This window comes from Nocardioides salsibiostraticola (assembly GCF_054783655.1).
Window position 1 is genome coordinate 364,005 of sequence record NZ_BAAGQD010000014.1, and the last position, 222,035, is coordinate 586,039.

A 222,035-nucleotide genomic window follows, 5' to 3' on the forward strand; every position below is an offset into this window, starting at 1 on the left:
CGGACGGCCAGTGCGTCCAGGGAGGTCCACACACTGCGGCTGGAGGACTGCAGACTGCCCAGGGCCATGAGCGCGACCACGAGGCCGATCACCACGAGCAGGGTGACGCCCCCGTAGAGGGCCCCCTCCGTCTCGGAACTGTTGGCACCCCCTTCCACCGCGAAGGTGGCCAGAGCGGCCACCGGCGTCAGCAGGACCAGACCGTGGAGCATCGTGCCGGTTCGCAGGGCGCCGTAGGCGAGAACCATCAGGAGGGTCGAGCTGCCCAAAGCCGCACCGGGTCCGGCCAGCGCCTGGGGCAGCACCCCGAGCAGGGAGAGGGCGAGCAGTACGCCGCCCAGGGCGATCCCCAGTAGGGCCAGGCTGCGAGCGGCCATAGATCGAGAAGTCAGGGCGCTGATGACCCAATAGGGCAGCAACATCCCGCCCCGCAGGGTGCGCGTCAGGGGCTTGGCGACCGGCATCCCGTTGCTGTCGGAGTCCAGGACGGTGGTGGCCACCGCAGCGGCACTGGTCATCGTGCGGATCATCTGGTCGCTGGTCGCCTCGGCCTCGAGGTTCTCGCGACCGATCCCGGCCCGGTCGAAGGCGCGCAGAGCCTGCATCCGCAGGCGATACCGCTCAGCCAGGTCCGCGCAGGGCGGGCCGTCGAGTTGCTTGATCATCTCGGCGTACTGCTGCACGAAGACGCACGCGTTGGCCCGTGGGCTCGCGCCATCGACCACGTCGGCGGTCACGGTGCGGGCCAACTCGGGTAACTCCTCACCGATGATGTCCAGGTGGAGGGCCCAGGCGCACAGCCGCGCGAGGTTGGGCATGGACGGGGGGAGGCGGGAGTCCGGGGTCGCCTCGTCGAGGACCGCGGTCATCTCCTGGACCGCCTGCTTGTGTGCGGCCGCAGCGCGGGGATCCTCCAGCAGCACCGCCCAGAGTTCGGGTGGGCCCACGAGGCGGGTCACCGCCACCTCGGCCGCATCGCGTGAGGAGGCGGGGTCGACCAGTTCACCGCGGATCGCCGCTGCTCGTCGGAGTCGTGAGGGTTGCAGGACGGTGGCGCACAGGACCGAGGCGCTGTCCATGCGCCCCCAGATCCAGTCGTTGACCCGCCAGGACCGTTTCAGGAATCCCCCGAAGCGACTCACCGACATACCGGCGAGCTTGTCGTCCGACGTTCGGGTGGCCTCGGTGAAACCGTTCTCCGTCTGGGCGCTGAGCTGAACCACCTCGACGGGAAGCGTCGCGCCGGTGGTCACTTCGTCACCCAATGAGGTGGTCGCCACCTCGAGGTTCAGCAGCCGCTGCAGCAGTTCCTCGTCCTCGACCCTGCCGCCCTCGGTGGAGCTCAACAGCGCGTGCCACGCCTTCAGGCCGCGTACAGCGCTCTCCAGCCCCTTGCGTCCACCGGCACCGCTCAGGAGATCCGCAACGATCAGATCGAGTTCGCGAAGCGCCCCGATCAGATGCATGACCAGTTCCCGGACCGACACCCCCGCTGCCCCGGGCACGGTGCTGAGCCCGTCGTTGTCGACGTCGTCGGGCGGCAACATCGCGGTGATCAGCGCGCCGGCCACTTCGTCGTACCTGACCCTTCCGGCTGCCTCGTTGCCGTCACGTCGGTGTCGGCGAGCACCCTCGATCTGCGCGACCTCGTCGATGCACGAACGCAACCCGGTCTCGTCGTCGACGCCGAGCATGCAGCGCTCGAACCAGGCGATGCGCAGGGTCCAGTAGGCCTCTGTGGGCACCAGCCCGCGAGCCACCGTGTCGGGTGTTTCCCAGATCATGTCGATCAACCGCCGGGCCTCCTGCAGGGAGCTGGTGGTGTGGGTGATGGTCTCCCTGGCTGCTTGCGCGCGGTCGTACTGCGGCCCCGCTTCCAGCAACCAGATCACCCGGCGAGCCAGATCGGATGCCGCCTCGGCCACTCCTAGGGCACCCAGAACTCCCCATCCCCAGGTGGGTGAGCTCCCCGCGCCACTCAGGTCGTCCGGGACGTAGGACACGCGGGGGCGAGCCACCTTCTGCCCGTCAGGACCGTCAGCACCGTCAGCACGGTCGGCCCAGTTGCGTTGCGCGTTCTCGGCGGCCTGCCGCACCCGCTCGAAGCTGAAGTCGCCGGCCAAGGCACTGGTGTTCTGGTCCGCGCTCAGCAGGCTCAACACCCGCGCCGCCAGATCCCGACCCGCGCGCCACATCCGCAGTCGGCGGTAGTGGGGCAACAGTTCTCGGGCCAGGGCGTTGAGCTTGACCGCGACGTACGCCGGGTCCTGGCTTGTCGGGCCCTGCTCCTGCGCGATCGAGTCCAGGACGTCGTGGCGGGTGCCGCGTCGACCGGCGGCGGCCCGGTTGTGTCGCTCGAACTCCTCAACGTAGGTGCGGCCACCCTGTGCGGTGAGGGCGCCGAGCAGACCGGAGAGGGAGCCGGCCAGCGTCGGCGGCTTCCCCGCTTCGTCCGGATCGTCTGCGTCGGGCGCCTCGGCGTGTGGGTAGACCATCAACATGACCCGACGGACCGCGCCCTTGGCCTCCATCGACTCGACGGCCTCGAGGGCCGAGAGGGTGGGGGTGTTGGCCAGGACACCGCCGTCCACGACGTAGCGGGAGCGGTCGCGGGCGGGCATCTCGTCGCCCCACTCCTCGACCAGTCCGTCCATGTCCGGGCGAAGTCTCAGGTCCTCGGGCGTCCGACTCTCGGCTCTGGCGCTGGCGTCCTGTCCGACGGGCACGAAGACGGGTTCGAAGGCCACCGGGAAGCTGGCCGTGCAGCGGGCAGCAAGCGCGAGCCGTCGTGAGGTCTCGGTCAGGGCCGCAGCCTCGAACGGGTCGGCCGCGGGATCGTGGCGACTCCAGTGGAAGCGTGCCGCGTGCACCTTCTGGGGCAACTGTTGGCCCATGGAGTCGACGCCGATGGTCTGGTTTCCGCGCAACACCGTGGCGGTGATGGTCAGGTCGATCGGAGCCTCCTCCGCCGAGACGCCGGCGGCGGGATGCGCGAGTTTGAGCAGGGCGTCGTTCAGGGCGGGGAGAAAGTACTCGTCGCCTTGAAGCAAAGAGGTCGGCTGTCCCCGGAAGGGTTTACGGAGCAGGGTCTCGATCTGACCCTTGTCGACCCAGATGTCCCGCAGCGATGCGATGCGCGCCAGGCTGTTCACCTGACTCAGCGCCAGGGCGGCTCCGTTGATGCCCCCCGCGGAGGTGCCGCTGATGACGTCGGCCCGGGCCACGCAGCCCGCGATGTCCAGGACGCGGGTGTAGGTGGAGTCGGTCAGGTGTTTGGCCTTGACCAGGCGATCGAGTTCGCCCACGGCGCCGCCCATCCAGACGGCCAGACTCACCCCACCATTGAGGATGACCCCGAAGCGGAGTTCTTCGGGGGGCACGGTGGGCCTCGTGACCCCGTGTTCGCCCCGGCGCAGACCGGTGTCGGTGACCATCAGTTCCCCCCTGAGGTTGCTCAGGAATTCCCGTATGGCGGGCCCAGTCGCTGCCGCGCGGCGTCATTCGGTAGTCCGTCGATTTTCACTCTAGGACCGCCGCGCCATCAGGTGCCAGGGTCGTACCCCTTGCGCTTTCGACCGTGGATCCGATCGGGTCAGATCCATCCGTTCGACTGGGCCACCCGTGCCGCTTCGGCCCTGGTCGCTGCACCGGTCTTGCCGATGGCCGCCGACAGGTAGTTGCGGACGGTGCCGACGGAGAGTTGGGCGCGTGCGGCGATCACCGCGACGGGGGCTCCGTCGACGGCCAACAGCAGGATCTCCGACTCCCGGGCGGTGAGCGGCGAGGGACCCGACATCAGCGATTCCGTCGCCAGACCGGGGTCGACGACGCGTAGCCCGGCATGCACGCGGCGTACGGCGTCGGCGAGTTGGCGGGCGGGAGTGTCCTTGACGAGGAATCCGGCGGCTCCGGCGTCCATCGCGCGGCGAACGTACCCGGGACGGCCGAAGGTCGTCACGATCAACGACTTAACCTCGGGGAGCTCCGTGCGCAACTGCTCGGCCACCTCCAAGCCGGTGAGTCCCGGCATCTCGATGTCGAGCAGACACACCTCTGCGGCGCAGGTGCGTGCGGCAACCAGCACCTCGTCACCGCGGCCGACCTGGGCGACGACCTCCAGATCGGTCTCGAGGTCGAGCAGGGCCGCCAGGGCGCCGCGCACGAGTGCCTGGTCGTCGGCCAGCAGGATTCGGATCACGGGAGCGTCACCTCGACACGGGTTCCCTGTGGCTCCGCGTGATGGCCCGAGAGGTGGAGGGTTCCGCCTGCCGCCGACACGCGTTCGCGCATTCCGCGTAACCCGTTGCCGTCGGGATGCACGAGTCCGGAGCCGTCGTCGGTCACCACCAGACCCGTGGGGGAGAGCTCGATCGAGACCATGGACGCGCCCGCATGACGGACCACATTGGTGACCGACTCCCGCAGCACCCAGGCCAACAGGGTGCGGTGTCGCGGATCGGTGTCGGCGACTGTGCCGACCAGGCGGGTCTCGATGCCGGCGTCGGCCAGCACCCGTGGGGCGGCGGTCAGTTCGTCCTCGAGGTTGGCGGCGCGAAGACCGCCGACGGTCGAGCGAACCTCGGCGAGGGCCTGCCGCGCGGTCTCCTGGATCGACTCGAGTTCGGTGCGAGCCCGGGCCGGGTCGACGTCGATGAGCCGGGCGGCCAGTTCGGCCTTGATGGACAGGGCGGTCAGCGAATGACCGAGCACATCGTGGACGTCGCGCGCGACGCGATCACGCTCAGCCACCAGCGCCAGTTCGGCCCGCGCCTCCTCGGAGCGTCCGTCGAGTTCGGAGAAGACGCGCATCGCGGTACAGAAACCGATGATGGGCCACACCATCAGGAAGAAGAAGGCCGGGAAGTCGCCGCCGATGAGCGACAGGACCGGCAACAGGGCGCTGATCACCGTGGTCGGCTTCCACCACGGCGCCGGGACCAGTAGCGCGGAGAACGCTCCGAGGTAGGGGGTCAGACCGATCGCTTCGATACCGATGATGGGCACCGCGCCCAGTCCCAGCAGCAGCATCACGAACCAGACCGTCAGGGCGTGCGCGCGCCATACACTCCAGCCGAGCAGGTACACCACCGCGTAGGCCGTGATCAGCGCCAGCGAGAGCGCCTGGACCAGCGCGGGCGCGTCGGTGTCGAACGTCTCCGAGACCGGGTAGGCGAGGAAGACCAGCCAGACTCCGGCCACGACCCACCCCCACCGCTCCCAGGGGGATCGGAGCGATGTGACGGGTGAGTTGGCGGGGGAAGTGGTCACACCCGCTCCCGGCGACGGCGCAGCCCCCACACCGCCAGCGCTGCGAAGATCACCGTCCATGCGCACACGTTAGCCAGCAGCAGCCACACCGAGTCGTGTCCGGCGTCGATGGGGAGGTGGCCCTCGGACATCGGGTAGCGGGCCAGGCCGGCGTAGCCGTAGAGCGGGGTGAATCGGCCGATCTGCAGGATGATGCCGTCCATGGGGGTGAAGACGTTGCCCAGGAAGCTCATGATCACGATCAGGCCCGATGCGATGCCGGAGGCGTTCTCGCCCTTGAAGATCAGACACATCGCCAGACCGTAGACCGCGAAGAGGGCCGATCCGACCCACACGATGGCGGCGCTGGCCAGCCAGTCGAACGAGTTGCCCGAGGAGCCCGTGGCCGCTCCGATCGCATAGATCAGGGCGATCGGGACGGCCGCGACCGACATCGCCACGACGGTCTTGACGGCCACGAAGGTCAGGGGCGGGAGAGGTGTCAGCGCGAGTTGTCGTCCCCAGCCCTGCGTCTGCTCGGTGGCGGCGGACCCGGCGACGGTCGTGGTGGCGGTGACCGCGCCGTACGCCGCCATCGACACCATGACGTACATCGCGACGTTGGCGCTTCCGTAGACCTCGTCGTCGCCCATCCCGAAGACGAAGAACAGGAAGGCGGGCAACGCGACGATGAAGAAGACGCCGACCCTGTCGCGCAACTGGCGCTTGAGGTCGAGACCGACGTAGGTCCCGATCAGGGGACGGATCGAGCGTCGACGGGTTTCGGGTTTGCTGATCGTGGCGGTACTCATCGCAGTGCCTCCATTTCGCGGGTGGGGTCGGTGGTGGGGTTGCCGGTCACGTCACTGGTCAGAGCCAGGAACGCGGCCTCGAGGCTGGCGCTGGCGACCTCGATGTCGGTGATGCCCAGGGGAGCGACTGCCCGGCGTACCTCGGCGAGCCAGGCACGGTCGATGCCGTGGACCCCCACGGCGTGAGCGGGAGGCCGCAGCGTCATGGACTGCCCGCCGTACGCCGCCCGCACCTCGGCCGTCGGCCCGTCGGCCTTGATCTGCCCGCGGGACATGAGCACGGTCCGGTCGGCGAAGGCATCGGCCTCGGCGAGGTAATGGGTGGCGAACACGATGGTGCGACCGTCGGCGGCGTCGGCGCGCATGGTCTCCCAGAACTCCTGCCGTGCACCCACGTCCATCCCGGTCGTTGGTTCGTCCAGGATCACCAGATCGGGGTCGGGAACGAGTGCCAGGGCGAACTTCAGCCGCTGCTGCTCACCTCCCGAGCAGCCCTGAACCAGCCGGTCGGCGATCGGACCCAACCCGGCGCGTTCGATCACGATGTCGACCCGATCGGGTCGTCCGTGCAGAGCGGCGATGGCGCGGACCGTCTCCCGCATGGTGAAGTCGTTCAACAGTCCGCCGGTCTGCATCACCGCCGAGACCCGACCGTCCACGACGGCGCGGTGGGGCGGGGCGCCGTACAACTCGATCGTGCCGCTGGTCGGTGCGGTCAGACCGAGGAACATGTCGACCGTGGTGGTCTTGCCGGCGCCGTTGGGGCCGAGGAACGCGACGATCTCACCCGAACCGATGGTCAGATCGATGCCGTCGACGGCGGTGATGGTTTCGCCGCCCTGTCCTCGGAACTGCTTCGTGAGGCCGATCGCCTCGAGTGCTGGAGTGGTCATGCACCCACACTGCGACCTCACGGACGATCAGCCCCGGGGGAGTTGTCACGATCTCCGCATGACACTTGTCATGGCCTTCTCATCCCACCGCTTCCTCAGCGGTCGGAGGTGGCTTGAGGCGCCTCGCCGAGTTGGCGACGCACCACCCTGCGGCGCAGGGTTGGCGAGTACACCACCTCGTAGCCGGCGTCGAGAAAGACCTGTAGCAGCCCGACCGACGCCTCGTCCCAGATCACGGTCTTGCCGGGCGGCGGCTCGGTGGGATAGGCCTCGAGGACGTGGGCGCCGACCTGCCGTCCGTACTCCACACTGGCCGCGGCCAACTCGTACATCACCCCTTGCCGGCGGAAGCCCTTGCGTACGACGAAGCAGGTGACCGACCAGACGCCCACGAGTTCGGGGTCCATCCGCATCCACGACTTCTTCCGGCTCCACACTCGGGGGTAGTTCTCCCGCGGCTCGACAGCGACCCAACCGGCGGGCTCACCGTCTGAGTACCCGATCAGGCCGGAGGTGGGCCCGTCGGTGCCGCAACCGGTCTGCTCCAGCAGGGCGGCGTCCCGCTGCTCCTGGGTGGTGTCGCGCCAGATCCAGCCGGGGCACTTCAGCGCCTGGCAGCGGCACTTGCGGGCACCACCGGTGTCGAACACCGCCTCGATGTCCTCGGTCGTTGCCTCGTTGGCCGGGCGCCAGCTGAACTCGGGCACACCGCAGCCTAACCGGATCAGCGCGCTCTGCGCGGCTATGGGAATCGCATACGTACCGGTGCTCCGACGCAAACTCGGAGACCTGTGCTGGCTCGATCAGGTGCGGCGGTGGAAGGTGATGGTGCCGTCGGGTCTGATTTCGTGGGCGTAGTCGTGGTGGTGGATCAGGGTGTGATGTCGCGGGCACAGGACCGCCGTTTTCTTCAGGTCGGTGCTGCCGCCTTGGTGCCAGGGGTCGAGGTGGTGCATGTGTGACATGCCTGAGGGCCAGTCGCAGTTCGCGGCTTGGCAGGTGGGGTGCTCGAGGCTGGCCGCGATGCGTTGGCTCTTGGAGTGGTAGCGGCGGGTGCGGCCCAGGTCGAGGACCTGGGAGGTGCCGTTGAGGATGACGGGCAGGATCCCTGCCTCACAGGCGATGCGGCGGGCAAGCCCGGGGCTGACGGGTTCCCCGGTGTCGAGGTGCGCTGGCTTCAGGCCACCGATAAGGGTGTCGTAGTCGAGGTGGATGACCGCGGTCGCCGAGACACCACCGGAGCGGGGTGCGTCTTCAGCTCGGAAGGATTCGATGAGTTCACAGAACGCTTCACCCATGCGTTTCGGGGTCGCGATCCGTTCGGTCAGTTCCTCGACGTCGTCGGTCTCCTCGGCCCTGTCCTTGGAGGCCTGGTGTTTCGGGGCAGCGAACGCCAGGAGGAGCTTCCGGAACATTGCTCCTTGGGCGGAGGGGATCACGAACCTGCCCCGTACTGCTCCGGTGCCGTCGTCGTGCATGATCAGCTTCGTCTTGTCGCGGGCTGAGTCTTCTTCCTTCGCGAGTTGTTCTGCCTCAAAGGCCTCGGCACCTTCGGGGTCCAGGACCTCCCAGACCCGCCAGCCGAGGATCTTCAAGGTCTTTGCGTCGAACTCGGTGGCGTTGTCGATCAGGACCTTCTCGACCGCAGCCACGGTTTCGGGCGGGCACTTGTCGGTGGGCAACGACTCGACGGCGCGGGCGATGACTTCTGCTTGTTCGACGTGAAGGTCACCGGTGGCCAACGCGCAGCGGGTCTGTTCGTGGGTGTCGAGTGCTTTCGCTTGCTTGACCCGCCGGTTCGCTTCGCTTCGGGTGAGTTTGGTGGTGTGAGCCAGCCAGTTCGCCGTCGAGGTCCCGCCGGTGTCGCCGGCGACGTCACGGCGGTCGGCCTCAGCCAGGACCCGCCGGCCGAGTTCAGCGACCTGGGCCTCCAGCTCGGTGAGGAGGAGGACGGTTTCGCGGGCGTCCTCATCCCTCATCGACCACGTCGTGTGGTCGGTCACGCCCGCAAGGTTGGCCTGTATATCGCACGCAGCAGCCACGATCGGGTGATCCCGATTGAGAGTGCTGGTGTCCTTGGCCATGTGTCTATTCCAGCACTGGCCACCGACAGTCCTGCCCCGAATTGCGGGTTATCCACACACGCTAGATCAACAGCAAAGTAACAGTATTCCAACAAGCATTCGACCAGTCCTGCATCAAGACATCGGTGACAGTTTGAGTGGTCTTGGTGGTGACACTTCTGCGCTCAGGCTCATCGATGACCACTCCCGCTACGCGGTCGCGTCCCACGTCGCCTGAAGTGAGACAGCCGCCGCAGCGATCATCGTGTTCGACAAGGCCATGACCGTTCACGGTGTCCCGCAACGGCTCCTGTCAGACAACGGGCTAGCGTTCAATCCCTCACGCCGCGGACTTCTGGGCCAACTCGTCGTGCACGTGATGGCCCTAGGGGTGCAGCCGATTACCGGTAGGCCCTACAAACCGACCACCCAGGGCAAGAACGAACGCTTCCACCAGACACTGTTCCGCTACCTCGACAAACAACCACTCGCCGCAGACCTTGCTGAACCGCAGGCCCAGGTCGACGCCTTCGATGACATCTACAACACCCAGCGACCTCACCAAGGACTACCCGGCCGCGTCGAACGTCACCGATGTCCTGACACATCGCACGCGACAGGCGATCAGCGCTTCACGTACGCCATGTCGTTCAAGGCCAGGACCAGGGCCGGCGCGGTGTCGGGTGCAACGTCGATCTCGACCTTGGTGTCCACGAGACCGGTGAGTTCGTCGCTGTTGGACTCCACCTGCCCATCGGCGTCGAAGTCGGCGACAGCAAGGGTCAGGAGGAAGTCGGCGTCGCCGACATCGAGCGGGAGTTCGTCGAGGCACCAGCCGGAGTCGCAGACGGTGAGGAGGCCGACGAGGTGCACGGCCTCGGACTCAGGCTGCGGGTCTTCGCTGGGCTCGGGATCTGATTCGGGCTCCGGGTCCTCGCTGGGCGCAGGGTCCTCGATCGGCTCGGGGCTCGGATCTTGACTCGGGTCGGGTTCCGGGCTCGGGTCCGACACTGGTTCGAGATCTGGGGTGTCCGTAGGTACGGGTGCCGGCGGGGTGGTCGGCGCCTGGTCCGGCTTCCCGGGTGGCACGACAAGCGCGTGAATCTCGAGCGCGCCCGCCGCGTCAGCCGCGTCGCCCGGGTCGGACGTCTGGGACTCATCACCCACGGCAGGGTCGGGGCTCGCCGCCGGGAGAGCGACCCAGTCACTCTGATCAAACCGCGCAGGAAGGCGGAGCTCGTCGGCTCGGTAGGACCGCTCGATGCGGAGAACGTTCGTCACGTAGGAGCGCGATGGGTTGTACCTGAAGATCGCGGCACGCAGGTCCCGTGGGGTGGTCAGATCCCCGGGGGCACTGCACAGGAAGACGGCCGCAGCGAGTGCCGCATCGGCGATGGAGTCGGGTGACCGCACCGAGTCGCCATCGGCGTCCACCCCCACGACCGACCACGTGGAGGGAAGGAATTGCATCGGCCCGACCGCCCGATCCCACACGGGGTCCCCGTCCAACTGACCGTCGTCGGTGTCGCGGATCCTGGCGACGGCACCTGTCCCGTCGAGGGCGACGCCGCGGATGGCTGGCTTCGAGGTTCCGTCCGGCATGAGCCGGGCGCCGCGGTAACGCCCGTGGTCGGTCTCGACCCGACCGATCGCGGCGAGAAGGGTCCAGGAGAGTCCGCAGGAATCGTCCGCCTGCGCGATGACGTCGGCTGCCCGACGGTAGGCAAGCAAGGCAGTCGGGGGTATGTCGAGATCGCTGAGGGCCGAGGGGGCAAGCGTCGGGGTGCCCCTGACGGTCTGTGCCCGGACCGGCTCGACTGAGATTGCGGGCACCTGGAGGCTTCGGACTGCCACGGGATAGGCACCGAACGACTCGGCCTCGGCGACCGGGACAACCGGTTCACCTTGGTCCGCCAGAGCGGATGCCCCCGACACGACGACCGCGGTGACCGCGAACGCCGCGACCATCGACCGTTTTGCGGGACCGAGGCGCGCAGGAGCACGGTGAGTTGCGGATGCTGGTTCTTGCATCTCGTCTCCGGTGTCCGCTGCTGGCCCACGGGATCTACTTCGTGGTGTCCTACGTCACACTAGCCCGCCGCGGGTCCGGAGCCCATGAATATCTTGTTCCTTTCTGAGAAGTCAGCCGCTGGCGCCGAACTGCTCCACTCGAATCGTGGTGGCCCGGACACCGACCTCGCCGAGGAGTCGGGTGGCGTAGGAGGCGAATCCCACCGATCCGCCCACATAGGCACGCTCGACTCCCTCGGCCAGGCCCACCAATTCATCGGGGTACGGCGGCGCAGCGACCCGGCTCCCGAGGTTCTCGCGGGTCAACGCCACGAAGGCGCCGTACGCGACCAGCTCCTCGGCGTACGGCAACTCGTCCAGCGAACGACCCACCGCCACCACGCGGAGCCGATCGGCCTGATCGAACCGTTTGGCGTGCCGCATCATCGACACGATGGGGACGACGCCGCTGCCGCCCGCGACGCAGATCGCGTCGACGTCGCCGGTCCAGGTGAACCAGCCACCGATCGGACCGCGCACCTCGAGAACGTCATCGACGCGCACCTCGTCGTAGAGGAAACCGGAGACCTCCCCGTCAGGCAGGCATTCGATCATCAACTCGACCAGCGGATCCGCCGGATCGGAAGCGACGGAGTAGGACCGTTGAGCGGTGTAGTCGTCGGGTGCTCGCAGGCGTACGACGTAGTGCTGGCCCGGCAGGTGGTCCTGACGATCCGCCACTTCGAGCCGCAGCCGGACCATGCCGTCCCCGCGAGGTCCCTCCAGTCGATCGACCTGCGCGACGCGCGCAGTGGTCCACGAGGTCTCGCTCACGCATCACCCTGGTAGCGCTGCTCCAGCCACGGGTCTCCCCGATCGTGGTACCCGGCCTGCTCCCAGAATCCGGGTCGATCGGTCTCCATTAGTTCCAGTCGGGTGATCCACTTGGCCGACTTCCAGAAGTACAGATGAGGCACCAATAGGCGCAGTGGTCCACCGTGTTCGATCGTCAACGGTTTCCCGTCCGCCTCCCACACCACCCACGCTTTGCCGCCGGTGAGGTCCGTTAGCGGGATGTTGGTGGTGTAGCCGGAGGTCGAGTGCGCCATCACGAAGCTTGCCTGTGGCAGCGGAGGCGCGGCCTCCAGCAGGGTGTCCACGCTGATCCCCGCGAACGAAATGTCGAACTTGCTCCAGGTGGTGACGCAGTGGATGTCGCCGGAGTAGACCGATCCCGGCAGTGCGCGCAGCTCGGGCCACGTCCACGAAACCGGGTTCTCGACGAGGCCATCCACGCTCAGCGTCCATGCGTCGCGGTCGATCGGGGGAGTGGCCTCCGCCGTCAGAGTCGGCCATTCGTCGCCGGTGTCGAACTGTCCCGGCGGAAGTCGGTCGGCCCGTGACGTGCGCGCCTGCCTGCGGTCAACTCTGCCCGAAAAGCCCCTGGTGATCGGCATAGGTCAGAGTGTGTCAGGTATTAACTAGTTGTTGCGAAGCGCGGATGCAGATCCATTCGGGAAGCGCTCGAGCCCGAGGGTGGGTTTACCGACACGAGATATCTACCCAGAGGAGCTCCACCGATGAACCTTCACATCTCCCGTCGACTGATGCTGTCCGGCACCGGTGTCGGACTCGGAGCAGCCTTCTTGGCCGCTTGCGGGTCGGACTCCGAGAGCGCCACGAGCGCCGAGAACGGTTCGGACGCGGTCCCGACCCTGACCATGTCGGCCATCCCCGATCAGGACCCCGAGCTACTCAATCGGCTCTACGGCTCGGTGGCCGAGCGGTTCGCCGCCGTCACCGGGGGCGCGGCGGAGTACACCCCGCTCACCGAGTACCCGGCGGTGGTCCGTGCCTTCGAGGTCGGTGACATCTACATCGCCTGGATGGGTGGTCTGACCGGGGTGCAGGCGCGCGCACGTGTCGAGGGAGCCGAAGCCATCGCCCAGCGCGACATCGATGCGGAATTCACCAGCATCTTCATCGCCAACAAGTCCGCGAAACTGGAGCCCCTCGACGACGTGGCCGGGTTGAGCGAGATCAAAGGAAAGACCCTCACCTTCGGCAGCGACACCTCGACCTCCGGGCGCCTGATGCCGCAGCACTTCATGGACCAGGCCGGGGTGTCGCTCGATGACCTCAGGGGTAAGCCCGGCTTCTCCGGATCGCACGACGCCACCATCGAGGCCGTGGCCGCCGGGAGCTTCGAGGTCGGCGCGGTGAACTCGCAGGTGTGGCGGGCCACGGTCGAGGCCGGCGAACTCGACGTCAGCGACGTCGTCGTGCTGCTCGAGACGCCCGGCTACGCCGACTACCACTGGCTGGTCCGTCCCGACCTCGACGAGGTCTTCGGGGCAGGCACCCAGGACAAGGTGGCTCAGATGCTCTTCGACCTCGACATCAACAACCCGGACGACGCCGAGATCCTCGAGCTCTTCGGCGCTGAGTCGTTCATCCCCACCGAGAACTCCAACTACGACCAGATCGAAGCGGTCGCGAGCGAAGTCGGTCTGCTGGCGTGATCGATGCCGCGGTCGTCCGACTCGAGGGGGTGGGTCTCCGGTACGGCGCCTCCTGGGCGTTGCGCGACCTGAACCTCTCCATCGGGCCGGGCGAGTCCGTGGCGCTACTGGGGCCCAGCGGCGCGGGCAAGAGCACGCTCCTGCGGCTCCTCAACGGTTCGCTGGCGCCGACCGAGGGGCGGGTCGTCGTGCTCGGCGAGGACCTCGCCGCCTTGACCGTCCGGGCTCGACGGGTGCTGCAACGGCGGATCGGCCTGATCCACCAGGACCTCGACCTGATCGAACAGGTGCGAGTCATCCACAACGTCAACGCGGGTCGGCTCGGCGACTGGAGCCTGGGGCGATCGGTCTGGTCGCTGATCTGGCCCCAGGAGCGAGAGTCTTCGCGCGCCGCCCTGGAACGGGTCGGCCTCGGTTGGGCACTCTACGAACACACGGCCCGACTCTCCGGGGGCGAACGCCAGCGGGTCGCCATCGCGAGGGTGTTGATCCAGAATCCCGATCTGGTCCTGGCCGACGAACCGGTGGCCAGCCTCGACCCCTCCCGCTCCAGCGAAGTGCTCGCGTTGCTGCGGCAGGACGACCCTCGCCACAGCCTGGTCGTCAGCCTGCACCAACCCGAGTTGGCCCGCCGGCACTGCACCCGGGCCATCGGTCTTCGCGACGGGAACCTGGTCTTCGATCGTCCGGTCGAGACGCTGACCGAGGAACACCTCGGTCGTCTCTACGAAGTGGTCTGAGGCGATGAAGACCCGATGAGCACTCCCGTTCTCGACCGTGACCTCGAGCGCCCCGAGACGCGACCGACGACGGCACCGCGGACCACAGGGCGGACCGTCGCGGTGCGCAGACTTGTCGGGCTGCTCGTGGTGGGTCTGCCCGTCGGGTGGGCGGTCTGGCGATCCCTCGGGGGCGAAACCGATGTGGTCAACGTCGGCGGGTCCAAGGTCTTGGGAAGACTGTTCGCCGGGATCCTCGAGCCGAACCTGGACCCGGACTTCCTCCGGATCGTGTTCGACGCCTCGGTCACGACCATTCTCTTCGCGGCCCTCGGCACGGCCGGGGCCCTGGTCATCGGCGCGGTCGGCGGGTTGTTGCTCAGCGACGCGGTGTGGCAACGCCCCGATTTCTGGCCGCTGCGCATCGTGCGGGTCTCGGTGCGTGCGGTCCTGGTCACGATCCGAGCGATCCACGAGATCGTCTGGGCGCTACTTCTAGTCACGGTGATGGGTCTTGATCCCCTGGTTGCGGTGCTGGCCATCGCCTTGCCGTTCGGCGCTCAGACCGCGCAGGTCTTCGGCGACAGTCTCGACAATGCGCCCAGGGCAGGCCTGCTCGCCCTGCGCGAGGCAGGCGCCCGTCCCGCTGCCGCGGTGGCCTACGGGCTGCTCCCCGCCGCCCGAGGCGTGTTGACGTCGTACTCCTTCTACCGCTTCGAGTGCGCCATCCGGTCAGCCGTCGTCCTCGGTTTCGTGGGCGTCGGGGGACTCGGACAGGAACTGACCGTCAGCCTTCAGTCCCGCAACTGGGACGAGGTGTGGGTCCTGATCGGAGCGGTGCTGTTGATTTCGGCAGTCATCGATTCCTGGAGCAGTTGGGTACGCCGTGACCAGAACGTGAACTCGTGCTCGGACTGGTCGGCGGGCACCGAGGAGGCCGAGACCACCCTCGTGGAGCCCACCGAACCCACCGGTCCTCGGGAGGTGGTGCGGACAGGTCGCCGCTGGTCATCGTGGTCGGTGCTCCTCGTGCTCCCGCTCCTGGTGTATTCCTGGATCGCCTCCGGAGTGTCGCTCGCCGGTCTGACCTCCGAGCGGACCCGGACCGAGACGGTGCGCCTTCTGGAGGATCTCTGGCCCCCGGCCATGCCCCCCGAGGGCCGCTCCGTGGTCTTCTCGGCGGTGCTCGACACGGTGGCGATGGCGATCGTGGCCATGCTCCTGGCCGTCCTGGTCACCGCTCTGCTCGCTCCGCTGGCCATGCGGCCCACCGGTCCGCAAGGGCATCGTGGTGGTCTTGCCCTGCGGGTCCCGCGCTACCTCGGCTGGGCGCTGGCTCGTGCGGGGCTCCTGGTGCTGCGGTCCATCCCTCCCACGGTGTGGGCGATCCTCGCGCTGTTCGTGTTCTTCCCCGGCATCATTCCCGGGGCGATCGCCCTGGGGCTCTACACCGGCGGCATCTTGGGCCGGTTGGTCTCGGAAGCCTGGGAGAGCCAGAGCCGGGACTCGATGCTGGCGCTGCGCTCCGCCGGGGTCAGGGGACGAGTGGCGGGGGTGATGGCGATGGGGCCGTCCTCGGCCCACCACCTGATCACCTACACCCTGTACCGCTTCGAGATCTGCATCCGGGACACCGCCGTGGTCGGCGTCGTGGGCGCAGCCGGCCTGGGACGCGTCCTGTTCGACCAACTCAACGTATTCCGGTTCGAGGCCGTAGCCACCCTGCTCATCGCCTCGGTGCTGATCAGTCTGGCCAGCGAACAGGTCTCACGCGGCCTGCGCAGATATCTGCGCGCCTGACGCGTGATTCCCAGAACCTCTCAGCCTCAAGCTTCAACCAAAGGAGAAACTGATGACCGATGTAGAGAAGAAGCCGCCGCCAGAGGTGGCGATCAACGAGCATCCCCGCCTCAACCCCTGGATGCTCGCGGTGTTCCGGGTGATCATCGCGCTGCTGTGGATCGAGAACTCGCAGTGGAAGCGACCCCCGGAGTTCTCCTCGCTGCGCAGCTTCACCGAAGACGCCGTCGACCACCCCGTCTTCCCGCCGTTCTCGTTCATCGTCGAGAACGTCGTACTCCCGAACTTTCAGCTGTTCGGATGGGCGGTACTGATCACCGAGGCCGCCCTCGGTGCGTTCCTGCTGGTAGGACTGTTCACCCGGTTCTGGGCGATCGTGGCCATCGGGCAGACCCTCGCCATCGCCATGTCCCAGCTCAACGCACCCGACGAATGGGAATGGGCCTACTACCTGATGCTCGCCGCCCACATCGGCATCTTCGCCACGGCCGCCGGCCGTAGCTACGGGTTGGACGGGTTGTTGCGTCCCTTGTGGGCGAAACAGGCCCGCGCCGGCAGCAGACTCGCTCCGTGGCTGCTGAGGGCATCATGAGTACCCGTCCGTACGACCGGGCGGCCATGCTGCTCGGGGCGGTAGCGCTCTTCAGTGTGCTGTTCACTTTCGCGACCAGCAGCAACAACAACTTCGTGTCCGTCGGCTGGTTCGGCGTCATCGTCCTGGTCGTCCTCGGAGGTGCGGCCCTGGCTGCCGGCGCGACCAGCAACCCCACCGTGGTCCTCGCGGTCGGAGCGCTCTTCGTACTCGAAGCACTGGTGCTGTTCGCGGTGATCCCGTTCGGCTTCGACGCGGTGCGGTCCAGTGACTCGTTCTTCTACGCCCAGGCCTCCACGATGTCGCTCTATGGCGGACTCGGCATCGGACTGCTTGTCGTCGGTTACCTCGGACGCACCTATCCGGACGGGATCGACGCGACGAGGTGAGACCTGCGGTGGGGGAGTGTCGGTGCCGGATGGTGAGGTGAGCACATGTCGAGTCCGGATTACCACCTCGCTCCCCCGCCGAAGGCCAGCGCCGCGCCGGCTCTCGATGAGCACCAGCAACGAGTGGTGGACCACCCGGGCGGTCCGCTGTTGGTGCTGGCCGGTCCCGGGACGGGCAAGACGACCACGCTGGTCGAAGCGATCGTCGACCGGATCGAGAACCGCGGTGCCCGCCCCGATCAGGTGCTGGCCCTGACCTTCTCCCGCAAGGCGGCCGAACAGTTGCGGGACCGGGTGACCTCCCGGTTGGGCATGACGACTGCCACCAACCTCGCCTCGACCTTCCACTCCTTCGCTTACGGGCTCATCCGGGCCTTCGCGCCTGCGGATCTCTACGAAGGACCGCTGCGCCTCCTCAGCGCGCCGGAGCAGGACGTGGTCATCCAACAACTGTTGGAGGTCACTCCCGAGTCCGTTCGGTGGCCGGAGAACCTCAAGCACGCCATCGGCACCCGAGGGTTCGCCTCCGAGGTCCAGTCGGTCCTCTCCCGGGCCCGGGAGAAGGGTCTGGAGGGCGCCGACCTCTACGACCTCGGACTAGCCCACGACCAGCCGGCGTACGCCGCGGCGGGACTGTTCCTCGACCAATACCTCACGGTGCTGGACAGCCTCGGGGCCGTGGACTACTCAGACCTCATCCGGCGGGCCGCCCACGTCGCCGAGGAGCACCGCGACGAGTTGCGACGACGCTTTCAGCACGTGTTCGTCGACGAGTACCAAGACACCGATCCCGGACAGGTCGCGCTCCTGCGGGCGATCAGCGGTGACGGACGCGACCTGGTCGTCGTGGGAGACCCGCACCAGTCGATCTACGCCTTCCGCGGGGCCGAGGTCCGAGGAATCCTCGAGTTCCCCGACACGTTCCCGCAGGTCGGCGGAGGGCGTGCCCCTGTCGCGGTGCTGGGAATCACGCGCCGGTTCGGCCCCCACCTGCTTCTTGCCGCTCAGCGGATCGCCTCCCGGCTGCCGTTGCCGCCCGCCCTGGACGCAGAGACCCGCGCGGGCTTCGCGTCCCCGCGTAGCGAGAACCCCGTGCTCGGGCAGGTCGAAACCATCACCTTCGACACCGATCGTGCCGAAGCCGAACACATCGCAGATCTCCTGCGCCGAGCCCACCTCGAGGACGGGATCGCCTGGTCCGACATGGCCGTCCTGGTGCGGTCGGGACGCTCCACCCTTCCCGGCCTGCGACGCGCACTCTCCGGGGCGGGGGTCCCGGTCGACGTCGCCCGCGACGACACACCGCTCGTCGACGAACCGGCCGTTCGCACGCTGGTCGGCGCCTTGGAGGCGGTGCTGCATCTGCACGAGCAGTCCCCTGACACGCCCGGCTACCTCGACACCGATGCTGCCCACTCGTTGCTGCAGTCGCCGCTGGCCGGGCTCGACGCCTCCGACATCCGGGTCCTCGCCCGGACCCTGCGCAACGCCGAGAAGACGCGGGCCGCGCAGACCGGAGAGACCCCCCGCAGTTCCCCGGAGTTGTTGCGCGTCGCCGTGCTCGATCCGACCTCGTTGGGTCTGACGACCGACCATCGCGACGGGCCGGTCCGCCGAACCGTCGCGCTGTCCCGTCTGCTGTGGCACGCACACGGCCAGCTGGCCGACGGGGCCGCCAGCGACGAGGTGTTGTGGCACCTGTGGAACGGCACCAAGTGGCCTACCCGACTACTGGGGGCCAGTGGCCGGGCGGGTCAGAGTGGCCAGGCCGCCCACCGCGATCTCGACGCGGTCTGTGCGCTGTTCGACGAGGCGGCCCGCATCGAGGAGCGTCGGGGTCACACCGGGTTGGACACCTTCCTGGCCACCCTGGTCGCCCAACAGATCCCCGCCGACACCCTGGCCGAGCAGGGGATCCGGGGCGACTGCGTCCGCCTCCTCACCGCCCACCGTGCCAAGGGACTGGAGTGGAAGCTGGTGGTGGTGGCCCACGTTCAGGAGGAGGGCTGGCCCGACCTGCGTCGCCGGGCGTCGCTGTTGCAGGCCGACCGGATCGGGCAGGGCGACCTCGTGCCTGCACCCACGACCCGGGAACTGCTCGCCGATGAGCGTCGACTCTTCTACGTCGCCTGCACCCGGGCCGCGCACCGGTTGGTCGTGACCGCGGTCGCCTCGCAGGATCAGGACGGCGAGCAGGTCTCGCGGTTCCTCGCCGAGCTCGGGGTGCGGGCTCAACACGTGTCGGGTCGACCACGCCGACCACTGTCGTTGCCCGGCCTGGTGGCCGAGCTGCGGCGTACCACCGCCGACACCGAGGCCTCCGACGATCTGCGTGGCGCCGCCGCCCGCAGACTCGCCCACCTGACCCTCGAACACCGTGAAGGCCGGGTGCGGGTCCCGGGGGCCGATCCGGTGAACTGGTGGGGCACCCGAGCGCTGAGCCAGGCCGACACGCCTCTGCGTCCCCCGGAGGAGCCTGTGTTGATCAGCGCCAGTGCCCTGACCAGCCTGGAGCAGTGCCCGACCAAGTGGTTCCTGGAGTCCGAGGCGGGCGGGGTGCGTGGATCCACCCAGGGCCAGGGGTTCGGCAACGTCGTTCACGCGCTGGCTGATCGAGTGGGCCGCGGTGAGCTGGCCCCGGCCCCAGGACTCATCGACGACCTGATGGCCCACGTGGACCAGGTGTGGGAGCAGATCCCCTTCCGCACTCCCTGGTCCGGAGATCGCGAACGCGCCGAGGTCCGTGCTGCCCTGGGCCGCTTCCTCGACTGGCACCAACGTGAGGACGGGCGCGAGGTCATCGGCACCGAGCGACGCATCAACGCCAGCGTGGACCTGCCCGACGGTGAGCGAGTGTTGCTGCACGGGTACGCCGACCGCCTCGAGTTGGACGCCGACGGCCGCGTGGTGGTCATCGACCTCAAGACCGGGAAGTACCCCCCGACCGGAGACGAGACGAAGGTGCATCCCCAGCTGGGCCTCTACCAACTGGCCGTGGAGAACGGCGCCGTCGACGACGTGGTCCCCTCGGGCGCTCAGTCCGGGGGAGCGGAGTTGTGGCAGCTGCGACACGAGGTCCGCAAGAGCTTGAAGGTGCAGCACCAGGAGCCACAGGAGCCGGATGAGGACGGGGTGCGCCCGATCGAGCGACAACTCATGAACGCCGCCGCAGCACTACGGACCGAGGCTTTTCCCGCGCGTCCCGGCACGCACTGCGACCACTGCGACTTCCAACGGCTGTGTCCGGCTCAGAACTCCGGGACGGTGCTGTCATGAGCGAGCATCGACACCCGAGGATCGAGACCCCCGAGGACCTGCGGCGGGTGATGCAGGCGGAGTTCACCGTCAGCGACCAGCAGTGGGAGGCCATCCGCGCGCCGCTGGAACCCGCCGTGGTGATCGCCGGAGCCGGATCGGGGAAGACCTCACTGATGGCGGCACGCGTGGTCTATCTCGTGGTGACCGGCCAGGTGGCACCCGAGGAGATCCTGGGTCTGACCTTCACCACGAAGGCGGCCAGCGAGCTGTTGCACCGTGTGCGCGAGGCCCTGGACGCAGCAGGACACGGACCCCGCCGAGACGACACCCGGGACGCCGATGAGGAGGAGGTGGTCGAACCGGTCGTCCTGACCTACAACGCCTACGCCTCGGCGCTGCTCTCCGAGCACGGGTTGCGGATCGGCCACGAACCGGACACCCGGGTGATGGCCGACGCCTCGCGCTATCAGTTGGCCGCGCGCGTGATCAATCAGCACACCGGTTCGGTGCAGGGGCTCTCGGACCACCCCAAGACCGTGATCCAGTACATCCTCAAGTTGGACGCCGCCCTCTCGGAGCACCTGACGACCCCCGAGGAGTTGGCCCGGTTCGATGACGATGTGCGCATTCGATTCGTCGAAGGGCTCAACGACGCTCCCGCCAGCGTGCGCGACAAGGTGACCAGTGCTCTTGACCGGCGAGCCGAGGCGATGCACCTGGTCGTCGAGTACCGCCGACTCAAGCAGCGGCTGGGACTCATGGACTTCTCGGACCAGATCGCCTCAGCGGCCAGACTGGCCCAGGAACACGACGTCGTGGGGGAGTCCGAGCGCGCCCGCTATCGGGTGGTGCTCCTCGACGAATACCAGGACACCTCGGTCGGACAGGCGCTCATGCTGCGCCGGTTGTTCCCCGACGGTCACGCGGTGATGGCGGTGGGAGATCCCAACCAGGCGATCTACGGCTGGCGCGGCGCCTCGGTCTCCAACATCCTGCGCTTCGGTGAGGACTTCCCGAACCTCGACGGTCGACCGGTCAAGAGGTTCTCCCTGACCGTCAACCGTCGGTCGGACGCCCGGATCCTGGAGGTGGCCAACGCCTTGGCGGCGCCGCTGTACGCCGAGTTCGATCAGGTCGACCGACTCGAGTCCGGCACCCCGACCCCCGGTGCGGTCGACACGATCGTGCACGAGTCGTACGCCGCCGAGTTGGCCTGGCTGGCCACCGAGGTGCGAGCAGCGCACGAGGCGGGGCCCACGCCCTGGGGTGAGATGGGGGTGTTGGTCCGCAACAACGCCCACGCCGCCGACGTCTTCGATGCGTTGGCCGCTGCGGAGATTCCCGTGGAGATCGTCGGCCTCTCGGGGCTGCTACGGCTGCCCGAGGTCAGCGACGTGTTGTCCACCCTGACCCTGGTCAACGACCTGACCGCAAACGGAGAGCTCCTGACGTTGCTGAACGGTCCGAGATGGGCCGTGGGGCCTCGCGATCTGGCCCTGTTGGGGGCCCGGGCCAACGAGTTGGCGGGCGGCCGAAGGCGGGGAGAGACAGTGCCGCTCGAAGAGGAGCTCGCCCAGGCGGTCGCCGGAGCGGACCCGGCCGAGATCGTGGCCCTCAACGACGCTCTCGACGACCCGGGTGACCGGCCCTACTCCGCCGAGGGCCGAGAGCGTTTCGCGTTGCTCGCCGCCGAGCTGCGTGAGTTGCGCTCTCACGCGGGGGAGCCGCTGCTCGACCTGGTGCGGCGCATCGTCGACACCTGCGGCATCGACACCGAGTTGGCCTCCTCATCGAGTGAGGCCGCCCGGGCCCGGCGGGAGAACCTCGACCTGTTCGTGAAGGCGGTGGCCGACTTCCAGGCCGTCGACGGGGCCGTCAGCCTGACCTCCCTGCTCGCCTGGTTGACCGCGGAGGACGAGCTCGGCGAGGGCCTGGACATCGCCACGCCCTCGGAGTCGGACTCGGTGAAGCTCCTGACCGTGCACCGCGCCAAGGGTCTCGAATGGGACGTGGTGTTCCTCTTGGGCGTGTGCGACCAGAAGTTCCCGATCAAGAAGAGCCGGGGCTTGTGGCCGGACCGGCTCGATCTGCTGCCCACACCTTTGCGCGGGGACAGCCGGGACCTTCCGACGCTCAGCAGCCACACCCGCGACGGTCTGAAGCGACTCAAGGAGGACACCGTCGTTCACGAGGCGACCGAGGAACTCCGCCTGGGCTACGTCGCCTTCACCAGGGCCCGTCACCGGCTGCTGGTCTCCTCCCACGTGTGGGTGGAGGGACGCAAGGGCGGACTGGGTCCGTCGGTCTACCAGGACACGGTGCGTGAGGTGCTGAGGTCCTGGGACGTCGAGCCGTTGGCCTGGCTGGACCGACCCACCAAGGAGGACGTCAACCCGCTGCTGAGTCAGTCGATCGAGTACCCCTGGCCGGTCACCGAACGAACCGCCGAAGCCCTGCGTCGCCGGGAAGCCGCGGAGTTGGTTCTCGCTGCACTCGAGGACGGCTCGGCCCTGAAGCCGGATCAGGATGAGGAGTCGGTCGATCTGGTCGACCAGTCCCTGATCGGTGAATGGGACGACGAGTTGGGGCACCTGCTGACCGAGGCTCGTCGCCAACGAGCCACCGACGTGACCGTGCCCCGACCCTCGAGTCTGTCCGCGACCTCCTTGCAGCGTCTGCGCGACGATCCCGCTCGATTCGCCCGCGATCTGGTTCGCCCGATGCCGCGCGAGCCTTCGCCGGCGGCACGATTCGGGACGCTGTTCCACGCCTGGGTCGAACAACGCTTCGGGCAGATCCCCCTGCTCGATCCCGATGAGCTCCCAGGCCGCGGAGATGTGGGCATCGACGACTACGACGACCTGCGCACGCTCATCGCGCGCTTCGAGGCCGGTGCCTTCGCCGAAAGGGTTCCGCTCGCCGTCGAGGCGCCGTTCGCGATGGTTCTGGCCGGGCAGGTCGTCCGCGGGATGATCGATGCCGTCTATCGCGATCCCGGCCCCACCGGGGAGGAGGGCTACCTCCTGGTGGACTGGAAGACCAGTCGCACCCAGAACGCCGATCCCTGGCAGTTGGCGGTCTATCGGGTGGCGTGGGCGGAGTTGCACGCCGTGCCGATAGAACGGGTGCGGGCGGGCTTCTACTACGTCCGGAGCGGCGAACTGGTCGAACCCGATGGCCTGCCGGACCGTGCGTCGCTCGAAAGGGCCTTGACCTCGAATGCGGATGTTTCTTGATAGTTTGCTGATCTATCAGGAAACATTAGAGATCTGCGAATGCTCGGGATAGGAATGGTGTCGTGCTGAGCGTTGCTGATCCCTACACCCCGGGGCAGGTTCCTCGAGTCCTGGTGGGCCGACAGGCGGAGCTGGACCGGATTCGCGAACAGATCAGCCGGGTCGCGACCTTCGGCGAGATCGGTGGACCCCCGTTGGTCTTCCACGCACCACGGGGGCTGGGCAAGACCTCGTTGCTGCGGGCGGCCCAGCGACAGGCCGTGGAGGTCGGTTTCGTGACCGTCTGGGTCGCCTGCTCCCGAGAGCGCCCCTTCCTGCCGGAGTTGGTCCACAACACCCAGCGGGCCCTGGACCGAGCCGGCCTGATGGACACCGGGGTGCAGGGACGACGATGGCGTGCCCGATTGGACCGGATCTCCGTGGAGCTGGGCGTGCCGGGTCTCAAGGTGCGCGGCGACGTCCATCCGACCGGGCCGGCGGGCCCGACCGGCTCACCTCCGGAGTCCAAGCGTGCTCCCATCGGGGCCCTGGAGGACCTGCTCCACGACGCGGCCACGTTGATCCGGGGTCGTCAGGGGGCCGGGCTGGCGGTTTTTCTCGACGAGCTGCACGCGGCCACGGCCGATGACCTCTCGATTCTGCTCAACGCCATGCAGAACCTCGACGGTGAGCGGGAGACGAACCCGTTGGCATTGATCACCGCCGGACTACCGGTGACCCCCGAGGCGATCATCAAGGCGGCCACCTTCGGTGAGCGCAGCGCCTTCGTCAGCCTCGACGTGTTGCGCGAGACCGACGCCCGCGCACTGCTCACCGTGCCCGCCGAGGCCCAGGAGGTGATGTGGACCGACGCCGCGCTCGCGCTCGTGCTCGCCGAGTGCGCCGGACACCCGTATCTCCTCCAGCTCCTCGGCAGTGCGACCTGGCGGGCCGGCGCTCCGAGCCGGGGCAGCACCCTGGACGCCGGACACGTCCGGGCGGGGATCCCCGAGGCGAAGGACCAACTCGACGCGATGTATCGCGCCCGGTGGGCCTCGGCCACACCGGCAGAACAGGCCTTCGTCAGCGCGATGGCTCAGGTGGGTTCGGCCAACGTGAGCCGAGCCGCGATCGCCGCCGGGCTGGGGCAGTCCAGCAGCGCGATCAGCGTCCCTCGCGAGAGGTTGATCGAGAAGGGGGTCATCGAGCCGGTCGGTCACGGCCTGGTCCGGTTCACACTCCCCGGGTTCGCCGACTACGTGCGAGGACTCTCGCCACCGGGGCAGTAGCGTGAGGACGTGATGAACCCGGTGGCACCGATGACCCCGCACCTCGCCCTGACCCAGGACCCTCAGGACCGGATCGCGGTGCGACGCAAGGATGCGGAATGGTTGGACTCGACGTGGGCCGACCCACAGACCCGTGTTCTGATCGTGTCGGGCACCCGCATCCGTCCTGGCGATCACGGCGTCGTCTGGGCCCGTCCCGAACAGGCGCCCGAGGGCATCAAGGTTCTTCTGGGTGAACGACGTGGCGCGACGTACTTCGCCGTCATCGCCAGCCCCGAACTCGCCCACGCCGAACCGGGCTGGATGCCCCTGCGCGGTCTGCTCCCGCATCTGCAGACCGACCAGGAGGGCTCGGCGCCGCTGTTGATGCACGCCCTCGGACTGGCCGAATGGCACTGGGCCACGCGGCACTGCCCCCGCTGCGGGGCTGGTCTCACGGCTCGTGCGTCCGGTCACGAACTGGTCTGCACCTCGTGCGGACGCACCCAGTTCCCCCGCACGGACCCCGCCGTGATCATGCTCATCACCGATGGTGACCCCGGCAGCGAGTCCGAACGCTGCCTCCTGGGGCGCCAGTCGGTGTGGCCGCAGGGACGGTTCTCGACCCTGGCCGGATTCTGTGAGCCGGGGGAGTCCCTGGAGGACGCCGTCCGGCGCGAGGTGTTCGAGGAAGTAGGAGTCGTTGTCGGCGAGGTCGGCTACCGAGGCAACCAACCCTGGCCGCTGCCGGCCAGTCTGATGCTGGGCTTCTTCGGGCGCGCGGCCACGACCGAGGGAGCCGCCGACATCCGCGTCGATCAGGACGAGATCGAGGAGGCCAGGTGGTTCACCCGGTCGGAGATGCTCGCCGAGGCCCAGGCCGGCACCATCGCCCTGCCCGGTGGGGTGTCAATCAGCAGATCGCTGATCGAGCAGTGGTACGGCGCACCCCTGCCCGGTCACTGGTGAGGGCGCCGACGAAGCTCTCAGGCCAACGCCGCGATCTTCTTGTGCACTTGGTCGACCGAGGGGTTGGTCTGGGTGTCCCCGTCGCTGTAGACCAGGGTCGGGACGGTCCGGTTGCCTCCGTTGGCCTTCTCCACGATCGAAGCGGCTTCGGGGTGCTGCTCGATGTCGACCTCGGAGTAGGTGATCCCCTCGCGAGCGAGTTGGCTCTTGAGCCGGCTGCAGAATCCGCACCAGGACGTGGTGTACATCGTGAAAGAACTCATCTGGGGGTGTCCCCTCCTGCGTCTAGGGTCAGGTCGTCGCCCAGACTGGGCGGCCTGTTCGTACCAACCGCCCGATGTCAGGAGTTGTTCCCGTGAGTCAGACCGACGCCTCCGCGCTGCTTGCGGGGCTGGACCCAGAGCAACGACGGGTGGCCGAGGCACTACGAGGCCCGGTGCGGGTTCTGGCCGGTGCGGGCACCGGCAAGACTCGGGCGATCACCCACCGCATCGCCTACGGCGTGGCCACCGGGGTCTATGTCCCGAGCGAGGTCCTCGCGGTCACCTTCACCACGCGCGCCGCGGGGGAGATGCGGGGACGGTTGCGCTCCCTGGGCGCAGGGGGGGTGCAGGCGCGCACCTTCCACTCCGCGGCGCTGCGTCAGCTGCGGTACTTCTGGCCCCACGTCCATGGCACCGAGCTGCCGACCCTGACCGAGTCCAAGATCCCGCTGATTGCCACGGCCAGCCGACGCCTACGCATCACCGTGGACCAGGCAAAGTTGCGGGACCTCGCCTCGGAGGTCGAGTGGGCGAAGGTGAGCAACGTTCATCCCGACACCTATGTGGAGAAGGCCACCTCTCGCGGCCGCTCGGTGACCGGCGTCGAGCCCGAGGTCGTCGCCCGGGTCATGGCCGGCTACGAGGAGGTGAAACGGGGTCAGGGCCGGATGGACATGGAGGACGTCCTGCTCCTGACGGCGGGAGTCCTGGCTGAGGACGAACGCGTCGCGGCCCAGGTCCGGCGCCAGTACAAATGGCTGGTCGTCGACGAGTTCCAGGACGTCTCGCCCCTGCAATCTGCTCTGCTGGATCTCTGGCTCGGGGGCCGCGACGAGATCTGCGTGGTCGGCGACCCGGCGCAGACCATCTACACCTTCGCCGGCGCCAACGCCGACTACCTGCGTCAGTTCCCGGCGAAGTTCGCCAACACGACCTCGATCGAGTTGGTCCGGAACTATCGCTCGACCCCCCAGATCATCGAGGGGGCCAACAAGTTGCTGGCCGGATCGACCAGCCAGAGTGTCCGACTCCAGTCGCAACGACCGCCGGGCGCTGAGGTCAGCCACGCCGGCCGGCCCGACGAGGTGGCCGAAGCCGCCATGGTGGCCCAGCGCATCGGTGAGTTGCGTGATCAGGGTCGAGCCCTGAGCGAAGTTGCGGTGCTCTTCCGGATCAATGCTCAGTCCGAGGCCTATGAGGAGGCGTTGACCGACCGCGGGATCCCCTACGTCATCCGGGGTGCGAAGCGGTTCTTCGACCGTCCGGAGGTTCGTGAGGCGATCACCCGGGTCCGCGGGGCGGCGCGGTCCGGTGAGGGTGGGCGCACCGGCGACGAACTCGCCGACGTCGTGCGGGACACCCTCGCCGGCATGGGCTGGACACCTGATCCGCCGACCAGCCGCGGCCAGACCCGGGACCGCTGGGAGTCGTGGCAGGCCCTGGTCAGTCAGGCCGAGGCCTTCGCCTCGACCCCTGCTTCCCCTGCGTCTTCGGGGTCCCCGGCAGCCGACGCCCCCGACCTCGACGCGTTCGTCGATGACATCGACCGCCGGGTCTCCGAGCAGCACGCCCCCACCGCGGAAGGGGTGACCCTCTCGACCTTCCACAGCGCCAAGGGTCTGGAGTGGGACTCGGTGTTCCTCGTGGGGCTGCAGGACGGCACCGTTCCTCTGGTCTACGCCGACACCCCTGCGGCGATCGAAGAAGAACGCCGCCTTCTCTACGTTGGGATGACGCGCGCTCGGGTCGACCTCGCTCTGTCCTGGGCATTGGCCCGCAACCCAGGGCAGGCTCCAAGACGTAAGCCGTCTCGTTTCCTGACCCCGTTGCTGCCAGCCTCGGAGGTCGCCAGCGCCGAGGCGTCCGGCGCTTCGCGGCGCTCTCGCAAGGCAGCCCATTGTCGAGAGTGCGGCAAGCCGCTGACCGGTCCGGCTCAGAAGAAGATCGGCCGCTGCACCGACTGTCCTGCGTCCTATGACGAGGCCCTCTACGAGCAACTGCGCGCCTGGCGCAAGCAGCGAGCAGCGGACGAGGAGAAGCCAGCCTTCGTGATCTTCACCGACGCCACCCTTCAGCTGATCGCCGAGCATCGCCCGGTCACCCCCCACGGCCTGATGAAGATCAGCGGCATCGGCTCCGCCAAGCTCGAGCGATACGGGGACGATCTCTTGGACCTGCTCGAGGCGGCCGTAGAGGCGTCGTCCTGAGCGGTGGCCCCAGGTGATGCGAAATCAGTCAAAAAATAGTTTGCCCATGACAGCGCACGCGAGGTAACTTGCTTCTCGTACGCACGATCCGAACGCGCACCCAGGCCCTGACAGCGCCCGCGCCCCACGCCCCGAAGGAGGTGGCAGCAATGAAGAACCTCATGAACCCGATGTCCGCAGCGTCCCTGGCCTGCCACCGCGCCCTGGGCACCACGCCGCTCGTCGTGCGGGATCGGTCCGACCTCGCCGGAGGCATGGATTTCGCGGCTGTTGCCCCGAACCACGCCCGCTTCGCCATCACCCCCGTCGCCGGAACCAGCGCCTGGAGTCCGCCTCTCTGTTGAGAACCAACAGTTGAGCAGCCTTCAGGCCGCGGATCCCCGACAGGGATCCGCGGCCTTCGTGTTTTTCAGGAGCTGACCAGCAGATGCACCGACCACCCGCAGCACAGCCATCAGAGCAGAGCCGATCACAGCAAGGAGATGAAACATGACCATCAGTGTTCTCGAACCGACCGATGGCATGACCGTCCACGGGGACAAACTCACGTTAGGGGCCCTGCACGACCGGGCCGACGTCGTGGAAGAGGCGCTGCTGCCCTGTCGGGTCAACGACCCGGAACTGTGGTTCGCCGAGTCTCCGACCGACGTGGAGTACGCCAAGGCGCTGTGTCTGGACTGCCCGGTCCGGGAGATCTGCCTCGACGGGGCACTGGGCCGCAGCGAACCCTGGGGTGTCTGGGGCGGAGAACTGTTCCTGTCCGGAACCGTCATCCCTCGCAAGCGACCCCGGGGCCGACCCCGCAAGCACGCCGCGGCGTGAGTGCACCATCCACACCGACACACACCGATCCATACCCATGAGGAGTAGCGAGATGAGTCTGTTCAACGAGGACCTGGTGCGCGCGCAGATGTCCGCGCGCCTGGCCGAAGCGCAGGAACTGAGCCGAGGCCAACGCCTGGTCAGGGCACGCAGGCTGAGCCGCAAGGCTGAGAAGGCCGCGCAGCGAGCCCGCCTGGCCCTGGCTCGCGCCCTGTGACCCGCGCCCTGTGAGGGGAGCGAGGCAATCAACACTGATGCCGGGCACGACCGATGAGGGTCGTGTCCGGCATCAGCCGTTTCAGCCTCCGACGAGATCGAAGTCGGCGGCCCAGGAGCAGCCGCAATGGGGGTGGCGAGTCCACGCGGTCGCTTGGGGCGGCGCACTGGGCCCCACGACGTACGACGTGGACCAGCTCGAAGGCAGATCGCCCTCGACCCGTCGGCTGACGTCACGGACGACCCAGGCCGTGGCCCAGTGCAGCAGCAGCGGATCCATCGGTTCGTCGGCGAACTCCTCGATCTGTTGACAGACCTGCTCCAGAACCAGGCCTCGCCGCGGATCGTTCGCCGCCCGATGGGCGTCGACACAGCGGTGACAGGCCGTCCGCCCCGGATCGACGAAGGGACCGATCTCGACTCCGCTCGCCCGGGAGACCACCAGGAGGTGGGCGGCCCCCGCGCGGACCAGGTCGTCCACCCGGTCACGGTGGGTCTCACCGTTCGCCAGCACGATGGTCACCTCCGCCGGGGTCGGCGGATCGACCACCGCAAGACCCTGTTCCCTCACCGCAGCGGTCACCTCGTCGGACCAGGCGGCGCAGGCAGGGTCGGCCCAGACCGCCACCGACGCGAGCCGGCGTCGCTCCAGGCGCGTGCCGATGGTGGATCCGAACTGTGCTGCACCGATCCGAGACGGGTGTTGGGCGACCACGAGGTCGGCTCGGATCAGGTCCAGTAGGGCTGCGATCGCGAGCTTGCCCTGTGGGGCTGGGGGATGTCCGTCTCGGAGGTTGCGCAGCAGCCACCGCACCTCGGTGACATCGGGCAACACCGCGCAGTTCGGAGGATCGACGCCGACCTGGAGGTGGTGATCATCGCGACGCACCACCCGGCTGCCGGGGCGCAAGGTCGGGTGCCGGGGGAGATCGGGGATCTGGGAGAACGGGCCCATGCGGCGAGCCTGACACAGCAGCCGGCTCGGCCGCCCGAGTTATCCACAGGCATGGATCAGTAAGGTGCCGCTATGGCTGAACTGATGCATCTCCGACTGGATCGACCCTCGGACGGGGTCGTCCTCCTGACGTTGGACAACCCCGATCAACGCAACGCGATGTCTGCGGACATGACCTCCTCGTGGGTCGAGGCCATCGAGGCACTCGCCCACGACGACACGGTGCGGGTGGTCGTGGTGACCGGAGCCGGCAAGGCGTTCTGCTCGGGCGGTGACCTCAGTTGGCTGGCCGGCGAGCCGGACGCCACGGTCGACGACCTCCGGTCGCGGATGGTGCCCTTCTACCGGGCCTGGTTGTCGATCCAGAAGCTCGAGGTCCCCACGATCGCGGCCATCAACGGCGCGGCGATCGGTGCCGGGCTCTGTGTCGCCCTGGCCTGCGACCTGCGGTACGCCGCCGAGGGCGCCAAGATGGGCGTTCCGTTCGTGAAACTGGGGCTGCATCCCGGGATGGCCGGCACCCACCTGATGCCGCAGATCGTCGGTGAGGCCCACGCGCGTGACCTCATGTTGACCGGTCGGATCGTCGAGGCCGGAGAAGCGCTGTCCCTGGGTCTGGTGTCGAGGACCTGGGAGCGTGAGACCTTCCTCGACGAGGTGCTCGAGGTGGCAGCGGGAATCGCCGCCACGGCACCGATCGCCAGTCGGTTGACCACCCTCGCCCTGCGTGACGGCGGTCATCGGGACATCGAGAAGGCCCTGCAGTGGGAGGCCCTGGCTCAGCCGGTGACACTGGCCACCGCGGATCTCCAGGAGGGACTTCGGGCCGCCACCGAGAAGCGGGCGCCGCGCTTCACCGGACGATGACCGGTCCGGGCCTCACTCCGGTGGATGAACACAGCCCTCTCGGCCCGGTCGCGGCGCTACGGCGGATCGCGTTCCTCCTCGAACGCGCCCGGGAGGACACCTACAAGGTCAAGGCCTACCGTGCGGCCGCCGCCGCGATCCTGCCGCTGGCCCCCGATGACGTACGCCGCCGGGTCGAGGCCGGCACGCTGCGTGAGCTGCCCGGGATCGGGTCCAGCACCGCCGAAGTGATCAGTGCCGCGGCCCGAGGCGAGGAACCGGCCCGTCTGGTGAAGGCCGAGCGCGACCACGGGGGGCCGCTCACCTCCGGGGGTGCGCAGCTACGGGAGCAGCTGCGCGGTGACCTGCACGCGCACTCGGACTGGTCCGACGGGGGATCACCCATCGAGGAGATGGCGTTCACCGCCCTGGAGTTGGGTCACGACTATCTCGTGCTGACCGACCACTCGCCGCGCCTCAAGATCGCGCGCGGCCTCAGCGTCGAACGCCTGCGCAAACAGTTGGACGTGCTGGACGCGGTCAACGAGCACCTCACCGACTTCACGGTCCTCAAGGGCATCGAGGTCGACATCCTCGACGACGGAGAGTTGGACCAGACCGACGAAATGCTCGCGCGGCTCGAGTTGAGGGTCGCCAGCGTGCACTCCAAGCTCAAGATGGACGCAGACGCGATGACCAGGCGCATGGTCGCCGCGGTGGCCAATCCGTTCACCAACGTGCTCGGTCACTGCACAGGTCGCCTGGTGACGGGGAACAGGGGCACCCGGGCCCAGTCCACCTTCGACGCGCGGGCGGTGTTCGAGGCCTGCGCCGAGCACGGGGTGGCGGTGGAGATCAACGCCCGGCCCGAGCGGAGGGATCCGCCCAGCGAGCTGATCGAGCTGGCTCGTGACCTGGGGTGCTTGTTCTCGATCGACAGCGACGCCCACGCCCCCGGCCAACTCGACTTCCAGGTTCTGGGTTGCGAGCGGGCCGAGGCGGCCGGCATCGACCCCGAACGCATCGTCAACACTTGGCCCCGTGAACGACTTCTGACCTGGGCCGACCCGAATTCCGGGTAGTTTGATGACATGTCCAGCAGCGCCGGGACCTCCGGTGGCCCCCCGCGCCTCGAGGACGTGGAGGTCCGTCGCTCCCGCCGCCGCCGTCGTACGGTCTCGGCGTTCCGCGAGGGATCGCGGATCGTGGTGCTGATCCCGGCGACGATGACCAAGGCCGAAGAGTCCGAATGGGTCGAGACGATGGTGGCCCGCATCGAGAAGGCGGAGGCCCGCACACGCCTCTCCGACGACGACCTGCGCCAACGGGCGCTGGACCTCAACGACCGGTACCTCGGTGGCCTGGCCACCCCCCGTTCGGTGCGCTGGGTGGCCAACCAGCAGTCACGGTGGGGCTCCTGCACCCCCGGCGACCGGTCGATCCGAGTCTCGGAGCGCGTCAACGGGATGCCCGGCTGGGTGATCGACTACGTGATCGTGCACGAGCTCGCGCATCTGCTCGAGTCCGGCCACGACGCGAACTTCTGGGCCTGGGTCGCGCGCTACCCGGAAGCGGAGAAGGCCAAGGGCTATCTGTTGGGGTGGTCGGCCGCCGCGCAACTCGCGCCCCCACCGGACTGACTCACTTCGAGCCGTGTTGCAGCGAGGTCGACGAGTTCGACCATGTCCGGATCCGGGTCCGGTAGGGCGTGGGTCGGCCACCAGGCCACGTCGAGGGACTCGGAGCTGGCGGCGAAGTCGGTGTGATCGGGTACGACGGCGAGAAAGCGGACGTCGAGGTGGTGCACGGTGCCGGTCGATCCGCAGAACGGCACGGCGTGGTCGCTGAGCTGCAACGGAACGGGGTCGAGGGCCAGATCGGGGATACCGGATTCCTCGACCGCCTCGCGTCGAGCGGCCTGCATCAACGTGGCGTCGGAGGGCTCACAGTGGCCGCCGAACTGGAACCATCGCTGTGCCTTGGCGTGCAGGGTGAGCAGCACTCGACCACCGTCTGCGGACATCACCAGCGTGCTTGCGGTGAGGTGATCGGGGTGGCCGTCCCTGGTCATCGAGTCCGGGTCGTCGGACAGGACACGCAGGTAGCGTCGCCGCAGCGCATCCTGGGCCGGGTCGGGGGGACCCCACGCCTCGAGCAGCGCGACGGCTTCGTCGTGAAGGGTCACTCGCCGTCGAGCAGCCGACGCAACCCGGAGTCGAAGTCGTCCTCGGTGAGCGAGTCGGGAGCCGCGGCATCCTCGCGGAAGCCCAACGGGTCGTCGAGGTCAGCCGAGGTGGGCAACAGATCGGGGTGCATCCACACGCCGTCGCGAGCCTCGATGCCCTGCCGGGTCCGCAGCGAGCCCCACAAGGTGGAGGCGTCACGCAACCGACGGGGCCGCATCTCCAGACCTACCAGTGCGGCGAAGGTCTGCTCGGCGGGGCCACCCGCGGCTCGGCGGCGGCGTACGGCCTCCTGCAGTTTGGCCGCGGCGGGCATCCGTTCGGCCGTGGCCTGGTGCACCACCTCGTCGACCCACCCCTCGATCAGCGCGAGCGTCACCTCGATGCGGTCCAGGGCAGCCTGCTGTGCGGGAGACTTCGGGAGGTCGAACAACCCGCCCTCGAGGAGTTCCTGCACCGATTCGGGGTTGCTGGGATCGATGCCACGCATCTGCTCCTCGACCCGGCTCTGCAACCCCTCGGCGTTGATCTCGACCCCGCCCGCGTAGTCCGTGATCGCGGCGATCAGGTGCTCGCGCAACCACGGCACGTGGGTGAAGAGCCGTTGATGGGCGGCTTCGCGCAAGGAAAGGTAGAGGACGACGTCGTCCTCGCTGACCTCGAGACCCTGGTGGGCGGCGGCGAACGCGGTGACGTTGCTCATCACCAGGGCGGCCTTCCCGGCGGGTCCGAGGGGGACCCCGATGTCGGAGACACTGAGCACCTCTCCGGCCAGGGTGCCCAGGCCGGATCCGACCTGGTTGGCGAGCATCGCGCCGACCGCCTTGCCGATCATCCCGAGCAACGGACCGGCCTGCGCCTGCGCCTCGGGCGGCAGCGCCCCGCCGATGCCCTTGACGGACTGTTCGGCCACCGGCTGGACCAGCACCTTCCAGACCTCGAGGGTGCCGGCGACCCATTCCGCTCGGCTCCAGGCCGCGGTGGAGGTGATCCCGGAAGGGAAGGAGGTCGTGTCGTCGAGCCAGTGGTCGGCGAGCCGTAGTGCGTCTGCTGCGGCGCCGCTCTGCTTGTCCGACGGGCTCGGGTCCGGAGTGGCCGCCACCGTCTTGCGGGCCAGGTCCTCAGCGACGTTCCAGTTCAACGCGCCGTCGTAGGGCTGCATCATGGCCTGGATCTGCCCGAAGAGCGCGTTCAGGTCGGGCATTCCGCCGCCGCCCGCCCCGCCTGCTCCACCGAGTCCGGCCAGCAGATCGTTCAGGCCGCCCATGTTTCCACCCATGCCGCCGCCGGGGTTGCCCATACCGCCCGCGAAGAACTGCTCGAACGGCGTGCCCTTGAAGGGATTCTGCTCGCCGTCCTGGCCGTGGTCGGTTCCGTCGTCGGGGGTGTCGTTCATGCCTCCAGGCTACGCGTATGTAGCAACCCGAAGGGGGCTAGTCTCGGACCCGTGCCTCATCCCGCCGTACGCCTGGTAGATATCCGCGAGACCGCCCTGGACCCCCAGGAGGTGCTGTCTGTTCTGGACGAGTCGGTCGACGGAGGGGTGACCCTGTTCGTGGGGAAGGTCCGTGACCACGACGACGACAAGACGGTCAGCGGGCTCGACTACTCGGCGCACCCGACGGCTCTGGCGCGACTGGCCGAGGTGTGCGACCGGATCGCCGAGGAGTACGACGTGCACGGCGTCGCAGCCCTACATCGCGTCGGAACGCTGGAGATCGGCGACGCCGCGGTGATCACCGCCACCGCGGCAGCCCACCGCGACGTGGCTTTTGCCGCCTCGCGGGCCCTGATCGACACGCTCAAGGACGAGGTGCCGATCTGGAAGCACCAACGGTTCGCCGATGGCTCGCAGGAGTGGGTCGGCTCTCCCTGAGTTCGAGCTGAGTTCGAGCTGAGTTCGAGCGGGGGCCTGTGACGCGCGTGTCCTCGCAGTCTGGGGCCGCCACGCGCCTACCCTCGTGCACGTGGAGATCCTCCTGTGGCTGGTGCCACCCGCTCTGGTGACGGTCCTGGCGATGCTGTGGGCCGGCTGGCGCGGGCGCGAACCGCGGCGCGACGAGAGCCGTGACGAGGCGGTACGCCGACTGGGGGAGGCGTTGACGCGCCCGAGCGGTCCCTCAGGGCGGGGGATCGGGCGCCTGCGCCGAGCGCCCGTGGCCCCCGGGTATCGCGTGCCTTCGGTGGCTCCCGACCCGAGCACGGGCGTCGCTGTACGCACTCCGCGCCGACCCGCGGACTGACCTCCGAGTTAACGACATCGATCGTCCGCTGAACCGGGGGCGCCGCGACTTGGGCGTGATGAGAAGGTTGACGCCATGAGCCAGCGGACGATTGCCGCCCTGACAGCGGGGCCGTTGCTGCTGATCCTCGTGCTGACGGCGGCTTTTGCGCCGCTTCCCTATGCGACCTACAGCCCCGGGCCCACCGTCGATGTGCTGGGGGAGGACTCCTCCGGTGAGGAAACGATCCAGATTCCCGGTCAGAAGACGTATCAGGACGACGGGCAACTGCGGTTGACCACCGTCTTCGTATCGGGCGTGGATGCCAACATGAGCATGATGGACCTGCTCCAGACCTGGATCAGCGACGACCGGGCGGTCTATCCCTATGACCTGGTTCATCCCGACGGGGAAACCCAGGAGGACAGCGACCGGGACGGTGCCGTGGCCATGGTGACCTCCCAGGATGCCGCCGTGGCGGTGGCGCTGACCGAGTTGGGCTATGACCTGAACCCCACCACGCAGGTGTCGTTCGTCGACCCGGGAAAACCGTCGAACGGCAAGTTGAAGGTGCGTGACAAGTTCGTCGCCATCAACGGCACGGACGTGAGCACCCTCGAAGACGTCTTCGCGGCCATCAGCGAGACTCCAACCGGTCAGGACGCGGAGGTCACGGTCTTACGCGGCAAGCAGGAGCGGACGATGTCGATCACGCCGATCGAGGTGGACGGCTCACCCCAGATCGGCATCAACATCGGAGTGGGTTTCGAGTTCCCCTTCGAGGTGGACATCAACGTCGATCCCGATATCGGTGGTCCCAGCGCCGGTCTGATGTTCGCGCTGTCGGTGTACGACACCCTGACCCCGGAGTCGCTCTCCGGCGGGAGCATCGTGGCCGGCACCGGCACCATCACCGCCGAAGGCCTGATCGGCCCTATCGGCGGCATTCAGCAGAAGATCGCGGGCGCACGCGACAGCGGTGCATCGCTGTTCCTCGTGCCCCGCGACAACTGCGGGGATGCTGTGGGCGCCGCGAACGGCGACATGCGGCTGGTGATGGCCACCAACTTCAGTGACGCCACCGACTCCCTCGAGGCCTACGCCGAGGACCCGGAGGCCGATCTGCCCTCCTGTGACGACCGCGAAGCGGTCCAGTGAACGAGCCCGTGAAGGACCCAGCGAAGGACCCTGTGAACGAATCACCGAACGAACCCACCGAATCCGCGAACGAGCCGTCCCACCCAGCCGTCGACCCGGCGTTGGTCAAGGCGGTCCTGGAGATCGAGACCCACATCGCCGAGGGTGGATGGGACCAGGGGGCACGCCTCTACGCGCTGGTCGACACCGCGGCGCTGGTCGACTCCGAGCCGGCTCTGGCGCAGGCGATGGGTCTGGATGCCGTGACGGAGGAGGGGTCGCTCACCGCGGTCGAGCAGGACCTGTCTCCCGAACGACCCTTGGAGGAGACCCTCGAGACCATCGCCTGGCCCGAGCAGGTCAGCGGTTGTGCGGCGGTGGTCGAGCGACTCGTTCTTCCCCCGGACGCGGACGAGAACGTGCCGGAGGATCCGACCGAGGCCCAGGAGTTCGCCCGCCAGCACCCGGACCGGCAAGAGGTCCGGATCGTCGCGGGAGCGACGCGTCAGGGGGCGACGTACTGCGCGATGCGCCTGCGGGCCCATGATGACGAAGTGTCCGTGGTGACGGGGGCCGACCTGGTGCCGGGGCTGGTGGCCCTGTTGAGCAGCACCCTCGAGGAGCACGACGAGCATGATGGGCAAGCAGATGTGTAGTCACAGCAATGAATCAGAGGAGCAACAGTGAGCGAGCTGTTCGACCAGGACCCGCGGGAGACCCCGCCCCCACCGCCGGAGACGCCGCGGCGTTCGCGCGCGTTGGCGGTCACCGGAGTGATCGTGGTGCTGGCCTTCTTCGGTCTCACGACGTTCTCGACGGTCTATACCGATCGGCTGTGGTACGGCAACGTCGGCTACACGCAGGTCTTTAGCACCCTGTTGTTCACCAAGATTGCGCTGTTCGTGGGGTTCGGGGTCCTGATGGGGGTGGCGGTCGCCATCAGCACGTACGTCGCCTATCGGCTGCGTCCCCTTTTCCGACCCAGTTCGCCCGAACAGAACAACCTGGACCGCTACCGCGACGCGGTGGCCCCGGTGCGCAAATGGCTGCTGATCGGGATCGCCGCGGTCGTGGGGCTCTTCGCGGGCGCTTCGGGGATGGGTCAGTGGCGTAACTACCTGCTGTGGCGCAACTCATCGCCGTTCGGTGAGGGCGACGCCTACTTCAACCGTGACCTCGGGTTCTACATCTTCGAGTTGCCCTGGTTGCACTACCTGGTCGACTTCGCGATGGCTGCGGCGCTGCTCGGCATCATCGCCGCAGCGTTGGTGCACTATCTGTACGGCGGGATCCGCCTCCAGGTCACCCGTGACCGGTTCTCTCCGGGTGCGCAGGCCCAGATCTCCGTGCTGCTGGGCATCTTCGTCCTGGCCAAGGGAGTGGACTACTACCTGGACCGCTATGACCTGGTGAACAACTCCAACAGCATCTTCACCGGCATGAACAACACCGCCTTCAACGCGGTGCTGCCCGCGAAGAACATCCTTTTGGGCGTCTCGATCATCTGTGCGTTCCTGCTGTTCCTCAACGTGTGGCGTCGCACCTGGCAGCTACCGGCGATGGGCCTTGCCCTGTTCGCCCTGTCCTCGGTGCTGCTGGCCATGATCTGGCCCGCCATCGTGCAGCAGTTCCAGGTCAAGCCCTCGGAGCCGGACAAGGAAGAGACCTTCATCCAGGCCAACATCGACGCCACCACGTCGGCGTACGGTCTGGAGGCGGTGGAGTACGAGGACTACTCGGGCACCCCCAGTCAGATCGACGACGTCTCCCAGCTGACCGGCAACATCTCGACCGTGCCGCTGGTCGACCCCCTCCTGGTGCGGGAAACCTTCCAGCAGCGCCAGCAGGGTCGCGCCTACTACTCGGTCGCGCCCGTGCTCGACGTCGACCGCTACGAGATCGACGGGGTCGAGCGACCCCTGGTGCTCGGTGCTCGTGAGTTGCAGCAGTCCGACATCGCCGCAGGCGACCAGAACTGGACCAACCTGGCCACCGTCTACACCCACGGCAACGGCCTGATCGCGGCGTACGCCAACCAGAGCGACGACGACAACACCGACTCTCGCGACCGGATCGCCTGGGCCGAGGGGTTGGAGCAGGACCAGAACGCCCTGGCCACCCTCGACGAGGAGGGCTACGAGAGCCGGATCTACTTCGGTGAGACCAGCCCCGAGTACTCCATCGTCGGTAAGTCCACCCCGGATGCCGACGCGGTCGAGTTGAGCCTGCCGAGCACCGACCCCGAGGTCGACAACCGCACGACGTACGACGGTGACGGCGGTGTCGAGGTCGGCAGCAACTTCAAGCAGTTGCTGTACGCGCTCAAGTTCGGGGAGCCGAACTTCCTGCTGTCCGGCCGGGTCAACTCCAACAGCGAGGTGCTCTACAACCGCACCCCGAGGGACCGCATCGAGAAGGTCGCTCCCTGGTTGACGTTGGACAGCGACGCCTACCCGGCGGTGGTCGGGGGTCGCGTGCTGTGGATCCTCGACGGGTACACCACCACCGATCGCTACCCCAACAGTCAGCGGGAGTCGTTCGAGACGATGACCACCGACTCGCTGCAGCAGGAGACCGGTCTGCGGACCCTGCCGACCGACGAGATCAACTACATGCGCAACGCGGTCAAGGCGACCGTGGACGCCTATGACGGGACCGTCACCCTCTACGAGTGGGATGACGAGGACCCGATCCTGAAAACCTGGCGCGGCGCCTTCCCCGACACCGTGCAGGACAAGGAAACGATCTCCGATGAGCTGATGGCTCACCTGCGCTACCCCGAGGACCTGTTCAAGGTGCAGCGCTACCTGCTGCAGAAGTACCACGTCAAGCAGGCCGATGCGTTCTACCAGGCCAATGAGCGCTGGAACGTTCCGCGGGACCCGAACGCTGACAGCCAGCTGCAGCCGCCGTACCGCCTGTTCACCGACCAGGACGGCGAGGCCGGGTCGAGCACCTGGTCGTTGACCTCGGTCTTCGTGCCGCGTGAGAAGACCAACCTGGCGTCCTTCGTCTCGGTCGACTCCGATGCCGAGTCCTCGACGTATGGACGGATCAAGGTCCTCGAACTCACCGACCCGAACGCGCCCGGGCCTTCCCAGGTGGCGAACGAGATGAGCCAGGAGTCCTCGGTGGTCGACGCGTTGCGTGACTATCGGGTCGCGGGTGCTTCACCGCCGCGGTTCGGAAACCTGCTCACCCTGCCGGTGGACGACGGCCTGATCTACATCGAGCCGATCTACGCCCAACGGCCCGGCAGCACGGGTAACACGGGTTTCCCGATCCTGCAGTTCGTGCAGGTCTACTACGGCGGGAACATCGGGATCGGTCAGAGCCTCAGCTCGGCTCTCGCCAACGCCCTCGGTGCCGCTCCTGTGCCCGTGGAGCCTGACCCGGAGGTGCCGGCCGAGCCGACCACTCCGCCGGACCCGGGTGCGGAGCCGGAGCCCGCGGGCACCGTCAACGAGCAGATCCGCGACCTCCTCACCGAGGCGGATGCCCTGTTCACCCGAGCCGACACTGCCCTGCAGCAGGGCGACAGCGTGAAGTGGGCTCGCTTGTCCCAGCAGGGCAAGGACAAGATCAGCGAGGCCGTCTCGTTGGCGAACTCGCGCGACAGCGCCGGTGACTCCGGCAACGAGTAAGCCACACGCTGGTTGAGGTGTGAGGAGCGTTAGCGACGAGCCTCGAAACCCAGTAGTCACCGCTCAAAAGGTCGGTGTGAGGCCACTCACCTCCACCCGATTTGGCACCTCCCAGACCATGCACTAACGTTCTTCTCAACGGCGCGGGGTGGAGCAGTTCGGTAGCTCGCTGGGCTCATAACCCAGAGGTCGTAGGTTCAAATCCTACCCCCGCTACTGATGTAGAACCATGAAGTCCCGTCGGCCAATGCCGGCGGGACTTCGTGCGTTCCGGCACGATGATCATCATGACCGAAGGACTGAGTGGCGGCGCCCGCGAGTTGGGGTTCCACCCGGTTGGCACCGAGTGGGTTCGCAGGTGACCGACGGGCGCGACCACGTGCGCCGCAGCAAGCGCTACTCATGGGACGCGACTGGCCACGGCTACCCCTTCTACGGACGTTGGGATTGGTGGCTGGGGACGCTGGCGACGGTGTTCCCGTTCGGGATACTCCTCGCCTTCCTCGTCACGTCCGCGCCGCTGAGAATCCTCATCGGGGTCCTCGCCGTCGCCGCTGCTGCCGAGTCGTCCAGGGCCGCCCTCGGGGTCTACCGAGCCAACGCCAACCACCGACGCCTCATCGCGGACGCGATAAGCGAGGAGATCGGTGTCGAGATCACCGTCAAGCAACTGGCCCACCTGAGCTACAAGTTGCACGCCGCCGCTGACGCCTCGGAGACGAAGCTGCCCCAGCGAGTCATCGACTCCTACAGCGCGCCTGACGGCAGCACCGTCGCGCTTGTCATGCGCCGCGACGGAACCGTCACGGCCGTCAGGAGACGCGACACCCGGTGACGCCGCGACCGGCGCAGATCTGCGGCATGACCTACGCCCTTCTCGCGGACACGCCCCTCGCCGAGTACGTCGCCGGACCCAGCACTGCTCGTGACCCTCGCTCGTCCAGGTAGGGCCCTCGGTCCACGTACGGCGTGAACTGGACTCAACGAGGTGCTCGGAGCCTCCGTGGAACGCCGGCGTCCACGGTCGATGCGCGGGCGAGCCTGACCTTCACGTCAACCAGATGGATGCCGTCCCCGCTGACGAGGACGGGATTCAGATCGAGTTCGGCCACCTCGGGTACGTCGGTGCCCAACTCTCCCAGAGCGAGAATCAGGCGCTCGAGGGCGTCGACGTCGACGCGCGGCGCTCCGCGATACCCGTCCAGTAGTGGCCACGAGCGCAGCGAACGCACCGCGCGGGCGACCGACCCGGCATCGAGCGGCGGGAGCAGGAAGACGCGGTCGGCCAAGAGATCCGTGGCGGTCCCTCCCGCGGCAACCATGACAAGGGGACCGAAAGTGAGATCGTGCACCAGGCCCAGTGCCATCTCCACCCCGGTGCACACCGGCTGCACGAGAACCCCGACCGGCGTCGGCTCCAGCTCGGCCTCGAAGGCACTGACCGTGTCCATGACGGCTGCCGGGGTCGTCAACCCGATCCGCACCAGGCCCCGGTCTGTCTTGTGCACGACATGCGGTGCGACGACCTTGACCGCGACCGGGAACCCGACTTCCTCGGCAGCTGCGGCCACGTCGACGGCACCGAACGCCACCGTCCCTAGCGGGTCCGCCCCGTAGGGCGCCAGAAGTGTTGTGGCCTGGGCCGGTTCGAGCCAACCCTCGGGGTCCGCACCGACCGCGAGGTGGCCACTGGCCCAGGACCTGGCCTCGATAGCCCGTGCGAGGTTCGTCGGCGCAGCATCGCTGCGGGGGACCTCGAGCCACGCTGCGTACCTGCTGACCTGGGTCAGCGCCTGGATCGCCGCCGTGATGGTCGGCAGCACGCTCACTCCCGGCGTTGCCGAGTCGAGCACCGAGGCGCCAATGACCACCAGGGTGACCGGAAGCTCGGGCTCTGATGTCCTGGCGTCGACCAGGGTCTGCACCAGTCGCGCAGGATCCCCTACACGAGTGGCGACGAGCACGACGAGCAGGGAATCGACCTCGCCGGACGCGAGCACCTCGCCGACGGCCGCCGCAAGGGTGACCGGTGTGGCGCCCGCACCCAGGTCCACCGGGTTCGCCGTCCCGGCGACCTCGGGTGCTCTCTTGCGCAGACGTCGTTGGAGGGCTGGAGACAGCGCGGGAACCACCAGTCCGGCCTTGTCGGCTGCATCGGCGGCCAGGATCCCCATCCCTCCCGCGTTGGTGATGACGGCGGTACGCCGACCCCTCGGCAGGGGTTGTTCGGCGAAAACGAGAGCGGCCTGGGCCATCTCCTCGACGCTGTGGCACGGGATCACCCCGCTGTGTCCGAACATGGCCTCGGCGGCCACGGGGGACGTCGCCGCGGCACCTGTATGCGATGCGCCGCCCCGTCCGCCGCTGACCGAACTTCCTCCGAGCATGACCAGCAATGGCTTGCGCTCAGAGAACCGTCGCGCCATCCGGGCGAACTTCGGCGCGTTACCGAACGACTCCAGGTAGAGGCCAGCCGCCGTCACCTCCGGATCGTCCATCCAGGCCGCGAGCAGATCGTTGCCCGACACATCGGCCTTGTTTCCCAGGGAAACGAACGTCCGTACCCCCAGCCCTGTTCTCACGGCAACGTCGAGCAGCGCGACGCCGACCCCACCGGACTGGGAGGCCAGGGCGAACCCACCGGCTCGCGGGACGAGATCACTGAAGGTGGCGTTCAGCCGCACGTCCGGGTCGTTGACCTGGACACCCAGGCCGTTCGGACCGATGAGTCGGATTCCCGCCTCGCGGGCCAGTTGAACCAGCTCGTGTTGTAAGGCGGCACCTGCTGGGCCAACGTCCGCGAAACCGGACGACACGACGACCACCAGGGCAACTCCAGCGGCCACCGCGTCGGCCATCACAGCCATCACCCGTCGGGCAGGCACCGCGATCACCGCGATGTCGATCCGCCCCGGGACGTCGACCAGGTGCGGGTAGGCCCGGACTCCGGCAACCTCGTGCTGGTGCGGATGCACCACGACGACCTCTCCGGTGAATCCACCCTCGAGGATCGAGTCGAGGACGGCGGCGCCGATGCCGGTGCCGGACCTGCTGACCCCGACGACCGCGACCGACCGGGGACGACTCAGCGGCGCCAGGGACCGTGCTTCTGAGAGGCACTCCCGAGCGTCGGCCGCGGCTACGGCTCGGGCTGAGGCCACTGTGGACATGGCCACGACGGTCACTCCGTGGCTGGCGGTCCGCTCCACCTCGAATCCCGCGGCTCGGAAGACGCCCGACATGGCGGTGTTCTCGGTCAGCACTTCCGCGGTGAAGCGGGGGATGCCGCGATCCCGGCCGGCCGCGGCCAGGTGTTCGAGGAGGAGGATCCCCACGCCGTGACCCCGGTGATCGTCGGCCACCAGGAAGGCGATCTCGGCCGAGGTGGCGTCGACGCGCTCGGCGGTGGCGACGGCAATCACCTGACCACCCACGAGCGCGACAAGTGCGATCTCGGCCGCCTCTCGGGAGAAGAGGTGCTCGACGTAGTGCTGTCCGCTGGCCCTGCCGCCCCCGAAGAAACGGAGCCGGTTGCTCGTCTCGGAGACGCCTTCGTGCAGCGCCTCGAGCGAGCTCCGATCGCTGGGTTCCAACGCGCGAATGGCTGCCATCGTTCCGTCGGTCAACAACACGTCAGCTGACGTCGCGGGCGTACTCATCCTGCTCCTCGTGGAGATCGGCGGCCGTGCTCGACGCACGGGCGTCCAGTCGACCGCGCGGGGCGCTCGATGCCTAGAGGCGAAGGTCTCAGGCCGTCGGGACCATCGGTTGACGCAGTCGCCCGCGAGGGGGAACCGGGGAGACATACGTGGGTCGCGACGAACTGCCCGGTGCGTAGTGACCATCGGCCCTGTTGGCCCCGAGCCTCTGCCGAGCAGGCTCTAGCCAGGAAGAGGGGAGCACCATGACTGGCGAACACGCTTCATCGAGATCAGCACCAAGCCATCGACTCGGACCAGCGGAGGAGTCGTACGACGATGCTCAGCCGCCCACACCTGGGACGAGCAAGGTAGCGATGGTGAGTCAGGTTCAGCCCGCCGCTTCTCAGATCCGTCGCATCGTGGAGCTCGCCAGCCGGGCACCCAGCGTTCACAACACCCAGCCCTGGTGGTGGCGTGTCTGGGGGACGACGCTCGAGTTGCGCACCGACCCCAGCCGGCAATTGTCGAGGAGTGATCCACTCGGCCGGAATCTGATGGTGAGTTGCGGAGCAACCCTGCACCACGCTCAGGTGGCGGCTGAGTCCCTCGGATGGGTCAGCACCGTGACGCGCCATCCCGGTGGCCCCGACCCCACCCTGGTGGCCAGCCTGGGATTCCGACTCGGCGCCACACCCGACGTCGACTTTCAACGCCTGATCGAAGAGCGATGCACCGACCGGCGGCGCTTCACGTCGTGGCCGGTGCCGGACGGGCGGTTGCAGCAACTCGCCGCCGTCGCCAACGTGTGGGGCGTTCGTGCCCTTCCCATGACCGACGTCAGTGACCGCTCGACGGTGGAGCGTCTGGTGGGCAGGGCCCTGGAGTGTCAGTCCACGGATAGGGGCATCTCTATCGAGCAGCGCGAGTGGGTCGACCACAGCCGGCAGGACGGTGTCCCGTCGACGGTCCTGCCGGACACGGAGGCGACCGAAGGAGAGCGAGGTCGTTTCGGCGCCGGTTCGGTCCAGGACTCCGCCCGGGAGATCGAAGGTAGTGACGGACTGATCATCATCAGTAGCGCCCGCGACGACAAGGACTCATGGCTCAGAGCTGGTGAGGCATTGAGCGCCCTGTGGCTGGCTGCCGTTCAGGACGGGCTCTCGATCGTGCCGCTCAGCCAAGTCGTCGAGGTTGACGAGACCCGCGTGGCACTTCAGAACGAGGTGTTGGGTGGAATCGCTCGACCTCTGATCCTGGTCCGGGTCGGGTGGCAGTCGATCAGCCGCAGTGAACTCCCGCGCACCTCGCGCCGACCCTTGGGGGCCATTCTCGACCTTTCGCGGACGGACAACGAGACACAGGAACCACGATGACCACGACCCACCAGGTAGCGGCCGCGCCAGACCACGAGAGCCTGCGGCCCCCAGCGCCGCTGGTCTATGACTTCGCGGACGGCGGAAGGCATCAGAAGGAGTTGCTGGGCGGGAAGGGCGCGAACCTCGCCGAGATGACCAACCTCGGCCTTCCCGTGCCGCCAGGGTTCATCGTGTCCACTGACGCCTGCCGCGCCTACCTCGCCGACGGGTTCGAGCCTGCCCGGCTCCTCGGAGAGCTCGAGAACCACCTCTATCGCCTCGAGACCGCCACCGGGCGTCACCTGGGTGGTGCCCGGGACCCGCTGCTCGTTGCGGTGAGGTCGGGGGCGAAGTTCTCGATGCCGGGAATGATGGAAACAGTGCTCGACATCGGGCTCAACGATGAATCGGTGGAGGGCCTCGCGCGCCAGAGCGGAGACGCGCGTTTCGCCTGGGACTCCTATCGGCGACTCCTACAGATGTACGGCACGACGGTGCTCGGCGTGGACGCCTCGGCCTTCGCCCGCGAACACGACCGACTCAAGGCCGAACTCGGCGTGGGCGCTGACCGCGGCCTCGGCGTAGGGGACCTGCAAGGCCTGGTCACGACGTACCGAGGACTGATCCGCGACGCCACCGGGCAGGACGTTCCCTCGGACCCGCGCGAACAGTTGCACGCCGCGGTACTCGCGGTCTTCGACTCCTGGAACACCGAACGGGCGGACCTCTATCGTCGCCGCGAGCACATCGACCAGCACCTCGGCACCGCCGTCACCGTCCAGGCCATGGTGTTCGGCAACCACGGCGACGCGTCCGGATCGGGGGTCTGCTTCACACGGGACCCGTCCACCGGCAGACAAGGGGTGTACGGCGACTACCTGCCCGACGCCCAGGGTGAGGACGTCGTGTCCGGGGTCCGCGACACCCTCGACCTAGCCGAACTCGCCGGGATCAACCGCCCCGCCTACGACCAACTGCTCGGCGTGATGGACACCCTCGAGCAGCACTACCACGACATGTGCGACATCGAGTTCACGATCGAAGACGGTCATCTGTGGATCCTGCAGACTCGCGTGGGTAAGCGGACCGCCGAAGCGGCCTTCCGCTCCGCCGTGGCCATGGTCGACGAAGGGCTGATAGACCTCGATGAGGCCGTGCGACGTGTCACCGGGGCCCAGTTGGCTCACCTGATGTTTCCCTGCTTCGACGCCACCCGGCCATCCGTGCTGCTCGCCATCGGCACAGGTGCCTCGCCCGGCGCGGCGGTGGGGCGCATCGCGCTCGACTCAGCCACGGCCGAAAGGTGGGCCGAGGCCGGTGACCCGGTGATCCTGGTACGCGCCGAGACCAACCCCGACGACCTCCGCGGGATGCTGGCGGCCCAAGGAATCGTCACCGCCCGAGGGGGCAAGACCTCTCACGCGGCCGTGGTGGCCCGGGGGATGGGTCGCACCTGTGTCTGTGGCGTTGAGTCGATGGAGATCGACACGAACTCCCGCGAAGTCTTCCTCCGGGAGGGTCCGACGCTTCACGAGGGAGACACCGTGTCCGTGGACGGCACCACGGGCGAGGTGTTCGCCGGAGCCGTTCCGGTGGTCGACTCTGCGGTCGTCGAGCACCTCGGGACCTCCGCCGGAGCGGACGACGACGACCTCGTGGCCGCCGTCTCGAGGATCCTCGACCACGCCGACTCGGTACGGCGACTGCGTGTGCACGCCAACGCCGACAACGGCCCGGACGCGGCTCGAGCACGCCGCCTCGGCGCCGAGGGCATCGGGCTGTGCCGCACCGAGCACATGTTCCTGGGTGAGCGCCGCCAACTCGTCGAGGACCTCATTCTGGCCGAGGGCCCAGAGGTTCAGGGCACCGTCCTGGAGCAACTGCTCGTCCTGCAACGACAGGACTTCGTCGAGATCCTCGAGGAGATGGACGGACTCCCGGTCACGATTCGACTGATCGATCCGCCGCTGCACGAGTTCCTTCCCGACCTGACCGAACTGTCGGTGCGCGTTGCCGAGGCAGGGGACTCGGCGTCGGACGACCGGGACCGCCGACTGCTCGTGTCGGTACGACGACTGCACGAGCAGAATCCGATGCTCGGACTGCGCGGCGTCCGTCTGGGGATCGTCATCCCCGGCCTGTTTGCCATGCAGACGCAGGCACTGCTGGAGGCCGTAGCCGACCGTATCGACGCAGGGGGCGATCCCCGGCCGGAGATCATGGTGCCGCTGGTCGCGAGCAGTCGAGAGCTTGCCGTGGTGCGCGAACAGTTGCTGGGCATCGTCGATGAGGTCAGGTCGAAGCGGGGCATCGACATCGATTGCCCCCTCGGCACGATGATCGAGGTGCCCCGGGCCGCGCTCACCGCAGACCTCGTCGCGGAGTCGGCCGAATTCTTCTCCTTCGGCACCAACGACCTCACCCAGATGACCTGGGGTTTCTCACGTGATGACGTGGAGGGCGCCTTCTTCGACATCTACCGGCAGCGCGGCATCTTCGACGAATCCCCCTTCGAGACGCTCGACGTCCCAGGCGTCGGGTCGCTGGTCAGCACGGCGGTCCGGCTGGGACGACTCACCCGCCCCGACCTGGGCCTCGGGGTGTGCGGGGAGCACGGCGGCGATCCGGCGTCCATCCAGTTCTTCGACGCGGTCGGGCTCGATTACGTGTCGTGCTCGCCCTACCGGGTGCCCATCGCCCGGCTCGAGAGTGCTCGCGCCGCGCTCCAGGCTCGCGACCGGTGACGGAGTTCTTCACCCTCGAGTCAGCTCGAGTTCGGACCTATTGCGTCGCCCGAGTGTGAATGTGTACTCGCCCGTAACCCTCGATTCATGGCAGGTTGTTTGCTGAGGCCGGATTCCCGGTCGAACCTGTCGAGGGGGCTGGATGTCGTTCAAGCGACTGGCGATCGTCAACCGTGGTGAGGCGGCCATGCGGCTGATCCACGCCGTGCACGAGATCAACGCCGAGAACACGGGCGACGAGCCGCCCATCGAGACCATTGCGCTGCACACCGAGGGCGAGTCCACGGCGATGTTCGTGCGGGAGGCGGACCTCTCTTACGACCTGGGGCCGGCCTCCGCTCGCCCGTATCTCGACCTCGCGGTCCTCGAGCGCGCGCTCGTGGAGACCGGAGCCGACGCTGTCTGGCCCGGTTGGGGCTTCGTGGCCGAGGACCCGAGGTTCGTCGATCTCTGCGACCGGCTCGGTGTCACCTTCATCGGCCCGAGCGCGGAGGCGATGCGCAAACTCGGCGACAAGATCGGGTCCAAGCTGATCGCTGAAGAGGTCGGCGTACCCGTCGCACCGTGGAGCCGCGGCGCGGTGGACACTCTGGCCGATGCCCTCAGCTCCGCAGAAGCGGTGGGCTACCCGTTGATGCTCAAGGCCACTGCGGGCGGTGGCGGACGGGGCATCCGGATGGTCGCCTCGGTTGCTGATCTCGAAGACGCCTTCCAGCGCACCAGCGACGAGGCGCAGCGCGCCTTCGGCAACGGCACCGTCTTCCTCGAGCGGCTGGTCACCGGCGCCCGCCACGTCGAGGTGCAACTCATCGCCGACTCCCACGGCACCGCCTGGGCCCTCGGCGTGCGCGACTGCTCGATCCAGCGCCGCAACCAGAAGGTCATCGAGGAGTCGTCCTCGCCGCTGCTGAGCCTCGAGCAGACCGAGGAACTGAAGACTTCCGCCGAGCGTCTCGCTCTCGCGGTCGGGTACGTCGGCGCGGGCACCGTGGAGTTCCTCTACCACCCGGGGGAGCAGACGTTCGCCTTCCTCGAGGTCAACACCCGGCTCCAGGTGGAGCACTCGATCACCGAGATCACCACCGACGTCGACCTGGTGAAGGCCCAGATCCATGTCGCGCAAGGCGGTCGTCTGGAGGGCGACAAGCCGGGCGAGGTCGGGCACGCCGTCGAGGCTCGACTCAACGCCGAGGACCCCGACCGTGACTTCTCCCCGTCGCCGGGCCGCATCGTGCGGCTCGACCTCCCGTCGGGACCCGGCATCCGGGTCGACACGGGTGTCGCCGAGGGCGACCTGATCCCGCCGGACTTCGACTCGATGATCGCCAAGGTCATCGCCTACGGCCGCACCCGTGAAGAGGCCCTGGCGCGGCTGCGTCGGGCCATGTCCTCCACGACGGTCGTCATCGAGGGTGGCGCCTGCAACAAGAGCTTCGTCCTCGACCTGCTGGCTCAGCCCGAGGTCATCAACGGCACGGGCGGTTGGGCCGACACCAGTTGGATCGACCGGGTCCGCGCCGAGGGACGCCTGGTGGCCCAGGCCCACTCCGGAGTGGCGATCGTCGCGGCAGGGATCGAGGCCTATGTCGACGGCCTGCGCCTCGAGACCGCCCGACTCCTGGAGACCGCCCGCGGCGGTCGACCGACGGCCTCGCACGAAGCCGGTCGCCCGGTGGAGCTCAAACTGCGCGGTACGACGTACCGCGTCTCGACGGTGAACACGGGCCCTGGCCGCTACCGGGTCACGGTCGTCACCGGCGACGACGAGCAGACGGTCGAGGTGCGCGTCGAGCGTCTCGACGACTTCCATCGTCGCCTGGTCATCGGTAGCCGCCGCTACCACCTGGTCACCGCGACGCACGGCCCCACGACGCTCGTCGAGGTCGACGGGGTCGCCCACCGGGTCACGCGTGACGAGGGCGGCGTGCTCCGCTCGCCGGCCCCTGCGCTCGTTGTCGCTACCCCGGCCGCCGTCGGCACCGAGGTCGAGGCCGGTGCTGCGGTGCTGGTCCTGGAGTCGATGAAGATGGAGACCGTGATCCATGCGCCCTTCGCGGCGCGGGTCAAGGAGTTGCTGGTCATCACCGGCAGCCAAGTCGAGACCGGCGCGGCACTGGTTCGGCTCGAGCCCCTGGGCGACGGTGCCGAGGAGGCCGCCGCGGTGGCCGGCCCCGACCTGGACCTGCCCGGCCCCGACGCCGAGGACCCGCGAAAGCGCGCTGAACGCGCTCTCGCGGCGCTGAAGGCCGTCGTCCTGGGGTACGACGTCCCGCCTCAGGATCAGGACTCCGCCCTGTCGGAGTACCTCGCGGTCCGCGGCGAGCTGCAGCGTGTCGACGCAGCAGCGGGATCGGTGATCGCCGACGAGCTCTCGCTGCTGGCGATGTTCGCCGATCTCGCCGAGTTGAGTCGCAACCGTCCAGCCGACGAGGAGCGACAGACCGAGTTGCGCGTGCACAGCTCACGCGAGCACTTCCACACCTTCCTGCAGAACCTGGACGTCGAGCGCGGCGGGTTGCCACCACAGTTCCAGGACCGACTGCTGCGCGTCGTCGGTCACTACGGCGTCACGGACCTCGAGCGGACCCCGGCGATGGAGGAGGCGGTCTTCCGGATCTTCCTGGCCCAGCAACGCTCGACCCCCGAGGTCGCGCTGATCTCGGCCGTCCTCGGCGCTTGGATCGAGGAGCCACCGCCGATCGGCGAACTCGCCGGGCAGGCCCGGGGAGTCCTGGAGCGACTGGGTCGAGCGACCCAGCTGCGCTATCCCGTGGTCGGAGACCTGTCCCGCAGCGTGCGTTTCCGCTGGTTCGACCAGCCTGCGGTGGATGCCGAACGGGCCGACGTGTTGGCCGGAGTGCGCGACGAGCTGTCCGCACTGGACGACGTGCAGGTGGCGAACCGAGACGCACGGGTCGAGGCGTTGGCCGCGATCCCCGAGCAGATCGTGCGCTTCCTCGCCGCGCGCCTCGAGGACGGAGTGCCCGAGCGGGAGCCGATGCTCGAGGTTCTCGCCCGGCGCCACTACCGCGAGTTCGACCTGCACGATCTGTCGATTCCCAGCACCGGCTCACGACCCTTCGTGGTTGCCTCCTACACCCTCGACGACCGGCCCACCCGGCTGGTCTCGACGGTCGGCACGGTCGCCGAACTCGACGATCCGACCAGCGACCTGGTCGCGGCGGTGAGCGAGCACGTGAGGGGTCGTGGCGCCGACCAATGCGTCGTCGATCTCTACCTGTCCTGGCCCGACGCCCCCGAGTCGGCCGAGGAGATGAGTGAACGACTCAGCGCCCTGGTCGCGGCTGTCCCGGCCGCGCAGGACGTACGCCGCCTCTCGGTCGCGGTGTGCCCCGGTAACGGACGTGAGGTGGGCTACTTCGCGTTCCGGCCCACCGACGACGGTGGCGTGGTCGAGGACGAGACGACCCGCGGGATCCACCCGATGGTCGGACGTCGGCTCAACCTCTGGCGGCTGCGGAACTTCCACGTCACTCGGGTCGAGGCGCCGCAGGACGTGCTGCTCTACGAGTGTGTGGCCCGGGAGAACCCCACCGACCGGCGTCTCGTGGCGCTGGCGCAGGTTCGCCAGATGTCCGTGGTGCGCGACGAGAACGGCGCGGTCACCTCGCTGCCACACGCCGAGCGCGCGGTCGAGCATTGCCTCGAGGCGATCCGCCGAGCTCGGGTCGCCCGCGGCGCCGCTGGCGCCAAGTGGGACATGAACCACGTGTGGGTCCATGTCTGGCCGGTCGTGGAGGTCGACGTAGCCGGGTTGAGTGCCCTGGGCACCAAGATCCGTCCGCTCACCGACGGGGCCGGTATCGAGGAGGTCCTGGCTGAGGGTCGCGTCGCTGTTCCGGGAGGGGGGTCGTCCGCGGCCGTCGTACGGTTCGGCGCCTCGCCCGGCGCGGGCGTGGTCTCGAGCATCGAGGAGCCCCCCACCGAGTTGCTGAAACCCCTGGACGACTACTCCGCGAAGGTGGTGCGTTCGCGTCGTCGCGGACTGGTGTACCCCTACGAGCTCACCGGGATGCTGGCCGGTCTCGGTGGCTCGCTGGTCGAGCACGACCTCGACGAATCGGGACGCCTGGTCCCGGTCGATCGGGCTCCTGGACTCAACACCGCAGGGATCCTGGCCGCCGTGGTGACCACGCCGACGCTGCTCCACCCCGAGGGCGTCACCCGTGTGGTCCTGTGCGGGGACCCGACCAAGTCCTTGGGCTCGGTCTCCGAGCAGGAGTGTCTCCGCGTGATCGCCGCGCTCGATCTGGCCGAGGAGTTGCAGGTTCCGGTCGAGTGGTTCGCGCTGTCCGCGGGCGCCCGGATCTCGATGGGCTCCGGCACCGAGAACATGGACTGGGTGGCCAAGGCCCTGCGCCGGATCGTGGAGTTCACCCAGGACGGTGGCGAGATCAACGTCGTCGTGGCCGGCATCAACGTCGGGGCACAGCCGTACTGGAACGCCGAGGCCACGATGCTGATGCACACCAAGGGCATCTTGGTGATGACTCCTGACAGTGCGATGGTCCTGACCGGGAAGCAGTCCCTGGACTTCTCCGGCGGCGTCTCGGCCGAGGACAACTACGGAATCGGCGGCTACGACCGGGTGATGGGCCCCAACGGGCAGGCGCAGTACTGGGCGCCACACCTGGCGGGGGCGTTCGAAATCCTGCTCGCGCACTACGAACACACCTACGTCGTGCCCGGGGAGAACGGCCCACGTCGAGTGGCCACGAGCGACCCGGTCGACCGCGACATCTCCTCCTACCCGCACGACATCGAGGGCAGTGACTTCAGCACCGTCGGTGAGATCTTCTCAGCGTCCAGCAACCCTGACCGCAAGAAGGCCTTCGACATCCGCACGGTGATGGCAGCGGTCGCCGACCAGGATCACCCCACCCTCGAACGGTGGGCGGGGATGGCCGATGCCGACACCGCCGTGGTGCAGGACGCCCACCTGGGCGGCTATCCGGTCTGCCTGTTGGGCATCGAGTCCCGGTCGGTGCCGCGACGTGGTTTCCCGCCGGCCGACGGTCCCGACACCTACACCGCCGGCACGCTCTTCCCGCGGTCCTCGAAGAAGGCGGCGCGGGCGATCAACGCGGCCAGTGGCAACCGACCGTTGGTGGTGCTGGCCAACCTGTCGGGCTTCGACGGCTCACCGGACTCCATGCGCAACCTGCAGCTCGAGTACGGCGCGGAAATCGGCCGAGCCATCGTCAACTTCGACGGTCCGATCGTGTTCTGCGTGATCTCGCGCTACCACGGCGGTGCGTTCGTGGTCTTCTCCAAGGCTCTCAACCCGGGGATGACGGTGCTGGCGCTCGAGGGATCGTTCGCCTCGGTGATCGGCGGCGCCCCAGCGGCAGCCGTCGTGTTCACCGGCGAGGTGGACAAGCGCGCGGCCACCACCCCGGCGATGATTGCCCTCGGAGAGCGGATCGAGCAGGCCACCGGTGCCGAGCGGATCGCGCTACTGGTCGAGCAGTCCGAGTTGCGAGCGGTGACCCGTGCGGAAAAGATCAGCGAGGTCGCCGCGGAGTTCGACGGCATCCACGACATCCACCGGGCGGTGGAGGTCGGCTCGGTCGACGCCGTTGTCTCGGCTGCGAGCCTTCGGCCGCAGATCGTGTCCGCGATCGAGGCGCACGGGGGAGTTTCCTGACCGGTTGCGATTGACCCTTGCGACCGTCCCTCGCACTCTGCGAGGGTTGGCGCGGGCGCGGCCCACGGCTTGGGGGCCGGAGACGCCCGGGTGGGAGGGCCGTCCAATGATCTCGGGTCTCGGTGATGAGACGCCGTTTCGGGTCAATCTGCTCGGTTCCCTCTCCCTCGTGCGCGGTGGGGTGGAGTTCCACCTCGGCCCGTGCGAGCAGCGGTTGGTGGCATTCCTGGCCATTCACGACTACGCCCCGAAGCGGTCCTTCGTGGCTTCCAGCCTGTGGCCCGACACGACCGAGTCGCGGGCCCAGAGTCGTCTGCGCACGGCCCTCTGGCGCCTCCATCAGGGCACCGGGGAAGGCTTGCTGCGGACCGACGGACACGAGGTGCGATGGGACGAAGGAGTCCTCTTCGACGTCCGGGAGGTGCGGACCCGTCTAGACCTCTTCGACGGCGGGGACGGCCCCGAGGTCAGGCCTGAAGAGTTGTCGCGGGACCTACTCGAGGGCTGGTACGACGACTGGGTCCTGGTAGCCCGAGAGCAGTTCCGCCAACTCCGTCTCGATGGCCTGGAACGCCTGTGTGAACACCTGACATCGGTGGGCCGGTACGCCGAGGCGGTTCAGGCCGGTCTGGCCGCCGTAGCCGCCGAGCCGCTGCGCGAGTCCGCCCATGTGGTCGTGCTGCGTGCCCACTGCGCCCAGGGCAATCCGGCGGAGGCAGTCCGCCAGTACCTCACCTATGCGCGCTTGATCTACGTCGAGCTGGGACTGCGGCCCCGACCGATAGAGGCCCTGCTTCCCGGTGCTGACCTACGAGGGCTGCGGATCCCCGTCAGTCGGCTGGGCGACACCGGGTTGGGCGACGTCGGAGGCGGTGGACTCGGACTGAGCTGAGTCGGACTGAGCGGACTCGGACTGAGCTGAATCGGTGCCATCGGACTCCGCCCAGGCCACGGTGCTGAACGACGAGAGCTGCTCCAGCGCGCTCGCCGAGGCATCGTCCGGGATCATCAACAGGACTCGACCCGACCCCGACACCCGGACCACCTCCGCCCCCGGCAATCGGCTGGCCAGGTCAGCGGCCTGCTGAGCGAGCTCGCCGGGCTCGACCGCGGGGTCCGCCAGTTTGATCACGATGCGTTCCATGTTGCCTCCATCACACCAGCAGGGGTTCAGCCACAGTAACTCTACGGCTGCGTTGCTCGACCATGAGCAAGGGCGAGTTCATCCGTGGGGTGCCCGCACTCCCGTTCGCACCCTCACCAGTCCTGCCGTAGGACAGGCGGAGCAGAGCCGCGCCGGTCCCCGCGAGCCCGAGCATCAGTCCCGGGGTGGCGGTGGGTTGCTGCGGGCTGCCCTCCACCCCGCACCTCCACGATCCGGTTGCCTCGAGGTGCCGCACGCCGACGCCGACGGCAGCAGCGGCGGCCGGCAACCACGACCGGTCCTCCAACACCTCGCTGGCCAGGAGGAAGAAGTCGATCAAGCCCGCGGCGCCGTGGCAGAGCGAGAAGTTCGCGGCGTACTCACCGGGGGTGGCCCTTCCCAGCGCGCTCAGGCTGCTCTGAGCGAAGTGGAGTGCCGCCGTCGCCTCGGCCAGCGCGGCGGGGTCTCCGGTTGCCGCCCAGATCTGGAGGCGGGTCACCCCGACCCCAAGACTGCCGTGGCACCACAGATGGGGGGCGGTCGGGCGCCGACCCTCGGTCAGGTCCAGGCGGGTGTACTCACGTAGGTCCGGCCAGCCCTCGGGGGTGCCACCGAACCAGGCCCGTTCCGAGCGGCAGGCCTGCCGACTCGCCTCGGCGAACGCCTCGTCACCGGTGCATGAAGCGAGTTCGGCCAGCGCCAGCGCAGGTCCCGAGGCGCCGTGCCCCAGCCCGCACAGGGGCGGTTCGGTGCTGCCGTCCCCAGATGGCCAGATCCACCCGGTCGGAGTGCGGTCCGCCGCGTCGATCAGCCGCTCGCCCAGTTGTCGCACCCGTTCGTGCAGCGTCGTGAGCACGGCGCTGGGGGCACGCCCGCTCTGCTCGAGGTGGCGGATCGCGCCGAGCAGACCCACGACGATTCCGGCGTCCCCGGAGATGAGATCGGACTCCGACCCGTGACCAGGTGAGGATGCTGCCGCGTGCTCGGACGCCTGGAGAATGACGTCGATAGCCTGCGACTCCAGGGCATCGTCGGCCAAGACCTGACTGGAACGCAGACAAGCCAACCCCACGCCGGTACTACCCGCGTGAAGGGACGGCGAGGGGTTGTCTCTGGTCCAGTCGAGGCCGTGGCGCAAGCCCGCCCGAGCGGTGGCGGAGATCTCGGGGTCGGCCAGCGCACTCCCGGCGAAGGCCAAGAACCATCCGATGCCGGCCGACCCGGAATACAGCGAACCGCCCACGTCATGGTGAACGACCGGAAAGGCTCCATCGAACTCCACGACCTCGTCGCCGAGCCACAGACAGCGAGAACCCGAGGCGTCCCACAGGGCCTCGTCGGACAGCGTGTGAGCGATGTCGGCGACCAGGTCCAGGAGGAGTCGACGATCGACCCGAACGGGGTTGCGGGCCATCTCACCCCACGCGATCGAAGGCGACGTAGTCACGAGTCTCACCCCGTTCCAGGTAGGGACGTGCGGGGTCGAGGCCCGTCTTCCGGAACGCCTCGTCCACGAGAGGCTCGATGTCGACGGGCCGTTCAACCGAGAGGAGGGCGTCGGCCACCAAGCGACATCGCTCGGTTCCGAAACTGGCTCCGTCGGCATCGCCGTCGGCTGCCCCCACGCCCCGGTGGAGACGGGCCGTGAGCCTCGGACACGCCTCGCCGAGGGCTTCATGATCGTCCAGAGCACGCACCGCCGGAGCGAGCAGAGCGTGAAGCTCGCCATGAAACCGGTCCCGCGGCGCGTAGAGGACCACGCTGTCGGGTCGTTGGAGCTCGTTGAGTCCGAGGGACACCTTGAACGCGTAAGGCCCGTCCCAGTCCGTCAGGACACCGGAGAGGATCTGTACGGCGGTGGTGGCGTGCGGCAGGTCGACGTTGAAGTACACCCGAGTGAGGCACGGGAGGGTTCCGCGCGCGGAGAGTTCCCACCACTGCTTGTTCCGGCACACCCAGAAGCCGTCCTCTACCTCGGCGTGGACAGCGCCGACGGCGAGCGGATCGCCCGCACGGGGGCGGTGCCCAGGAGCAACCAGGTTGATGTAGTCCCCCAGCCGAAGGGTGCGGATGAGCTGCAGATCGGGGTCGGGTGACTCCTCGTAGGCCTGGACCCGACCGGCGTTCGAGGAACGCTGGGCCGTCCAGCCGATTTCGAATCGGCCGGAGAGCACATGCGCGGCCTCCAGGGCGCCGACGGCATCGAGCTCGACCGGCTGCGGGGGGCCATCAGGGGCCACTGGTTTGGTGGCCTGCAGGAACCACTCCTGGTACAGCAGGTCGGTCAGCCGCGACCGGGGCTCTTGGCTCACGGTGGCGTCCTGGGGAGGTGCACCGGCGGCGGGGACGAACTCGGCGAGAGCCGTCAGATCTGCGGGGTGCATCACGCAGCCACCGTTCTCCACGCCGCGTCGAAGAGTTCTGGGGAAGCCTTCAGCGCCAACGCCAGAGCCAGGTGTCGGTCGCGTTCCGTCGACTCAGCGGGGTCGGCAGCGTCGGAGCGGTGCTGATACTCCTGCTGGGCCAGTTGGAGTGCTCGAAGGACAAGTCGTGCGGCGGTGTAGATGAGCAAACGGTCCTTGAAGTCGTCGTGCTCGCCGAGGAGCTCGGTTCTGGCCGCGTAGGCGCGCAGGAGGACCAGGCCCACTCCGGACAGGACAGGCATCGCCGAGGCAGCATCCACGGCATTGCTGGCACTGAGCATCTCCTGAAGCGCCGAAGCGATGTCCCAGGCCGGATCCCCGTAACCGCCGAACTCCCAGTCGATCAAGACGATCTGGCCATGCGCGTCCACCAGGGCGTTGTCGAAGCGCAGATCTCCGTGGATGACCGTCGAGGGCCGCCATAGGTCGGCCGCGGTGGCCAGCCAGGAATCCAGGGAGGGACCCGGGGAGGCGTCCATCGTGGCGACGAAGTCGGCCACCGGCGGGTTGGAGGTCAAGAAATCCGGCCGGTCGGCGCCGAAGGCGCCGAACACCCAGGGCACCTCGGCGACCGGTGCCCGCGCGACCGAACGAACGGCGTTCCGGTGCCAATCACCGATGGCCTCCCCGAACGAGGCAGCCAGGAGACCGTCACTCCAACGGTTTCGCGCAGCGCGCTCGGCGACGCTCTCCAACTCGGGGAGGTATTCGAGGACGAGAAATCCCGAGTCCGGATCGGCATGGTGCACGTGGGGAACGAGTTTGGCCAGCGTCTCGTCGTCGGCCGCCAGCCGGTAGACGTCTCGTTCCTGGGCGGGGCTTCCCTGTCGTCGATCCTCGTTGGGCAGCAGTTGTTTGACGACGTAGGCCCGGTAGCCGTCGGCGCCGTACCGTCCGAGTTCCACGATCGCCACCCGGTGAGATCGGCTCGCGTCGCGACCACGGATGCCGTGGACGTGGATCTCATCCGCCGTGACCAGCCCTTGAGCCAGCAACACGCGAGTGAGCTGGCCCAAGGTGGCCTTCCCCGCATTCAGGGACTGGTTCACTGGCCGCCGGTTCCGGACTCCCACAGGTGGGTGTTCCCGTCGTCGTCGATCCAGTAGTACTCCGCGTCGCCCTCGGACCAGAGTTCACCCTCGGTGGTCGGTTCGGGCTCCCAGGCGTGCAGGTTGCCTTCCTCGTCGGCGTACACGTACTCGGCGCCGCCCAGGGTCTCATCGGCCCGGAACCGCTCGACCGGGTTCCGCGTGACGCCGAAACCCCCGCCGAAACCCCCTACGAAACCCCCTACGCTGCCCGGGTTGAGCACCGTCTGTCCAGGTTTGATGACGGTTTCACCCGGTCTGATGATGGTGTCGGGGCAGGCCAGCGCGGAGGGGCAGGCGTCGATCTGGGACTGACCGCAGAAGCTGATCTGGGTGATGGCGCACGTCACGATATGGGTGGACACGCACGCCTGGAACCTGCTTTTGACCGGGCAGAGCACCGGCAGCCGAGAGACCTTGCACAGCGCCAGCCGGGTCGGGGGGCAGCCGATCTTGGTAATCGGCGGACAGCTCAACCGGGAGGATTGGCACACGATGATCAACCGGGAGGATTGGCAAGCGACGATCAACTTGCTCGGGGGAAGGGCGACGATCGGACTGACGCACTCCAGCGCGGCGCGGGCATCGACCCGGCCGTAGCCCCATTCGTTGTCGAACGAACCAGCACCCAGCTTCACCGCGGTGTCGATGAGGCACTGCTTGATCGCGGCGTTGGTCTTGGACGTGTTGCGACTCCACATCAGGGCCGCGAGGCCGGTGACGAGGGGACACGCCATGGAGGTGCCCTGAAGGTAGTCGTAGTTCACGTTCCTCGGGATCGTCACCGGGTAGGTCGGCATCGTGCTCAGGATCGAGCTGCCGGGTGCCACGACCGTGACTTCGGGGCCGTGGTTCGAGAAGCCGGAGACGTTGTCGGACGCCGTCGTGGAGCCGACTGCGATCACGCCCGGGACCGTGGTCGAGTAGGCCGCCGGCCAGATGACCGGACCGCCGTTGTCGTTACCGGCAGCAGCGCACACGAGCATCCCGCGGGTGCTGGCGTAGTTGCAGGCATCCAGCTTGGTCTGGTTGGCGCCCCCGCCACCGCTGTAGTTGATGACGGCCTTGAGGTTGTTGGCCACGGCGAAGTCGGTGATCTCCTCGATGGCGTCCGCGAGATCGGCCGAACTGCCGTTGCCGTTGGTGTCGAGGGTCCGGCAGATGTAGAGCCGGGAGCCCCAGTTCATCCCGCTCACCCCGGTGCCGTTGTTGCTCGAGGCTGCTGCGGTGCCGGCGACGTGCGTGCCGTGGCCGTTCAGGTCGCGGGGGGTGCCGCCGTCGACGAAGTCGGTGCCCAAGGTGATGCGGGAGGTGTCACTGAGGTCGGGGTGATCGAGGGACCCTCCGGCGCTCATGGAGATTCCGCTGTCGATGATGCCGATGAGCACCGTCGTCTTGCCGGTCTCGAGATCCCACGCGGCGGGGGCGTTCACCTTCGGCCAGGCCCACTGGTCGGCGTACCGCGGGTCGGAGGGGATCACGGCGGCGTGGTCGATGACGTCCGGTTCGGCGTACTCCACGTCCTTGCGGTTGTTCAGCGCCTTGGCGGTGGTGATCACATCCCCCGCGGGGACGGAGAGAAGCGCCCGTCCGCGTGCACTCGGTGGTCGGACGACTTCGGCGCCGGCGGTCTCGCTGATCACCTCAGCGCAGGTGTGGGCGACCGATGCCTGGTCGCTGTCCGGCGCCGGTCTCTTGAACTTGATGATCACCCGCCCCTCGAGATACTCGACGTTGCGTCTGCCCCACTTGCCAGTGGCTACTTCGCGGGCTGTCTCGTTCTCATCAGGTGTGAGCATGGCGGTTCCTTCTTCGCTGGGCGTCGCGCCGGGACCCCACTGTCGTCCGGACCCGTCACGGTGGCGTCACCGGAACGCCACGGACCTCGGACCGGAGTTCCCGGAGGTCCGGGACCTTGGACCCTGCCCGGGGGCGGGCGATGTCGCCTGTACTGGCAACGCAGGCGCGACCACCGACGGCGGGCCGGTCAGGAGACCGAAGATGCGTGACCGGACGCCGTGGTTGATGTTGGCCATGGCCACCGTCGGCTTCGCGATCAACTTCTGGGCCTGGGCGCTCCTGAGCCCGTTGGGTCCGGTGTTTCGCGACAACGGCGCGTTGGGCGCGCTCAGCGAGGCGCAGGTCGCCCTTCTGGTGGCCGTGCCCGTGATCGTGGGCTCGGTCGGCCGGATCCTGGTGGGTGCGCTCACCGACAAGTACGGCGGCCGCGAGATGTTCGTCGCCGTCTCCGTGGCGACCATCGCGCCGGTTTGCTTCATCGGCTTCTTCGCCCAGACCAGTTACCCCGCCATGCTGTTCGGCGGGTTCTTCCTCGGGATCGCCGGGACCTCGTTCGCGGTGGGCGTGCCCTACGTAAACGCCTGGTTCCCGCCCGAACGTCGGGGCCTTGCAGTCGGCATCTTCGGGGCCGGCATGGGCGGCACGGCCATCAGCGCGCTGACCACCGTGCAGCTCTACACCAACGTCGGGGACAAGGCGCCCTTCGTCGCAGCGGCCACGGCCCTCGCCGTCTTCGCGATCGTCGCCTGGGTGGTGATGAAGGACGCCCCTGGGCGCACCCCACCCGCCGGAACGCTCGTCAGCCGGTTGGTGGCGAACGCCCGGCTTCCCATCACCTGGCAGGCCAGCATCCTCTACGCGGTCGCCTTCGGCGGGTACGTCGCGTTCTCGGTCTATCTGCCGGCCTACCTCAAGACCGCCTACCTGCTCGACCCTGCGGACGCCGCCAACCGGATGGCCGGGTTCGTCCTGGTCGCGGTGCTGATGAGGCCCGTGGGGGGTTGGCTCTCGGACAGGTTCGGACCCGTCACCGTGCTCGCCGCCGGATATGCAGTGGTCGTGGGCGGTGCGGCCGTCGCCGCCACGACGCCCCTTCTCGAACACGTGGGAACCGTCGCCTTCCTGGCCATGGCCATGGCGCTCGGCTCCGGCACGGGGGCCACCTTCGCCCTGATCGCCCGGGTGACCGATCCGTCGAGGGTGGGCGGCGTGACCGGTCTGGTCGGCGCCGCCGGTGGTCTGGGTGGCTTCGTGCCGCCGCTGATCATGGGCTACATCTACGGCCACACCGACTCCTACGCCATCGGACTGTGGATGTTGGCGGGCACCGCAGCCCTCACGCTGCTGCTGACCGTCACCGTGGTCCGCCACACCACCCAGCAACACACCACCGAGCAGAAGGTGACTCGATGAACCCTCCGGCGAAGAAGGACATCGGCATGGACGGCGCGCTGGCGGACGCACTCGTGCGCAGCCGCCGCTTCTTCACCAAGGGCACCGTCTCGAAGGACCTACGGACCCTGTCGCAGGTGGGCGGCCGGGAGGCCGACGACTTCTACCGGGACCGATGGAGCCACGACAAGGTGGTGCGCTCCACCCACGGGGTGAACTGCACCGGGTCGTGCTCCTGGAAGGTCTACGTCAAGGACGGCATCATCACCTGGGAGACCCAACAGACCGACTATCCCTCGGTCGGTCCCGACTCACCGGAGTACGAGCCACGCGGTTGCCCCCGGGGCGCAGCCTTCTCCTGGTACACCTACTCACCGACCCGGGTCCGCTACCCCTACGTCCGGGGGGTCCTGCTCCAGATGTTCCGCGAGGCGAAGAGCCAGCACGGGGGCGACCAGGTCAAGGCGTGGGAGCACATCGTCGAGAACCCCCAGCGGGCAAAGGCCTACAAGTCCGCGCGCGGCAAGGGTGGTCTGGTGCGGGCCACCTGGGAGGAAGCCAGCGAGATCATCGCGGCCGCCCACGTGCACACGATCAAGGAGTACGGCCCCGACCGGGTGGCCGGGTTCTCTCCGATCCCCGCGATGTCGATGGTCTCGCACGCCTCCGGCGCGCGTTTCGTGAACCTCATCGGTGGCTCGATGTTGAGCTTCTACGACTGGTACGCCGACCTCCCGGTCGCCTCGCCCCAGGTGTTCGGCGACCAGACCGACGTCCCGGAGTCGGGAGACTGGTGGAACGCCGGCTATCTGATCATGTGGGGGTCCAACCTCCCGGTCACCCGCACGCCGGACGCCCACTGGATGACCGAGGCGCGCTACCGCGGCCAGAAGGTGATCGCCGTCGCGCCGGACTACGCCGACAACGTCAAGTTCGCCGACGAATGGCTACCGGCCAAACCGGGCACGGACGGGGCCCTGGCGATGTCCATGGGGCACGTCGTGCTCAAGGAGTTCTTCGCCGACCGACGAACGCCCTACTTCACCGAGTACGTCAAGACTTACACCGACCTGCCGCACCTGGTCCGACTGGAGGAGGCGGGGGAGGGCGAGTACACCGCAGGCAAGTTCCTCACCGCCGCAGACCTCGCCGACCACGAGGAGGACGAGAACGCCGCCTTCAAGACCGTGCTCATCGACTCGCGGACCGGCGAGCACGTGGTGCCCAACGGTTCGCTGGGTCACCGGTACGGCGAGGCGGGGGTCGGCAAGTGGAACCTCGATCTCGAGGAGGTGGACCCGTTCCTGACCCTGCTGGACACGGCAACGGAGGCGGTCGTCGTACGGATGCCGAGGTTCGACACCCCTGATGGTTCGGCGGCGGACCTGCCGCGCGGGGTGCCGACCCGCCGGGTCGGTGGCCACCTGGTCACCACCGTCTTCGATCTGCTCATGGCGCAGTACGGCGTGGGTCGGACGATCCACGGGCAGAGCCTGCCGGGGGAGTGGCCGTCCGGGTACGACGACGCCTCGTCGCCGTACACCCCTGCCTGGCAGGAGGGCATCACCGGAGTCCCGGCCGCGACCGCAGCCCGGATCGGGCGGGAGTTCGCTGCCAACGCCGAGGAGTCCAAGGGCCGCTCGATGATCGTGATGGGCGCCGGGACGAACCACTGGTTCCATTCCGACACCATCTACCGAGCCTTCCTCACCCTCACCAACCTCACGGGATGCCAGGGAGTCAACGGTGGAGGGTGGGCCCACTACGTCGGCCAGGAGAAGGTCCGCCCCATCACCGGCTACACCCAGATCGGAAACGCCCTCGACTGGAGTCGGCCTCCGCGCAACATGATCCAGACCGCGTTCTGGTATCTACACACCGACCAGTTCCGCTACGACCAGTTCGGAGCCGACACCCTCTCGGCGACCACCGGAAAGGGGCAGCTGGCCGGGAAGTCGACGGCCGACGTCATCGCCCAGAGTGCGCGGATGGGATGGATGCCGTCCTACCCCACCTTCGACCGCAACCCGCTCACCCTCAGCGACGATGCAGCCGCCGCCGGGAAACCCGTGGGCGAGTACGTCGTGGACCAGCTCAAGTCCGGTGACCTCGACTTCGCGGGCGAGGACCCCGACGCCCCGGGCAACTATCCCCGGATCCTCTCGATCTGGCGGGCCAACCTGCTCGGTTCCTCCGGCAAGGGCAACGAGTACTTCCTCAAGCACCTCCTCGGCACCGACTCCTCGGTGCGCGCCACTGAGACGCCCGAGGGCCAGCGGCCGGTCGACGTGCGGTGGAGGGACGAGGCCCCCGAGGGCAAACTCGACCTGCTGATGACGATCGACTTCCGGCAGACCAGCACCACGATCTTCTCCGACGTCGTTCTGCCCGCCGCGACCTGGTACGAGAAGCACGACCTGAACACCACCGACATGCACCCGTTCGTGCACTCCTTCAACCCGGCCATCGCCCCGCCGTGGCAGACCCGCACCGATTGGGATGCCTGGCAGACGATCGCCGAGAAGTTCAGCGAGTTGGGGGCCACCCACCTGGGTGTCCGCAAGGACGTGGTGGCCGTTCCGCTGACTCACGACACCCCTGATGCGATGGCCAACCCCCACGGGGTGGTCCGGGACTGGAAGAAGGGTGAGTGTGAGCCGATTCCCGGGGTGACGATGCCCAAGTTGGTGGAGGTGGAACGCGACTACGGGGCGATCGCAGAGAAGATGAACTCCCTCGGACCACTGGTCGACGCTCTCGGAGCCACGACCAAGGGCGTCACGTTCGACCTGAGCGAACAGGTCGACTACCTGCGGGCCAAGAACGGCGCCGTCCGCGGTGGGGTGGCCGATGGGCGGCCCTCACTGAAACGCGACGTGAACGTCTGTGAGGCCATTCTCGCGATGTCGGGGACCACCAACGGTCGCCTGGCGACCCAGGGGTTCAAGACCCTCGAGAAGCGCACCGGTGTGCCGCTGGCCGACCTGGCTGAGGAACACGAGGGCAAACAGATCACCTTCGCCGACACCCAGGGTCCGCCCGTCCCGGTCATCACCTCCCCGGAATGGTCCGGCTCGGAGACCGGGGGCCGGCGCTACTCACCGTTCACGATCAACGTCGAGCGCAAGAAGCCCTGGCACACGCTGACCGGGCGGATGCACTTCTACCTCGACCACGACTGGATGACCGAGCTCGGAGAGGGGCTACCGATCTACCGTCCGCCGCTCAACATGGCGGCGCTCTTCGCCGAGCCCGCACTGGGGAACGTCTCCGACGGGTCAGCCATCGATGGAGTCGAGCAGGTCGAGGGGCTCACCGTCCGCTACCTGACCCCGCACAACAAGTGGTCCATCCACTCGGAGTATCAGGACAACCTGTTCATGCTGTCGCTCTCGCGGGGCGGACAGAACATCTGGATGAGTGACCGCGACGCGGTGAAGGTCGGCATCAAGGACAACGACTGGATCGAAGCGGTCAACCGCAACGGCGTTGTCGTTGCCCGAGCCATCGTCTCGCACCGGATGCCCGAGGGAACGGTGTACATGTACCACGCACAGGACCGGCTCATCGACGTCCCGATCGCCGAGACCTCCGGCAAACGGGGCGGCATCCACAACTCGCTGACCCGGTTGCTCGTCAAGCCGTCCCACTTGATCGGCGGTTACGCCCAGCTGACGTTCGCCTTCAACTACCTCGGTCCCACAGGCAACCAACGCGACGAGGTCACCATCATCCGCAAGCGTAGCCAAGAGGTGACGTACTGATGAGAGTCATGGCGCAGATGGCGATGGTGATGAACCTCGACAAGTGCATCGGGTGTCACACCTGCTCGGTGACCTGCAAGCAGGCGTGGACCAATCGCTCCGGGACGGAGTACATCTGGTTCAACAACGTCGAGACCCGTCCCGGTCTGGGCTATCCCCGGACCTATGAGGACCAGGAGAAGTGGAAGGGCGGGTGGGAGCTGAACAAGCGGGGCCGACTCAAGCTCAAGGCGGGTGGCCGGTTCAAGAACCTGGCGACGATCTTCTCCAACCCCAAGCTGCCCTCGATCGGTGAGTACTACGAGCCGTGGACCTACGACTACTCCACCCTCACCGACGCGCCCGCCCAGGAGCACACCCCGGTCGCGCGACCCAAGTCGCTGATCAGCGGCAAGAACATGAAGATCGAGTGGTCGGCCAACTGGGACGACGACCTGGGCGGCTCCACCGAGACCGCGCACCGCGATCCGATGCTGAAGAAGATCGCGGACAAGGTGAAGTTCGAGTTCGAGCAGACCTTCATGTTCTACCTGCCGCGGATCTGTGAACACTGTCTCAACCCCTCCTGCGCGGCTTCGTGCCCCAGCGGCGCCATCTACAAGCGCGAGGAGGACGGCATCGTCCTGGTCGACCAGGACAAGTGCCGCGGCTGGCGCAAGTGCGTGTCGGGGTGTCCCTACAAGAAGATCTACTTCAACCACCGCACCGGCAAGGCCGAGAAGTGCACGTTCTGCTTCCCGCGCATCGAGGTGGGACTGCCCACCGTGTGCGCCGAGACCTGTGTGGGCCGGCTGCGCTACATCGGGCTGATGTTGTATGACGCCGACAAGGTCCTCGAGGCCGCCTCGACCACCGACGATCAGGGCCTCTACGAAGCCCAGCGCGAGGTCTTCCTCGACCCCTTCGATCCCGAGGTGATGCGCGAGGCAGAGAGGGCCGGCATCGCCCGCGACTGGATCGACGCCGCTCAGCGGTCCCCGATCTACGCGCTGATCAACACCTTCAAGGTGGCCCTGCCGCTGCACCCGGAGTACCGCACCATGCCGATGGTCTGGTACATCCCGCCACTGTCTCCGGTGGTCGACGTCGTCCAGGAGACCGGCGAGGACGCGGAGGACAAGGGCAACCTGTTCGCTGCGATCGACGCCCTTCGGATCCCGGTCGAATACCTCGCGGAGCTGTTCACCGCCGGGGAGGTCGAGCCCGTCGACGCCGTGCTCAAGAAGCTGGCCGCGATGCGCTGCTACATGCGCGACATCAACATGGGCCGGGAGCCGGATGCCTCGATCCCGGCCGCGGTCGGGATGAGCGAGGAGGAGATGTACGACATGTACCGACTCCTGGCCATCGCCAAGTACGACGAGCGCTACGTCATCCCGAGTGCGCACGCCGAACAGGCTCACTCCCTGGAGGAGTTGTCCACCGAGTGCGCGGTCTCCGAGTACGGCGGGGGGCAACAGGACCACTTCGGCGAGGGGTCCGGCACGCCGACCCCGATTGCGGTCGAGAACTTTGCGATGCTTCGGGACCGGCAGACCTCCGATTCGCTGGCCGGCCCGGAGGACAAGGGGAGCCGGGTCAACCTGCTCAACTGGGACGGCAAGGGATCGCCGGCCGGGCTGTTCCCACCGAAGGACGCCGACTCGTGAGCCGCCGGCGTTCGACCCCGCACCTGTCGGCCGCACAGCTGACCATCGCGTGGCAGTCGGTGTCGCTGTTGCTGGACTACCCCGACGAGCAGGTCCTGACCAGCGCGGAGCTGGTCAGACCGGCCTGTGAGCGCTTGCCGAGTGCGATCAGGGAGCCGCTGCTGACCTTCGTGGCCCACCTCGAGTCGGCGCCCCTGCCGGAACTCCAGGCCGCCTACGTCGAGACCTTCGACAACCGCCGTCGTTGCAACCTCTTCCTCACCTACTTCGCCCACGGAGACACCCGCAAACGGGGGATGGCGCTGTTGCGTTTCAAGCAGACCTACCTGTCGGCGGGCTTCGAACTCGACGACGCCGAACTGCCCGATCACCTGTGTGTGGTGCTGGAGTTCGCGGCCACGGGGGACCAGGTCGCAGGCAGGGACCTGATGCTCGACCACCGAGCCGGCCTGGAGTTGTTGCGCCTCTCGCTGCGCGACATGGACTCACCCTGGGTGAGTCTGCTCGACGCGGTCACCGCCACCCTTCCGCCGCTGCGTGGGGACGAGCGGGACGCCGTACGCCGTCTGGCCGCGGCCGGCCCGCCCGAGGAGGAGGTGGGTCTGGCCCCCTTCGCCAACCCCCAGTTCAGCCCCGGTGCTTCGGCCGGAGCCGCTGTCGGCGCCACACCGCAGAAGACCCTGCTGCCCATGCCCTCGTTCCCGGGAGCCCGCTGATGACCACGTTCTTCTTCGTGTTGTTCCCCTACATCGCTCTGACGATCTTCGTCGTCGGCCACTGGTGGCGCTACCGCTACGACAAGTTCGGGTGGACCACCCGCTCCTCCCAACTCTACGAGAACCGACTGCTCCGCATCGGCAGTCCGCTGTTCCACTTCGGGATGCTCGGGGTGGTCGGTGGTCACATCATCGGGCTGCTGATCCCTCAGTCGTGGACCGATGCGGTCGGGATCGGCGAGACGACCTATCACGTGGTCGCGGTCGGGGGTGGGCTGCTCGCCGGCGTGGCCACCGTGGTCGGCATGGCGATCCTGATCTATCGACGGCGCACGGTCGGACCGGTCTTCTCCGCGACGACCGTCATGGACAAGGTGATGTACGCCTTCTTGGCCGCCGTGATCGTGCTGGGAATGTGGAACACCATCGCCGGATCCATCCTGACCATCGGTGGCCAATACAACTATCGCGAAGGCGTTTCGGTCTGGTACCGCTCGTTCCTCGCTTTCCAGCCCGACGGAGAGCTGATGGCCCAGGCGCCGCTGGGTTTCCAACTCCACGCCCTGGTGGCCTTCGCGCTCTTCGCGTTGTGGCCCTTCACCCGCCTGGTGCATGTGTTCAGTGCCCCGGTGGGCTACCTCACCCGCCCCTACATCGTCTACCGCAGTCGGGATGACAGCCTCATGGGCAGTCATCGTCCGCGCCGCGGCTGGGATCGGAGCGGATGAAGTGGGTCGACCCGACGGGCCTATGGTGAAGGTCGACGAGAGATGGAGTGTGTGGTGACTGCGGAATCCGACAAGATCAGCGTTTATCTGCTCGACGACCACGAGGTCGTCCGACAGGGACTCCGCGCCCTGCTCGAGGCCGCGGGGGACATCACGGTGGTGGGGGAGTCGGGCTCGGCGGTCGAGGCGACGGCTCGGATCCCTGCGCTACGTCCCCAGGTGGCGGTGCTCGATGGTCGGCTCCCGGACGGATCGGGGGTGGAGGTGTGCCGCAGTGTGCGCTCGGTCGATCCCGGCATCCGCGCATTGATCCTGACGTCGTACGACGATGACGAGGCGCTCTTCGCCGCGATCATGGCCGGTGCCTCCGGCTACCTGTTGAAGGAGATTCGCGGCAACGATCTGGTCGAAGCGGTGCGGCACGTGGCCGCCGGTGGTTCCCTGATCGACCCGGCGCTGACGGCCCGGGTGCTCGAGCGGGTCCGTAGTGGCCCGTCCGTCGCCCCCGAGCTCGCGGCGCTGACCGAGCAGGAGTTGAAGCTGCTCGGTCACATCGCGGAGGGCCTCACGAACCGTCAGATCGGGCAGGAGATGTCCCTGGCCGAGAAGACGATCAAGAACTACGTGTCGAGCATCCTGGCCAAACTGGGGTTGGAGCGGCGTACTCAGGCCGCTGTCCTGGCCTCCAAGCTCCTCGGTCCGGGGTCGGGATCGAGCTCCTGAGGGTCAGGTCAACGGGACCCTCCACACGAACTGGGTCCCGCGGCCCTCTGCGGTGATATCCAGGGTGCCGCCCAACGACACGGCACGTCGGCGCGCGTTGCGCAGACCACTCTCGTTGCGCTTCTCGGGCAGACCGACCCCGTCGTCGGTGACGGTCAGCGTTACCTCGCGGGCGCCGGCCTTCACCTCGATCTCGGCGTAGTCGGCCAGCGCGTGTCGAGCGATGTTCGACACCGCTTCTCGTAGCACCGCGAGGAGTTGTTCGCGGGTCTCCGTCGGCACGGCGGTGTCGATCGGTCCCATGGTGCGCACGGTCGGACTGAAGCCCAGCACCGGGACGTACTCCTTCACCAGTCCTCGGACCTCACTGCGCAGAGACCCGGATCGAGGGGTCTGCAGCTCGAAGATGGTGGTGCGGATGTCCTTGATCGTCAGGTCGAGGGCGTCGATGGTCTGATCGATTCGGCTCGCCACCTCAGGGCGGTCCGCCGACGAGCGGATCCCCTGGAGTTGGAGGCCGGTGGCGAAGAGTCGTTGGATGACCAGGTCGTGCAGGTCGCGCGCGATGCGGTCCCGATCCGAGATGACGGCCAACTCGAGGCGGTCCTGCACCGCCTGCGTTCGGTCGATCGCCAGAGCGGCCTGATCGGCGAAGGACATCAACAGTTCCCGTTCCTCGTGCTCGTCGGGTCGGTGCTCACGACGGAACAGCGCGACCAGCACGCCTGGCGCGGCGAGGTGGGCTCGCAGGGGGATCACGATGGCCCGCAGTTCGCCACCGACGAGCTCGATCGGCCCGCCCCTCCGCTCGTCGCCGGTTGCCGCGGTGATGGTGTGGAGGTGCTCGGAGATCTGATCCGCCGCCGGACCATCGACGGCGACGATCACCGCCGGCCCGGACTCGGGTATCTCGAGCACCGCCGTCGCCTCGGCTCCGGCGATGGCCCGGGAGCTGGTCGTGATCAGCTCCAGGGCCTCGTCCAGATCGACCGGCGGTTGGAGGGCGTCGGCGAGTTGGGAGGAGGCCTCCAACCACTGACGGCGTCGCTCGCTGAGGCCGAAGGACCGGGCGTTGTCGATGACGTACCCGGCGGCGCTGGCCAAGTCCTGCACGAGACTCTCATCAGCCTCGGTGAAGGGGAGTCCGCCACTCTTCTCGGTGAGGTAGAGGTTGCCGAACACGGTGCCCCGGATGCGCACGGGCACACCGAGGAAGGTGTTCATCGTCGGGTGGTTCGCGGGAAACCCGTAGGAACGCGGGTGCGCGCCGAGATCGTTCAACCGGATGGTCTCCGGCTCGTCGATCAGCAGCTGAAGGATGCCGCGACCGCGGGGGAGGTCGCCGATCAGCGCTCGGGCCTCGGCGTCGATACCGGTGGTGATGAAGTCGGCCAGCTCGCCGTCGTCGCCGACGACCCCCAGGGCGGCGTAGGCCGCTCCGGTCAGCTCGGTCGCGGAACCCACGATGCGGCTCAGCACGCTGTGGAGATCCAGATCGGACGAGATCGCGATGACGGCGTCCAGCAGGGTTCGGGCCGCGTCGGGAAGTTCGGGCACGTTCTCGGATTCGCTCACCGGCCCAGTGTGGACCCCTCGACTCACCTCAGTTGGCGACCGGTGATGTCGGTCATCGGAAGTCGCAGGTAGAGGTGGCGAGATCCCGAGGCCCACGGGGCCGTCCCCGAAGCCTCGATCGAGGCGATCGTCTCCGGGTTGTCGACCCACTGACATCGCCCGCGCACCACGATGCTCCAGCTGTACTTCTTGTCGGGGTCGATGTGATCGACCTCGAAGGCGAGCATCGAGTTGCGGCCGAACGTCCCCAGCACGCTGTAGGGGGAGGTGCGGAACACCACGAAGTCATCGAGGATCGAGTAGTTCACGGGCACGATGTGGGGGCCGTCGGCCGCGCAGAGCGCAACCCGACCCAGGAGACCCCTACGGATGAGTCGCTGACAGACCTCGGTGGTCATCTCCATCAAAGCTGGCACGGTGCCCTCCTTCGTCGGTATGCCTCGATACTGCGCTCCAGCAGCGGGGCCGGGGCAGAGTCCTTGGTCCTCGGAAGTCCCGAACCGAGCGGGTTCTACGGCGACTGCAGTACCGGTTGACGCAGGATCGTCCGCAACTTCGCGGGCTCGACCCTGCGGGGGTCGCTCAGATAGATCTCGTGATGCTTGCCGGTCATCCGGAGCCCGGCCCTGGGAATGAAGTGGTCGTGCAGTTCGGCGAGGACCGCTGCTTCGTCGTCGTAGGGACCGACGTGCAAGGTCTGCACGCATCGGCCCTCGTCGAGTCGCCCCCGCCGCAGCTTCTGCAGACCCGCTGATGGAGCTTTCGTCGCAGCCGTGGTGACTGCGTCGGCGTACACCTCGACGGGGATCCAGTCGGGGAGCATGATCATCACCGTCCAGTCCCACTGGGACTTGTCCCTCGCCGCCGTGAACGCGTCCAGGTCGGCGGCCCACCACAGTGCCTCCAGCGGAGGTACGACGTAGTCGCGGTCGAGTTCACGCTTGCTGGTGAACTTGATCGTGTACGCCACCGGGTAGAGCGTCTGGACCGCCTCGGCGTAGGCGGGGGCGGTGTTCGGATCCCCGTGTCCGTCGATCATGAGGTAGTGCTGGGGCGGGACGTCGATGACCCGGAACTCGCCCCGCCCGGCTCGCAGGGAGTCGAGTGACTTCTTGAAGTCGACCTTCATCCCGCCATGGTTCCACGAGTGGTGGGCCTGCGAGGGCTGGTCGGCTCGTCGACCGGCGACGTCAGGGTGTGGGTGCGCTGCCGGGTGCGCTGCCGGACCGCTCCGCCCGCGCAGGCGATGACGGCGAAACCACCGAGCGCGGTGGGCCACGTGATCGTCTCGCCCAACCAGAGCGCGGCCCAGGTGATCGACAGGATCGGCTGGATCAGTTGCACCTGGCTGATCTGAGCCATCGGACCGATGGCCAGGCCGCGGTACCAAGCGAAGAACCCGAGGTACATGCTGACCGCACCGAGATAGGCGAAGGCACCCCACTGGGTCACCGAGGCGGATGGTGGTTGGCGGGCCACGTCGGCGAGGGTCAGGATCGCCATCAGAGGCGCAGCGAGGATCAGCGCCCAGGAGATCGTCTGCCAGGCTCCGAGTTCACGAGACAGCAGACCTCCCTCGGCGTATCCCACGGCCGCGGCGACCACCGCACCGAAGAGCAACACATCGGACCAGGCGACCTGACCGAAGACGCCACCCTGCGCGGAGGCGAAGCCGGCCGTTGCCACCGCGCCGGCTATGGCCCACCACCAGAACCGGGCGGGCGGGTGCTCCCGGGTTCGTAGGACGGCGGCAACGGCCGTCGCTGCCGGCAGTAGACCGATCACCACCGCGCCGTGGGTCGCCGGCACCCGCTGCAGGGCGAAGGTGGTCAGGAGCGGGAAACCGGCGACGATGCCGGCCGCGACCACCGCGAGTCGCGCCCACTGGGAACCGCGGGGGAGTCGCGCCCGGGTTGCCGTGAGGGCGATCGTCGCGAGGGTCGCCGCCAACACCGCGCGGCCGGCTCCGATGAACAGGGGCGAGAAACCCTCCAGAGCAACCCGGGTGAGCGGAACGGTGAAGGAGAACGCCAACACGCCGAGTGCGCCCCAGAGGTACCCGGATCGCAATAGCACGTGCGAAGTGGATGCGATAGCGCTACTGTCCTGTGTCATGGATGACGATAGCAGTGGCGCGATCGCCCGGGTGCTGCGCACCTGGATCGTCGACGCCCCTCCCGGTTCGCGCCTGCCCAGCACCCGCGATATCGCCGCGCAACACGGTGCCGGGCCCGGCACCGTCCAGCGGGCGCTGCGCACCCTCACCACTGCCGGGTTGATCGAGACCCGGCCCGGGGTCGGCACCTTCGTCCGAGCCGGACGGCTGGCCCGACCCGTCGACTACGGATGGCAGACCGCGGCGCTGCGCTCGCCGTCCTCGCGCGTCGACCCCGTCCCCCGAGCGCTGCGCACGGCTCCCAACGACATGCTCGCCCTCCACTCGGGATACCCCGACCGCAGCCTGCTTCCCGAGCGTCTGGTGCGTTCCGCCCTGGGCCGGGCCGCTCGTTCGGACACTGCCCTGCGCCGCTCACCGGTCGCCGGACTCCCCGAACTCCAGCAGTGGTTCGCCGACGACCTCGCGGCGACCACACCGAGCGGGATGAGCACCCCCACCGCCCGCGACGTCCTGGTCATCCCCGGAAGTCAGAGCGGCCTCGGCGCTGCCTTCCGGGCCCTCATCGATCGGGGGCAACCCCTGTTGATGGAGTCACCGACCTACTGGGGCGCGATCCTCGCGGCCTCGCAGGCCGGGGCGCACGTCGTACCCGTCCCCAGCGGTCATGCTGGCCCGGATCCCCAGGAACTCGATCGAGCGTTCGCCGAGACCGGAAGCCGGCTGTTCTACGCCCAGCCCAACTACGCCAATCCCACCGGTGCCCAGTGGTCCCCCGATACCCGCGACGCCGTCCTCGAGGTCGTACGCCGCCACCGGGCGTTCCTGATCGAGGACGACTGGGCCCACGACTTCGGCATCGAGACCACCGCGACCCCGGTGGCCTCCTTCGACGACCACGGACACGTGATCTATCTGCGCTCCCTGACCAAGAGCGTCTCACCGGCCATCCGCGTCGCCGCCGTCATCGCGCGCGGCCCGGCGCGGGAACGGATCCTGGGCGAGCAGGGGGCCGGGGCGATGTACGTCAGCGGCGTCCTCCAGGCCGCCGCCCTCGACGTCGTCACCCAGCCGGGATGGTCGACACACCTGCGCCAGATGCGCCGGGCACTGGGGAGCCGACGGGATCTCCTCCTCACCGGCCTGCGGGAACTGGCACCGCAGGCCCATGTCGCGCACGTCCCCCGCGGCGGATTCAACCTCTGGGCACGCCTACCGGACGGAACCGACGTCCACGAGGTGACTCGACGCTGTGAGGCGGAGGGATTGTTGCTCGGTCCGGGGGGTGAGTGGTTCCCCGCCGAGCCGACCGGTCCGTTCGTTCGACTCAACTACTCGGGTCCGGAACCGTCGGTGTTCACCGAGGCGGCGGGCATCCTCGGTCAGGTTCTGGGGCATTAGCCTGACACCGTGAAACTCCGCGCCCCCTCCTTCGCCGTCGTTCCCGCTCTCCTCGGCCTTGCCGCCTGGTCGACCTATCCGCGGGTGGGGGCCCTGATCTATGCGGCCAACGTCGCGGTCGAAGCGCGGTTGGCGGGTCTGCGCACCCGGGTGGCCGAGGTCGACGGATTGGCGATCTCGTACTTCGAGGGGGGTAAACCCGACGGGCCGACCGTCGTGCTGCTGCACGGCTTCAGCGCTGACCGGGGGATATGGGTGCGGTTCGCCAAGCACCTGACCCGGGACTTCCATGTCGTCATCCCCGACCTCGCCGCCCACGGGACCACGCCACACAACCCGGGCGACGGGTTCTCCGGACGTGCCCAGGCCGGGCGGGTGGCCCGTCTGATCGATCAACTGGGCTGCGGGCCGGTGCACCTGGCGGGAAACTCGATGGGGGGCTTCGTCGCCGCGACCTTGGCCGTCGAGCACCCGCACCTGCTGCGCAGTCTCGCCTTGGTGGACGCGGTCGGTGTCCAGAGCCCGAGCCCGAGCGATGCTCAGCGCATGCTCGATCGGGGACTGAACCCCTTCCTGATGCAGAGCCCGGCCGAGTTCCCCGAGTTCTATGCGATGACCATGGCCCGACCACCGTTCGCTCCGCGCTTCGTTCTCGATGCGATGGCGGCGGACTACGTGGCGAGCCGCGACCGCTTGGCCGAGATCTTCGATGACTTCTTCGAGGTCGACTACCTCGACGACCGACTCTCCGAGATCCGGGTCCCGACCCTGGTGATGTGGGGAGCCGAGGATCGTTTGGTCCACGTCAGTGTGGCCGACGTCTGGGGGTCGATCGAAGGTGCGCAGAAACTGGTCTACGACGGGATCGGCCACATGCCGATGGTGGAGGACCCCCGTCGGAGCGCGACCGACTACCAGACCTTCCTCCAGGGCGCCTGATCGTGACCGCGATCCACGCCACGGAGGTCGGTGAGACCGGACCCAGGGTCGTGTTCCTGCACGGTCTCTTCGGGCAGGGCCGCAACTTCACCCAGATCGCCAAGTCGCTGGCGCCGGACCTCCGCTCGGTCCTCGTCGATCTGCCCAACCACGGGCGCTCGGCCTGGACCGACGCCACCGACTACGACAGCCTGGCTGACGAGGTCGCGCAGTGGCTGCGATCGACGTACGACGACCCGTCGCACCTGGTGGGCCACTCCATGGGCGGCAAGGTGGCTATGGCCCTCGCACTGCGCCACCCCGACCTCGTCGACCGCCTGGTCGTCGTCGACATCTCACCGGCACCCAGTGAGGGCGCCGGCGAGTTCGAGCATCTCCTGGACAGTCTGGCCAGCCTGGATCTGGCTGCGTTGACCAGAAGGGCCGATGCGGACGAGCAACTGGCGCAACTGGTTCACGACCCCCGGGTGCGGGGTTTCCTGTTGCAGAACCTGCGCAACTCCGACGACGGGTTCGCCTGGCAGGCCAACCTGCGCCTACTTCGCGACGAACTGTCGGTGATCGGTGGCTTCCCCTCCTACGAGGGGACCTTCGATCACCCGGTGCTCTGGATGGCCGGTGAGTCGTCCGACTACGTCCTGCCCGAGCACGAGGAGCTGATGCGCGCCCTTTTCCCGCGCACCCGACTCGTGACGATCAAGGGTGCCGGGCATTGGGTTCACTCTGAGCAGCCCGAGGCGTTCATCAGTGCCCTGCGCGTCTTCCTGCTGGCGGACCTGGACCGGTAGCGGTGGATCACTCGACCTTCGACCTGGGGCGACAGCGTGGACGAGCCTCGCTGCAGCACCGTCTCGAGCGATGGCGCGACAAGCGCTGGCAGATCGTCCAGTGCGCGCTGGCTGCAGGGGTCGCCTGGTTCCTGGCTCAGATGCTGCTCGGGCACGAGGTACCGATCTTCGCGCCCATCGCGGCCGTGGTCAGCCTGGGCACCTCCTACGCCCAACGGTTGCGCCGCGTGGCGGAGGTGACCGCCGGCGTGGCCATCGGCGTCCTTCTCGGTGACCTCCTCGTCGCCCAGTTGGGCTCGGGGGCCTGGCAGATCGCGGTGGTGGTGGGCATGGCCATGACCGCGGCGCTGCTGCTCGACGCGGGCACCCTGTTCATCAATCAAGCGGCGATCCAGTCCATCTTCGTCGCCGCGCTGGTGCCCAACACTGGAGAGTCCCTGACCCGGTGGAGCGACGCCCTGGTGGGTGGCGCGGTGGCGCTCGTTGCCGCCACCGTGGTTCCCGCAGCTCCTTTGCGGCGCCCGCGCGAGCAGGCGGCGCAGGTCCTCGAGAAGATCTCGGCCCTGTTGCGCGGGGCCGGTGGCGTGATGGTCGACGGTGATGTCGAGCGTTCCCTGAGCCTCCTGGCCGACGCCCGAGGCACCGATCATCTGATCCGTCGGTTGCAGGCGGCCGCTGACGAGGGGATGGCGGTCGTGGCCTCCTCCCCGTTCCGAGTCCGGCACCGTCCCGGTATTCGCCGGATGTCCGAGCTGGTGGATCCACTCGACCGGTCGTTGCGCTCGACTCGGGTCCTGGTCCGCCACGTGACCGTGGCCGCCTATCACCGTCGTGAGGTGCCGGGCTCCTACTCACGATTGGCGGTGGAGCTGGCCGACGCCGTGGACGAGGCCGCAGCCGAGCTCCGCAAGGATCGACAGGCTCTCGACGCCCGTCCCGCCCTTCTTGCAGTGGGCGCCGGAACAGGAATCGTGGAACGTTCGGATCAGATGACGGCGGAGGTGGTCCTGGCCCAGATCCGTTCGCTGGTGGTCGATCTGCTGATGCTCACCGGGATGGAGCAGCTCGAGGCCACCGACGCGCTGCCACCGCCTCCTCGATAACCATCTGATGGCGGCTCTCACCGTGGAACACTTCCGACATGACACAGACTGACTGGGGAAGTCTGGATCCCGCTTGGACGGGGATCCGCGAGGAACTGCTGGAGCTCGATCAGGGACCGGTGCGACTGTTGCGCGCCGATGCCCGGGGGTCGCGAGTCGACCGTGAGCCGCAACTCCTCGTCCACGGTCTGGGCGGGTCGGCGTCGAACTGGATCGAGGTCATCGCGGGGTTGAGCGAGTACGGCCCGGTGGTGGCCCTGGACCTGGCCGGATTCGGCCACACCCCTGCCGCCACCGGGACCGAACTCAGCGTGGACGGGCACATGCAGCTCGTGCTGGCGGTGGCCGACGCCCTGGGTTGGGAGCGTTTCGCCCTGCACGGCAACTCGATGGGTGGCCTGATCGGCGTCCTCCTGGCTGCCGAGCATCCCGAGCGGATCGAACGGCTGGTCCTGGTCTCACCCGGACTCCCGCCGACGTGCCCCCTGCAGATCCTCACGCCCTACCGCGCCACCCTGAACGGCATGCTGCCCATCGCGGTGCCCCTGCCGGGACGGCCGAGAAGCCTGGCGCTGCTGCGTCTGATCTTCCCGGACCGCGACGCCATCCGGGAGTCACTCCTCCAGGTGATGGCCGACGACGCACAACCTCGTACCGTTCAGGAGGCTACCGACCACCAGCAGTCGTTGCTCCACTCCATCCGATCGATCGCCGCGTTGTGGATCGACTTCCGGCGGGTCTATCGGGCCATCGACGCCATCACGGTCCCCACGATCATTCTCGGCGGCACCGCGGACGCTCTGGTGCCGGCGCAGGTGTTGCGCAAGGTGCTGGTCAGGCGCCCGGACTGGACCGGAGCCGTGATCGACGAACGTCGACACGCGCTGATGCTGGAGGATCCAGCGGAGTTCCTCGATCAGGTCGCGGCGTGGCGCAACGAGGAGGAGCAGGCCGTCGCCTGAGGTGATTCACGAAGTTCGCCAGATGGGGCTCCGAGATCGGCCTCACCTACGCCCGGTCGCTCCTCGCGTGCCCATCTGACGGACTTCGCGTCCCCATTTGGCGAACTTCGCGGCCCCATTTGGCGAACCTCGTGGGGAGAAGGACCTACTTGACGGCCTTGACCTGGAGGCTGAATCGTCGGTCGTCGTCCCGGGGCTTTCCCTTGCAGGCGAAGGTCGTTCCCCGGTTGCAGGTGGTGCGGGTGGAGGCGTTGGCGACCGTCACGAACACCTGATTCACCGAGGAGGCGGCGAAGGGGACTCGCGTGGTGCCCTTGCCCCGCTTGCTCAGGGTGATCGGGATTCGTCGCAACCCGCTGCGCTTGGTCACCACAGTGACGTAGGCGGCGGGGGAGTTCGATCGGTTGGGACCGTCGATGGCCACCCGCAGCTTCCACGCACCTCCCTTCAGGGTTCCGGAGGGCCGCAGCCGGACGCTGGCGGAGGCCAGGTGGTCAACGCGGAAGGCCTTCCGGAAGGACGGCTTGCCCCGGGTCAAGGTCCGGGTGGTCGCGAGCTGGGAGGAGGGCCACTTCCTTCCCTCGGCGTAGTTCCGTGATGGGGTGGTGTTGGCCGCAGCGTAGGCGGCGAAGTTCTTGGGCAGACCACCCCGCTTCTTCAGCGTCGCGCTGAGCGCCTGCGTGGAGGACAGGTTCTTGCCCCGTGACGGCTCGGCCGCCCGGTTGATGACCGACCTGACGATCCCGTTGCCGTGGGTCTCACTGAGGAACTGCCAGAAGGCCCACTGCCCGTAGTGGTAGATGCCGTTGCTCTCGAAGAAGTCCAGGGACATTGCGGGGAGGGTGACCTGGCTGCGCTCGAGGTACTGCAGGTTGTCGTCGGCGCTGTCGGCGTACCGTTCCTCCATCCACGCTGCCGTCGACTCCATGAGCCAGGGGTCCTCGAGGTAGTCGTAGGCGAACTGGATGGCGTGGAAGAACTCGTGCGCCGCAGTGACCTTCAGGCTCGTGGCCGGCTTTGCGCCGCCGAACTCGTTGCGCGCGAAGTCGTTGTCCAACACGCAGTAACCGGAGGCCACCCGGTTGGTGCCGGGTTTGAGGTACTCCGGGGCGCAGTAGCCGTAGATCCCCGTGCCGATGTTCTTGAGGTAGACGTCGAACTTGGCGTTGCCGCCGGTGCCGGTCGTGTTCGGCTCCTGTGCGGGGGCCCGGTAACCGAGTTTGCCGACCTCGAAGTCGTACACCTTCTGCATGGTCCGCAGGCTCTTCTTCACCCACGCCAGGCTCGGAGGGGCGTCCGATGTGCTGGTGACGTAGTGCACGCAGATCCGTTTCGAGCAGGTTCGTTGCGCGGCGGCGGTGTAGCCGTTGCGCTGAGGATCGCTTCCCCCGTCGCTGGGTCGCGCCAGCAGAGCCTGCGCGGTCTCGCGGTCGCCACCCTGCAGGCGCGGCAGGACCGTGAACAGGTCCCGCAGCGCCAGACTCGCGTCCGGTGCCGGTGCCGGTGCCGGCGCCGGCGCTGATGATCCGGCGCTGGACCGGTTGGCTGCCTTGCTGGAGAAGATGTCCTTGGCGCGTGCCAGCACCGCTGAGGGCTCGGTCTCCCCGGCGCCCTCCGCTGCTGAGGATGCTGCGGCGAGCGCCCCGGTTCGAGCCGCAGGAGCGGCGCTGGCGGGAGCCGCCAACAGCCCTGCGGTCAACGCGCCGACGACGAAAAGGGCAGCGACGAGCGATCGTTCGGAGCGGGGCATTACGGTCCTAGTCCTCGGTCTCGGACGAGCTCAGCCGGTGGCGGAGATCTTCTCGATCAGTGCGGTGGTGGAGATGGCCGGGGTCCTGCTCAGGTAGACCACTTCACAGATGTCCCTGAACTCGTCGAAACGACCCTCCCAATCATCGCCCATCACCAAAACGTCGGCGCCGAAGTCGGTGATGTAGTGACGCTTCAACTCCAGGCTCTCCTCGACGAAGACCTCATCGACCGGTTTGAGAGCAGCCACGATCGCCAGACGCTCGGCCTGGCTGAACACCGGCTCGCGGCCCTTCTTGGCGATGTTGAGCGCATCGGCGGACACTCCCACGATCAATCGGTCGCCCAGGGCGGCGGCCCGCTCGATCACTTTGAGGTGTCCGACGTGGAAGACATCGAAGGTCCCGAAGGTGATGACCGTGCGCTTGCCAGCCGGAGTGGAGGTTTTCGACATGGCTCGCAGTGTGTCACGGGCGGCCCTCACAGTGAGCGAGGATAGGGCGGTGTCCAGTCCCGCGTCCGCGCTGAGCCCCCCGCCCACGCCACCCGCCTCCACCGGCTCGACCGGCACCCCGGGAGGTTCGCAGACAGATGAGGAACGCCGTCGGGCTCTACGCCGGATGCGTAGCCTCGCGGTCGCGTTGCTGGTCCTGGCTGCGATCGTGTACGTCGCCACCCTGGGCAGCGAGGGCCCGCTCGGATTCGTCAACGCCGGAGCGGAGGCGTCGATGGTCGGCGCGATCGCCGACTGGTTCGCGGTCACGGCGCTGTTTCGCCATCCCCTGGGGCTGCCGATTCCGCACACCGCGTTGATCCCCCGTCGCAAGGACGAGCTGGGCCGGGGCCTGCAGGAGTTCGTGGGGGAGAACTTCCTGTCCGAGGACGTGGTGCGGGAACGTCTCGGCGCTGCTCGGGTCTCCGCAAGGGTGGGGGACTGGTTGGCGCAGGAGGCCAACGCACGGAAGGTTGTCGACGAGTCCTCAGAGGTGCTGGCGATCGGGTTGGCCAAGGTGCGTGATGAGCACATCGAGGCGCTGGTCACCGAGGCGTTGGTGCCCCGGTTCCTGGAAGAACCGATCTCGCCACTGCTCGGCGGTTTCCTGACCGAGTCGCTGCAGGACAACCTGCACCACGGTCTGGTCGACCTGGCCCTGGTGGAGCTGCACGATTGGCTGATCGCGAATCCCGACACCGTGCAGGACGTGATCGAGGAGCGCGCCCCGTGGTGGGCGCCGCCGTCCTTGAACGACCGTGTGACGGGCCGGATCCACCGGGAGATGGTGCGCTGGGTCGCCGATATCCGGAGCAATCAACACCACCACGCCCGTCGGGCGCTCGACTCGATGCTGGACAAGTTGGCCCACGACCTCCTCACCGACGCCTCCACCCAGGAACGCGCCGAGGGCCTGAAGGAGCGGTTGTTGCAGCATCCCTCGGTCCTGGCCTCCAGCGTCTCGCTCTGGGACGCCCTGCGCAGGGTGCTGACGGCGTCCTTGTCGGATCCGGACGGAGCGGTACGTGCGCGGGCGCTGCTCGAGGTGTCGCGATTCGCGGCTCGACTGCAGGAGGAGGGCGATCTGCGCAACCGGTTGGACGAGGCGCTCGCCGACGCGGCCGTGTTCGCGGTTGACCGCTACGGCAGCGAACTGACCACGGTGATCAGTCACACCATCGAGGCCTGGGACGGCAAGGAGGCGGCCGATCGGATCGAACTCCACGTCGGCCGCGACCTGCAGTTCATCCGGATCAACGGGACGATCGTGGGTGGATTGGTCGGCGTACTGATCCATCTGGTGGCTGTACTGGCCGGATAGGCCACCCCCGGTGGCCGGGATCTGCCCGCAGATTTGCGCACGGCACGGTGGGTCGGGACCATGGCTGACGTGAGCGAACCGATGTCAGTGCCGATCAGCGACGATTCCATCAAGCTCGGTCAGTTCTTGAAGCTGGCCAATCTCGTGGAGTCCGGCTCCGAGGCCAAGCAACTGCTGTCCGGCGGTGTGGTGCGGGTCAACGGGGTCGTGGAGAGCCGACGTGGTCGTCAACTCGAGGACGGCGACGTCGTGTCGGTCGCCGCCCAGTCCGCCCAGGTGGGCGGAGCGGGCGGCGACAACCTGCCCTGGTAGGTCAGCTGATCTCGAGCAGGTCGACCACGAAGATGAGGGTCTCGCCCGGCTTGATCACGCCACCGGCGCCGCGGTCGCCGTAGCCGAGGTGAGGCGGGATGACGAGTTGGCGACGGCCGCCGACCTTCATGCCCTGCACGCCGGTGTCCCAGCCCTCGATGACCTGGCCGATACCGAGGCGGAACTGCAGCGGGGTGCCGCGGTTGTAGGAGGCGTCGAACTCCTCGCCCGTGGAGTGGGCCACGCCCACGTAGTGCACGGAGACGGTGTTGCCGGCTGCCGCCTCGGCACCTTCTCCCTCGGTGAGGTCGGTCTTGACCAGGTCGGCGGGCGGGTCGAAGTCGGGGAAATCAATCTCGGGTTTGTTCATGGCAGCAAGCCTAATGGCTCGGGCGAGACGACCCCGGAGGGGTCAGCTCTGGTTGACGTAGTGATCGAGTTGGTCGCGCTCGAACTCCAGCTGACTCATCTTGTGCTTGACGACATCGCCGATGCTGATGATTCCGGTCAGGACGCCGTCGTCCACGACGGGCACGTGTCGGATCCGACGCGAGGTCATCACGCTCATCAGCTCGTCGAGCGAGGTCTCCGAGGAGCAGGTCTCCACCTCGGCGGTCATGATGGCTTCGACCGTGTTGTTGATGACGGTGCCGTCGCTGTGGAGTTTGCGCACCACGTCGCGTTCGCTGACGATGCCGGACAGCGTGGTGCCGTCGGGGCTCACGATCAGCGCGCCGACGTTGTTGTCCGACAGGGCCGCGAGCAGGTCACGAACCCCGGCTTCCGGGGCGATCGTGATGATCGCGTCATGACCACTGGACGACTTGGCGCTGAGTACTTCTCCGATACGCATAGGTCGATGCTAGAGAGGTGTGACTCAGGACACCAGGGGTGTTCAGGTGTCGAACGGCTCCGGGGCGCGCTCGTCGTCCTCGGTGGCGCGAATCCGGCGGCTGCTCAGGTCGGAGACGGTCGCTCCCGAGGTCGTGGGCCAGTCCGGATCGTGCGTGGTGCCCGCCGAGGTGCCCAGGAAGGACAGGGCGGCCTCGTGCAGGTGTGAGTTGGAGGCGATCGCGTTCCCACCCCAGGGTCCGTCGGTCCCGTCCAGGGAGGTGAAACGACCACCGGCCTCACGCACGATGACGTCCAGCGCCGCCATGTCGTAGACCTCGAGCTCGGGCTCGGCCACCAGATCCACTGCCCCCTCGGCCAGGAGCATGTAGGACCAGAAGTCGCCGTAGGCGCGGGTGCGCCAGCAGCGGCGCATCAGGGACCAGAAATCTTCGAGTCGGCCGCGTTCGTCCCAGCCGGTCAACGAGGCGTAGGACAGCGAGGCGTCCTCGAGTCGGCGTACGTCCGAGACCTGGCATCGGGTCGCCTTGTGCAGCGAGCGGCCCGTCCAGGCGCCGTTGCCTACCGAGGCCCACCAGCGGCGGTGCAACTGCGGTGCGGAGACCACCCCGAGCACGACCTCGTCGTCGACGGCCAACGAGATGAGCGTGGCCCAGACCGGGACGCCGCGTACGAAGTTCTTCGTGCCGTCGATCGGGTCGACGATCCAGCGTCGCTGGCTGTTCCCCGTCGTCCCCTGCTCCTCGCCGGTCACGGCGTCCCGGGACCGCACCCTGGACAGGGTGCGTCGGATGGCCTCCTCGACGGCCTCGTCGGCGTCGGTGACGGGGGTCAGATCGGGCTTGCTCATCACGTGCAGATCGAGCGCCTTGAAGCGCGTGGTCGTCAGGGAGTCCGCGTCGTCCGCCAGCAGATGCGCCAGGCGGAGATCGTCGGTGTAGTCGGTCGGCACGTCCCCAGGGTAGAGCCCCCGTCCCGACGGGGTGGGGCGGTCCGCGTCAGTAGTCGGTGTGCGAGCGGGCGGCCAGGAGCCGCCGGAACGAGGTGACCCGGTCGGCGTCGCCTCCGTGGGAGGCCACCGCAACGTCGAGACCGCACTCCGGCTCCTGCTCTCCGTGGGTGCACCCACGAGGGCAGCCCGCGGTCATCTCGAGCAGGTCGGGGAAGGCGCCGATGAGCTGATCGGGTTGGACATGGGCCAAACCGAAGGAACGGATCCCGGGGGTGTCGATGATCCAACCGGGCGCCGCGTCACCGTTCGCATCATCGGTCGGGTCATCGGTCGGGGGCAGGGCCAGCATCAGGGCCGACGTGGAGGTGTGTCGCCCGCGGCCCGTGTTGGCGTTGACGTGGCCGATGGCTCGATGTGCCTCGGGGACCAGCGCGTTGACCAGGGTGGACTTGCCCACCCCGCTGTGTCCCACCAGGACGCTGGTGCGACCGGCCAACGCCGCACGCACCTCACTGACGTCGCCGCCCATCTGGGTCACCACCCAGGGCACCCCGAGCGAGCGGTACGTCGACAGGAGGGTCTCCGGGTCGGCCAGATCGGACTTCGTCAGGCAGAGCAACGGCGCCATGCCGGCGTCGTAGGCCGCAACCAGGGCGCGGTCGATCAGACGTGGACGCGGTTCGGGGTTGGCCAGCGCGGTCACGACCACCAACTGCTCGGCGTTGGAGACGATCACGCGCTCGACGGGGTCGTCGTCATCGGCGGTACGCCGCAGCGTCGTGGTCCTGGTCTCCACCTCGACCACACGAGCCAGGGTGCCCTCGGTGCCGCTGACGTCGCCCACCACACGGACACGGTCTCCGACGACCACACCCTTCCTGCCCAGAGGCCGGGCCTTCACGGCCATGACGGTGGTGCCATCGATGAGCACCGTCAGGCGCCCCCGGTCCACGGTCATCACCCGACCGTCGTGCGCATCGGCGTACACGGGGCGTTCCTTGGTGCGGGGACGCGTCCGTCGACGCGGACGGTCGTAGTGCTCGATGTCGTGGGTGGAGTAGCGGTTGGTCACGCGAAGAGCTCCGCCCAGGCTTCGGCGAACCCGGGGAAGGTCTTGCTGGTCGTCTCGACGTTCTCGACCAGCACTCCGGGGACGGCGGCTCCCACCAGGACTGCGGCGTGCGCCATCCGGTGGTCGGCGTAGGTGTGGAAGGGCCCCGCGGTCAGCGGTGCCGGGTGGATGGTGAGCCCGTCGGTCGCCTCGACCACATCGGCGCCGCGCCGACCCAACTCGGTCGCGAGGGCGGCCAACCGGTCCGTCTCGTGCCCACGGATGTGTTCGATGCCGTAGAGGCGGGAGGGCGTGGACGCGGCTGCGCACAGGGCCGCCACCGCGGGGGCCAACTCGCCGACGTCGTGCAGATCGAGGTCGACGCCGAGGAGGTGCTCCGGCCCGGTGACCGTGAGGCCGTCGGACGTGTGGATGACCGTGCAGCCCATCTGACTCAGGATCTCGCGGAGCGCGTCTCCGGCCTGGGTGGTGTGTTCGGGCCAGTCACGCACGGTCACGGTGCCACCGGAGATGGCGGCGAGTCCGAGGAAGGGCGCGGCATTCGACAGATCGGGTTCGATGGCGCGGTCCAGGGCGGCAATGGGTCCGGGCTGCACCGTCCATCGGTTGGGCCGGCTGTCGTCGACGGTGACCCCGTGTTCGCGCAGCATCGAGATGGTCATGTCGAGGTGCGGTTGTGAGGGGACCGGCCTGCCGTCGTGCCGGATGTCCACGCCGTTCTCGAAGCGGGCGCCGGCGAGGAGGAGGGCGGAGACGAACTGGGATGAGGCGGAGGCGTCCAAGGAGACGGTCCCGCCGGGCACGGAGCCGGACCCGTGAACGGTGAAGGGGAGCGTGGAGGTGGTGTCCTCCACGTCGGCGCCGAGAGCGCGTAGCGCGTCCAGGACGACCCCGATGGGACGAGTACGCATGTGCGGATCGCCGTCGAAGTGCACCGATCGGGCGGTCAGAGCGGCCACCGGCGGGACGAACCGCATGACGGTGCCGGCCAACCCACAGTCGATCGCCACGGCGGACCCGGTCGAGGAGTCCGGCACACTCCCCGGGGTGACGGCCCAGTCCGCACCGGTGGTGTCGACGGATGCTCCGAGGGCTCGCAGCGCCTGAGCCATGAGCTCGGTGTCTCGGGAGCGCAGGGCGCGCCGCACCGTGGAGGGCCCCTGCGCCAGGGCGGCCAGGATCAACGCACGATTGGTCAGGGACTTGCTGCCGGGCAACTGCACCACGGCATCGATGGGGCGCGTCGCGGAGGGGGCGGGCCACCAGGTGTCGTTGGTCATCACAGACAGACTAGTGGTCCCGGGGGGCATCAGCTCAGGTCAAGGTGGCCTTGGCCAGCTTCGCTTCCCGCCGCGCCGACGTCGCGAGGTGCTTCGCCTCGCGGCGGGTCGCCTTGGCCGCGTGGCGGGTGCGCCAGGCGACTCCGGGCTTCCCGGCGGTGTCGCCCGAGGCGATGAGGAGCCCGCCGATGAGCGAGACGTTCTTGAAGAAGTGGATGCGTTGGTTGGCGCGCTCGGCGGGGTCCTGGGTCTTCCAGAACGTGTGTCCGGCCGCGGTCGTGGGCACCAGCGAGGCTGCGAGCAACGCCGAGCTCAGCCGCGGCGCCTTGCCGCTCGCGAGGCCCAACCCGGCTGCGACCTGGACCGCGGCGTTGATGCGAACCAGGGTCACGGCGTCCTCGGGGATCGGGAGCTGCGGTAGGGCTTTCTTGACGACAGGCACCACGGCGTCGGTGACCGGTGCGGCAGCCCCGGCCAGTGCCGGAGCATTCCGCAGAGCGTTGACACCGCCGACCAGGAACATCGAGGCGAGCATCGGGCGGGCGAAGACACGGCTGAAGGGCATGCCCCCTGTTTACCCGATGTGGGGGCTCAGGGCCGCACCGAAGCGCGACGTTCACCCTTCAGGGTGACATCCAGCAGTCCGGTGGTCAGGCAGGCGATCGCCGGGTCCCCCAGCTTCACCCGGGTGGAGTTGTTGTCGGGGGAGGGGTCGGTGCCCTCGTCCAGCAGGACCTGCACGAAGTACGTCGAGCACTCGGTGCGGGACAACGTCACGTGGAACGGATCCGGTTGGCTGGACACCGAGCACTTCGCACCGGCGCTGGTGGGTTCGCAGCGTCCGTCGGAGACCACCTGTCGACCGCGTCCGACCTCTTCGGTGATCACCAGGGTCGCCGTGCGACCTCTCGGTAGGCCGACGACGTCGAGACGAACGCCTTGGGTGGTCAAGGTGGAGGGGCCGCGGCTGGCTCGTAGCGAGATGTCCACCGGATCGGGCGCCGCGGATGCACCTGTTGTGGGGTCACCCGATGCATCGGTGGTCGTGGGACCGGCGGGGCCTGTGTCGGGGATGACCTCAATGGGATTCGGGAAGGCCGGGCCACTGATCGCGGTGTTGGTCGGGAACGCCGCACCATCGGTAGCGGGCGGCGACTGGAAGTCGAGGGTCAAGCGAGCGGGGTCGTCCACGTCCGTTGGGGGGACCTGCTCCGAAGCCTCGGACACCGCGGCGTCCTCGGGATCGACTCCATCGGCCGGTTCTGTCGGCGCCCGCGTGCCGTTCGACCCAGCACCGGATTCGGAAGTGGAAGGACCGCCCTTCGTGGCGTTGGATCCGTCGTCGGTGAAGGGTGTGCCGATCAGGGCGAAGCCCAGGCTGGCGGCCGCCGCGGCGGCCACGAGCACAGACCCGGCCGCTGCGGCGGGACGGGCCACGGCGTCCTTGACCCGACCGGTCAGAGCCAGTCCGGCGACCGAAAGGCCCGTGAGGGAGCCGGGGGTCACGAGGTAGCCGTGCCCTGCGACTCCGAGGAGCGCCGGAGCCAACCACGCGCCGAGGCGGGAGTTCACCTCGAGAAGCTCGGCATGGATCGCGGCACAGGGCGGGCACCGCGCCAGGTGAGCCTCAGCGACGGCGGTGTCGCGCCGGGAGGTCCCCCGGCGGATGAAAGATCCCAACGTACGACGTACCCGGGTGCACTCCTGATCGGAGCAGGAGTTCGCGTGCATCGACACGTAGGCCTGGCGCAGTCCTTCTCGGGCGCGATAGGCCAAGGCAGCCACCGAATTGGCCGAGACCCCCAGGAGGGGCGCGATCTGCTGGGGTCTGAGTTGCTCGACCTCGGTGTGCCAGAGCACCATCTGCCAACGCTCAGGCAGGGACGCGAAGGCTTCCGCTGCTGCGGTGTTCTCGAATTCGGCGACCGCAGGATCCTCGAACGGGACGCCGGTGTCGAAGGCCGTCAGATCCTCGACCGGACGAGTCCGGTTCAGGGCCCGTAGCCGGTCGATGTGTAGGCGACGCAGCGACGTCAGCAGGTAGGCGCGAAAGGCGAGATCGGGACCGCCTCCGCGCTGGAGCACGTCGAGAACCTTGGCGAAGGCGTCCGAGACCAGGTCATCGGTCTCCGAGGGGGCAGCCAGGTGAGCGGCCAATCGTCGTGCCGCTCCGACGTGACGCTCGAAGAGCACCCCATAGGCAACTACGTCTCCGGCGCGAACGGCGGAGATCAAGTCCGCGTCGCCGGGGCCGACTGCTGTCGTTGTCGAGAGCAGTTGAGTCACAAGCCGTCATCCTAGGAGCCAAAACCGGCGATCCGACTATTTGTGTACGAAGCGATACCAAAGTGTGTATGTGCAGGTCGCGTCATAGCCAGGAGTCGAGTCCGTCTCACCCGGTTCGGCTCCGTGTAGAAGCGGGCCCGGACCCTGGGCCACTAGGGTGATGGGTATGTGCGGTCGCTACGCCTCCAGTCGACGTCCGGAGGACCTGATCGAGGAGTTCGAGGTCGTCGAGTCCCGGGTCGGCGTGCCACTGGCCGCGGACTACAACGTGGCTCCGACCAAGGAGATCTACGCGGTGGTCGAACGACCGCCGTCGGAGGATCGCTCCCGGCCGGCCCAGCGCCAGCTACGGGTGTTGACGTGGGGATTGGTGCCCTCGTGGGCCAAGGACCCCTCGATCGGCAGTCGAATGATCAACGCGCGGATGGAGACGGTCGCCACGAAACCGGCTTTTCGTCGCGCTCTGGCCGCACGAAGATGCCTGTTGCCGGCCGACGGATACTACGAGTGGTACCCCACCGCGAAGCAGAGCGCAGCCGGCAGATCCGGTAGGCCCGGCAAGCAACCCTTCTTCATCCGCCCGCGTGAGGGCGGTGTGCTGGCGATGGCGGGGCTGTACGAGATCTGGCGCGATCCCACGAAGGCCGAGGACGATCCGGCTCGCTTCCGCTGGACAGCAACCGTGATCACCACCGCTGCCGAGGACGAGCTCGGCCAGATCCATGATCGGATGCCGCTGATGGTGGAGCCGGACCGACGCGATGAGTGGCTGGACCCGACGACGAGCCTCGTGGATGCGTCCGCGGTGTCCGCCCTGCTCGCGCCGGCCGCGCCGGGTCAACTCGAGGCGTTCCCCGTGTCGACCGCGGTGGGCAACGTGCGGAACAACGGACCGCAACTCACCGAACCATTGCCGCTGGAGGAGGAGGGACCATGACGATCGATCTGATCGTGGACACGCCCCAGGGGGAGGGCCGATTCGTCACCCGGAGAGCCCCCCGGCCGATCGCCACCCTGCTGCTGGGGCATGGGGCAGGCAAGGGAATCGAGTCCCGTGACCTACAGGCACTGGCCCGACACCTGCCAGGTCAAGGGATCACGGTGGTGTGTTTCGAGCAGCCGTGGGTGCGGGCCGGTCGAAAGCTCGCCACGGCACCAGCCACGCTGGATGAGGCTCTGATGGCGGCGGCGGACCGGTTGCGGATCCGGACCCCGCTCATCTTGGGTGGTCGATCGGCGGGTGCCCGCTCCGCGGTGCGCTGCGCCAAGTCCATGGGTGCTGCGGGGGCGTTGGCCCTGGCCTTTCCGCTGCACCCCCCAGGTAAGCCCGAGAAGAGTCGCGCGGCCGAACTCGCCAACAGTCGGGTTCCCACGTTGGTCATCCAGGGGGATCGGGACCCGATGGGTCGTCCGGAGGAGTTCGCTCCGGGGACGGAACTGAGCGTGGTGGCCGGCGCCGACCACGAGTTCGCCGTACCTGTCCGGGGAGCGCTGTCGCAGGAGGATGCGCTCGCGGTGATCGTCGAGGCCGCACTGGAGTGGATCGTTCGGGAGGTCGTCGGGAATGACTGACCAGGGGGCCGTGTTCCACCTCCGTGACCGCATTACTCGAAAGGCCCCGACCCGTCGTGGAGCGAGCCGACCTACAGTGGGGGACGATGACTGACTCCGTGACCGAACCCAGCCCTTCCGCCCCGCTCGACACCGGCGACGTGGACGTGGCGACCGAGTCCCCCGAGGAACGCTCATTACGTTTCGAGCGTGATGCGCTGCCCTTCTTGGACCAGTTGTACTCCGCCGCCATGCGGATGACGCGCAATCCGACCGACGCCGAGGACCTGGTCCAGGAGACGTTTGCCAAGGCGTTCTCCGCCTTTCACCAGTACAAGCCGGGCACCAACCTCAAGGCGTGGCTCTACCGGATCCTGACCAACACCTTCATCAACACCTACCGCAAGAAGCAGCGTCAACCTCAGCAATCGATGTCCGAGGATGTCGAGGACTGGCAGTTGGCGCGGGCCGAATCCCACTCCTCCGGCGGGCTGAAGTCCGCCGAGATGGAGGCGCTGGAGCATCTGCCTGATTCCCAGGTGAAGGACGCCCTGCAACGTCTGCCCGAGGAGTTCCGCCTGGCGGTCTACCTGGCCGATGTCGAAGGCTTCGCCTACAAGGAGATCGCCGAGATCATGGACACCCCGATCGGCACTGTCATGTCCCGACTGCACCGAGGTCGCCGTCAGTTGCGCGACATGTTGTCCGACCATGTGCGAGCCAACGACCTGCTGCCTGCAGCGACGGTCGGGAAGGGTGGCAAGTCATGAGCAACAGCCACGAGCACGAACCCTCCTCAGCGGAGTGTGCCGAGTATCTCGAGCGAATCGTCTACTTCATCGACAACGAGCTCGATGACGCCGACTGTGCCGCCGTCCAGCACCACTTGGACGCCTGCAACCCCTGCCTGGTGCGCTACGACCTGCAACGAACCGTGAAGACGGTCGTGGCGCGGTCCTGCTCCGAGGCCGCCCCCGATGACCTGCGCGCGAGGGTGCTGCTGCGCATCCGTGCGGTCCAGGTCCAGATCGGGGAGTAGCGCTCCGGCACCAACGCGCCGACCGAGCAGAACCCGACCGAGCAGAACAAGGAAGAGCCCCAGCCGAATGGCTGGGGCTCTTCCTTGTCAAGAGTGTTTCTTCGAACCGTGTTGCTGGTGGCTCTACGCTCAGGTGTTGGGACGCTTACCGTGGTTCGCGGCCTTCTTCCGACGAGAGCGGCGCTTGCGGCCAGTCTTGCCCATGGTGTCCTCCTGGATCGACGTCAAGGGCCACTATCCCAGCCCGGGGCTGCGACGCGAAATCGGCTCAGCCGAGTCGGCCCATGAACCGTTCGGCATCCACCACCACCCGGGTGATCTCACCGGTGCCCACGACCTTGCCGATGGTGGGGGCCAAGGAGGGATCCGCCCCGGCTTCGAGGTGACGTGCCGCGACGGTGAACCGATGCAGACGCCCGTCGACGTACGACGCGGAGGCGTTGACCTCCACGAGTTGCCCCACCAGGCTCGCACCGCTGTGCTCGAGGGCGATCCTGGTGCCGACGCTCGTGGCGCCCTCGGTGAGGGCGGGCTCTATCGCGGCGCAGGTGGTCGCCTCACACCAGGCGAGTAGCCGGGGGGTGCCCAGCACCGGCAGCGACCCCGACCCCACCGCGAGCGCGGTGTCGTTCTCGGTGACGGTGAAGGTGAGGGATGCGCTCAGGTCGCTGTGCGTGGTCATGGGAGCTCCCGGTGATAGACGATGAGGGAGACCGTCGGCTGGGGTTGCCAGTCGCGGTCGGGGGCCCGGACGAAGCCCAGACTCTCGTAGAGCCCGTGGGCGGCCGTCATCCGGTCGAGGCTCGACAGTACGACGCAGTGATCCCCCTCCCGACGACAACGGTCCAGGACCAGGGTGGTCAACGCGCGGGCGACCCCACGGCCCCGGTAGACGGGGTCGACGGCCAGCATCCGGAACTCACCCTCACCCGGGTCGGCGATCTCCCGCCACAGGGAGCCCGGGGGACAGATCGTCACCGACCCGGCGACGACCCCGTCGAGCAGAGCGACCCACACCTCGGCCTGCTCGTCGCGCACGGCGGTGTCCCGGAGCCGCTCGATGTAGAAGTCCTCCGGGCCGAGTAGGAACGGCTCGTAGGCCGCCACCGTGAGGTCACCCACGGCGGCGTACTCCTCGGCCCTGATGCGGCGCAGTTCCACCTCAGATGCCAAAGGTGCTGCGCGGGTAGGCCGCCTCCACGTCGGTGATGATGTTGACCAGGTACGGCACGTTGGCGGCGAACGCCCGGTCCAGAGCGGGTCCGATCTGGCGGGGGTCGGTGACCTTCTCCCCGGCCCCTCCGAGAGCCTTGACGACCTCGTCGTAGCGGGTCTGGTCGGCCAGGTCTGCGACCACGTCGTAGCCGTAGAGCATCTGCATCGGGCCCTTCTCCAGCCCCCAGGCGGAGTTGTTGCCCATCACCATGACGACCGGCAGGTTGTGCCGGACCAGGGTGTCCACGTCCATCAACGAGAATCCGGCGGCGCCGTCTCCGAAGAGCACCACGACCTGCGCGGAGGGGCGTGCCAGTCGGGCCGCTATCGCGGCGCCCAGACCGGCACCGAGGCAGCCGTACGGGCCAGGGTCGAGCCAGCCACCGGGACGCTTGGGCTCGACGAACTTCCCGGCGAAGCTGACGAAGTCGCCGCCGTCGCCGATCACGATGGCGTCCTCGGCCAGGCGAGGGACGAGTTCGCCGTAGATCCGCGCGGGGTGAATGGGGTCGGCCTCGGCGCTCAACATCTTCGCGTCCCGCTCGGTGGCCGAGGCCACGGTGTCCCGCAGGGTGGCGGTCCAGGCCGACCAGTCGGGTTTGTTGCCGCGGTCCATCGTCGCGGCGAGTGTGTCGAACACGGTGGAGAGGTCGCCCGAGACGGCCTCTTCCAGCGTTGCGTGGGTGCTGATCTGGCCGGGAGAGTCGGCGATGTGGACAACCCGGGCGGGTGCCGAGCCCTCTTCCTTGCCCCCGAAGATGCCGTAGCCGAGCCGGAAGTCGAGGGGAGTCCCGACCACCACGACGAGGTCGGCGCCACCGAGCGCCTGGCCCCGCGCTTTGGTGGCGAGCAGGGGGTGCCCGCCCGGGATGATGCCCCGGCCCATCCCGTTGGTGATGCACGGGATCCCCACCGCTTCGGCGAAGCGCAGTGCCGCGACCTCGGCGTGGTCGGCCCAGACATCGGTGCCCAGGATGAGAACGGGACGGCTGGCCTTGGCGAGGAGGGTCGCGATGCGGTCCAGGACGTCGGTGTCGGGATCCTGCCCGCGGACCGGACCACCGGTCGGGGCGGGCCCCGAGGCGTCAAGGAAGAACTCGTCCATCGGCACGTCGACGAAGACCGGGCCACGATGGGACGAACGCGCCTCCTGGAAGGCGCGGTTCATGCCGGGCAGTACGTCGCCGGCCGTGTGCAGGGTCGTGGCCCACTTGGACACCGACTGCACGATCGGGGGTTGGTCCAGTTCCTGCAGCGAACCCGAGCCCCAGCGGTTGGCTGGTGCGCGACCGCCGACGACGACCATCGGTGACCCGGCGAACTGTGCCTGCGCGATCGCGCTGACGCCGTTGGTGACGCCCGGCCCGGCGGTGAGGACCGCGAGCCCGGGCACCCGGGTGAGCTTGCCGGTGGCTTCGGCTGCGAAGGCAGCGGTCTGTTCGTGGCGGACGTCGAGCAGGCGCATCGGCGGGTCGGCCTTCACGGCGCCGTCGTACATCGGGAACACATGGGCGCCCGACAGGGTGAACATGGTCTCCACGCCGTGGGCTCGGGCGGCCGCCACGGCGAGAACACCGCTGTGGCCCGAGACGGTGCCGTCGGGAGTCGTCGGGGAGGCTGTGTCAGGGGTCACGTCATCGCTCATGACGGCAGGTTACTTGTTGCCCGATCAGCTGGGCTCGAGGTGGGAGGCGTTGGTACGGCGAAGCGCGTCGACCAGCAGAAGGAGAAGGTCGGCGCGCACCGCCGGCGCCGGGGTGCTCAACGACAGGAGCACGTAGAGAGCGCGCAGGAACGACTGCACGTTCGCCGCTGCGACCTCGTCGGGATGGGTCGGGTCGGCACCGTCGGGGCGCGCCTCAGCAGCACGGACCAGGGAGTCGACCCACGGTTCGAGTTCGACGCCGGTGATCTCCTCGCGCCGCAGGATGCGCAACACCGCGGCGGCGCAGCGATCGGGCTCACCGGCGGTCAGCAGGACCTCGGTGGGCATGGTCAGTCGCTCCGCCAGGACGTCGAGCATGACCTGTTGCTCGGCTCCGCCGAGGTGCGGAGAAGCGCCGAGGGCTCCGAGGGCGTCCGCGCCGTGCGCGACCGCGTGGGCCCAGCCCTTGTCGATGATGAAGCCCCGCAGATCGCGTTCACCCAGCAGCCACGTGGCCAACCGGTCACCCCACAGCAGGATCTGCGAGTCGGGAACGGTGGGAGTGGCGGTGTCGCGGTCGATGCAGGCGGCCAGAACGCGGGCGGAGTAGCTGCGGCGGAACACGCCGTCCCCCTCGGCTTCGCCGAGTCCCACACTCAGCCCGGTGGCCATGCCGTCCCCGAGCCCGGCCAACAGGTCGTCGTACACGCCCTGTCCGATCCAGGTCCGCAGGGTGGTGGAGGCGAGTTCGGCACGGATATGGGGGTCGGGGTCGGCGAGCATGACCGTGAGTTCGGCGGTCAGATCCGGCAGGGCTCGGTGCGTCGGCACGCGGTGACCCTGCTGCGTGATCTCTTCCCAACCTGCGAGTACCTCGCTGGAGATCGTCCGGTCCGAGAGTGACATGTCTGCATCTTGCCAAACCATCCTGAGGATCACGCACACCGATCTCTGACGTCAGGTGCCGGTGTGATGTGCCCTACGGTGGGGGAGTGGTGTCCCTGACCGATCTGGCCCGTGCGCATACCGATCTGGTCCCGGCCGACATCAAATGGTTGCAGTTGTTGCAGGCCGATTGGCAGATCATCGCCGACCTCTCCTTCGCCGATCTCGTGCTGTGGCTCCCGGAGCGGACGGGGCGCGGCTTCTGGGCCGGAGCACAGATGCGCCCGACCACGGGGCCCACGGCCTACGTCGACGATGTGGTGGGGACCTTCGTGGAGGCCGGTCGGCGACCGATGATCGACGAGGCCTACGGCCAGGGTCGGCTGGTCCGCGAGGGCGACCCGGAGTGGCGCGACGAGGTGCCGGTGCGGGTCGAGACGATCCCGGTACGACGAGCCGGGCGCGTCATCGCGGTGGTGGCCCGGAACACCAATCTGTTGGGGGTGCGGACGCCGAGTCGGTTGGAGTTGTCCTATCTCCAGGCCGCTGCCGACCTGACGTCGATGATCGCGGCCGGCTACTTCCCGGCGCCCGGCCAGCGCAGTGACCACGCCGACAGTCCACGGGTGGGTGACGGCTTCCTTCGCGTGGACCCTGCAGGGAGGGTGATCTACGCCAGTCCCAACGCCTTGTCGGTCTATCGGAGGTTGGGGCTGAACGGGGACCTCGCCGGGCTTTCGTTGGCCGACCTCACCCGTGATCTGGTTCCCCCACGCCGACGACCCGACGAGGAGACCCTCAGTGCGGTGCTCGGCGGTCGCGCTCATCGTGACACCGAGATCGGGACCGATGAGGTGTCCTTGATCCTGAGGTCCATCCCGTTGCGGGACGAGAATGACCACCTCGGGGCCCTGATCCTGCTGCGCGACGTCACCGATCTCCGGTCCCGGGACCGGGAGCTGGTGACCAAGGACGCCACGATCCGGGAGATCCACCACCGGGTGAAGAACAATCTGCAGACGGTGGCGGCGTTGCTGCGCCTCCAGGCCCGGCGGATCGACCCGGAGGTGGCGGGCTCGGCGCGTGCGGCCCTGGAGGAGGCGGTACGCCGCGTGGGGACCATCGCGATCGTCCACGAGACGCTCAGCGAAGCGGTCGAGGAGACGGTGGAGTTCGACGATATCGCCGATCGACTCGGTCGGCTGGTCTGCGACATGGGCGCGGTGTCGGGTCAGGTGCGGATCAACCGCCAGGGCAGCTTCGAAACGCTCCCTTCGGAGACGGCGACCGCTATGGCCATGGTGCTGACCGAACTACTTCAGAACGCGGTCGAGCATGCCTTCGACACCGACGACCCGTCCGTGACCGGTGAGATCGCGGTGGTCGCCCAGCGAGAGGGAGACACCTTGACGGTGCGGGTCGAAGACGATGGTCGGGGTCTACCCGACGATTTCGACCTCACCACCACGACCCACCTGGGTCTGTCCATCGTCCGAACCCTGGTGGAGTCGGAGATGGGCGGTCGATTCGAGTTGGGGCCAGCACCCAGCGGCGGTGCTTCAGCCCAGATCGAGGTACCGATCGAGCGCTGACGTGCCCTCACGGTCCTCGTTGATCGTTGTTGCAGGGTCCTCTCAGGCCGTGCGAACGCGGGCTCGGGCGTTGCGACGCTTGAGCGCCCGGCGCTCGTCCTCGCTCAGACCGCCCCAGACTCCGTGGTCCTGACCGGCTTCGAGAGCCCAGGACAAGCACAGTTCGCGCACGTCACAACGACGGCACACCTGTTTGGCCTCCTCGATCTGGAGGATGGCCGGACCGGTGTTGCCGATCGGGAAGAACAATTCCGGGTCCTCGTCGAGGCACGCGGAACGGTGACGCCAATCCATGGCTGGTGGCTCTCTTTCTGCTTGCGTGCAGGCAGGGGTTTCTCAGGCCTGCGGGCTCTCTCGTCATCGCGTAAGTGAACGATTTCACGAGCGCTCCGCCACACTTTCAACTATCGGGCTCCCAATCAAGCCTTTTGGCAGGTTCGTTGGGTCACAAAGGTTAATTCTTAGAAACCGCGCGGTGCGGGTCCTGGTCCGGTATGGCGGCCCCTGACCCACCCGGGACTAGGGTGACCCGGTGACGAAACGACCCGCCATTCCACCGCCTTTGACCGTAGCGGCTTCGCTGACCGCGATCCAGGGAATGGTCCTGGTGATCCTCGCCGGAGTCGAGATCGTGAACGTGAACAAGGACCGGCTGTCGATCGGGGTGACCACTTCGGCGTTCTTCTTGGCCTACGGAGCGGTGCTCCTGTTCGCGGCGTACGCGTTGACCCGTCGGCAGGGTTGGGCGCGCGGACCTGTCCTGATCACCCAACTGATTCAGCTCGGCCTGGCCTGGAACCTTCGTTCGTTTGCCTTGATCGCTGTCGTCATGGCGGTCTCGGCCGTGGTGGTGATTGCCGGGATGTTGAACGCGGCGAGTGTCGAGGCCCTCTCCGACGAGCCGATCTGAGCGATCTCACCCGTCCTGGTCGAGAGACTCCCGCAGGCTGTCGAGCGTGCGGGTGAGTAGGCGTGACACGTGCATCTGGGAGATGCCGATCTCCTCGGCGATCTGGGACTGAGTCATGTTCTTGAAGAACCGGAGCATCAAGATGCGCTTCTCGCGGGCGTCGAGCCGGTTGAGCAGCGGCTTGATGGATTCGCGAATGTCGACGTGCTCGAGGCCGGCGTCGTCGATCCCGATGGAGTCGAGCATGTTGGCGGCCCTGCCTCGGTCTGCGTCGGCGGCGGCGTCGAGCGAGAGCGTGGCGTAGGCGTTCCCGGATTCCAGACCCTCCACGACCTCCTCCACCGTGCAGCCCATCGCCTCCGCCAGCTCTCGGGGGGTCGGTGAGCGGCCCAGCCGCTGGGTCAGCTCAGCCGCCGTGCCGGTGATCTGCGCCCGCAGCTCCTGCAAGCGCCGGGGGACGCGGATAGCCCAGCCCTTGTCGCGGAAGTGGCGCTTGATCTCGCCGATGATGGTGGGGGTGGCATACGTCGAGAACTCCACACCGCGCTCGGCGTCGAAGCGGTCGATCGACTTGATCAGGCCGATGGTGCCGACCTGGACGAGATCCTCGTGCGGCTCCCCACGGTTCCCGAATCGTCTGGCGCAATGCTCGACCAGAGGGAGGTGCAGGTGGACCAAGGCATCCCGCGCCGACCCGCGCTGAGCGTCGTCGGCGTGCTCAGCCTGCAGGGCCGAGAAGTGTTCGGCGGTTCGAGCCCGGATGAGCTGGAGATCCATGTCAGACGCCAGTCGCGCCGACCGCTGATGTGAGCGCCAGCGTCACCGTGAACCGTCCGGTGTCGTTGTCGACCGTAGCGGTGGCCAGGGTCGTGAGTACCTGCCACGCGAAGTCGTCGTAGTCGGGCGCTGATCCGGTGGCTGCGTCGACGCTCAGCGAGACGGTGATTCGACGCGACTCGAGATGGAAACCGCACTGCAGATCCGAGTCCGGTTCGGCCATGGACAACACGATGGCGCTGGCTTCTCCGACCGCCATCCGGAGGTCCTCGATGTCGTCGATGGTGAAGTCGAGACGGGCGGCCAGGCCGGCGGCGGTCGTCCGCACCACCGAGAGGTAGGCGCTGTCGGCGGGCAGCCGTAGATCGACATCGGTCTTGTCCGATCGGGCGTTCGGATCGGTCTGCGCCATGCTCGCCCTCCTTTGCTCAGGGTTCGATTCTGGCTGACCCTACTGCGCAGCAGGGTGAGTGGCCGGTCCCGTAGCCTCGCGTCATGGTTGCGAGTCGCTCCGCCCGAGTCCGCAAGGCCGCCGCTCAGGCGGGCCCTCTCGCGAAGGTCGTCATCGACGTCGACGGAAGTCAGCAGTTCCTCTACAAGATCGCCTGCACGCAGTGCACGGGCAAGGGCGACCGCCCGTGGTCGGTCTATCGGCCCGGCGGCGACAACGGGTTCATGGCCGCGATGGATCGGTGGATCTTCCACCTGCACGAGAGCCACCCCGACGTCGATGCCCCGTGTCTGGCGTTCCTGCCAGAGGCGCAGCAACGTCTCCACGAGCGGCGCGAGGCGCAGTAGTTGACCCCTCCGACGATGGGGCGTGTTCACCCTTGCGAGAGTCCGGCGGCTCGGGCGTTGCGGCGGACGCTTTGCAGGAAGGCCGACACCGCGGGCCGGGAGTCCGCTGATTGGTCGCAGGCGACGAGCACCTGACGGCGTACCGTCTGGGCGATCTCGAGGACGTCGACACCTTCTGCCGGGAGGAAGGCGCGGCCGAGGTCGGACATCAGGGTGACCCCGAGGCCGGCGGCCACCATGGCCAATGCGGTGGGCTGCTCATCGACTTCATGAACCACCCGCGGGTCGAAGCCCGCCTGTCGGCAGGCGCTGCGCATCGCCCGGCCGTAGTAGTTGTCCAGCCCCGACATGACCCAGTCGCAGTCCGCGAGGTCGGCCAGGTCGATCCGGGTGCAGTTGAACCACCCCGCGGGTGCCGCGAGGTGGACCTCGTCCATGCCGGCGGGAACCAGGGTGAGGCCCGACATCCAGGGCTCCGGGGCGTCTGGGTAGTCGAGGAGGAAGGCCAGATCGAGGTGTCCGTGGCGAAGATCCAAGGGAGCATCGTCGGGATCGGTCTCGCGGGTCGTCAGGCGGACCTCGGGATGGCGGGCAGCGAGGTCTGCGATGACCCGCGGCATCAGGCTGGCCGCCACCGTGCAGAACACGCCGACGCGGAGCTCGACGGCGAGGGTGCCGCGCGCGCGCTCGACCGCAGCACGGGCCTCCTGTTCGGCGCCGAGCAGGATCTCGGCGTGCTCGAGCAGGATCCGGCCGACCTCAGTGAGCCGGACCCCCCGACCGCTTCGCTCGAGTACGGCGGCCCCGAGATCGTTCTCGAGTGCTTTGATCTGCTGGGAGATGCCGGAGGGGGCGTAGTGCATGGCGAGCCCGGCTGCCGTGACGCCCCCATGATGAGCCACTTCCCGCAACATGCGTAGTCGGCGCAGACCCAGTTCGTCCATTCACTGATCATGCATCATCGCTGCAGTTTTGTTCACTAGACGTGCACGGTGCGAGGGCTGAGACTGAGCCTGCCGTCCGCGTGGGTGGTGTGATCAGGGAGATGGTGTGCGGTGTTCGTGTTTGCGGTTCTTGGGTGGCTCGGCGGCTTGCTGGTGGCGGGCGGGTACGTCATGGTGTCGCTGCGGCGAGTCGCACCCGACTCGACGTGCTTCCAGATGTTGAACGTTGCCGGAGCAACGATGTTGGGTCTGTCTTGTGCGGTCTCGGGCGCTTGGGCGCCGGCCTGTCTGAACGCCCTCTGGCTCGTTATCGGTCTGAGGTCGCTTCTGGTGGGGCGCCTGGGTCGGGTCAACATAGACAGGCCAGTGGTGGGTTCGGCTGACTTCCGGGCCGCCGCGTAAGTCGGGCCTCGAGCGGGCGGTCTTCCGACCTAGGCTGGTGGTATGGCTGACTCCGTATCGCTTGCCGATGTCCTCGCCCGCCTCCATAAATGTGAGTGGATCGATCTCACTCACGCCTTCGGGCCGGGTATCCCGCACTACTTCGCCTTCCCGGACGAGGAGCGCGAGACGTTGTTCCACTTTGATGAGGGGGTGGGCTCGACCGGCACGGGCTTCTTGGCGCACCGCTTCACCCACATCGGGCAGTGGGGCACCCACGTCGATCCGCCCGCGCACTTCGCGCGCGGCGGCCGCTTCCTCGACGAGTTGCCGGTGACCGACATGATCCTGCCGCTGGTGGTCGTCGACGTACGCCGTCAGGTCGCGGCGAACATCGACCACACCGTCACGGTCGCCGACCTCGAAGCCCACGAGGCCAAGCACGGAGAGATCCCGGCGGGCGCGTTCGTGGCGCTGTTCACAGGGTGGTGCGCACGTTGGCCGGACGGCGAGGCCATGGCCAACCGGGATGCGGAGGGTGTCGCCCACTACCCCGGGTGGGGAGTGGAAGCGCTGACCTTCCTGGTCGAGGACCGCGGCGTGACGGCCATCGGCCACGACACGACCGACACCGACCCGGGTGCCGTCGTGAGCGGCGGAACTGCGCCGGCCGAGACTTACATCCTCAGCGCTGACAAGTGGCAGATCGAGATGTTGGCCGGACTCGACGAGGTGCCGTCGACCGGCGCCCTCGTCGTGGCGACGTGGCCCAAGCCTCACGAGGGATCCGGTTTCCCGGCACGGGTCTTCGCGATCGTCGACCGAAGCTGAGGCCGCTCAACGAACTGGCTCGAGTCGGCCGGTGCGAGCAGGAGGGCGATCGTCCCTTCGTGTCGCAAAAAGCGCCATCTGCCGGGGCTTCGAGGCGCTTCTTGCGTCACGATGCTGCAGATCGAACTCCGTGACCACTAACTGGTCCAGTGGTTCTCCACCAAGGTGACCGCCTCCGGGCAGGTCAGGCCGAGGGCGCGGGCGTTCGCGACGTACTCGGCGACGAGGGCGTGAAGTTCGGGGGTCGAGGGGCGTGAGGACCGAACGAAGGTTCCTCGTCGGCCGTGGGTCTCGATGACGCTGTCGGCCTCGAGTTCGCGGTAGGCCCTGGCCACGGTGTTCGGAGCCAGTCCCAGGTCTGCGGCCATCTGACGCACGGGAGCCAGGCGCGTTCCCGCAGGCAGCGTGCCACTGGTGACCAGGGATGCGATCTGCGCTCGTAGCTGTTCGTAAGGCGGAATGCTTGATGCCGTGTCGACGGAGATGTTCACGGCATCGTGTTGCCGGAACGGGCCATCGACTCATGCAACCTTCGGTTGTCCACCACGAGCACGTAGATCGCGGACACCCCGGCGAAGAGTGCATAGCTCCCGCCGAGCAGCAGCGTGGCGGACGGAATGTCGCGATAATTCACTGCGACCGAGTAGAGCGCGATGGCGGCACTGAACACCGCGACCAGGAAAGCGCTACCGGACATCGGGTTCACCGTCTTGTCCAGGAGCGCCTTCTGCCAGAGCAGCCCGTCGGAGTTGCTGGCGACGAGCGGCCGCGCGATCACCACCGCGGCAACCCAGTAGTGGGCTCCGACCAATACGAGCCCGAGACCGCACGCGAGAAGCGCGCGCTGGGCTGACGCTGAGTCGGTGGATGCCCAGATGGCGACGGTCAGGACCGCACCGAACGTCGAGACCATGACGGCCAAGCGCAAGCGCACGACGTGTAGTCGGTCGAGGTAGTCGGAGAGTCGACGCTGAGCGGGATCCACCGTGCGGACCGGCCCGTCGAGGAGAGGTGCGGTGCGGTACCCGGCCACGAGAGTGCCCACGGTGAATCCGGCGCCCATACCGAGAAGCCCGGCGAACCAGTACCAGGGCACCTCCTCCCACCCCGACGCGAAGGGGGACAGGGGGGCCGCCAAACCCATGAGGCCTCCGCTTGTTGGATAGTAGGAACGTCGGAGGAGTTGCGGCGCCAGCCACTGCCGCACGGCAGGGGTCAGGGGGGCCGGGACCGTGGCGGCGAACGCCTGCAAGTCGCTCTCGGCGTTCTTTCTGGTGGCTCTGACCAGTGCGAAGATGCAGACGCCGTAGATCAGAAGAAGCCCCGCTATGTAGATCGTGAACGTCATACCCGCACCTCGTCTTGTTGTGTCAATGCTTGACGCAAACGTATCAATACAAAGCTGTCTTCGGTCAGCGGTGGTGGTGCGGGTCGCAGCTTCGAACAGCGAAACGCCCCCGGACCCATCGGGTCCGGGGGCGTTCAGCCTCTAGCTCGAGAAACTCAAGCCTTCTTGGTCTCCCAGAAGATCTCGGCGATCTCGTCGATCTTGGCCAGCAGCTGGTCGGCCACATCGGCGTCGAGGGCGCCCTTGGCGCCCGAGGCGCCGGCGAGCTTGGTGGCCTCGTTGACCAGGACGTGCAGCTGCGGGTACTTCTCGAAGTGAGGGGGCTTGAAGTAGTCGGTCCACAGCACCCACAGGTGGTGCTTGACCAGTTCGGCGCGCTCCTCCTTGATCAGGATGGCGCGGGTGCGGAAGTCAGGGTCGTCGTTGTCGGCGACCTTGTTGATGATGCCCTTGATCGACTCGGCCTCGATGCGAGCCTGAGCGGGGTCATAGACACCACAGGGCAGGTCGCAGTGTGCGGAGACCTCGACGGTGGGGGCGAACAAACGCGCGAACATGCGGGTCCTCTCGTAGACGGATAGGTAGTTGGGACACTACTCGGCGTGAAGCCAGCATCAACTCCCGTCTCTCCAGTACCCCTCGGCTGGGCGATCGTCACAGGCGCCTCGATGAACCCGACGTTGAACCACGGCGACCGGTTGCTCGTGCTCTACGGACGTACGCCGCGACCGGGTCAATTGGTCGTGGCGCGGTTCCCGGACGGGGCGCTCGTGGTCAAGCGCGCGGTGGAGCGGCGTACCTCGGGCTGGTGGCTGCTGAGCGACAATCCCGCGCAGGGCGTCGACTCGCGACACCGTGGCCCGATCCACGAGAGCGATCTCCGCGCCGTCGTCCTGGCGCGGGTGTGGCCCCGGCCGGGCCGGATCGGAGCCGCTCCGTCTGTGATCTGACTCATTCCCCGTCAGCGGGTGCGTTGTGGCGCCCTATGACAGGATGAGTCCTCGTGGCCACCGCTGATTCCTCTCACCCGTACGCCGGGGACCCCGTCTTCGATCTGCACCACCGCGGGAAACTGGAAACGGTCTCGACCGTCGCGGTCGACGGACCCGACGCGTTGGCCCTGGCCTACACCCCGGGTGTGGCCTTGGTCTGCGAGGCCATCGCCGCCGATCCGTCGCTGACCCAGCACTACACGTGGGTGCCGAACACCGTCGCCGTGATCACCGACGGCACCGCGGTTCTCGGACTCGGTGACATCGGCCCCGCCGCGGCCATGCCGGTCATGGAGGGCAAGGCCGTGCTGTTCAAGCAGTTCGGCGGAGTGGACGCGGTTCCGATCTGCCTGGACACCACCGACACCGACGAGATCATCGAAACGGTGCGCCGACTCGCCCCCAGCTTCGGTGGCATCAACCTCGAGGACATCTCCGCCCCACGGTGTTTCGAGATCGAGGAACGGCTCAAGGCCGAACTCGACATCCCCGTTTTCCACGACGACCAGCACGGCACCGCCGTGGTCGTCCTGGCCGCCCTGACCAACGCGCTGCGCTTGACCGGTCGCGATCCGGGCACGACCCGGGTCGTCATCTCCGGCGCCGGCGCAGCGGGCGTCGCGGTCGCCCGGATCCTGCTGGAGGCCGGCATCACCGATCTCGCGGTGACCGACCGCAAGGGTGTGCTGAACTCCGAGCGCGGCGACCTGACCCCGGTCAAGCGGGCTCTGGCCGTCGACACCGCCGACCGCTACGGCCGCGTGGGCACGTTGGCCGACGTGCTGGACGGTGCCGACGTCTACATCGGCGTCTCCGGGGGCACCGTCCCGGAGGAGTACGTCGCCTCCATGGCGCCCGACGCGATCATCTTCGGCCTGGCCAACCCCACCCCCGAGGTGCACCCGGACATCGCGCGTCGCCACGCACGCGTCGTGGCCACCGGCCGCTCGGACTTCCCGAACCAGATCAACAACGTCCTGGCGTTCCCCGGGATCTTCCGGGGCGCCTTCGACGTCCACGCCACCGCGATCACCGAGGGCATGAAGGTGGCGGCGGCCACGGCCCTGGCCGACCTCGTCGGAGACGACCTCGCGGAGGACCTGATCATCCCCTCGCCGTTCGACCCGCGCGTCGGGCCCGCGGTCGCCGCGGCCGTTTCCGAGGCGGCAAGGCGTGACGGAGTGGCTCGGATCACCGGACTCCCCACGCGTTAGAGTCGGCATCATGCTTGCTATCTACGCCGAATCCTTCTCGCCCGAATCACCCCTCGACGGACTGGTCATTGGCGAACGCCCCGATCCCGAGGTCCCGGAGGGGTGGACCACCGTCACCGTCAAGGCGGCCTCGCTGAACCACCACGACCTCTTCTCCCTGCGTGGGGTCGGCCTGAAGCAGGAGCAGTTGCCGATGATCCTCGGCACCGACGCCGCAGGGATCGACGAGGACGGCAACGAGGTCGTCGTCCACGGCGTCATCAGCGACCCCTCGTGGACTGGTGACGAGACCTTCGACCCGCGCCGCTCGCTGCTCTCCGAGCGCTTCCAGGGATCGATGGCCGAGAAGGTCGCCGTCCCGCGGGCCAACCTGGTGCCCAAACCCGCCTCCCTCTCGTTCGCCGAGGCCGCGTGCCTGCCCACCGCCTGGTTGACCGCCTACCGGATGCTCTTCACCCGCGGAGACCTCAAGGCCGGCGACACCGTCCTGATCCAGGGCGCTGGTGGAGGCGTCGCGACGGCTCTGATCACCCTGGCCCGTGCCGCCGGGCTGCGGGTGCTCGCCACCAGCCGCGACGAGGGCAAACGCGCCAAGGCGCTGGAGATCGGCGCCCACGAGGTGTTCGAATCCGGAGCTCGACTGCCCATCAAGGTCGACGCCGTCATGGAGACCGTCGGCAAGGCGACCTGGTCGCACTCGATCCGTTCCCTGCGTCCTGGCGGCAAGATGGTGATCTCCGGAACCACCTCCGGGCCCAAGCTCGATGACGCCGAGCTGACCCGGATCTTCTTCCTCCAGCTCAGTGTTATCGGCTCCACCATGGGCACCCGCGACGAGCTCGCCTCCCTGGTGACGATGCTCGACGCGACCGGGGCCCGGCCGCTGATCGACCGAGAGATCCCGATGGAGCGCGCCGCCGAAGGCTTCGCGGCCATGGCCTCGGGGGATGTGTTCGGGAAGATCGCCTTCACCCGATGACGGAGCACCCGATGACGGAGCACCCGATGACGGAGCACCCGATGACGGAGCGCTCGGTGAAGACCCACCTGATCACCGGCGCCGGGTCCGGAATCGGGTTCCTGCTGGCGCGTGCCCTGCTCGATCGGGGCGACGAGGTCCACGTCGTGGCCCGCAACGAGGAACGCGGCCAGGAGTTGGCCGACGCACTGCCCGGGAGTCGGCCCCTGGTCGTCGATCTCGCTGATGCCTCGGCTCTGGAGGCCCTCGACGTGCCTGACCGGCTCGACTCGGTGGTTCACTGCGCCGGCGTCGTCGAGTTGGGCTCCGTGGCCGATCTGTCCGCCTCCGCCTGGACCGATCAGGTGATGGTCAACCTCGTGGCGCCGGCGCTCCTCACCAAGGCGGCTCTCCCGGCGTTGCGTGCCGCCTGCGGGACCGTGGTCCTGGTGAACTCCGGGGCAGGGCTCTTCGCTCACCCCTCGTGGTCGGCGTACGCCGCCTCGAAGCACGGGCTGAAGGCCCTGGCGGACTCGCTGCGCGCCGAGGAGGCTCCGAACGGGGTCCGGGTCACCTCGGTGTACCCGGGGCGGACCGCGACTCCCATGCAGCAGAAGGTGCACGACCAGGAGGGCAAGGACTACGACGCCGCCGACTGGATCCAACCCGAAACGGTGGCGACCACGATTCTGTCGGCGCTGGATCTGGCCCCTGACGCCGTCATGCCGGACGTGGTCCTGAAACCGACCGGCAACTAGTCGCCGCGCTGCTCGGTGCGCCAGACGACGATGCGTCCGACGGCCCACAGGCCCAGGAAGGCGCCGGCGGTGACGAGCAGGGCGACCCAGAAGTAGGGAGCCGGGCCGCTGTCTCCGTGCCTCACCTGGGACGCGGCGTGGGTCATCCCCAGGGCCACGATCACGAACAGCGCGGATTCCACCAGTTGGGTGCGCAACGGCAAGCCGAACGACTTCTCCGTGGGGATCTCGCCGTAGCGTTCGGCCACTCGGCGGCTGATGTGGTCGGCCGACCCGATCAGGGCCTCGGTGATGGCGGACTGTTCGCTTTCGACCTCATGCAGTCTCGTGCGTAGCCCGAGGGCACTCTGCACCGAGGTGAAGGTCTGGTGGACCGCTTCGTCGCCGTCCTCGAAGTCGAGCCACAGATCGCGCCGGAACCCGGCGAGACGTTCGTCGAATCCAAGCGCCTGCTCACGCATTCCCTGACTGGTGATCAAGACCGAGGTCAGGGTGGTCGGCGCGCTGTCGAGTTCGATGTCCCAGGCGTTGGCCAGGGCTTCGGCGTGACGGGCCAGGAACGCGGACTGCCGCATAGCCAGGATGACGAGGTCCACCGCCTCGTGGTGCGCGAATCCTTCGAGCACCGCGGGCTCGAGGTGTCGATCGGTGGGGGCGGAGACCTGCTCGTCGAGGCGGCCAGTCGTGCCAGCCTCTGCCTTCGTACTTTGGATCCTCCGGGTTTCGATCAGAGCCAGGGCCGCCCTGGATGCCCGACACCAGGTCGATCCGAGCCAGTACCCATCCGGGTGCGATGAACTCTCGTCCGACCGTCGCGCGCCGTCAGGCACCTCTTCAGTAGCCAGCTCCGGCGCCGAACGGCCGTCGGGCACCAGATGACTGATCACGAAGGGACGGACGTCGTCGGGCCGGCGCCTGGTCGGGCTGTCGAAGCCCAGGGCGCGCAGGAGTGCGTGATGGTTGAGGTGGGACCAGCGCCGCGAAGCCTGCTCCGAACGTGTGCCGGGGTCCACGAACCACGTCACCCGCTCGGCCATCTCGTCGAGGGTGGGAGCCGTGAGGACGATGTGGAGGACGACGTAGCTCATCACCTCCACGTCGTCATAGGAGAAGATCTCGATGGCTTGAACCAGACATCCGTTCGACTGCGGGAAGGCATCGACGAGCGCTCGGTTCCTCTTCAATCCCCTGCCCTGTACGACGACGTACCCGACGCCTGACCTCATCGCGGCCAGACGAGCTTCGTCGATCGAGATCGGGGACTCTGTGTTGGTCGTCGGCCTCGTGCTCGAACGCAGGGTCCACAGGGGGTTGCGGGGCCCGATCGGCTGACTACCGGCAGGCGCACCCCGGACGGGCAGGACCACGGCCAGCGACCCGGAAGCCCACGAGGCGGTCCGGGTCGAGTGGTGTGATTCCCGCGCGGACTGGTCGATCCGTGTCATGCATTCCTTCCGGCTCTGGCCCCGAGTAGAGCCGGCGCGTTGCTTCCGAGCATTGATAGGGACAACTACAGCCCGGAAATGTTGGAAATACGGTCACAACAGTCAGGATTGGACGATCCTGGACGAGCAGAACCGCCACCCACGCGGATGCGCCTGACCGAAACAGAGGAACCGTGACCACGGAACGCACCACGCCTGGCCCTCCCGCGGGGGGCCGGTGGGATCCCCTGATCGAAGAACTACGAGCCCTTCGTCGCACGGCGGACGAACCGTCGTACGCCGAGATGACCCGCCGACTGATCGACCAACGCATCGCCGACGGGATGGATGAGCACGCGGCGCGCATCGCCAAGTCCAGCGTCCATGACGCGTTCCGCCTGGGTCGATCCCGGATCAATCTGCCGTTGGTTCGAGAGTTCGCGCGGGTGCTGGGAGCCGATCCCTCTGTGGTCGACGAATGGGTGGCTGCCTGCCCGCCCGTCACGGCCCCCGCCACGGAGGCCCTGCCGGACCCCGCCACGGACCCCGTCCCTGCCCCTCTGCCGGCTCCCGAGAGCGCGCGGGAGGAGCCCGCGCCGGCGCCACCCGCGGCGGACGCAACCGTGCCCCGGCACGTCGTGCTGCTGCTCGTAGCGTGCGTGGCCCTGAACCTCGTGGGGCGGGAGTTCGTGGACTTCTTCCAGTTCCCGATCTACCTCGACATGGTGGGCACCGCCATCGTCGCGATCGCGCTGGGACCGTGGCGCGGCGCCGGGGTCGGACTGGCCACCAACCTGATCGGGGCCATCGGTAGCGGGTGGATCTCGATTCCCTTCGCGCTGGTGAACATCGTCGGGGCACTGGTCTGGGGCTACGGGGTCCGCGCCTGGGGGATGGGCCGCACCCTGGGTCGTTTCTTCCTGCTCAACCTGATGACCGCCTTCGCCTGCACGGTCGTCGCCGTACCGATCCTGGTGACGGTTGTCGGTGATCGGCTCGAGCCCGGCCAGATCACCATCAGGTTGCTTGTCGAAGAAGCCTGGGGCAACGTCGCGGGGGCCGTGCCCTTCTCCAACCTGATGACGTCATCCGCCGACAAACTGATCTCCGGATTCTTCGCCCTGGTGGTGATCTCGATCCTCCCGGTGGGGCTGCGCTCCGGATTGCCGCTGGTCCTGGCCGATCAGGACGACGCGCGCGTTCCTCGCTGAGGTAAATGGGTGGAGACAGGTTCAGCCGATGAAGTAGCGTCTGCCCGCCGGTCAATACGGCGTGACCTCTCAGAATCCAGCAAAGGAACCGCTCGTGCCGACCCCCGTAGCCAGCACCGATCCCACCTCGGCGCCGACCGCCGGTGATGGGCGCACGCCGCTGGTCATCCGACTGCTGGTCCTGGCCACCTTCATCGTGATCCTGAACGAGACGATCATGATCAACGCGATCCCTCGGCTGATGACAGACTTCGCCGTGACCGAACGGGCCGCCCAATGGCTCTCCACGGCCTTCATGCTGACCATGGCCGCGGTCATCCCCACGACGGGCTGGTTCCTGCAACGGGTCACCACGCGGGCGGCGTACGCCACGGCCATGGCGGTGTTCTGCCTTGGTACGGCGATCGCCGCCCTGGCGCCGACCTTCGAGGTGTTGCTTCTCGCCCGGGTCGTCCAGGCCGGCGGGACCGCGGTGATGATGCCACTTCTGATGACCACACTGCTGACGGTCGTCGCCGAGAGCGACCGCGGACGGGTGATGGGCAACGTCACCCTGGCCATCTCTGTGGCCCCGGCCCTCGGCCCGTCGGTCTCCGGGGTGATCCTGCAACTCGGTTCCTGGCGCTGGATCTTCGCCCTCGTTCTGCCGATCGCCGCTCTGATCACCTGGCGCGGTCTGGCCGCCCTCGAGAACGTCGGTGAGCAACGACCTGGAGCCATCGACTGGTTCAGCGTGGTCGCCGCAGCCCTCGGATTCGGCGGGCTGGTCTTCGGCTTGAGCCGATTCGGCGCTGAGGGAGTGTTGGAGCCTCTGCTGATGGTGCTCGCCGGGCTGGTGTCCATCGGAGTCTTCCTTGCCCGCCAACGCCAACTCCAGCGGGCAGAGAGTGTGCCGCTGATGGATCTACGGGTACTCCGGGTCCGGACGTTCGCGCTGTCGCTGGCGCTGATGTCGGTGGCGTTCATGGCGATGTTGGGTTCGATGATCCTGTTGCCGCTCTATCTCCAGAACGTCCGCCTCCTCTCACCTCTCGAGACCGGTCTCCTGGTGATGCCGGGTGGGCTGGCCATGGGGCTCCTGGGACCGACGGTGGGGCGGACCTTCGATCGGTTCGGCGCCCGGGTCCTGGTGATTCCTGGGTCCTTGGGCATCGTGGCCTCGCTGTCGGTCTTCACCCAGGTCTCCGCGGACATGCCCTACTGGCAGATCCTTTCGGGACATGTGGTGTTGATGATCTCCCTCGCAGCGGTCTTCACGCCGGTGTTCACCGTCGGTCTCGGGTCACTTCCCATGGAGCTCTACTCCTACGGCAGTTCGATGCTCGGGACTCTCCAACAGGTGGCCGCGGCCTTCGGTACCGCTCTGGTCATCACCGTCATGTCGACCCGTGCGGTCGCCTTGGAAGAATCCGGTCTCGATCCGACCGAGGCTCTGATCGGGGGCATGCGGCTGGCCTTCCTGGTGGGGGCCATTCTGTCGATCGCCGTGGTGGCGATCGCCCTACGGCTTCCCGCCCGGGTGAGCCCGCAGGTTCCCGACGCCGAGACCGCCGACGCGGGGGAGCAGGCCGAAGGGGTCAGGCCTTCGAGCGCCAGTTGAGCGCTCCGATGAGGACCATCCTCAACTGAGTCCTGGCCGACTCGGCGACCGCGGCCACCTCGGCCTCGCTGGTGGTCTCGAGTAACGCCTCGGCGGTCCCCACCATGGCATTCACGATCAGGGTGGCCACGACCCGCAGGTCGTCACTGGACCAAGCGTTCGTGCCGGGTAGGTGGGCCAGATCAGTGGCCAGTTCGCGCTTGAACAACTCGATGCCCTGGCGGATGGCCACGCGCACCGCCGCGGGCCCCGCGGTTCGTTCGCGCACGATGAACGCGAAGTGTTCGCTCTGCCCCTGCACGTGTTCGACCAACAGGCGCACCGAGTTGTCGACGATGTCTTCCAGCGCAGGGTCACCGCGGCGTACGTCGCGCAACACGGCTCGCAGGGAGGCGAAGGATTCCTCGACGAGTTCGAGCCCGAGGGCCTCGATCGAGTCGAAGTGCCGGTAGAACGCGGTGGGCACGACCCCGACCTCCTTGGCCACCTGCCGCAGCGAGAGCGCGACGAGGCTGGTGTCCTCCAGCAGGCGGAGCGCGGCGTCCAGGATGGAACGTCGGGTCCGCTCCTTGCGCTCGACTCGGGTCTCGGTCACGGCGTCAGTGTACGGGTGTTCCTTGGTGAACATGTGTGCACGCACACAAGCCGCAGTCCTTGACCGTGGGGTCGCGGCGCGAGATAGTTTCGGAGTACGCACGTACACTCAAACTTTCCTCTGTATCTCTACCGTCCTCATCTTCTCGAACCTCCCAACCCTTTGGAGTGACCATGTCGCTGCTCGAGACCATTGTGAGATCCAAGACCCTGGCTGCGCTCACCACGCCCCACGGAGTCGACCACTACCTCCAGCAGATCAACCCCATGTGGGCCGCCCACGACGTCCGCGCCCGAGTGGTCGCCGTACATCGCGAGACCGCCGGAGTCGACACGGCTCCCGTGGCGACGCTGACCCTGCAACCCACCAGCACCTGGCGTGGCCACCGCGCCGGGCAGTACGTCCAGGTCGGAATCGACCTTCCCGGCACCGCCAAGCGCCTGACCCGTTGCTTCTCCATCTCCTCGGCCGCCTCGATGCCGGGCGAGACCATCACCCTGACCATCCGGGCCAACGATGAGGGGCAGGTGTCGAAGTACCTCGTCCACGAGGCACGACCCGGACAGATGCTCCACCTGAGCCAGGCCGAGGGGGCCTTCACCCTCTCGGAGAGCCCAGCGACCCCGACCAACAACCGTTTGCTGTTCATCACCGGCGGTTCGGGCATCACGCCAGCCATGTCGATGGTCCGCACCCTGCTCCGAGACGGGTACGACAACCGCGCCAATCGAAAGGTCACCTTCCTGCACTTCGCCCGTGGTCCCGAGGACCAGATCTTCGCCGAGGAACTGTCCGTTATCGCTGAGAACGACAACGACGTGGAGGTCCACCTGCGCTACGGGGACGCCATCTTCAGCGACTTCGAACTGCGGCGCCTGGTTCCGGACTTCCGCGACACCGACACCTGGGTCTGCGGCCCCGGTGCTCTCGTGGATCTCGTGCAGGCGGCCTACGAGGACACCACCTCGGCCCCAAGCAGCCGCCTGCGGGTCGAGTTCTTCAAGCCTCCGACGGTCGCCTCCGGGACCGCCGAGGGCTCGGTGAGCTTCTCCCGCTCCGGCGAAGCCGCCGCGAACACCGGAGCCTCCCTGCTCGAGCAGGCGGAGGCGCTGGGACTCAAGCCCGAGTTCGGCTGCCGGATGGGGATCTGCTTCTCCTGCACCGCCACCAAGACCGAGGGCACCGTGCGCAACATCCTGACCGGCGAGGAGTCCTCGCTGCCCGATGAAGACATCCGCGTCTGTGTCAGCGCGCCCGTCGGCGACTGCTCCGTCCAACTCTGACCACTCCTGCATCAGCGCAGTCGAGATCATCCAACCGAAAGGTGAATCACCATGACCACAGCGACCGCCAGCACGAAGCTCACCCCCGAACAGCTCGACGCTTTCGGCGCCGAGATGGACGCCATCCGCCAACGGGTGCTGGCCGATCTCGGCGAGGAGGACGCGGCGTACATTCGCAACGTCGTGAAGCGGCAACAGCAGTTCGAGGTCGCCGGCCGCGCACTGTTCTACTTCCCGCCGGCCTGGCCGCTGGCCGTGGCGTCGCTGAGCATCTCCAAAATCATCGAGAACATGGAGATCGGGCACAACGTCATGCACGGCCAGTACGACTGGATGGGTGACCCGAACCTCAGCTCGCGCAAATACGACTGGGACAACGTCTGCCCCGGTGAGCAGTGGAAGTACTCGCACAACTACATCCACCACACCTACACCAACATCTTGGGCAAGGACCGCGACATCGGCTACGGCATCCTACGGATGGACGAGGACCAGAAGTGGCACCCGTACTACCTCGGTAACCCCCTCTACGCCCTCCTGCTGATGACGTTCTTCGAGTGGGGCGTCGCGATGCACGACCTCGAGGTGGAGAACATCGTGGCGGGCAAACGCTCCATGGCGGACAACAAGCCGATCTACCCGGGCCTGATGAAGAAGATCCGCAAGCAGGCCGTCAAGGACTATCTGCTCTTTCCCGCTCTGACGGGGCCGCTGTTCCCGCTCACCTTCGCGGGGAACGTCACCGCGAATCTCGTGCGCAACGTCTGGGCCTTCAACATCATCTTCTGTGGGCACTTCCCCGCCGGGGTGGCGACCTTCTCCGAGGAGGAGTGCGAGAACGAGTCCCGGGGGCACTGGTACTACCGCCAACTGCTGGGGTCGGCCAATATCACCGGTGGTCCGCTGTTCCACCTGATGAGCGGGAACCTGTCCCATCAGATCGAACACCACCTGTTCCCCGACCTACCGGCGCGCCGCTACCCGCAGATCGCCGAAGAGGTCCGGGAGATCTGCGAGCGCTACGACATCGCCTACAACGCCGGTCCGTTGGGCAAGCAGTTGTTCAGCGTGGCCAAGAAGATCTGCCGGATGGCGCTGCCCAACGGCACTGCCAAGGTCGAGTCCGAACCGGTTGTGACCGAAGACGCGTTGGTGGCCTGAGGCTTCCTAGCCATCCAGGGTCCACAATGAAGCCATGAGCGATCACCTCAGCAAGTCCGAGATCGGCAAGGACGCCATCCAGTCGACCGTCGAGGCCGCCGCCACGACGGTCGGCCAAGTCGCCGTCATCGTCACCAAGGCGGTCCAGGAGATCGCCGGAGCCGTCGGCGGTCTGGCCACGGAGTTCTACGAGATCCGTGACGCCGCCCGGAAAGCCTCCGACGAGCACGGCGACGGGGACTCTCCCGAACTGGACTGACCTGGTCGGCGGCGGGCGACCCCCGGCTCAGCCGAAGGACATGTTGAAACGGGTCATCCGGGCGGAGAGCAGCGGACGCGCGTCCCGCATCCAGCCCAGGGGCCCGTCGGGTGCGAAGTCCCAACGACCCCGGCAGGGGAGGAGCTTGGAGGTCCCCTTCATCACGGCGGTCTTCTCACCGCCTCCTTCGGGGAGTTCCGCCTGCCAGGTGGTGGCCTTGAAGGGCAGCCGGGGGGCGATCTTCCCCAGATCGGTGAAGCTGGCACGCGCGATAGGGGAGGCGCCCAAGGACGCCGACCAGTCGGTGGTCGAGACCGGGCCCCGGTACGCCGCGTCGAGAGTGAAGTCGCACAGACCCTTGGGGATCGCCCACAGCTCGCGACCGCCGGCCACCGACTCGGGGGAGTCCACCCAGATGTCGGTGATGTTGATCCTTCGACCGTGGTCCTCGGTGGAGATCGGTCGGGCGACCAGGAGTTCGGAGTAGGTCAAGGGACCCTCCTCATAGCTCACGAAGGCGGCCCCGTAGATCCCGGCCGGGCGGGCCTCGTCGACGTCGTCCCTGACCTTGAACAGCGAGAGCCACAACGAACCCTTCATCTGCCACGGGGCAGCGGGGTAAGTGATGTGGGCAGGCTTCTCGTAGGTCGGTTCAGCAGTCATGCGCGTGATGCTAGTGCGAGCGAGGGCCCGGCGAGGGTCGATCTCGCCGGACGACCCGCTCCCTGCGGAACGGTCGTCTCGCGGGCACGAGAACGACCATCTCGAAGGGAGCGGCAAGTCGCTGCTCAGTCGTCCGGATCGTCGAGACGAGCCAGCCACGTGGCGAACCGCTCGACAGCCGTCTCGAACTCCGGGTGGGTGTCGGTGAACTCCTGCAACCGGTCGCCCAGCCACTCCAGGGTGACCTCGTCGTCACCCCGGCGCTTCTGGAGCTCCTCGATCCCGCGGTCGGTGAAGTACATGCACCCAGTGTGACAGGGGGATCTCTCGACCGGTGTCGGATGGGTCGAGGGTGGCTCGTGTTCGCCTAATCTGGTCCGGTGACGCCCTATCCCACCCCCGGTTCCACCTTCGGCCGATACGACCTGGTGCGTGCGGTCACCTCGGCGGGAGTTGCGGTCGAGTACGTCGCCCGGGACCGTGAACGCCAACGGGAGGTTGCACTAACTCTCTTCCCGGCGGCGTCGTTTCCGGAGCCGGCCACCCGAAGCCGCTGGCTCCGCGAGGCAGCAGCTGTGGCACGCATAGAGTCGCCGTACGTCGTGCGGGTGCTGGAAACGGGGGAGTCCGGGCCCTGGGTGTTCACCGTGCACGAACGGGAAATCGAAACGAGTCTCGCCCAGACCCTGCGCGAGCGAGGTCCGATGTCAGCGCCGCAAGCGGTGCGTCTTCTGGACGATATCGCGGTGGGCCTCGGCGCGTTGCAGGCTGAGGGGGTCTTTCAGGAAAGACTCGATCCGACCACGGTCGCGGTCCGAGAGTCGCTCGACGGACGATGGCAAGTGCTGGTCCGCCCACTGTCAGTCCCCGGGGAGACACCTGGACTCGATCCCTACGTGGCCCCTGAGCGCCGGGCTGGGCATCGTGTGTCGGCGGCTTCGGACATCTACGCGCTCGGGGGCATTCTGGGGACGATGCTGACCGGGGCCCCTTACATACGGGAGCGCAGTTGCCTGGGCGAGATCATCCGGCGGCGGGGGCGCCTCACCCGTGGGCCACCATCGAGACCGTGCTCGCGGGTTGTTTGGCCGCCCAACCGCTGAGCCGTTACCAGGACCTGGCTCAGGTACGCTTGGCTCTCGCGGATGCCGGTCGAGGATCGGCGGTCCGGTCCCCGCTGTCGAGTTCCCCGAGCCCCTCCGATCGTCGTCGCACCTGGATCCTGGCCGGTGCGTCACTGGTCGCCGCGATCACCCTGGTGGGTCTCGTGACCGCCGTCGTCCTGATCTCGGATCGGATCAATCCGGGCGAAACGGTCTGCTGGACAGGGCAAGTGGTACCGAACGATTCTCGGGATCTATCGCTGGAGAATTGTCCGCCGCCCTATGGGCTGGAGGGCGTGCGTTGGGTGTGGCCCCAGGTGGCGGACGCCGAGGTCATCGGCAACCTGGATTTCAGGTCCAATGGATGCACCAGCCTCGGCGTTGACATCGTGTGTCAGGGGGACGGTACTCCGGCCGAGGATTTGTGTCCGGGAGGCGTTCTGACCACGAGCCTGGACAGCAACGATCTGACGCGAGACCTCGTGCAGACCATGCCCTGGGAGGTGGGGGGAGAGCGCGTGGGGGTGCGCGGTTCCAGCGAGAACTCCAACCTCAGCTACGTCGGGGTGGTTCGAGGTGACGAGATCGTGGCCAGTGCCCTGTGCCGAGGGTCTATGAACCCCGAAACGGTGGGCGCATTTCCCGATCGGATCGTCCCACGACCCCTCGAGGAGTTTCCGGGCACCAACGGCTGACGTCCGCCCCGGTGACCGGGACGGACGTCGACCGAACGAAAATCCCGGCTAGTTGAACGCCCGCTCGAGCAGATCCTTCTGCTCGGCAGCGTGCCGCTTGGCCGTTCCCACCGACGGCGAGGACGAGGCGTCCCGGGTGATCGGTTCCACCAACGCATCGACCTCGGGCCACACGTTGAGCTGGTAGTTCGGCCACGGGCCCATGTTGATGGGTTCGTCCTGCACCCAGCGCACCTGCTTCAGGTGGGGGTAGCGGGCGATCTCGGCCTTGATGTCGTCCAAGGGGTGCGGGTAGAGCTGCTCGACCCGGGCGATCGCGAAGCGCTCGCCGTTCTCCCGCTTGGCCCGGTCCACCATCAGATCCCAGGTGACCCGACCCGAACAGATCAACAGGGTGTCGACCTTGTCCTTGTCGGCCTCTGCGTCGCCGATGAACGGACGGAAGGACCCGGAGGTGAAGTCCTCGGGCTGGGAGGCGGCTTCCTTGCGCTTGAGCATCGACTTGGGGGTGAAGACGATCAGCGGGCGGTGCTTGGATCCCAGGGAGTGCTGCCGCAGCAGGTGGAAGTACGACGCGGGGGTCGAGGGCTGCGCGACGACGAACGCGTCATCGGCGCACATGGTCATGAAGCGCTCGATCCGTGCCGAGGAGTGGTCGGGTCCCTGACCCTCGTAACCGTGCGGCAGCAGAAGCACGACGCCGGAGGTCTGACGCCACTTGGTCTCACCCGAGGAGATGAACTCGTCGATGACGGTCTGCGCGCCGTTGACGAAGTCACCGAACTGGGCCTCCCACAGCACGAGGGCCTCGGGACGGGCCACGGAGTAGCCGTACTCGAAACCGAGTGCGGCGTACTCGGAGAGCAACGAGTCGTAGAGGTAGAACTTGCCCTGGTCCTCGGTCAGCGAGGCCAGCGGCGTCCACTCATCGGCGTTCGTGCGATCGATGATCGTGCCGAACCGCGAGACGAACGTCCCACGTCGCGAGTCCTGACCGGCCAGCCGGACCGGGCGACCGTCCATCAACAAGGAGCCCAGGGCGAGGATCTCGCCGGTGCCCCAGTCGATCGGGCCAGCGGTGATGGCGGCGGCCCGGCGCTGCAACTGCGGCATCACCTTCGGGTGCACGGTGAAGCCGTCGGGCGGGGTGACGTAGGCGTCGGAGATCCGCTTGAGCGTCTCCATCGGGATGGCCGTCTTGGCCTCGCCGGCCGGCTTGTCCGGGTAGTCCGGGACCGTCGTCCACTCCTCCGGCTGGGAGGAGGCCTCACGGACCTCGGTGAACACGCGCTCGAGCTGTTGCTGGTAGTCCTTGAGGACCTGCTCGGCCTCTTCGATCGTGATGTCCCCACGACCGATGAGCGACTCGGTGTACAACTTGCGCACCGAACGCTTCTGCTCGATCAGGTCATACATCAACGGCTGCGTGTACGACGGGTCGTCGCCCTCGTTGTGACCCCGGCGGCGGTAACACACCAGGTCGATGACGACGTCCTTGTTGAACGTCTGGCGGTACTCGAAGGCCAACCGGGCGACACGGATGCACGCCTCAGGGTCGTCCCCGTTGACGTGGAAGATCGGTGCCTGCACCATCCGCGCCACGTCGGTGCAGTAGAGCGAGGAGCGCGAGGAGCCCGGGGAGGTGGTGAAGCCGACCTGGTTGTTGACGACCAGGTGGATGGTTCCACCGGTGCGGTAGCCCCGCAGTTGGGACAGGTTGAGCGTCTCAGCCACGACGCCCTGACCGGCGAAGGCCGCATCGCCGTGCAGGAGCAGCGGCATGACCGGGAACTCGTCGCCCCGGTTCAGGACGTCCTGCTTGGCCCGGGCGATTCCGGTCAAGACGGGGTCGACGGCTTCGAGGTGGGAGGGGTTCGCAGCCACGGAGACCTTGATGGTGTCGCCCGATCCGGCCACGAACTCACCCTCGGCGCCGAGGTGGTACTTCACGTCGCCGGAGCCCTGAACGGTGCGGGGGTCGATGTTGCCCTCGAACTCGCGGAAGATCTGGGAGTACTTCTTGCCCACGATGTTGGCCAACACGTTGAGCCGACCACGGTGGGCCATCCCCATCGCGACCTCATCGAGGCCCGCCTCGGCGGCGGCCTCACAGATCTCGTCGATCACCGGGATGGTGGTCTCGCCGCCCTCGAGGCTGAAGCGCTTCTGCCCGACGAACTTGGTCTGCAAGAACGTCTCGAAGGCCTCGGCCTGGTTGAGCTTGAGCAGGATCCGCAGTTGCTCCTCGCGGGGCGGCTTGGAGTGCGGCTGCTCGACGCGCTCCTGCACCCAGCGACGCTGCTCGGGGTCCATGATGTGCATGTATTCGATGCCGGTGGTGCGGCAGTAGGAGTCGCGCAGGATCCCCAGGATCGTGCGCAACTTCATGAAGCGTCGGCCCTCGCCACCGAAGGACCCGGTAGCGAATTCGCGGTCGAGATCCCACAACGTCAGCGCGTGCGACTCGATCTCGAGGTCCGGGTGGCTGCGCTGGCGGTACTCCAGCGGGTCGGTGTCGGCCATCATGTGGCCGCGCACCCGGTAGGCGTGGATCAGTTCGAGGATGCGGGCCTGCTTGCCGACCTCGTCGTCGTGGGACAGGGCGATGTCGTGGCCCCATCGGATCGGCTCGTAGGGGATCCGCAGCGAGCGGAAGATTTCGTCGTAGAAGCCGTTCTCACCGAGCAGCAGCTGGTGGATGCGCTTGAGGTACTCACCGGACTGTGCGCCCTGGATGACCCGGTGGTCGTAGGTCGAGGTGAGGGTCATGATCTTGCTGATGGCGTTGCTGGCGATCGCCTCGGGCGAGGCACCCTGCCACTCGGGCGGGTACTCCATCGCACCGACGCCGATGATGGCGCCCTGACCCTGCATCAGCCTCGGGACGGAGCTGACGGTGCCGATCCCGCCGGGGTTGGTCAGCGAGATCGAGGTGCCCTGGAAGTCGGCGACGGTCAACTTGCCGTCGCGGCTCTTGCCGACGACGTCCTCGTAGGCGGTCCAGAAAGCAGCGAAGTCCATCGACTCGGCGGCCTTGATGGCCGGGACGAGCAGGGTGCGGGTGCCGTCGGACTTCTTGACGTCGATGGCGAGCCCGAGGTTGATGTGGGCCGGGGTGATCAGGTTCGGCTTGCCGTCGACCAGTGCATAGCCGACATTCATCTCCGGCATGGACCGCAGGGCCTTGACCATGGCGTAGCCGATGAGGTGGGTGAACGACACCTTCCCGCCTCGAGCGCGGGCGAGATGGTTGTTGATGACGGTGCGGTTGTCCCACAGGAGCTTGACCGGGACCGACCGGACCGAGGTGGCGGTGGGAACGGCCAGGGACGCGTCCATGTTGGCCACGGTCCGCGCCGGAGCGCCGCGCAGCACGGTGTAGGTCGGCTCGTCGTTGGCCTCGGACGGCTCCTTGGGGGGAGTCTCCTTGGGCGTCGGCTTGTTGGTCGACTTCGCGGGCTCTGCGGCAGCGGTCTCGGGACGAGGCTTCGCCTGCGACTTGGGCTTCGTCTCGGGCTCCGACTTGGCTGCTGGCTTCTCGGCCTTCTTCTCAGCTGCCTTGTCGGGGGCCTTGGCCGCGGGCTTCTTGGCCTGCGGCTCGGCGGGCTTGTCGGCGGGCTTGCCAGCCGACTCCTTGGCCGCCGGCTTCGCGGGGGAACCGTTGCTGGACCCACCGTCGGATCCCTTGAAGTACGCCGCCCACTGGGGCTCGACACTGCCCGGATCGGCGTCATACTGCTCGCGCATCTCCTCGACCAACCACTCGTTGTCACCGAAGTCGGTGGCCGAGGGGTGGGAGGTGGTGTCTACGATTTGCTGTGAAGTCTGGTTGCCTGACGACTGCGGCACGGCTTGCTTCGCCTCTTCCAAGTGAGCGCGTGGGTGAGTTCGGCCTGAACACGGCCGGTGATGAGGCAAGGCTAGACCCACGGGCCAGCAAATGCGCGACCAACCGCTGGAAGTGCTGCACCCTTGTTCGCAGAGCACGCCACAGTCGGCGTTACGAGCCAGATCCACACGACGTACGAACCCCGAAAAGTCCGCTACAGCCCGTTCGATCAACGATTCAGGAGCATCACCCCACCATGAGCCGCGCGAGGAATCTCACACGACCCGAAGGTGGCCCGTCACGACGGCGCCGGCGCCTGGCGCCCTCCCTGCCCCTGGCGCCCTTGTTGCTCCTATTGATCGTCGTCCTGGTCGGCGCCGCAGGGTGCACCCCCACCGAGCCCACTGGCACGGAACCGAACGACGAACCCACCACGGCGGCCCCGGCTGAACCCGAACCGCTCGCCACCGAGACCACGATCGGGCTTGTCGAGGGGAAACTCTCCGACAAGGCCACGACGCGGTTGAAGTCCAAGGTCGGCTCCGTGGTGGACGCGTGGATCGATGCCGCCTATGCCGGGGACTATCCCCGCTCCGACTTCAGCAACGCCTACCCCGGGTTCTCGCCCGGCGCGGCCAAGCAAGCCTCCCGGGACTCGCTGATGAGCAATGCAGCGATCGGTGAGCGCATCGACACCGTCGAACTCACCAAGCGCCGCGTCCGCGTCGACATCCTGGCGGTCAAGCGACGAGCCGTCGGGATCACCGCACGCTTCGTGCTCGCCCAGAACGTGGCCGGTGAAGTCGAACGATCCGAACGGATCGCGGGCAACCTCTACCTCACCTACCAGCGCGGCGGCTGGGAAGTCTTCGCCTACGACGCCAAGCGAGGCACACGATGAGCCGGACTACTTCTCGACCCAGTCCTCGACCCAGTCCTCGACGCCACCGGCAACCGATGCGCCGCTCGTTGCGGACCCTGGTCCTGGGCCTGACCCTGGGCGTGGTGGCGATCGCCGTACCCGACTCGACGGTGGCCAGCACCCAGTCGGTGCTCGTCAAGGTGGAGCGCTCCGCCGGCCTCGACATCGACCGCGACGTCGTGTGGATCCTGGCCGTGGGCTCTGACGCCCGACCGGGCGAGGACATGACCCGGGTGCGCGGCGATGCCCTGCAACTGATCGGGATGGACACCCGCACGGGTGCAGCGACCACGATCGGCATCCCCCGCGACTCCTACGTCCCGATCCCCGGCTACGGATCGAACCGGGTCAACGCGGCTCTGACCTTCGGCGGGCCGGATCTGATGGCCAGGACCGTGGGGGACATGATCGGCATCGAGCCGGACTACGTCTTCATCACCCGCTTCCCGTTCTTCGAGAACATGGTCGACGACATCGGTCCCATCAACGTGGAGAACCCCCGCGCCTTCTCTGACTCCAACCTGAAGGCCGACGGCTTCAAGGAAGGCAAGATCCGGCTCAACGGGTACGACGCCATGGCGTTCTCGCGCATCCGCAAGACACTTCCCGGGGGCGACTTCGACCGCTCGGCGAACCAACAACGGGTCTTGATCGGCATCCAGCGGACGATCCGGGCCCGCGCCGACGAACGCGGCTACATCGAGAGCGGCGTCCTGACGGTGATGAAGCACATGGCCACCGGCGTCGGACCGGCTGAGTTGTTCAGGCTGGCGCGCACGATCTCCTCGGTGGACTCCACCAAGGTCACCAACTGCGTCGTCCAGGGCGGCATCGGCCAGGTCGGTGCAGCAAGTGTGGTGATCCCCAACCTGACCGCGGCCAGGAGCTACGGCGACCAGGCGCGTCGCGACGCGACGATCGAGAACTGTTGAGCGGCCTCACCGCGCCCGCACGACCCCAGGCCGCCAAAGCCGCAGGTGGCTTCCGGGCCGACATTCAGGGTCTGCGAGCGATCGCCGTCGGTCTGGTGGCCCTGGACCACGCCAGCGTCGGACCGTTCCGGGGTGGCTTCGTCGGGGTCGACGTCTTCTTCGTGATCTCGGGCTACCTCATCACCTCGCTGCTGCTGCGCGAGGTGGACCGGACCGGCACTGTGTCGCTGAAGGACTTCTACGCGCGTCGGGCGCGTCGCATCCTGCCCGCCGCGATGCTGGTGCTCATCGCCACGCTTGCGGCGTCCGTCCTCCTGCTCGACGGAGGAGCCGCGCTCCTCGTCGGAGGGCAGGCGATCTGGGCCACCTTCTTCATGGCCAACATCAAGTTCTCCCGGGACAGCACCGACTACTTCGCCGCGGATGATCCTGCCTCTCCCTTGCAGCACTTCTGGTCGCTGGCGGTCGAAGAGCAGTTCTATCTCTTCTGGCCCCTGATCCTCGTAGCGGCCTTTTTCCTGCTGCGCAAGCGGCTGGGCAGCGTACGACGCGTGGCCGTGGTGGTGCTGACGGTCGCGATCGTCGTGTCCATGGTCTGGTCGGTCTTCCTGACCGCGAGCGACCCGCTCAGTGCCTACTTCTCCACCCCCGCGCGGGCCTGGGAGTTGGCCATCGGAGCGTTGGCGGCAGCGGCCACCCCCTACCTGGCCCGCCGACTCCGGTCGACGTTCCTGGCCGTCGGCTCCTGGGTGGGGTTGGGCATGGTGCTGGTGTCCTCGGTGGCTTTCACGCCACAGACCGCCTTCCCTGGGTACGCCGCAGCGCTGCCGGTCGTGGGCGCGGCACTGCTGCTCCTCGGTGGGATCGGTCGCCTCGAGTCCTGGGGCCCCCAGGGCCTGCTCTCGGTGGCGCCGATGCGGCGACTCGGAGACTGGTCCTACTCGCTCTACTTGTGGCACTGGCCGCTGATCATCATCGCCGAGAGCCTGACCGGTCCGGTTTCGGGCGTGCGCGGAGTGGCGATCCTGGTCGTGGCCACCGGACTGTCGGCGGCGACGTACACGCTGGTCGAGACGCCGTTCCGCACGATGAGGCTCTTCACGCGGCCGACGTTCGGGCGTCGCTGGTCGCTGCTGCTCTACCCCGCGACGGTGGTCCTGATCCTGCCCTCGGTAGCCGTCGCGAACTTCGTGGTCCGTGCCGACAGCGAGAGCGGGGGCTCCGCCATCACCGTCGAGGAGTTCGACGGCTCGGGGGAGAAGTTCGTCAAGGACCCCTTCGTCGCACTGGTCAAGGCCTCCGTGCTGGCCGCGCAGGCCGAGCAGGAGATGCCGGGCGGGTTGAAACCCAACCCGCTCGAACTGAAGGACTCCATCCCTGATCTGGGGGATTGTGAGTACTTCGGGGTCGACAAGGAGGACCTCGACCTGTGCCCCCGAGGGGACGTCGACGGCGACAAGACGATGATCCTCATCGGGGACAGCCACGCCCGTCAGTGGATCCCCCCGTTGGAGAAGATCGCTGAGGACAACGGGTACGTCGTCTACTTCCTCGTCCGTGAGGGATGCCCCGCGGTCGACCAGACCCCTTGGCGCCAGAACGGTGGGGGACCGGTGACCCAGTGCGCCGACTTCCAGGACTGGGCCGCTGAGACGGTCGAGGAACTACGGCCGGACATCACCCTGACCGGAACCGACGCCAACGAGAACGGGTTCGCCAGCGACGAGGGAGAGCTGATCATCGAGGACGACGACGTCGCGGCGGCCGTCGAGACGGGCATGGTCGCGACCCTCGAGCGGATCATGCCGTTCTCCGACCGCACGGTGATCCTGGGCGATCCGCCGATCCACGAGGTCAACCCGATCAAGTGCCTGACCAAGCGAGGCGAACCGACCCTGCTCGACTGCCTCGGCCCACCGGAGGATCGCTCCCTGCAGATGCGCGACGCGGTGGAGCGGGCCGGCGAGACGGCGGGCGCGGAGTACCTCGAGACCGAGCAGTGGTTCTGCTGGGACGATCTGTGCCCCACGGTGGTCGGCGACTACGTCACCCACCGCGACCGGGAACACATCACCATCCCGTACTCGCTCTACTTGGGCCCGGAGATCGAGCGAAAGTTGCAGCTCGACGACGCTGGGTGAGATGTGAGGAGCGTTAGCGACGAGCTCTGGGTGGCGCTGGTTGAGGTGTGAGGAGCGCCAGCGACGAGCCTCGAAAACAAGCCCCCGAACCTCACCCCACGACCGATTGCACCGCCTGCACGAGCCGCGCGTCGTCGGGAGCCACCATCGGGCTGAAGCGGGCCACGACCTGACCCTCGGCGGAGACCAGGAACTTCTCGAAGTTCCACCCGATGTCGCCGGTCTTGCCAGTCTCGTCGGGCGTCTGGACGAGGGTCCCGTAGATCGCGTGACGGCCGTCCCCGTTGACCTCGATCTTCTCGCTCATCGGGAAGGTGACGCCGTACGTCGAGGAGCAGAACTCCGCGATCTCCTCGGTGGAACCGGGCTCCTGGCCCCCGAACTGGTTGCACGGCAGACCGACGACGGCGAAACCACTCCCGGCGTACTGCGCGTGGAGGGACTCCAGACCGGTGTACTGCGGGGTGAGGCCACACTTGCTGGCCACGTTCACCAACAGGGCGGGCGAACCACCGGTGAGATCGGCGAGCGTGCCGGCGGTCCCGTCGAGACGGGCGATCGGAGTGTCGAGAATGCTCATGGGCCGATCGTAGGCGCCTACCCGGCCGGCCCCCGGTAGGGCCGTGGTGCGAACTGGTGCCTCCGGCAGGATTCGAACCTGCGGCACCTGGTACCGGAAACCAGTGCTCTATCCCCTGAGCTACGGAGGCCTGCGTCCTAGGGCGCAAGCGGACCCTACCGGCTGGAACTGGTGAGAGGAAAACCGGATGCCGCCGATAGGGTGAGGCCGTGACTCCAGACCAACTCGCCGTGACTGTCGCGGACACACTTGCGGCCCTCGTCGACGAAGGATCGCTGGTGTTGCCCGACGGTCTCCCCGACGTCGTGACCATCGAACGTCCTCGTGAGAGCAGCCACGGCGACTACGCGACCAATGTGGCCATGCGCTTGGCCAAGCAGGCCGGGACCAACCCCCGGGCGCTCGCCGAGACGCTGGCCGCCCGACTGCGCGACGCCGATGGCGTGGCGGGAGCGGACGTGGCCGGCCCGGGGTTCATCAACATCACCGTCGCCGCCGACGCCCAGGGCTCGGTGGCCGCGGACATCGTCGCCGCCGGCGCGTCCTACGGCACCTCCTCGGTGCTGGCCGGCCAGTCGATCAACGTCGAGTTCATCTCCGCCAACCCGACCGGGCCGCTACACCTGGGTCACACCCGCTGGGCCGTGCTCGGTGACTCGATCGGTCGGGTCCTGACCGCGGCCGGCGCCTCGGTGACCCGCGAGTTCTACATCAACGACCGCGGCGTCCAGATGAATCACTTCGGAAACTCCATCATCGCCGCGGCGCTCGGGGAGCCGACCCCGACCGACGGCTACGCCGGGGGATACATCACCGAACTCGCCACCGCCGTCGGCGAGGCGCACCCGGGCATCTTCGAACTACCGGAGGCCGAACGCCGAGCCGCGGTGCGAGCCGCCGGGTACGAAATCCAACTGGCTTCCCAGCGTGCCTCGCTCGTCCGCTTCAACACTCACTTCGACGTGTGGTCCTCCGAGGTGGCGCTCCACGAGTCCGGCTCGGTCCCGCACACCCTGCAACGGCTCAAGGACCTCGGCCACGTCTACGAGGAGGGTGGAGCGCTGTGGATGCGCACGACCGACTTCGGAGACGACAAGGACCGGGTCCTGATCAAGTCCGACGCCGAGCTCACCTACTTCGCCTCCGACACCGCCTACTACCTCGACAAGCGTGCCCGCGGCTTCGACCGCTGCATCTACCTGCTCGGCGCCGACCACCACGGGTACGTCGGGCGCCTGCGGGCGATGGCGGCCTGCGTGGGCGACGACCCGGCCCAGACGGTCGAGGTGCTCATCGGGCAGCTGGTCAAGATCCTGCGCGACGGGGTCGAGATGAAGCTGTCCAAGCGCGCCGGAACCCTGGTCACGCTCGACGAACTGGTGGACGAGATCGGGGTCGACGCGCTGCGCTACTCCCTGGCCCGCTACCCGGCGGACTCGCCCCTGGTCCTCGACGTCGTCGAGATCACCCGGGCCGCGGCCGACAACCCCGTCTACTACGTCCAGTACGCCCACGCGCGAACCTGTCGGATGATCGCCAATGCGACGGACCTGGGCATGTCGCTGCCCGACCCGTCGGTGGCCGACGCGTTCGACCCGTCGTTGCTCGATCACGACCGCGACCGCGACCTGCTCCGCGCCCTCGCGGACTTCCCCGGGGTGGTGGCCTCGGCCGCCGAACTCCGTGAGCCCCACCGGGTCGCCCGCTACCTCGAGGACACAGCCTCGGCCTTCAACAAGTGGTACGACACCAAGGAGTGCCGGATGTTGCCCCAGGGCGACGAGCCGGCCGGGCCCGCCAACCAGGCGCGGCTCGTGCTCGTGCACGCCACCCAGACCGTGATCGCCAACGGACTCGCGCTGCTCGGAGTCAGCGCCCCGGAACGGATGTAACCGATGACCCACGAAGCCGGCTGGGCCCACGCGCCCGGCGCCCTGCGCGGACCGTCCTGGTTGCGGGAACCCACCGATCCCAACGCGCTCGTCGAGCACCTGTGGTCCCAGACCGCCACGAAGGTCGACGGACGCCTGACCGTGGGCGGAGTGGCCCTGACCGACCTGGTCGCCGAGCACCAGAGCCCGGCCTACGTCCTGGACGAGGCCGACTTCCGAGCCCGGGCGGGCGCCTTCCGCGACGCCTTCTCCGACTACGACGTCTTCTACGCCGCCAAGGCGTTCCTGTGCACCACGGTCGCCAAGTGGGCGGTCGAGGAGGGTCTCCACCTCGACGTGTGCTCCAACGGAGAGCTCAGTGTCGCCCTGCGCGCCGGGGTCGACCCGGCGCTGATCGGCTACCACGGCAACAACAAGACCGAGGCCGACCTGCGCCGGGCCGTGGAGGCCGGTGTCGGGAAGATCGTCGTGGACAGTTTCTTCGAGATCGAGCGGTTGGCCCGGGTGGTCTCAGAGAGCCCGACCAACAGGGTCGCCGTCATGGTGCGCGTGACCGCGGGCGTCGAGGCGCACACCCACGAATACATCGCCACCGCCCACGAGGACCAGAAGTTCGGGTTCTCCATCACCAGCGGCGACGCCCTGCGTGCGGTGCAGCAGGTGCTGGCCACCGACGGGCTGGAACTGCTCGGTCTTCACTCCCACATCGGCAGCCAGATCTTCGACTCCTCCGGGTTCGAGGTGGCTGCCCGACGGGTGTTGGCCCTGCACGCCCGGATCGCGACCGACGAGGGCGTCACCCTGCCCGAGATGGACCTCGGTGGCGGCTTCGGCATCGCCTACACGACCCAGGACGACCCCGCCGAGCCGGCCACGCTGGCTCGCGAGATGTCGGAGATCGTGGCCCACGAGTGCCGCGGCCTCGGCATCGAGCCGCCCCGCCTGTCCATCGAACCCGGCCGCGCCATCGTCGGTCCCTCCATGTGCACCGTCTACACCGTCGGGACCGTGAAGGCCGTGACCCTGGACGGCGGCGCCGTACGCACCTACGTCAGCGTCGACGGTGGGATGAGCGACAACGTCCGCACCGCGTTGTACGACGCCGACTACTCCTGCACGCTGGTCGGACGGCACTCGGAGGCTCCGCCGATGTTGGCCCGCGTGGTCGGCAAGCACTGCGAGGCGGGCGACATCGTGGTCAAGGACGAGTTTCTTCCCGCCGATCTCACTCCGGGGGACCTGATCGCGGTCCCCGGCACCGGGGCCTACTGTCGCTCCTTGGCGTCGAACTACAACCACGCCCTACGCCCGCCGGTGATCGCCGTACGCGACGGCCAGACCCAGGTGGTGCTCAGGCGCGAGACTGAGGAAGACATGTTGGCAACGGACGTGGGTGCGTGATGACGAACAAGGTGCTGCGAGTGGCCGTGTTGGGCTGCGGTTCCGTCGGATCCCAGGTCGTACGTCTGCTCGAGGAGCAGGCCGACGATCTGGCTGCCCGGGTCGGAGCGCGCCTCGAGTTGGCGGGAGTCGCCGTACGCCGCATCGACGCCTCGCGTGAGGTCGAGGTGCCCGAGGGTCTCCTGACCACCGACGCCGAAGGTCTGGTCGCTCGCGAGGACATCGACCTGGTCATCGAGGTCATCGGCGGCATCGAACCCGCCCGCACCCTGATCCTGCGCGCCCTGGAGAGCGGCGCGAGCGTCGTGACCGCCAACAAGGCGCTGATCGCCGAGGACGGGCCGACCCTCTTCGAGGCAGCCCGCAAGGCCGGCCGAGACGTGTACTACGAGGCGGCCGTCGCCGGGGCCATCCCGATCGTGCGCCCGCTGAGTGAGTCCCTCGCCGGAGACCGGGTCACCCGGGTCCTGGGGATCGTCAACGGCACCACCAACTTCATCCTCGACAAGATGGACTCTTCGGGCGCCGGCTTCTCCGACGCCCTCGAAGAGGCCCAGGAGTTGGGGTACGCCGAAGCCGACCCGACCGCGGACGTCGAAGGATTCGACGCCGCCGCCAAGGCCGCGATCCTGGCCAGCATCGCCTTTCACACCCGGGTCACGGCCAGCGACGTCCACCGGGAGGGGATCTCGGAGGTCAGCGCAGCCGACGTCCGGTCCGCCAAGGACATGGGCAGCGTGGTGAAACTGCTCGCCATCTGCGAGTTGAAGACCGACGAGGACGGCACCGAGCGGGTCGCCGCTCGCGTGCACCCCGCGATGATCCCGCGCACCCACCCCCTGGCCAGCGTGCGCGGCGCCTACAACGCCGTGTTCGTCGAGTCCGAGGCGGCCGGCCAGTTGATGTTCTACGGCCCGGGAGCCGGCGGCGCGCCGACCGCCAGCGCCGTCCTCGGTGATCTGGTGACCGTGGCCCGCCATCAGTTGGCGGGCACCCGCGGAGCGGGGGAGTCGGCCTACACCGACCGGGCCGTGCTCCCGATGGGGGAGACTCTCACCCGCTACCACGTAGCCGTCGACGTCGACGACCAAGTGGGTGTCCTGGCCGCGGTGGCCGCGGCCTTCTCCGAGCACGGAGTCTCGATCCAGACCGTGCGCCAGGAGGGTCGCGATGACGATGCCCAACTCGTGGTCGTTTCCCACCAGGCCACCGACGCCGCCCTGTCCGCGACCGTGGACCACCTGCGCACCATGGAGATCGTGCGCGAGGTCACCTCGGTGATGCGCGTCGAGGGAGGCGACGAATGACCGTCCGGACCCACCAGTGGCGCGGCGTCATCGAGGAGTACCGCGATCTGCTGGATCTTCCCGAAGGCATCGAGGCCATCACCCTGCGCGAGGGCGGCACGCCCCTGGTCCACTCCGAGTGGCTGTCCGGTCTGACCGGTGCCGAGGTCCATCTCAAGGTCGAGGGCAACAACCCCACCGGGTCCTTCAAGGACCGGGGGATGACCGCAGCGATGTCGCTGGCCAAGCACGACGGAGCCGAGGCGGTGGTCTGCGCCAGCACCGGCAACACCTCGGCGGCCATGGCCGCCTACGCCGCCAAGGCCGGCCTGAAGCCCCTCGTGCTCGTCCCGGAGGGCAAGATCGCGGCTGGGAAGATGGCCCAGGCGATCGTGCACGGCGCCCAGGTGATCATGGTCCGCGGCAACTTCGACGACTGTCTCCTGCTGGCCAAGCAGCTGGCCTGGGACTACCCCGTCGCCCTGGTGAACTCCGTGAACCCGGCCCGTCTCGAGGGACAGAAGACTGCGGCCTTCGAGATCGTCGACTTCCTCGGGGATGCCCCCGACTTCCACCTGCTTCCGGTTGGCAACGCCGGCAACATCGCGGCGTACTGGCTCGGCTACACGCAGTACGCCGACCTCGGCGTCTCCACGAAACTACCGGTGATGCGAGGCTTCCAGGCCGAGGGCGCCGCGCCGCTGGTCACCGGCGAACCGTTCCCCGATCCCGAGACCAAGGCCACCGCGATCCGGATCGGCAACCCTGCCTCCTGGAAGTTGGCCGAGGCCGCGGCCGAACAGTCCGGTGGGCGCTTCGCCGCGGTCAGCGACGATCAGATCCTCTCCGCTCAGGGCCTGCTGGCGTCGAAGGACGGGGTCTTCGTCGAACCCGCATCCGCCGCGGGGATCGCCGGGTTGTTGCAGGAGTTGGCCGGAGGTGAGCAGGGGTACGCCGGACGCACTGTCGTCATCACGGTGACCGGACACGGGCTCAAGGACACGGCGACCGCACTGGAAGGCGTCGGCGCGTTGGTCGACACGGTGGTGGACGCCGACGTAGACGCAGCCGCTGCTGCGGCCGGCCTGCGGTGACCGGGGTCGACTTCGTCCCGGGGCCCGTCCGGGTGACGGTCCCGGCCACGTCGGCCAACCTCGGGCCGGGCTTCGACAGCCTCGGCCTCGCCCTGGACCTCCGCGACGAGCACGAGGCCCAGGTCCTTGCCTCGGGACTGGTCGTCGAGGTCGGCGGGGAAGGAGAGGGCCAGGTCCCGTTGGACGAGAGCCACCTGGTCGTCCAAGCCATGCGTCTGGCTTTCGAAGCCATGGGGGCCGAGCCGTCGGGTCTGCGGTTGACCTGTCGCAACGTCATTCCTCACGCCCGCGGTCTCGGCTCCTCCTCGGCCGCGATCGTCGCGGGCCTCGGCCTGGCCCGCGCGCTCGTCGTCGACGGAAAGAGTCGCCTGGACGACGACGCGCTGTTCGCACTCGCCGCCGGCATCGAGGGTCACCCCGACAACGTGGCCCCGGCGGTGTACGGCGGGTTCGTCGTCTGTGGACGTGACAGCGAGGGGTACTACGCCGTGGATTCGCCGGTCGACCAGAGCATCGGTGCGGTGGCCTTCATCCCGCCGCACGGCCTCTCGACCGAGGCTGCCCGCGGGCTGCTGCCCGCCACGGTTCCGCACGCCGACGCGGCAGCCGATGCGGGCCGATCCGCCCTGCTGGTCCGCGCTCTGGCCGGAGCGACGGAGCAGCTGTGGCGCGGCACCGCCGACTACCTGCACCAGGAGTACCGGCGGGTGGCCATGCCCGAGACGCTCACCCTGATCGATGAGTTGCGGGCCGACCGGGTCGCCGCGTTCGTGTCCGGAGCGGGCCCCACCGTGCTGGCTTTTCACACCGATTCCGCCGGCGCACCGAGTCTGTTGGACCGTGCACCACTGGGCTGGCGTGCCGTTGCCCTGACCCTGGACACGACCGGCCTTCGCGTCGGGTGAGATAGCCGAACCTCCCGGTGCTACATTGCTCCCGCGCCTACGGCGTGGCGCTCCCCGATCGCTGTTCTAGCGCAGGGGACGAGCCAGAACCCTGACAGCCGTCGATCGACATCCACTCGGACATGTCTCATCGGCGATGGACTACGTGCGAAGGATCCACGCGTGAGCGACTCTGCGGACTCTCCCAAGAAGCGGGCCGGTGGCCTGAGCGGCATGCTGCTCGCCGACCTCAAGCAGATGGCTGGGGGGATGGGAATCGCCGGAGCCGGCTCGATGAAGAAGGCTCAACTCGTCGACGCCATCAAGGGCGCCCAGAGCGGGGGAGCGCCGAAGCAGGCCGCGCCGGCTGTGGCTGCGGCGCCGGTGGTGACGACCCGCACCCGCAAGTCGACCCAGCCCCGAGCGGCCGCTGCGGCTCCCACCACGAGCGCTGAGCCGGCTGCGGCCCCGACGAGCGCACCCGAGAAGCGTGAGAACGCATCCGAGGAGAACTCCACCCCCCGGACGGAGCAGCCCGACAACAAGCCCGACAACAAGTCCGACAACAAGCCCGACGGCCAGCCCCAGCAGCAGGACAAGCAGCCAGACCGGCAGCAGGACAAGCAGCCAGACCGGCAGCAGGACCGGCAACAGGATCGGTCCGGCGGCAAGGCTGACTCGGACGACAAGGGCGCTGACAAGCAGCAAGACAGGTCCGGCAAGTCGGGCGACAGCAAGGCGGACAAGTCGGGCGACAAAACCGACAAGCAGTCGGGTCAGTCCGGAACCCAGCAGCCCAGCGGCCAACAGGGTGGTCAGCAGGGCGGACAACCCAGCGGTCAACAGGGCGGGCAGCAGGCAGACGACGACGAGAACCGTCCCGGCCGCAACCGCCGCCGACGCGGACGCGACCGCAACAACCGTCCCGCAGGCAACCAGAACCCCGGGGGTGCGAACCAGAGCGCCGGCAACAGCCCCAACGCAGGGGGAGGCAACCCGAACTCCGGCGGCAACACCAGCGGTGGTGGCCAACGTGAGCCCGACACCACGATTCTCGAGGACGACGTCCTCGTGCCCGCCGCCGGGATCCTCGACGTTCTTGACAGCTACGCCTTCGTCAGGACCAGCGGGTACCTGCCGGGCACCGATGACGTGTACGTATCGCTCTCGATGGTGCGCAAGTTCGGGTTGCGACGCGGCGACGCGATCATGGGCCAGGTCCGCCACCCCCGGGAGGGGGAGCGGAAGGAGAAGTTCAACCCCATGGTTCGTATCGACAGCGTGAACGGCTCCGAGGCCGAGACCGCCAAGGTGCGCTCCGACTTCATCGACCTCGTCCCGATCAATCCCACGGAGCGGTTGCGACTCGAGACCGGGCCCCACGAGACGACCGGCCGCATCATCGATCTGGTGGCGCCCCTGGGCAAGGGTCAGCGGGCACTCATCCTCGCTCCCGCCAAGTCGGGCAAGACCCGCATCCTGCAGACCATCGCGGCGTCGATCACGGCCAACAACCCCGAGTGCCACCTGATGGTCGTACTGGTCGACGAGCGTCCCGAAGAGGTCACGGACTTCAAACGATCGGTCAAGGGCGAGGTCATCTCCTCGACCTTCGATCGTCCGCCCTCGGACCACACCACGGCCGCCGAACTGGCCATCGAGCGAGCCAAGCGCCTCGTTGAGTTGGGTCACGACGTCGTCGTACTCCTGGACGGGCTGACCCGATTGGGCAAGGCCTACAACTATGCGGGCTCGTCCACCGGCCGCCTCCTCCCGAGCGGGGTGGACACCGCCGCTCTCCATCCGCCCAAACGGTTCTTCGGCGCCGCCCGCAACGTCGAGAACGGCGGCTCGCTGACGATCGTCGCGACGGCGACCGTGGACAGCGGATCGAGCGTGGACGAGGTCTTCCTCGAGGAGTTCTCCGGCACCGCCAACTCCGAGTTGCGCCTGAACGCCCAACTGGCCCAACGTGGGCTCTTCCCCGCGATCGACGCGGCCCGGTCGGCCACCCGTCGCGAGGACCTGCTTCTGGGCGAGCAGGAGGCCGGCATCGTCGCCAAGCTGCGATCCACCCTCGCCGGACTAGACAAGGCCGATGGGGTGGAGTTCCTGCTGAACCGGGTAGGAGAGAGCCAGACCAACATCGAGTTCCTGATGAAGATGCAGAAGTCGGGGTAGTTCCCCCCGCTGAGGTGTCAGTCTCTGTAGGCTGACCCAGCCCCCCGAGTTCATGGACATTACAGAGAGGCACGACGTGGCACGCATCGTGGTCGCAGACGACGATATCGATATTCGCGAACTCGTCGAGTTCAAACTCACCTCGCTCGGGCACGACGTGGTGGCCGTCGCGGACGGAGGGGCAGCGGTCGAGGCCTGCCGTCAGGAGCGCCCCGACCTGGCCGTGCTCGACGTGATGATGCCCGGGGTCTCGGGACTCGACGCGATCCGCATCATCCGAGCGGACAGCGACCTGCACTCCATTCCGGTCATCTTGTTGACCGCGCGGGCCCAGGAGTCGGATGTGGAGACCGGCTTCGATTCCGGGGCGGACGACTACATCACCAAGCCGTTCAGTCCCCGCGAACTGGCCTCCCGGGTCGAAGCGCTTCTGCTCGGACGTCGTTGACGCCAGACCGGGGCACGCGGGGCGGGTAGGACCATCCCGCTTCGAGTTCGTCGGGCAGTAGGCTCCTGCAATGCCGACATCCCAGGTGTCGGTCAAGGGGGCGGATAGCAGTGGTGGGTAGCGAGCCCGTGGGCAGGACCGGGACCGGGCAGCCGGTCACCCGGTTGGTGGCCCCGATCGTCGTGCGTGTCGGTGCCTTGGTGGGTGCGATGGCCCTGATCAGCATCGTGGCCGTGGTGGGCGCGACCCGAGCCACGACGTACCTCACCGATGAGCTCGATCCCGCTATCGCAGCCAACGACGGTGTGCTCACCACCATGACGCAGATGCGGGCAGCGGTCAGCGCCTGGACCCTGACCGGCGACCCGTCGACGCGGGAGGACTATCGGGAGGCGCTGGCCCAGTTCACGGCGGACCAGCAAACGATCCGTGCCTTCGCCCAGCAGGGGGCCGAGTTGCGGCTACTGGTGGTGCGGCAGCAGGAGACGGCCGAGAACTGGATCTCTCAACACGGCGACCTCAGGATTGCCGACCCCGGGGGGATCGCGAACTTCGATCCGGCACGGTTCGAGCGCGGGGCGAGGCTCTTCGGCGACTTCGCGGAGGTGCACTCCGAGACCGAGGCCCTGATGGACGTCCGTCTGCAGGACTCCTCGCGCGATGCCACGTTCCGATTCCGCGGAACCCTGATCGCGGTGATCCTGCTAGCGGCCCTGGCGTGGTTCGTCATGGTGCGGGCTCGACGCACGCTGCTCGCGGAACTGTCCGAGCCCTTGAAGGACCTCGAGGTGGCGGTGCTGAAGATGGGGCGCAACGACGTCGACGCCCGCGCCGTACCCCGGGGATCGAAGGAGGTCCGTTCGGTGGCCACGGCGCTGAACGAGTTCGCCGACGGCAGAGCCCGGGCGAGTGCGGTGGAGGGTCGGATCCAGGACGAACTGCGGGTCCTGGACAGCGCCAAGGACGACTTCGTCTCGAACATCTCCCACGAGTTGCGCACCCCGCTCACCACGATCAGCGGCTACCTCGAACTGATCGCCGAGGAGTTCGAGGATCGACTCCAGCCCCGTCACGAGAGGATGCTCGACGCCTCGCGGCGCAACGTGACCCGGCTCAAGGCACTCATCGACGACCTGCTGGCGCTGTCGAAGGCCGAGAACCGGTCCACGACCCTCGAGGCGTCCGACGTGGTGCCCATGGTCCGTGACGCGGTGACCGACGTGCAGATCACGGCAGCCAGGCGGGGAATCAAGGTGGAGATCAGCGCACCGTCGGAACCGATGCTGGTGCTCTCGGAACGAGCGATGCTCCTGCGTGCGTTCGTCAACGTGCTGTCCAACGCGGTCAAGTTCAGTCACGACAACGGCGTGGTCCAGGTCAAGATCAGTCGGTTGGTCCAACAGGTCGAGATCTCGGTGAGTGATCAGGGGATCGGCATCCCGAAGGCCGAGATCGAGCGGCTGGGCAGCAGGTTCTTCCGGGCGTCGAACGCGGTGACCAACGAGATCGCCGGCACCGGACTGGGGTTGCGGATCGTCCAGACCATCGTCGACAAGCACGCCGGCGAAGTGAGCATCGAGTCCGCTGAGGGCAGTGGAACCACCGTCGTCATCCGGTTGCGTCTCCACGGCGAGCAGTTCGCCCTGGGGCCGTCGGCGAACGAGGACCGGGCCATGGAACCGGATGGTTCCGGCACCGGGAATTGCTGACCCTGGTCCACCGTTGTCTATGCTGGACCGTTGTCTCCGGTTCACGCCCGTCCGCACTCTGCGGGGCGACCCGGGGACCGAAGAGAGGACACCATGAAGAAGGACATCCACCCGAACTACACGCCCACCAAGGTGACCTGCACCTGTGGTGCGGCGTTCACCACGCGCAGCACCTCGGCCTCGGGCTCCATGCACGCCGATGTCTGCTCGCAGTGCCACCCGTTCTACACCGGCAAGCAGAAGATTCTCGACACCGGTGGCCGCGTGGCCCGGTTCGAGGCCCGCTACGCCAAGAAGGCGGCCACGTCGACCGAGAGCGCCGACGACAAGTAGCTGTCTTCACGACGCCGGTCCCCGCACATGTGCGGGGCCGGCGTCGTCGCATTTTCGTCTAGGGGCCGGCCGTCTGACTCGCCGGTTCGTCGTTGAACTGCTTATCCGCCGACCGGCTACGAGAGGATCACGTGATGTTCGAGGCCGTCGAAGGTTTGGTGGACGAGCACCGCGAGATCGAGGGTCGCTTGGCGGCTCCCGAGACGCACGCGGACCTGCGGCTCGCCAAGGAACTCAACCAGCGCTATGCCCAGCTGAGCTCCATCATCGCCACCTGGCGGGAGTGGAAGCAGTACGCCGACGACATCGGGGCCGCTCGCGAACTGGCGTCCGAGGACCCTTCCTTCGCCGAGGAAGCGGTCGTGCTGACCGCGGCCCGGGAGGAAGCCCAGGAGCGACTGCGTCGGCTCCTGGTGCCCCGTGATGCCTCGGACGACCGCGACGCCATCCTCGAGATCAAGTCGGGGGAGGGCGGTGAGGAGTCGGCGCTGTTCGCCGGGGATCTGATGCGGATGTACTCCCGGTACGCCGAGACCCGTGGCTGGAAACTCGAGCTCCTGGACTCGACCGAGTCCGACCTGGGCGGCTACAAGTCTGTGACGGTGGCGGTGAAGTCCCGGGGTGCCTCCGAGCCGGGGCAGGCGCCGTACGCCCTGCTGAAGTTCGAGGGCGGGGTCCACCGGGTGCAGCGTGTGCCGGTCACCGAGTCCCAGGGTCGCGTCCACACCAGCGCCGCCGGGGTCCTGGTCGTGCCCGAGGCCGAGCAGCTCGACGTCAGCATCGATGACAACGACCTACGGATCGACGTCTACCGCAGCAGTGGTCCGGGAGGGCAGAGCGTCAACACCACCGACTCGGCGGTGCGGATCACCCACGTGCCCACCGGGATCGTCGCGAGTTGTCAGAACGAGAAGAGCCAGCTGCAGAACAAGGAGCAGGCGATGCGCATCCTGCGCGCCCGTATCCTCGCCGCGGCCCAGGAGCGAGCCGACGCCGAGGCCAGCGCCGCCCGCCGCAGCCAGGTCCGGACCGTCGACCGCTCCGAACGGATCCGCACCTACAACTATCCGGAGAACCGGATCTCCGACCACCGCACCGGGTACAAGGCCTACAACCTCAGCGTGGTCCTGAACGGCGATCTCGCACCCGTTATCGGTTCGTGTGTCGATGCCGACCTCGCCGAACGACTCGAGGCGCTCGAGGAGAGTCCGTGATCGACCGCCGTGCGGTGCTCACGCAGGCCATCGCCCGGTTGTCGCAGGCAGGGGTTCCCAGTCCGGACCATGACGCAGCGGAACTGTTGGCCCACGTGGTGGGGCGCAGTCGGGGTGAGTTGGCTCTGGTCGCCGAGATCGACGACGCCGACCGTACGGTCTACGACTCGCTCGTGGAGCGTCGAGCGGCCCGGGTGCCACTCCAACACCTGACCGGTTCCTCCGCCTTCCGCTACCTCGAGGTGGCGGTGGGCCCGGGTGTCTTCGTGCCACGCCCCGAGACAGAACTGCTCGCAGGATGGGCGATCGAACACGCCGCCGCACTCGAGGCTCCGATCGTCCTCGACCTGTGCACCGGCTCCGGGGTGATCGCGGCCTCCATCGCGGGGGAGGTGCCCGATGCGCGGGTCGTCGCGGTCGAGCTCGATCCGGAGGCCATGAGCTGGGCGGAACGAAACCTGGCCGGAACCGGGATCGACCTTCGCCAGGGCGACCTGGCCGACGCCTGCCCGGACCTGGAGGGACACGTGGACGTGATCACCTGCAATCCGCCGTACGTCCCGCTGGAGGCCTGGGAGTCGGTGGCCCCCGAGGCGAGGGACCACGATCCGCATCTCGCCCTCTTCTCCGGCAACGACGGACTGGACGCGATCCGTGTCCTGGCCGTGCGTGCGACCCGCCTACTGAAACCCGGTGGTGTCATCGGCGTGGAGCACGCGGACGCCCAGGGGATCTCCGCTCCGGCGGTCTTCGCGGGCAGTGGCCACTGGACCGAGGTGCGCGATCATCTCGATCTGGCGGGACGTCCACGCTTTCTGACCGCGCGACTGGCACGATGAGCAGGTGATTGCCCCATGACCGCAGAGCTGTACACGACGACCACCGAGGATGAACGCGAAGCCGCCCTGGAGGCGGCCAGTCTCGCCATCCAGCGTGGTGACCTGGTCGTGCTGCCCACCGACACGGTCTACGGGATCGGCGCCGACGCCTTCGACGCCGAGGCAGTGGCTGGACTCCTGGAGGCCAAGGACCGTGGACGAGCGATGCCGCCCCCGGTTCTGATCGGATCCGCCTCGACGGTGGAGGCGATCGCCGTACGGATTCCCGCGTACGCCCGCGCCCTGATGGAGGAGTTCTGGCCGGGGCCACTGACCCTGGTGCTGCACCAGCAGATGTCGCTGCAGTGGGACCTGGGTGACACCCGGGGCACGGTGGCGGTACGCATGCCGGACCACGCACTGGCGCTGTCCCTCCTCGAGCGCACCGGCCCCTTGGCGGTCAGCTCGGCGAACATCTCGGGTGATCCGGCCGCCACCACCGCGCAGGAGGCCGATGACATGCTGGGTGAGGTCGTCGACGTGATCATCGACGACGGACCCTCACCTGGGACGGGCACCTCGACCATCGTCGATGCCACCGCGGATCAGGGTCGGATCCTTCGTCGAGGGGTCCTGAGCATCGACCAACTCAACGCGGTTCTCGAACCCCTGGGTGCAACGCTGACGGACGAAGACTGACTCGATGCGGGAGTACCTCCTGGTTTTTCTCGTCGCGTCCGCGATCACCTATCTGCTGACGGTCGTCGCGCGCGAGATCGCGCTGCGCACCGGGGCAGTTGCCGTGGTCCGCGACCGCGATGTGCACGCAGAGCCCATCCCCTACCTGGGGGGGATCGCCATGCTGGGTGGCCTCGCGGCGGCCTACGTGGTGGCCCAACAGTTGCCGTTCCTGTCCACCAGCCAGCCGTTCGTCTTCGAGGACGCCGGAGCGGTGCTGCTCGCGGGCGCGATGGTGTGTGTCGTGGGGGTGTTCGACGACATCTTCGACATCGACGCGCTGACCAAGCTGGGCGGGCAGGTGTTGGCGGTGGGGCTACTGGTCTACTCCGGCCTACAGTTCCGATTCCTCCCCCTCCCGGACGGACGCCAGATCTCGCTGGAGCCCGCACAGGGGGCGCTTTTGACCCTGATCGTGGTGGTCGCCACGGTCAACGCGGTCAACTTCGTCGACGGGCTCGACGGTTTGGCGGCAGGGGTCGTCGGCATCGGCGCCATGGCCTTCTTCGTCTACAGCTATCAGCTGGCGAACCTCAACCGCGTCGACCTGGCCACCACCGGCGCACTGCTGTCGGTGGCCCTGGCCGGGGCGTGCACCGGCTTTCTGGCGCACAACTTCCACCCGGCCCGCCTGTTCATGGGGGACAGCGGCTCGATGCTGATCGGGCTCGTGCTCTCCGCGACGGCTCTGACCCTGACCACCCAGTTCAGTGGCTCGCAACTGACCCAGGGAGCCGGCGGCGCCCAGGCCAGCCTGTTGCCGACCCTCCTGCCGGTGGCCCTACCGGTCCTGATCCTGATCGTGCCGCTGGTGGACCTGCTTCTCGCGGTGGTACGCCGTACCGCAGCGGGCAGGTCGCCGATGGCCCCGGACAAGCAGCACCTCCACCACCGGTTGCTGGAGATCGGGCACTCGCACCGGCGCGCGGTGATCATCATGTGGCTGTGGGCCGCCCTGATCTCCTTCGCGACCGTGCTGGCCAGCCTGTACGAAGGGCCCCGGGTCTATCTCGGACTCGGGGGTATGGCCGTGGTGGTCCTGCTGCTCACCTTCCTCCTGCCGGTGGTGCATCGGCCCGGAACGCCCGATTCCGCCCCCGCCCAGACTTTGTGATAGTTTTCACGAGCACTCAGAAGACTCTCAGAATTCACCTCCCGACCCGAGGACGGCCGCTGTAATGACGACCGCGACAGTCTCCCGCGACAGCGGTGTGGCCGTGCTGGTCGGCGCGGGGGCGGCCACCGCCGTACTCGGCGCGGTTCTGGCTCTCGTGGGCGGTCTGGTCGACGGGTCTCCCGCCGCCTACGGCGCCATCGTGGGGACGTTGTTGGCGATCACGGTCTTCGGACTGGGGGCGGCCGCGGTCAATCTGGTCGCCGGAGTCCTGCCGACGATGTCGCTGGTCGTGGCGATGATGACCTACATTTTGCAACTCGTCGTGATCTGGCTCGTGCTCAGCGCATTGGAATCGACCGAGTTGCTCGAGTCGACCCTGGCCCGAGGGTGGCTCGGGGGAGCGGTGATCATCGGGGCCATGGCGTGGATGGCCGGTCAGGTGGGTCTTCACATCACCCGCCGCGTGCCCGCCTTCGACCTGCCCGAGCCGACGATGCCCGACCAGGGCCTCGAGAACTCGGACGGGGGTAAGCAATGACCGCCCGAGGCTGCTATTGTCCGGGACGCAATGGCTCCGGAGATATCCCCTTGGGGACGCACCGATACGCCGCGGGGAGATCCGTGGATGGCGTTCGGCTATGTCGTCTCGGGTGTGGTGATCTACGGATTCATCGGGTGGGTGCTCGACCGCTGGATCGGAACTTCGTTTCTGGTGGCGGTCGGGATTCTGCTCGGAACAGGTTTGGCGCTTTATCAGACGTTTGCTCGGTTCGGACTGAAGTCGGACGCCGAAGGGGATGCGCGCTCTCAGGAGCAGCCCCCGCACGAAGGCACGCGAGGACCAGACAAATGACCCCCAGAACAACGACCACAACGACACATCACGTCGAAACACAGGAGACACGGTGATCGGGACCATCCGGGCAGAAGGTTTCACCCCGCCGGGGCCGAGCGACTTCGACCTGCCGGCGATCGGTGGCGGCGGCTCCTTCGAGCTCTTCGGCCAGTCGTTCGTGCTCGGCGTCACCAAGCCGATGCTGCAGATCGTGCTGGCTGCGGTCCTGGTGTTCGCCTTCTTCTACATCGCCGCCCGCCGTCGCGCGATGGTGCCCGGCAGATTGCAGTTCGTGGGGGAGGAGGCCTACGGCTTCGTCCGCAACTCCATGGGTCGCGACATCATCGGCAGCGCCGACTACGCGAAGTTCGTCCCCTATCTCTTCACGCTGTTCACGTTCATCTTGTTGAACAACCTGATGGCGTCCATCCCGTTCATCCAGTTCCCCACGTTCTCCCGCTCCGGCATGGTGTACGGACTGGCGGTGCTCAGTTGGGTGATCTACAACGCCGTGGGCATCAAGAAGCACGGTTTCTTGGGCTACCTGAAGCTGCAGTCCGTACCCGCCGGCATCAAGGGCCCGATCCTGCTGCTGCTGGTGCCGCTGGAGTTCATGTCGAACATCCTCGTGCGGCCGGTCACGCTGGCCCTGCGTCTGTTCGCCAACATGTTCGCCGGCCACCTGTTGCTGATCCTCTTCGCCCTGGGCGGTGAGTACCTCATCGTCGAGATGGGCGGCGCCTACATCGGCGTCGGCCTCCTCGCCTGGGTGCTGTTCATCGCCGTGGCCTTCCTGGAGATCCTGATCCAGTTCCTCCAGGCCTACGTGTTCGTCCTGCTGAACGCCATGTACATCCAAGGCGCTCTCGCCGACGAGCACTAAGACACGACCCGGGGCGCTGTTTGCCCCAAACCCGTCCGACGTTCCATCCACAAGTTTCACCACAGATGCAAAGAAAACCGAAAGGGAAATCTGATGTTCCTGCCCCTGGCCCTCGAAGGCACGCTCAACGGCTCGATGAACATGATCGGCTACGGACTGGCGGCCATCGGCCCCGGTATCGGTATCGGCCTCATCTTCGCCGCCTACATCAACGGAGTTGCGCGTCAGCCCGAGGCGCAGTCGCGCCTCCAGTCGATCGCGATCCTCGGCTTCGCCCTGGCCGAGGCCCTTGCCATCATCGGTATCGCCCTGGCCTTCGTCCTCAGTTGACCTCTTCTGATCACTGACAAAGTCCAGTCGAGTAGAAGGATCTGTCCATGCAGAACGTGATCGTGCCCGCCGTAGTCCGGGCTGCCGGGGAAGGCGAGGAGCTCAACCCGCTCCTGCCCCACCTCGTCGAGATCGGGCTTTCCCTGGTTGTCTTCGGGATCCTGTTCTTCCTGGTGAAGAAGTTCGTCGTTCCGGCGTTCGAGGCCACCTTCGAAGAACGGACCACCGCGATCGAGGGTGGTCTGGCCGCTGCGGAGACCAAGCAGGCCGAAGCCGACGCCAAGCTCGCCGAGTTGGAAAGCCAACTCGCCGACGCTCGGCACGAGGCTTCGCGTATCCGTGAGGAGGCGCGCGAGCAGGGTGCTGCCATCGTCTCCGAGATGCGCGAACAGGCTCAGTCCGAGTCCTCTCGCATCGTGGAGAGCGGTAAGGCGCAGATCGAAGCGGAGCGTCAGCAGGCTGTGACCTCCCTGCGCGCCGAGGTCGGTGCTTTGGCCACTGGTTTGGCCGGTCGCATCGTCGGTGAGAGCCTGGAGGACGAGGCCCGACAGGGCCGAGTCGTCGAGCGCTTCCTGGCCGACCTCGAGGCTGGTACCCCCGGTAGCGGAGTGAACTGATGGTTTCCTTCCGAGGCGCCTCCGCTGATGGCGTTGCCGTCCTGACCACCGAGGTGGAGGCGACTGTCGCCGCCTCGTCGGGTCAGGCCGAAACGATTGCCGCGGAACTGATCTCGGTGGCCGGTGCGCTGCGCTCCGAGGGTGGCTTCCGCCGCTTCGTCACCGACGCCTCGGTCCCGACCGCGGCCAAGGCGGGCCTCGTGTCCCAGGTCTTCGCCGACAAGCTCAGCGAGTCCGGCGCGAAGTTGCTCACCTCCGCGGTAAGCCGCCGGTGGACCGCAGCTCGTGACCTGGCTGACGCGCTGGAACACCTCAGCGTGGTTGCCACGGTCCGGTCGGTTCCCCATGACGCAGACCGACTCGCCGACGAACTGTTCGGCTTCGGGCAGGTCGTCAAGGACAACCCCGAACTGCGCGAGGCGCTATCCGACCCCGCGCGGTCCCTGGATGACAAGGCGGCCCTGGTCGACCAATTGCTGGCGGGCAAAGCGTTGCCGGCCACGATGGCCCTGGCCAAGCAGTCGCTGTCCAGTTCCTTCCGCACCGTCAACGCGGCGCTCTCGGAGTACCAGAAGGTCGCCGCCGAGGTGCGTGACCAAGGTGTTGCCACCGTGCGGGTCGCCCGTCCGATGAGCGACGCCGAGCACGACCGTCTCGGCAAGGCCCTGGCTCGCCAGTACGGTCGAGACGTGCACCTCAACGTCTTGGTCGACCCGGACGTCATCGGTGGCGTTCGCGTCGAGATCGGTGATGACGTCATCGACGGGACCGTTGCAGCACGACTCGATGACGCCAGCCGCAAGATTGCCGGCTAAGCACCACGCTTCAGCGGTCGCGAGACCACCCCGTACCACCCACAGACCCTCAGATACGCGCTAGACACAAGAGAGAAGGCACCACGATGACGGAACTCTCCATCCGTCCGGAGGAGATCCGCGACGCGCTCGCCAAGTACGTCGCCGACTACAAGCCGGAGGCCGCCAGCCGCGAGGAGGTCGGCACCGTTGCTCAGGCTGGTGACGGCATCGCGCGGATCTCAGGTCTTCCCTCGGCCATGGCGAACGAACTGCTCGAGTTCGAGGACGGCACCAGGGGACTGGCGCTGAACCTCGACACCCGCGAGATCGGTGCCGTCGTCCTCGGTGACTTCGACAAGATCGAAGAGGGCCAGACCGTGCGCCGCACAGGTCAGGTGCTCTCGGTTCCCGTCGGTGACGGCTACCTGGGTCGCGTCGTCGACCCGCTCGGCGTCCCGATCGACGGACTGGGCGAGATGGAGACCACCGGTCGCCGTGCCCTGGAACTCCAGGCGCCGTCGGTGATGGACCGCAAGTCGGTCCACGAGCCCCTCGCCACCGGCATCAAGGCCATCGACTCGTTGACCCCCATCGGTCGCGGACAGCGCCAGCTGATCATCGGCGACCGCGCCACCGGCAAGACCACGGTGGCCATCGACACGATCATCAACCAGAAGCAGTACTGGGACTCCGGTGACCCGGAGAAGCAGGTCCGCTGCATCTACGTGGCCATCGGTCAGAAGGGTTCGACCATCGCTGCGGTGCGTGGAGCCCTCGAAGAGGCCGGGGCGCTGGAGTACACCACCATCGTCGCCTCGCCCGCCTCGGACTCGGCTGGCTTCAAGTACCTCGCCCCCTACACCGGCTCGGCCATCGGTCAGCACTGGATGTATGAAGGCAAGCACGTCCTGATCGTGTTCGATGACCTGACCAAGCAGGCCGAGGCCTACCGCGCCGTGTCGCTGCTGCTGCGTCGCCCGCCGGGCCGCGAGGCCTACCCCGGTGACGTCTTCTACCTGCACTCCCGTCTGCTCGAGCGGTGCGCCAAGCTCTCCGACGAGCTCGGCAAGGGATCGATGACCGGTCTTCCGATCATCGAGACCAAGGCCAACGACGTCTCGGCGTTCATCCCGACCAACGTCATCTCGATCACCGACGGTCAGATCTTCCTGCAGTCCGACCTCTTCGCGGCCAACCAGCGTCCGGCTATCGACGTCGGTGTCTCGGTCTCCCGCGTGGGTGGTGCCGCCATGACCAAGGCCATGAAGGCCGTCACCGGTTCGCTCAAGGTCGACCTGGCCCAGTTCCGGGCCATGGAGGCGTTCGCGATGTTCGCATCCGACCTCGACGCCGCCTCGCGCCAGCAGCTCGCCCGCGGTCAGCGCCTGATGGCGCTCCTCAAGCAGCCCGCCTACTCGCCGTACCCGGTCGAGGAGATGACGGTCTCGCTGTGGCTCGGCACCAGTGGTCGTCTCGATGAGGTCCCCACCGACGACGTGCTGCGGTTCGAGAACGAGTTCCTCGACTACCTGCGTCGCTCCCACGAGGGCGTCCTCTCGGGTATCCGTGAGTCCTTGAAGTTCGAGGACAGCACCGAGCAGGCCGTCACCAGCGCCTACGACTCCTTCCTCGACCAGTTCGAGACCAGCGAGGGTGGCTCGATCAAGGTCGGGCACGAAGCCGCGGCTGAGGCCATGGGCGACGAGGACCTCGACCAGGAGCAGATCGTTAAGCAGAAGCGGGGCTGATCAGACATGGCTGTATCGCTGCGTGAGTACCGTTCGCGGATCAAGTCGACGGAGTCGATGAAGAAGATCACGCGCGCCATGGAGCTCATTGCTGCGTCCCGCATCATCAAGGCGCAGCAGCGGGCCCAGGCGGCAGCGCCGTACGCCCGTGAGCTGACCCGCGCGGTTTCGGCCGTGGCGACGTTCTCCAACGTCGATCACCCGCTGACCCGTGAGCAGGACGAGCCCAAGCGGGCTGCGGTTCTGATCGTGACCAGCGACCGTGGGTTGGCCGGGGCGTACTCCTCGAGCGTGCTCAAGGAGGCCGAGCGCCTCTCCGAGCGGTTGCGCGGCGAGGGCAAGCAGATCGACTACTTCATCACCGGTCGTAAGGGCGCGGCGTACTTCAAGTTCCGCAACCGACCGATCGTCCAGTCATGGACGGGTTCCTCGGATCAGCCGACCTACGACGTAGCGGCGGAGGTCGGTCGTGCGTTGATCGACTCCTTCCTCGCCGAGCAGATGGTCGATGGGTCGTTGAACGCGCAGAGCGTCGATGAGGTCCACGTGGTCTACACGCGGTTCCGCTCGATGTTGCTTCAGGAGCCGACGGCCATCCGTCTGCTTCCCCTCGAGGTCGTCGAGGGTGAGGAGTCTCCCGAGCAGGGAGAGGTCCTCCCGCTCTACGAGTTCGAGCCATCCGCGGAATCGGTGCTCGACGGACTGCTCCCGCAGTACGTCCAGAGCCGGGTGTTCTTCGCGCTGCTTCAGGCCGCGGCCTCCGAACTGGCTTCACGCCAGAAGGCGATGAAGTCCGCCACGGACAACGCGGATGAACTGATCAAGAAGTACAAGCGGATCGCCAATCAGGCGCGCCAGGCCGGTATTACCCAGGAAATCAGCGAAATTGTCGGTGGCGTGAACGCGCTGGCCGATTCCCAATCGGGGAGTGAGTGAGAGAGACATGACTGCCACTGTTGAAGAGACCCAGCAGGACTCCGCCGCGCATAGCACCGGCCGTGTAGCCCGGGTGACCGGGCCGGTCGTGGACGCGGAGTTCCCCGTTGACGACATGCCCGACATCTACAACAAGCTCGAGGTCGATCTCGAGATCGACGGGGTGAAGCAGACGCTGATCCTCGAGGTTGCCCTGCACATCGGTGACGGCATGGTGCGCGCCATCTCGATGCAGGCCACCGACGGACTGGTCCGTGGCTCGACGGTGGTCAACACCGGCGGTCCGATCACGGTCCCCGTGGGTGACATCACCAAGGGGCACGTGTTCAACGCGACCGGTGACGTCCTCAACCTCGTCGAGGGCGAGGAGTACGAGGTCAAGGAGCGGTGGGGCATCCACCGTAAGGCTCCGGCCTTCGACCAGCTCGAGTCGAAGACGACCATGTTCGAGACCGGGATCAAGGTCATCGACCTGCTGACGCCGTACGTCAACGGTGGAAAGATCGGCCTCTTCGGTGGGGCCGGCGTCGGCAAGACCGTGCTGATCCAAGAGATGATCGCCCGTGTCGCCAAGGACCACGGTGGTGTGTCGGTGTTCGCCGGTGTCGGTGAGCGCACCCGTGAGGGCAACGACCTCATCGAGGAAATGACCGACGCAGGCGTCATCGGTCAGACGGCTCTCGTCTTCGGTCAGATGGACGAGCCGCCGGGGACGCGTCTTCGCGTGGCGCTGTCCGCGCTGACGATGGCGGAGTACTTCCGCGACGTGCAGAACCAGGACGTGTTGCTCTTCATCGACAACATCTTCCGGTTCACCCAGGCCGGCTCCGAGGTCTCCACGCTGCTCGGCCGGATGCCCTCCGCGGTGGGCTACCAGCCCAACCTGGCCGACGAGATGGGTCAGCTCCAGGAGCGGATCACCTCGACGCGCGGTAACTCGATCACCTCGTTGCAGGCGATCTACGTCCCCGCCGACGACTACACCGACCCGGCCCCGGCCACGACGTTCGCCCACCTCGACGCCACCACCGAGCTGTCGCGAGACATCGCCTCGCAGGGTATCTACCCCGCGGTCGACCCGTTGACCTCGACGTCACGGATCCTCGACGCCCAGTACATCGGGCAGGAGCACTACGACTGCGCGATCCGGATCAAGCGGATCCTCCAGCGCAACAAGGAGCTCCAGGACATCATCGCCATCCTCGGTGTCGATGAACTGTCCGAAGAGGACAAGGTCATCGTGTCCCGCGCCCGCCGGATCCAGCGGTTCCTGTCGCAGAACACCTACGTGGCCAAGCAGTTCACTGGCCTGGAGGGTTCCACCGTGCCGGTCAAGGACACCATCGAGGCGTTCAACAAGATCGCCGATGGCGACTACGACCACGTGGCCGAGCAGGCCTTCTTCATGTGCGGCGGTCTCGACGACGTCGAGGCGAAGTGGGCCGAGATCCAGAAGAGGTCCTGATGAGCGACGGGGCTCTGCAGGTAGAACTCGTCGCGGCCGACCGGACCGTATGGTCCGGTGAGGCCACGATGGTGATCGCCCGGACGGTGGACGGCGACGTGGGTGTCCTGAAGGGACACGCTCCGTTGTTGTCGCTGCTCACCGACGCCGTCATCGAGATCTCTGAGGGCAACGGACAGCTGGTCTTCGCCACCGTCGAGGGCGGGTTCCTCTCTGTGGCCAACGACCGGGTCTCGATCCTCTCCGAGCGGTCGATCCTGGCCGAGGAGATCGACGTCAACCAGGCCCAGACGGACCTGGAATCGGCTCGGCACCTCAGCGACGACGAGGCAGGTGCGGCGATCCGCCGCGCCGAGACTCGCATCCGCGCTGCGGAGAAGCTCAGGGCGTCCTGACCGACGCCCCCACCGTGAGCGCTGGAACTATGCGGACGGGAGGAGCAGCACATGCCATGGTGGCAGTGGGTAGTTGACGCTGCCGGCGTCGTGCTGCTCCTTCTGGCCATTTACGGAGCGGCGCTCTGGATGCGGCGCCGGGTGCTGGCCCGACACGGCGGCACCTTCGAACTGAGCTACCGCATCAGTGACTCCCGTCCAGGACACGGGTGGGGACTCGGCCTGGGCCGGTACTCAGGGGAGAAGCTCGAATGGTTCCGACTGTTCTCGCTCTTCCCGAAGCCCCGGGCCATCTGGGCACGCACCGAATTGAGCTACGACGGACACCGTGAGGCCCGGGGGACCGAGCAGACCTCGCTCTACCCCGACCACGTGGTCATCCACTGTCAGAGCGTGACCGGAGAGATCGAACTCGCCATGAGTCCGGGCTCCCTCACCGGCTTCCAGTCCTGGCTCGAGGCGAAACCCCCCGGCACCGACTGGACCAAGGGCCGCTGACCCCGTTCCTCACTTCGAGCGCTCACCGCAGTGTTTGTGGGCGGACTCGCGCTCTCCGTTCGTCCCTCACTTCGAGCGCTCACCGCAGTGTTTGTAGGCGGACTCGCGCTCTCCGTTCGTCCCTCACTTCGAGCGCTCACCGCAGTGTTTGTGGGCGGACTCGCGCTCTCCGTTCGTCCCTCACTTCGAGCGCTCACCGCCGGGCACCCAGAGGACGTCGCCCGCCTCCCGGTTCGCATACCGCGCCAGGATGAACAACAGGTCCGAGAGCCGGTTCAGGTAGGTGATGGCCAGCTTGTTCATCGTCTCGGCGTGCTCCTCGTAGGCCGCCCAGGCCGAACGCTCTGCGCGGCGTACGACGGTGCGCGAGACGTGCAGGTGGGCACCCCCCGTGGTGCCGCCGTTGAGGATGAAGGACCGCAGGTTCGGCAACGACTCGTTGTAGTGGTCGCACCAGGCCTCGAGGCGGTCGACGTACTCCTGCTCGATGCGCAGCGGGGGGTACTCCGGGTCGGGGACGACGGGCGTGCAGAAGTCGGCGCCCACGTCGAACAGGTCGTTCTGGATGTGGGTGAGGACCGCGACGACGTCCTCGTCGAGGTCCGCGGTCGACAGCGCCAGCCCGATGGTGGCGTTGGCCTCGTCGACGTCGGCGTAGGCGTGCAGTCGCGCGTCGTTCTTGGAAGTGACACTCATGTCACCGAGGCGGGTTTCGCCGGCGTCGCCGGTGCGGGTGTAGATCCGAGTGAGGTTGACCATGCAAGGGAGACTAGCCAGCATGCGCACACGACTGACACTGGCCATCCTCGTAGCGCTCCCCGGACTCGCCTTGGCCGGCGCAGGGCTGTTCCATCCGGATCGGTTGAACTACGACACCTCCCTGCGCTGGTACGCCCTCCACATCCCGGGGCTACTGGTCTTCCCGCTCGTCGGTGTGGCCCTGGCCGTGCTGGTTCGTGGCCGCGGGGACCCGGTGGCCTGGATCGTTCGCCTCTCCGCCTACGTCTACGCGACCTTCTACACCGCGCTGGACGTGATCAACGGGATCACCGCTGGCTACGTCACCCGACAACTGGGGCCCGGAGCGCCGCGACCCGACGAGGTCCGTTCGATCTTCGATATCGGTCGCCCGATCGGTGACATCGGTGAGTGGGGACTCATGGTGTGTTGCCTGGCCATCGCTGTCGATCAGGTGCTGCGCCACCGGGTGCGGGGGCTTCCCGCCCTCGTCCTGGTCCCGGCGGCGTGGTTGGTGCGGACCGATCACATCTTCAGTCCGCTGGGCGTCCTGGCCATGACCCTGCTCGCCCTGACGACTGCGGCGCTGGTCCTCCTCAACCCGCCCGACCACGAGGTCGAATGGGCAAGGAAACTTCAGCGGTCGGACTGAGGTCCCCTCAGCGGGTGCTGAGGGTGCTCACCTGTCCGCGCTCGACCAGCCACCGCTCGTCGAGCCGGACGTGATCGAGGAGACGACGGTCGTGGGACACGAGCAGCAGTGCTCCCTCGTAGGCGTCCAACGCTTCCTCGAGTTGCTCGATGGCGGGGAGGTCCAAGTGGTTCGTGGGTTCGTCGAGCACCAGCACGTTGACTCCGCGCGCCTGGAGCAGGGCCAGCGCCGCCCGGGTGCGTTCACCGGGCGACAGAGCGCCGACGACCGAGCCGACCTGATCGGCCTTCAATCCGAACTTCGCCAGCAGGGTGCGTACGTCGGCCGGACTCATCGCCGGCACGGCGGTCTCGAAGGCGACACCGAGGGTGACGCTCTCGTCGAGCACGCTGCGCGCCTGATCGATCTCGCCGATGGCCAAGGACGCGCCGAGCGAGGCCCGACCCTTCTGGGGCGGGATCTGCCCCATCAGTAGTTGCAGCAGGGTGGTCTTGCCCGCACCGTTGGGGCCGATCACCCCGATCCGGTCGCCGGCGTTGATCTGCACCGACACGGGGCCGAGCGTGAAGTCGCCGCGGCGTACGACGGCGGCGTCCAGCGCGGCGACGACGGTGCTGGAACGCGGAGCAGGGGCCACTCGGAACTGCAGCTGCCACTCCTTGCGTGGCTCCTCGACCTCATCGAGGCGGGCGATCCGTGACTCCATCTGGCGGACCTTCTGGGCCTGCTTCTCTGATGACTCGGCCTGCGCCCGGCGACGGATCTTGTCGTTGTCGGGACTCTTCTTCATGGCGTTCCGGACACCCTGGGAACTCCACTCCCGCTGGGTGCGGGCCCGGCCCACCAGATCGGCCTTCCGATCGGCGTACTGGTCGTAGGACTCCCGGGCGTGGCGGCGGGCCACCGCACGCTCCTCCAGGAAGGCGTCGTACCCGCCGGCATAGACCGCGACCTGATGCTGAGCGAGGTCGAGTTCCACGACCCGGGTGACGCAGCGAGCGAGGAACTCGCGGTCGTGGGAGACCAGGACGATGCCGGAGCGCAGCCCCTGAACCCAGGCCTCCAGCCGGGCCAGACCCTCCAGATCGAGATCGTTGGTCGGCTCGTCGAGCAGGACGACGTCGAAGCGGCTCAACACCAGGGCAGCGAGACCGATCCGTGCGGCCTGTCCGCCGGACAATGAGGTCATCAGTGCGTCCGGGCCGACGCCGCTGGCCGCCGGCAGGCCGAGGTCGGACAGCACGCCGGGGACCCGGTCCTCGAGATCCGGGGCGCCACTGGCGAGCCAGTGATCCAGGGCGACTGCGTAGGCCTCGTCCGAGCCGGGCACGTCCGACCCGAGGTCGGCCGCCGTGGCCTCCATCGCCGCGGTGGCTGCCGAGGCGCCGGTACGCCGAGCCAGATGCGCCGCGACGGTCTCGCCGTCGATGCGCTCGTGCTCCTGCGGCAACCAGCCGATGAACGCATCGCTGGGCGCCGTGGACACCGAACCGCCCAGAGGTACCGACGCACCCGCGAGCAGGCTCAGCAGGGTTGTCTTCCCGGCGCCGTTGGCACCGACGACCCCGACCACATCCCCGGGAGCGACCGTCAGGTCGAGTCCTTCGAACAGCGTCCGATGGCCGTGTCCACCGGACAGGCCCTTGGCGACCAGGGTGGCACTCACCCCAGCATCGTAGGGCCCCCGGCTGGGTTAGCCCGCCTCACCGAGTTGGTTGTCGAAGAACTCGATGGTGCGGTCCATCGCTTGGAAGAACGCCGGTCCGAAGGCGTGGCCGTCGTCATACCGTTCGAGTCGCGAGTCGACGCCCGCCCGGACCAGGGCCTGTTGGGTGGCCTCGGCCCATTCGGGTGGGCAGGTGTCGTCGAAGCGACCGTGCACCATCAGCACCGGTTCGGTGATTCGGTCGAAGTAGGGCCTTGATGAGTTCCGCCGCCAGAAGCCCGGCTGTTCCGCAGGGCTCGGGATCTCCTCACGCAGCGCAGCGTCCTCCGGGTCGGGCGCGATGAACTGGCGGTAGTTCTCCGCCTCGAGCGACGAGACCGAGGCCCACGGGGCGGCGGCCTGGACCAGACCGGGTGCTGCGACCAGCGCCTTCAGCACCACCCCGCCCCCCATGGATCGACCGAAGAGGGCGACCCGGTCTCGGTCGAGGGGGATCCTGTCCGCGCGGCTGGCGTTGCGCAGGGCCTTGACCGCGTTGATCACGTCGGCGCTGTAGCCCTGTCGCAGTCGGGTCATGGCCTCTGGGTCGTCATCGGACTCGGCGTGGTTGCGGTAGTCGACGTGCAACGCGATGTAGCCGCGAGATGCGAGGTAAGCGCGTTCGCGGGTCATTCCTTGACCGCGCACGTAGATCGCCGGATCGATGTAGCCGTGGGCCAGCACGACCGCCGGGAACGGTCCCGGACCGTCGGGCACGTTGAGCACCCCCGAGATGCGATAGGACTCCTCGCCTCGGTCCGTGGTGCTGCGCGAGCGGTAGGTGACGTCGTAGGAGGTGAAACCGCCTACGCGCTCCCGGACCGCACCGAGAGTCAGCCGGTCACCGCGGTGGATCTGCTCGGCCAGCCCCGGCACGGAAACGGGAGGCACCGTTGCGGGGGCCGGCGTAGGAATGGCTTCGGTCGGTTCTGCGGCCACTTCTGGGACCGATTCCTGGGCCGGCTCGGTGGCCGTGGGTGCGACCGGTTCCTCAACCGTGGGGGAGACCGTCGGCGTCGTCTCGGACCCGGTCCCGCCCCCCGACGTACACGCCGACAACGTGAGGGCTGTGCTCAGCGCCAGGACACCCAGCAAGTGTGAGGTGGACAAGAACGAGGGTCTGAGCACGGATCCTCCGACGGTCGGAACAGCTGAGAACCCACGGTAGCCAGTGGTTGGCTGTTGGGAAGACCACATTCCATTGCCCCACCTGAGCCCGGTTGACGGCCTACCCTCTTCCCATGACGGAGAAAGATCGCCCCTGGGTGATGCGCACGTACGCCGGCCACTCGACCGCTGAGGCGTCCAACGCGCTCTACCGGAACAACCTGTCGAAGGGGCAGACCGGACTCTCGGTCGCCTTCGACCTCCCGACGCAGACGGGCTACGACCCCGACTCGCCGCTCGCCCGCGGTGAGGTCGGCAAGGTCGGCGTACCCGTGCCGCACATGGGGGAGATGCACAAGCTCTTCGCCGACATCCCCCTGACGGGGATGAACACCTCGATGACCATCAACGCCACCGCGATGTGGATGTTGGCGATGTACCAGGTCGCCGCCGAGGACCAGAACCCCGACCTCGCGCCTGAGGAGGTCGCCCAGCAGCTCGCGGGCACGACGCAGAACGACATCATCAAGGAGTACCTCTCGCGGGGGACCTACGTCTTCCCTCCCGAGCACTCGCTGCGCCTGATCAGCGACATGATCTCCTACACGGTCCACCAGATCCCCAAGTGGAACCCGATCAACATCTGCAGCTACCACCTGCAGGAAGCGGGCGCGACACCCACGCAGGAGCTCGCCTACGCACTGTGCACCGCGATCGCGGTGCTCGACGAGGTCAAGAACTCCGGACAGGTCTCCGAGGACGACTTCGAGAAGGTCGTCGGCCGGATCTCCTTCTTCGTCAACGCCGGGGTCCGCTTCGTCGAGGAGACGTGCAAGATGCGGGCCTTCGTCCAGTTGTGGGACGAGATCACCAGCGATCGGTACGGCGTCCAGGACCCGAAGATGCGTCGCTTCCGCTACGGCGTCCAGGTCAACAGCCTCGGTCTCACCGAGGCCCAGCCCGAGAACAACGTGCAGCGCATCGTGCTCGAGATGCTGGGCGTGACCCTGTCCAAGAACGCGCGGGCACGCGCTGTTCAGCTTCCCGCCTGGAACGAAGCCCTGGGCCTGCCGCGGCCGTGGGACCAGCAGTGGTCCCTGCGCCTCCAGCAGGTGCTGGCCTTCGAGTCCGACCTGTTGGAGTACGAAGACATCTTCGAGGGCTCGGTCGTGATCGAGGCCAAGGTCGCCGAACTCGTCGCCGGCGCCAAGGCCGAGATCGACCGGGTCCAGGCTCTGGGTGGCGCGATCGCCGCTGTCGAGTCGGGCTACATGAAGCAGGAGCTCGTCTCCGCGCACGCCGCGCGCCGCGGCCGGATCGAGAACGGTGACGAGATCATCGTCGGGGTCAACAAGTTCGAGACCACCGAGGTCTCACCGCTGACCGCCGATCTCGACGGGGCCATCATGACCGCGGACCCCGAGGCCGAGCGGTCCGCTCTCACCTCGGTGGAGGAGTGGAAGGCCCAGCGCGACAGCACCGCCGTCGAGCAGGCGCTGGCCAAGTTGGCCGACGACGCCAAGACCGACACCAACCTGATGGCCGCCACGCTGGCCGCTGCCCGGGCGGGAGCCACCACCGGCGAGTGGGCCGGCACCCTGCGTGAGGTGTTCGGTGAGTTCCGCGCCCCGACCGGTGTGAGCGGTGCGGTCGGAGTGGCCGAGGCCGGCGCCGAGCTGACCGAGGTGCGGGACCGCGTGAAGGCGACCGGTGAGGAACTCGGTGGCCGACTGCGTCTTCTCGTGGGCAAGCCTGGTCTCGATGGACACTCCAACGGTGCCGAACAGGTCGCCGTACGTGCGCGGGACGCCGGATTCGAGGTCATCTACCAGGGCATCCGGCTCACCCCGGAGCAGATCGTGGCCGCCGCTGTGGCCGAGGACGTCCACTGCGTCGGCCTGTCGATCTTGTCCGGCTCGCACATGGAGCTGGTTCCTGCGGTGCTGCAGGGGTTGCGCGAGGCCGGACTGGACGACGTCCCGGTCATCGTCGGCGGCATCATCCCCGACTCCGACGGACGCGCCCTGATGGAACAGGGCGTCGCAGCCGTCTACACCCCCAAGGACTTCGGTCTCACCGAGATCATGGGCGGGATCGTCGAGGTCATCCGGCGGGCCAACGCCCTCTGATCGTGCCGTAGGGCCCTCAGATCACCGACCCGGCCCGGCAGGCCTTCGCCGCGGCGGACACGGTCTGCAGGGTCGACTCCGGTGGCGTGCTGCCCGACGACAACGTCTCGACGAACTCCGAGGCCTGGTCGTCGGTCAACGTGGTGGCGAGCTCGTCGATGATGCAGTCGAGTTTGTCCGGCTCGACCTGACGCAGCGACATCCGGAAGAACGCCTCGAACTCGGCTCTCTTGATCGCGGACGCGCTCGGGGCGGGTGACGTCGGGTCGGTCGTCTCCGGTGGTGGTGCGCTGGACGAACAGGCGACGCAGAGGTAGACGGCGCCTGCGATGACGGGCGTGGCGAATCTTCGACTCAGTGACGACACGGTCGCCTAGAGGTTGATGGTGACGTCCGCGTCCTTGCGGAGATCGGTGACCAGGGCAGCAGCGGCCTGACCCTGCTTGTCTCCGCGGATCTGGTTCACGATCTCGCCACGCACCTCATTGAGCGGCGGGAGCTCCTGGGCCGCGTCGGGGTTGGCCTCCTGTTGCTCCGCGACCTGGTCGTAGAGGGCGCGGACCTCCTTCTGGGTCACCTTCAGGGCACCGGGGGTCACCTCCTCTATCAACTGGTCGATGCGGATCTGTGCCTCCACCTGTTCGGTCAGATCGTCGATACTCAGACCCTGCTGCTCGAGAAGCGGTTCGAGGTCCGCACGTGACTCCAGACCGTTCTGCTCCAACAACGTCGCGAATTCGGCGTTCACCGAGGCCTTCGTGGCGGTGATCTTGAGGCGGTCCGCTTCTTGGGTCAACAACTCGTTGCCCACCAGTCCTTCGACCGTCTGCTCCTTGAGCGCGTCCTGGTCCACGGGCTGGCCGGTGGCCTGGGCCTGGCTGGACGCCGACTCGAACTGACGGGTGTAGACCTGCTCGAACTCGTCCTTGTCGATGGACTCACCGTTGACCACGGCCACCACGTCGGGGATTCCTTCGAGATCGGCTTCGGGGGCCGCCTCGGGGGCCGCCTCGGAATCAGCGGACGCGGACGCCGAGGGTGCCGCGGAGGCGTCGTCGCTCGAGGTCTCGCCGTCACTGCCGCAGGCGGAGAGCACCAACAATCCGGCCAGCATGAGGCCGAGAGCGCTCGAACGAGCGGAAGAACGGATACGTGGACGTGCAGTCATCGGGGTCACCCAGAGAATCGGAGAAAGGCCACGCTCGACGCTAGCAACCGATCAAACCCCTCCCAAAAGCGCGCATCTGTGACGTGGTGGACACTGGAGGTGTGTCGAGAGTGATCGTCGTGGGTGCTGGGGTCGTGGGCCTGTCGTGCGCGGTGCGCCTGTTGGAGGCCGGACACCGTGTCGACGTGGTGGCCCGGGACCTGCCGCAGGAGACGACGTCGGTCGTGGCCGCTGCGATCTGGTACCCCTACCGAGCACTTCCCCAGGACAAGGTGACCGCGTGGTCAGGGCGGACGTTCGAGGTCCTGGCCGACGTGGCCGCGACCGATCCAGCAGCGGGGGTACGGATGGTGGAGGGCACCGAGGTGATGCGGTCCGCCACCCCCGACCCCTGGTGGGCGGCCGCCGTCCCGGGTCTGACGCGCGGATGCGAACTCCCTCCCGGGTACGTCGACGGATGGTCCTTCCGCACGCCTGTGGTGACCATGCCGACGTACCTGAGGTGGTTGACCGAGCGGGTCGAGGACTTGGGCGGATCGATCACCCGACTGTGTCTCTCTGCCCTGCCCACCTTGCGAGATGGGGGAGATCTGGTCGTGAACTGCTCCGGGATCGGCAGCCGGTTGCTGGCCGACGACCCGGACGTGACCCCGATCCGTGGCCAGGTGGTGGTGGTCGAGCAGGTGGGTCTGAACCGCTGGACCCTCGACGCGGAGGGCCCCACGTACGTCATTCCCCGGGAGTCGGAGATCGTAGTCGGCGGAACGGCGCAGGAGGGGGAGTGGAGCCGCACCCCGGACCCGGACACGGCGCAGCGGCTGCTCGAGCGCGGCATCCGACTGGTGCCGGAGTTGGCTGGCGCGCGGGTGCTTCGGCACAAGGTCGGTCTACGACCGGCGCGACCGGCGGTCCGGCTGGAACGCGAGGGACGGGTGATCCACTGCTACGGGCACGGCGGATCGGGAGTCACGGCCTCCTGGGGTTGCGCCGAGGATGTCGCGCAGCTAGCGAACCAGTGATCAGTCGGAGGCGGAGTTCCGCCGACGATTCATCGCGATGGCCACCGGGAGTCCGACCCCGAAGCCGACGACGGTTCCGGCCAGGGCGCCCCACTCCTCATCGACGTTGAGGCCCACGAGGGCCGCGACGGCGACCGAGGCGAGCACGATCGTGGCGAGAGCGAGGTTGAAGAACATCTCGCGGAAGAACAGGGCGCTGAAGCTCTCGCTCGGCTCCGCGGGCTCCAGCGGTTCTGTCGGTGGCGTCGGCGGAGGGGTGACTGTCGGTGCGGTGGCCGGAAGGCCCACAGACTGATCGTCGCCGGCGTTGAGAGGAAGCACCTGCACCACCGCGGCCGGATCGAGGGCGCCGTAGATGTGCGGGAAGGTCTCCGCCGAGTCGAGGACCGACTCCTCCACCACGGGTACGCCGACCAGGTCGGTGTCGATCACCAGCAACACCAACGGTTCGGTGACGTCGGCGTAGAAGCGCTGACGAACGCCTTCCCACTGATCCCCCCGGCTGGCGTGGAGGAAACCCTCCTCGGCCAGGGTGCGGCCGCGGGTGGAGGTCGTGTAGCGACCGGTGGCCTGGGCCGCGTCCCAGTCGGATGCGGTGGCGATGTGGAAGATGCGAGTCATGACGGGGTCATCAGAACAGCCGGGTGGACGGATCGTCCATCCCCCGCAACGCGTTGTAGTCCACGACCGCGCACGCGATGCCACGGTCGGTGGCCAGCACCCGTGCTTGGGGCTTGATCTCCTGGGCGGCGAAGATGCCGCGCACGGCACCGTTGGCGGTCAGGAGTGAGTCGCGGTTGAGCAACTCCAGGTAACGGGTCAACTGCTCCACCCCGTCGATGTCGCCACGACGCTTGATCTCGACCGCGACACTGACGCCACCGGCGTCGCGGCACATCAGGTCGACCGGGCCGATGGCGGTCGGGAACTCGCGGCGTACGAGCTTCAGGCCCTCGGACAGCGTGCCGGGGTGCTCGGCCAGCAGCTCCTGCAGGTGCTTCTCGACCCCGTCCTTCTGGAGACCCGGGTCCACCCCCAGATCGTGGGAGGAGTCGCTGATGACGTCATCGAGCAGGATCCGCAGCGTGTCGTCGGTCTTCGTACTCGTGACGACCCACTCGACCCGGCCGTCGTCGGTGGCGCCCTCACGCAACGTGCAGGGAGGAGACATCCAGTTCAGGGGCTTGTAGGAGCCGCCGTCGGAGTGCGCGAGCACCGAACCATCGGCCTTGATCATCAACACCCGGGTCGCCATGGGCAGGTGGGCCGTCAGCCGTCCCGCGTAGTCGATCTGACAACGGGCCACGACGAGTCTCACGAGCGGTCAATCTACCGCTCGCCGCGACACTCGTCCCGTCAGGTCATTGCGTTCGGCCAAGTCGGAGCGTAAAGGTGTTCCATGTCACTTTTTCCCGGGCTGATGACAGCGCCCCTCACGATGGCGGCAGAAGCGGACGAGGGCTGGATCGCCCGACTGGAGTCGACGATCTCCGACGGCTTCGAACCGATCGCCACCGCGGTGTCGAACGTGATCTTCTTCACCGTCACCATCGGGCCCGCGACCTTTCCGCTGATCGTGTTCTGGCTGGTGGCCGCGGCAGCCATCTTCACCGTCTATTTCCGGGGCATCCAGTTCACCGGGATGCGTACCTCCCTCGACCTGGTTCGAGGGAAGTACTCCCGCGAAACCGACCCGGGCGAGGTGACCCACTTCCAGGCTCTCTCGTCGGCCGTCTCGGGCACGGTCGGTCTCGGGAACATCGCGGGCGTTGCGGTCGCGGTGACCGTCGGTGGCCCGGGAGCCACCTTCTGGATGATCCTGGCCGGCCTGCTGGGTATGTGCACCAAGTTCGTGGAATGCACCCTCGGCGTGAAGTACCGCGAGATCCACGAGGACGGCAGCGTCACCGGGGGGCCGTTCCGCTACATGCCGGTGGCCTTCGCCCGGTTCGGACCCGTGGTGAGCAAGGCCGGCGTCACGATCTTCGCGGTCGCCCTGATCCTGTTCGGTCTGCTGGGTGGCAACGCCTTCCAGGCCAACCAGACGTTCGCGCAGGCTCAGGAGGTCACCGGTGGTGCCGACGGCCTCCTCGGCTCGGACGCCGCCTCCCTGATCTTCGGCCTGATCCTGGCTCTGTTGGTCGGCGTGGTGATCCTCGGTGGGGTTCGCTCGATCGCGAAGGTCACCTCGCGGCTGGTGCCCATGATGGCCGCGATCTACCTGACCGCCTGCTTGTTGGTGATCCTCAGCAACGTCACCTCGGTCCCCGACGCGTTCGGTTCGATCATCTCCGGAGCCTTCAGCCCCGAGGGCGTCTCGGGTGGGTTCATCGGTGTGCTCATCATCGGGTTCCAGCGTGCGGCCTTCTCCAACGAGGCCGGCGTGGGTTCCGCCCCGATCGTGCACTCGGCGGTCAAGACCAAGCACCCGGTCTCCGAAGGCTTCGTCGCGCTGTTGGAGCCCTTCATCGACACCGTGGTCGTGTGCACGATGACCGCCCTGACGATCATCATCGCCTCCGACGGCACCGATTACGAGAGCCTGATCGGATCCCCGATCAGCAACGACAGCGGCGTCGTCCTGACCAGCCGATCCTTCGAGACCTTCCTGCCGGGCTTCGGGAACGTGCTCGCCCTCGCAGTGGCGCTCTTCGCGTTCTCGACCCTGATCACCTGGTCCTACTACACGATGCGGGCCTGGACCTCGCTAGTCGGCAAGAGCCCGGGCAAGGAGCTGGGCTTCAAGATCGTCTTCTGCTTCTTCGTCGTCGTCGGCTCGGTGGTGAACCTGGGATCGGTGCTCAACTTCGCGGACGCGATGCTCTTCGTGTGTGCGGTCTTCAACCTGCTGGCCTGCTACATCCTGCTGCCGAAGGTGAAGGAGGAGCTCAAGTCCTTCCGGGCGGGTCTGCGCAGCGGCGAGATCCAGGAGGTTCCCAAGGAGGAACGCGCCACGTGAGCGAGGGCGGCGTACGCCACGCCCGCGCCGCCGACCTCCGCCGGGTTGCGGAGATCGAGACCGCCGGACTCGTCCTGTTCGAGGAGCACCTCGGCGACCTGGCCGGCGACGTACTCGCCGGATCCGCGCCATCGGGGGGCACTCGCCTCGATATGCCCGGATTCCTGCTCGTCCTCGGGCCGGTGGGGGAGCCGACGGGCTTCGTGCACGTGGTCGAGATCGAGGGGTACGCCCACCTCGAACAGTTGTCGGTACGGCCCGAGGCGATGCGTCGGGGCAGGGGGACGCGGTTGGTGCGCGCCGCCATGGCGGAGGCTGCAGCCCTCGGTTTCGACCGGCTCTCGTTGTGTACCTATCGCGACCTGCCGTGGAACGGTCCGTTCTACGTCAGGCTGGGCTTCGGTGAGGTGCACGATCCCGAACCCTTTCAGCGTCGCCTCCGGGCTCAGGAGCGGGCGATCGGGCTCGACCGACACGGGGTGAGGCTGCTTCTCGACATCGCTGTCCGAAGCGGACCGCAATCGCCTGTCTCACCGGCGCCCACCTCGCAGGAGAACAGGCACCCGGCCGTGGAATGATGCCCGCCATGACGAGCCCTGAGACTGCTACTGAATCCGACGCCCGCACCTTTTCGACCATCGGCGTCGTCGGTCTGGGCACCATGGGTGCCGGCATCGCGGAGGTCTTCGCCCGCCACGGTTACTCCGTGATCGGCGTCGAACTCGATGACGAGACCTTGGAGCGAGGCAAGAAGTACGTAGAACACTCCACCGCGCGTGCCGTCAAGGGCGGGAAGATCACCGAGGACGAGCAGAACGATCTCCTCGGGCGGATCTCCTTCGCCACATCGCTGACGGCGCTGGCCGGGGCCGACCTGGTCATCGAGGCGGTCGTCGAGAGCCTCACGGTGAAGAAGGGCATCTTCGCGGAGCTCGACGGGATCGTCTCCGGGAACGCGATTCTGGCCACCAACACCTCGTCGCTGTCGGTCACCGAGATCTCGACGGCGAACACCTCGCCCGGCCGCGTCATCGGCATCCACTTCTTCAACCCGGCCCCGGTGCAGAACCTCGTCGAGGTCATCCGCACCGTGGTCACCGACCCCTCCGTGCTCGCCGACGTCACCGCGCTGGTCGAGAAGCTGGGGAAGAACCCGGTGGTGTGCGGGGACAAGGCCGGCTTCATCGCCAACACGCTGCTCTTCGGTTACCTCAACCACGCCGTGTCGATGTTCGAGAGCCGCTACGCCACCCGTGAGGACATCGACGCCGCCATGCGCTTCGGCTGCGGCTACCCGATGGGTCCGCTGGCGCTGGTGGACCTGATCGGCCTCGACACGACGTACGAGATCCTTCAGACGATGTACCTGCAGGGCCGCGACCGCCTGCACGCGCCCGCGCCGCTGCTCAAGCAGATGATGACCGCCGGCCTCCTGGGCCGGAAGTCGGGCCGCGGGTTCTACACCTACGAGGCCCCGGACAGCCCCAAGGTCGTCGCCGACGAGAAGACCCCCTCGGCCGACGAGAAGCCGACGCTGCAGCACGAGATCAAGCAGGTCGGGGTCGTGGGGACCGGCACGATGGCCACCGGCATCGTCGAGGTCTTCGCCAAGAGCGGGTTCGACGTGATCTACGTCGGCCGTGGAGACGAGAAGGTCGCCGGAGTGCGTGCGGCCATCGAGAAGTCCCTGGACAAGGCCATCGGCCGCGGCAAGATGGAGGAGTCGCAGAAGGACGTCGTGCTGGGTCGCCTGACCGGCACCACGTCGCTGGACGACCTCGGAGGTGTCGACATCGTGGTCGAGGCCATCGCCGAGGACCTGAAGATCAAGACCACCCTGTTCGCCAACCTCGACGACATCTGCAAGCCCGGCGCGATCCTGGCCACCACGACGTCCTCGCTGCCGATCATCGAGTGCGCCCAGGCGACCAAGCGTCCCGAGGACGTCGTCGGCATGCACTTCTTCAACCCGGCCCAGGTGATGAAGCTGGTCGAGGTCGTCTCCACCGTGGCCACCTCCGGGGCGGTCACCGAGACCACCCGCGCGCTGTGCGACAACCTCGGCAAGGTTGCGGTCTCCTGTGGTGACCGGGCCGGCTTCATCGTCAACGCGCTGCTCTTCCCCTACCTCAACGACGCGGTGAAGATGCTCGAGGCGCACTACGCCACCGCCGACGACATCGATCTGGCCATGAAGAAGGGCTGTGCCCTCCCGATGGGTCCCTTCGAACTCCTCGACGTGGTCGGCAATGATGTGTCCCTGGCCATCCAGCGGGAGCTCTTCCTGGAGTTCCGCGAGCCCGGCTTCGCCCCGGCTCCGCTTCTGGAGCACCTGGTGACCGCTGGCTACCTCGGTCGTAAGACCAAGCGCGGGTTCCGCGACTACAGCAGCCGCTGACTGCCCACGTAAACGTCATGTGACAGTTCGGGGGATACGGGACCATTGACTGGTCCGGTATCCCCCGTCCTGTCATGATCGACCCCGTGTCCACGCCTCAGCCCCCTCATCCGTCGAGCCCGCAGACCATCGCCTACCCCTCGCCGATGGCGCGAACCCGGGCCGCCATCGGCAAGAGCCTCAGGCCGCACGTCATCGTGCTGTTCGGGGCGACCGGTGATCTGGCTCGCCGCAAACTGCTGCCCAGCCTGACCCACCTGGTCCTGTCCAACCTGACCCCTGACATCCAGATCGTCGGGACGTCGCTGGACGACATGGACGACGCAGAGTTCCGCGCCTTCGCGAAGGAGGCGGTCGACGAGTTCGCTCCTCGCAAGCTCAAGCCGGGGGAGTGGGAGGAGTTCGTGTCCCGACTCCACTACGTCCCCACGGGTCACGGCGCGGACGGGCTGCGTGAAGCGGTGACCAGCGCGTCGGAGCAGTTGGACCGGGGCGGGTTGAACCCACGCATCCTCCACTACCTCAGCGTCCCGCCGTCCGCCGCCACCCAGGTGATCTCCACCCTGCGCGAGGCCGATCTCGTCGACCGAGCACGGGTCGTGATGGAGAAGCCCTTCGGCACCGATCTTCCGTCCGCGGTCGCCCTGAACGACCACGTGCACGAGACCTTCGACGAGGATCAGATCTTCCGGATCGATCACTTCCTGGGCAAGGAGGCGGCCCAGAACGTCTTGGCCCTGCGTTTCGCCAACGGACTCTTCGAGCCGATCTGGAACCGGAACTTCATCGACCACATCCAGATCGACATCCCCGAGACCCTCGGCCTGGACCAGCGGGCGAGTTTCTACGAGGCCACCGGTGCCTACCGGGACATGATCGTCACCCACCTCTTCCAGGTGTTGGCCTTCGTGGCCATGGAGCCTCCCACTGCGCTGGAACCGCGAGCCATCAGCGAGGAGAAGAACAAGGTCTTCCGTTCGCTGATGGCCATCGAACCCGACGATGTCGTCCGAGGCCAGTACGTCGGTTACCGCGATGAGGAGGGAGTGGTTCCCGACAGTGACACCGAGACCTTCGTGGCCATGAAGTGCGCGATCGACAACTGGCGGTGGGCCGGTGTGCCGTTCTACCTGCGCACCGGGAAACAGATGGCCGAGGGTCAGCGCATCATCTCGATCGCTTTCAAGGAGGCACCCAAGTCGATGTTCCCGGCGGACTCCGGGGTAGGCACCCAGGGGCCCGACCACCTGACCTTCGACCTGGCCGACGAATCGAAGGTGTCGCTGTCGTTCTACGGGAAGCGACCCGGGCCGGGGATGAAACTCGACAAGCTGTCGATGCAGTTCTCGACCGAGGACACCGATCACGCCAGTGACGTCCTCACCGCCTACGAGCGCCTCATCCTCGACGCGATGCGAGGCGACCGCACGTTGTTCACCACCGCCGAGGGCATCGAGTCGCTCTGGGAACGTTCACAACTGCTCATCGACAACCCACCTCCGGTCAAGCCGTACCCCAAGGGGAGTTGGGGACCGAACGCGATCCACCAACTCATTGCTCCCCACGCCTGGCGGCTGCCCTTCGAGCGGCGCTGGCGAGAGACGAAGTAGGCGGGATGAGGGCCGCGGTCTGCGGCTCTGAAGTGGGGCGGCCGACGTAGGCTGGCCGACATGATCACTCCGATCGTCGTCCTGATGTTGTTGGTCGCCCTCGTGGTCGTGGGCGTCCGAGCCTCCCGCAGAGAACGGGAGCGATCGCTCGAGCGCCGGCGCACCGAGTTGGAGCCGGTGCAGAAGTTGGCCTTCGAGGACATCACCGCCCTGGGTGTCGAGTTGCAGAACTTCGACTCCGAGTTGGCCGGGCAGGACCTCGACGGGGGAGCGAACGCCGACTACCAGCGCGCGCTGGACGCCTACGAGTCGGCCAAGACTGCTGGAGATCGGATCAGCGATCCGGACGACATCCGTCATGTCACCGAGATCCTCGACGACGGTCGGTACGCCATCGCCTGTGTCCGTGCCAGGGTTGCCGGTGAGGCCCTGCCCACCCGCCGCGCCCCGTGCTTCTTCAACCCGCAGCACGGTATGTCGGTCACCGACGTCCCCTATGCGCCCGACGGCGGCATCCAGCGGGACGTCCCCGCCTGCGCGTTGGACGCCGAGCGGGTAGCGGCCGGTGCCGAGCCTGACGTGCGGCAGGTCATGGTGGGGGCGCAACGGGTTCCCTACTGGCAGGGTGGCCCCGCGTTCGCGCCGTACGCCGCCGGCTACTACAACTCGATGGTCCCGATGAACCTGCTCTTCGCCGGCATGATGTTCGGATCTCTGGGCGGGCTGGGTCATGCCGCCGGCTACGAGGGTGGAGCGGACGGGGGCGGCTTCGAGGACTCGTCCGGAGGTGATTTCGGTGGCGGCTTCGGCGACGGCGGCGGGTTCGACGGCTTCGGGTTCTGACCCGGGCGGTCGGGATGAACGCCGGAAGGTCCGGTGGTTGGGACTGGTGAGTCGGCGTGTCTTTTCGAATTAGCGCCGACTCGGCCGGAAAACAGAGTCAAGTAGCGCCGACTCGTCAGTCGGCCGCCTGGCGCGCGCGGTAGGCCGCGACGGCGTTGCGGTTGCCGCAGGCCGTCGAGCAGTAGCGGCGGGACCGGTTGCGGGACAGATCGAGCACGATGCCTTCGCAGTCGTCGTCGGCGCAGACGTCGAGACGTGAGCCCTCATCGGCACGGATGACGTCAACCATGGCCATCGCCGTCTCGCTTTGGATCCTGATCGGGAGCGGCGCCTGCGGGTCGACGAGATGAAGGTGCCAGTCGTAGTCCTCGTGGCGCACGAGCTGTGGCTTGGTCGGAGTGCCGTCGAGGATGCCGTTGATGATCCCCACGGCGGCGTCCCGTTCCGCCAGCAGGAGTGCGCGCAGCTTCGGGCGGACCGCTCGGACGGCTGCCAACTCCGCCTCGGTTCGGTCGCGGCGCCCGGTGTACTCGAACTCCGCGTAGAACCCGTCGAGGGCCTCGATGTCGCTCAGGGTGTCGGGTTCGGCGGCGGAGTTCACCAGGGTGACGGCGGCTCGAAGGGCTTCTGCTGCGTCATGGGCGAAAACCATTTTGACAGGTTACCGCACCGCCTCTACTGTCATGTGCCATGACGTTGTTGACGAATGACTCGGGTCGGTCGGCGGTGACCGACCGCAGCCAGACCGCGACCGGACTGGGCTTCGCCCTCCTCTCGGCGATCTCCTTCGGGCTGTCCGGTTCGCTGGCCAGCCCGATGCTCGATCAGGGGTGGTCGCCGGGGGCGGTCGTGCTCATCCGCGTGGCCATCGCCGCGGTGGCCGTGGTCCCCTTCGGTCTGGTGGCGCTGCACGGTCGCTGGTACCTCGTGCGCGAGCACGCCGGGGTCCTGACCGTCTACGGCGTCTTCGCCGTCGCGGGGGCGCAGTTCGGGTACTTCTCCGCAGTCCAGTACATGCAGGTCGCCCCCGCGCTCCTGATCGAGTACACCGCTCCGGCTGCTGTCGTGATGTGGCTGTGGCTGCGCCACGGCGAGCGTCCGGGGAGAATCACCCTGCTCGGTGCGGGGCTCGCGGTCCTCGGGCTGGTTCTGTTGCTCGACCTGCTCTCAGGAGCCGAGGTCAGCGTGATCGGGATGCTGTGGGGACTGTTCGCGATGCTGGGCGCGGCGACGTACTTCATCATCTCGGCCGACGACACCCGCGGACTCCCGCCGATCGTGCTGGCCAGCGGTGGCCTGGTGGTCGGCACCATCGCCCTGGGCGGACTGGGGCTGGTGGGACTTCTCTCGATGGAGACCGCCCCTGGGCCGGTGGACTACGACGGCGTGGGGCTCACCGCCTCCTGGTGGATCCCCCTGGTGCTCCTTGGTCTGGTGACCGCAGGGGTCGCCTACACCTCCGGGATCGCCGCAGGGCGGCGCCTCGGCTCCCGGCTGGCCTCGTTCGTGGCCCTGACCGAGGTGCTCGCAGCCGTGCTGTGGGCCTGGTTGCTTCTCGACGAACTGGCCGGACCGCTGCGCCTGTTCGGTGGCGTGTTGATCATCGCCGGGGTCGTGGTCGTGAAGCTGGGGGAGCGGCGCATCGAGACGATGCCCACGAACGCCGAAGTGCCTACGTCGGCCTCCTGAGCGTGGACAGGGCCGGCCCCTCGATGCGGCTCGTTGGACACTGAGACATGGCCCGCGAATGGAATGCCGAGAGCTACGCCGCGCTGACCCTGCCGCACGTCGACTGGGGCCAGCGGGTCCTGGACCGCATGCGGTTGAGCGGCACCGAGACCGTCCTGGACGCCGGCTGCGGCACGGGGCGGGATGCCACCGCCCTGCGTGGGCGGTGGCCGCAGGTGCAGATCGTGGCGCTCGACGGCTCGGCCCGCATGCTCGAGGTGGCCCGGGCGTCGCTGGGTGACGTGGGGGCGACCTACGTCCACGCAGACCTGACGGAGACGCTACCGATCGAACCCGTGGACGCGGTGATGAGTGTGGCCGCCTTCCACTGGATCGTCGACCACGCCGCTCTGTTCGCCAGCCTCGCCGGGGTGATGAAGCCCGGTGCTCGATTGACCTCCGACTGCGGCGGTCGCGGGAATGTGGCCAACCTGGAGACGGCCATCGCCCGCGTGACCGGCCGACCGGGCACCGACTTCGAGTTCGCCGACGAGGCACAGACCAGTGATCGCCTCACCGCGGCCGGGTTCGAGGTCGAGGAGGTCCGCCTGCGCCCGTCGCCGTTCCGTATCGAGGACCCGGACGTCATGGAGGACTACCTGGCCGTGGTGTGCCTGGGCGGACAGTTGGCGACCATCCCGGTCGACGAGCAGGAGACGTTCGTGCGTGAGACCAGACGGGCGTTCGACGAGCCGGTGATCGACTACGTCCGGCTCGAGATCGACGCCGTACGTCGGTGACCGCTACCGAGCGTCCTGACGGCGGACCAGGACCTCGCGCAGGATCAGCAGGACCGCTGCGGCGGTGGGGATGGCCAGCAGTGCCCCCACGACGCCGAGCAGCGCGGCTCCGACCAGAGCGGCGATCACGGTGACGGCACCCGGGATGTCGACCGAACGCGCCATGACCCGGGGATAGATGACGTAGTTCTCGACCTGTTGGTAGATCAGGAAGAAGACCACGCAGATCAGGCCGGTCTGAAAGTCGGTCGCAAACGCGATCGCGGTCACCACGACAGCGCCGATCGTGGCCCCGATCATCGGGATCACGTCGAGGAGCGCGACCACGAAGGCCAGCGCCACGGCGTACTCGGCGAGGCCGACGGAGAACAGGAAGATCAGTGACGAGACTCCGGCGAAGGTCGCGACCACGAACGCCCCGGAAACGTACCCGCCGACGTTGTGGATGATCTGGTCGCCCAACAGCGAGAAGCGTTCACGCCGCGAGGCGGGAGCCAGGCGGTAGAGCGCGTGCTTGGTGATCTCCAGCGACGAGAGGAAGTAGAGGGTCAGCACGACCACGATGAAGACGTTGAACAGGGCCGAGAGGACCGCCAGGCCGATGCCCAGGACTCCGCCGAACAGTCCGCTGAGAAAGGCGCCGCCGACGACGTACTCCTGGATCTTGTCCAGCATGCCGTAGCGGTCGTTGAGGGCGCGAACGCGTTCGTTCTCCTGGAGCTGTTCGAGCCAGGTCGGGGCGTTGTTGGTGATGCCGCTGATCTGGTCGGCGATGACCGGGACGATTGCCACCACGAACAACGCCAGGGCCGACAGGACGGCCACGATGACCACGCCCACGGCGTAGTTGCGACGCAGTCCGGCGCGTTCGAGCCGTTCGACCGAGGGGTTGAGACCCGCGGCCAGGAAGAGTGAGACCACGACCAGCAGCAGGACCGACCCGATGCCCGTGATGGCCTGGAAGAGGAACCAGGCCAGCAGAGCACCCAGCGCCCCGACGAACCCGACGTAGAACGGCGAGTGCCGGTCGAAGGGCTCACCGGGGGTGCCGTACTCCTGGGGGAGGACGTCGACCAGGGCTGTGTGGTCCTCGGACTCGCCGGAGTCCGACTCCTGCGGCCCCGGCGAGTCCGGGCTCAACTCTCGTCTTCTCCGAATCCGGCCACCACGTCACGCAGCGAGGCGAGCTGAGCGGTGATGGCGTCGCGACGCTTGGCCAGGCGAGCGACCTCGGCCCGGGTGGCGGCCAGCTCACGCTGGACCTCGGCATCCCCGGTGCTCTGGATGGACTCGGCCTGGGTGCGAGCCGAGTCGATGATCTGCTGCGACTCCCGTCGGGCCCGGGACAGCAGGGCCTCGGCCTCGCTCTGAGCCGTGGTGCGGAACTCCGTGGCCTGCTTGGAGGCCTCGCTGGCCCGCTCCTCGGCGGCCGCGGCGCGATCCTCGGCCTCCTCGACGAGTCGACGGGTCTCGGCGGTGGCGTTGTTGTGATGGTCGGTGGCCTCGCGGGCCAACCGCTCCTTCTCCACCGCCAGGGTGCGGCGCGCTTCTTGAACCTCGCGGTCCGCTGCGGCCTGAGCCTGCTCGACCTCACGCGTGGCAGAGGTCCGCATCTCGGAGGTCTCCTGCTGAGCGGCCAGGCGCACCTGGTCGGCCTCACGCTTGGCGGCCGCGACGATGTCGGCGGCCTCCGCCCGGGCCAGATCCCGCTCCTGCTCGGCGTCGGCCAGCACGCGGGTGCGGGTCTCGTCGAGCTCCTTGAGCTGGACCACGCGCATGTCCTCGGCCTCGCGGGAGGCGTCGGCGCGGATCGCCTTGGCGTCGCGGGTGGCCTGCTCGCGGATCTCGTGGGCCTCCTGGCTGGCGGTCTCGCGGATCTCGTCGGCCTCCTCCTCGGCCAGACGCAACATGGCGCTGGCGCGGCCGCCGAGGCCGGCGTAGGAGGGGGTCTTCTGCTCGGCCAGGTCGTGCTTGGCCTTCTCGAGCTCGTCCTGCAGGGAGATCACGCGGCTCTCGGAGTCGCTGAGGCTAGAGCTGAGACCGGCCTTCTCGCCGCTGATCTGGCGCAGTCGTGCGTCCACGGCGGCCTTGTCGTAGCCGTTGCGGCGCACCATGGGAAGGTCCTGACCGCTCGCGGACTGTGGGGTCGTGGCGGTCGGGGTGGCGGCGTACGGCCGGGCCGGCGGGCTGGTCGGAGCCGGGCTCTGAGCCTGTGGCACGGGGGGTCCCGCCGGCGGCGTCGAGGGCTTGAGGCCCGCGTCCGCAGAGATCGCCGGGATGACTTGCGTGGCCTCTCCGTCGGGTGACCCCTGTCCGGGGTTCTCACCGGACTCGTTCTGGTCTTCGAAGATGGACAAGCCCTGGTCACTCATGCGGGGATACCTTCCGTTCGGGTCGGGGTCGCTGATCGTGGTCGCGTGGAGGTGGGTGCTCCTTAACCCATGATCCCTGATCCCGCCCCCAGAACCCAGGACGCAGGCACCGGTTTCTCGCCTGTCGGTCGCTGATCACCGCTCTTACACACGAAGTCCGTCAAATGGCCCCGCGAAGTTCGCCAAATGGGCCCCCGAAGTACGCGAAAAGGCACCGGAGCCTGAGAAATTCTCAGGCTCCGGTGCCTTGGTGTGCGGTATGTCTCGTCTCGGTCAGACCCCGCGGAAACGGTTGATCGCGTCGAGGTGCGTGGCGCGCATTTCGTGGTCCCGCACGCCCATTCCCTCCTCGGGAGCCAGGCAGAGGACCCCGACCTTGCCCTGGTGCCGGTTGTGGTGGACGTCGAGGGACGCCTGACCCACCTCATCGAGGGTGTAGGTCCGCGACAGGGTCGGGTGGATCATCCCCTTCGCGACCAGGCGGTTGGCCTCCCACGACTCGCGGTAGTTGGCGAAGTGGGAGGAGATGATGCGCTTGAGGTTCATCCACAGGTAGCGGTTGTCGTACTCGTGCATGTAGCCGGAGGTCGATGCGCAGGTGGTGATCACACCGCCCTTGCGGGTCACGTAGACCGAGGCACCGAAGGTCTCCCGACCGGGGTGCTCGAAGACGATGTCGATGTCCTCTCCGCCGGTGAGCTCACGGATCTTGGCGCCGAAGCGCTTCCACTCCTTGGGGTCCTGGGTGTGCTCGTCCTTCCAGAACTTGTAGCCCTCCTCGGAGCGGTTGATGATCAACTCCGCACCCATCGAGCGGGCGATGTCGGCCTTCTGCTCGTTGGAGACGACGCAGACCGGGACCGCGCCACCGTTCAGCGCGTACTGCGTGGCGAATCCTCCGAGGCCACCCGAGGCACCCCACACCAGGACGTTGTCGCCCTGCTTCATGTTGCCGCCGTTCTTCGAGACCAGCTGGCGGTACGCCGTGGAGTTGACCAGGCCGGGGGAGGCGGCTTCTTCCCAGGTCAGGTGCTGGGGCTTGGGCATCAGCTGGTTCGACTTCACCAGCGCGATGTGGGCCAGGCCGCCGAAGTTCGTCTCGAACCCCCAGATCCGCTGCTGCGGATCCATCATCGTGTCGTCGTGACCGTCGGAGTCCTCGAGCTCGACCGAGAGGCAGTGGGCCACGACCTCGGTGCCGGGCTTCCACTTGGTGACGCCGGGACCGGTCTGCAGGACCACGCCGGAGAGGTCGGAGCCGACCACGTGGTAGGGCAGGTCGTGCCGCTTGGTGAGTTCGGAGAGGCGGCCGTAGCGCTCGAGGAACCCGAACGTGGAGACGGGCTCGAAGATCGAGGTCCACACGGTGTTGTAGTTGATCGCGCTCGCCATCACTGCGACGTAGGCCTCGCCCGGGCCGAGCTCGGGCAGCGCAACGTCCTCGACGTGCAACGACTTGCGGGGGTCCTTGTCCTTGGTGGCAACCCCCTCGAACATCGTGGCCTCGTCCTTGTGGACGGTGACCGCGCGGTAATGGTCGGGCAGAGCGAGGCTTGCGAAGTCCTCGGTGGTGGCGTCGCCGGACTGCCCGGCGTTGATGGCGTCAAGGATGTGCTGCACGGAAAGGGGTCCCCTCGGATCGGTGGGCGGATCGGGGGCGAAGATACCGGTCGGTAACCCCCTGTGTCGTGGTCTGTGCGAGACGTCTCAGTGGTCGGCGGCGGGTTGGACGATCTCGACGAGCACTCCGCCGGCGTCCTTGGGGTGGATGAAGTTGATCCGGGAGTCGGACGTCCCGCGCTTGGGGGCGTCGTACAACATCCGCAGTCCGCGCTCCCGAAGGGTGGCGCTGACGGCCTCGACGTCCTCGACCCGGTAGGCGACCTGCTGGCAGCCGGGACCGTTGCGGTCGATGTACTTGGCGATCGTGGACTGGTCGTTGAGGGGCGCCAGCAACTGCACGCAGGAGGTGGAGTCGCCCACCGCCATCATCGCCTCGCGCACGCCCTGCTCCTCGTTGACCTCCTCATGGGCCAACGTCATTCCGAAGGTGTCGCGGTAGAACGCGATCGCGACATCGAGGTCGGGCACCGCCATCCCCACGTGGTCGATGGCGGTGAAGAGGTGCTGGACGTCGCCCAACGGATGGGCGGAGTTGTCGGCAGTGGATGTCATGGGCCACATAGTCATACGCCGAAGCCGTTGGCGCGACCCGATGTGACGTGTTCCTCAGTCGGATTGCACCCTTGTGAGGTGGACCGTGCACCACCGGCCACCTTCGGTGGGTATCGTCGCAATGACGCGGGAGGGATACCCCATCTCTCGCGCGGCTCGACGTTCAGCTTCATCCCAATCTTCTCTGGAGGCACCCATGTCAGCGTCACCTTCCGTCATCGTCGCCGGTGCTCGCACCCCGATCGGCCGACTGCTGGGCGGTTTCAAGTCCCTGTCGGCCGCTGACCTCGGTGGCGTCGCCATCAAGGGCGCCCTCGAGAAGGCGGGCGTCGCTGCCGACGCCGTGGACTACCTGATCCTGGGGCAGGTCATCGGCGCCGGTGCTGGTCAGAACCCCGCCCGGATGGCCGGCATCGCCGGCGGGCTGCCCGCCTCGGTCCCCTCCATCACCATCAACAAGGTCTGCCTGTCGGGTCTGAACGCGATCGCGACCGCCGACCAGATGATCCGCGCCGGAGAGGCCGACATCATCGTGGCCGGCGGCATGGAGTCGATGACCAACGCTCCGCACCTGCTGCCGAAGTCCCGTGAGGGCTTCAAGTACGGCGACGTGCCCCTCGTGGACTCCATGGCCTACGACGCCCTCTACGACCAGGCCACCCAGCAGGCCATGGGTGCACTCACCGAGCAGTGCAACGCCGACGGCATCAAGCTGACCCGTCAGGAGCAGGACGAGTTCGCGGCCGCTTCCCACCAGAAGGCCGCGGCCGCCTGGAAGAACGGCGTCTTCGACGACGAGGTCGTGCCGGTCTCGATCCCGCAGCGCAAGGGTGACCCGATCGTGGTGAGCCAGGACGAGGGCATTCGTGGCGAGACCACCGCCGAGTCCCTCAGCGGTCTGCGCCCCGCCTTCGCCAAGGAGGGCACGATCACCGCGGCCTCTTCCTCGCAGATCTCCGACGGCGCCTGCGCCGTCGTGGTGATGAGCAAGGCCAAGGCCGAGGAACTCGGCCTCGAGTGGCTCGCCGAGATCGGCGCGCACGGCATGGTCGCCGGTCCCGACTCAACCCTGCAGATGCAGCCCGCCAACGCGACCGCGAAGGCGTGCGAGAAGGAAGGCATCTCCCCATCCGACCTCGACCTGGTCGAGTTCAACGAGGCCTTCGCGGCCGTGGGCCTGGAGTCCGCTCGCTCGCTGGGCCTCTCCGATGACAAGGTCAACGTCAACGGCGGCGCCATCGCCATGGGTCACCCGGTCGGCATGTCCGGTGCCCGGGTCGTCCTGACCCTCGCGCTGGAGCTGAAGCGTCGCGGTGGCGGCACCGGAGCGGCCGCTCTGTGCGGTGGCGGTGGACAGGGCGACGCCCTCATCGTGAAGGTCCCTTCCTGAGTGGTTTCCAACTCGACTAACGGGCCCCGGGGTCGCCGTCAGGCGGCCTCGGTGCCCGATCTCGTGGGCCGCGCTCGTAACGGCGAGGCCCGGGCGGTCGCTCGACTGATCTCGCTGGTCGAGGACGAGTCCCCGCTGCTGCGCGAAGTGATGGCCGCGCTGGCGCCCCACACCGGCAACGCTCAGGTGATCGGTGTGACCGGATCCCCGGGGGTCGGCAAGTCGACCTCGACCAATGCTCTGGTGACCGAGTTGCGGCGTACCGGCCAGCGGGTCGGCGTCCTGGCCGTCGACCCCTCCTCACCGTTCTCGGGGGGAGCACTGCTCGGCGACCGGGTGCGCATGCAGGACCACGCCTCCGACCCGGATGTCTACATCCGTTCGATGGCCTCCCGCGGTCACCTCGGTGGACTCTCCTGGACCACGCCTCAGGCACTCCGTGTTCTCGACGCGGCCGGTTGCGACGTCATCCTCATCGAGACCGTGGGGGTCGGGCAGAGCGAGGTCGAGATCGCCGGCCTGGCCGACACGACGATGGTGCTGCTCGCCCCCGGTATGGGCGACGGGATCCAGGCGGCCAAGGCCGGCATCCTGGAGATCGGCGACCTCTTCGTCATCAACAAGGCCGATCGTGACGGTGCCGACCAGGTACGCCGCGACCTGCGGTCCATGCTGGCTCTCGGTGAGCGTCGTGAGGGTGCGTGGAAGGCACCGATCGTCAAGACCGTCGCCCAGACCGGCGAGGGTGTCGCCGAGGTGGTCGAGGAGATCGGCAACCATCGGTCATGGCTGGAGTCCACCGGTCAGATGGATGTACGCCGCACCCGCCGCGCTCGCGACGAGATCGAAGCGATCGCGGTGACCGCCCTACGACGACGCTGGGGCAACGTCGGTGGCCACGTGGAACTCGATGATCTCGCCGCCGCTGTCGCGGCGGGTGAGTCGGACCCCTACACGGCTGCGGACACCCTGCTGGAGTCGTTCGCCGACTGAGCTGAGCGGGCCGACTGAGGCGACTGGGGGTCGCGGGGCGGGGAGGTCGAACGCCTCGCCCCATCAGGTGAAACCTGGCTGAAGATCCTCGGCCCCGGCGTCGGGCATTTACGCTGCGGTCATGGCTCACCCCCGCCGTCTCGGCGCGCTTGTCCTCGGTCTCGCCGTGGCTCTCTCGGTTCTCTCGGTCGCCCACCCGTCGGTGGCGACCCACCCGACCGCCGGTTTGCCGGCCGCGACCACGATCAGCGGTTTCCCTCAGATGACCAAGCAAGTCACCCGGCGGCAAAAGGTCCACTTCAAGGTCAAGGTCAACGATCGGACGACGGCCCGACGCTCGGTGCGACTTCAGCAGAAGATCGCTGGGCAATGGCGCACCAAGGTCAGGGGCTTGACCAACGCTCGAGGGAGAACCCGCCTGGTCTGGCGGGCACCGAAGAAGGCGGGGGCCACCAGGCTGCGGGTCGCCGTCCCGAGGTCGGGTCGCTCAGTCGGAGCCATCACGCCTGTCCGAAAGGTCGTCATCAGCAGGTCGGCCGGGAAGCCGACGAAGGCCGAGCGCTACGAGGCCAGGGTCTTCGAACTTCTCAACGAGGCGCGAAGCGAGCCTCGGACCTGCGGCTTCCTTCGGTATCCCGCCGTGGGGAAACTCGAGCGCCACGCCAAGCTGGACCGCGCGGCACGCAAGTTCGCCCATCACATGGCCGATGAGAAGTTCTTCGACCACATCTCGCCCAACGGGGACACCCCGACGACTCGAGCCCGGGCGGAGGGTTACCTGCGCGGGGTCGGGGAGAACATCGCGGCAGGCTACGCGAAGCCAGGCGCCGTGATGAACGGATGGCTGAGCAGCCCCGGTCACTGCGCGAACCTGATGCGTGGGGGTTACATCCACGTCGGTCTCGGGTTCGCGATCCCGCGTGAGGGCCGATCGGCGCCGTTCTCGGACTACTGGGTCCAGGACTTCGGCTGAACAACGCAGCGGCTCCGGCCGGTGCCTGCGGGCGCGTCGTCTTGCGTCCGGGTCCAGGGTCCACTAGACCGCTCTCATGAGCCTGCCTTTCGACCCCATCGACGAGGCGGCGCGGCAATGGGCCCAGCGCTGGGACGGCGTACCCCCCATGCATGCGGTGACGTCGTTGATGCGGGTCCAACAACTCGTCATCGGGCGTCTCGACGCTTTGCTGAAACCCCACGGGCTCACCTTCGCCCGCTACGAGGCGCTGGTGCTGTTGGTGTTCTCCTCGCGGGGGTCCCTGCCACTGGGGAAGATGGGGGAGCGGTTGCAGGTGCATCCCACGTCGGTGACCTCGATCGTGCGACGGCTCGAGTCCGCGGGTCTGATCACTCGCGTTCCGCACCCGCAGGACGGCAGGGCCGTGTTGGCCGAGATCACCGAGACCGGCCGCGAGGTCGTCGAACAGGCCACGGCCGATCTCGTCGGCGCCGACTTCGGACTGGGTGTGCTCGATACCCCGCGGCTCGAGGAACTCTCCGAGGTCCTGCGACCGATCCGCGCCGACGCCGGGGACTTCGGCTGACCACCCTGATCGAGGGTTTGGCGACCCGACTTGAGTGATTTAGTTGGACGTCCTACTATTTCGGTATGGCGACTGACGAAACTGCCCTGACCGATCCGAGCACCACCGAAACTGCGCGTTCGCGGTGGCAGGCCCGTTTCGACAAGTCCCGGGTCCGCGACGCGGACTTCACCACGCTCAGCGGGGTGGAGGTCGACGCGGCCTACGGCACCGATGACTCCGAGTGGCCCGGTGAGTTTCCGTTCACCCGTGGACTGCACCCCAGCGGCAACCGTGGCCGGACCTGGACGATTCGTCAGTTCGCTGGCTTCGGTAGCGCCCAGCAGACCAACGAACGGTTCCGGATGATCCTGGGTCGCGGAGGTGGCGGGCTCAGCGTGGCCTTCGACATGCCCACCCTGATGGGGCGCGACTCCGACGATGAGCGTGCGCTCGGCGAGGTCGGTCACTGCGGGGTCGCGATCGACAGCGCCGCCGACATGGAGATCCTCTTCAACGAGATCGACCTGGCTCAGGTCACCACCTCGATGACCATCTCGGGTCCTGCCGTACCCATCTTCTGCATGATGATCGTGGCCGCCGAGCGAGCCGGGGTGGACACCGGCAAGCTGAACGGGACGCTGCAGACCGACATCTTCAAGGAGTACATCGCCCAGAAGGAGTGGATCTTCGGACCCAAGCCCCACCTGCGGCTCATCGGCGACCTGATGGAGCACTGCACCGAATCGATCCCGGCGTACAAGCCGCTCTCGGTGTCCGGCTATCACATTCGCGAGGCCGGCTCGACCGCCGCGCAGGAACTGGCCTACACCCTCGCTGACGGCTTCGGGTACGTCGAACTCGGACTCGCCCGGGGTCTGGACGTCAACGAGTTCGCTCCCGGGTTGTCGTTCTTCTTCGACGCCCATGTGGACTTCTTCGAGGAGATCGCCAAGTTCCGCGCCGCCCGCCGTATCTGGGCCCGCTGGATGCGCGACGTCTACGGCGCCACCAGCGAGAAGGCCCAGTGGATGCGGTTCCACACCCAGACCGCCGGGGTGTCCCTGACCGCGCAGCAGCCCTACAACAACGTGGTCCGCACCGGCGTCGAGGCACTGTCGGCCGTGCTCGGTGGCACCAACTCCCTGCACACCAACGCCCTGGACGAGACCCTCGCGCTGCCCTCGGAGCAGGCTGCTGAGATCGCCCTACGCACCCAGCAGGTGATCATGGAGGAGACCGGAGTCACCAACGTGGCCGACCCGCTCGGTGGGTCCTGGTACGTCGAGGCCCTGACCGACCAGATCGAGGCCGAGGCCAACGCGATCTTCGACAAGGTGCTCTCCATGGGTGGCAGCACCCTGACCCACGACCAGCACCCCGCCCTGGCCGAAGCGGTCTCGGCGGGCGAGGAGCCGGTGACCAAGGGTCTGCTGCGCGGAATCGAGGACGGTTGGTTCATGACCGAGATCGCCGAGGCTGCCTTCCAGTACCAAGTCGCGCTGGAGAAGGGCGAGAAGAGGATCGTCGGAGTCAACTGCCACAAGGAATCGGTCACCCACGATCTGGAGATCCTGCGGGTCTCCCACGAGGTCGAGACCGTGCAGGTCGCCGACCTGGTGAAGCGGAAGGCCGGACGCGACGACGCGATGGTCCAGTCGACCCTCGACCGGATGGTCGAAGCCTCCCGCACCGACGAGAACATGATCGAGGCGATGCTGGAGGCCTGCCGGGCCGAAGCAACCCTCGGGGAGATCTGCAACGTCCTGCGCAAGGAGTGGGGCGAGTACCGCGAGCCCGCTCGCTTCTGAGCATCCCATCCGCCGAGTGACACACCACGCACGATTGAAGGTCGTCCAACCCTGCGTGGCGTGTCACTCGGTGGGGATGAACCCACGATGCGGAAGGCGCCGGCCGCGTCTCTAGGATGAGGCGCATGACGCAGCAGCCTTTCTCCCGTCCCGGCGCGATCGACCTCTCGGCCCTCAAGCGGCCGCCGACGCCTCCGGCGGGCGCCCCGGGTCCAGGTGCCGGTGCCAGCGGGGGAGCAACCGCAGGGGCGGCGTACTCGGTGACCGTGACCGAGCAGAACTTCCAGGAGATCATCGAGTCGTCGATGACGGCGCCGGTCCTGCTGGCCTTCTTCTCCCGCGCCCGGATGCCCGAGAGCGCGCAGATGGCCGAGGACCTGGCCACCTTGTCGGGTGAGTTCGGGGGCAACTTCCTCGCCGGACTGATCGACATCGACGACTCGCCGCAGATCGCCCAGGCCGTCCAGGTCCCCTCGGTGCCGTACGTCGTGGCCGTGCTCGACGGGCGGCCCGCCCCGCTGCTGCAGGACGTCGTACCGATCGACGAGTTGCGTACGGCGCTGACCCAGGTGATGCAACAGCTCGCCACCCAGGGGATGAATGGTCGCCACCAACCGCGCGGAGCCGCTCCGGTCGAGGACGCCGACCAGGAGCCCGAGGCCGACCCGAGGTACGCCGCAGCGCAGGAAGCGCTCGCCGCCAACGACATCGAGGGAGCCGTGGCGGAGTACCAGAAACTCGTCACCGCCAACCCCGCCGACGGTGAGGCCGTAGCCGGACTCGCCATGGCCAAGATGTTGCACCGCACCCAGGGCGCCGACCTCAACGCGGCCCGCGAAGCCGCCGCGGCGGACCCCGACGACGTGGGCAAGCAGACGCTGGTGGCCGATCTCGACCTGCTCGGTGGACACGTCGAGGACGCCTTCGTCCGGCTCATCGAACTCGTACGACGCACCTCGGACGCCGATCGCACGGCGGCCCGGGAGCACCTCCTGAGCCTGTTTGCCGCGGTGGGTAACGAGGATCCCCGGGTCCTGAAGGCTCGTCAGGGTCTCGCCTCAGCGCTGTTCTGATCCCTCATGGTCACCGGTGCGGGCTACCTGCGGCGAGGCTTCGCGACGTGGCGCACCCGACCCGGCCTGATGCTGTTCGGGGCGATCCCGGCGCTGGTGGTCTTCGTTGCGCTCGTGGCGGCGCTGGTCGTGCTGGGGATGAATCTCGGCGGTCTCGTCGCGTGGCTCACGCCGTTCGCCGACGGTCTACCTGACCTACTGCGACAGGTGCTGCGTTTCCTGCTCGGAGCGTTGCTGCTGTACGCCGGGGTGATGCTGGCCACCGTGTCGTTCACCGGGCTCACCCTGTTGGTCGGCGACCCGTTCTACGAACGGATCTGGTCCGAGACCGAACGCACGCTCACCGGTCGGGTGCCCGATCACGACTACGGGTTCTGGGTCTCGCTGAGGGACACCGTGCGGCTGATCGCCCTCGGTGTGGCCACGACACTGCTGGTGGTCCTGATCGGTCTGCTCCCGGTCCTCGGCGCAGGCGCGGCCCTGGTCATCGGGGTCATCGCCTCAGGCCGGTTGTTGGCGGCTGAACTCCTGGGCCGACCACTGGCGGCGCGTGGCCTGGACCGGGTCGCCCGCGGCGAACTGCTCCGCTCCCACCGAGCCCCGGTCCTGGGTTTCGGGGCCGCCACCCAGGTGCTGTTCCTGATCCCGCTGGGCGCCGTGGTGGCGATGCCTGCCGCGGTGGTGGGGGCCACGATGCTGGCGCACGACCTGACGTCGTACGGCGCCGCCTCGCCGCCGCGGCGTACGCAACCACCTCGTCCCTGACCGGTCGACGCACGCGGGCAGCCATCCCTTGACCGCGGTCAAGGCCGACCCGACTCCGTGTACGACGCACGCTGCTCCGGATCGACCAGATTGGCGACAGCCGTCTCGACCCGCCGCGCGGTGAAGTCGGTCGCCTTTGCGCGGACCTGCTCCGGCGTACACCAGTGAGCGGCCTTGATCTCGCGCGCCTGTTCGACCACGGCCTCGATGATCGACGCGTCGTGCACGCCTCCGTCGAAGACCAGACACAGCGCGTCATCCCACCCTCCCCATGGTGGGAGCCAGTCGGTCAGCACCAGCGGCCCTGCCGGAATCTGCAGGGCGAGCTCCTCCTCGACCTCGCGGGTCACCGCTGACTGCGGGCCCTCGCCGATCTCGACGACCCCACCGGGCAGATCCCAATCCTGCTTGTAGGTCAACTCGCACATCAGGACCCGATCGTCCGGGTCGCGGATCAGCATCTGAGCGATCGCCCGTTTGCGGGGTAGGAAGGAGTTGAGCAGGGCCCGGAAGCCCCCGGGCTCATGGACGGGGGTGTCGGTGGCCAGGCGTGCGTAGACGACCAGGTCGCTGTCGACCCCGCGCATCACGCCCTCGCGACGCATCCCCGACCAGGTGGCGATCCGTTGTCCGCCCTCGTCGTCCACGCCGATGTGGGCCTCGACCCGCTGATGATCGGTGAGTGCTCGAGCGACCTGCCGACGGACCACGTCGACATTCTCCCCGGCGGGCCAGGAGATCCTGGCGACGTTGGTGGAGACGTGCTCGATGCGCGTTGTGCCGGTGTCCGCAGGGGAGGGGCTCGTCTGATCGCTCACACCTCCCACCCTAATGACGACCCGACAACGAGCCACCGCGGAGGGAGCGAGGAGGGAGCCGAACCGGGTGGGTACCCCATGAACCCATCCGAATCGACCCCCAGCCTCGAACAACGTTCGTCGCCACCGGTGGACCGGATGGGTGCCGATCAACGCCGGTTAGCCGGACACGGTTCCCTCAACACCGACGGGGGCGGCACAATGCGTGCAGATCCACCACCAGACCGAAGATAGGGAGCCCGATGACGGAGTTCGTACGGTTGGAGGTGGCCGACGGCGTCGGCACCATCCGCCTCGACCGACCCAAGATGAACGCACTGGATGTCCAGGTGCAAGAGGAGATCCGGCAGATCGCCGCCGAGGCGACTGATCGCGACGACGTGAAGGCTGTCGTGGTGTACGGCGGCGAGCGGGTCTTCGCTGCTGGCGCCGACATCAAGGAGATGGCGGACATGTCGTACGTCGACATGGTCAAGCGCTCCGGTGCTCTGCAGTCGGCGTTCACCGCCGTGGCCCGCATTCCGAAGCCGACCATCTCCGCGGTCACCGGGTACGCACTGGGCGGCGGTTGCGAGTTGGCGCTGTGCACCGACCTGCGCATCGCCGCGGACAACGCGACCTTCGGCCAGCCCGAGATCCTGCTCGGCATCATCCCGGGCGCCGGTGGCACCCAGCGGTTGACCCGACTGATCGGACCCAGCAAGGCCAAGGACCTGATCTTCACCGGTCGGTTCGTCAAGGCCGACGAGGCGCTGGCGATCGGCCTGGTCGATCGCGTGGTCCCTGCAGCGGACGTCTACTCCGAGGCGCTGGCCTGGGCGGCTCAGTTCACCGGGGCCGCGTCGTACGCGCTGCGTGCCGCGAAGGAGAGCATCGACCGTGGCCTGGAAGTGGATCTGGACACGGGCCTGGAAATCGAGCGTCAGCAGTTCGCTGCGCTCTTCGCCACCGAGGACCGAGCGATTGGCATGTCGTCGTTCAATGAGAACGGTCCCGGCAAAGCAGAGTTCGTGGGAAGGTAACGCCACTATGTCTGATTCTGACTCCACCACTGAGAAGTCCAAGTCCGCCCGCCGGGCCCCGGACGTTCGCCAGGCGCGCACGCTCCTGGCCCGCATCGTCGGCGCCGTGCTGGCGCTCTTCGCCGGTGTACTGGCGCTCGCGGCGCTGCTCATCGTCCTCGAGGCGAACCTCGACAACAGCCTCATCCGGTTCATCGGCGACTTCGCCAACGCCGTCGACCTGGGTGTCTTCGATCTCGACAACCCGATCAAGGAGTTCGGCGGCGGCACTCCGGACTCGGGTGACCTGAAGAAGATCGCCCTGCTCAACTACGGTCTGGGCGCCATCGTCTACCTGATCGCGAGCAGGGTGGCCGACCGGGCCATCCGCCCCTGATCGACCAGATGTGAGGCAGTCCACGCTGTGAGGTAGTCCACCCCATAGTCTCGAACGGTTGTGCGGTTCACGCGGTAACGTCATCATGACGGCAAATCGCCGCAGATCGCGCCCAGCCGTCGGATCAGCCCTTGTCCCCGTAACAAGTCCAGCTATCACCCACTGCACAGGAGGGGCCGTCCAGGCCACACCACCATGAACATTGTTGTCTGTGTGAAGTACGTGCCCGACGCCACCGGCGACCGCCGGTTCGAGTCGGACAACACCGTTGATCGCGTTGGCGTCGACGGATTGCTCTCCGAGCTAGACGAGTACGCCGTCGAGCAGGCCCTGGTTCTCAAGGAGAAGGCCGAGGACCCCACCACGGTGAAGGTCACGGCGCTCTGCGTGGGCCCCGAGAAGGCGGTGGATGCGGTCCGCAAGGCCCTGCAGATGGGTGCCGACGAGGGCGTCCTGGTCACCGACGAGGCGATCGCCGGATCTGACGCCATCGCGACCTCGCTCGTGTTGGCGAAGGCGGTCGAAAAGATCGGTACCCCCGACGTGATCATGTGTGGCATGGCGTCGACCGACGCCGAGATGTCCGTCGTACCCGCCATGCTCGCTGAGCGGCTCGACCTGCCCCAGGTCACCCTGGCCTCGGTCATCGAGTCCCAGGGCGACCAGGTTCGCGTCAAGCGCGACGGCGACACCGCGACCCAGGTCATCGGGGCCACCATGCCTCTGGTGCTCTCGGTCACCGACCAGACCGGTGAGGCGCGCTACCCCTCCTTCAAGGGCATCATGGCCGCGAAGAAGAAGCCGCTGGAGACCTACGCGCTGAGCGACCTCGGGGTCGACGCCAGTGAGGTCGGCCTGTCCGTCGCCTGGAGCGAGGTCACCGAGACCACCGCGCGCCCGCCGCGCGAGGCCGGCGAGATCGTCAAGGACGAGGACGGATCTGGCGCCAAGGCGCTGACCGACTTCCTCGCCGCCAAGAAGTTCATCTGACCGGCCCCGGCCGATAACAGAGTGCCCACAGAGACTTAGGAGAATTCGAGAACATGTCTGAAGTTCTGGTGCTCATCGACCACGTCGACGGAGCCGTCCGCAAGCCGACCTACGAACTGCTCACCCTGGCCGCGCGCCTGGGCGAGCCGTCCGCAGTCTTCATCGGTCCCGCCGACAAGGCCGCTGGTGCGGCTGAGGCGGTCAAGAAGTACGGCGCCGCGAAGGTCTACACGATCGACGACGCCGAGATCAAGGGCTACCTCGTGGCCCCGCAGGCCGAGGCGCTCCAGCAACTCGCGGAGAAGACCTCGCCGGCCGCGATCCTCATCCCCTCCTCCATGGAGGGCAAGGAGGTCGCCGGTCGACTGGCGATCAAGCTGAAGTCCGGCCTGATCACCGACGCCACCGACGTGCAGGAGGGCCCGGTGACGACCCAGTCGGTCATGGCCGGAAACTTCACCGTCCAGGCCAAGGTCACCACCGGTACGCCGATCATCACGGTCAAGCCGAACTCGGCCGCCCCCGTGGAGGCCGACGGCGCCGGCGCCGTGGAGGAGTTCGCCGTGACGATCTCCGACTCGGCCAAGAAGGCCCAGATCGTGGCCACGCAGCCCCGCAAGGCCAGCGGTCGCCCGGAGCTCTCCGAGTCCGCCATCGTCGTCTCCGGTGGTCGCGGAACGGGTGGCAACTTCGAGCCCGTCGAGAACCTCGCCGACGCGCTCGGTGCAGCCCTCGGTGCCTCGCGTGCCGCGGTCGACTCCGGCTGGGTGCCCCACAGCTACCAGATCGGCCAGACCGGCAAGACGGTCTCGCCGCAGTTGTACCTCGCCAGTGGCATCTCCGGTGCGATCCAGCACCGGGCCGGCATGCAGACCTCCAAGACCATCATCGCGGTCAACAAGGACGACGAGGCTCCCATCTTCGAGCTCGTCGACCTCGGCATCGTCGGGGACCTGCACACGGTGCTCCCCACCGCCACCGAGGAGATCAACAAGCGCAAGGGCTGATGCTCACGAACACCCCGTTTCCGGTTCGCCGGAGACGGGGTGTTTTGCGTCAACCGGAGACGGCAGCGGCGATCGCGGGCAGGAGGACGTCGTACCCCTCGCCGGTGAGGTGGACGCCGTCGTCGAGGAACGCCCGGCCGCCCAGAGGAGCCAGCAGTTCCGGGGTCCTGACGATCTCGGCGCCAACCGCAGTGGCGAGCCGCTCGACGGTTTCGGAGTACGCCGCGATCTGTTCGGGCGGGAAGTCCGGTCCGGTGTCGCCGATGCGTCCCTCGTCGGTGCCCGGTGAGGTGACGACCACCAACCGTGCGACCTCCAGGTCGCCGAGGAAAGCACCCAACGACTCCTCGAAACTCCGACGATCTATCGGCCGCCACTGGGCTGCGTCGTTGGTGCCGATGGAGACCACGACGAGGTCGGTCGGCCGTAGCTGCGCGGCTTCCGCCTGCTGGTGGAGGTCGACGGCGATGGAGCCACCGATCGCGAGGTTCGCGATCTCCACCGACTCATCGAGCGAACCCCTCAGCCGCGGGAGGTCGTTCTGGACCTTGGCAAGGTGACTGTCGCCGAGTAGGACGATGCGCATGCGGTCACAGTAGGCCACTATTCTGCGCCCATGACCGACGACGTACTGGCCGTTGCCGCGCGGGCCCGGGAGGCCTCCTACGAGCTGGCGCAGGCCACGCGCGCCGAGAAGGACGCGGCGCTCCTAGTGATGGCCACCGCCCTGATCGAGCGGTCGCCGGAGATCCTCGCCGCCAACGCCGAGGACGTGGCCAGGGCGGAGGCGAACCAGACGCCGGGCAACATCATCGACCGACTGCGGTTGGACGAGCAACGCATCGGTGCGATGGCCCAGGGCCTGCGCGATGTGGCGGGACTTCCTGATCCCGTGGGGGAGGTGGTCCGGGGAAGCACCCTGGCCAACGGGTTGGAGCTTCGACAGGTGCGGGTGCCGTTCGGGGTGGTCGGAATCATCTACGAGGCGCGACCCAACGTCACCGCCGACGCAGCCGGAATCTGCGTGAAGTCCGGCAACGCGGTGTTGTTGCGGGGTAGCTCGAGTGCTCGCTCCAGCAATGCAGCCATCGTCGAGGTCCTGCGCGATGCGGCAGCTGCGTCGGGGCTGGTCGCCGACGCCATCCAGCTGGTTCCCGGGGACTCACACGAATCGGTGAAGGCACTCATGCGGGCGCGCGGTCACGTCGACGTCCTGATCCCGCGCGGGGGAGCCGGACTGATCCGGTCGGTCGTCGAGGAGTCGACGGTCCCCGTGATCGAGACCGGGGTCGGCAACTGTCATGTGTACGTCGACGCCGCGGCCGATCTGGAGCGAGCCCTGGCGATCGTGCTCAACTCCAAGACCCACCGCACCAGCGTGTGCAACTCCGCGGAGTCGCTGCTGGTCCACGCCGACCTGCTCGACACCTTCGTGCCGCGCGTGGTCGAAGCCCTGCAGGACGCGGGCGTGACCGTGCACGGTGACCCGGCGTTCGCCGTTCACGAGGGAGTCCTTCCCGCGACCGAGGAGGACCACGAGCGGGAGTACCTCTCCTGGGACATCAGCGCCGCCGTCGTCCCGGATCTGAACGGGGCCATCGCCCACATCCGGCGCTACTCCAGTGGGCACACCGACGCCATCGTGACCGAGGACCAGCGCGCGGCCCGCCGCTTCGTGGCCTCGGTCGACTCGGCGGCGGTGTTGGTCAACGCCTCGACCCGCTTCACCGACGGCGGTGAGTTCGGCTTCGGCGCGGAGATCGGGATCAGCACCCAGAAGCTGCACGCTCGGGGCCCGATGGGGCTGCCGGAGATGACCTCGACGAAATACGTCGTCACCGGGGAGGGACACGTCCGCTGAGGAGCCAGGACGCTCCGCTAGTTTGCTGCCATGAGCGGTAGTCATGGGTGAGACGCGGGCGATCCACGCGGACGCGTCGATGGAGCGTCTGTGGACCGGGGCCACCGTCATCACCTTCGCCCGAACTCTGGCGAGCCTGGCGCTGTGTCTGACCGCGGCGTACACCGAGAGCCTGACGCTGCTGGTCGTCGGTCTGGGGGTCTACTGGGTCGGTGACATGGCCGACGGCGCCTACGCGCGGCTGCGTGATTGCGAGACCCGCATCGGCGCGGTGATGGACATGTTGTGCGACCGGGCCAACTGCGCTGCGTTCTACCTGGGCCTGGCCTGGCTCCAACCCGAGATGGCGTTGCCCGTCGGGGTCTACCTCTTCGAGTTCATGGTCATCGACGCCTATTTGTCCTTGGCGTTCCTGGCCTGGCCGATTCGCAGTCCCAACTACTTCTACGCCATCGACAAGCGGATCTTCGACTGGAACTGGTCCAAACCGGCCAAGGCCGTCAACTCGGCTTTGTTCGCCGTACTCCTGCTGGTCACCGGATGGTGGCAACTCGGACTTGTCATCGCGCTTGGATTGCTTGTGCTCAAGTGTGTCTCGCTGAAGTGGTTGTTCGATCTCGGGGTTCCGGTGCCCGAGCGGACCCGGGTCTGACTCGCCGATGGAACTGGTGCTCGGGACCCTGGCCTTCAGCTTCGGGTCGGCGCTGCTGCCCTTCCTGAACGTCGAGCTCTACCTCGCGGGGGTCGGCATCGCCGGCGGGGGAGCATTGGCCATCGCCTTCGTGGCGGCCGTGGGGCAGCTGTTCGGCAAGCTCATCTGGTACGAAATCGCCCGCCGTGGCGTGGACAGCGACTGGGCGCAGAAGAAGCTGAGCCGCCCCAAGGTCAGGGCGAGTTACGACCGCTGGGCCGAGCGACTCTCCGAGCGGCCGTGGTACGCCGCGCTGATCCTTTTTGCCGCGGCGTCGATCGGACTCCCGCCGCTTCTGGTGATGTCGGCGGTCGCGGGGGCGCTCAAGGTGCCGATGTGGGTCTTCATCCCCACGGTCCTGATCGGGCGGACCCTGCGTTTCTGGGCCATCCTGGTGGGTGTGGAGTCGATGTTTGTCTGAGAGGACAGTAGGATCAGCGCCATGCTGTTGAGCCAGATCTCCCTCCTCGTCGTCCGGGCCTCCGAAGAGGCCGAGGAGTTAGCCGTCAGTCCGTTGCTGGTCTTCGCGATCGCGATGGTGATCTTGATGGTTCTGCTGGGGGCCACCGTCGCCTTCGGCGGGGGACGAGACCACAGCTGAGCACCTCATCCGGCGCCGCCGAGACACGTCGGCGTCGTGTCGGGGTCATGGGTGGCACCTTCGATCCGATCCACCACGGTCACCTGGTGGCGGCCTCCGAGGTGCAGTCCTGGTTCGACCTCGACGAGGTCATTTTCGCGCCGACGGGCGATCCGTGGCAGAAGGCCGATCGCAACGTGTCGCCAGCCGAGCACCGCTATCTCATGACTGTCGTAGCGACGGCGGCCAACCCCAGGTTCACCGTCAGCCGGGTCGACATCGACCGCGAGGGTCCGACGTACACGACCGACACGCTGCGGGATCTGGGCGCCGCGATGCCGGACGCCGACCTCTACTTCATCACCGGTGCCGACGCCCTGACCGACATCTTTTCCTGGCGCAACGCCGATGAACTCTTTGCTCTGGCCCAGTTCGTCGGGTGTACCCGCCCCGGCTACGACATGCCACCTGAGACAGTGGAATCGATCCCGGCGGACCGGATCACCCTGATCGAGATCCCGGCGCTGGCCATCTCCTCCTCCGACGTGCGAGAACGCCAGCGCCGTGGAGACCCGGTCTGGTACCTCGTGCCGGACGGGGTCGTCCAATACATCACCAAGCACAACCTCTATCTCCGCCAAGCAAGCGACACACCAAGCGACCAATCAAGCGACAGGGATGTTCGATGACTGCCACCGACCACGCGATCGAACTCGTGGAGGCCGCCGCACGCGCGGCCTCGGACAAACTAGCGACCAACATCATCGCCTTCGACGTCAGCGAGCAGTTGGCGATCACCGACGCGTTCCTCGTTGCCTCCGGATCCAACGACCGCCAGGTGAAGGCGATCGTGGAAGAGGTGGAGGACAAGCTCCGCGAGATCGGCTCGAAGCCGATCCGGCGTGAAGGACACCGTGACGGACGGTGGGTGCTGATCGACTACGGCGAGATCGTGGTGCACATCCAGCACACCGAGGAGCGTGAGTTCTACGCCCTCGAGCGGCTCTGGCGCGACTGCCCGGCCATCACGTTGCCCGACGATGTGACGTCTCCCCAGCAGTGACGTTCGCGGTACCGCAGGGTCGCCGGCTGGTCCTGCTCCGGCACGGGCGCACCGCGTGGAACCACGCCAAGCGGGTTCAGGGACAGACCGATGTGTCCCTCGACGACGAGGGTGTCCGGCAAGCCGCGAGCGCGGCACCCATCATCTCCGGGTTCGGGCCGGTTCGATTGTGGTGTTCGGACCTCCTACGGGCTCGCCTGACGGTGGAGCCGTTGGCGCAGCTGACGGGTCTGGAGCCGACCTACGACCGACGGTTGCGTGAGTTCACCCTCGGTTCGCGCGAAGGGCTCACCCATGAGGAGTACGCCGACCTCGCGCCCGATGAGTTCGTCCGGTTCCGGGCGGGCGACTTCGACGCGGTGCCGGACGGCGAACGCACGTCCGAGGTGCGCTCGCGGATGGTGGACGTCCTCACCGAGGCCCTGGGCTCGCTGCAGCCGGGGGAGACCGGCGTCGTGGTGTCACACGGCGCCGCGGTCCGCGTGGCCACCGCCGCGATGCTCGGTTGGGCCGACGATCAGTTCCACTCGCTGCGGGGCCTGGACAACTGCGGTTGGGCGGTTCTCGAGGATCACCCGGTCGTCCCGGGGCTGAAGCTGTCGGCGTACAACCGGGCCGTGACCGGCTGAACCGTCACCAAACCGGACCCCGATTGGCTTGGCCGATCCGGGTTGGCTAGTATTCCGCGAGTTGCTTACGGGCAGCGGTTCGGGGCTGTGGCGCAGCTGGTAGCGCATCTGCATGGCATGCAGAGGGTCAGGGGTTCGAGTCCCCTCAGCTCCACCGAATCACCAATACGAGGCCATGTCAGGGTCCTAGAAATAGGAAGCTGACATGGCCTTTGTTCATTTTAGGGGCGAACACGATCGGTTCTGCGGTTTCCGAGCCGCGCGGCCCAGATCGCCGTCCGACCGGTCCCGGGCCCCGCGACGTGTCCGCCCGTCAGCGACGTGCGCCTTCCGTAGTCTGGTGCGATGGGACTCTCCGCTCGACCCTCGTGGGGCAGGCTGTGTGGAGCCACTGCGATGGCGCTCACTCTCACTCTTTCGGCGTGTGGGGGTGGAGGCTCGGCGCCCGATGGGGCAGGTGCTGCAGCTGAGGAGAGCCGCGCAGACGACGCTTCGCAGTCGCCGGGATTCGCACCCTTGGAGGTCCGCCTAAACGGGACGGGCTACTCCTACGCGCTGCCCCAGGAGTGGCAGGACTTCACCTCCAGCGTGGCGGACACCGCCTCACCGGCCGCCGACACCGTGACCGGTTCGAGCGAGGTGTTGCAGGGCGCGAGCGCGCTCCTGATCGTCAGGCGCACGTCCGTCGAGGACTCGCCCGATCTGAGGGCCGACCGAGCCGCCGTACGAGCTGCTCTGCGGGAGGACTTCAACACCGAACTCGACGGACCCATCACCAACTCTCCCGCGCGCAAGATCGGCGGCGAGCAAGCCTTCGGCCTGACGGTTCGCTTGGCCGTGCGGGACGACGTGCAGATCAGCGCCACCTACTGGGTGGTGCGGGTGGGCGGAACCGTCTACCAGTTGGAAGCGGTCACGCGTGCGGACCCGGCCCAGAGCACGAAGAACTTCCAGGCGATCTACGACAGCTGGGAGTGGGGGGAGTAGTTCGTGCGCCGAAGTGCGCTGCTGTCAGGAGACGGACAACTCGTCCCAGTCCACCTCGGCGGTGCGCTTCTTGAACTCGGCGACCAGCCCCGGCCAGTTGGTGGTGATCCGGGATCCGTCGACGTACCAGGAGTCGCAGCCGTTCCACGCCGAGTTGGACAGTCGGTCCTGCATCTCCTTGTCGAAGGCCTCGGCTACGGCCTGCCGGACCTCGACCACCGACGCGCCATCGGCCATCCGGCGGGCGACCTGGGCGATGTAGTCCGCCTGGGCCTCCATCATGTTGATGATCGAAGAGCCGCCGAGGTTGGTGTTCGGGCCGTAGACCATGAAGAGGTTCGGGAATCCGGGAGCCGCCATGCCGAGGTGGGCACGAGCGCCGTCGTCCCAGAACTCGTGCAGGTCGAGCCCGCCGGTGCCGGTCACCTTCATCGGCGCCAGGAACTTCGTCGCGGCGAAGCCGGTGCCCCAGATGATGACGTCAGCCTCGTGCAGACGACCGTCCGCGGTGCGGACGCCCGTGGCCTCGATCGAGGCCACGTGGGCGGTCTCGACGTCCACGTGGTCACGGGCCAGGGCGGGGTACCACTCGTTGGAGAACAGCATCCGCTTGCAGCCGAGTTCGTAGTCGGGGACGAGTTTCGCCCGGAGCGCCGGATCCTTGACCTGTCGACGCAGGTGCAACCGCCAGGCCGTCATCAGGGCCGCGACCATCGGCTTGGTGATCACCGAGTCGCCGGCCAGGGAGCGGTTGAGCAGCTCGCTGAGGTGGAACACGGTCGACCGCTCGCCCTGGAGGAGGGAGGGGAACTTCTCGAAGGCACGCGAATGCCTGGGGGAGTACTCCTGGTCGGGCTTCGGCACGACGTACGGCGCCGAGCGCTGGAACACGGTCATCGAACCGACCTCGTCGGCGATTCCGGGCACGAACTGGATGGCGCTGGCCCCGGTGCCGATGACCGCGACCTTCTTGCCCTTCAGGTCCACGTCGTGGCGCCACTGCGCCGAGTGGAACGCCGGTCCGTCGAAGGTCTCGGTGCCGGGAACGTTGGGGATGATCGGGTTGGACAGTTGGCCGACCGCCGAGATGACCAGATCCGCGTCGTACGTCGTGCCATCGGTCGAGGTGAGGCGCCAGTCGCCGGTGGCCTCGTCGAAGACACAGGTCGCGACCTCCACACCGGTCCGCACGTGCTCGAGGAGGCCTTCCTTCTCGGCAGCCTCCCGCAGGTAGCTCAGGATGTCGGGTTGCTTGGAGTAGCGGCGCTTCCAGGCGGGATTCGTGGCCCAGGACCAGGAGTAGAGCGGCGAGGGGACATCGCAGGCCGCACCCGGGTAGGTGTTGTCCCGCCAGACGCCGCCCACCTCGTCGGCCCGCTCGAGGACGGTGACGTCGGTGACCCCCTGCTTCTTGAGGGCCCGGACTGCGCCCAGGCCTCCGAATCCGGCTCCGATGACGACTACACGAGGGTTCACGCGCAGAATTTAGCCTGACGGGTAAGACCTGTGCTTGATGGGTCACCCCGTGGTCATGGGGTACCGGTGCCTCGCGAACATCACTACGTTCGAATCACCCCACCGCCTGAGGAGCATCCCCATGAAGCACACCGCCGACGTCGCCGTCGACGAGCCGACCGCCAAGGGAGTGGACGAGAAGTCCCTGGCCGGACTGCGCCGCTGGAATCTCGGGCTCACCGTCCTGCACACGCTCCAGGGGATCGCCGTCCTCGTGCTGGCCACCGACTTCGCGATCACGGTTACGACCAGCCTGCCGACGGGACCTCCCGGCACGGCACCGGAGGCGCCAGAAGGATTCTTCGACGTCCGGATCTCGGCGGCGATCGCGGTCTTCCTGTTCCTGGCCGCCCTGGACCACCTGATCACCGCGACCGTGGCCCGCGGCCGCTACGAACGCGACCTTGCCCGCGGGATCAACATGTTCCGCTGGGTGGAGTACTCGTTCAGCGCCACTTTGATGATCGTGCTCATCGCCTTCTACAACGGGATCACCGGATTCAGTGCCCTGGTGGCGATCATCGGGGCCAACGTCTCGATGATCCTCTTCGGCTGGCTCCAGGAGGCGATGAACCCGCCGGGACGCCAGGACACCACCATGCTCCCGTTCTGGTTCGGCACCATCGCCGGGGCAGCCCCCTGGGTCGCGATCGGCTTCAACCTCTTCGCCGCCGAAGAGGTGCCCGGGTTCGTACTCGGGATCTTCGTGTCGCTGTTCATCTTCTTCTCGAGCTTCGCCGTCAACCAGTGGCTGCAGTACCGCGGGATCGGGCGCTGGGCGGACTACGCCTACGGCGAGAAGGTCTACCTCGTGCTCAGCCTCGTCGCGAAGTCCGCGCTGGCCTGGCAGATCTTCGGCGGGTCCCTGGCCGGCTGAGGCAGTATCGCCCGACACCGGACCCACGACAGACGCTCACCGGGATGTCACCGAAACGCACCCTCGGATTCACCCGACACTGGTCGGCTGTGGACATGACCACGACCTCTCGGATCCCGACCGCCGCCCCGATGCCCCTGACCGACATCACTCCCACGAGCCCGACGACGCGGCACGGTTCGCGCAGTCTGATGACCTGTTTCTTCCGCTGCGGAAACGCTTGTGACCACCCGGAGCCGAACCGTAGCGAGAACGGTCACATCCAGGACGAGATCGCCGTTGCCCTGAACCGGCGAGCGCTCCTGACCGGGTCGGCGGTGGTCTCGGGCGCCTTCGTGCTCGCAGGAGCCACCCAAGGACTCGCTGCTGCCGCGGTGGGCGCGGGTTCCAACGATCGACAGGGCGCTGACCTGGCACGCACGTCGTTCCGCCCGGTCGCCCCCAACACCCGCGATGCCGTCACCACCGCGCGCGGCTTCGACCACTCCGTGATCATGCGCTGGGGCGACCGGGTGGTCCCGGGCGCACCCCGGTTCGACGCCTTCAAACAGACCCCGGAGGCCGCCCAGCGGCAGTTCGGCTACAACTGCGACTACGTCGGGGTGTTGCCGCTGCGTAGGAAGGGGGAGGCCCTGCTCGTGGTCAACCACGAGTACACCGACGAGAACCTGATGTTTCCTGCCGACACCTACACCTCCGCAGAGATCAAGCAGATCGCGATGGCCAGCATGGGTCTGTCGGTGGTGCGGATCAAGCAGGGTGCCACCCCCGGCGACTGGAAGCAGGTCCGGTCGCTCAGGCAGGCGCCGCAGAACCGTCGCCTGCATGTGGGCTCCGACTTCCGCCTCGTCGGCCCGGCTGCCGGGGACCCCCGGTTGGTGACCGTTGCCGACCCCAGCGGCCGCCGCGTGCAGGGCACCCTGAACAACTGTGCCGGAGGGATGACGCCGTGGGGAACGGTGCTGTCGGGGGAGGAGAACTTCAACCAGTACTTCGACGCCTCCAACGGCCTCGACCCTCGCTACGCCGACCAATACGCCCGTTACGGGATCAGCGGCAAGGGGAAGGAGTGGAGCGAGGTCGACGAACGGTTCGACCTCAGCGCCCACCCGCACGAGGCGCACCGCTTCGGGTGGATCGTCGAGGTGGACCCGACAGACCCGACCTCCACGCCGCGCAAGCACACCATGTTGGGCCGGTTCAAGCACGAGGGCGCCAACATCGTGATCTCGAAGTACCAGCGTGCCGTCGCCTACATGGGCGATGACGAGCGCGGCGACTATCTCTACCGGTTCGTCTCCGCCGACAAGTACGACCCGGCCAAGACCGCCAAGGCCAGGCGGCACAACATGCGACTGCTCACCAAGGGCACCCTGTACGTCGCCCGGCTCACCGGGGACGGCGCCGACGACGGCATCAACGACGGCAAGGGTCGCTGGATCAAGTTGTGCAGTGACACCCGCTCCTTCGTGCCCGGGATGTCGGTGGCCGACGTCCTGCTGTTTACCCGCCTAGCCGCCGACAAGGTCGGGCCGACGAAGATGGACCGCCCCGAGGACGTGGAGCCCAACCTGGTCAACGGCAAGGTGTACGCCGCCCTGACCAACAACTCCCAACGCGGTTCCACCTTCGCGCCCGACGAGGCGAACCCGGTCACGACCTCGATGGTCCGGTCCGGTCCCGGGCAGCCGTTGGCGCAGGCGTCGGGCAATCGCAACGGCTACGTGCTGGAGATGACTCCTCGGAACGGCAACCATGCCGCCCCCGGGTTCTTGTGGAACCTACTGCTGATCTGTGGCGACCCCGAAGCCGCCGAGACCTACTTCGGGGGTGTCGACAAGTCCACGGTCAGCCCGATCAGCTGCCCCGACAATGTCACCTTCGACGACACCGGAGCCCTGTGGATCTCCACCGACGGCAACGCCTTGGGTGCCAACGACGGCATCTTCCGGGTGCCGACATCAGGCCCTGACCGCGGTCAGGTGCGCCAGTTCGTCACCATGCCGCGCGGCGCTGAGGCATGCGGTCCGTTGATCGCCGACCACAACCGGTCGCTGTTCTTCGCGGTGCAACATCCCGGCGAGATCGACGGCGCGACGTTCGAGGACCAGGCCAGTACCTGGCCGCACACCGACGACTTCCCGCGCCCGTCGGTGTGCGTGGCCTACCGACGTCGGTGACCACCTCGCCGGTTCCCTTGGGTGGAGGTCAGGTGATGGTCATGCCGCCGTCGACCGGCAACGTCTGGCCGGTGATGTAGCCCGACGCGGCCGAGGACAGGAACACCACGGCGGCGGCCAGTTCGGCGGGGTCACCCTTGCGGGCCATGGGAATCCGGGCACCCATGGCGTCGAGGTAACCCTCGGGGTACTGCTCGGTCATCTCCGAGGTGAAGAATCCTGGAGCGATCGCGTTGACCCGGATGCCCTTGCGACCGGTCCACTGCTGGGCCAGGTCGCGGGTCAGGCCGATGAGTCCGGCCTTCGAGGCGGCGTACGCGGCCTGGGGGAGTCCAGCGGTGGTCAACCCCAGGACCGAGGAGATGTTGATGATCGAGGACCCGGGCTGCATCACGCGACCGCAGGCCTGGGCCATCCAATAGCAGCCGTTGAGGTTCACGTCGATGACGCTGCGGAACTGCTCGGGGGTCTCGCGCGTCGCGGGGACCGCGGTCCCCACTCCGGCGTTGTTGACCAGGATGTCGACCCGGCCGAACTCCTCCATCGCGGCGGCGACCAGCGCGGAGCACGAGTCGGGGTCGGCCACGTCCGTGCCCACCGCAAGGGCCCGGCGTCCGGCACTCTCAACCAGTCCTGCGGTGTCGGCGAGTCGATCGATCCGTCGTGCGCCGAGGGCCACATCGGCCCCGGCCTCCGCGAGCCCCTGGGCGAAGGCGACCCCGAGCCCGCTCGAGGCGCCCGTCACGATCGCTACTTTGCCGTCCAGTCGGAACATCTCATCCATAGTCATATCGGACAGACTAAGGGGCGCTGGGAAGCAAGCGTAGGGTCCCTCGCATGCGGACCGACATCAATATCTGGAGCCACGGCGTACGCCTCTCGGCATGGCACTACTCGGCCACCAACGAGGCCCTGACCAACGATGCGGGACGGCCGGTCGTGGTGATGGCACACGGCTTCGGGGCCACCCGCGACGCCGGGTTGACGCCGTTCGCGGAGCATTTCCAGGCCGCAGGGGCAGACGTGGTCATCTTCGACTACCGCGGGTTCGGTGCCTCCGAGGGCCAGCCCCGTCAGCGCGTCGACCACCGGCGCCATCGGGAGGACTACCGAGCGGTGATCCAGTACGCCCGCACGATGGCCGGCGTGGACCCCGACCGCGTCGTACTGTGGGGCAGCTCCTACTCCGGCGGTCACGTCGTCGCCGTGGCGGCGCAGGACCCACGCATCGCGGCCGTCATCTCCCAGGGCGCAGCGATGGACGGACTCGCAGCGGTCCTCCAGATCCTCCAGTACGCCGGCCCGCTCCAACTCCTTCGGCTGACCGGGCACTCGCTTCTCGACCTGGGCCGCGCCGCTCTGCGCCGCGAGCCGCACACGATCCCCATCGTGGGACCGCCGGGCTCCCTGGCCGCGATCACCTCGGACGATGGCGAGTCCGGTTACTCCCTGATCATGGGCCCGACGTTCGAGAACCGGATGCTTGCCCGAGGCATCCTGCCGATCCTGATGAACCGACCGGTCAGCGTGGCGGACAAACTGCACATGCCCTTGATGCTGGTCGTCGCCGCGCAGGACAGCATTGCCCCGCCCTCCGCAGTGGAGAAGGTCGCTCAACGGGCCCAGGGCGCGGTGCACGTGGAGCGGATGGACATCGGTCACTTCGAGATTTATGAAGGCGAGCCGTTCGAGAAGTCCGTCGCTGCGCAGGTCGCGTTCCTCAGCGAGGCCGTCGCACCTCATCCATCTCACCGAACTACTGACACAACGAGCTGAAATAGCCTCGAATCGACCGTTCTGGTCGCATTTAGGTCCGTTCGCTCAGTAGTTCGGCGGCCACCGCTGACCCGACCGGGCACTGCGGTGGGCCGGTCCGCCCGCCGAGCGCTATCGTGGGGCCATGAACACCGCGCCGCTGCACCTTGACCAGCCGTACTGATCCTTCGACGATCCGTACGGCCACCCCTCCCGTGCGAGGGGTTTTTTCATGTCAGCAGCACGTAGAGCACAGATCGCACACGGAAGAGGAACCCGATGACCGAGCCCACCGGCCCCACCAGCACCGGCGAGGAGCAGGCGACGTACGACGTCGTCGCGACCCAGGACAAGTGGCTGCCGGTCTGGGAGGAGCTCGACCCGTTCCGTGCGGGCAGCGGCCCCGAGGGCGCCGAGAAGAAGTACGCGCTGACGATGTTCCCCTACCCGAGCGGGGACCTGCACATGGGTCACGCCGAGGTGATGGCGCTGCACGACGTGCTGGCCCGCTACTGGTGGCAGAGGGGGTACGACGTCCTCAACCCCATCGGCTGGGACTCCTTCGGGCTGCCGGCCGAGAACGCCGCGATCAAGCGCGACGAGAACCCGGCGGTCTTCACCTACGCGAACATCGAGACCCAGGCCGACTCGTTCAAGCGCTACGGCATCTCCTTCGACTGGTCGCGCCGACTGAACACCTCCGACCCCGAGTACTACCGCTGGACCCAGTGGCTGTTCCTGAAGTTCCGGGAGCAGGGCCTGGCCTATCGCAAGTTCTCGCCGGTGAACTGGTGCCCCAACGACCAGACGGTGTTGGCCAACGAGCAGGTCGTGGCCGGAGCCTGCGAGCGTTGCGGCGCCGAGGTCACCAAACGTGAGCTGAGCCAGTGGTACTTCAAGATCACCGACTACGCCCAGCGTCTGCTCGACGACATGATCCCGCTGGAGGACACCTGGCCCTCCAAGGTGCTGGCCATGCAGCGCAACTGGATCGGACGCTCCGAGGGCGCGCACGTCGACTTCCGCGTCGTCGCGACCGACCGGGATCTCGAACCCATCCGCGTCTTCACCACGCGTCCGGACACCCTGTTCGGGGCGACGTTCATGGTCGTCGCGGCCGACGCGAAAATGGCCGCCGAGATCTGCGCACCCGAGCGTGCCCAGGCGCTCGAGGACTACCGCGCCGAGGTCAAGAAGGCCTCCGACATCGACCGCCTGGCCACCGACCGGCCCAAGACCGGCGTGGATCTGGGGGTACGGGCCGTCAACCCGGTCACCGGCGCCGAGATCCCGATCTGGGCCTCCGACTACGTCCTGGCCGACTACGGCACCGGCGCGATCATGGCCGTCCCCGGTCAGGATCAGCGCGACTGGGAGTTCGCCAAGAAGTTCGGTCTCCCGATCGTCCGCACCGTCGAGCCCACCGAGGGCATCGAGGCCTTCGAGGCCGACGGAGGCGAGGCGTACGTCGGCACCGGACCGGCCATCAACTCCGCCAACGCCGAGGTATCGGTCGACGGGCTGGAGATCGAGGAGGCCAAGGCCGCCATCATCGACTGGCTCGAGGCCAAGGGCACCGGCACCCGCACGATCAACTTCCGCCTGCGCGACTGGCTGCTGAGCCGCCAGCGCTACTGGGGTGCGCCGATCCCGATCATCCACTGCGACACGTGCGGCGAGGTCCCGGTCCCCGAGGACCAGTTGCCTGTCGTCCTGCCTGATCTGAAGGGGTCCGACCTCAAGCCGAAGGGGGTCTCGCCGTTGGCGGCCGCCGAGGACTGGGTCAATGTCGACTGCCCGTCGTGCGGGGCGCCGGCAAAGCGGGACAGCGACACGATGGACACCTTCGTCGACTCGAGCTGGTACTTCTTCCGCTACTGCTCCCCGCAGTTCACCGAGGGCCCCTTCGATCCGCAGGCCGTGCGCGACTGGATGCCCGCCGCCCAGTACGTCGGTGGGGTCGAGCACGCGATCCTGCACCTGCTCTACAGCCGCTTCTTCACCAAGGTGCTCAACGACCTGGGCATGATCGACTTCGCCGAGCCCTTCTCGGCGCTGCTGAACCAGGGCGAGGTCATCAACGAGGGCCGGGGGATGAGCAAGTCCCTGGGCAACGGGGTCGACCTGAGCACGACCATCGATGAGTTCGGGGTCGACGCGGTCCGGCTCACCATGGTGTTCGCGGGACCGCCCGAGGCGGACATCGACTGGGCGGACATGTCCCCTGGTGGAGCGCTGAAGTTCCTGACCCGAGCCTGGCGCCTGTCCGGTGACGTCACCTCCGAGGCCGGCGTCTCGCCGGATGCTGGCGATGTCGGGCTGCGCAGGGCCACGCACAAGACCATCCACGAGTGCGAGGGACTGCTGGAGATCCAGCGGTTCAACGTCGTGGTGGCGCGCACCATGGAGTTGGTCAACGTCACCCGCAAGGCCATCGACTCGGGCTGCGGCCCGGCCGACCCCGCGGTGCGTGAGGCCGTCGAGGCGGTTGCGATTGTGCTGTCCCTCGTCGCGCCGTACACCGCCGAGGAGATGTGGGAGAGGCTCGGACACGAGCCGACGGTGGCGCGTGCCGGCTGGCCTGCCGTCGACGAGACGTTGCTCGTGGAGGAGACGGTCACCGCCATCGTCCAGATCCAGGGCAAGGTCAGGGCCCGCCTGGAGGTGGCCACCGACATCAGTGAGTCCGACCTCGAAGCGCTGGCCCTCGGCGACGAAACGGTTCAGCGCGCCGTGGACGGGCGGGAGATCCGCAAGGTGATCGTTCGGGTGCCGAAGCTGGTCAATATCGTCGTGTGATCGGCCCAGTGGGGCGAGCCCGATACTCTTCGCCCCATGCCGATCGCCGTGGTCACCGATTCGACCGCCAGTCTCCCCGCTGAGGTCGCGGCGGAGCACCGCATCCGTGTCGTCCCCCTGCAGGTGGTGATCGGGGCGGAGTCCTACGACGAGGGCAGCGAACACGCGACGCCCGAGCGGGTCGCTGATGCGCTGCGGGAGTACCGGCCGGTCAGCACCTCAAGGCCGGCACCCGCTGCACTCCTGGAGGCCTATGAGGAAGCCGCCTCGATGGGGGCCCGGCAGATCGTCAGCGTGCACCTGTCCGGCGACATGAGCGGAACCTTCGAAGCCGCCCAACTGGCTGCCCGTGACGCCTCGGTGCGGGTGCTGTGCGTAGACACCCGACAGGTCGGGGTGGCGACCGGTTACGCGGCGTTGGCGGCTGCCCAAGCCATCGGAGAGGGTCGCTCGGTCGACGATGCAGCGGACGCCGCCGAACGGCGTGCGGCCGCGTGCTCGTCGCTGTTCTACGTCGACACGCTGGAGTACCTGCGACGCGGGGGCCGCATCGGAGCCGCCGCCGCGCTGTTCGGCGGGGCGCTGGCCGTCAAACCCCTGCTCCAGATCGAGGACGGGGTCGTGGGCTCGCTGGAGAAGGTGCGGACCTCCGGTCGGGCGCTGGCCCGCCTGGAGGAACTGGCCGTGCGTGCCGCCGAGGAGGCCGACGGTGGACAGGTCGACGTGTGCGTGGCCCACCTGGCCAATCCCGAACGCGCCGACCAACTCACCGAGCGTCTCACCGAGCGGTTGGCCGACAACCTGTCGGGCCGCGACGTCTGGTGTGGCGAACTGGGCGCCGTACTCGGTGCTCACGTCGGGCCGGGCATGATCGCGGTGTGCGTGGCGCCTCGACGCTACTGATCGGTGACTGACAGGTGACTGACCGGGGCCCGCGGTCTGCGACCATGCTCCGGTGACCACTCGTATCGCTGTTGCTGGCTTGGGGTATGTCGGGTTGTCGGTGGCTGTTCTGCTGTCCCGGCATCATGAGGTCGTGGGGTTGGACCTCGACGCCGGTCGCGTGGATCTGTTGAATCGGGGGTTGAGCCCGATCCAGGACGTCGATATCGAGGCGGTGCTCGCGCGGGGCGGGTTGGGTCTGCGGTTCACCACTGATCCGGAGGTGGCCTACGCGGAGGCGGACTTCGTGGTGATCGCGACGCCGACGAACTATGACCCGGTGACCGATTACTTCGACACCTCCTCGATCGAGGCGGTTGCTGCGGAGGTTCGTCGGGTGAATCCGGGGGCGGTGATGGTCATCAAGTCCACGATCCCGGTGGGGTATGTCGCCTCGTTGATCGCCGACGGTGCCGACGACATCATGTTCTCCCCGGAGTTCTTGCGGGAGGGTCGGGCGTTGGCCGACAATCTGCACCCGTCGCGGATCGTGGTGGGGGAGGACTCGGAGCGGGCTCGCCGGTTCGCGGCGTTGTTGGTCGAGGGTGCGGAGGCCCAGGACATTCCGGTGTTGTTCACCGGGGCCACCGAGGCGGAGGCGATCAAGTTGTTCGCCAACACCTATTTGGCGATGCGGGTGGCGTTCTTCAACGAGTTGGATTCCTTTGCGATGTCGCGCGATCTCTCCACGCGGCAGATCATCGATGGGGTGGGGTTGGATCCTCGGATCGGGACGCATTACAACAATCCCTCGTTCGGGTACGGCGGGTACTGCTTGCCGAAGGACACGCGGCAGTTGTTGGCGAACTATCAAGATGTGCCGCAGACGTTGGTGCGGGCGATCGTGGATGCGAACACCACGCGTAAGGATGTGATCGCGTTCGACATCTTGGACCGCAAACCGCGGGTGGTGGGGATCCATCGGTTGATCATGAAGTCGGGGTCGGACAACTTCCGGTTCTCTTCGGTGCAGGGGGTGATGAAGCGGATCAAGTCCAAGGGGGTTCGGGTCATCGTGTTCGAACCCGAGTTGGAGCAGGGTGACTTCTACGGGTCGGAGGTCTTCGAGGACTTCGAGGCGTTCAAGGCTGCCTCGGACCTGATCGTGGCGAACCGGATGTTCCCCGAGCTGGCTGATGTCGCCGACAAGGTCTACACCCGCGACCTCTTCGGCTCCGACTGACCCACCCGTTCTCCACAGAGGGCTCGGGAACCGGTCGTTTCCACAACTGAGCCTCACACGTCGGGATACCTGACCCGAAGTTCCTAATCTCGCTGACATGCGATCGCGACGTCCACCCTCCGAGCACGAGGAAGCCGTCTCACGACGGCTGGCTCAGTTGTCGGCCGAGTTGGCGGCATCACGGGTCGAGACGGTTCCCGCTCCGGAGGAGGACCTGCCTGGGTCCGTGGCTCCTGCGGTAGGTGGGGAGTGGTGGTCCGACCACACCCGGATCAGTGCCGCCAGGGCTCCGCTGGTGCTGGTCCCGGAGGCGACTGAGGGGTCCGACGAGTTCGATGCGGCCGAGCCCTCCGATGAGGCGCTGCCGGGACGGCACTCCTCGCGGACACCGCGCACCTGGTCGGCCTTCTTCCCCGAGACGCTGCAGGGCCGGGTCACGCTGCAGCCCGCACACCTGACGAGCGTCGCTGTGATCATCGCGATGGCGATGGCCCTGACCTCTTGGTGGTTGGTGCGAGGAGACGCCCGCGAGGTCGTCACGGGTCCGGTTGCGAACGCTCCCGCCCCACCGCTGGTGGACCTACCCGAGGAACCGGCCGCGGCCCCTGCTGCTGCACCTGCACCTGGGGAGCCTCCGGTCGCCGGAACGACCAGCCCCACCACGACCAGCCCCGCCACCACGGCCGCCACGGTCACCGTGGACGTGGCTGGAAAGGTACGCCGACCCGGCATCGCGGTCCTCGACACGGGGTCACGGGTCATCGATGCGGTCAAAGCGGCCGGAGGCGCGAAACAAGGGGTGAACCTCACCTCGATCAACCTCGCGAGGATCCTGATCGACGGTGAACAGATCGTGGTCGGTGCCCGGGCGGCCCCGGCCCCTGCGCCGACCGGCACCACCGCGTCGGGCGGGGCGGGCCCCACCGTCCTGGTCAACCTCAACCTCGCAGGTCAGACTGAGCTGGAGACGCTGCCCCAGATCGGCCCGGTGACGGCGGCGTCGATCATCACTTGGCGCGAGCAGAACGGCGGCTTCACCGCGGTGGAGGAACTGCTGGAGGTCGACGGGATCGGCGAGAAGACCCTGGCCCAGATCGCTCCCTACGCGACCGTGTGAGAACTCGGGCCGATGTGGCTGGCGAGGTGACAGCCAGGATGACGGGAGTCCCCGAGACGACCGAGGAGCGAGCCACCGACCTACGGATGCCGCTGCTCGGCCTGGCGGCCTGGGCCGGGGCGCTGACCGCGAGCCTGGGGCCGTACGCCGTGTGGGTGCTGGGAGCATCAGGGCTGTTCGCCCTCGTGGTGGTCCGCCGACCCCGGCGCAGAGGTGTGCTGACCGTCGTCGGCTGTCTCCTGGTCTTCGCGGCCACACTCGGCACCGCGATGCTCCGCCAGCACGCGGCGGCCTCCGGGCCGGTGGGTCGTTGGGCCCAGGAGCGGGCCGTGGTCTCCGTGGTGGGGACCGTCGTGTCCGACCCCCGAACCGTCCCGGGGCGGTTCGCGCCCCTCGAGGTGGTGCGGCTGAAGGTGGAGACGGTCACCGGCCGGGGGCAGACCTTCGACGTGCGCAGTCAGGTGCTGGTGCTCGGCGGGCCGGCGTGGCATCAGGTGGACCTCGGCTCCCGGGTGGAGACGACAGCGCGCCTGGCGGCGGCGGACGACGCCGAGCTCGCAGCCCTCCTGCCCAGTGCCCGTGACCCCACCGTCGTGAGTGGGCCGAGCCCGTGGTGGCGCGGCGCGGCGGCGGTTCGTGCCTCGATCCGGGACGCGGTCAGCCACCGACCCCAGGATCAGCGCGCCCTGGTCCCGGCCTTGGTCGACGGTGACGATGCGGGGTTGGACGAACAGCTCGAGCAGGACTTCCGCACAACAGGGTTGACCCACCTCACCGCGGTATCCGGCACCAACCTGACGCTGGTGGTGGGGTTCCTCCTCGTCCTGGCCCGATGGGTGGGGGTCAGGGGGCGCTGGCTGCTGCTCGTGGGCGCGCTTGGTATCGCCGGGTTCATCCTGCTGGCCAGGACCGAACCCAGCGTGGTCCGCGCTGCGGCCATGGGAGCGGTGGGACTCCTGGCCATGGGCCTGGACGGACGGCAGCGCGCGTTACGCGGACTTGGAGTCGCGGTGGTCGGCCTCCTGCTCATCCAGCCCCAGCTGAGCACGTCGGTTGGTTTCACGCTGTCCGTGCTGGCCACCGCTGGCATCGTGCTCCTCGGACCGGGATGCCGCGACGCCCTGGCGACCTGGGTCCCGCGGTGGTTCGCCGAGGCGGTCGCCGTACCCCTGGCTGCGCAGGTGGCGTGCACGCCGGTGATCGCGGCGATCTCGGGCCAGATCAGCCTGGTCGCCGTGGCCGCCAACCTCCTGGTGGCACCGGTCGTGGGGCCGACCACGGTCCTCGGCCTCGCAGGGGGACTCCTCGGTCTGGTCTCGGATCGTCTGGGGCAACTGTGCGGAACCCTGGCGGGATGGTCGGTGTCGTGGATCGTCCTGATCGCCGAACGCGGCGCCGACCTGCCCGGAGCGGCCGTGGACTGGGGGACCAGCGCGCTCGCCCTGTCCGCCCTGGTGGGGCTCACGATGGTCGGCGCTCTGCTGACCCCGCACCTCCTGCGGCGGCGGGTGCTGACGCTGTGCTTGGCAGCGGTGCTCGTCCTCGTGCTGCTGGCCCGGTTGCCCGCCGTTCCCGGGTTCCCTGGCTGGCCGGGTGGCCTACCCGGTGGAGTCCGGGACGACGATTGGGTCGCCGCCATGTGCGACGTGGGGCAAGGAGACGCACTGGTGCTGAACGCCGGCTCCGGTCAGGCGGTGCTGATCGATGCGGGGCCGGACCCGGACGCGGTCGATCGGTGTCTGGACACCCTCGGCGTCACCGCACTACCCCTGGTTGTGCTGACTCACTTCCATGCCGACCACGTGGACGGCCTGACCGGCGCGCTGCGGGGCCGGGAGATCGGAGCCATCGAGACGACCCGGATGTTGGATCCCACCTCAGGGGTGGAGGAGGTGCAGGACACCACGACGGCCGCAGGGCAGCAGACCGTCGCGGCGGCGTATGGCCAGAGCCGTCGCACAGGGGATGTGGTTCTGCAGGTCCTCTGGCCGCTGGACGGCTCGCCGACCTCGGCCGCCGGGGACGGGACCGCTGCGAACGACGCAAGCGTCGTGCTTCTGGCGGTCGTGCGCGGGGTGCGGATCCTGCTGACCGGTGACCTGGAGCCCCCCGGCCAAGGGGTGTTGGCCAAGACCCTGCCCGATCTGCGCGTCGACGTCCTGAAGGTGCCACACCACGGCAGCCGCTACCAGGACCTCGACTGGCTCAGGTCGCTACGAGCCGAAACGGTGCTTGTCTCGGTGGGCGAGGACAACGACTACGGTCACCCGGCGACCGAGGTGCTCGATGCCCTGGCGGGGGATGGCGCCACCGTGGCCCGCACCGACCTGGACGGGCTGGTTCTGGTGGGCACCGACGGTGTGCGGTGAGGGGTCGGCGCCCTGTCGGCCCCGGGTGGCAGAGTGCTCCCATGCAGTCGGGTGAGGTGATGGGCCGGGTCACGTTGGTGACCGGCAAGGAGGAGTTCCTGCGCGAACGCACCGTCGTCGCGGTGCGGGCGGCGGTGAAGGCCTACGACCCCGAGGCCGAGCTCTCCGAGGCGATGGCCGGGGACCTCACGCTCTCCGCCCTCGGAGAGATGTCAGCACCGTCGCTGTTCTCCTCGGTGCGGTGCGTGGTGGTGCGGTCGTTGGAGGACCTGCCCGAGGAGTCCGTGGCCGGGCTGCTGGAGTACGCCGCCGCACCGGTCGAGGACGTCGCGCTGGTCCTCGTCCACGGCGGTGGACAGAAGGGGTCGGGGGTGCTGACGAAGCTCCGCAAACTCAAGACGGTCAACGAATCGAAGTCCGGCGAGATGAAGGCCCGCGATATCGGCCCGTTCGTGACCGGCGAGATCCGGCGCTACGGCGGTCGTATCGAACCCGAGGCGGTCGACTTCCTGATCATCGCCGTGGGTGCTGATCTGCGGTCCCTGTCGGCGGCCGCGCACCAGCTGACCAACGACTTCCCGGACCAGGCGTTGACCATCGATCGGGTCAAGCTCTACTTCGGCGGGCGGGCCGAGGCAAAGTCCTTCGCGGTGGCCGACTCCGCCTTCGCGGGTCGTCGTCAGGCGGCCTTGGAGGAACTGCGATGGGCCCTGGACGGCGGCACCCCCGCGGTCCTCGTCACCTCGGCCTTCGCTGGCAGCGCCCGGGGCATCGCCCGCTACAAGGGCGCGCCTCGAGCCATGCGCGAGGGGGACCTCGCCCGCGAGATCGGGGTCCCACCGTGGAAGGTGAAGATGGTGCAGGCCCAGTCGCGATCCTGGTCCGACGCGGGCATCGCGCGGGTGATCCGGGCGGTGGCCCAGGCCGACGCGGACATCAAGGGCGCAGCCAGCGACCCGTCGTACACCCTGGAGCGGCTGGTGCTCACCGTCGCCGGCCTGCGCGACTGACTTCCCAGCCGACCACCGGCTGACGGACTGCTGGCCGACCGATAGGACGGTAGGAGAACGACTCAGGCGCCGTCCCCGAAAGGGGACAGCGCCTGGGTGAAGATCAGTCGATCTCGCTCAGAGAGAGGAGGACGTCTTGGCGATCGCCGACTTGCGGTTGGCCGCCTGGTTCTTGTGGATGACACCCTTGGACACGGCCTTGTCGAGCATGCGCGAGGCGTCGCGGCCCAGGGCGACGGCGCCGTCCTTGTCACCGGTCTCAGCGGCGGCACGGAACTTGCGCACAGCGGTCTTCAGTCCGGTCTTCACGGCCTTGTTGCGCTCGTGAGCCTTCTCGTTCTGCTTGTTGCGCTTGATCTGGGACTTGATGTTGGCCACTAGGTGAACCCTCGTCTGTCGTGGTGGTGGAATGGTGAAGTCAGGGCGCGCACGGCATGCCGAAGGCGCGACGGGCAAGACTAACAGCGGGCCGAGACCCTGCCCAAATCAGGAGGTCCAGCCCCGCCGCTCGGCGAGCCAGTCCCAACCGACCTGAGCCTGCCACAGCTGGTGATCGCGGATGTGGGGGGAGGTGGGCGGCACCGGTTGATCCCCGGAACGGAAGAAGTAGCCGGTCACCAGGGCGATCACGCTGTCGATGCTGTCCGCGGGGACCTCGCGCGTCAGGGGGTTCGTCGCCAGGATCGTCTCCACATCGATTCCGTCACCCCGGGGGCCGAGCAACAGCATCACGGTGTCCACCCAAGCCGCCCCGAGCACCGGCCAGTTCCAGTCACACACCAGGGCCTCCCCGTCGGGGCGGATCAGGATGTTGTCGTCGCGCAGGTCGGTGTGGACCACGGTGTTCCCGACGGTCACCTCGAGGAAGCGGGCGGCCAGCGCGGCTGCCTCGTCCAGATGAGGCAGATCGGGACGGCTGGTGCGCACGTGCGCCCACAGCCCGGGGAAGGTGGCCATCTCGGTGGCGATGGTGTCCAGTTGCAATGCCGCCGGTGGGGGAGTGAGCAGCTCTGCGACCCGGGCGGTCGCGGCGAGTGCTGAGGTCAGATCAGCACTCGTCCACGGTCGATGTGGGGACCGCGCCTCGACGAACTCGAAACCCAGCACGATCCAGTCGTCGGCATCCCGGATCCAGAGCAGCTCCGGCGCCGGCGTCCCGGGGGGCAGGTGCTCGTGTTTGGCGGCCTCCTCACGATAGGACTGCGCGAACATCCGTTGGGCCTTGTCCGAAGCGGCCTTCACGAAGTGCTGGGAGCCGTCCGCACAGGTGAGTACCGAGGCCATCCCCGGGGTGAAACCGCTGTCACGCGACTCGGCCGTGACGACGGGGGAGCCGCAGATGTGCTCGATCTCGGCGCGCAGCCACGGCGGGAGGAAATGCCACTCCACCCGACGGGCGGTGGCTCCCACCGGGGCGGGGTACGGCGTCCGGGTCACGGCGACATCTTGGTGCACGAAGCGATGCTGCGCCACCTGATACAACTCGAGGCATGGTCCGTTTCTATGTGCTCATCGCTCTCATCGTCGCCGGACTGTTCGCCACCTTGGCCGCCGCGATCGGTGGTTGGGGCTGGGTTCTTCTCGTTGCGATCGTTGCCATGGTCGTCGCCGTCGCGATCTTCGACCTGAAGCAGACCGAGCACGCGATCCTGCGGAACTACCCCGTCATCGGGCACCTGCGCTTCCTGATGGAGAGCATCCGTCCCGAGTTGCAGCAGTACTTCATCGAACGCAACTTCGACGGAACGCCGTTCGACCGCAACACCCGTTCCTCGATCTACCAGCGCTCCAAGGACGTCAAGGAGGAGCATCCGTTCGGCACCGAACGGGACCTCTATGAGATCGGCTATGAGTACCTCGTGCACTCCACGGCACCGAAGGCGAAGATGGTCACCCCACCGCGAGTGCGGATCGGGGGCCCTGCGTGCACCCAGCCCTACGACATCTCCCTGCTCAACGTGTCCTCCATGAGCTACGGATCGTTGTCGGGCAACGCCATCGAGGCGATGAACCGTGGTGCGGCCATCGGCGGCTTCGCCCACGACACCGGGGAGGGGGCGATCTCGCCCTTCCACCGCCACGAGGGCGACCTGATCTGGGAGATCGGGTCCGGGTACTTCGGTTGCCGCACCGAGGACGGGGGCTTCGACGCCCAGCAGTTCGCCGACAAGGCCCGGGACCCGCAGGTCAAGATGGTGCACCTCAAACTCAGCCAGGGTGCCAAACCGGGGATCGGGGGCGTGCTCCCAGGAGCCAAGGTCTCCGAGGAGATCGCCCGGACCCGCGGCGTACCCAAGGGTCAGAGCGTCATCTCGCCCGCCTACCACCAGGTGTTCTCCACCCCGCGCGAACTGGTCCGCTTCATCGGTCACATGAGAGAACTGGCCGAGGGCAAGCCGACCGGTTTCAAGCTCTGCGTGGGCTCCCGCGTCGACATCCTGGCCATCGGCAAGGCGATGCTGGAGGAAGGCATCACCCCCGACTTCATCACCGTCGACGGCGCCGAGGGCGGGACCGGAGCCGCTCCCGTGGAGTACTCCGACCACGTCGGGATGCCCCTGACCGAGGGGCTGATCACGATGCACAACGTCCTGGTCGGCCTCGGGCTGCGGGACCAGATCAAGATCGGTGTCTCCGGCAAGGTCGCGACCGGGGTCGATGTCGTCAAACGGATCATCCAGGGGGCCGACTACACCAACTCGGCGCGCGCCATGATGATGGCGGTCGGCTGCATCCAGGCGCAGGCCTGTCACACCAACAAGTGCCCGGTCGGCGTCGCGACGCTGGATCCGCGCCGGACCCGGGCCCTTCACGTCCCGGACAAGACCCACCGGGTGGCGGCCTACCAGCGCAACACCGTCGATCAGGCGATGCAGATCGTCGCCTCGATGGGCTGCGACTCGTTCGAGGACCTGCGCCCGCACATGTTGCGCCGACGCGTCATCCACGGCGAGATCCTGTCCTACGCCGACCTCGGCGACGCTTTGGAGGACAAGCAGTTGCTCACCGCCCCACCCGCGGCGTGGCAGGACGACTGGCGCCGCGCCGACCCGGACAGCTTCGCCCCCTGAACCACCCGAGGGCGCGTCCCTGAGGGCTCGTTGACCCAGGCGGGTACCGACCCGCGACGTACACCGATCGAAGGAGACCACCATGACCACCGTTGCCGAACACCTCGTCGAGTCCCTGGCCGAGCACGGAGTGACCCAGGTGTGGGGAGTCGTCGGAGATGCCCTCAACCCGGTCACCGACGCCATCCGCCGAGAGGACCGCATCGAGTGGATGGGGGTGCGCCACGAGGAGGTGGCCGCCTTCGCCGCCGGGGCCCAGGCCCAACTGACCGGCCGGCTGGGTGTGTGCATGGGAACGGTGGGCCCCGGAGCCATTCACCTGCTGAACGGTCTGTACGACGCGAAGAAGTCCAAGGCCCCGGTGCTCGCGATCTGCGGGCAGGTCCCTCGGGAGGACATGGGAAGCGACTTCTTCCAGGAGGTCGACAACGACGTCCTGTTCGCTGACGTCTCGGTGTTCTCCGCCACCGTGACCGATCCCGCCCAACTGCCCCGTCTGATCGAGCAGGCCGGGAACGCCGCTCTCGCCGAGCAGGGTGTCGCGGTGCTCACGCTCCCCGGTGACGTGGGCGGTCTCGATCTCGCCAAGGGAACCCTCCCGGCTCGGTTCGTCACCGACCTACCGGTCCCCGGACCCTCGGCCGAGGCGTTGCGCGACGCTGCTGCGGCGATCAACGCCGCGGGCAGCACGACCCTGCTCGTCGGACAGGGGGCGATGCACGCTCGGGACGAGGTGATGGCCCTGGCTGAGCGGCTCGCGGCTCCGATGGTGCTCACGCTGAAGGCCAAGCAGGTCCTGGAGGCGAACAACGAGTACGAGATCGGTCAATCGGGCCTGATCGGGAATCCCTCGACGGCGTTGGCCTTCGCTGGCTGCGACGTGCTGGTGCTGGTCGGGACGGACTTCCCGTACCCGGGGTTCCTGCCCGAGGGCAAGACCGTGGTGCAGATCGAACTGCGCGGCGAGCACGTCGGCCGGCGGATCTCGGTGGACCACGCGATCGTGTCCGACACCAAGGCGGCCCTGACCGAACTCCTGCCGATGCTGGAGCGGGTGGAGGACCGCTCGCACCTCGACCATGCGCGCACGGCCTACGACCTGTGGCGCAAGGGGCAGTCGCATTTCACCGACCCGGCGTACGAGAAGAAGCCGATGGGCTTCCTGCGGCGCAAGGTCGACAACCCCGAGAGGCGCATCCGACCGGAACTCCTCGCAGCTGCCGTCGACCGGCACGCAGCCCAGGACGCCGTGTTCAGCACGGACACCGGTATGTCGACCGTGTGGCTCTCCCGCTTCGTCACGATGAGCGGCACCCGGCGCCTGTTGGGGTCCTACAACCTCGGCTCCATGGCCAACGCGATGCCACAGGCCTTGGGCGCCGTTGCCCTGGACCGTCAGCGACAAGCCATCGCGTTCTGTGGCGACGGCGGCCTGTCGATGCTGATGGGCGACCTGATCACCGCGGTCTCCCACGATCTGCCCGTCAAGCTGGTGGTCTTCAACAACGGCCGCTTGGGCATGGTGAAGCTGGAGATGGAACAGGTCGGCCTGCCCGAGTTCGGCACGATGCTGGACAACCCGGACTTCGCCAAGGTCGCCGAGGCCATCGGGATGCGCGGCATCCGGGTGGAGAAGGCCGCCGACGTCGACGACGCGGTTCGCGACACGATGGCCCACCCCGGCCCGATCCTGCTCGACGTGGTGACCAACCCCGATGAGATCGCACTCCCACCGGCGCCCACGCTGGAGCAGGGCTGGGGTTTCGCGATCGCAAAGATGCGCGAGTTCGTGGACTCTCCCGAGTGATGGGACACTGAGCGTTCTGTCCCTGCAACGAGAGTGATCCGTGTCCAGCTCCGACGAAGCCAAGGCCACCAAGCAGTTCCGGCCCGGCCAGACCGACCCCGCGATCATCCGCAACTTCTGCATCATCGCCCACATCGACCACGGCAAGTCGACGCTGGCCGACAGGATGCTGCAGTTGACCGGTGTGGTGGACGCGCGTGCCGCGAGGGCGCAGTACCTCGACCGCATGGACATCGAGCGCGAGCGCGGCATCACGATCAAGTCGCAGGCCGTGCGCATGCCCTGGACGGTCCCCGAGGACAACGAGCAGAACTCCCCGGCCGGCAACTACGTGCTGAACATGATCGACACCCCGGGACACGTGGACTTCACCTATGAGGTCTCGCGCTCCCTGGAGGCGTGCGAGGCCGCCGTACTCCTCGTGGATGCCGCGCAGGGCATCGAGGCCCAGACGCTGGCGAACCTCTACCTGGCCCTAGGGGCCGACCTGCACATCATTCCCGTGCTGAACAAGATCGACCTCCCCTCGGCCCAGCCGGAGAAGTACGCCGCCGAACTGGCCGGAATCATCGGCTGTGACCCCTCCGACGTCCTGCAGACCTCCGCCAAGACCGGTCTCGGGGTCGAGGCACTGCTCAACGAGATCGTGCGGCAGACCCCCGCCCCCGTCGGCGACGCCGACGCACCCGCACGAGCCCTGATCTTCGATTCGGTCTACGACACCTACCGCGGCGTGGTCACCTACGTCCGAGTGGTCGACGGCGCGCTGAAGCACCGGGACCGGATCAAGATGATGTCGACCGGTGCGGTGCACGAGATGCTCGAGGTCGGCGTGATCAGCCCCGAACCGGTGAAGGCCAAGGAGATCGGGGTCGGTGAGGTCGGCTACCTCATCACCGGGGTGAAGGACGTGCGTCTGTCCCGGGTCGGCGACACCGTCACCAGCCAGTACCACGGGGCGGAGAAGTCGTTGGGTGGCTACAAGCACCCCAACCCGATGGTCTACTCCGGGCTCTACCCGATCGACGGCGACGACTACCCGACGCTGCGAGACGCCTTGGAGCGGTTGCAGCTGAACGACGCCGCGCTCGCCTACGAGCCCGAGACCTCTGGTGCTCTCGGCTTCGGGTTCCGGTGCGGTTTCCTGGGGTTGCTGCACATGGAGATCGTGCGTGAACGCCTGGAGCGCGAGTTCAACCTCGACCTCATCTCGACCGCGCCCAACGTGGTTTACGAGGTGGAGATGGAGGACGGCGAGGTCGTCACGGTGACCAACCCGAGTGAATACCCCGAGGGCAAGATCGCCGAGGTCCGCGAACCGGTCGTCAAGGCCACGATCCTGACCCCGTCCGATCACATCGGCACGATCATGGAGCTGTGTCAGTCCAAGCGCGGCAACCTGCAGGGGATGGACTATCTCTCCGAGGACCGGGTCGAGATGCGCTACGTCCTGCCCATGGGTGAGATCGTCTTCGACTTCTTCGACGCCCTGAAGTCACGGACCAAGGGCTACGCCTCGCTGGACTACGAACGCTCCGGGGATCAGGCTGCCGACCTGGTGAAGGTCGACATCCTGCTGCAGGGTGAGCCGGTCGACGCCTTCTCGGCCATCGTGCACAAGGACGCGGCCTACGGCTACGGCGTGATGCTGGCCGGCAAGCTCAAGGAACTCATCCCGCGTCAGCAGTTCGAGGTTCCGATCCAGGCCGCCATCGGCGCCCGGATCATCGCTCGGGAGAACATCCGCGCCATCCGCAAGGACGTGCTCGCCAAGTGCTACGGCGGCGACATCAGCCGCAAGCGCAAGCTGCTGGAGAAGCAGAAGGAGGGCAAGAAGCGGATGAAGATGGTCGGTCGCGTCGAGGTCCCCCAAGAGGCCTTCATCGCTGCTCTGTCCAACGCTCCCGCAGGTGAGTCCGGCAAGAAGTAGCCGTGATCCGACTGCCTGATGCCGTCGAGGCGATGGCGGGACGCGGAGCGGACGGGGCCGCCTGGGTGGACGGGCTCCCGCGCCTGGTCCAGGACCTCCTGGACCAGTGGGGGTTGAGCGTCGAGGGTCCACCGACCCACGGCTACACGGCGGTCGTCGTACCGGTCCGTACGGCGTCCGGTGAGCCGGCGATGCTCAAGGTGGGATTCCCCGACGACGAGTCCGAGCACGAACACCTGGCGCTCCAGCACTGGCACGGGCGTGGCGCCGTACGACTCCTGCGGGCGGACCCGCGTCGTCGCGCCCTGCTGCTCGAGAAGCTGCACGGAACCGATCTGAGGGATCTGTGGGACATCGAGGCCTGCGAGATAGTGGCCGGACTCTATGCCTCGATCCATGTGCCGGCGGTGCCGCAACTGCGAACGCTCTCGTCGTACGTCGACCGGTGGGTCGGGAGCTTGGAGCGTTTGGGGCGGGACGTCGCTATCCCGCGTCGGATGGTCGAACAGGCCATCTCTCTGGGGCGGCGACTGGAGAGCGACGAACTCACCGACGGGACGATGATCCACTGCGACCTGCACTACGAGAACGTCCTGGCTGCGGACCGTTCCGCGTGGCTGGTGATCGATCCCAAGCCGATGAGCGGGGATCCCCACTACGAAGTCGCACCGATGCTGTGGAACCGTTTCGAGGAACTCGAGGGAGATGTTCGCGGGGGCGTACGCCGCCGCTTTCACGCACTCATCGACGCGGCTGGCCTCGACGAGGACCGGGCGCGGGACTGGGTGGTGCTGCGGATGATCCTCAACGCAGCCTGGGCGATCGATGCCTCCGGGCCCGCCGGTCCGGATCCCGATTACCTCACCATGTGCCTCGCCGTGGCGAAAGCAGTCCAGGACTAGCCGTCCCGTCTCCCACCATTGCTCACGAAGTTCGCCAAATGGGGCTCCGAAGTACGCCGATCGGCCCCTCGACGCAGCTAGACATAGGCAGCGGGCGATCTCGACACCCCATCTGACGAACTTCGCGGTCCCATCTGACGAACTTCGCGGTCCCATCTGACGAACTTCGTGGGGCCATACGACGAACTTCGTGGGGGAGTACCAGACGGGGTTGATGATGAGCGGACCGAAAGATTGGTAAGGATTGGGCTACAACCGGCGAGACTGCACCCCTTATGGTGGCGAGTGATCTAGGTTACTCACCAGAAACCTTGCCGTCGTCATAGGAGTGCCATGCCCGTCAACCACGACCCCAACTTCGTCGACAATCTTCCTCAGAACATGTCGGTGTTGTTCTTCGACCGCGTGGCGATGTCCCCGGAGGCCGAAGCGTTCCGTTACCCGCGTGGTGAGGCCTGGGAGTCCGTCAGCTGGAAGCAGGCCGGTGACCGCGTGAGCAGCCTCGCCGCCGGTCTCCTCTCGTTGGGCATCGAGCCCGAGCAGCGAGTCGGAATCGCCGCGGGAACGCGCTACGAATGGATCCTCGCGGACCTCGCGATCATGGCCGCCTCGGGTGCGACCACGACCGTGTATCCCACCACCAACTCCGAGGACACCGGCTACATCCTGGGTGACTCCGAGTGCCGCATCGTCTTCGCCGAGGACGACGACCAGTTGGCCAAGCTGAAGGAGAACAAGTCCCAGCTGCCGCACCTGATGAAGGTCGTGACCTTCGACGGGGCTGCGGACGGCGACTGGGTCATCACGATGGAGACCCTCGCCGAACTCGGCGACGCGTTCCTCGCCGAGCACCCGGGCATCATCGAGGAGACGATCAACAAGATCGCCCCCGAGCAGTTGGCCACCCTGATCTACACCTCCGGCACCACCGGCCGCCCCAAGGGCGTCCGCCTGCGGCACCAGTCGTGGGTCTACGAGGGTGCGGCGATCAAGGCCCAGGACATCCTGGACGAGAGCGACCTGCAGTTCCTCTGGCTGCCGATGGCCCACTCGTTCGGCAAGGTCCTGCTCTCCACCCAGCTGGCCTGTGGTTTCGCGACCGCGATCGACGGGCGCGTCGACAAGATCGTCGACAACCTCGGGGTCGTCAAGCCCACGTTCATGGGCGCCGCGCCGCGCATCTTCGAGAAGGCTCACGGCCGGATCGTCACGATGACCGCCTCGGACGGTGGATTGAAGGAGAAGCTGTTCAACCAGGCCTTCAAGATCGGCATCGAGCACGACCGGTTGATCCGCGAGGGCAAGTCGATCCCGCTGGGCATGAAGGTCCAGCACGGATTGTTCGACAAGCTCGTCTACAGCAAGGTCCGCGACCGCTTCGGTGGTCGGGTGCGGTTCTTCATCTCCGGTGCGGCCGCGCTGAACCAGGAGATCGCCGAGTGGTTCCACGCCGCCGGCATCGTGATCCTCGAGGGCTACGGCCTGACCGAGACCTCCGCGGGTGCCTTCGTCAACCACCCTGACCAGTACAAGTTCGGCACCGTCGGCTCGGCGTTCCCGGGCAGTGAGGTCAAGCTCGGCGAGGGCGACGAGATCCTGATCAAGGGCCCGCACACGATGGACGGCTACCACAACCTCCCCGAGGAGACCGCCAAGACGTTGACCGAGGACGGATTCATCCGGACCGGCGACAAGGGGTCGATCGACGAGGACGGGATGCTCACCATCACCGGGCGCATCAAGGACCTCTTCAAGACCTCGGGTGGCAAGTACATCGCCCCCAACGCCCTGGAGTCGAAGTTCAAGGCCGTGTGCCCCTACGCCAGCCAGTTCATGGTGTTCGGCAACGACCGCAACTTCGTCGTCGCGTTGATCACCCTGGACCCCGACGCGATGGAGGGTTGGGCCGCCGAGAACGGCATGGCCGGCAAGTCCTACACCGAGATCGTGAACTCCGAGAAGGTTCAGGAGATGGTGTCCGGCTACGTCGACCAACTCAACGAGAAGGTCAACCGCTGGGAGTCCATCAAGAAGTGGGAGATCCTCGACCACGACCTGACCATCGAGTCCGGGGAGCTGACCCCCTCCATGAAGGTCAAGCGCAACGTCGTGGAGACCAACAACGCCGAGCGGATCGCGGCTTTCTACAACTGAGTCTCTGTTTCTGACGCACGGGCGTTCGCGGCCAATGGCCGCGGACGCCCGTGCGCGTTTCGCGGGGTGACACGATGACCTCATGCCTGCCCTGCCGACCGGAGACCCCGCACCCGAGGACGGTTCGCTGCCGCAGGCGGCGCTGGCCGAACTCGGCCAACGCGGGTTCGGTTTCTATGTCCACGTCCCCTTCTGCACGGTGCGGTGCGGGTACTGCGACTTCAACACCTACACCGCTGAGGAGTTGGGCTCCGGCCCCGGCACGGTCTCGAGGGCGACGTACGCCGGCTACGCGGTCGAGGAGGTACGCCGCGCGCGCGGCGTGCTGGGTGACCGGGACCTGCCCGTCGACACCGTATTCCTCGGCGGAGGCACTCCGACCCTGCTGGACCCCCGTGACCTGGCGGGGGTGATCGAGGCGATCGACTCGCTCTTCGGTCTCGCCGACGACGCGGAGATCACCATCGAGGCGAATCCCGACTCGGTGGATCCGGCCCGCCTCGCCGCGCTTCGCGAGGCCGGCATCAACCGGATCTCGTTCGGCATGCAGTCCGCCGTCCCCGAGGTGCTCGCCGTGCTCGACCGGACCCACGACCCCGAAGGGGTACCGCAAGCGGTCGAATGGGCCCGCGCAGCAGGCTTCGACCAGATCAGTCTGGACCTCATCTACGGCACCCCAGGGGAGACCGTCGACCAGTGGCGGACCACGCTGGAGGCGGCGCTGGCCTGCCGCCCCGACCACATCTCGGCGTACTCCCTGATCGTGGAGGACGGCACCGCGCTGGCACGTCGGGTCTCCCGGGGTGAGCTGCCCATGCCCGACGAGGACGACCTTGCCGACAAGTACCTCCTGACCGACGAGCGTCTGGAGCAGGACGGCCTGGGTTGGTACGAGGTGTCCAACTGGGCCAGGGACGACGCCTCCCGCTGCCGCCACAACCTGGCCTACTGGTGCGGTGCCGACTGGTGGGGGGTCGGACCCGGTGCTCATTCCCATGTGGCGGGGGTCCGGTGGTGGAACGTCAAGCACCCCGCCGCCTACGCCGATCGGTTGGCGCGTGGGGTCAGCCCAGCGGCCGGCCGAGAGGTGTTGGACGCAGCGAGCCGCGGTTTCGAGCGGCTCCTGCTCGAGGTGCGGCTGCGCGAGGGGCTGGCCCTGGACGCTCTCGACGAGCACGGACGGAGGAGTGTCCCGGCCTTGCGAGCCGAGGGATTGGTGCAGGACGGCGGACCGCAGGACCCCTTGGTCCTCACGCTGCGCGGACGATTGCTCGCCGACGCGGTCGTCCGACGACTCTCCGCGTGAGACCCCTGGTTCGTCGACGTCATCGGCCGTAGTGTTCGCGCCATGACCCAGGGACCGAACGAGCCGAACCCGTACGACCCGACCGGGGCCCAGGGCAATCAGCCACCCGAGGGCGAGTACCCGTCGTACAACGCGCCCCCGCCCCCACCGCCGCCGCCGGCTCCGGGACAGGCGCCGTACGGCGCCCCCTACGGCGCGGCCCCGTACGGTCCGCCGCCCGGGGGACCGATGGCCGGGCAGATGGGTCCGATGGGACAACCCGGAGCGCCCTACGGCGTACACCCGATGACGGGGATCCCGTACTCCGACAAGACCAAACTCGTGGCAGGCCTACTGCAGATCCTGATCCCGCTCGGAATCGGCCGGTTCTACATCGGAGACACCAAGACCGGGGTCTTCCAGTTGCTGGTCACGATCCTCACCTGCGGGATCGGCGCCCTGTGGCCGTTCATCGACGGGATCATCCTGCTGGTCACCGACAGCAAGGACGCCAACGGCTACATGCTGCGCTGACCGGGGGCTGACGAACTGACGAGGCGGGTCGCCCCGTCAGTCAGCCCTCTTCGGTGACGAAGTCGATCAGTTCCTCCACCCGGCCCAGCAGGGCCGGCTCGCAGTCCTCGTAGGAGGAGACTCGCGAGAGAATGTGTTTCCACGCCCGGGCGATATCGGCCTGGTCGGCGTGGGGCCAACCCAGGTGGGCGCAGACGCCCTTCTTCCACTCGATGTTGCGCGGTATCTCGGGCCATTCCTCGAGTCCGAGGCGAGCGGGTTTCACCGCGGCCCAGACGTCGACGTACGGGTGTCCGACCACGCGCACGTGACGTCCGAAGGCGGACCGGGAGACGTCCTCGGCGATCCGGGTCTCCTTCGAGCCGGCCACCAGGTGATCCAACAAGACCCCGACCCGTCGCGTGGGACCGGGACCGAAGGTGCGCAGATGGTCGACGAGGTCGTCGGCCCCGGCGAGATACTCGACGACCACACCCTCGATGCGTAGATCGTCGCCCCAGACCTTCTCGACGAGCTCGGCGTCGTGCCGGCCCTCGACGAAGATCCGGCTGGCCCGGGCGACTCGCGCCGGTGCGTTGTGGACGGCGATCGACCCCGAGGCGGTGCGGGTGGGGCGGGCCGGTGCGGCGCTGCGGATCGGGGCGGTGAGGATGACCGGCTTGCCCTCCAGCAGGAAACCCGGTCCCAGGGGGAAGGTCCGGCGACGGCTGCGCCGGTCCTCGAGGGTCACGGTGTAGAGGTCCCGGTCGACCGCGACGATCTCGCCGCACCAGTCGGTGGTGACCTCCTCGACGACCAATCCCAGGTCGGCAGCGGTGTCGACCGCGCGGCCGCGCTTCGGCACGCGCCAGTCCCCGGCAAGGACATCGTTTCCGTAGCGATTGTTCACACGACCACGCTAGGTTCCGTGATCGCGAAGGCGTCGGAGCCGCGCCGTACCCGGTCCGAGGCGCTCGCTAGTCGGAGGCGCTGGTGTCGCCCTTGACGGCGTCTGTCTCATCACCCGGCTCGTCGGCTGAGTCCTCGACCGGCTTGCCGCTGTCGAGCAGGTCGTCCACGGTCTCCCCGTCGTCCAAGCCCTCGGCCAGCGGGTTGTCGTCGCTAGGCACCAGGTCCTCGGGGAGCGCGCTGTCGTCGATGCCGGTGGTGGGTTCTTCGTCGTTTCCGCTCATGGGTCGACCGTAGTGATCTCCACCACCTCCGACCTCACCCCGATGGGCGAACAGTCACCAACGGATCAGACCAGGTCACACAAGGGGGAGGCGCTTCTGGCTGCGGGGAAGGTGCTCGTAGCCGCGGCGTACGGCGTCGACCAGGTGGGCTTCGGGGAAGGGCCATTCGGCGGCTTCGAGGGCCTGGGAGACGGGGACACCGCGCGTGGCGAGATCGCGGATGGTTTCGGCGACGATGCCGATGTTGTTGCGTTGGATCTCGACGAACTCACGGTCGACGGTTGACCCGTGACCCGGGACGACCACCGTCGACTGGCCGGTCAGACCCAGGACGATGTCGAGCGCGAGTGGCCACTCGAGCGGAAAGCAGTCGGCACCGAACCCCGGAGTCGCGTCCCGGGCTGCGGACTCTTCGATCAGGTCGCCAGCGAGGAGAACGTCGGCGTCGGGGACCCGGACGACCAGGTCGCCGGCGGTGTGCCCGCGACCGGGGTGGATCAGTTCCAGGACCCGGTCCCCGAGGTCGATCACGGAGACCGAGGAGAAGGTGTGGTCGGCGGCCACGATCTCGGTGGCCAGGACGGCTTCGCGGTGGGGGTCCTCGCCGGCGGCGTACTCACCCTTGATCCGTTCGCCCGCGGCCAGGGTCTGCTCGGCGGCGACCTCGTGGGCGTGGATGGGCACCGCGTCGTACGCCGCCCGGAAGGCCGCGTTGCCGAAGGTGTGGTCGAAGTGCTCGTGGGTGTTGATCACTGCGGTGACCGGCCCCTGCCTCAGGGAGCGCAGGTCGGCAAGGACCTCGGCGGCGGCCTCCGACGAGGCGTTGGTGTCGACCACCACCAGCCCCGTCTCGCCGCCCACCACGCAGACGTTGACGTCGAACCAGTCATAGCGGGCGATCCATACTCGGTCAGCGACTTCGGAGAACGGCACCACCGCAGGCTACGGGGGTGATGGTGCCGGTTGCCGACGGGCCGGCGGGCAAGCGGGCCGAGAGCCGGCCGGATGGCTCCGTGAGGGTTCTCGCACTCGCGCAGAGTCGAGTCGCGACCTGTTCGCCGGTAGGGTTGGCACTCGATCCAGACGAGTGCCAAACCCGGCCCGGTGATGAAACGGAGGAACCGCATGCAGGAAGAACGTCGACTGTCGGTCCTCCGTGCCATCGTCGAGGACTACGTCGCCACCGAGGAGCCGGTCGGTAGCCGCGCTCTGGTGGAGCGTCACCGGCTGGGGGTCTCCCCGGCCACGGTGCGCAACGACATGTCCGCGCTCGAGGAGGAGGGGTACATCACCCAGCCCCACACCAGCGCCGGTCGCGTCCCCACCGACAAGGGCTACCGCCTGTTCGTGGACCGGCTCACCACCGTCAAACCGATGAGCAGCGCGGAAAAGAAGGCGATCTCCACCTTCCTGGACGGTGCGGTCGATCTCGACGATGTCGTGCAACGTTCCGTGCGGGTGCTCTCGCAACTGACCCGCCAGGTCGCCGTCGTGCAGTACCCCACCCTGTCGCGCTCCACGGTGCGGCACATCGAGATGGTGGCCCTGGCCCCGGATCGACTGTTGATCGTCCTGATCCTGTCGACGGGTCGGGTCGAGCAGCGGATCCTCGAACTCGCCGCGCCGATCGCCGACGACGATCTGGCCGTGCTGCGGTCCCGGATCAACCTGACCGCCACCGGCGAGATCATCGCCGACGCGGTCACCGCCCTGCGCGACCTGATCGCAACCTTCGAGCCACACGCGTCTCCCACCCCCTCGATAACGACCGCTGTGGCGGAGGTGCTCGTCGAGGCGATGAGCGATCACCGCAGTGATGAGCGGATGGCGGTCGGTGGGGCGAGCAACCTGGCCCGGTACGGCGACAGCTTCGACTCCGCCGTACGCCCGCTGCTGGAGGCTCTGGAGGAGCACGTCGTCCTCCTGCGTCTGCTGGGCGAGGCAACCGGTGGTGGCATGGTGACGGTCCGGATCGGAGCCGAGGGCCCCTATGAGGAGCTCGCTTCGACCAGCGTCGTCACCACCGGCTACGGACCCAACGACGACGCCCTGGCCACCTTGGGCGTCGTCGGCCCCACCCGCATGGACTACCCCGGGACGATGGCCTCGGTCCGTGCCGTGGCCCGCTACGTCTCTCGCATCCTCGACGAGGGTTGACCGTGTCCCCGCGAGCATGCATCCCCCGACCACCTGACCCCCGCCCCGCCGAAGCCAGAAGGAATTTACGTTGAGCTCCGACCTCTACGACCTGCTTGGTGTCGACCAAGCCGCAGACGCCGACACGATCAAGAAGGCCTATCGCAAACTGGCGCGCCAGCTGCACCCGGACGTGAACCCGGACCCCGCCAGCCAGGACAAGTTCAAGGCGGTGACCGCCGCCTACGAGGTCCTCTCCGACCCGCAGAAGCGCTCCTCCTACGACCGCGGCGGTAACCCGTTCGGGGGTGGCCAGGACTTCGGTCAGGGTGCCGGATTCTCTTTCACCGACATCATGGACGCCTTCTTCGGCGGCCAGCCCGGAGCCGGTGGCGGCGGTGGTGGCGGAGGCCGCGGCCCACGCTCGAGGGTCCGCCGGGGTCAGGACGCGCTGATCCGTCTCGAGATCGACCTCGCCGAGGCGGCCTTCGGAGCGGCCCACGATCTCAAGGTCGACACCGCGGTCATGTGCACCGTGTGCACCGGCAGTGGTGCGGCCGCCGGCTCGACCCCGAAGCCGTGTGAGACCTGCCGCGGCCAGGGCGAGGTCGCCCACGTCCAGCGCTCGTTCCTGGGCGAGATCCGCACCCTGCGTCCTTGCGCGGCCTGCCGGGGATTCGGCTCGATCATCCCCGAGCCGTGTCGCGAGTGCTCCGGCGACGGCCGTGTCCGTTCGCGCCGGACCCTGACGGTGAAGATCCCTGCCGGTGTCGACACCGGCACCCGGGTCCAGCTCTCCGAGCAGGGCGAGGTCGGCCCCGGTGGCGGCCCGGCCGGTGACCTGTACGTCGAGATCCACGTCGCCAACCACCCCACCTTCACCCGTCACGGCAACGACCTGCACTGCAGCGTGTCGGTGCCGATGACCGCTGCAGCCCTGGGCACCACCCTGACGCTGCCGCTCCTCGAGGCCGATGTGGTCACGGGTTCGGACGAACCCGAGTCCGGTCTCGAGACGGACTACGAGCTCGAGATCACCCCCGGGACCCAATCCGGAACCGACCAGGTCCTGCGCGGACGCGGAGTGCCGGGACTGCGCGGAGGTCGCGGCGACCTGATCGTGACGATCGGAGTGGAGACCCCGACCAAGTTGGATGCGCGGCAGGAAGAACTGATGCGCGAACTCTCGGGCCTGCGCCACGAGGAGCAGCCGACCGGCAAGGTGACGGCCAACAAGTCCGTCTTCGGCCGGTTGCGCGACGCCTTCCAGCACTGATGATCGCGTCGAGGCGCCGGCTGTGACCCTCCCGATGCACCTGGTCGACTCCCTGGACGGGGTGCGACCCGGGTCCACGGTCGCGGTCGAGGGCGACGAGGCCCACCACGCGGTCGTCGTACGCCGTCTGCGGGTGGGGGAGTCGGTGCTGTTGAGCGACGGCCTCGGGACTGCTGTGACCGGTGAGGTGACCTCGACCGGGAAGCGGCGCTTCGAGGTGTCGGCGCGAGACGTGACGACCATCGAGCGGCCGACCCCGGAGATCGTGGTCGTTCAGGCGATCCCCAAGGGTGACCGGGGCGAGATGGCCGTCGAGATGCTCACCGAGATCGGGGTGTCCCGCATCGTTCCGTGGGCCGCCGATCGGTCGGTGGCGGTCTGGAAGGGCGAACGCGCCCAGAAGTCGTTGGCCAAGTGGCGTTCGACCGCGCGCGAGGCCGCCAAGCAGTCTCGGCGGGTTTGGCACCCGGAGGTCGACGCCATGGCGACGACCGCACAGATCGTGGCACTGCTCGAACAGGTGGACCTCGCGGTTGTGTTGCACGAGGACGCCACCCACCCCCTGGCCGATCTGAGGGTGCCCCACGACGGCACGCTCGCGATCGTCGTAGGCCCCGAGGGTGGCCTCACCCCGAACGAGGTGAACGCCTTCGTGGCCGCCGGGGCGTGCGACCTACGGCTGGGGTCCGAGGTGCTGCGCACCTCCACCGCCGGGGTGGTGGCGGCCGGCGTACTGCTGAGCCAGACCCCTCGTTGGAGCTGACCGCGAGTCGGCGCTACTTGACTCGGTTTTCCGGCCGAGTCGGCGCTTGTTGAAAAAAGCGCGCCGAGTCACCCTCTCTGAGGCGTCAAGTAGCGCCAGTGAGACTTTGAGATGCTTGGTGGGGGCGGTCTGACTCGAGTTGCGCCTGTCGTCTGTTGACTGACTTTGAGTCGATCGGTTCGGCCGTCTCCACCGT

At 67.7% G+C, this 222,035-nt stretch carries 204 protein-coding genes, 3 tRNA genes and 2 pseudogenes (1 of these 209 only partly in view); 136 read left to right on the plus strand and 73 right to left on the minus strand.

Annotated elements, in window-relative coordinates:
• From ACYVLV_RS09125 to ACYVLV_RS09155, 7 genes are all read right to left on the minus strand, one after another.
• Positions 1-3,434, minus strand: the 5' portion of a protein-coding gene (locus ACYVLV_RS09125) for a patatin-like protein (protein ID WP_460809314.1). The gene continues 808 nt to the left of window position 1, outside the view; the window shows 3,434 of its 4,242 coding nt (coding positions 1-3,434); the start codon lies at positions 3,432-3,434; the stop codon falls past the left edge of the window.
• Positions 3,435-3,592: 158 nt separating this feature from the next.
• On the minus strand, positions 3,593-4,198 hold the full coding sequence (locus ACYVLV_RS09130; protein WP_460809315.1) for a response regulator: 606 nt from the start codon (positions 4,196-4,198) through the stop codon (positions 3,593-3,595).
• Positions 4,195-5,268 carry a sensor histidine kinase gene (locus ACYVLV_RS09135; protein WP_460809317.1) on the minus strand — a complete coding sequence of 358 codons (1,074 nt, stop codon included), beginning with the start codon at positions 5,266-5,268 and terminating at the stop codon, positions 4,195-4,197. The genes ACYVLV_RS09130 and ACYVLV_RS09135 overlap by 4 nt, the downstream gene beginning before the upstream one ends.
• Positions 5,265-6,059 carry an ABC transporter permease gene (locus ACYVLV_RS09140; protein WP_460809319.1) on the minus strand — a complete coding sequence of 265 codons (795 nt, stop codon included), beginning with the start codon at positions 6,057-6,059 and terminating at the stop codon, positions 5,265-5,267. The genes ACYVLV_RS09135 and ACYVLV_RS09140 overlap by 4 nt, the downstream gene beginning before the upstream one ends.
• A complete protein-coding gene (locus ACYVLV_RS09145) occupies positions 6,056-6,952 on the minus strand; it encodes an ABC transporter ATP-binding protein (RefSeq protein ID WP_460809320.1) in 897 nt (298 codons plus the stop codon). Before ACYVLV_RS09145 ends, ACYVLV_RS09140 begins: the two co-directional genes overlap by 4 nt.
• Before the next feature lie 95 nt (positions 6,953-7,047).
• The gene (locus tag ACYVLV_RS09150; RefSeq protein ID WP_460809321.1) at positions 7,048-7,659 is read right to left on the minus strand and encodes a GNAT family N-acetyltransferase; all 612 of its coding nucleotides are present in this window, start codon (positions 7,657-7,659) and stop codon (positions 7,048-7,050) included.
• A 96-nt stretch (positions 7,660-7,755) separates the two neighbouring features.
• A complete protein-coding gene (locus ACYVLV_RS09155) occupies positions 7,756-9,036 on the minus strand; it encodes an HNH endonuclease signature motif containing protein (RefSeq protein ID WP_460809323.1) in 1,281 nt (426 codons plus the stop codon).
• A 358-nt stretch (positions 9,037-9,394) separates the two neighbouring features.
• Between ACYVLV_RS09155 and ACYVLV_RS09160 the strand changes: the two are divergent.
• Positions 9,395-9,577 (plus strand): annotated as a pseudogene (locus tag ACYVLV_RS09160) (integrase core domain-containing protein); the annotation flags it as partial.
• Between the two features lie 62 nt (positions 9,578-9,639).
• On the opposite strand, the gene ACYVLV_RS09165 reads toward ACYVLV_RS09160, so the two are convergent.
• The 3 genes from ACYVLV_RS09165 to ACYVLV_RS09175 form a co-directional block, all read right to left on the minus strand.
• Entirely contained in the window at positions 9,640-10,983 is a 1,344-nt protein-coding gene (locus ACYVLV_RS09165) for a lytic murein transglycosylase (protein ID WP_460809324.1), read from the minus strand.
• A 174-nt stretch (positions 10,984-11,157) separates the two neighbouring features.
• Entirely contained in the window at positions 11,158-11,859 is a 702-nt protein-coding gene (locus tag ACYVLV_RS09170) for an FAD-binding oxidoreductase (protein WP_460809326.1), read from the minus strand.
• The gene (locus ACYVLV_RS09175; protein ID WP_460809328.1) at positions 11,856-12,482 is read right to left on the minus strand and encodes a sulfite oxidase-like oxidoreductase; all 627 of its coding nucleotides are present in this window, start codon (positions 12,480-12,482) and stop codon (positions 11,856-11,858) included. The genes ACYVLV_RS09170 and ACYVLV_RS09175 overlap by 4 nt, the downstream gene beginning before the upstream one ends.
• 123 nt (positions 12,483-12,605) lie before the next feature.
• Here ACYVLV_RS09175 and ACYVLV_RS09180 point away from each other — a divergent pair, with 123 nt between their 5' ends.
• The 9 genes from ACYVLV_RS09180 to nudC all read left to right on the plus strand — a co-directional run bounded on the left by ACYVLV_RS09180 (position 12,606) and on the right by nudC (position 25,757).
• On the plus strand, positions 12,606-13,547 hold the full coding sequence (locus ACYVLV_RS09180; protein ID WP_460809330.1) for a putative selenate ABC transporter substrate-binding protein: 942 nt from the start codon (positions 12,606-12,608) through the stop codon (positions 13,545-13,547).
• Entirely contained in the window at positions 13,544-14,287 is a 744-nt protein-coding gene (locus tag ACYVLV_RS09185) for a phosphonate ABC transporter ATP-binding protein (RefSeq protein ID WP_460809331.1), read from the plus strand. Before ACYVLV_RS09180 ends, ACYVLV_RS09185 begins: the two co-directional genes overlap by 4 nt.
• Before the next feature lie 15 nt (positions 14,288-14,302).
• Entirely contained in the window at positions 14,303-16,066 is a 1,764-nt protein-coding gene (locus ACYVLV_RS09190) for a PhnE/PtxC family ABC transporter permease (protein WP_460809332.1), read from the plus strand.
• 52 nt (positions 16,067-16,118) lie between these two features.
• Positions 16,119-16,658 carry a TQO small subunit DoxD gene (locus tag ACYVLV_RS09195; RefSeq protein ID WP_460809333.1) on the plus strand — a complete coding sequence of 180 codons (540 nt, stop codon included), beginning with the start codon at positions 16,119-16,121 and terminating at the stop codon, positions 16,656-16,658.
• Positions 16,655-17,047 (plus strand): hypothetical protein, encoded by a 393-nt coding sequence (locus ACYVLV_RS09200; RefSeq protein WP_460809336.1) that lies wholly within the window; start codon positions 16,655-16,657, stop codon positions 17,045-17,047. Before ACYVLV_RS09195 ends, ACYVLV_RS09200 begins: the two co-directional genes overlap by 4 nt.
• A gap of 45 nt (positions 17,048-17,092) precedes the next feature.
• Complete coding sequence (locus tag ACYVLV_RS09205; protein ID WP_460809337.1) at positions 17,093-20,323, plus strand: ATP-dependent helicase; 3,231 nt, start codon at positions 17,093-17,095, stop codon at positions 20,321-20,323.
• Complete coding sequence (locus ACYVLV_RS09210) at positions 20,320-23,541, plus strand: UvrD-helicase domain-containing protein (RefSeq protein WP_460809339.1); 3,222 nt, start codon at positions 20,320-20,322, stop codon at positions 23,539-23,541. Before ACYVLV_RS09205 ends, ACYVLV_RS09210 begins: the two co-directional genes overlap by 4 nt.
• Positions 23,542-23,603: 62 nt before the next feature.
• Positions 23,604-24,809, plus strand: coding sequence for an ATP-binding protein (locus ACYVLV_RS09215; RefSeq protein WP_460809342.1), 1,206 nt, complete (start codon positions 23,604-23,606; stop codon positions 24,807-24,809).
• 12 nt (positions 24,810-24,821) lie between these two features.
• On the plus strand, positions 24,822-25,757 hold the full coding sequence (gene nudC / locus ACYVLV_RS09220) for an NAD(+) diphosphatase (RefSeq protein ID WP_460809644.1): 936 nt from the start codon (positions 24,822-24,824) through the stop codon (positions 25,755-25,757).
• Positions 25,758-25,774: 17 nt separating this feature from the next.
• Here the strand turns inward: nudC and ACYVLV_RS09225 are convergent, their stop codons facing one another.
• Positions 25,775-26,020, minus strand: coding sequence for a mycoredoxin (locus ACYVLV_RS09225; RefSeq protein ID WP_460809344.1), 246 nt, complete (start codon positions 26,018-26,020; stop codon positions 25,775-25,777).
• A gap of 92 nt (positions 26,021-26,112) precedes the next feature.
• Here ACYVLV_RS09225 and ACYVLV_RS09230 point away from each other — a divergent pair, with 92 nt between their 5' ends.
• The 4 genes from ACYVLV_RS09230 to ACYVLV_RS09245 all read left to right on the plus strand — a co-directional run bounded on the left by ACYVLV_RS09230 (position 26,113) and on the right by ACYVLV_RS09245 (position 29,266).
• Positions 26,113-28,227 (plus strand): ATP-dependent DNA helicase UvrD2, encoded by a 2,115-nt coding sequence (locus ACYVLV_RS09230; RefSeq protein WP_460809345.1) that lies wholly within the window; start codon positions 26,113-26,115, stop codon positions 28,225-28,227.
• Positions 28,228-28,376: 149 nt separating this feature from the next.
• Entirely contained in the window at positions 28,377-28,571 is a 195-nt protein-coding gene (locus tag ACYVLV_RS09235; RefSeq protein ID WP_460809347.1) for a hypothetical protein, read from the plus strand.
• Between the two features lie 145 nt (positions 28,572-28,716).
• Positions 28,717-29,049 (plus strand): WhiB family transcriptional regulator, encoded by a 333-nt coding sequence (locus ACYVLV_RS09240; RefSeq protein WP_460809348.1) that lies wholly within the window; start codon positions 28,717-28,719, stop codon positions 29,047-29,049.
• 52 nt (positions 29,050-29,101) lie between these two features.
• Positions 29,102-29,266, plus strand: coding sequence for a hypothetical protein (locus ACYVLV_RS09245; protein WP_460809349.1), 165 nt, complete (start codon positions 29,102-29,104; stop codon positions 29,264-29,266).
• Positions 29,267-29,347: 81 nt separating this feature from the next.
• Here the strand turns inward: ACYVLV_RS09245 and ACYVLV_RS09250 are convergent, their stop codons facing one another.
• A complete protein-coding gene (locus tag ACYVLV_RS09250) occupies positions 29,348-30,220 on the minus strand; it encodes a hypothetical protein (RefSeq protein WP_460809350.1) in 873 nt (290 codons plus the stop codon).
• Between the two features lie 72 nt (positions 30,221-30,292).
• On the opposite strand from ACYVLV_RS09250, the gene ACYVLV_RS09255 reads away from it, so the two are divergent.
• From ACYVLV_RS09255 to ACYVLV_RS09265, 3 genes are read left to right on the plus strand one after another with little or no spacing between them, the layout of a single operon-like run.
• Positions 30,293-31,087 carry an enoyl-CoA hydratase/isomerase family protein gene (locus ACYVLV_RS09255; protein WP_460809351.1) on the plus strand — a complete coding sequence of 265 codons (795 nt, stop codon included), beginning with the start codon at positions 30,293-30,295 and terminating at the stop codon, positions 31,085-31,087.
• Positions 31,088-31,107: 20 nt separating this feature from the next.
• Positions 31,108-32,148, plus strand: coding sequence for a PHP domain-containing protein (locus ACYVLV_RS09260; protein WP_460809352.1), 1,041 nt, complete (start codon positions 31,108-31,110; stop codon positions 32,146-32,148).
• Between the two features lie 9 nt (positions 32,149-32,157).
• A complete protein-coding gene (locus ACYVLV_RS09265; protein ID WP_460809353.1) occupies positions 32,158-32,706 on the plus strand; it encodes a M48 metallopeptidase family protein in 549 nt (182 codons plus the stop codon).
• Here ACYVLV_RS09265 and ACYVLV_RS09270 read toward each other — a convergent pair.
• Together ACYVLV_RS09270 and ACYVLV_RS09275 are read right to left on the minus strand one after the other, a co-directional pair.
• The gene (locus tag ACYVLV_RS09270) at positions 32,655-33,251 is read right to left on the minus strand and encodes an NUDIX hydrolase (protein ID WP_460809356.1); all 597 of its coding nucleotides are present in this window, start codon (positions 33,249-33,251) and stop codon (positions 32,655-32,657) included. The two genes, ACYVLV_RS09265 and ACYVLV_RS09270, sit on opposite strands and share 52 nt — an antisense overlap.
• Positions 33,248-34,645, minus strand: a complete 1,398-nt coding sequence (locus tag ACYVLV_RS09275) for a zinc-dependent metalloprotease (RefSeq protein WP_460809357.1) — start codon at positions 34,643-34,645, stop codon at positions 33,248-33,250. The genes ACYVLV_RS09270 and ACYVLV_RS09275 overlap by 4 nt, the downstream gene beginning before the upstream one ends.
• Positions 34,646-34,696: 51 nt before the next feature.
• On the opposite strand from ACYVLV_RS09275, the gene ACYVLV_RS09280 reads away from it, so the two are divergent.
• The 7 genes from ACYVLV_RS09280 to ACYVLV_RS09310 all read left to right on the plus strand — a co-directional run bounded on the left by ACYVLV_RS09280 (position 34,697) and on the right by ACYVLV_RS09310 (position 41,087).
• On the plus strand, positions 34,697-35,125 hold the full coding sequence (locus ACYVLV_RS09280) for a molybdenum cofactor biosynthesis protein MoaE (protein ID WP_460809358.1): 429 nt from the start codon (positions 34,697-34,699) through the stop codon (positions 35,123-35,125).
• A 91-nt stretch (positions 35,126-35,216) separates the two neighbouring features.
• Positions 35,217-35,492 (plus strand): hypothetical protein, encoded by a 276-nt coding sequence (locus ACYVLV_RS09285; RefSeq protein WP_460809360.1) that lies wholly within the window; start codon positions 35,217-35,219, stop codon positions 35,490-35,492.
• 75 nt (positions 35,493-35,567) lie between these two features.
• A complete protein-coding gene (locus tag ACYVLV_RS09290; protein ID WP_460809362.1) occupies positions 35,568-36,629 on the plus strand; it encodes a YlbL family protein in 1,062 nt (353 codons plus the stop codon).
• 32 nt (positions 36,630-36,661) lie between these two features.
• The gene (locus ACYVLV_RS09295) at positions 36,662-37,264 is read left to right on the plus strand and encodes a PPA1309 family protein (protein ID WP_460809364.1); all 603 of its coding nucleotides are present in this window, start codon (positions 36,662-36,664) and stop codon (positions 37,262-37,264) included.
• Positions 37,265-37,291: 27 nt separating this feature from the next.
• Entirely contained in the window at positions 37,292-40,252 is a 2,961-nt protein-coding gene (locus tag ACYVLV_RS09300) for a UPF0182 family membrane protein (protein ID WP_460809366.1), read from the plus strand.
• Between the two features lie 142 nt (positions 40,253-40,394).
• Positions 40,395-40,468, plus strand: a tRNA-Met gene (locus ACYVLV_RS09305).
• Positions 40,469-40,610: 142 nt separating this feature from the next.
• Entirely contained in the window at positions 40,611-41,087 is a 477-nt protein-coding gene (locus ACYVLV_RS09310) for a hypothetical protein (RefSeq protein WP_460809367.1), read from the plus strand.
• 145 nt (positions 41,088-41,232) lie between these two features.
• On the opposite strand, the gene ACYVLV_RS09315 is transcribed toward ACYVLV_RS09310, so the two are convergent.
• Positions 41,233-43,911: a bifunctional acetate--CoA ligase family protein/GNAT family N-acetyltransferase gene (locus ACYVLV_RS09315; protein WP_460809369.1), complete on the minus strand. Its 2,679-nt coding sequence runs from the start codon at positions 43,909-43,911 to the stop codon at positions 41,233-41,235.
• A 359-nt stretch (positions 43,912-44,270) separates the two neighbouring features.
• Between ACYVLV_RS09315 and ACYVLV_RS09320 the strand changes: the two genes are divergently transcribed.
• The 4 genes from ACYVLV_RS09320 (at position 44,271) to ACYVLV_RS09335 (ending at position 54,552) form a co-directional block, all read left to right on the plus strand.
• Positions 44,271-45,266: an Acg family FMN-binding oxidoreductase gene (locus tag ACYVLV_RS09320; RefSeq protein ID WP_460809370.1), complete on the plus strand. Its 996-nt coding sequence runs from the start codon at positions 44,271-44,273 to the stop codon at positions 45,264-45,266.
• The gene (gene ppdK, locus ACYVLV_RS09325) at positions 45,263-47,992 is read left to right on the plus strand and encodes a pyruvate, phosphate dikinase (RefSeq protein WP_460809371.1); all 2,730 of its coding nucleotides are present in this window, start codon (positions 45,263-45,265) and stop codon (positions 47,990-47,992) included. Before ACYVLV_RS09320 ends, ppdK begins: the two co-directional genes overlap by 4 nt.
• Positions 47,993-48,134: 142 nt before the next feature.
• On the plus strand, positions 48,135-53,660 hold the full coding sequence (locus ACYVLV_RS09330) for an ATP-binding protein (protein WP_460809373.1): 5,526 nt from the start codon (positions 48,135-48,137) through the stop codon (positions 53,658-53,660).
• 106 nt (positions 53,661-53,766) lie between these two features.
• Positions 53,767-54,552, plus strand: coding sequence for an AfsR/SARP family transcriptional regulator (locus tag ACYVLV_RS09335; RefSeq protein ID WP_460809374.1), 786 nt, complete (start codon positions 53,767-53,769; stop codon positions 54,550-54,552).
• Here ACYVLV_RS09335 and ACYVLV_RS09340 read toward each other — a convergent pair.
• The 5 genes from ACYVLV_RS09340 to ACYVLV_RS09360 are packed head-to-tail and all read right to left on the minus strand — an operon-like array spanning position 54,469 to position 60,114.
• Complete coding sequence (locus ACYVLV_RS09340) at positions 54,469-54,804, minus strand: hypothetical protein (protein ID WP_460809376.1); 336 nt, start codon at positions 54,802-54,804, stop codon at positions 54,469-54,471. The genes ACYVLV_RS09335 and ACYVLV_RS09340 overlap by 84 nt on opposite strands.
• Before the next feature lie 10 nt (positions 54,805-54,814).
• The gene (locus tag ACYVLV_RS09345; RefSeq protein WP_460809378.1) at positions 54,815-56,251 is read right to left on the minus strand and encodes a lanthionine synthetase LanC family protein; all 1,437 of its coding nucleotides are present in this window, start codon (positions 56,249-56,251) and stop codon (positions 54,815-54,817) included.
• The gene (locus tag ACYVLV_RS09350; RefSeq protein ID WP_460809645.1) at positions 56,220-57,188 is read right to left on the minus strand and encodes a T3SS effector HopA1 family protein; all 969 of its coding nucleotides are present in this window, start codon (positions 57,186-57,188) and stop codon (positions 56,220-56,222) included. Before ACYVLV_RS09350 ends, ACYVLV_RS09345 begins: the two co-directional genes overlap by 32 nt.
• Positions 57,188-58,276 carry a phosphotransferase family protein gene (locus tag ACYVLV_RS09355; RefSeq protein WP_460809379.1) on the minus strand — a complete coding sequence of 363 codons (1,089 nt, stop codon included), beginning with the start codon at positions 58,274-58,276 and terminating at the stop codon, positions 57,188-57,190. The genes ACYVLV_RS09350 and ACYVLV_RS09355 overlap by 1 nt, the downstream gene beginning before the upstream one ends.
• Positions 58,273-60,114 (minus strand): S8 family serine peptidase, encoded by a 1,842-nt coding sequence (locus ACYVLV_RS09360; RefSeq protein WP_460809380.1) that lies wholly within the window; start codon positions 60,112-60,114, stop codon positions 58,273-58,275. Before ACYVLV_RS09360 ends, ACYVLV_RS09355 begins: the two co-directional genes overlap by 4 nt.
• 202 nt (positions 60,115-60,316) lie before the next feature.
• Here ACYVLV_RS09360 and ACYVLV_RS09365 point away from each other — a divergent pair, with 202 nt between their 5' ends.
• From ACYVLV_RS09365 to ACYVLV_RS09390, 6 genes are read left to right on the plus strand one after another with little or no spacing between them, the layout of a single operon-like run.
• A complete protein-coding gene (locus ACYVLV_RS09365; RefSeq protein WP_460809381.1) occupies positions 60,317-61,528 on the plus strand; it encodes an MFS transporter in 1,212 nt (403 codons plus the stop codon).
• Positions 61,525-65,271, plus strand: a complete 3,747-nt coding sequence (locus tag ACYVLV_RS09370) for a nitrate reductase subunit alpha (protein ID WP_460809383.1) — start codon at positions 61,525-61,527, stop codon at positions 65,269-65,271. Before ACYVLV_RS09365 ends, ACYVLV_RS09370 begins: the two co-directional genes overlap by 4 nt.
• Positions 65,271-66,920 carry a nitrate reductase subunit beta gene (narH, locus tag ACYVLV_RS09375; protein WP_460809386.1) on the plus strand — a complete coding sequence of 550 codons (1,650 nt, stop codon included), beginning with the start codon at positions 65,271-65,273 and terminating at the stop codon, positions 66,918-66,920. Before ACYVLV_RS09370 ends, narH begins: the two co-directional genes overlap by 1 nt.
• Complete coding sequence (gene narJ / locus ACYVLV_RS09380) at positions 66,917-67,636, plus strand: nitrate reductase molybdenum cofactor assembly chaperone (protein WP_460809388.1); 720 nt, start codon at positions 66,917-66,919, stop codon at positions 67,634-67,636. The genes narH and narJ overlap by 4 nt, the downstream gene beginning before the upstream one ends.
• Positions 67,636-68,364 (plus strand): respiratory nitrate reductase subunit gamma, encoded by a 729-nt coding sequence (narI, locus tag ACYVLV_RS09385; RefSeq protein WP_460809390.1) that lies wholly within the window; start codon positions 67,636-67,638, stop codon positions 68,362-68,364. Before narJ ends, narI begins: the two co-directional genes overlap by 1 nt.
• Positions 68,365-68,418: 54 nt before the next feature.
• Positions 68,419-69,087 (plus strand): response regulator, encoded by a 669-nt coding sequence (locus ACYVLV_RS09390; RefSeq protein WP_460809393.1) that lies wholly within the window; start codon positions 68,419-68,421, stop codon positions 69,085-69,087.
• Positions 69,088-69,090: 3 nt separating this feature from the next.
• Here the strand turns inward: ACYVLV_RS09390 and ACYVLV_RS09395 are convergent, their stop codons facing one another.
• The 4 genes from ACYVLV_RS09395 to ACYVLV_RS09410 all read right to left on the minus strand — a co-directional run bounded on the left by ACYVLV_RS09395 (position 69,091) and on the right by ACYVLV_RS09410 (position 72,738).
• Positions 69,091-70,662 (minus strand): sensor histidine kinase, encoded by a 1,572-nt coding sequence (locus tag ACYVLV_RS09395; RefSeq protein WP_460809395.1) that lies wholly within the window; start codon positions 70,660-70,662, stop codon positions 69,091-69,093.
• Positions 70,663-70,685: 23 nt separating this feature from the next.
• The gene (locus tag ACYVLV_RS09400; protein ID WP_460809397.1) at positions 70,686-71,078 is read right to left on the minus strand and encodes a pyridoxamine 5'-phosphate oxidase family protein; all 393 of its coding nucleotides are present in this window, start codon (positions 71,076-71,078) and stop codon (positions 70,686-70,688) included.
• 95 nt (positions 71,079-71,173) lie between these two features.
• Entirely contained in the window at positions 71,174-71,791 is a 618-nt protein-coding gene (locus tag ACYVLV_RS09405; RefSeq protein ID WP_460809399.1) for a GyrI-like domain-containing protein, read from the minus strand.
• Positions 71,788-72,738, minus strand: a complete 951-nt coding sequence (locus ACYVLV_RS09410; RefSeq protein WP_460809401.1) for a DMT family transporter — start codon at positions 72,736-72,738, stop codon at positions 71,788-71,790. The genes ACYVLV_RS09405 and ACYVLV_RS09410 overlap by 4 nt, the downstream gene beginning before the upstream one ends.
• Positions 72,739-72,775: 37 nt before the next feature.
• Here ACYVLV_RS09410 and ACYVLV_RS09415 point away from each other — a divergent pair, with 37 nt between their 5' ends.
• From ACYVLV_RS09415 to ACYVLV_RS09435, 5 genes are read left to right on the plus strand one after another with little or no spacing between them, the layout of a single operon-like run.
• Positions 72,776-74,179, plus strand: coding sequence for an aminotransferase-like domain-containing protein (locus ACYVLV_RS09415; RefSeq protein ID WP_460809402.1), 1,404 nt, complete (start codon positions 72,776-72,778; stop codon positions 74,177-74,179).
• 9 nt (positions 74,180-74,188) lie between these two features.
• On the plus strand, positions 74,189-75,118 hold the full coding sequence (locus tag ACYVLV_RS09420) for an alpha/beta fold hydrolase (RefSeq protein WP_460809403.1): 930 nt from the start codon (positions 74,189-74,191) through the stop codon (positions 75,116-75,118).
• Positions 75,119-75,120: 2 nt separating this feature from the next.
• Entirely contained in the window at positions 75,121-75,906 is a 786-nt protein-coding gene (locus ACYVLV_RS09425) for an alpha/beta fold hydrolase (RefSeq protein ID WP_460809404.1), read from the plus strand.
• A gap of 2 nt (positions 75,907-75,908) precedes the next feature.
• Complete coding sequence (locus ACYVLV_RS09430; protein WP_460809406.1) at positions 75,909-77,009, plus strand: FUSC family protein; 1,101 nt, start codon at positions 75,909-75,911, stop codon at positions 77,007-77,009.
• Positions 77,010-77,047: 38 nt separating this feature from the next.
• The gene (locus ACYVLV_RS09435; RefSeq protein ID WP_460809408.1) at positions 77,048-77,971 is read left to right on the plus strand and encodes an alpha/beta fold hydrolase; all 924 of its coding nucleotides are present in this window, start codon (positions 77,048-77,050) and stop codon (positions 77,969-77,971) included.
• A gap of 145 nt (positions 77,972-78,116) precedes the next feature.
• Here ACYVLV_RS09435 and ACYVLV_RS09440 read toward each other — a convergent pair whose 3' ends face one another.
• On the minus strand, positions 78,117-79,721 hold the full coding sequence (locus ACYVLV_RS09440) for an MXAN_6640 family putative metalloprotease (RefSeq protein WP_460809410.1): 1,605 nt from the start codon (positions 79,719-79,721) through the stop codon (positions 78,117-78,119).
• A gap of 30 nt (positions 79,722-79,751) precedes the next feature.
• Positions 79,752-80,174 carry an adenylyltransferase/cytidyltransferase family protein gene (locus ACYVLV_RS09445; protein ID WP_460809412.1) on the minus strand — a complete coding sequence of 141 codons (423 nt, stop codon included), beginning with the start codon at positions 80,172-80,174 and terminating at the stop codon, positions 79,752-79,754.
• A gap of 49 nt (positions 80,175-80,223) precedes the next feature.
• On the opposite strand from ACYVLV_RS09445, the gene ACYVLV_RS09450 reads away from it, so the two are divergent.
• On the plus strand, positions 80,224-81,534 hold the full coding sequence (locus ACYVLV_RS09450) for a DUF445 domain-containing protein (RefSeq protein WP_460809413.1): 1,311 nt from the start codon (positions 80,224-80,226) through the stop codon (positions 81,532-81,534).
• A 60-nt stretch (positions 81,535-81,594) separates the two neighbouring features.
• A complete protein-coding gene (locus ACYVLV_RS09455; protein ID WP_460809415.1) occupies positions 81,595-81,846 on the plus strand; it encodes an RNA-binding S4 domain-containing protein in 252 nt (83 codons plus the stop codon).
• A 1-nt stretch (position 81,847) separates the two neighbouring features.
• On the opposite strand, the gene ACYVLV_RS09460 is transcribed toward ACYVLV_RS09455, so the two are convergent.
• The 7 genes from ACYVLV_RS09460 to ACYVLV_RS09490 are packed head-to-tail and all read right to left on the minus strand — an operon-like array spanning position 81,848 to position 88,288.
• A complete protein-coding gene (locus tag ACYVLV_RS09460) occupies positions 81,848-82,216 on the minus strand; it encodes an FKBP-type peptidyl-prolyl cis-trans isomerase (RefSeq protein ID WP_460809416.1) in 369 nt (122 codons plus the stop codon).
• A gap of 42 nt (positions 82,217-82,258) precedes the next feature.
• Complete coding sequence (locus tag ACYVLV_RS09465; protein WP_460809417.1) at positions 82,259-82,699, minus strand: CBS domain-containing protein; 441 nt, start codon at positions 82,697-82,699, stop codon at positions 82,259-82,261.
• A gap of 42 nt (positions 82,700-82,741) precedes the next feature.
• Positions 82,742-83,650, minus strand: a complete 909-nt coding sequence (locus tag ACYVLV_RS09470) for an inositol monophosphatase family protein (protein WP_460809418.1) — start codon at positions 83,648-83,650, stop codon at positions 82,742-82,744.
• A 46-nt stretch (positions 83,651-83,696) separates the two neighbouring features.
• Complete coding sequence (gene rsgA / locus ACYVLV_RS09475) at positions 83,697-84,722, minus strand: ribosome small subunit-dependent GTPase A (RefSeq protein ID WP_460809419.1); 1,026 nt, start codon at positions 84,720-84,722, stop codon at positions 83,697-83,699.
• Entirely contained in the window at positions 84,719-86,002 is a 1,284-nt protein-coding gene (gene aroA / locus ACYVLV_RS09480; RefSeq protein WP_460809422.1) for a 3-phosphoshikimate 1-carboxyvinyltransferase, read from the minus strand. Before aroA ends, rsgA begins: the two co-directional genes overlap by 4 nt.
• A gap of 34 nt (positions 86,003-86,036) precedes the next feature.
• Positions 86,037-86,567: a DoxX family membrane protein gene (locus tag ACYVLV_RS09485; RefSeq protein WP_460809423.1), complete on the minus strand. Its 531-nt coding sequence runs from the start codon at positions 86,565-86,567 to the stop codon at positions 86,037-86,039.
• A 26-nt stretch (positions 86,568-86,593) separates the two neighbouring features.
• Positions 86,594-88,288 carry a sigma-70 family RNA polymerase sigma factor gene (locus tag ACYVLV_RS09490; protein ID WP_460809425.1) on the minus strand — a complete coding sequence of 565 codons (1,695 nt, stop codon included), beginning with the start codon at positions 88,286-88,288 and terminating at the stop codon, positions 86,594-86,596.
• Positions 88,289-88,454: 166 nt separating this feature from the next.
• Between ACYVLV_RS09490 and ACYVLV_RS09495 the strand changes: the two genes are divergently transcribed.
• From ACYVLV_RS09495 to rsrA, 4 genes are read left to right on the plus strand one after another with little or no spacing between them, the layout of a single operon-like run.
• A complete protein-coding gene (locus tag ACYVLV_RS09495) occupies positions 88,455-89,225 on the plus strand; it encodes an SOS response-associated peptidase (RefSeq protein ID WP_460809426.1) in 771 nt (256 codons plus the stop codon).
• Positions 89,222-89,860, plus strand: coding sequence for an alpha/beta hydrolase family protein (locus ACYVLV_RS09500; RefSeq protein ID WP_460809430.1), 639 nt, complete (start codon positions 89,222-89,224; stop codon positions 89,858-89,860). Before ACYVLV_RS09495 ends, ACYVLV_RS09500 begins: the two co-directional genes overlap by 4 nt.
• Positions 89,861-89,883: 23 nt before the next feature.
• Positions 89,884-90,609, plus strand: a complete 726-nt coding sequence (locus tag ACYVLV_RS09505; protein WP_460809433.1) for a sigma-70 family RNA polymerase sigma factor — start codon at positions 89,884-89,886, stop codon at positions 90,607-90,609.
• A complete protein-coding gene (gene rsrA / locus ACYVLV_RS09510) occupies positions 90,606-90,878 on the plus strand; it encodes a mycothiol system anti-sigma-R factor (protein ID WP_460809435.1) in 273 nt (90 codons plus the stop codon). The genes ACYVLV_RS09505 and rsrA overlap by 4 nt, the downstream gene beginning before the upstream one ends.
• 129 nt (positions 90,879-91,007) lie before the next feature.
• Here the strand turns inward: rsrA and ACYVLV_RS09515 are convergent, their stop codons facing one another.
• The 5 genes from ACYVLV_RS09515 to ACYVLV_RS09535 form a co-directional block, all read right to left on the minus strand.
• On the minus strand, positions 91,008-91,082 hold the full coding sequence (locus tag ACYVLV_RS09515) for a 50S ribosomal protein bL37 (RefSeq protein WP_420830547.1): 75 nt from the start codon (positions 91,080-91,082) through the stop codon (positions 91,008-91,010).
• Positions 91,083-91,146: 64 nt separating this feature from the next.
• Positions 91,147-91,560 (minus strand): thioesterase family protein, encoded by a 414-nt coding sequence (locus ACYVLV_RS09520; protein WP_460809436.1) that lies wholly within the window; start codon positions 91,558-91,560, stop codon positions 91,147-91,149.
• On the minus strand, positions 91,557-92,039 hold the full coding sequence (locus tag ACYVLV_RS09525; protein ID WP_460809437.1) for a GNAT family N-acetyltransferase: 483 nt from the start codon (positions 92,037-92,039) through the stop codon (positions 91,557-91,559). Before ACYVLV_RS09525 ends, ACYVLV_RS09520 begins: the two co-directional genes overlap by 4 nt.
• Before the next feature lies 1 nt (position 92,040).
• Positions 92,041-93,738, minus strand: a complete 1,698-nt coding sequence (locus ACYVLV_RS09530; RefSeq protein WP_460809438.1) for an acetolactate synthase — start codon at positions 93,736-93,738, stop codon at positions 92,041-92,043.
• Between the two features lie 24 nt (positions 93,739-93,762).
• Positions 93,763-94,644, minus strand: coding sequence for a DUF2785 domain-containing protein (locus ACYVLV_RS09535; protein ID WP_460809440.1), 882 nt, complete (start codon positions 94,642-94,644; stop codon positions 93,763-93,765).
• An 86-nt stretch (positions 94,645-94,730) separates the two neighbouring features.
• On the opposite strand from ACYVLV_RS09535, the gene ACYVLV_RS09540 reads away from it, so the two are divergent.
• The gene (locus ACYVLV_RS09540; RefSeq protein WP_460809442.1) at positions 94,731-96,215 is read left to right on the plus strand and encodes a histidine kinase N-terminal domain-containing protein; all 1,485 of its coding nucleotides are present in this window, start codon (positions 94,731-94,733) and stop codon (positions 96,213-96,215) included.
• A gap of 42 nt (positions 96,216-96,257) precedes the next feature.
• Here ACYVLV_RS09540 and ACYVLV_RS09545 read toward each other — a convergent pair whose 3' ends face one another.
• Positions 96,258-96,509 carry a WhiB family transcriptional regulator gene (locus ACYVLV_RS09545; RefSeq protein WP_128219920.1) on the minus strand — a complete coding sequence of 84 codons (252 nt, stop codon included), beginning with the start codon at positions 96,507-96,509 and terminating at the stop codon, positions 96,258-96,260.
• A 238-nt stretch (positions 96,510-96,747) separates the two neighbouring features.
• Here ACYVLV_RS09545 and ACYVLV_RS09550 point away from each other — a divergent pair, with 238 nt between their 5' ends.
• Positions 96,748-97,125, plus strand: a complete 378-nt coding sequence (locus ACYVLV_RS09550) for a hypothetical protein (protein ID WP_460809445.1) — start codon at positions 96,748-96,750, stop codon at positions 97,123-97,125.
• Positions 97,126-97,131: 6 nt separating this feature from the next.
• Here the strand turns inward: ACYVLV_RS09550 and ACYVLV_RS09555 are convergent, their stop codons facing one another.
• Entirely contained in the window at positions 97,132-97,902 is a 771-nt protein-coding gene (locus ACYVLV_RS09555) for an RNA polymerase sigma factor SigF (protein ID WP_460809447.1), read from the minus strand.
• A gap of 1 nt (position 97,903) precedes the next feature.
• Complete coding sequence (locus ACYVLV_RS09560) at positions 97,904-98,314, minus strand: ATP-binding protein (protein WP_460809448.1); 411 nt, start codon at positions 98,312-98,314, stop codon at positions 97,904-97,906.
• An 83-nt stretch (positions 98,315-98,397) separates the two neighbouring features.
• Here ACYVLV_RS09560 and ACYVLV_RS09565 point away from each other — a divergent pair, with 83 nt between their 5' ends.
• A complete protein-coding gene (locus ACYVLV_RS09565) occupies positions 98,398-98,700 on the plus strand; it encodes a hypothetical protein (protein ID WP_460809450.1) in 303 nt (100 codons plus the stop codon).
• Positions 98,701-98,726: 26 nt separating this feature from the next.
• Here the strand turns inward: ACYVLV_RS09565 and ACYVLV_RS09570 are convergent, their stop codons facing one another.
• Entirely contained in the window at positions 98,727-99,644 is a 918-nt protein-coding gene (locus ACYVLV_RS09570) for a LysR family transcriptional regulator (protein WP_460809452.1), read from the minus strand.
• A gap of 117 nt (positions 99,645-99,761) precedes the next feature.
• Here ACYVLV_RS09570 and ACYVLV_RS09575 point away from each other — a divergent pair, with 117 nt between their 5' ends.
• A complete protein-coding gene (locus ACYVLV_RS09575) occupies positions 99,762-100,046 on the plus strand; it encodes a CBU_0592 family membrane protein (protein WP_460809646.1) in 285 nt (94 codons plus the stop codon).
• 42 nt (positions 100,047-100,088) lie between these two features.
• Positions 100,089-100,856: a cyclase family protein gene (locus ACYVLV_RS09580; RefSeq protein WP_460809453.1), complete on the plus strand. Its 768-nt coding sequence runs from the start codon at positions 100,089-100,091 to the stop codon at positions 100,854-100,856.
• Positions 100,857-100,993: 137 nt separating this feature from the next.
• Here the strand turns inward: ACYVLV_RS09580 and ACYVLV_RS09585 are convergent, their stop codons facing one another.
• From ACYVLV_RS09585 to sodN, 3 genes are all read right to left on the minus strand, one after another.
• Positions 100,994-101,347, minus strand: a complete 354-nt coding sequence (locus ACYVLV_RS09585) for a GntR family transcriptional regulator (RefSeq protein ID WP_460809454.1) — start codon at positions 101,345-101,347, stop codon at positions 100,994-100,996.
• Positions 101,344-102,204, minus strand: coding sequence for a hypothetical protein (locus ACYVLV_RS09590; protein ID WP_460809455.1), 861 nt, complete (start codon positions 102,202-102,204; stop codon positions 101,344-101,346). Before ACYVLV_RS09590 ends, ACYVLV_RS09585 begins: the two co-directional genes overlap by 4 nt.
• Before the next feature lie 155 nt (positions 102,205-102,359).
• Positions 102,360-102,761, minus strand: a complete 402-nt coding sequence (gene sodN, locus ACYVLV_RS09595) for a superoxide dismutase, Ni (protein WP_460809456.1) — start codon at positions 102,759-102,761, stop codon at positions 102,360-102,362.
• Between the two features lie 45 nt (positions 102,762-102,806).
• On the opposite strand from sodN, the gene ACYVLV_RS09600 reads away from it, so the two are divergent.
• The 4 genes from ACYVLV_RS09600 to ACYVLV_RS09615 are packed head-to-tail and all read left to right on the plus strand — an operon-like array spanning position 102,807 to position 106,126.
• Complete coding sequence (locus ACYVLV_RS09600; RefSeq protein ID WP_460809457.1) at positions 102,807-103,154, plus strand: S24 family peptidase; 348 nt, start codon at positions 102,807-102,809, stop codon at positions 103,152-103,154.
• 53 nt (positions 103,155-103,207) lie between these two features.
• Positions 103,208-104,410: an NAD(P)-dependent malic enzyme gene (locus tag ACYVLV_RS09605; RefSeq protein WP_460809458.1), complete on the plus strand. Its 1,203-nt coding sequence runs from the start codon at positions 103,208-103,210 to the stop codon at positions 104,408-104,410.
• Between the two features lie 10 nt (positions 104,411-104,420).
• On the plus strand, positions 104,421-105,389 hold the full coding sequence (locus tag ACYVLV_RS09610) for a zinc-binding dehydrogenase (RefSeq protein ID WP_460809459.1): 969 nt from the start codon (positions 104,421-104,423) through the stop codon (positions 105,387-105,389).
• Positions 105,386-106,126 carry an SDR family oxidoreductase gene (locus ACYVLV_RS09615; RefSeq protein WP_460809460.1) on the plus strand — a complete coding sequence of 247 codons (741 nt, stop codon included), beginning with the start codon at positions 105,386-105,388 and terminating at the stop codon, positions 106,124-106,126. The genes ACYVLV_RS09610 and ACYVLV_RS09615 overlap by 4 nt, the downstream gene beginning before the upstream one ends.
• On the opposite strand, the gene ACYVLV_RS09620 is transcribed toward ACYVLV_RS09615, so the two are convergent.
• Entirely contained in the window at positions 106,123-107,571 is a 1,449-nt protein-coding gene (locus tag ACYVLV_RS09620; protein WP_460809461.1) for a hypothetical protein, read from the minus strand. The genes ACYVLV_RS09615 and ACYVLV_RS09620 overlap by 4 nt on opposite strands.
• A gap of 173 nt (positions 107,572-107,744) precedes the next feature.
• On the opposite strand from ACYVLV_RS09620, the gene ACYVLV_RS09625 reads away from it, so the two are divergent.
• Both ACYVLV_RS09625 and ACYVLV_RS09630 read left to right on the plus strand, forming a co-directional pair.
• A complete protein-coding gene (locus ACYVLV_RS09625) occupies positions 107,745-108,761 on the plus strand; it encodes a hypothetical protein (protein WP_460809462.1) in 1,017 nt (338 codons plus the stop codon).
• Between the two features lie 94 nt (positions 108,762-108,855).
• Positions 108,856-110,361 carry an MDR family MFS transporter gene (locus ACYVLV_RS09630; RefSeq protein ID WP_460809463.1) on the plus strand — a complete coding sequence of 502 codons (1,506 nt, stop codon included), beginning with the start codon at positions 108,856-108,858 and terminating at the stop codon, positions 110,359-110,361.
• Here ACYVLV_RS09630 and ACYVLV_RS09635 read toward each other — a convergent pair.
• Positions 110,339-110,956 (minus strand): TetR family transcriptional regulator, encoded by a 618-nt coding sequence (locus ACYVLV_RS09635; RefSeq protein ID WP_460809464.1) that lies wholly within the window; start codon positions 110,954-110,956, stop codon positions 110,339-110,341. The two genes, ACYVLV_RS09630 and ACYVLV_RS09635, sit on opposite strands and share 23 nt — an antisense overlap.
• Before the next feature lie 173 nt (positions 110,957-111,129).
• Here ACYVLV_RS09635 and ACYVLV_RS09640 point away from each other — a divergent pair, with 173 nt between their 5' ends.
• The 3 genes from ACYVLV_RS09640 to ACYVLV_RS09650 are packed head-to-tail and all read left to right on the plus strand — an operon-like array spanning position 111,130 to position 113,659.
• Positions 111,130-112,239 (plus strand): ferredoxin reductase, encoded by a 1,110-nt coding sequence (locus ACYVLV_RS09640; RefSeq protein ID WP_460809465.1) that lies wholly within the window; start codon positions 111,130-111,132, stop codon positions 112,237-112,239.
• A gap of 51 nt (positions 112,240-112,290) precedes the next feature.
• Positions 112,291-113,400 (plus strand): fatty acid desaturase family protein, encoded by a 1,110-nt coding sequence (locus ACYVLV_RS09645; RefSeq protein WP_460809467.1) that lies wholly within the window; start codon positions 112,291-112,293, stop codon positions 113,398-113,400.
• A gap of 34 nt (positions 113,401-113,434) precedes the next feature.
• Positions 113,435-113,659, plus strand: coding sequence for a hypothetical protein (locus tag ACYVLV_RS09650; RefSeq protein WP_460809469.1), 225 nt, complete (start codon positions 113,435-113,437; stop codon positions 113,657-113,659).
• A gap of 27 nt (positions 113,660-113,686) precedes the next feature.
• On the opposite strand, the gene ACYVLV_RS09655 is transcribed toward ACYVLV_RS09650, so the two are convergent.
• Positions 113,687-114,322, minus strand: coding sequence for an acetoacetate decarboxylase family protein (locus ACYVLV_RS09655; protein WP_460809470.1), 636 nt, complete (start codon positions 114,320-114,322; stop codon positions 113,687-113,689).
• A 125-nt stretch (positions 114,323-114,447) separates the two neighbouring features.
• A complete protein-coding gene (locus ACYVLV_RS09660) occupies positions 114,448-114,624 on the minus strand; it encodes a DUF6104 family protein (RefSeq protein ID WP_460809472.1) in 177 nt (58 codons plus the stop codon).
• A 767-nt stretch (positions 114,625-115,391) separates the two neighbouring features.
• Between ACYVLV_RS09660 and ACYVLV_RS09665 the strand changes: the two genes are divergently transcribed.
• A complete protein-coding gene (locus ACYVLV_RS09665) occupies positions 115,392-116,120 on the plus strand; it encodes a hypothetical protein (RefSeq protein ID WP_460809474.1) in 729 nt (242 codons plus the stop codon).
• Positions 116,121-116,168: 48 nt separating this feature from the next.
• On the opposite strand, the gene ACYVLV_RS09670 is transcribed toward ACYVLV_RS09665, so the two are convergent.
• The gene (locus ACYVLV_RS09670) at positions 116,169-119,969 is read right to left on the minus strand and encodes a multifunctional oxoglutarate decarboxylase/oxoglutarate dehydrogenase thiamine pyrophosphate-binding subunit/dihydrolipoyllysine-residue succinyltransferase subunit (RefSeq protein WP_460809475.1); all 3,801 of its coding nucleotides are present in this window, start codon (positions 119,967-119,969) and stop codon (positions 116,169-116,171) included.
• A gap of 323 nt (positions 119,970-120,292) precedes the next feature.
• Here ACYVLV_RS09670 and ACYVLV_RS09675 point away from each other — a divergent pair, with 323 nt between their 5' ends.
• The 3 genes from ACYVLV_RS09675 to ACYVLV_RS09685 are packed head-to-tail and all read left to right on the plus strand — an operon-like array spanning position 120,293 to position 123,944.
• Positions 120,293-120,850: a hypothetical protein gene (locus tag ACYVLV_RS09675; RefSeq protein WP_460809477.1), complete on the plus strand. Its 558-nt coding sequence runs from the start codon at positions 120,293-120,295 to the stop codon at positions 120,848-120,850.
• Between the two features lie 56 nt (positions 120,851-120,906).
• Positions 120,907-121,803 (plus strand): LCP family protein, encoded by an 897-nt coding sequence (locus ACYVLV_RS09680; protein ID WP_460809479.1) that lies wholly within the window; start codon positions 120,907-120,909, stop codon positions 121,801-121,803.
• Entirely contained in the window at positions 121,800-123,944 is a 2,145-nt protein-coding gene (locus tag ACYVLV_RS09685; RefSeq protein ID WP_460809480.1) for an acyltransferase family protein, read from the plus strand. Before ACYVLV_RS09680 ends, ACYVLV_RS09685 begins: the two co-directional genes overlap by 4 nt.
• A 91-nt stretch (positions 123,945-124,035) precedes the next feature.
• On the opposite strand, the gene ACYVLV_RS09690 is transcribed toward ACYVLV_RS09685, so the two are convergent.
• Together ACYVLV_RS09690 and ACYVLV_RS09695 are read right to left on the minus strand one after the other, a co-directional pair.
• Complete coding sequence (locus ACYVLV_RS09690; protein ID WP_460809482.1) at positions 124,036-124,524, minus strand: glutathione peroxidase; 489 nt, start codon at positions 124,522-124,524, stop codon at positions 124,036-124,038.
• Between the two features lie 54 nt (positions 124,525-124,578).
• A tRNA-Arg gene (locus ACYVLV_RS09695) sits at positions 124,579-124,654 on the minus strand.
• A gap of 79 nt (positions 124,655-124,733) precedes the next feature.
• Between ACYVLV_RS09695 and argS the strand changes: the two genes are divergently transcribed.
• The 24 genes from argS (at position 124,734) to ACYVLV_RS09815 (ending at position 148,143) form a co-directional block, all read left to right on the plus strand.
• Positions 124,734-126,416, plus strand: a complete 1,683-nt coding sequence (argS, locus tag ACYVLV_RS09700; protein WP_460809484.1) for an arginine--tRNA ligase — start codon at positions 124,734-124,736, stop codon at positions 126,414-126,416.
• Positions 126,417-126,419: 3 nt separating this feature from the next.
• Positions 126,420-127,817 carry a diaminopimelate decarboxylase gene (lysA, locus tag ACYVLV_RS09705; protein WP_460809486.1) on the plus strand — a complete coding sequence of 466 codons (1,398 nt, stop codon included), beginning with the start codon at positions 126,420-126,422 and terminating at the stop codon, positions 127,815-127,817.
• Positions 127,817-129,124: a homoserine dehydrogenase gene (locus tag ACYVLV_RS09710; RefSeq protein WP_460809648.1), complete on the plus strand. Its 1,308-nt coding sequence runs from the start codon at positions 127,817-127,819 to the stop codon at positions 129,122-129,124. The genes lysA and ACYVLV_RS09710 overlap by 1 nt, the downstream gene beginning before the upstream one ends.
• Positions 129,121-130,197, plus strand: coding sequence for a threonine synthase (gene thrC / locus ACYVLV_RS09715; RefSeq protein ID WP_460809488.1), 1,077 nt, complete (start codon positions 129,121-129,123; stop codon positions 130,195-130,197). The genes ACYVLV_RS09710 and thrC overlap by 4 nt, the downstream gene beginning before the upstream one ends.
• Positions 130,194-131,102, plus strand: a complete 909-nt coding sequence (gene thrB / locus ACYVLV_RS09720; protein WP_460809489.1) for a homoserine kinase — start codon at positions 130,194-130,196, stop codon at positions 131,100-131,102. Before thrC ends, thrB begins: the two co-directional genes overlap by 4 nt.
• Before the next feature lie 162 nt (positions 131,103-131,264).
• Complete coding sequence (gene rho / locus ACYVLV_RS09725) at positions 131,265-133,262, plus strand: transcription termination factor Rho (protein ID WP_460809490.1); 1,998 nt, start codon at positions 131,265-131,267, stop codon at positions 133,260-133,262.
• Between the two features lie 76 nt (positions 133,263-133,338).
• Positions 133,339-133,710: a response regulator transcription factor gene (locus ACYVLV_RS09730; protein WP_460809492.1), complete on the plus strand. Its 372-nt coding sequence runs from the start codon at positions 133,339-133,341 to the stop codon at positions 133,708-133,710.
• A 113-nt stretch (positions 133,711-133,823) separates the two neighbouring features.
• The gene (locus ACYVLV_RS09735) at positions 133,824-135,419 is read left to right on the plus strand and encodes a sensor histidine kinase (RefSeq protein WP_460809493.1); all 1,596 of its coding nucleotides are present in this window, start codon (positions 133,824-133,826) and stop codon (positions 135,417-135,419) included.
• Positions 135,420-135,512: 93 nt separating this feature from the next.
• The gene (gene rpmE, locus ACYVLV_RS09740) at positions 135,513-135,752 is read left to right on the plus strand and encodes a 50S ribosomal protein L31 (protein WP_460809495.1); all 240 of its coding nucleotides are present in this window, start codon (positions 135,513-135,515) and stop codon (positions 135,750-135,752) included.
• A gap of 134 nt (positions 135,753-135,886) precedes the next feature.
• The gene (gene prfA / locus ACYVLV_RS09745; protein WP_460809497.1) at positions 135,887-136,966 is read left to right on the plus strand and encodes a peptide chain release factor 1; all 1,080 of its coding nucleotides are present in this window, start codon (positions 135,887-135,889) and stop codon (positions 136,964-136,966) included.
• Entirely contained in the window at positions 136,963-137,805 is an 843-nt protein-coding gene (gene prmC, locus ACYVLV_RS09750) for a peptide chain release factor N(5)-glutamine methyltransferase (RefSeq protein WP_460809499.1), read from the plus strand. Before prfA ends, prmC begins: the two co-directional genes overlap by 4 nt.
• A gap of 15 nt (positions 137,806-137,820) precedes the next feature.
• The gene (locus ACYVLV_RS09755) at positions 137,821-138,483 is read left to right on the plus strand and encodes an L-threonylcarbamoyladenylate synthase (protein ID WP_460809500.1); all 663 of its coding nucleotides are present in this window, start codon (positions 137,821-137,823) and stop codon (positions 138,481-138,483) included.
• Between the two features lie 4 nt (positions 138,484-138,487).
• Positions 138,488-139,636, plus strand: a complete 1,149-nt coding sequence (locus ACYVLV_RS09760) for an MraY family glycosyltransferase (RefSeq protein ID WP_460809501.1) — start codon at positions 138,488-138,490, stop codon at positions 139,634-139,636.
• Between the two features lie 64 nt (positions 139,637-139,700).
• Positions 139,701-140,177 carry a hypothetical protein gene (locus ACYVLV_RS09765; protein WP_460809502.1) on the plus strand — a complete coding sequence of 159 codons (477 nt, stop codon included), beginning with the start codon at positions 139,701-139,703 and terminating at the stop codon, positions 140,175-140,177.
• A gap of 87 nt (positions 140,178-140,264) precedes the next feature.
• Positions 140,265-140,492, plus strand: a complete 228-nt coding sequence (locus ACYVLV_RS09770) for a hypothetical protein (protein WP_460809504.1) — start codon at positions 140,265-140,267, stop codon at positions 140,490-140,492.
• 52 nt (positions 140,493-140,544) lie between these two features.
• The gene (gene atpB, locus ACYVLV_RS09775) at positions 140,545-141,357 is read left to right on the plus strand and encodes a F0F1 ATP synthase subunit A (RefSeq protein ID WP_460809505.1); all 813 of its coding nucleotides are present in this window, start codon (positions 140,545-140,547) and stop codon (positions 141,355-141,357) included.
• Positions 141,358-141,450: 93 nt separating this feature from the next.
• On the plus strand, positions 141,451-141,687 hold the full coding sequence (atpE, locus tag ACYVLV_RS09780; RefSeq protein ID WP_460809507.1) for an ATP synthase F0 subunit C: 237 nt from the start codon (positions 141,451-141,453) through the stop codon (positions 141,685-141,687).
• A 47-nt stretch (positions 141,688-141,734) separates the two neighbouring features.
• Positions 141,735-142,304 (plus strand): F0F1 ATP synthase subunit B, encoded by a 570-nt coding sequence (locus tag ACYVLV_RS09785; RefSeq protein ID WP_460809508.1) that lies wholly within the window; start codon positions 141,735-141,737, stop codon positions 142,302-142,304.
• Positions 142,304-143,119, plus strand: coding sequence for a F0F1 ATP synthase subunit delta (locus tag ACYVLV_RS09790; RefSeq protein WP_460809509.1), 816 nt, complete (start codon positions 142,304-142,306; stop codon positions 143,117-143,119). The genes ACYVLV_RS09785 and ACYVLV_RS09790 overlap by 1 nt, the downstream gene beginning before the upstream one ends.
• An 86-nt stretch (positions 143,120-143,205) precedes the next feature.
• Complete coding sequence (gene atpA, locus ACYVLV_RS09795; RefSeq protein WP_460809510.1) at positions 143,206-144,849, plus strand: F0F1 ATP synthase subunit alpha; 1,644 nt, start codon at positions 143,206-143,208, stop codon at positions 144,847-144,849.
• A gap of 6 nt (positions 144,850-144,855) precedes the next feature.
• Positions 144,856-145,785 (plus strand): F0F1 ATP synthase subunit gamma, encoded by a 930-nt coding sequence (locus ACYVLV_RS09800; RefSeq protein ID WP_460809512.1) that lies wholly within the window; start codon positions 144,856-144,858, stop codon positions 145,783-145,785.
• A gap of 7 nt (positions 145,786-145,792) precedes the next feature.
• A complete protein-coding gene (atpD, locus tag ACYVLV_RS09805) occupies positions 145,793-147,250 on the plus strand; it encodes a F0F1 ATP synthase subunit beta (RefSeq protein ID WP_460809513.1) in 1,458 nt (485 codons plus the stop codon).
• On the plus strand, positions 147,250-147,645 hold the full coding sequence (locus ACYVLV_RS09810) for a F0F1 ATP synthase subunit epsilon (protein ID WP_460809515.1): 396 nt from the start codon (positions 147,250-147,252) through the stop codon (positions 147,643-147,645). Before atpD ends, ACYVLV_RS09810 begins: the two co-directional genes overlap by 1 nt.
• Positions 147,646-147,696: 51 nt before the next feature.
• Complete coding sequence (locus ACYVLV_RS09815; protein WP_460809516.1) at positions 147,697-148,143, plus strand: DUF2550 domain-containing protein; 447 nt, start codon at positions 147,697-147,699, stop codon at positions 148,141-148,143.
• 180 nt (positions 148,144-148,323) lie between these two features.
• On the opposite strand, the gene ACYVLV_RS09820 is transcribed toward ACYVLV_RS09815, so the two are convergent.
• The gene (locus tag ACYVLV_RS09820; protein WP_460809517.1) at positions 148,324-148,902 is read right to left on the minus strand and encodes a cob(I)yrinic acid a,c-diamide adenosyltransferase; all 579 of its coding nucleotides are present in this window, start codon (positions 148,900-148,902) and stop codon (positions 148,324-148,326) included.
• 19 nt (positions 148,903-148,921) lie between these two features.
• Here ACYVLV_RS09820 and ACYVLV_RS09825 point away from each other — a divergent pair, with 19 nt between their 5' ends.
• Positions 148,922-149,533: a hypothetical protein gene (locus tag ACYVLV_RS09825; RefSeq protein WP_460809519.1), complete on the plus strand. Its 612-nt coding sequence runs from the start codon at positions 148,922-148,924 to the stop codon at positions 149,531-149,533.
• 7 nt (positions 149,534-149,540) lie between these two features.
• On the opposite strand, the gene ACYVLV_RS09830 is transcribed toward ACYVLV_RS09825, so the two are convergent.
• Together ACYVLV_RS09830 and ACYVLV_RS09835 are read right to left on the minus strand one after the other, a co-directional pair.
• A complete protein-coding gene (locus ACYVLV_RS09830) occupies positions 149,541-151,199 on the minus strand; it encodes an ABC-F family ATP-binding cassette domain-containing protein (RefSeq protein ID WP_460809520.1) in 1,659 nt (552 codons plus the stop codon).
• 27 nt (positions 151,200-151,226) lie between these two features.
• A complete protein-coding gene (locus ACYVLV_RS09835) occupies positions 151,227-152,348 on the minus strand; it encodes an alpha/beta hydrolase family protein (RefSeq protein WP_460809521.1) in 1,122 nt (373 codons plus the stop codon).
• Between the two features lie 131 nt (positions 152,349-152,479).
• On the opposite strand from ACYVLV_RS09835, the gene ACYVLV_RS09840 reads away from it, so the two are divergent.
• Positions 152,480-154,474 carry a protein meaA gene (locus tag ACYVLV_RS09840; protein WP_460809523.1) on the plus strand — a complete coding sequence of 665 codons (1,995 nt, stop codon included), beginning with the start codon at positions 152,480-152,482 and terminating at the stop codon, positions 154,472-154,474.
• A 16-nt stretch (positions 154,475-154,490) separates the two neighbouring features.
• Here the strand turns inward: ACYVLV_RS09840 and ACYVLV_RS09845 are convergent, their stop codons facing one another.
• Both ACYVLV_RS09845 and ACYVLV_RS09850 read right to left on the minus strand, forming a co-directional pair.
• Positions 154,491-154,841 carry a hypothetical protein gene (locus ACYVLV_RS09845; RefSeq protein WP_460809525.1) on the minus strand — a complete coding sequence of 117 codons (351 nt, stop codon included), beginning with the start codon at positions 154,839-154,841 and terminating at the stop codon, positions 154,491-154,493.
• Between the two features lie 6 nt (positions 154,842-154,847).
• Complete coding sequence (locus ACYVLV_RS09850; RefSeq protein ID WP_460809526.1) at positions 154,848-155,642, minus strand: SurA N-terminal domain-containing protein; 795 nt, start codon at positions 155,640-155,642, stop codon at positions 154,848-154,850.
• 101 nt (positions 155,643-155,743) lie between these two features.
• Between ACYVLV_RS09850 and ACYVLV_RS09855 the strand changes: the two genes are divergently transcribed.
• Positions 155,744-156,661: an FAD-dependent oxidoreductase gene (locus tag ACYVLV_RS09855; RefSeq protein WP_460809528.1), complete on the plus strand. Its 918-nt coding sequence runs from the start codon at positions 155,744-155,746 to the stop codon at positions 156,659-156,661.
• Here ACYVLV_RS09855 and ACYVLV_RS09860 read toward each other — a convergent pair whose 3' ends face one another.
• Entirely contained in the window at positions 156,662-157,282 is a 621-nt protein-coding gene (locus tag ACYVLV_RS09860) for a DUF952 domain-containing protein (protein WP_460809530.1), read from the minus strand.
• 10 nt (positions 157,283-157,292) lie between these two features.
• On the minus strand, positions 157,293-157,979 hold the full coding sequence (nucS, locus tag ACYVLV_RS09865) for an endonuclease NucS (protein WP_460809531.1): 687 nt from the start codon (positions 157,977-157,979) through the stop codon (positions 157,293-157,295).
• A gap of 81 nt (positions 157,980-158,060) precedes the next feature.
• Here nucS and ACYVLV_RS09870 point away from each other — a divergent pair, with 81 nt between their 5' ends.
• The 5 genes from ACYVLV_RS09870 to ACYVLV_RS09890 all read left to right on the plus strand — a co-directional run bounded on the left by ACYVLV_RS09870 (position 158,061) and on the right by ACYVLV_RS09890 (position 164,471).
• Complete coding sequence (locus ACYVLV_RS09870) at positions 158,061-159,620, plus strand: alanine/glycine:cation symporter family protein (protein ID WP_460809533.1); 1,560 nt, start codon at positions 158,061-158,063, stop codon at positions 159,618-159,620.
• A complete protein-coding gene (locus ACYVLV_RS09875) occupies positions 159,617-160,198 on the plus strand; it encodes a GNAT family N-acetyltransferase (protein WP_460809534.1) in 582 nt (193 codons plus the stop codon). The genes ACYVLV_RS09870 and ACYVLV_RS09875 overlap by 4 nt, the downstream gene beginning before the upstream one ends.
• A gap of 8 nt (positions 160,199-160,206) precedes the next feature.
• Positions 160,207-162,018: a 3-hydroxyacyl-CoA dehydrogenase family protein gene (locus ACYVLV_RS09880; RefSeq protein ID WP_460809536.1), complete on the plus strand. Its 1,812-nt coding sequence runs from the start codon at positions 160,207-160,209 to the stop codon at positions 162,016-162,018.
• A gap of 74 nt (positions 162,019-162,092) precedes the next feature.
• A complete protein-coding gene (zwf, locus tag ACYVLV_RS09885; RefSeq protein WP_460809538.1) occupies positions 162,093-163,628 on the plus strand; it encodes a glucose-6-phosphate dehydrogenase in 1,536 nt (511 codons plus the stop codon).
• A gap of 60 nt (positions 163,629-163,688) precedes the next feature.
• Positions 163,689-164,471 (plus strand): hypothetical protein, encoded by a 783-nt coding sequence (locus tag ACYVLV_RS09890; RefSeq protein WP_460809539.1) that lies wholly within the window; start codon positions 163,689-163,691, stop codon positions 164,469-164,471.
• Between the two features lie 115 nt (positions 164,472-164,586).
• Here the strand turns inward: ACYVLV_RS09890 and ACYVLV_RS09895 are convergent, their stop codons facing one another.
• Entirely contained in the window at positions 164,587-165,123 is a 537-nt protein-coding gene (locus tag ACYVLV_RS09895; protein ID WP_460809540.1) for a CGNR zinc finger domain-containing protein, read from the minus strand.
• A 38-nt stretch (positions 165,124-165,161) separates the two neighbouring features.
• Between ACYVLV_RS09895 and ACYVLV_RS09900 the strand changes: the two genes are divergently transcribed.
• Together ACYVLV_RS09900 and ACYVLV_RS09905 are read left to right on the plus strand one after the other, a co-directional pair.
• Positions 165,162-166,160 (plus strand): EamA family transporter, encoded by a 999-nt coding sequence (locus ACYVLV_RS09900; RefSeq protein WP_460809541.1) that lies wholly within the window; start codon positions 165,162-165,164, stop codon positions 166,158-166,160.
• 47 nt (positions 166,161-166,207) lie between these two features.
• Entirely contained in the window at positions 166,208-166,939 is a 732-nt protein-coding gene (locus tag ACYVLV_RS09905; RefSeq protein WP_460809543.1) for a class I SAM-dependent methyltransferase, read from the plus strand.
• Positions 166,940-166,942: 3 nt separating this feature from the next.
• On the opposite strand, the gene ACYVLV_RS09910 is transcribed toward ACYVLV_RS09905, so the two are convergent.
• The 4 genes from ACYVLV_RS09910 to mce all read right to left on the minus strand — a co-directional run bounded on the left by ACYVLV_RS09910 (position 166,943) and on the right by mce (position 171,486).
• Positions 166,943-168,079 (minus strand): AI-2E family transporter, encoded by a 1,137-nt coding sequence (locus ACYVLV_RS09910; RefSeq protein ID WP_460809544.1) that lies wholly within the window; start codon positions 168,077-168,079, stop codon positions 166,943-166,945.
• The gene (locus tag ACYVLV_RS09915) at positions 168,076-169,311 is read right to left on the minus strand and encodes a DivIVA domain-containing protein (RefSeq protein WP_460809547.1); all 1,236 of its coding nucleotides are present in this window, start codon (positions 169,309-169,311) and stop codon (positions 168,076-168,078) included. The genes ACYVLV_RS09910 and ACYVLV_RS09915 overlap by 4 nt, the downstream gene beginning before the upstream one ends.
• 273 nt (positions 169,312-169,584) lie before the next feature.
• Positions 169,585-170,931, minus strand: a complete 1,347-nt coding sequence (gene ccrA, locus ACYVLV_RS09920; protein WP_460809548.1) for a crotonyl-CoA carboxylase/reductase — start codon at positions 170,929-170,931, stop codon at positions 169,585-169,587.
• An 87-nt stretch (positions 170,932-171,018) separates the two neighbouring features.
• Positions 171,019-171,486, minus strand: coding sequence for a methylmalonyl-CoA epimerase (gene mce, locus ACYVLV_RS09925; protein WP_460809550.1), 468 nt, complete (start codon positions 171,484-171,486; stop codon positions 171,019-171,021).
• A 196-nt stretch (positions 171,487-171,682) separates the two neighbouring features.
• Between mce and ACYVLV_RS09930 the strand changes: the two genes are divergently transcribed.
• From ACYVLV_RS09930 to ACYVLV_RS09960, 7 genes are all read left to right on the plus strand, one after another.
• Positions 171,683-172,876, plus strand: a complete 1,194-nt coding sequence (locus tag ACYVLV_RS09930; protein WP_460809551.1) for an acetyl-CoA C-acetyltransferase — start codon at positions 171,683-171,685, stop codon at positions 172,874-172,876.
• Between the two features lie 51 nt (positions 172,877-172,927).
• Positions 172,928-173,869, plus strand: coding sequence for a methylmalonyl Co-A mutase-associated GTPase MeaB (gene meaB, locus ACYVLV_RS09935; protein WP_460809552.1), 942 nt, complete (start codon positions 172,928-172,930; stop codon positions 173,867-173,869).
• Between the two features lie 121 nt (positions 173,870-173,990).
• Entirely contained in the window at positions 173,991-174,842 is an 852-nt protein-coding gene (locus ACYVLV_RS09940; RefSeq protein WP_460809554.1) for a CAP domain-containing protein, read from the plus strand.
• Positions 174,843-174,918: 76 nt separating this feature from the next.
• Positions 174,919-175,410: a MarR family winged helix-turn-helix transcriptional regulator gene (locus ACYVLV_RS09945; RefSeq protein ID WP_460809556.1), complete on the plus strand. Its 492-nt coding sequence runs from the start codon at positions 174,919-174,921 to the stop codon at positions 175,408-175,410.
• Between the two features lie 65 nt (positions 175,411-175,475).
• Positions 175,476-177,200, plus strand: coding sequence for an acyl-CoA mutase large subunit family protein (locus ACYVLV_RS09950; RefSeq protein WP_460809557.1), 1,725 nt, complete (start codon positions 175,476-175,478; stop codon positions 177,198-177,200).
• A 125-nt stretch (positions 177,201-177,325) separates the two neighbouring features.
• On the plus strand, positions 177,326-178,273 hold the full coding sequence (locus ACYVLV_RS09955) for a co-chaperone YbbN (protein ID WP_460809560.1): 948 nt from the start codon (positions 177,326-177,328) through the stop codon (positions 178,271-178,273).
• A 6-nt stretch (positions 178,274-178,279) separates the two neighbouring features.
• Positions 178,280-179,038, plus strand: coding sequence for an EI24 domain-containing protein (locus ACYVLV_RS09960; RefSeq protein ID WP_460809562.1), 759 nt, complete (start codon positions 178,280-178,282; stop codon positions 179,036-179,038).
• A 38-nt stretch (positions 179,039-179,076) separates the two neighbouring features.
• On the opposite strand, the gene ACYVLV_RS09965 is transcribed toward ACYVLV_RS09960, so the two are convergent.
• Positions 179,077-179,856 carry an NUDIX domain-containing protein gene (locus ACYVLV_RS09965; RefSeq protein WP_460809563.1) on the minus strand — a complete coding sequence of 260 codons (780 nt, stop codon included), beginning with the start codon at positions 179,854-179,856 and terminating at the stop codon, positions 179,077-179,079.
• A gap of 242 nt (positions 179,857-180,098) precedes the next feature.
• Between ACYVLV_RS09965 and ACYVLV_RS09970 the strand changes: the two genes are divergently transcribed.
• The 4 genes from ACYVLV_RS09970 to ACYVLV_RS09985 all read left to right on the plus strand — a co-directional run bounded on the left by ACYVLV_RS09970 (position 180,099) and on the right by ACYVLV_RS09985 (position 183,251).
• Entirely contained in the window at positions 180,099-180,878 is a 780-nt protein-coding gene (locus tag ACYVLV_RS09970; RefSeq protein ID WP_460809564.1) for an enoyl-CoA hydratase/isomerase family protein, read from the plus strand.
• A 7-nt stretch (positions 180,879-180,885) separates the two neighbouring features.
• The gene (locus tag ACYVLV_RS09975; protein ID WP_460809565.1) at positions 180,886-181,254 is read left to right on the plus strand and encodes a hypothetical protein; all 369 of its coding nucleotides are present in this window, start codon (positions 180,886-180,888) and stop codon (positions 181,252-181,254) included.
• A 213-nt stretch (positions 181,255-181,467) separates the two neighbouring features.
• Positions 181,468-182,244 carry an electron transfer flavoprotein subunit beta/FixA family protein gene (locus tag ACYVLV_RS09980; RefSeq protein WP_460809567.1) on the plus strand — a complete coding sequence of 259 codons (777 nt, stop codon included), beginning with the start codon at positions 181,468-181,470 and terminating at the stop codon, positions 182,242-182,244.
• 53 nt (positions 182,245-182,297) lie between these two features.
• A complete protein-coding gene (locus ACYVLV_RS09985) occupies positions 182,298-183,251 on the plus strand; it encodes an electron transfer flavoprotein subunit alpha/FixB family protein (protein ID WP_460809569.1) in 954 nt (317 codons plus the stop codon).
• A gap of 49 nt (positions 183,252-183,300) precedes the next feature.
• Here the strand turns inward: ACYVLV_RS09985 and ACYVLV_RS09990 are convergent, their stop codons facing one another.
• Positions 183,301-183,837, minus strand: coding sequence for an SGNH/GDSL hydrolase family protein (locus ACYVLV_RS09990; protein WP_460809570.1), 537 nt, complete (start codon positions 183,835-183,837; stop codon positions 183,301-183,303).
• Between the two features lie 15 nt (positions 183,838-183,852).
• Between ACYVLV_RS09990 and ACYVLV_RS09995 the strand changes: the two are divergent.
• The 9 genes and pseudogenes from ACYVLV_RS09995 to ACYVLV_RS10035 all read left to right on the plus strand — a co-directional run.
• Positions 183,853-185,112 (plus strand): annotated as a pseudogene (locus ACYVLV_RS09995) (glutamate-5-semialdehyde dehydrogenase); the annotation flags it as partial.
• Positions 185,113-185,155: 43 nt separating this feature from the next.
• Entirely contained in the window at positions 185,156-185,764 is a 609-nt protein-coding gene (locus tag ACYVLV_RS10000; protein WP_460809572.1) for a CDP-alcohol phosphatidyltransferase family protein, read from the plus strand.
• Positions 185,765-185,771: 7 nt separating this feature from the next.
• The gene (locus ACYVLV_RS10005) at positions 185,772-186,224 is read left to right on the plus strand and encodes a VTT domain-containing protein (RefSeq protein WP_460809574.1); all 453 of its coding nucleotides are present in this window, start codon (positions 185,772-185,774) and stop codon (positions 186,222-186,224) included.
• Between the two features lie 21 nt (positions 186,225-186,245).
• The gene (locus ACYVLV_RS10010) at positions 186,246-186,404 is read left to right on the plus strand and encodes a hypothetical protein (protein WP_460809575.1); all 159 of its coding nucleotides are present in this window, start codon (positions 186,246-186,248) and stop codon (positions 186,402-186,404) included.
• Entirely contained in the window at positions 186,401-187,072 is a 672-nt protein-coding gene (nadD, locus tag ACYVLV_RS10015; RefSeq protein ID WP_460809649.1) for a nicotinate-nucleotide adenylyltransferase, read from the plus strand. Before ACYVLV_RS10010 ends, nadD begins: the two co-directional genes overlap by 4 nt.
• Positions 187,069-187,446 carry a ribosome silencing factor gene (rsfS, locus tag ACYVLV_RS10020; protein WP_460809577.1) on the plus strand — a complete coding sequence of 126 codons (378 nt, stop codon included), beginning with the start codon at positions 187,069-187,071 and terminating at the stop codon, positions 187,444-187,446. Before nadD ends, rsfS begins: the two co-directional genes overlap by 4 nt.
• Positions 187,443-188,075 (plus strand): histidine phosphatase family protein, encoded by a 633-nt coding sequence (locus ACYVLV_RS10025; protein ID WP_460809579.1) that lies wholly within the window; start codon positions 187,443-187,445, stop codon positions 188,073-188,075. The genes rsfS and ACYVLV_RS10025 overlap by 4 nt, the downstream gene beginning before the upstream one ends.
• An 81-nt stretch (positions 188,076-188,156) precedes the next feature.
• A tRNA-Ala gene (locus ACYVLV_RS10030) sits at positions 188,157-188,229 on the plus strand.
• Positions 188,230-188,591: 362 nt separating this feature from the next.
• Positions 188,592-189,062 carry a hypothetical protein gene (locus ACYVLV_RS10035; RefSeq protein WP_460809581.1) on the plus strand — a complete coding sequence of 157 codons (471 nt, stop codon included), beginning with the start codon at positions 188,592-188,594 and terminating at the stop codon, positions 189,060-189,062.
• Positions 189,063-189,086: 24 nt separating this feature from the next.
• Here ACYVLV_RS10035 and ACYVLV_RS10040 read toward each other — a convergent pair whose 3' ends face one another.
• Positions 189,087-190,538, minus strand: coding sequence for a flavin-containing monooxygenase (locus tag ACYVLV_RS10040; protein WP_460809583.1), 1,452 nt, complete (start codon positions 190,536-190,538; stop codon positions 189,087-189,089).
• Positions 190,539-190,659: 121 nt separating this feature from the next.
• Between ACYVLV_RS10040 and heR the strand changes: the two genes are divergently transcribed.
• Together heR and ACYVLV_RS10050 are read left to right on the plus strand one after the other, a co-directional pair.
• Entirely contained in the window at positions 190,660-191,454 is a 795-nt protein-coding gene (gene heR / locus ACYVLV_RS10045) for a heliorhodopsin HeR (protein WP_460809585.1), read from the plus strand.
• A gap of 95 nt (positions 191,455-191,549) precedes the next feature.
• Complete coding sequence (locus ACYVLV_RS10050; protein WP_460809589.1) at positions 191,550-193,634, plus strand: PhoX family protein; 2,085 nt, start codon at positions 191,550-191,552, stop codon at positions 193,632-193,634.
• Positions 193,635-193,662: 28 nt separating this feature from the next.
• Here the strand turns inward: ACYVLV_RS10050 and ACYVLV_RS10055 are convergent, their stop codons facing one another.
• A complete protein-coding gene (locus ACYVLV_RS10055) occupies positions 193,663-194,424 on the minus strand; it encodes an SDR family NAD(P)-dependent oxidoreductase (RefSeq protein WP_460809590.1) in 762 nt (253 codons plus the stop codon).
• A gap of 47 nt (positions 194,425-194,471) precedes the next feature.
• Between ACYVLV_RS10055 and ACYVLV_RS10060 the strand changes: the two genes are divergently transcribed.
• The 7 genes from ACYVLV_RS10060 (at position 194,472) to holA (ending at position 204,809) form a co-directional block, all read left to right on the plus strand.
• Positions 194,472-195,410: an alpha/beta hydrolase gene (locus tag ACYVLV_RS10060; RefSeq protein WP_460809593.1), complete on the plus strand. Its 939-nt coding sequence runs from the start codon at positions 194,472-194,474 to the stop codon at positions 195,408-195,410.
• A 258-nt stretch (positions 195,411-195,668) separates the two neighbouring features.
• Entirely contained in the window at positions 195,669-198,188 is a 2,520-nt protein-coding gene (gene leuS, locus ACYVLV_RS10065) for a leucine--tRNA ligase (protein WP_460809595.1), read from the plus strand.
• Positions 198,189-198,224: 36 nt separating this feature from the next.
• Entirely contained in the window at positions 198,225-199,091 is an 867-nt protein-coding gene (locus ACYVLV_RS10070) for a DegV family protein (RefSeq protein WP_460809598.1), read from the plus strand.
• Between the two features lie 52 nt (positions 199,092-199,143).
• Positions 199,144-200,313 (plus strand): nucleotide sugar dehydrogenase, encoded by a 1,170-nt coding sequence (locus tag ACYVLV_RS10075; protein ID WP_460809601.1) that lies wholly within the window; start codon positions 199,144-199,146, stop codon positions 200,311-200,313.
• A 97-nt stretch (positions 200,314-200,410) separates the two neighbouring features.
• Positions 200,411-201,430 (plus strand): helix-hairpin-helix domain-containing protein, encoded by a 1,020-nt coding sequence (locus tag ACYVLV_RS10080; RefSeq protein ID WP_460809602.1) that lies wholly within the window; start codon positions 200,411-200,413, stop codon positions 201,428-201,430.
• Positions 201,431-201,468: 38 nt separating this feature from the next.
• Positions 201,469-203,799, plus strand: a complete 2,331-nt coding sequence (locus ACYVLV_RS10085) for a ComEC/Rec2 family competence protein (protein ID WP_460809604.1) — start codon at positions 201,469-201,471, stop codon at positions 203,797-203,799.
• A gap of 41 nt (positions 203,800-203,840) precedes the next feature.
• A complete protein-coding gene (gene holA, locus ACYVLV_RS10090) occupies positions 203,841-204,809 on the plus strand; it encodes a DNA polymerase III subunit delta (protein WP_460809605.1) in 969 nt (322 codons plus the stop codon).
• Positions 204,810-204,926: 117 nt separating this feature from the next.
• Here the strand turns inward: holA and rpsT are convergent, their stop codons facing one another.
• Together rpsT and ACYVLV_RS10100 are read right to left on the minus strand one after the other, a co-directional pair.
• Positions 204,927-205,187 carry a 30S ribosomal protein S20 gene (gene rpsT / locus ACYVLV_RS10095; RefSeq protein WP_460809607.1) on the minus strand — a complete coding sequence of 87 codons (261 nt, stop codon included), beginning with the start codon at positions 205,185-205,187 and terminating at the stop codon, positions 204,927-204,929.
• A gap of 108 nt (positions 205,188-205,295) precedes the next feature.
• Complete coding sequence (locus tag ACYVLV_RS10100) at positions 205,296-206,264, minus strand: phosphotransferase family protein (RefSeq protein ID WP_460809608.1); 969 nt, start codon at positions 206,262-206,264, stop codon at positions 205,296-205,298.
• 35 nt (positions 206,265-206,299) lie between these two features.
• Here ACYVLV_RS10100 and ACYVLV_RS10105 point away from each other — a divergent pair, with 35 nt between their 5' ends.
• The 7 genes from ACYVLV_RS10105 (at position 206,300) to ACYVLV_RS10135 (ending at position 216,492) form a co-directional block, all read left to right on the plus strand.
• Positions 206,300-207,880: an FMN-binding glutamate synthase family protein gene (locus ACYVLV_RS10105; RefSeq protein ID WP_460809609.1), complete on the plus strand. Its 1,581-nt coding sequence runs from the start codon at positions 206,300-206,302 to the stop codon at positions 207,878-207,880.
• Positions 207,881-207,962: 82 nt separating this feature from the next.
• On the plus strand, positions 207,963-209,687 hold the full coding sequence (locus ACYVLV_RS10110) for a thiamine pyrophosphate-dependent enzyme (protein ID WP_460809610.1): 1,725 nt from the start codon (positions 207,963-207,965) through the stop codon (positions 209,685-209,687).
• A 40-nt stretch (positions 209,688-209,727) separates the two neighbouring features.
• The gene (gene lepA / locus ACYVLV_RS10115; RefSeq protein ID WP_460809611.1) at positions 209,728-211,617 is read left to right on the plus strand and encodes a translation elongation factor 4; all 1,890 of its coding nucleotides are present in this window, start codon (positions 209,728-209,730) and stop codon (positions 211,615-211,617) included.
• 2 nt (positions 211,618-211,619) lie between these two features.
• The gene (locus ACYVLV_RS10120) at positions 211,620-212,519 is read left to right on the plus strand and encodes an aminoglycoside phosphotransferase family protein (RefSeq protein WP_460809613.1); all 900 of its coding nucleotides are present in this window, start codon (positions 211,620-211,622) and stop codon (positions 212,517-212,519) included.
• A 333-nt stretch (positions 212,520-212,852) separates the two neighbouring features.
• Complete coding sequence (locus tag ACYVLV_RS10125; RefSeq protein WP_460809614.1) at positions 212,853-214,673, plus strand: AMP-dependent synthetase/ligase; 1,821 nt, start codon at positions 212,853-212,855, stop codon at positions 214,671-214,673.
• A gap of 82 nt (positions 214,674-214,755) precedes the next feature.
• On the plus strand, positions 214,756-215,979 hold the full coding sequence (hemW, locus tag ACYVLV_RS10130; protein ID WP_460809616.1) for a radical SAM family heme chaperone HemW: 1,224 nt from the start codon (positions 214,756-214,758) through the stop codon (positions 215,977-215,979).
• A gap of 42 nt (positions 215,980-216,021) precedes the next feature.
• Complete coding sequence (locus ACYVLV_RS10135) at positions 216,022-216,492, plus strand: TM2 domain-containing protein (RefSeq protein ID WP_460809618.1); 471 nt, start codon at positions 216,022-216,024, stop codon at positions 216,490-216,492.
• Between the two features lie 40 nt (positions 216,493-216,532).
• On the opposite strand, the gene ACYVLV_RS10140 is transcribed toward ACYVLV_RS10135, so the two are convergent.
• The 3 genes from ACYVLV_RS10140 to ACYVLV_RS10150 all read right to left on the minus strand — a co-directional run bounded on the left by ACYVLV_RS10140 (position 216,533) and on the right by ACYVLV_RS10150 (position 218,597).
• Positions 216,533-217,381 carry a DUF3097 domain-containing protein gene (locus tag ACYVLV_RS10140; RefSeq protein WP_460809620.1) on the minus strand — a complete coding sequence of 283 codons (849 nt, stop codon included), beginning with the start codon at positions 217,379-217,381 and terminating at the stop codon, positions 216,533-216,535.
• Positions 217,382-217,448: 67 nt separating this feature from the next.
• Complete coding sequence (locus tag ACYVLV_RS10145; protein ID WP_460809622.1) at positions 217,449-217,664, minus strand: hypothetical protein; 216 nt, start codon at positions 217,662-217,664, stop codon at positions 217,449-217,451.
• A 75-nt stretch (positions 217,665-217,739) separates the two neighbouring features.
• A complete protein-coding gene (locus ACYVLV_RS10150) occupies positions 217,740-218,597 on the minus strand; it encodes an MBL fold metallo-hydrolase (protein WP_460809623.1) in 858 nt (285 codons plus the stop codon).
• A 192-nt stretch (positions 218,598-218,789) separates the two neighbouring features.
• Here ACYVLV_RS10150 and hrcA point away from each other — a divergent pair, with 192 nt between their 5' ends.
• The 3 genes from hrcA (at position 218,790) to ACYVLV_RS10165 (ending at position 221,839) form a co-directional block, all read left to right on the plus strand.
• Positions 218,790-219,821, plus strand: a complete 1,032-nt coding sequence (gene hrcA / locus ACYVLV_RS10155) for a heat-inducible transcriptional repressor HrcA (protein ID WP_460809625.1) — start codon at positions 218,790-218,792, stop codon at positions 219,819-219,821.
• A gap of 70 nt (positions 219,822-219,891) precedes the next feature.
• Complete coding sequence (gene dnaJ / locus ACYVLV_RS10160) at positions 219,892-221,076, plus strand: molecular chaperone DnaJ (RefSeq protein ID WP_460809627.1); 1,185 nt, start codon at positions 219,892-219,894, stop codon at positions 221,074-221,076.
• A gap of 22 nt (positions 221,077-221,098) precedes the next feature.
• A complete protein-coding gene (locus ACYVLV_RS10165) occupies positions 221,099-221,839 on the plus strand; it encodes a 16S rRNA (uracil(1498)-N(3))-methyltransferase (protein WP_460809628.1) in 741 nt (246 codons plus the stop codon).
• Positions 221,840-222,035: the final 196 nt, after the last annotated feature.

What these genes read in the sequence shown, in the direction of transcription:
- ACYVLV_RS09255 (WP_460809351.1), top strand. Translation starts at nt 30,293, where the DNA reads ATGGCTGAACTGATGCATCTCCGACTGGATCGACCCTCGGACGGGGTC.
- ACYVLV_RS09955 (WP_460809560.1), top strand. Translation starts at nt 177,326, where the DNA reads ATGACGCAGCAGCCTTTCTCCCGTCCCGGCGCGATCGACCTCTCGGCC.
- ACYVLV_RS09250 (WP_460809350.1), bottom strand. Translation starts at nt 30,220, where the DNA reads ATGGGCCCGTTCTCCCAGATCCCCGATCTCCCCCGGCACCCGACCTTG.
- narI (WP_460809390.1), top strand. Translation starts at nt 67,636, where the DNA reads ATGACCACGTTCTTCTTCGTGTTGTTCCCCTACATCGCTCTGACGATC.
- ACYVLV_RS09790 (WP_460809509.1), top strand. Translation starts at nt 142,304, where the DNA reads ATGGTTTCCTTCCGAGGCGCCTCCGCTGATGGCGTTGCCGTCCTGACC.
- ACYVLV_RS09290 (WP_460809362.1), top strand. Translation starts at nt 35,568, where the DNA reads ATGAGCCAGCGGACGATTGCCGCCCTGACAGCGGGGCCGTTGCTGCTG.
- ACYVLV_RS09190 (WP_460809332.1), top strand. Translation starts at nt 14,303, where the DNA reads ATGAGCACTCCCGTTCTCGACCGTGACCTCGAGCGCCCCGAGACGCGA.
- ACYVLV_RS10125 (WP_460809614.1), top strand. Translation starts at nt 212,853, where the DNA reads ATGCCCGTCAACCACGACCCCAACTTCGTCGACAATCTTCCTCAGAAC.
- ACYVLV_RS09485 (WP_460809423.1), bottom strand. Translation starts at nt 86,567, where the DNA reads ATGCCCTTCAGCCGTGTCTTCGCCCGCCCGATGCTCGCCTCGATGTTC.
- ACYVLV_RS09900 (WP_460809541.1), top strand. Translation starts at nt 165,162, where the DNA reads ATGACGTTGTTGACGAATGACTCGGGTCGGTCGGCGGTGACCGACCGC.
- ACYVLV_RS09690 (WP_460809482.1), bottom strand. Translation starts at nt 124,524, where the DNA reads ATGAGCATTCTCGACACTCCGATCGCCCGTCTCGACGGGACCGCCGGC.
- ACYVLV_RS09240 (WP_460809348.1), top strand. Translation starts at nt 28,717, where the DNA reads ATGACCATCAGTGTTCTCGAACCGACCGATGGCATGACCGTCCACGGG.
- ACYVLV_RS09710 (WP_460809648.1), top strand. Translation starts at nt 127,817, where the DNA reads ATGACGAACAAGGTGCTGCGAGTGGCCGTGTTGGGCTGCGGTTCCGTC.
- ACYVLV_RS09205 (WP_460809337.1), top strand. Translation starts at nt 17,093, where the DNA reads ATGTCGAGTCCGGATTACCACCTCGCTCCCCCGCCGAAGGCCAGCGCC.
- ACYVLV_RS09180 (WP_460809330.1), top strand. Translation starts at nt 12,606, where the DNA reads ATGAACCTTCACATCTCCCGTCGACTGATGCTGTCCGGCACCGGTGTC.
- ACYVLV_RS09970 (WP_460809564.1), top strand. Translation starts at nt 180,099, where the DNA reads ATGACGGAGTTCGTACGGTTGGAGGTGGCCGACGGCGTCGGCACCATC.
- ACYVLV_RS09500 (WP_460809430.1), top strand. Translation starts at nt 89,222, where the DNA reads ATGACGATCGATCTGATCGTGGACACGCCCCAGGGGGAGGGCCGATTC.
- sodN (WP_460809456.1), bottom strand. Translation starts at nt 102,761, where the DNA reads ATGTTCGCGCGTTTGTTCGCCCCCACCGTCGAGGTCTCCGCACACTGC.
- ACYVLV_RS09235 (WP_460809347.1), top strand. Translation starts at nt 28,377, where the DNA reads ATGAAGAACCTCATGAACCCGATGTCCGCAGCGTCCCTGGCCTGCCAC.
- ACYVLV_RS09155 (WP_460809323.1), bottom strand. Translation starts at nt 9,036, where the DNA reads ATGGCCAAGGACACCAGCACTCTCAATCGGGATCACCCGATCGTGGCT.
- ACYVLV_RS09460 (WP_460809416.1), bottom strand. Translation starts at nt 82,216, where the DNA reads ATGAACAAACCCGAGATTGATTTCCCCGACTTCGACCCGCCCGCCGAC.
- ACYVLV_RS09440 (WP_460809410.1), bottom strand. Translation starts at nt 79,721, where the DNA reads ATGCCCCGCTCCGAACGATCGCTCGTCGCTGCCCTTTTCGTCGTCGGC.
- ACYVLV_RS09825 (WP_460809519.1), top strand. Translation starts at nt 148,922, where the DNA reads ATGCGCACACGACTGACACTGGCCATCCTCGTAGCGCTCCCCGGACTC.
- ACYVLV_RS09840 (WP_460809523.1), top strand. Translation starts at nt 152,480, where the DNA reads ATGACGGAGAAAGATCGCCCCTGGGTGATGCGCACGTACGCCGGCCAC.
- ACYVLV_RS09335 (WP_460809374.1), top strand. Translation starts at nt 53,767, where the DNA reads ATGATCTCGGGTCTCGGTGATGAGACGCCGTTTCGGGTCAATCTGCTC.
- leuS (WP_460809595.1), top strand. Translation starts at nt 195,669, where the DNA reads ATGACCGAGCCCACCGGCCCCACCAGCACCGGCGAGGAGCAGGCGACG.
- ACYVLV_RS09545 (WP_128219920.1), bottom strand. Translation starts at nt 96,509, where the DNA reads ATGGATTGGCGTCACCGTTCCGCGTGCCTCGACGAGGACCCGGAATTG.
- ACYVLV_RS09465 (WP_460809417.1), bottom strand. Translation starts at nt 82,699, where the DNA reads ATGCGTATCGGAGAAGTACTCAGCGCCAAGTCGTCCAGTGGTCATGAC.
- lysA (WP_460809486.1), top strand. Translation starts at nt 126,420, where the DNA reads ATGACCCACGAAGCCGGCTGGGCCCACGCGCCCGGCGCCCTGCGCGGA.
- ACYVLV_RS09455 (WP_460809415.1), top strand. Translation starts at nt 81,595, where the DNA reads ATGGCTGACGTGAGCGAACCGATGTCAGTGCCGATCAGCGACGATTCC.
- ppdK (WP_460809371.1), top strand. Translation starts at nt 45,263, where the DNA reads ATGACCACGACCCACCAGGTAGCGGCCGCGCCAGACCACGAGAGCCTG.
- ACYVLV_RS09990 (WP_460809570.1), bottom strand. Translation starts at nt 183,837, where the DNA reads ATGCGCATCGTCCTACTCGGCGACAGTCACCTTGCCAAGGTCCAGAAC.
- hrcA (WP_460809625.1), top strand. Translation starts at nt 218,790, where the DNA reads ATGCAGGAAGAACGTCGACTGTCGGTCCTCCGTGCCATCGTCGAGGAC.
- ACYVLV_RS09640 (WP_460809465.1), top strand. Translation starts at nt 111,130, where the DNA reads ATGTCGCTGCTCGAGACCATTGTGAGATCCAAGACCCTGGCTGCGCTC.
- ACYVLV_RS09905 (WP_460809543.1), top strand. Translation starts at nt 166,208, where the DNA reads ATGGCCCGCGAATGGAATGCCGAGAGCTACGCCGCGCTGACCCTGCCG.
- ACYVLV_RS09950 (WP_460809557.1), top strand. Translation starts at nt 175,476, where the DNA reads ATGGCGACTGACGAAACTGCCCTGACCGATCCGAGCACCACCGAAACT.
- ACYVLV_RS09225 (WP_460809344.1), bottom strand. Translation starts at nt 26,020, where the DNA reads ATGAGTTCTTTCACGATGTACACCACGTCCTGGTGCGGATTCTGCAGC.
- ACYVLV_RS09495 (WP_460809426.1), top strand. Translation starts at nt 88,455, where the DNA reads ATGTGCGGTCGCTACGCCTCCAGTCGACGTCCGGAGGACCTGATCGAG.
- ACYVLV_RS09530 (WP_460809438.1), bottom strand. Translation starts at nt 93,738, where the DNA reads ATGAGCGATGACGTGACCCCTGACACAGCCTCCCCGACGACTCCCGAC.
- atpD (WP_460809513.1), top strand. Translation starts at nt 145,793, where the DNA reads ATGACTGCCACTGTTGAAGAGACCCAGCAGGACTCCGCCGCGCATAGC.
- ACYVLV_RS09890 (WP_460809539.1), top strand. Translation starts at nt 163,689, where the DNA reads ATGATCACTCCGATCGTCGTCCTGATGTTGTTGGTCGCCCTCGTGGTC.
- ACYVLV_RS10080 (WP_460809602.1), top strand. Translation starts at nt 200,411, where the DNA reads ATGCGATCGCGACGTCCACCCTCCGAGCACGAGGAAGCCGTCTCACGA.
- atpE (WP_460809507.1), top strand. Translation starts at nt 141,451, where the DNA reads ATGTTCCTGCCCCTGGCCCTCGAAGGCACGCTCAACGGCTCGATGAAC.
- ACYVLV_RS09200 (WP_460809336.1), top strand. Translation starts at nt 16,655, where the DNA reads ATGAGTACCCGTCCGTACGACCGGGCGGCCATGCTGCTCGGGGCGGTA.
- rsrA (WP_460809435.1), top strand. Translation starts at nt 90,606, where the DNA reads ATGAGCAACAGCCACGAGCACGAACCCTCCTCAGCGGAGTGTGCCGAG.
- ACYVLV_RS09850 (WP_460809526.1), bottom strand. Translation starts at nt 155,642, where the DNA reads ATGACTGCACGTCCACGTATCCGTTCTTCCGCTCGTTCGAGCGCTCTC.
- ACYVLV_RS09340 (WP_460809376.1), bottom strand. Translation starts at nt 54,804, where the DNA reads ATGGAACGCATCGTGATCAAACTGGCGGACCCCGCGGTCGAGCCCGGC.
- ACYVLV_RS09580 (WP_460809453.1), top strand. Translation starts at nt 100,089, where the DNA reads ATGGCTGACTCCGTATCGCTTGCCGATGTCCTCGCCCGCCTCCATAAA.
- ACYVLV_RS09435 (WP_460809408.1), top strand. Translation starts at nt 77,048, where the DNA reads ATGACACAGACTGACTGGGGAAGTCTGGATCCCGCTTGGACGGGGATC.
- ACYVLV_RS09755 (WP_460809500.1), top strand. Translation starts at nt 137,821, where the DNA reads ATGACCGCAGAGCTGTACACGACGACCACCGAGGATGAACGCGAAGCC.
- ACYVLV_RS09140 (WP_460809319.1), bottom strand. Translation starts at nt 6,059, where the DNA reads ATGAGTACCGCCACGATCAGCAAACCCGAAACCCGTCGACGCTCGATC.
- ACYVLV_RS09315 (WP_460809369.1), bottom strand. Translation starts at nt 43,911, where the DNA reads ATGAGTACGCCCGCGACGTCAGCTGACGTGTTGTTGACCGACGGAACG.
- ACYVLV_RS09415 (WP_460809402.1), top strand. Translation starts at nt 72,776, where the DNA reads ATGGATGACGATAGCAGTGGCGCGATCGCCCGGGTGCTGCGCACCTGG.
- ACYVLV_RS09760 (WP_460809501.1), top strand. Translation starts at nt 138,488, where the DNA reads ATGCGGGAGTACCTCCTGGTTTTTCTCGTCGCGTCCGCGATCACCTAT.
- ACYVLV_RS09560 (WP_460809448.1), bottom strand. Translation starts at nt 98,314, where the DNA reads ATGGCGCAGACCGATCCGAACGCCCGATCGGACAAGACCGATGTCGAT.
- ACYVLV_RS09620 (WP_460809461.1), bottom strand. Translation starts at nt 107,571, where the DNA reads ATGACACGGATCGACCAGTCCGCGCGGGAATCACACCACTCGACCCGG.
- ACYVLV_RS10010 (WP_460809575.1), top strand. Translation starts at nt 186,246, where the DNA reads ATGCTGTTGAGCCAGATCTCCCTCCTCGTCGTCCGGGCCTCCGAAGAG.
- ACYVLV_RS09535 (WP_460809440.1), bottom strand. Translation starts at nt 94,644, where the DNA reads ATGTCACTCTCGGACCGGACGATCTCCAGCGAGGTACTCGCAGGTTGG.
- narH (WP_460809386.1), top strand. Translation starts at nt 65,271, where the DNA reads ATGAGAGTCATGGCGCAGATGGCGATGGTGATGAACCTCGACAAGTGC.
- ACYVLV_RS09930 (WP_460809551.1), top strand. Translation starts at nt 171,683, where the DNA reads ATGTCAGCGTCACCTTCCGTCATCGTCGCCGGTGCTCGCACCCCGATC.
- ACYVLV_RS09785 (WP_460809508.1), top strand. Translation starts at nt 141,735, where the DNA reads ATGCAGAACGTGATCGTGCCCGCCGTAGTCCGGGCTGCCGGGGAAGGC.
- ACYVLV_RS09655 (WP_460809470.1), bottom strand. Translation starts at nt 114,322, where the DNA reads ATGACTGCTGAACCGACCTACGAGAAGCCTGCCCACATCACTTACCCC.
- heR (WP_460809585.1), top strand. Translation starts at nt 190,660, where the DNA reads ATGAAGCACACCGCCGACGTCGCCGTCGACGAGCCGACCGCCAAGGGA.
- ACYVLV_RS09590 (WP_460809455.1), bottom strand. Translation starts at nt 102,204, where the DNA reads ATGACGTTCACGATCTACATAGCGGGGCTTCTTCTGATCTACGGCGTC.
- ACYVLV_RS09820 (WP_460809517.1), bottom strand. Translation starts at nt 148,902, where the DNA reads ATGGTCAACCTCACTCGGATCTACACCCGCACCGGCGACGCCGGCGAA.
- ACYVLV_RS09405 (WP_460809399.1), bottom strand. Translation starts at nt 71,791, where the DNA reads ATGAAGGTCGACTTCAAGAAGTCACTCGACTCCCTGCGAGCCGGGCGG.
- ACYVLV_RS09520 (WP_460809436.1), bottom strand. Translation starts at nt 91,560, where the DNA reads ATGACCACGCACAGCGACCTGAGCGCATCCCTCACCTTCACCGTCACC.
- ACYVLV_RS09565 (WP_460809450.1), top strand. Translation starts at nt 98,398, where the DNA reads ATGGTTGCGAGTCGCTCCGCCCGAGTCCGCAAGGCCGCCGCTCAGGCG.
- zwf (WP_460809538.1), top strand. Translation starts at nt 162,093, where the DNA reads ATGATCGACCCCGTGTCCACGCCTCAGCCCCCTCATCCGTCGAGCCCG.
- ACYVLV_RS09165 (WP_460809324.1), bottom strand. Translation starts at nt 10,983, where the DNA reads ATGGTCGCGGCGTTCGCGGTCACCGCGGTCGTCGTGTCGGGGGCATCC.
- mce (WP_460809550.1), bottom strand. Translation starts at nt 171,486, where the DNA reads ATGACATCCACTGCCGACAACTCCGCCCATCCGTTGGGCGACGTCCAG.
- ACYVLV_RS09610 (WP_460809459.1), top strand. Translation starts at nt 104,421, where the DNA reads ATGCTTGCTATCTACGCCGAATCCTTCTCGCCCGAATCACCCCTCGAC.
- ACYVLV_RS09660 (WP_460809472.1), bottom strand. Translation starts at nt 114,624, where the DNA reads ATGTACTTCACCGACCGCGGGATCGAGGAGCTCCAGAAGCGCCGGGGT.
- ACYVLV_RS10000 (WP_460809572.1), top strand. Translation starts at nt 185,156, where the DNA reads ATGGGTGAGACGCGGGCGATCCACGCGGACGCGTCGATGGAGCGTCTG.
- ACYVLV_RS09975 (WP_460809565.1), top strand. Translation starts at nt 180,886, where the DNA reads ATGTCTGATTCTGACTCCACCACTGAGAAGTCCAAGTCCGCCCGCCGG.
- ACYVLV_RS09570 (WP_460809452.1), bottom strand. Translation starts at nt 99,644, where the DNA reads ATGGACGAACTGGGTCTGCGCCGACTACGCATGTTGCGGGAAGTGGCT.
- atpA (WP_460809510.1), top strand. Translation starts at nt 143,206, where the DNA reads ATGACGGAACTCTCCATCCGTCCGGAGGAGATCCGCGACGCGCTCGCC.
- ACYVLV_RS09175 (WP_460809328.1), bottom strand. Translation starts at nt 12,482, where the DNA reads ATGCCGATCACCAGGGGCTTTTCGGGCAGAGTTGACCGCAGGCAGGCG.
- ACYVLV_RS09275 (WP_460809357.1), bottom strand. Translation starts at nt 34,645, where the DNA reads ATGAACGACACCCCCGACGACGGAACCGACCACGGCCAGGACGGCGAG.
- ACYVLV_RS10085 (WP_460809604.1), top strand. Translation starts at nt 201,469, where the DNA reads ATGACGGGAGTCCCCGAGACGACCGAGGAGCGAGCCACCGACCTACGG.
- ACYVLV_RS09765 (WP_460809502.1), top strand. Translation starts at nt 139,701, where the DNA reads ATGACGACCGCGACAGTCTCCCGCGACAGCGGTGTGGCCGTGCTGGTC.
- ACYVLV_RS10110 (WP_460809610.1), top strand. Translation starts at nt 207,963, where the DNA reads ATGACCACCGTTGCCGAACACCTCGTCGAGTCCCTGGCCGAGCACGGA.
- ACYVLV_RS09370 (WP_460809383.1), top strand. Translation starts at nt 61,525, where the DNA reads ATGAACCCTCCGGCGAAGAAGGACATCGGCATGGACGGCGCGCTGGCG.
- ACYVLV_RS09880 (WP_460809536.1), top strand. Translation starts at nt 160,207, where the DNA reads ATGACGAGCCCTGAGACTGCTACTGAATCCGACGCCCGCACCTTTTCG.
- ACYVLV_RS09985 (WP_460809569.1), top strand. Translation starts at nt 182,298, where the DNA reads ATGTCTGAAGTTCTGGTGCTCATCGACCACGTCGACGGAGCCGTCCGC.
- ACYVLV_RS09895 (WP_460809540.1), bottom strand. Translation starts at nt 165,123, where the DNA reads ATGGTTTTCGCCCATGACGCAGCAGAAGCCCTTCGAGCCGCCGTCACC.
- ACYVLV_RS10005 (WP_460809574.1), top strand. Translation starts at nt 185,772, where the DNA reads ATGGAACTGGTGCTCGGGACCCTGGCCTTCAGCTTCGGGTCGGCGCTG.
- thrC (WP_460809488.1), top strand. Translation starts at nt 129,121, where the DNA reads ATGACCGTCCGGACCCACCAGTGGCGCGGCGTCATCGAGGAGTACCGC.
- ACYVLV_RS09810 (WP_460809515.1), top strand. Translation starts at nt 147,250, where the DNA reads ATGAGCGACGGGGCTCTGCAGGTAGAACTCGTCGCGGCCGACCGGACC.
- ACYVLV_RS09800 (WP_460809512.1), top strand. Translation starts at nt 144,856, where the DNA reads ATGGCTGTATCGCTGCGTGAGTACCGTTCGCGGATCAAGTCGACGGAG.
- ACYVLV_RS09210 (WP_460809339.1), top strand. Translation starts at nt 20,320, where the DNA reads ATGAGCGAGCATCGACACCCGAGGATCGAGACCCCCGAGGACCTGCGG.
- rpmE (WP_460809495.1), top strand. Translation starts at nt 135,513, where the DNA reads ATGAAGAAGGACATCCACCCGAACTACACGCCCACCAAGGTGACCTGC.
- ACYVLV_RS09945 (WP_460809556.1), top strand. Translation starts at nt 174,919, where the DNA reads ATGAGCCTGCCTTTCGACCCCATCGACGAGGCGGCGCGGCAATGGGCC.
- ACYVLV_RS09245 (WP_460809349.1), top strand. Translation starts at nt 29,102, where the DNA reads ATGAGTCTGTTCAACGAGGACCTGGTGCGCGCGCAGATGTCCGCGCGC.
- ACYVLV_RS09195 (WP_460809333.1), top strand. Translation starts at nt 16,119, where the DNA reads ATGACCGATGTAGAGAAGAAGCCGCCGCCAGAGGTGGCGATCAACGAG.
- ACYVLV_RS10055 (WP_460809590.1), bottom strand. Translation starts at nt 194,424, where the DNA reads ATGACTATGGATGAGATGTTCCGACTGGACGGCAAAGTAGCGATCGTG.
- ACYVLV_RS09445 (WP_460809412.1), bottom strand. Translation starts at nt 80,174, where the DNA reads ATGTCGAAAACCTCCACTCCGGCTGGCAAGCGCACGGTCATCACCTTC.
- ACYVLV_RS10060 (WP_460809593.1), top strand. Translation starts at nt 194,472, where the DNA reads ATGCGGACCGACATCAATATCTGGAGCCACGGCGTACGCCTCTCGGCA.
- aroA (WP_460809422.1), bottom strand. Translation starts at nt 86,002, where the DNA reads ATGACCAACGACACCTGGTGGCCCGCCCCCTCCGCGACGCGCCCCATC.
- ACYVLV_RS09350 (WP_460809645.1), bottom strand. Translation starts at nt 57,188, where the DNA reads ATGCACCCCGCAGATCTGACGGCTCTCGCCGAGTTCGTCCCCGCCGCC.
- rsfS (WP_460809577.1), top strand. Translation starts at nt 187,069, where the DNA reads ATGACTGCCACCGACCACGCGATCGAACTCGTGGAGGCCGCCGCACGC.
- ACYVLV_RS09645 (WP_460809467.1), top strand. Translation starts at nt 112,291, where the DNA reads ATGACCACAGCGACCGCCAGCACGAAGCTCACCCCCGAACAGCTCGAC.
- nudC (WP_460809644.1), top strand. Translation starts at nt 24,822, where the DNA reads ATGAACCCGGTGGCACCGATGACCCCGCACCTCGCCCTGACCCAGGAC.
- hemW (WP_460809616.1), top strand. Translation starts at nt 214,756, where the DNA reads ATGCCTGCCCTGCCGACCGGAGACCCCGCACCCGAGGACGGTTCGCTG.
- ACYVLV_RS09870 (WP_460809533.1), top strand. Translation starts at nt 158,061, where the DNA reads ATGTCACTTTTTCCCGGGCTGATGACAGCGCCCCTCACGATGGCGGCA.
- ACYVLV_RS09615 (WP_460809460.1), top strand. Translation starts at nt 105,386, where the DNA reads ATGACGGAGCACCCGATGACGGAGCACCCGATGACGGAGCACCCGATG.
- ACYVLV_RS10070 (WP_460809598.1), top strand. Translation starts at nt 198,225, where the DNA reads ATGCCGATCGCCGTGGTCACCGATTCGACCGCCAGTCTCCCCGCTGAG.
- ACYVLV_RS09915 (WP_460809547.1), bottom strand. Translation starts at nt 169,311, where the DNA reads ATGAGTGACCAGGGCTTGTCCATCTTCGAAGACCAGAACGAGTCCGGT.
- ACYVLV_RS10145 (WP_460809622.1), bottom strand. Translation starts at nt 217,664, where the DNA reads ATGAGCGGAAACGACGAAGAACCCACCACCGGCATCGACGACAGCGCG.
- ACYVLV_RS10050 (WP_460809589.1), top strand. Translation starts at nt 191,550, where the DNA reads ATGACCACGACCTCTCGGATCCCGACCGCCGCCCCGATGCCCCTGACC.
- ACYVLV_RS10105 (WP_460809609.1), top strand. Translation starts at nt 206,300, where the DNA reads ATGGTCCGTTTCTATGTGCTCATCGCTCTCATCGTCGCCGGACTGTTC.
- ACYVLV_RS10135 (WP_460809618.1), top strand. Translation starts at nt 216,022, where the DNA reads ATGACCCAGGGACCGAACGAGCCGAACCCGTACGACCCGACCGGGGCC.
- ACYVLV_RS09555 (WP_460809447.1), bottom strand. Translation starts at nt 97,902, where the DNA reads ATGGATCTCCAGCTCATCCGGGCTCGAACCGCCGAACACTTCTCGGCC.
- holA (WP_460809605.1), top strand. Translation starts at nt 203,841, where the DNA reads ATGCAGTCGGGTGAGGTGATGGGCCGGGTCACGTTGGTGACCGGCAAG.
- ACYVLV_RS09360 (WP_460809380.1), bottom strand. Translation starts at nt 60,114, where the DNA reads ATGCTCACACCTGATGAGAACGAGACAGCCCGCGAAGTAGCCACTGGC.
- ACYVLV_RS09145 (WP_460809320.1), bottom strand. Translation starts at nt 6,952, where the DNA reads ATGACCACTCCAGCACTCGAGGCGATCGGCCTCACGAAGCAGTTCCGA.
- ACYVLV_RS09365 (WP_460809381.1), top strand. Translation starts at nt 60,317, where the DNA reads ATGCGTGACCGGACGCCGTGGTTGATGTTGGCCATGGCCACCGTCGGC.
- ACYVLV_RS09770 (WP_460809504.1), top strand. Translation starts at nt 140,265, where the DNA reads ATGGCGTTCGGCTATGTCGTCTCGGGTGTGGTGATCTACGGATTCATC.
- ACYVLV_RS09960 (WP_460809562.1), top strand. Translation starts at nt 178,280, where the DNA reads ATGGTCACCGGTGCGGGCTACCTGCGGCGAGGCTTCGCGACGTGGCGC.
- prfA (WP_460809497.1), top strand. Translation starts at nt 135,887, where the DNA reads ATGTTCGAGGCCGTCGAAGGTTTGGTGGACGAGCACCGCGAGATCGAG.
- ACYVLV_RS09265 (WP_460809353.1), top strand. Translation starts at nt 32,158, where the DNA reads ATGTCCAGCAGCGCCGGGACCTCCGGTGGCCCCCCGCGCCTCGAGGAC.
- ACYVLV_RS09940 (WP_460809554.1), top strand. Translation starts at nt 173,991, where the DNA reads ATGGCTCACCCCCGCCGTCTCGGCGCGCTTGTCCTCGGTCTCGCCGTG.
- ACYVLV_RS09815 (WP_460809516.1), top strand. Translation starts at nt 147,697, where the DNA reads ATGCCATGGTGGCAGTGGGTAGTTGACGCTGCCGGCGTCGTGCTGCTC.
- ACYVLV_RS09330 (WP_460809373.1), top strand. Translation starts at nt 48,135, where the DNA reads ATGTCGTTCAAGCGACTGGCGATCGTCAACCGTGGTGAGGCGGCCATG.
- ACYVLV_RS09860 (WP_460809530.1), bottom strand. Translation starts at nt 157,282, where the DNA reads ATGACTCGCATCTTCCACATCGCCACCGCATCCGACTGGGACGCGGCC.
- ACYVLV_RS09650 (WP_460809469.1), top strand. Translation starts at nt 113,435, where the DNA reads ATGAGCGATCACCTCAGCAAGTCCGAGATCGGCAAGGACGCCATCCAG.
- ACYVLV_RS09680 (WP_460809479.1), top strand. Translation starts at nt 120,907, where the DNA reads ATGCGCCGCTCGTTGCGGACCCTGGTCCTGGGCCTGACCCTGGGCGTG.